Source organism: Marinobacter sp. L-80 (assembly GCF_056859395.1).
The window spans coordinates 115,344-346,029 of sequence record NZ_JBSXOI010000077.1; the positions used below are offsets into that span (position 1 = coordinate 115,344).

The window sequence follows — 230,686 nt, forward strand, 5'->3', positions numbered from 1 at the left end:
ATCCACAATGTCGCAGACCATCCAGTCGATGCCGCGCCTTGGCCGCCAACCATAACCATCCGCCTCAACATGCTCCACCTGTCCAGAGGCCATCAATTCAGGGTTCATTGGGCCGTTGTCCACTGCGGTTACCATCATCCCCTGACGCACAAGCTGCCAGGTCCATCCGCCCGGAGCGGCCCCAAGATCCGCGGCCTTCTTGCCACCACCAAGGTAGTCCAGCTCCTGTTCCGGAGGCAGAAACACCTTCCAGGCCTCTTCGAGCTTGAGGGCAGAACGACTGGGCGCTGATGCCGGCAGCCGCAGGCGCGGGATGCCACCAACGTAACGTGCCCGGTTATCCGCCAGACTGAAACCGACGACCGCCGACGTAAAATCGGGGAGGAAAACCTCGAGACGCGCCGGCGCAGGAGCATTCTGGTCAGCCTTCAGGAGGCCGGCTCCTCGCAAACCTCGGGAGAGCGGCGACACCCACTTTCGGGCAAAGTTTCCAAGGTCTCCATCCGCGTTGTTTTCCGGTAACCGGACTTCCAGCCGCGCACAACCCGGAAAACCGCGCCCAAGTCCACGGATTCCCTCGATAACGGCACCGACTCTGTCGGTCTCTGGCAGTCTGAATTGCCCGAGAACGACAATCCAGTCACGGACGAAGACCAGCTCCTCAAGAGGTAGACGAGCCATCACATCATCGGCAGTTTCCGGAACTGCCGGGTAGAAGCGCACCAGCCCCTGGTCTTTCAGGGGCTCGAAATACCCGAAAATACCTCGCTCCGAGGCTGAGTCGGTCATTTCACGGCCGGCTTCGGTTTCAAAGCCTGGCCGGCAAAACACAAGAATCTGTTCCATGCATTTCCTGAATCAGGGTCGGAGACCAACCCGTAAAAGTTGAAACTGTTTAACAGCTTAGATTGTCTTCTCTGGCTACACTTCCCGCTCTGATAACCGCGGGAAGCCATGAATGTCGTCCGTTTTGCGTTTGATTGCCATTCTCTGCCTTTTGCTGGCCCCTGCCCTGGCGCTGCCAGACACGGGTTCGATGGCGTCGGACTGCCCTGTCCTCGAGGCCACCGATACTGCTGCCCGCGCTTCCCTGATGCAATACGTTTGCTATTACAGTGCGCCGCCGGGCGCGCCCGGACATGAAGCAAGGAATCCGGACCAACTCCCCCGAAATATCAATTGGACCCCTGCAAACGGCCGGGACCTGGTATTCAGCCACACCAAATCCGTTTACTGGGTACACCTGCACGTCAGGAACTCCGGCGCTGAGCGGGCCGCCTGGTATCTGAAACTCAACTACCCGCTGCTGGACGAAGTCACATTCTGGCAGACGGGGAATGATACTACAGAGACACTGGTTACCGGAGATCAACGGCCTTTCGGGTCCAGGGCGGTAGACTACCGGTACTTTCTGCTTCCCGTCACACTGGATGGCGGTGAAACCCGGTCCCTGACGATCCGAATCCACAGCAATGGCGCTCTGAACGTGCCGCTCAGCTTTGAAACCCTGGCAGAAGTCATTGCCCGCAGTAATCATCTGACACTGACCCACGGGCTATTCTACGGCGCGCTCCTGGTCTTTGCGGTCTTCAACCTGCTGCTGTTTTTCAGCTCCGGGACCGGCTATTACTTCTACAACGCGTTTTACCTGGCAGCACTCGGACTCTTTCTGTTCGCCATGGGCGGCTTCGCGAACCAGTACTTCTGGCCAGACAACCCGGGCTTTGCCAATACATCCATCCCCTTGTCTTTGTCCCTTTGCGCCCTGGCCATGATCCTTTTCGGCCGGTCCTTCCTGGAAGTAGACCGCGGAACCATCTCGGAAACAGTCCTCAAAGGGCAGGCCTGGTTCTGCATTGGCTTCCTGGCACTAACACTGATACTGCCCTACAACAAAACCATTCTGCTCAATACCGTTCTTGCACTGACGGTTATTTCAAGCCTGTTCATCATCGCAGCGGTTCGTTGGAAACAGGGGTATCAGCCGGCTATGTGGTATCTGCTGGCCTGGCTGATCATGCTCGTTGGTGGCCTGATCTATGCCCTGGCGGCTTTTGGCTATCTGCATGACTTTCTTGCACGGGAGGCGCTGATGCAATCCGCAGTGGGAGGACAGGTGATCCTGCTGAACTATGCGATGGTGCAGAGGTGGCGCCTGCTGAACCAGAAGCTTCTGGACGTGGAACATAATGCGAGGACAGAACTGGAATTCAAGGTGCATGAACGAACCGCGCAGCTGCGGAACACCATGCGGGAACTGGAAAAGGCCAACCGCAAGCTATCGACATTGAGCCTGAACGACGCCCTGACCGGCCTTTACAATCGAAGGCACCTGAACAACATATTCCCGGAATTGTGCGCCGAAGCGCGGCGCACGTCCCAGCCACTGACCCTGGCGCTGGTCGATGCCGACCATTTCAAGAACATTAACGACACCTGGGGCCATGGCTTTGGGGACAGCTGCCTTCAGTTCATCGCCGAAATGCTGACCCGGCACGTGAAACGTCCCCGGGATGTTGCCATCCGATTCGGTGGTGAGGAGTTTGCGTTACTGCTGCCCGGAACCGATGCAAATGGAGCTTTGAATGTCTGTTCTGCATTGCTGCAAGACATCGCCAGGACGCCACTGCTCTCCCCAGACGGCAACAAAGTGAGAATAACCCTCAGCGCAGGTATCGCGTCACTCGTCTCCGGAGAGACCCAGAACCAACTGTTCGAACGGGCCGATGAGGCCCTGTACCGTGCAAAAAGCAGGGGCCGCAACCGCGCTGAGCTCTCTGAGGCTGTCGGGGTGCAGTAGAGATGAGGCTCAAAGCCGCTCGTCCACAAAGATCCGGGTTTCCCGGGCAGCCACCACGATCAGCTCCGCTTGGGTCTGTGGTTGGCTTTTCAGCGGCTGGAAATCATGATTACCCCCTTCCAGCCAGTGCAAACGGATTCCCTCCAACTCCTGCTCATGGCCAGCCATCTCGGACGGTTTCCCGAATGGATCCCTTGTCCCCTGAAGCACCAGCATAGGGCAGCTCACATTCTGGAAGTGCGCGGTACGCCAGCGGTCGGGCTTACCGGGCGGATGGAAGGGATAACCAAAGCAGGCGACACCATCAATACCCTCGCGACGGCTCGCCAGGATGCTTGCCATGCGTCCACCCATGGATTTGCCACCCACCAGTACCCTGCTGCCAGTTCCGCAATCTGATCGCACCTGATCAACCACCCGGGTAAAGCAGTCCAGCAACACGTGCTCTCTGTCGGGCGGTCGCTTCTTTCCATCCAGACGCCTTTTCTGCATATACGGGAACTCAAAACGTACTGTCTCAATGCCCTCTTGCTCCAGCGCTGCCGAAAGCTCCTCCATGAAGGTCGAATCGGCCGGCGCACCCGCGCCGTGGGCCAAAATCAGTACAACTTTCGGCTCATTCCCATAGCCTTTGGTCTTAATCAACTCCACAGAATTCACCTCATCCAGTTAAGCGACTATCATTGCACTCAGGCAACACACATTCCCTTAGCTGAAACAACTCCAATAACGGCACTGAAAAGGAAGCCATGTTGCTGATTTCGGCGCATTTGACGGATGTCAGGACTTGACCTGAGTCATTGCAAACAGCTAATCGTTTCTCCATACTTGCGCCCGCATATTTCCCCACTTTAAACCCATTGGTAAGGCTATGAGCACAGTAAATGCAAACCTGACATACAACTACAAGGTGGTGAGACAATTCGCCATCATGACAGTGGTATGGGGTATTGTAGGTATGGCGCTGGGTGTGCTGATTGCAGCACAGCTGGTCTGGCCGTCCCTCAACCTCGACCTGCCCTTTACCCACTTCGGCCGTCTCCGGCCGCTGCATACCAACGCCGTTATTTTCGGCTTTGGTGGAAGTGCCCTGTTTGCTACCTCCTATTATGTCGTTCAGCGCACGTGCCAGGCTCGACTGATTTCGGATAGCCTGGCTGCGTTCACTTTCTGGGGCTGGACGGCGATCATTGTCGCGGCAGCCATTACCCTGCCATTGGGCCTTACCACTTCAAAGGAATACGCCGAACTGGAGTGGCCGATCGATATCGCCATTGCGGTCGTCTGGGTGACGTACGCTCTGGTGTTCTTCGGAACCATCATGAAACGGGCCACACCGCATATCTATGTGGCTAACTGGTTCTATGGCGCCTTTATCCTGACCGTTGCAGTGCTTCATATCGGGAATAACATGGCGCTGCCAGCCGGTGCGTTCAAGTCCTACTCTGCCTATGCGGGCGTTACCGACGCCATGATGCAGTGGTGGTATGGACATAACGCAGTAGGCTTCTTCCTGACCGCAGGTTTCCTGGGCATGATGTACTACTTCGTTCCCAAGCAGGCCAATCGTCCGGTCTACTCCTATCGCCTGTCGATCGTTCACTTCTGGGCCCTGATCGCAACCTATGTATGGGCCGGCGGCCACCACCTGCACTACTCCGCCCTGCCGGACTGGGCACAGACAGCCGGCATGGTGATGTCCCTGATTCTGCTCGCACCTTCTTGGGGTGGCATGATCAACGGCATGATGACTCTGTCAGGCGCATGGCACAAACTGCGCACTGACCCGATTCTGCGCTTCCTGGTGGTTTCCCTGTCGTTCTACGGCATGTCCACCTTCGAAGGTCCGATGATGTCCATCAAGACCGTGAACGCACTCTCCCACAACACTGACTGGACCATCGGCCACGTTCACTCCGGTGCTCTGGGCTGGGTAGCCATGATCAGTATCGGCGCGGTTTATCACCTGGTACCGAAGCTTTGGGGACTCCAGGGCATGTACAGCACAGCGATGATCAACGTGCACTTCTGGCTCGCCACTGTGGGCACCGTACTGTACATCGTTGCAATGTGGGTTAACGGCATCATGCAGGGCCTGATGTGGCGTGCGGTTAACGAAGACGGCACGCTGACCTACAGCTTCGTTGAATCTCTTGAGGCATCCTACGCTGGCTACTTCGTCCGGTTCCTCGGCGGCGTCATCTTCCTGTCAGGCATGCTGATCATGGCTTACAACGTGTACATGACCGTGCGTCAGAAAGATGCGGTTGCGCAAGATAACGCGGCAACTCAGCCGGCGTAACGGGAGAGAGATCAGATGAAACACGAAATTGTCGAAAAAAATATTGGTCTGATGATCGTACTGATCATCCTGACCATCAGTGGCGGCTTTCTGGCCGAAGTAGTGCCTCTGTTTTTCCAGAAAGACGTTAACGAGCCGGTAGAGGGGCTTGAGCCCCTGTCAGCGCTCGAACTGGAAGGCCGGGACATCTACATCCGCGAAGGCTGCCATGTGTGCCATACCCAACAGATCCGCCCGTTCCGGGCGGAAACCGAGCGGTATGGCCACTACTCCGTTGCGGGCGAGTTTGTTTATGACCGCCCGTTCCTGTGGGGCTCCAAGCGCACCGGTCCGGATCTGGCCCGTGTTGGCGGACGCTACTCCGATGCCTGGCAGCGCCAGCATCTGTACGACCCGCGCAGCGTAGTGCCTGAATCCAACATGCCGGCATTCCCCTGGCTGTTTGAAGACAAGGTCGACCACAGCAAGACCGCTGCCAAGCTGGAGACACTTCAGACTCTGGGCGTGCCCTACACCGACGAGCAGATTGCCGAAGCAGCCGCTCAGGTGGAAGGTAAATTCGAAATCGAAGCGCTGGTCGCGTACCTGCAACAGCTGGGTACTGTGATTTCAGACAGACGGTGAACCATGGATATTAATGAGTTACGCGGCATTCACACACTTCTGGTAATGGCGGTTTTCCTGGGAATCGTCTGGTGGGCCTACAGCGCCCACCGCAGGAAGGCCAACGACGAGGCAGCTCACCTGCCCTTCGACGATGACGACGTGGAAAAGCGTACGCTCGAACAGGAAAAAACGGAGAAAAAAGAATGAGTACCTTTTGGAGCATCTGGATCAGTGTGATCGTGCTCGGTACCGTGTTCGGCTGCTGGTGGCTGCTTTGGGCAACCCGCAAGAGCCAGACAACCGATACCGAAACCGACCGCACCATGGGCCATTCCTTTGATGGCATTGAGGAATACGATAACCCACTGCCAAAGTGGTGGTTTTACCTGTTCCTGGCCACTTGTGTTTTCGCCCTCGGTTACCTGGCCCTCTACCCGGGACTGGGCAACTATAAGGGTCTGCTTGGCTGGACTTCCACTAATCAGTGGGAAGCAGAGGTCGCCGAGGCCGAGGAAAAATACGGCCCGATATACGCCCAGTACGGTGAGACTCCGGTTCCCGAACTGGCCGAGAACAGCGATGCCATGAAAATCGGCCAGCGTCTGTTCGCCAACAACTGTGCGGTTTGCCACGGCTCTGCCGCTCGTGGCCAGGTTGGCTTCCCCAACCTGACCGACGACGATTGGCTGTGGGGCGGAACACCGGAAGCAATCCTGGAAACCTTGCACAATGGCCGTATGGGTAATATGCCGGCCAAGGGCACCATGCCCGGCATGACCAACGAGCAGGTGGATCAGGTTGTGAACTATGTTCTGAGCTTCAGCGGTCGGGAAAAAGACGCCGAAGCTGCCAAAGCCGGCGAACAGGTTTACGCTCAGGCCTGTGTGGCCTGTCATGGCCCCGAGGGCAAAGGCATGGAGGCCATGGGCGCCCCCAACCTGACGGACAACACCTGGCTCTATGGTTCAACCTACGAGTGGATCAGGGAGACCGTCGTGCACGGCCGCCAGAACCAGATGCCTGCACAGGATCGTCTGCTTTCAGACGATCAGATTCAGATTCTCGCGGCTTACGTCTACAGCCTCTCGAACTGAGTCAGCCGGCCGGGGTGAAGAGCCCCGGCCCGGTCTTTTCAACCCTGTGCCTGCGCCGCGGGCACAGGCTTGAAAAGATCAGCAGCCTAACGGCCTGTTGCCCCGCATTACCATTTCCCTGGAGGTAACGATGAGCAGTGAGATCCCGGTCAAACAGGTTGACCCGTCCTCTGACCCGTCCTCTGACCCCTCCGACAACAACAATAAATCCGGAACCGTCGAGCTATACGCCAGCCGTAAGAAGATTTACGTCAAGGAAGTCAAAGGCTTCTTCCAACGCATCCGGAATGTCAGCCTGACGCTGCTGATGGGCATGTACTTTGCGTTTGTGTGGTTCACCCTGGACGGGCAACCACTCATTCATTTTGACCTTCCCGCCCGTGAGTTCCATTTATACGGGGCCACCTTTTACCCGAAAGATTTCATCCTGCTCTCGGGGATGCTGATTATCTGTGCCTTTGGCCTGTTTTTCATTACCACGCTGTTTGGCAGGGTCTGGTGTGGCTACACCTGCCCCCAGACCGTCTGGACCTTCATCTTCATGTGGGTTGAAGAGCGCATTGAAGGCAGCCGCAACAAGCGCATGAAACTGGACAAGGCGCCCAGCTCGGCAAACAAAGTCGCGAAAAAATCCGCCAAGCATACGGTCTGGTTTCTGATCGCACTGGCTACCGGGCTGACATTTGTCGGCTATTTCTATCCGATTCGCGAGCTGATCGCGGATCTGTTCACCCTGCAGGCCAACGGCTGGGCCTATTTCTGGGTCGGCTTCTTCACCGTTGCCACCTACCTCAACGCCGGCTGGATGCGAGAGCAGGTGTGTCTTTACATGTGCCCCTATGCCCGCTTCCAGTCGGTGATGTTTGACCCCAACACTCGCGTGGTTTCCTACGATCCGAATCGTGGCGAGCCCAGGGGCGGCCGCAAAAAAGGCGTGGATCCGGCCGAGGCCGGTCTGGGCGACTGTATCGACTGCGGCCAGTGTGTTCAGGTATGTCCTACGGGCATTGATATCCGGGACGGCCTTCAGTACGAATGTATCGGCTGTGCGCTGTGCATTGATGCCTGTGACGAGATCATGGACAAGATGAATTACCCGAGGGGGCTGATCCGTTACACCACGGAGAATGAACTTGAAGGCAAGACCTCCAAACTCCTGCGACCAAGAACCTTCGGTTATGGCGCGGTGCTGTCACTGATGATTGCCGCGATTATCTTCACCATCGCCACCCGTGTGCCAGCCCAGATGGATGCTCTTCGGGATCGCGGTGCTCTTTACAGTTTCAATGGCGAGGGGCGGATTGAGAACTCCTACACCCTAAAAATCGCCAACATGACCGAAGTTCCCCAAACCTTCACTCTGTCAGTGACTGGCCTGGAGGGGATCCGGATCCTGACGGACACTTCGGTAACCGTTGAAAGTGGTGAAAACCGCTCACTGCCGACCGTAGTCGACGTGCCGCCGGAATCCATCACCGAATCCAATAACGATATCCTGTTCAGGGCACAATCCGAGACCGATTCTTCGCTGAGCCTTGAAACTGAAAGCCGATTTGTCGGTCCAACGCGCTGATCGTCGATCGTGCAGCACTGACCGTTTGAATGAGACATTGATTTATGACTACTGAAACACCCGTAGCACCCTGGTACCGCCAACCCTGGTTCTGGTTCCTGCTGATTTTTCCGGGGGCGTCCATCATTTACTGCGCCGTTGCCATCACTATCGCTGTCAGCACAGAAAATGCGATGGTCACCGACGACTGGTCCAAAGAAGGGCGCGGAATTAACATGTCCATAGCAAGAGACCAGAAGGCGGAAGATCTCGGTATGGAGGCCCAGATTGATTTCCAGAGCAAAAATATCACCGTCAACCTGAACACCGTTGAGGGTCCGGCGGATTTCCCGTATCTGATCCTGAACCTGTTCCATCCAACGCTTTCCGACAAGGATCGCACTGTTCAATTCCAGCAAATCGCTCCAGGGCGCTTTGCCGGTAAGCTCCTCAATGACATAGACGGCCGCTGGTACTACGATCTACGGGGTCCAGCTAACGAGTGGCGATTAAAAGGCGAAGCCTGGCTGCCAGCTGAAGACGGAATTACAGTCAAGGCCGGGGGGTCTGCCCAAGGTTGACCAGGCTGGATTGCTTTCACTGCGGTGAGCCAGCGGACGGTGAGCCGCCCATCACCCTCGAGCTCGAAGGTTCTACCCGTCACTTCTGCTGCCAGGGCTGCAAAGCGGTGTGCCAGACCATTCGCAGCGAGGGTCTCGCCGGGTTCTATGATTTCCGGACCAAACCGGCCGTTACCCCAAAGCAGCTGACCCCGGCGGAACTGAACCGAATCAGAGAGCTTGATCACCCTCTGGTTCAGGAGTCGTTTGTTGCACCGGTAAAAGGCGCACAGGAAGCGCAACTGCTGATTGGTGGCATCACCTGTGCCGCCTGTATCTGGCTGCTTGAAAACCATATGAAGCAGCAGCCCGGTGTCGACTCCTTCTCGGTAAACCATACCACCCAACGTGCGCGCCTGGTGTGGTCCCCGGATCAGGTTCGGCTGAGTGACCTGCTGATCGCGATCCACGAGCTCGGCTACACCGCCCGCCCCTACCAGGCAGACGAGGCGGAACAGGCGCTCAAGGCCGAGCATCGGTCCATGCTCATCCGCCTCGCCATTGCCGGAATCGGTTCGTTCCAGAGCATGATGCTGGCGTTTCCCCTTTATTTCGAACTGGTCAGCGAGCTGTCGCCCGAGTTCGTCAGCTTCTTTCGCTGGTTCAGCCTTCTGGTCGCTACCCCCGTGGTGCTCTTCAGCGCTGCACCTTTTTTCCGCAATGCCCAACGGGATATCCGCAGCCGGCATCTGACCATGGATGTGCCGGTTGCCATTGCCATCGGACTCGCCTACCTCGCCAGCGCGTGGGTAACCGTCTTTGGCGGCGAGGAAGTGTACTTTGAGTCCGTTTGCATGTTCACCTTTTTCCTCCTGCTCGGGCGCTACATTGAAGTTCAGGCCCGCTACCGGGCAGGCCTGACAGGCAATGCGCTTGCAGGGTTTCAGCCGACCGTCGCCACACTGGTCCAGGGCGATACTACCGACATTATCCCTGCCCATAAGATCCGGCCAGGCGATATCGTTCGTGTGCGCCCCGGCGAAACCCTGCCCGTCGATGGCGAGATTGTGCGGGGAGAATCAACCCTGAACGAAGCAGCCTTAACCGGGGAATACCTCCCTGAAACCCGCCATCCCGGGGATACTGTCCACGCCGGCAGCGTGAACGGGGAGAATCCGCTCGATGTCAGGGTGGTTAAAGCCGGTGCCCAGACTCGGCTTTCAGGCATTCTACGAGTACTGGACCGCGTGCAGTCGGAAAAACCCCGCGTGGCCATGATGGCGGACCGGATGGCCGGCAAATTCGTCGGGCGGGTGCTTATTCTGGCACCGGTCGTCTGGATCGGCTGGTGGCTGGCCGGTGCCGACAATGCTTTCGACATCACGCTCTCCGTTCTTGTGGTCACTTGCCCCTGTGCGCTATCACTGGCCACCCCGACCGCAATCACGTCGGCCACTGTCAGGCTTCGACGCCTTGGCTTCCTCCCTACGCGGGGGCATACCCTGGAATCAATGAATACGATTGATACGGTGGTCTTCGATAAAACCGGAACACTGACCCGGGGCGAGCTCAGCCTGACCGGAACCACCATCGTTGGCAGCATGGATGAGCAGACTTGCCTCAAGCTTGCCGCGGGCCTGGAGAAATACTCCGAGCACCCCATAGCCAAAGTATTTCACCGTCGAACCACTGCTGCGGTCGAACATGTGGAAAATCACATTGGCGGTGGGCTTTCAGGCCGGCTGGGAGACCTGCAGCTGTTCATCGGCCACAGGGGGTTTGTCGAACAACATACCACCGCGCCAGCGCCACAAAAGGATCCGCATCAGGGTATGGAAATCTGGCTTGCCTCCGACCGCGAGTGGCTAGCCTGTTTCAGGCTCGACGACCAGCCCCGTGACGATGCCCGGGCAGCCATCAAAGCTCTTCAGGATTCCGGCATTCGCACCCTGCTCCTCAGTGGCGACCGTTCCGGGCATGTAAACCAGGTGGCAGACATACTGGGCATTGACGAGGCTATCGGACAAGCCTCCCCAGAAGATAAACTGGCTGTGCTGGAGAAGCTGCAAGCCGAGGGCCGGCACATCATGATGGTGGGCGACGGTCTGAACGATCTGCCCTCTATGGCTGGCGCCGGAATTTCGGTGGCCATGGGCACGGCTGCCGACCTGACCCAACTGAAAGCTGATGCAGTACTGCTGAATGGTCAATTGCTGCAATTGGTCGAAGCCCTTAAAACCAGTCGCCAGACCCAGCGCATCATCCGCCAGAATCTATGGTGGGCTCTCATATACAATGTGCTGGCGCTTCCCCTGGCCGCGGCCGGAATGGTCCCACCCTGGCTGGCAGCAATTGGCATGTCTCTCAGCTCTCTGGTGGTCGTTCTGAATGCGCTGCGGCTTGGCAAGGCACCGAGCCGGAAGAGTCAGGACAATCTCGCGGTTGGCGCCCAGGCGTTGTCCTGATACCGTGAACTTCTAATCTTTTCTGCGAGGTTGCACCGTGCAAATCGTCATGTTTCTGGTCCCGGTGATGCTCATACTGGTGGCGGTAGGCGTCGCCCTGTTCACATGGTCGGTCAAGAACGGTCAGTACGATGATCTCGAAGGCCCGGCGCATCGGATACTTTACGATGACGACAAGGATATGATCCCGGACGACGCTCGCACCGACAAACCGGCTGCCGGGGAGCCAACCCCGGAGCAAACAGCTGAAGTCAGCGATACCGCTGATACGGGTGAGGATAAGTCCCAAAAAGGATGAATCCGGAACTCTACCTCAGTTACCCGAGCGCCTTCCTGATCGGATTGCTAGGCAGCACGCACTGCCTCGGCATGTGCGGCGGCATCAGCGCTTCCCTCTCCATGGCCCTGCCTGTGGGCCGGGGGTTCCGGTTCCGGCAAACGGTAATGCTTCTGGCCTTCAACTTCGGGCGCATCGGCAGCTATGTCCTGATCGCAACACTGGTTGCGCTGGCCAGTACCTCGGCCGCCAGCCAGTGGGCCTCTGCCGGCCTGGTGCTTCGGACCCTGGCAGGGCTGCTGTTGATCTTCATGGGTTTGTCCATGGGCCAGTGGTGGCAGGGAATTCGCTACGTTGAGCGGGTGGGTGCTCCAATCTGGGCGCGCCTCTCCCCGCTGACCCGCCGCTTCCTGCCCGTGAATCACGGCGGACAGGCACTTGCTCTTGGAGCGCTCTGGGGCTGGCTGCCCTGCGGACTGGTATACAGCACGCTCGGTTGGGCAGCATTGCAACCGACAGTGGGCTCGGCCGCGCTGACCATGCTGTTTTTCGGGCTCGGCACGCTTCCCTCCATGTTGGCCACGGGTTTCGCGGCCAACTGGATCCGGGGTTTACAGAGCCATCAACTGTTCCGGAAGGTGACCGGCGGCCTGCTTATCCTGTTCGGACTCTGGACACTGCCTTTCCTGCATCTGGCCGGACACTAGCCGGCTAGATATTCAGGACATCCAGGCGACCGAAGTCAGTTGCGGTCTCGGGTTCAGCCGTCTGTACGGCCTGGCGCTTGCCACCGAGGCGCTTGCCTTCCTTGAAATCGTAGAGATTGGTATCCGCCAGGTGCGAGGGTTCCACATTGCACATGGCCCGGAACATGGTTTCCAACCGTCCGGGATGCTGCTTGTCCCAGCTCTGGAACATATCCTTGATCACCTGGCGCTGGAGATTCTCCTGAGAACCACACAGGTTGCAGGGGATGATGGGGAATTCGCGGAGACCCGCGTAGCGGGCGATATCTTTTTCCCGGCTGTAGGCCAGCGGCCGGATAACCGTGTTGCGGCCATCGTCACTGTGCAGCACCGGAGGCATGGACTTCAGCTTGCCGCCGTAGAACATGTTCAGGAACAGGGTTTCCAACAGGTCGTCCCGGTGGTGGCCCAGGGCAATCTTGGTAACCCCATGCTCTTCCGCGAAATTATAGAGAATTCCCCGTCGTAGACGGCTACACAGGCCGCAGGTCGTCTTCCCTTCCGGCACTTTTTCCTTAACAATGCTGTAGGTGTCCTTCTCGATGATGTGATACTCGATACCCATGGAGGACAGATATTCGGGCAACACCTCTTCCGGAAAGCCGGGCTGTTTCTGATCAAGGTTGACGGCAATCAGCTCAAACGAAACCGGGGCGCTCTTCTGCAGGTTGAGCAGAATATCGAGCATGGCGTAAGAGTCTTTGCCGCCGCTGAGGCAGCACATGACTTTGTCGCCGGCTTCAATCATCGAGAAATCGGCAATCGCCTGCCCGACTTCGCGGCGCAGACGTTTCTGCAGCTTGTTCAACTCCAGTTTCTGGCGGCGCTCCCGCTCTGGGTTGATAGACTGTTCGGAACTGGCGATCATTGCTTCGGACATACCAACTACGTTCATAAGGCAAGTGGACGTGAGATTATACGCGTCACATGGATTCAGGGACAGGATACCAACATGGATACGTTGCAATCGAGTGAAGAAGCCGCTGGTAAACGGGAACAGAACCGCATCCGGAACCGCAGGGCAATCCTGCATGCCGCCCGGGAGTGTTTTCGCGAGCGGGGGTACGAAAACTCAACCATCCGCGACATCGTTCGGCGAACGGGTCTTGCAGCCGGCACCTTCTACAATTATTTCTCAAGCAAGCAGGATATTTTCGCGGCTTTGCTTACCGACTTCCTGACCAATCTGAACAACAATCTCAGCCAACAGCGGCGGGCAGCCGACAATCCTGAGGATTTCATCCACTACGCCTACCTGGCCCTCTATACCGCGACCGCCCGGGATCCGCTGGTGTATGAACTCGCTCACCGCAATGACCGGGCACTTCGGGAACTGTTCGGTTCGGATATTCTCGGCCTGGCCATGTTATCTCTGGAAGAAGATGTTCGCGAGGCGATGGAACGCGGGCTTCTTCCCCGGATTGAGTACGAGTACCTGTGCGCCGCTTTTTTCGGCGTCGCCTACGAGACCAGCCTGACGCTGGCAAGGCGCGCCCACAGCAACCCGGAGTCGGCGGATGCGGAAGCGTTAACGGCGACCCGGTTCTCCACCGCCCTGTTCATGGGTGGACTTCCGCAGGTGGCCGCACTTCCCTGATGGGCCGCAGTGCCCTAACATGAGTCCTATGACAGACAGCCATTCTCCCATCAATGCTTCTCATCCCAGGACTGTGGATGATGATGACTGCCTGGAGCAGCAGATTCAGCACCTGCTGGTGGCCGTTGAGCACGAACTCAGATCGGCACCGGCGGGCTTGAATGAATTATCGCTGATCAAGGCGCTTCAGAGACCGCCCTGGGAACTGCTTGGACAGGTTGTTTTCAGCGAACCGGAAAAACTCTATCCGGTGCATTTTCTGTTGTTTCACGTGCTCTACCGTCTTCGTGACCAGTTATCCGAAACCGGCGAGAGCCTGAAAATTTCGCCCTTGAGCATCCGGATCGAGTCACAGTCGGTGGTCGGTGGCGAAGGGGTTCCGGACAGTGTCGACACACTTCGTCAATTCTATCTGGATCTTTCCCAGTACCGTCTGCCGGAGGAAGCCATTCAACAGATGGTGAATGATTTCTGGGCAGGTGCTCCAGGCCAGGCACCGGCGCAATCCGAAGCCAGGGAAGCCGCCGAAGTACTGGGATTTCAGGCTGTCCCTACAGACTTTCCAACGGTCAAACAGCGATTCCGCCGGGCGGTCATGCACGCTCACCCGGACCGCGGCGGCAAGACCGAAACCATTCAGCATCTCAATCAGGCCTTTGCGGTACTGAAAGCCCACTTCCGTCACAGCATCTGACCGGCCTTTTCGATCTGGCCAGGGCCGATAAATACAGGAGACGATATGCCGCTCACAGCATTCCTGAAACTTTCCCTTCTCGTCGCGATTACGGCGACCGCCATCTCAGCCCGCGCTGACCTCGTTGTCCTGCAGTATCATCATGTCAGTGATTCAACGCCGCCCGCTACCAGCACGTCTGTGTCTCTTTTCGAGGGCCAGCTGAACATGATCTCGGATCTGGAGCTGGACGTTGTGGATCTACAGCAAGGCACCGAAACAACGCTGGCCGGTACCGATGGGCAAGGTAATCACATCGCCATTACCTTTGATGACGCCTACGACTCCGTCTACCATACGGCGGCTCCACTGCTGGCCGAAAAGGCCTACCCCTACACGATTTTTGTAAATACGGAAGCCGTTGGCCGAACCGGCTACATGGCCTGGGATCAGATTCGGGAGTTGGCCGAACGACCGGGCGTAACCATTGCCAACCACAGCGCTGACCATGGGCATCTTGCCCGTAAACCGAACGAAAGTCAGAGTGACTGGCAAGCCAGGGTTACCAGCAGTCTCGACTCAGCCCAGGGGACCCTCTCCAGGGAATTGAAGGCGCCTGCACCCATGTTTGCGTACCCTTACGGCGAGTTTGACGAAGCACTGGAGCGCAAAGTGGCCGAGCGGGGCTGGTACGGTTTTGGCCAGCAATCCGGCGCCATCGGCCAACAAACCGAGAAAACCCGATTGCCGCGTTTTCCGATGGCAAACGCCTACGGACAGTTGGGGAGCCTTGAGAACAAACTTCGCAGCAAAGCCTTCCCTGTTGATACCGGCGAGCTGCCGGACGGGGTGATCTCGGAGAATCCGCCCACCCTGGTTTTCCCGCTGGTTGAACCCATTGATGCCAACCGGTTGACCTGCTTTGCCTCCGGTCAGGGACGTATCGACTTTGACGTGACTGATGGCAATGTGGAAGTAAAGGCCCCTGAGGCCTTCAATAGCCGGCGATTCCGCTACAACTGCACCCACCCTGCGGGCGATGGCAGTTACTACTGGCTATCCCAGCAGTGGCTGGACCTGAGCAAACCTGAAGACTGAACCCTCACCCCTCCACCTGCATCAGGCCAATTTCACCGTGCCTGATGTGAGGAATTTTCTCGGGGCCGGCACGGGTCTCTATAACGGTCTGGCCCTCCAGGTCCTGCTCTCGGGTAAACAGGACAAGCCAACGCTCTCCCTGGCCCGGAAAAGCAGGAACCCATGCTTCCAGATAGCCGCGCCGGTGCCAGTTCTCGGGGGTAAAATCCATAACCAGGTCTGTTACCAGTCTTAACGGCGCCATCTTCTCATCGAGAAACACCAGGGAGGGCACCACCACCCCGTCTTTGGCATAGGAGCGCAGGCGTATGACAAGACTGCCGTGCTTATCCGCGTCCGGAAGTGCAATCAGTTGATAGGGGCTGGTTCCGGTAAGAAACGGATATGTAGCTGAACGATCCGAGAGGGTAACGCCAAACTCCCGTCCCGATTGCCACCCTTGTCGACTGGCGGCATCCATGGAATCGCAACAGGTCGCTGAAAACCGGGCAAAGAAATCGTCTGTTGAAGCCTCAATGCCCAGGATGGCAAAGGCGTCCGGATCATAGCCCTCTACCGGAGCCTGGCCTGCACCATCGGGACCTGAATGGTAAACGCTGGCTTCGGTGATCTGAACGGGTGGCTCCACCAGCCCTTTCTCAAGATCAGAGCGGATGTCCGGCCGGTAATAGCTGACCCGGACATTGCCCTCGGCGTCTCGCCAGGTGAAATAGGGTTGCCGCTCCCCCGGCCGAACGTAGCCATCTTTTTCAAGCTCGCCGGCATCCGGGTAGTTTTCGAGTGTGTACTCGGTGTTTTCCTGCGGCCCTGACTCCGGGCTCGCCCCACTATCTGACTGCACCGGGTGTTTCTCGGATTCCGGATCGCGCTGCTCTTCAGCTACCTCTATAGCTACCTCTTCAACTACCTCTGCAGACTCACGATTCAAGTCTTTCTGCTCGGCTCCGGTTATCGGTGAGTATCGAACCCTGCCCTGCTCGTCTACCCACGTGAAATAACCTTCCCGTTCCGACACCGTAGACCCGCCAATCTGGCAGCCTCCGAGAACTGCTGCCAGAGAAAGGCACAAGGCTGATTTCCGTAAAGAGCCGTTAATCACTGCGAATGACTACCCTCTGGTCAATGGCACCACTCAGAACTTGGTCCGGAAACTGAGGCCCGCCATCACAACCCGTAGCGAGGTTTTGACATCCAGGCCTGCATAGGGGTTGTAGATAATGTTGGTGATGTTGTCGCAGTTCAGATTACAGCTGGTGTCCGCGGGAATCGACTCCACCGAATGAAGATAACTGAGATTCATGTCAATTTCGGTGTCCTTATCCCACTGGTACCCCATACCGATGCTGTAGAGGTTTGCCCCACCAAATGGCGCCATAACCTGTCGCTGATCATCCGGGATAACCGAATCCCGTATTTCCACGCCAGCACGCAGGTCCAGACGGGAAGACGCATGAAACTCCATGCCAAACGCCCAGTTCCACTGGCTCTTGAAACCCAGGGGCAACCTCAGGGTATTCGGCGTGGCATTGTCCGGCGACAGGATCCGGGCCGCATTGAGAAACTCCAGATTACGATCAAACCGGAAAACAAAGGCGTCCCACTGTTTGTAATCGGTCCAGCCAATGTCGGCGTTGAGGGTCAGTTTCGGATGCACGTCAACACTGATACCAGTCTGGAAGTGCTGGGGATACACCAGATCCATACTGACGTTGCCGGATTCCTTGGGCGCACCGGACGGAAGACTCAGGATCGCCGAGGTAATCGCACCCAGCACCGATCCGTTAACGCTCTGCCAGAAGCCGGACCAGTCATCGGTGTACTGGATTTCGAAGGTGCCCTTCATGTTCATTTCAGCTTCAGAGGTATAGCTCGCCCCCCAGCTGAACCAATCAGTTGGCTCCCACATCACCCCTAGTGCATAGGTGGGTGACAGGGTTTCCTGAACGTTGATACTCAGAGCACCGATATCGTCCCAGGGACCGACATTACCGCCACAAAGCGCTAGCCAGGGCTGCAGGGGCTCGTCACCACTCTCGCAGTTGAATGCGTCCTGCAGAACTTCAGCCACCCCCAGCAGCAGGTTGGGCGCCCGCATGTACTGGTCTGCCGCGATTCCCATATGGGACAGGTGGATACCGGCACCCACGGACCAGTCGTCATTGATTTCATAACCGACCGTGGGTGAGAGATAAGTCGTGCGCTGCAGCGCCGTGGCCTGGGGCTGGTAACGGCCAGGGTCATCCTTATCACGGTAGAAACCGGCTGCCAACGGCAGGTAAAAGGCATTCCCGAAGGTCAGTTTGGAGCCCGGCGGGTTGATACTGATACCTGCTGACGGCGCCAGGGCCGGTCCCGGGGGCGCGCGGAGAATACCGTAACCCGGCAGATACAGGGCCACGTTGTTGGTATGGCTGCGGGTATTGGCAACCGGGTCCCGCTGCTTTCCGGTCAGTGGATCCGTTTCAAGGCCGTCGATACCGAAAATCTCATAGCCTTCCGGTGCCGTGAAATCCGCGTCAATGTCCAGATAGACGCTCATCAGATTCACTTCCAGCTGACGCCCGTCCAGTTTGGTCAGGCCAGCAGGATTGTAGTGAATCGCCATGATCCCGGGCGGATCGGCGGTCACGGCGTTGCCAAGTGCCAGTGCCTTGGGATGAATGGTCAGGTTCTGCGCCAGCTGGGCCTGGGCACCGCAAGAAAGGGTCGTGGCAACCAGTGCCGCGAGAATCTGACGGTTGTGGTTTCTCTGTCCCATGAAATCCTTCCCTTCCCGTAGATCGTCAACGACACCAATCACTCTTTGAGACCGGAGAAGTTAATGGGCAGGGAGACCCCCAGGGAGAAGTCCGGGGCATCCTCGGTAAGACCGATACCCAAACTCGTGTTTACAATGGTGGTATCACTGATACGGGTCCCCAGAGACATGCTCATAAACCCCGTCATCTGGTCCTGGGCGACGGCCTGGTCGCCATTCGTGAAGGTCAGGACGGTTTCGTCGCTGTAGCTGAGCTGGGCCGAGATGCTGAGAGAAATGTCGTAGGACAGGGAGTAGGCGAAACCGGCGGACCCGGAGAGCCCGAAGCCAGGGTCCACCTCTTCCAGAAGACGTGCACCACGCACCTGCTGCAGATCTTCAGCCGGCAAGTTATAGGTGGCGCTCACTGAGCCGAACACCACCACCGGATCCAGGACCTTGGACAGGCTCGCTCCACCCCCGATGGAATAGTAGCCACTGCCGGTGGACAGCTGCTCGTTGATGTCTATCTCGTAGGGGCTGACGCCGGTCTTTGTGGAGAGGGTTCCGAACAAGGTGGTCGACATCTTGCCTGGAACGTAGGCAAATGGCTGCCAGCGCCCGGTAAAAGAAATATCGCCAAAATCATAGATATTCAGCTCGTCCTGAGTGTCGTATTTGACGACCAGCGGAATACGGGTACCCACCGTCAGGTTGTCCAACAGGCCGTAATCGTAGGAAAAGGAATTGGTGAAGCTGTGGGTTGCCGACGGCACCACGTCCAGGTTTCTCACTGATCCATTGGTGATGGCCAGATCCAGCCGCTGGTCTGCCGTGTAGGAATAGTCGAACGAATAATTCAATGAATGGGAACCCTTCTTCTGCAGCGAATAGTTCTTCTCTGCAGCCTGGAACACCTCTTCAAGCTGTTGTGAAGCGTCCTCGTCTCCTTCCTGCTTGGCCAGCGCTTCCCGCGCCTGGTCCACACTCCCTTCCTGCGCCAGGGCCATGCCCGGAAGCAGACCTGCCGTGGAAACAAGGATAAAACCTCGCACAAACCAACGATTCATCCTGACTCCCTTATTTTATTTGTAGTGTTCCTGCCCCGGGGATTACCCGGCGAATTAGTTACGACGGTAGTGCAACTGCTTTCGGGTGTTTTCTACACTGCCGTCGGGATTGTTTTTCTGGCGTTCCAGCAGATTCTGGATCCGCCGCTGGGTGGACTCGTGAAACGCCGGTATCCTTTCCAGCGCCAGAAGGGTCATTGTCTGGTCATCCACAAAGCGAAGGTCTTCTTCCTTCAGCTCGAGGTTGTCCAGTGGCTTATCGCTGCCCGGGAAGACAATGAAGAGCACATTGTCGTCCCACTTTTCCTCGAACTGAGCCAGCGTGAAGGAGATATTCCCTAACGAGGGGTCTGCCAGATAGGCACGCCCGTCGCGAATCGTCCTCAACACCACGAAGTGTTTGAAACCCGCGTGATGGATGGGCACGATCGCCGGGTGATCAAGATCCTTGAGGTCATCAATCGTTGCCCGGAAGCCGCCTGAGGGATAACCGAGCGCTGTCACCAGTCGCTTCATATCCAGCATGGAAAAGGCGCGACGTTCCACGATACGTTCGCTTTCGCCGTAATGAAGCAGCCCCTCCATGACCTGACGTTCCGACAGGGTCCGACCCAGGTAGAAGTTCAGCACGGTGGTCAGCGCCGCGCTTCCACAGCTGTAGTCATAGGCCTGACGCACGATATTCCGGAACTTCTGTTCAACCAGAGGCTCCACCCTGACGTCGGAGCGCAATTCAACAGGACTGGAATCCACATCCTGCTCAATGACGATCTGGCCCTTCTCAAAAGGCTCCACCACGGTCGCTTCCTGCACCATGGTGAATGTAAGAATGGATCCAGCGAGCACCAGCAGCATGTCAGACGAAGTCCCTGTTTTTATTGGCCACGTTATTAAGCGGGTTACATGTTGTTACGGTAAGATACCGAAAAGCCTGCGCCCTTAAAGATAACTGTGCCTCAAATCTGTCGCTGCAGGAGGGGCCTTAGGAAGGGGATTTGAGAACTGTTTCATGACATGGATGGGAATCGGGAAGCAGGCCCGGTTGCCGGGCCTGCCGTTCAAAAGGTAAAGACCACGCCGAGTAACAGGTAGCTCAGGGCAGTTACCACGACAATGCCCATCAGATTGAGAGCAAACCCGGCTCTGATCATGTCGCTGATCTGCATGTGACCACTGGAGAACACGATGGCATTGGGTGGCGTGGCCACCGGCATCATGAAGGCACAGCTGGCCGCGATGGCGGCAGGCACAGTGAGTAGTAACGGTGACACGCCCTGACTCAGGGCCAGCGCCCCAGCAACGGCAGAAACGCCGCCGCGGTTGCGGTATTGCTGGTAACTTCGGTCAGAAAGATGATGATACCCGCCACCAGAACAATCATGACAAGGGTTGGCAGGGCGCCGGCCATGCCCAGCCCGAAGTCGCGCCGGGTCAGCCACCACCAGGCCAGGGCCAGCATGACAACCGTCACTGGAACCCCCAGCAACATCCATTGGGCAAAGCCCACAGAAATACCCTGGTTTTCGCTCAGGTAGGCCGCCAGCAAGGCATTTGGCGGTGTGCCGATAAGTGTGGCAATACCACCGATACTGGCGGAATAGGCGATAGCCAAAAGGAGGGCCGTGGCGTAACGCCGAATGCCCTCGGGATTGTCATTGCTGTTCATCATCGCCACCACCGACAGACCAATCGGCAGCATCATGATGGCTGTTGCAGTATTGCTGACCCACATGCTCAAAAACGCGGTTGCCAACATGAACCCGGCAATCTGCCGCCGGGGTTTACTGCCAACGGCCTTCAGCGTCATCAGGGCGATCCGGCGATGCAGGTTCCATCGCTGCATCGCAAGCCCGAGTGTGAAGCCCCCCCCCCAGGAACAGGAAAATGATCGGATTGGCATAGGGCTCGGTGGCTTCACCAACCGTCCCGAGCCCGAGCGCGGGAACCAGCACGATTGGCAGCAAGGCAGTGGCGGGAATCGGAATGGCTTCGGTAGACCACCAGGTAGCCATCAGCAGCATCAACCCCAGCGCCGCCCAGGCTTCCGCGGCCATGGTTTCCGGAGGTGGGAGTATGATGGTTGCCAGCAGAAAGGCAGCCCCGAGGATCAGTCCAATGACCTGGCTGCGGGGCAGCCCCTCGGCCTGTTTGTCAGCGTTGAGCTCTTCGGACATACAGTTCTATTCCATCATTCAGACATTCAACATCAGCAGGCGGGCGAAACGTCAGAGCGCCTGAAGCTGGCGATCATGAAAACGCCCGAGCAGGATAAGAGCCAGAATGGCGCCGGACAAGGCCCAGGCCATATCCGACTGGGTATCCCAGACGTAGCCCTGTGTGCCCAGAAAGGCCTCGGCCGCTTCGTCACTGAGCAAGGCCACCCACCATTCAATCAGCTCGTAAAAGGCGCTTAGCGCCAGACAGAAACAGACGATGAAAAACGCCGCCCAGCGGCGACTGGAGAACACGTCGAAGCGAATGACCACTTCCCTGGCAATGATTGCCGGTATAAACCCCTGTGCCAGGTGGCCAAGCTTGTCGTAGTTATTGCGCTCCCAGTCAAACCAGTCCCGAAACCAGTCGAACAAAGGTACTTCCGCGTAGGTATAGTGCCCTCCAACCATCAGGATGACGGCGTGGACCAGAATCAGGAAATAGACAAGAGGCGTCAGGGGATAACGGAAGAAACACCAGACAACCAGCACAAAACCAATGACAGCGGGCAGGACTTCCAGCGCCCAGGTGGCCCGATCCCTGGGTCCGATGGCAGACCAGACAAAGACTGCAAGAAAGACCACCACCCAGACGGCGGGCGCAAATCGCAGGTTCATAGGTTTCCTTTTGTACGTGGTTATCCAGACGCACCGGCGCGCAGGAAGTGGCCATAGCCAGGCTCCCGGCCCAGGGCAGCTTCAACCTCACCATCCGTTACCGCGGGTCGGCCGTTGATCAGCACCTCTCTGATACAACCAGGCACCCGGTTGACCATTCTCTCCAGTCCGAAGTTTTCCATCTCGGCCCACTCAACCTGTTCCAGATCCTGATCAAGGCCACGGGGGTCCAGTACCGTTATATCCGCCCGGTCACCTTTCCTGATATGACCGGCATCAACACCAAGCCAGTCTGCCTGTTCGCCGGTCAGTCGATGTACGGCACGTTCCAGCGACATGACCGGCTCACTCTCCACATGGCTTTCGTAAACCAGCTTGAGAAACCGCAGAGGCAGATTGTAGAAGGCCATATTACGGATGTGGGCGCCGGCATCGGAAAAGGTGATCAGGGCACCGGGATTGGTGACCATTTTCCGGAGCCGATCCTTTCTGTGGTTGCCTACCGTGGTGAACCAGCGCAGTGAACGGCCATGGGCAACCACCATGTCGAGAAAGAAATCGACCACATGGATGCCACGGTCGGCCGCCAGCTCAGCAAAGTTGCGGCCAACCACGCTTTTATCCGGGCAGTCGAGAATAACGGCATCGCCGAAATCCCTCTGCCATACCCGGGGCGAGAGCTTTTCCTTATAGAATTTCCTGAATTTCCGTCGGTACTGTTCGTCCTTCAGAAGCTCGTTGCGCTCAAGCTGATCGCGGATATCGAGGGCCATTTCACCGGCGCCGAATTCTTCAAACAGTACGATATCCATACCATCGGCATAGACCGTGAACGGCGTTGGCAGGAGCTGCCAGCGGAAGTTGCCGCCAAAGCTGTTGGCCAGCCACCCCACAAGGCTGGCCATGGGTTTGACCGTGGGATTGCCTTTCAGATCGATCATGGCAATCAGAGTTGTTTTCAGGGGCTTTCTCAACCAACCCAGGGTCTCTTTCAGGTACTGGGTTACCTGCAGAGGATTGGCCGCATTGGGCGCGCCCTGATGCACCCGTCCGTATCGGCGCAAAAGAGCATTCAGGCGGCTGACCTCACGCCATCGGGCGTAGGTGCTCGGCAGACTCTTGGACCACTCCCGGTCACCATCCACCTTGTCCCATTTCAGGCACATGGTGGAAAGACCGAGAAAGCCCTCCTGCAGAGCCTCCTCAAGGAGGGCTTCCATTTGTCTTTGCTCTTCTGATGTCGGAGTCACGCCCCGGTCGGTGGCGCGATGCAGCCCCATAACGGCAGTTCTCAGATCACTGTGGCCGAGAAAGCTGATGACATTGGGCCCCAGTGGATGCTGGTCCATGAACGCCACCCACGCTTTTGGTGTCTGCCAGGACTTGTGCTGCTTCAGAATGGGCAGCACTTTTTCCCTCGGGACCGTTTCCACCCGGGTAAAAATATCCGAGGCGTCCTCCGGATCGGAACAGACCATGCTCAGGGAACAACTGCCGATCAGCACCGTGGTGACACCGTGACGCACGGATTCAGACAGGGACGGCGCTACCAGCAACTCGGCATCGTAATGGGTATGGGTATCGAGAAATCCCGGCGTTACCCAGCAACCGCTGGCGTCAATCGTGCGCGTCGCAAGGCCGGGTTCGGGCTGCTGGTCAAAGACTTCGGCAACCCGCCCATCTTTGATGCCAACATGGGCGATGCGTGAGGGGCCGCCGGTACCGTCAAAGTAGCGGCCGCCGAGAATAAGCGTATCGAACTGGTTCACCGTGCCAGTCTCCTTTTTGTTTTTATGTGCCGTCAGTCTAGCCAGCCAAACGTGATATGTCCTCTCATTTTAGCCGGCGGACCGTGCAATGCAGGCCATTAACGAAGACGGATACGGCTGCCGTCTTCAAGCTGACGATCCGGGTGTCGGACGACGTTGTCTGCCTCAGTCAATCCTTCCTGGATAACTGTATGAAATCCGTTTGTGCGACCGACCGACACGTCTGTCAGAACCGCAATGTCATCGACAACGCGGAATACCTGGTGCTGCCCATCAGTGACAAAGATGGCGGATTCCGGAACCTGAAGGACATTGTCGGAACGCCAGAGCAGAAACTCGGCGTCTACCCGATAGCCGTCCCCCAGGCTTTGCCAGGCATCAGCAGGACTGGTGATATCCGCAACTACCTGTACCCGCCTTTCTTCCACACCCAGGGCCGACACGTCCTCGAATCCAACCGGCTCAACGCGCCGGACCGTAGCGTCCAGGGTGCCGCCACCCCACCCGGTGAGGCGCGTCACCATACCGGGTTGGAGATTCACGGCATCAAAACTCAATACATCCACAACCACCTCAAGCGCCCCGGGATCCCCCAGTTCCAGAATGGCTTCACCGGCCTGAATCACACCCTCGCTTTTTCGAACAATTCCCAAAACAGAGCCGTTTACAGGGGACCTGACCGGCACACGTTCAACCGCTCCATCGCCGTTCGCACGCGCGGCAGACACCTCAAGGCGCGTTCGGGCCGCTGCCAGTTCGTGGGCCATCACTTCTTCGTCAAAGCGCGCGGAACGCAGAATGGCCTGGGTTCTGGCCGCAGTGGCCCGGGCCTGCTGCAAACGCTCGTCGGAAACAAAACGATCATCACTGAGTGCCTGGAGGCGGGCCAGCTCACGCACGGCGAGGTCTGCTTCAGCCTCGGCCGCCGCCACTTTTTGACGAGTGGAGTTCAGCGCCGAGCGGGCCGACTGCACCTTGGCCTCCGCTTCGGCCCGACTTCGGGCATCAAGGGTGCTGGCAGGCATGGGGTCAACCTCCGTCAGCAGCTCTCCCGGAATCACCGGATCCCCCACTTCCAGCAATACCCTGTGCAGATAGCCGGCAACCGGTGATGAAACCACGTATCGGTCACGCACCCGCGTTTTGCCCTCCTCCTTGATAGTGATTTCCATGGGGCCACGGGTTACCGGCGCCAGATCCACCCAGACCGGATCGGGTCGGATCGTGACCACAACTGCAACACTGGCGAGCATTACGAACACCCCCCAGAACAACCATTTTCCGGCAAACCCTTTTTTCGCCATAACCTCAGTTCACTCCCCGGTTGCTTTCGCACCTATTCCCGTGTTTTCAACACCGCTACAAGATCCAGCCGTTTCAGGCGCCACCAGGCAATAACCCCGGAAGCGATCGCCGATACCACCACGACCAACGCGGACATGCCAAGTGTCTGGCTGGTGATCGTCAAGGGCACCCGATACAGTTCGGTTTGCATGGCAGTAACGATCATGAGCGCCAGACCCTGGCCAGTCAGCCAACCGAGGGGAATACCCAGAAACAGCAAGAGCGCAACCTCTCCCAACAATATATGCGCAACTTCATTCTGGGTGTATCCCAGCACTCTCAGGCTCGCCAACTCCCGACCTTTTTCCGCCAGTGAAATCCGGATCGTGTTGTAGACCACTCCAAAAGCGATGATTCCGCCCATCAGGCTGTTGAAAAAGGTGAACGTCAGGAAGGTTCTCGCCAGGGTGTCGTAGAAGCTGTCGAGCATGGCCTGCCGGATGCTCAGGCCAAGCACTCCCGGGGTTTCGCGAAGACTGTTATAAACTTCCGAAGCCTTGTCCGGGTCCAGGTTGATCAGGGCCTGATTGATCAGGGGCCCGTCCCCCAGTGCCCGGTTGAGGGCATCCAGATCCATGTAGGCACCAACCCCGAGAAACTCGCTGGTGATACCGGCGACCGGAACCATAACCGTTCGGCGGTCGCCCTCCAGGAGCTCCAGCTGCAGAACATCTCCCGGACCGACACCCAGTTCATCGGCCAGAAAATCGGTCAACAACAACCCCTCCCTGGGGAGCGGAACCGGCTGCAGGTCACTGTCGATGACAAATTGCAGGCGCGCCTCGGAGGGTATTCCGGTGACTGCGCTTCGCCACTCCCGATGGCCGGAAACAAGACGTGCCGGGACCGAGCGTCGCCCCTCCACGTAACGTATCCCGGCTTGCCGCTGCAAGCCGAACAACGCCGCGCTGTTCACCGGATCAATAAAGGTCGCGGACAGATCCTGTTGCTGAACCCGTGCAAACTGCGTGTGGACCATCAGGGACACCGAGTCGAACTGGAAGTTTCCCACCATCACGATGGCAGTGGCCATAGCGACCCCAGTCATGGATAACAGGGTCCGAACCGGACGACGGGAGAGCTGGCGCACGATCATTCGGGAGGGCTGGGCGAAACGGATTCCCGAGAGCAGCTTTTCCACTATGGTCACCCGGTACCTGGCGGGCCCCTCAGGCCTCATGGCTTCAGCGGGTGGCAGTGCCGCTGCCTGCCTGATGGCTCGCCAGGCACCGAGCCAGGCGACCACAATTGTCATCAACCCCAGCAGCACAACCCATGCGGGGTCAATGCGAAACAACAGCCCCGGAAAGCGGTAATAATCCATGTACAGTTCGCCGAGAGAGCGTCCAAGCCATAGGCCAAGGCCAAGCCCCGCCAGCAAACCGATGACGGCAATCACGATGACCAGTTCGCTGTAATGCCAGGCGATCTGACGGTTGCTATAGCCGAAGGCCTTGAGTACCGCGACGATATCCCGTTGGGTGCTGATCAGACGGCCAATCACCACATTCAACAAAAACATGGCGACACTCATGAAAATGAGGGGGAAAACCGTCGCCATGGTTTTCAACTGATTGAGCTCGTCACTCAGAAAACGGTGGGAAAACTGGTCGTCCCGGCCAAAAGCCCCCGTTGCCCCATACCGGGCCAGCAATCGATCCAGAGCATCAATGACGGAGGCAGCAGAATGGCCAGGTTTGAGCGTTACCACCAGGCTGTTGAATGCGCCCCGCATGTCCATGGCGGATTCCAGGGCTTCCCTGTTCATCCACAGCACACCATAACGCCGATAATCAGGCAGCATGCCGCCAGGGGGAATGACGTATATGAACTCCGGTGACTCGACGATGCCAGTTATCGTAAGTTCCTGTCGCCGGCCGTTGATAATCGCCTCAAACTGATCACCCAGTACCAACTCATGCGCTTCGGCAAAGCTTCCGATGACCGCGACTTCCTGGCTGCGACCTGCCCCCGGAAGCCGCCCCTGACTGATAAACAAGCGATTGACCTCAGGCTGCCCCTCCGGAGGAATGGATACCAACCGGGCCGACACGGGATCCGCGAAGCCCGGCATCTCCAGTTTTGCGGCTCCCTCGACTCTCCCCTCGTACCTTGCTATGGCAGGTAATGAACCTAGTTCCTTGAGGGCATGGCGGGGCGCCCGTTTGACGGGGGCAAACACATCGGCAAACTGGTGCTGATCGTAGTACTGGGCTCTGGTCGCCAGTAACGATGAATAGTTCACCAGCGACATCACACAGACACCTACGCCTCCTGCGATCACCAGCGCGATGGCCAGTACCTGGCCCCGCATCTGCCAGAGCTCGCGCCGTAGTTTGGTATTCAGAACCGTGTTAAGACCTTTCGCGGCCATTTTTCTACCATTTGGCCCCGTTACCAGGACAGTGTCCGGGGATCCTGGCGACGTTCGTTACGGCGCTCACCACTGATGTTGCCGTCGGAGAGCGTGATCACGCGATCCCCCATGCCACCAATAGAGGCATTGTGGGTGATAATAACAGTGGTCGTGCCCGTCTCCCGGTTGGCTTTTTCCAGAGCTTCAAGAACCAGCACACCCGTGGCCGAATCCAGAGCTCCGGTCGGCTCATCGCAAAGAAGTACTTCCGGTCGTTTGGCAATGGCCCTGGCGATGGCAACCCTCTGCTGTTCACCACCGGAAAGCTGCGCGGGAAAGTGGTCGATGCGGCTCTTCAATCCAACCAGCTCAAGAGCTTCTTCGGGAGACATCGGATGGGACGCAATCTCGGTGACGGCCGCAACATTTTCCCGCGCGGTCAGGCTTGGAATGAGATTGTAGAACTGGAATACGAAACCAACATGCTCACGGCGGTAACGGGTCAGTTCGCGGTCGCCGGCAGTACTGAGATCAAAATCCCGATACCGGACTTCGCCGGACGATGGCACATCCAGCCCGCCAAGAATGTTCAGAAGTGTGGATTTGCCTGAACCCGAAGCGCCCAGCATGACGACCAGTTCGCCGCCATAGAGATCCAGATCCACCCCACGGAGCGCATGAACCTGAACCTCTCCCTGATCATAGGTTTTCGTGAGGCCCCGGGTCTGGAATACCGCAGAGCCGGCCCCGGCTTCCGTTCCTGGCTCCATGGTGTCAGTCAGTCTTCGGCACAGTCCACGCAAACCGTGGTGTAAGGCAGCACCTGCAAACGGCGGGGGTCGATGGCCTCGCCGCAGGATTCGCATTCGTCGCCCACACCATTGTCAATGCGTGCCAGGGCGTGTTCGATCTGAGCGAGTTCGGAGCGGGTTTCCGTTTCCAGCGAGTCGACCACCTCGTCATTCTGGGTCTGGGTAGCCTGCTCCTCGAAATCCTTGTCCAGCGCGCCATCCTCCCGGTGCTGGTGCGCTTCATACCGGGAAAGTCTGGCCGTCAGGTCTGCCCTCAATGTTTCCAGTTCGGATTTCCGGTTAGTCATTTGGCGCCTCCTGGCTTGCCGGGAAATACATATTCATACAGTAAAGCATAAGCTGAACCCGGGATTGATGCTTGTCAAAATTGCGTCACGCAGGATGAGGCAGAATAGAATTCCATCAAATCCATACGCAAAGGAGTTGTGACCATGAACACCGAGCTTTTCGAAAAAGCGACCCGTCTGAACGAAACCCTGTTCGAGCAATTTGGCAAGGCTGCAGAAATGCAGATGAACGCCTTCCGACGTTATGCCGATGTCACCATGGAGCAGGCTAAAAAGGTGTCTGAGGTCCGTGATCTGGAGAGCCTGAAAAGCCTGACTGGCGACCAGGCGGAGACCCTGAAATCACTGAGCGAGCAGTTCACCGCAGACTGGAAAGCCTGGCAGGACTACTTCAACGAAAGCAGGGAGCAGATTCAGAAGGTGTTCGAGAAAGCACCCGAGGCATCGGCCAAGCCCGGCCCGAAAACCGCCAAATAAGGGATAGTTATGTTCGGTCTGGATACGCTCGGGAAAGCCGTAGGTCAGCTCGTCAACGGCTTCGAAACCAACGTCCGCCAGGGACAGCAGCAACTGGAGAAAGCATTGGGAGATGCTGGCGTCCTGGATGCGGCAACGCTCTCCACGATAACGGAAATGTCCGATGCCTACCGCACAATGGCCGAGGACCTGCTCCTGCACCCGCTCCGGTTTGCAGGAGCGGAACTGGATCTGGCCCGCAAACATGCCGCGCTGGGGTACTACACCCTTGCACGGCTCGTGGGCAAGCATAAGAAGCCCGTTGTCGAACCAGAGGCCGACGACCGACGCTTCCAGGCCGAGGAGTGGCACAAGCATCTACCTTTTGATGTGCTCCACCAGGCCTATCTGATCAACTCACAGGCCTTTCTGAACTGGGCGGCCGGCATGGAAGGGATTCCCCCGGCAGGACGGGACCAGATGCTGTTCTACGCCCGACACCTGACCAGTGCACTGTCGCCATCGAATTTCCCCGCTACGAATCCGGAAGTGCTCAGGATTACCTGGGAACGCAAAGGGATGAACCTGATCGACGGTGGACGGCAGCTGATCGAAGACCTGCGGCAGAATCCTTCCCTGTTCAATGTTGGGATGACAGATCGCTCTGCCTTTGAGGTGGGACGTAACCTGGCAACTACCCCTGGCAAGGTCGTGTTCCAGAACGAACTGATGCAGTTGATCCAGTACTCGCCAACAACAGAGACCGTCAGCAAACGCCCGTTGCTGATTGTTCCGCCATGGATCAACAAGTACTACATCCTGGACCTCACCGCCAGGAACTCCTTTATCCAGTGGTTGGTCAACCAGGGACAGACTGTTTTTATTGTTTCCTGGCGAAATCCCGGGCCCTCCCTGCGGGACAAAGGCTGGGAAGACTACATGGAACTCGGGCCACTGGCGGCCATGGATGCGGTTACCGAAGCCACCGGCGAAGACCAGATGAATCTGATCGGCTATTGCATCGGTGGCACCCTGCTGGGCTCAACATTGGCCTGGCTCAAGAAAAAAGGCCGTAATCCGGTAGCCAGTGCTACCTATCTGACGACACTTCTGGACTTCTCGGACCCTGGCGGAATCGGTGTCTTCATCAACGATCACTCGATCCGGGGTATTGAGAAAATGCTGGAGCGCAAGGGCTACCTGGACGGTCGCGCTATGGCGTTCACGTTTAACCTGTTGAGAGAAAACGAGCTGTTCTGGTCGTTCTGGACCAATAACTACCTTAAAGGCCAGAAGCCCGCGGCTTTTGACCTGCTCTACTGGAACACCGACGGCACCAACCTGCCAGCGCGAATGCACAGTTACTATCTGCGCCAGATGTACCTGAATAATCGTCTGGTGAAGCCAGATTCCCTGAATCTGCTGGGCGAGTCCATCAACCTGTCCGAAATCGATGTACCCTCGTTTTTCCTGTCCGCCAGACAGGATCACATCGCCAAATGGAAAACCACCTACAAAGGGGCGCTGGCCCACGGCGGTGATGTCCGCTTTGTGCTCTCCGGCTCCGGCCATATCGCTGGCGTGATCAACCCGCCCTACAAGGAAAAGTACGGCTACTGGACCAATGACACCCTGGTGCCGGATGCAGACACCTGGTTCGAGAAGTCCGAACACCATCCGGGATCCTGGTGGCCTCACTGGCTCGAGTGGATTGCCCGTTTCTCAGACGGCGACGTGCCGGCTCGCATCCCCGGCGAAGGGAAACTTCCTGCGATTGAGGATGCACCCGGCAGCTACGTCAAAGTTAAAGCTGCCGAGGCCGTGAAGCAGTAGAGCTCTGCGTGGCCCGCATTCCTGCGGGCCAACGTATCTCGCCCCGCTTCCGCCGTTGTGGCACTATGGCCCGCTTGATGAACGGCGGAGAACCTCCCGATGTTTTATACCACCCTCGCGGCGATCGTGGTCGCCATGATCCTGTTTGCCTGGCTCGGACTGAGAGCCCGTCTCGCCGACGGCGGACTGGATGACTATGTAACGGCAAGAAACAGTCAGGGAGCCAGGGCCCTCGGACTGTCTTTCCTCGCTTCCGGCATGGGCGGCTGGATACTGTTTGCCCCGCCTGAGGTTGGCGCACTGGTTGGCCCTCTGGCTCTGGCTGGCTATGCCCTGGGCGCCGCCTTGCCGTTTATCGTGTTCGCTTTCTGTGGCCCCGCTATTCGCCGCTTCCTTCCGGAAGGACGCAGCATCGGCGAATTCGCCAACGCCTGTTATGGCAATGGCGTACGCCGCTACGTTTCGACGATCTCGGTGCTCTACATGCTTTGCTTTCTCACCGCGGAGCTTACTGCCATTGGTGCCATAACGTCGCTGCTTTCCGGTATTGATGGCGGCATTGTGGTCATTGGCGTTGCCATAACCACGCTGGTATACACCGCTGTCGGTGGTCTCAGGGCCAGCATCGTTACCGACCAATGGCAGGCACTGTTACTGATCGGCTTGCTGGCTATCGTCAGTTTTGTTGCCGTAGGCAAGCTTCCGGACGCAGCACCCGCAGCGCTACCGGATATCCCTGCGTCGGCAGCCCTGAGCGTGGCGCTGACTCTGGTGATTGCCGTCACCGCCGCCAACCTTTTCCACCAGGGATACTGGCAGCGTTTATGGTCGGCTCGTGATACGGACGCCCTGAGCCGCGGCGCGTTGCTGGGCGGCGTGGTTACCATCGCCGTTGTCGCCGTGGTTGGCGGGCTGGGAATACTGGCGGCCATGAGCGGCGCCGACCTGGGCAGCCCGCCGATTCCGTTTTTTGCCTTGCTTGCTGATGCGCCGGCCTGGCTCGCTTTACCGGCCCTGATCCTGGCCATCACACTCGTGGCATCCTCGGTGGATACCCTGCAGAACGCACTTGCGTCGCTGGCGGTTACCGAAAAACAGGGGTTGTCCATTGTCAGTGCCCGATGGTTTACCGTGCTGCTGATGATTCCTGTGGTTCTGGTGGCACTTCAGGGGATTTCCGTGCTGCGGCTATTTTTGATCGCAGACCTGCTTTGCGCCACGGCGGTTCTGCCTGTACTGATGGGGCTCTGGGGAAAAATGACCACGAGGGCGGCGATCCTGGGCTGTCTGGCGGGACTTTTCGGCGCGATTCTGCCCGGATGGATTACCGGTGGCAGCCTGATGGCCGGATTGGAAGCTGCCAGCTTCCCCGGCAGCATTCCCACCCTGATGCCTTTCGTTGGTGCCCTGGTAGGCTCCGGACTGGTCAGTGTCGTGATCGCGACCACAACCCGGAAACGCTAAGCGGCATCCTTGCTGTCCAGCGCCCTAGCTGGACAGCAATTCGATCGGATAACGGATCTTGGTTTGATCAACGCCCGGTCGGGCCCCGAAATCCACCAACCTCAGACGATTGCAGATCTTGCTCTCCAGCGCCGGCTCATTGAGTGTAGATTCCACCACCGAACAACTCGATACTGCACCGTTCGGCTCAATGACCAACTCCGGGGTAATACTTCCCTGCAGCGACGGTTTGCGCCGAAGCTCCCGGTTGTAGATGCTGTAGATCGCGGATTTGTTGGCATCCATGGTCCGGCGCAACTCTTCCTTGCTCCGGGTTCTGGCCGCAGTTTCCTGCTGTTCCTTGCGTGCCGCCTCTTTCACCGCAGCAACTCTCTCTGCTTCGGCAACTTCCGCGCGCTGACGCTCGGCCAGGGCGACCTGACCGGCCTCCCGGTTGAGCACTTCCTCGTTCACCCCACTGCTCTTCGCGCTCGCGGTCGCGCGCGAGGCCAAAGTATCACCGGTTTTTCGGGCAATAGGTTCCGCCGTATTGGCAACCGGGCCATCCAGCTTGACCGACTCTGCCAGCGAACTGAGTTTCTTCAGTTCGTTGCCCATTGCCAGAATACCGGTATTCTTTGCCTTCTCCCGCGCCTTGGCGACCTCTTCAGGCTTGGGTTCTGGCTTGGGCTCCGGTTTTTCGGCTACCTGAGGCTCCGGCTCGGGTTCCGGCATCACCGGTTCAGGAACCGGCTCCGGCTTGGGCTCTGGTTTGGCCTGCTCCACCGGCTTTTCCTCAGGCTTCGGCGGTTCGGGCTCCGGCTCGGGCATCACCGGTTTTGGGGGCTCCTTTTTCTCGATGATCAGCTTGGCCAGCTGAGGCGGCAGAGCTTCCTGTTCCTGCCTGTCACGTTCTGGCAGCTCTACCCAGCTGACATAACCTGCAATTGCAAGGAACAATGGCATCACAAAAACAGCGGCGGCCAACAACCGCTTACGTTCACCACGCTCCTGATTCCAGGGCAATCCGTACCGATAATCCATCATGGTCAGGCTCCCTGTTCCGCACGCTGATTAACCGCCAGGGAAATACTGGCGTAACCGGCGTCCACACAGGTGGACATGATTTTTTTCAGCAGCTCGTAGGGCAGTTCGCGGTCTGCAAGAATGGTAATGGGTCGACCCGCATCCGGGGCAGGTGCCGACGAGCGACTGGCCTGATAGTCCAGTTCCTGCTTCAGGGCAGGCTCCACCTGTCCGTCAAACGTCTGGAAGGCGTCGCGTTTCACTACCAGCCGACCGTTCACCAGGATATCCCGGTCTGTGACGGTCAGGGCCAAGACATCACCAGGGGGTTGCTGAGCGGTGGAATCCGGCAGTTTGATAGTGTTGTTCTGGTTCAATACCTGTACGTCGGAGGAGGAGTTCACCATCAGGAAGAACACCAGGATGGTGAAGATATCCATCAATGAGACCAGGTTCATCTTTCCCTGGCTTTTATTGCGCCGGTAATGGCGTTTCTGGCGGCGGGCCTTGGCAGATTCTTTCATGAACTCACCTCCGCGGATCCCGAAGGCTGTGCGGGCGCATCGCCGAGAGAGATCTCGGGGAACAGCTCCGCTTCAACCACACTACCAGCCACAACCGCCTCGTATGAGCGCACCGTGTCCATCACCGAGACAAGAGACTGATAGGACGTCTGCCGGGACGGCATAATAATCACATCCTTCTTGTCCGGCACACGGCTCTTGATTTCCTTCATGACATCCTTGAGCAGAACGAAATCATACTCGCCCTCGCGCTGGGGGATGTTCTTGATCACGCCGCCCTGGTTATCCGCAACGACCAGGCGATCCTCATAGATCACCACCTGGATCTGCAGCTCTTCCGCCTGCTCGCCCGACAGGCTCTCACCGGTCGGGAAGTTGAGTTCCAGAACGCTGGTGTGGGCGAACACCATATTCAGCAGCAGTACCGGCACCAGCACAATCATGAGATTCATGAAGGGCGTGATGTCGAGATCGGCCTCACTTTGTAGGCGACGATGTTTCCGTCTCATGGCCTGACATCCTTCTGGCTGGTTATCAGGCCGGGCTACCGGCCGGAGTCGCTACCTGTGCCGGCGCAGCGGCATTCTGTCCCTGTGGTTGAGCGGCGGTCTTACTGCCGGAACCATCGCTGAGGAGGTTCAGGACCTTGATGCCCGCCATCTCAAAGCTGTCGACGATCTCATTGGTCTTGGTCTGCAGCAGTGAGTGGATCAGCAGCATGGGAATTGCAGACATAAGGCCGAAGGCGGTGGTGTTCATGGCAACCGAGATACTCTGGGACAGAAGGCTCGCCTTCTGGGCCGGATCCGCTGCAGCTACCGCCGTAAACGCTGCAATCAACCCGATAATCGTACCCAGCAGGCCAAGCAGCGTGGCAATGTTGGCCAGCGTTGCCAGATACTGGGTGCGCTTTTCCAAACGCGGCATCACATCCAGCAACCCCTCTTCCATCGCGTATTCGATCTCTTCACGACCCTGGCGGCGGGCCAGGCGCTGAAGGCCGAAGCCGATCATGGTCGACATGGCACTGCCGGATTCCTGGGTGTAGTTCAGGGCGCCCTTCAGGTCACGCTTGGCGATCATCTGATGCAGGCGGTTGAAGTCCCGACGGTTGGTCAGTTTCTGGGCGGAAAGGTAGACGTAACGTTCGATGGCAACAATGAGTCCGATGATCAGCACAACGGCGATCGGAAACATAAAAAAGCCACCTTCCTGGAAGAAGCGAACGGCGGTATCGATCATTTTCTGGGCACTCCATGGTCCGGTTTTCAGATCAGTCTATGCGCGGCCTGACCTTGTGCGGGTAAGTTCGCGAAAGTCTGTGTGAGGGTTTGTTTAATCTTGCGCAGCGACACACTCAGGATGCGACAGGCATCACACTCTAGTCCCCGGCTGCTGCCTGGGTCTGTGTGATGAAGGCTTCGTGATACTTGATAAATCGCTGGAACTCATAGCGCTCCAGGGGCCGAAGGCCCTGATCAACCATCAGGCGTTCTTCTGGCGCACGCAACTCGTCCACTTCCGGTGGCTGCCAGGGCACCAGATACATCACCGTGGGCACTTCCTGATCGCCACGGATTCGTGTGCCTTCAATGGTAACCACACCCGGGGCGTCCTGGGCGAAGACCATCGGCGCCGTGGGCAACAGGGCGGAAACTGCCAGAGCGATTAGCGCGAGACGTTTCATATCACATAGTCCACATTAGATTCTGTTTTTGGCATCGAAGATCCAGTCTTCCAGTCTGGGGTGCGGCTCACTGGCCGCGGACTGATAACGCTCATAAAGGTCGACCGCCTCGGAAGGTTTACCCAGGTAGATATCAAGCAGGAAGGCCAGATTAAGGATAGCAGGCGCGTAATTCGGATCAGCAGACAGTGCCGCGCGATAATACCGTTCTGCTTCGTCGAATTCTCCTGCGTTCCGGGCAATTACTCCCAGATGATTCAGCGCCTGCACATGTTCCGGATTCACCGCCAGCGTGCGTTCAAACCAACTTTTCGCGGTCTCGGTATCCTCTTCCTGGAACGCAATAATGCCAAGGTTGGCCATGGGGCCGGCTCTTCCGGGGTAGTCGCTCGCCAGTTGCTCGAATCGGGTTTTGGCCTCGGCGAGGTTTCCCTCCTCCATGGCACTCACGGCCTTGGCGAATGACGCTTCCAGTACAGCTTGCTCAACTTCTGCCTCAGACTCCGGCGGCGCCGGCGCCGTTACACACCCCGAAAGCGAAAACATCACGAAAAGACAGAGTCCGCAGGCCTTAATCGAGCTCATAGACAACCCCCTGGGTAACTTCTTCTTTCCGATAACGTCCGGGCAACAGGGCTTTCAAGGCCTCGTAACTGCGCTTGACCCATTCATCGAAAATGCCCTCCCGGGCCCGCCGGATATTCTGCTCGTGGATATCGATGGCGTTGTCCTCAAACGGGTAGGCCTGCTCTTCCAGGAGAAGCTCGTACTGAGCCAGTTCAAGCTCGCTCAATCCGGTGGGCCGCTCCGAGTCCATGAGATCGGCACCGAGGCGTGCATAGATGTGGGCGATCTGGTAACCGGCCTCGGTTGCAAATGATGAAAGGCCATAGCTGGCCGTCTTCTTGTAGGCGTTGACCGCTCGTTCAAGCGCATCGGTCTTCGCTGTCATGCTTTGATTGAGTGGAAGAGTCAGCCTGATGCCGTCATACCTGGCAAGGGCGTCGCGGGCGAGGATTGCAGAGGCTGACGCCGCAAGGTACCGCATGCGATCGTCTGCGGCGTCCGGGTCCCGGTCCACCGTTTCCATCTGCTTTCGCAACCAGTAATCCCTGCTTTCGGCATCCCCGTCTTCCTGATAGAGCTCAGCCAGCCGATTGGCCGCTTCCATGTAGACGTCCGTCGGCTCGGGGTGGCTGTTGGCGTAATTTCGCCAGGTATCAATCGCCTTCTCCCGGTTACCGGCCTGATCGTACAGTTCTGCTGCAATCAACAGGTTTTCCCTTCGCTCTTCCGGCGTCTTGGCGAGGGAGACCATTTGCTGGAGTTCGTCGGCGGCTCGCTCCCACTGCTCCGTTTCACGGTAGGCCAACGCCAGTTTTGCAGGGACTGTGTCAATCAGCTCGTGATTGGGGAAAGACCGCCTGAAACTGGTCAGCACACCGATGGCCTGCTCCCAGAGATTGGCGGTGATAAGAAGTGAGGCAGCATCGTATTCGGCGTTTGCCCGCAGAGCGGATTCTGGAACGGCCGTGCCGACTCGCAGGAATTCGCTCACCGCAGCCTCCACATTTCCGGCATCAGCTAACTGCTCCGCCTGTCGATAGACCGCGGCTGCCAGATTTTCACGAACGCCGCTTCTGCGTTCATCGTCTTCGGCCATTGTTGCCAGGGCGTCACGATAAGCCTGTTCCGCCTCGGCGTATCGGGCCAGTTCGGAGAGGCTGTGCCCGGATAACAGCAAAGCTTCCGTCGTCAATTCATCCGGGGGCGTGGGTTGCCAGGTAACAAGTCGGGCCGCCATATTGACGGTCTCTTCCCAGTTGTTCAGGTCAAATTCACGCTGCAGCGCAATGTAATACACCGCCGGCGCCCGGGCGTCGCCGGGAAACGCATTTGCGAACCGCAGCCGGTTCAGTTGTTGCAGCTCCTGATAGGCCATCCGCTCCGATACCGGTTCACTCTCCCAGGTTTGCGAGTACTCCCGGAATGCCAGCACCGATGCATACCCGGCTTCAGCTGCCCGATCGGCTACTGTGTCTTCCGGATAGTCATAGGCCACGCGTTCGAAAGCTGCGATTGCTGCCGGCCAGTCTTCCAGCTCCAGGTAAGTCTCACCCAGAAGGAACAGCCGCTCCGGTGTACGGGGGTGGTCCGGGAAGGTAGCCGCAAATTCGGCGTAATAACTGGCGGCTTTGCGGTAATGATCGTCCGCCTGCTGATCATACTCCGCCTCCCCTGCCAGCAGGTACTGGCGGTCCGCCAGTTCCGGCAACAGTTGTTCCAGTTGTTGCTCGATAAAGCCAATTGCATCGGGGCCCGCTGACTGCCAGTAATCGCTGTAGATTCCGTAAAGGCTGACAAAGCCGGCCTTTCGTTCAGGGATCGTACGGGTGAAACCGGCCAGCTCAAGGGTATCAATGATCCGGATGTGGTAGCGCGGCGCCCAGGGACTCTCCGGATGGTCTTCTATGTAGGCTTCGAAGACATCGATGGCATCACTGTATTGCTCTCTCTCGAGCAAGAGCTCGCTGTAGCGGTCGTAGACCAGGATTTCGTAGGGGCGACCACCCGTTTGGCGGAAAATCGCCTGGAGGGTTTCCGCTCCGTCAAGGTACGACAGGGACAGCCCTACCACCCTGAACAGATCTTCGATCAGTGTCTGGCTCCGCTGATCCACGTCCGCCACCGGCCTGCCCTCGGGCATGACAAGATCAAGCACTTCAACGTAACTGAAGAGCGCTTCCTGGTATTGCGCCTGCTTGAACAGACTCCAGCCCTTCATGTAATGCGCGTTCACCAGGAACGAGGGATCGGCCATGCGTTCCTGGCTCGCGAGGGTAACCTCGTCGAAAGCCTGTTCCGCTTCCCCGTATCGACCATCGATAAACAACAGATCGCCGCGGCGGAATTGAGCCTCAACCCAGTATTCTGAATCCGGGTAGCGGCGAACCAGAGTATTCAGGGCTTCAAGCTGCTGCGGCGTCGCGCCTCGAAGCTCCCAGGCTCTGGCAAGCTGATAATAGATCTGGTCATTGCCCTCACGCTCTGGATATTCCGACAGAAGACGCTGGTAGGCATCGATGGCGCCGGACAGTTCATCGACAGCCGAATCCGCCATTTTCCGCTCCGCACGCTGGAATTCCAGATCGGCCAACCGATGCCTGATGGTAACCTGCTTGCGGGGATCCTCTACGAGTGGCAAAAGCGCCTTGTAACTGTCCATTACCGTTTCAATGGAAACATCTTCTGCGGGGTCGCTGACCGCCGCTGCATCTGCACTTTCCTGCCGCGTTTCGATCGCCGGAAGCGCAGCCAGTGTGCCCTCACGGACTCGCGGCATTTCTTCGCCACCGGCAGGCATCATCGACTGCAACATCTGGCAGCCACTCGCCATGACAAGGGCCCCAACCATGAGGAGGCCTTTAACAGTCCTGCCGGCCATCCGATTATTCATCACCGGCACCTGCATTTTGCGATGCGCGGAACAACTGGTCCGCCAGCCTCGCCTGGGCGTGGCGAGAGGCCAGCAGGTATCCATTAAGCTCCTGTTGCTGGGCAGCCAGCATCCGATCAACCTGCGCCAGGAGTGTTTGCCGGGCACTGCCTAATGCCTCGGACACCTCTGTTCCAAGAGTCGCGAGTTCCCGTTCGCTGGCAGCGATCCGCCGAGCCAGTTCCGCATGGCGGGCATCATCGGCCATCAGGCTTTCAACCCGTTGCCGCTGGGCCTGAAAGCTTTGCATCTCGCGATCCAGTTGCATGAGCTGTTTTTGCGCCGCCCAGCGATTGATTCCATAGTCATCCGCAATCCACCAATCGAAGTAGGCACGCATCCGCCGATACGTCGCACGCTGCCTGGCGGTCGTCGCGTCGTCAGGCAAATCCGCCAGAGTTTTCTCAACCTCAGCGAGCTTGTCTCTAAGCGCTTTTTGTTGCGAGGTCATGAAGAATCCCGCATCTTCGTCTGCCAGCGCCGAGGAAACTCTGTCCGTGAAGTCCTCGTGCAACTGCTGCCACTGGTCTGCCTGTTGGGTTTCGAGTGCCCGACGGGTCTCGGCAATACGAATCTGCCGTTGCTGCTCACGGGTCTCCAGCATGATCCGGAACGATTCAAACCTGGACTGCCGCTCGGCGATGAAGGACTGCATTCGGTAGAGTTCGTTCAATTCGGCAAGCGCCTGCTGGAACGTCTCCGAAGCCAGCACTTCTGCCATACCAGAATCGAGGGGCTGCACGCGCAGCCGGCCATAGGAATCTGTAAGAATCCCGTCGCTGTCACGGCTGAACTCAAGCTGGGCCATCAGACTTTCTTCATTCAGCCGATCCCGGATATTGTCGAGCTCCCTGATACGGGCCTCGTAATGGTCGGCTGCCTTTTTAAACGCAGGCAATGCACGCTGTGGAGCGTTCATCTGCTCAAGAACATAGGCGCGGGCAAAGGGAACCTGCTGGCGCCAGGGCAAAAACAGTTCACGGTTCGCGAGAGTATCAAGGGCGTCGAGAGCCCTCTCCGGCCTGCCCTGGCCCGCCGCGGCAACGGCGTAGTCAAAGAGAGCCTGATCGGCGAACACGCCGGTCAGTGGCATGGCTCCCAGGACCTCCAGAGCTGCCTCAAACTGGTTATCACGCAGGTACAGGCCCGCAAGCGAGAGGCGAGCGCGGCCCAGCAGGCCCTCCCGTTCGGCATCTGGCTCGACGGAGTCAATGGACTGGTCGAGGATGGCGATGAGCTTTTTCAGTTCCTCTTCGGCGGCAGCTACGTCTGCCGCATCGAGAGCGGAGACCGCGGAATTGTACCGGAGGTAAAGGGACCAGATGTCCGTTTCGTCCAGCTGCTCCCGAAGCGAAGCCAGTTCGGGTTCATCATCAGGGCGGGCAGACATCATGACCAGCCGGGAGCGCAGATAAATCCATTCGCGGAAAAGATCGTGGTCGGCCTCGGCCAGTATCTCGCCATCCACACGATCGAGGTTCTCACGTGCGAGCGCCTGATTCCCCTCGAGGTAAAACACCTTACCGAGATAGAACCAGGCCTGGTTGCGAACATCAGGCGACAGATTGCTGCCGGCGCCATCAGCCCCGAGTAGCTGCGTAAACAACCTGCTCGCCTCTCGGGTCATCCCCCAGGACAGCATGAGCCCGCCCTCGACGAGAGCCGGATGATCTCCGTGTCCCTTGATGCCGCCCCGTTCGCGTGCCACGGCCAGCTGGGTCAGAGCCTCGAAGGCGTTACCCTGATGGTATTCGTACAGCGCCCAACCATAACGAAGGTCCTTCGCCCGCTCGGGTTGCGCCTCATCGGCATGGACCGGGGTCATCATCAGCCACAGTAGGGCACCCGCGTAAATGAACGGGCGTCGACCTGAGGACTGGCTTGCTTTCAATCCCACGACGCGGCTTACTCCCACTCCACAATGGATACGGAGGGTTGGTAGTTGGAGGAGCGATCTTCAACGCGGATTTCCAGAGCGGCCGTTCCAGTGCCCTTCTCAAACTCCAGGGAGGCCGCCTGCTTGTAAGGCCGCTGATCCGGGCCGATTCCCTCAACAAACGCCGTCATCTCATGGACGCCGGTTTTCAGGTTGCCGACGTATAGCCGCTGCATGCCGCCGCGTTCAAGGGCAGTCACCTGTCGCTCCGTATACAGGTGGGAAGCAACAATCTCGTCGTCGACTTTCAGTTTGACCGCATCCAGCTTCAGAAACTTCCCGGCATCAACGCTGAGAAACACGGCAACCTGGGTATTGGCTGGAAAAAGCAGATCTTCCTCAAGGATAAACAGGTCACGATTCAGGCGTATCACTTTCTTCTTGAGCGCCTCCACCTGCTCGGCGACGGCTGTATCATCTTTCTCCGCCCCGGGATTGGTCTGGGCAAATGCGGGGGCTGTCAGGGCGAGGGTCAATGCCGCTAAAAGCACCGGAAATCGGGAGTTCAAGCAAGTGGCCATGGTCGTTCTTCCTGCATGCTCAGTATTCAAGAATCAACGACGCCCGGGTTACGTAGGCATCGAAGGAATATAGGGGTTCTTCGCCGGGGAGAAAGTCACCTGCTGCGGTGACATCCCGGAAGTTGTCATATTCAAAATTCAGCCAGTCCACCAGTAAGCTGAACTGCAGGCGATCGATGCCGGGAAGCGACGTCTGCTTCCATTCGTAGACCGCGCCCACCGCCAGGGTTGTCCCGGATAGGGAGCTGAGTTCCTTGTCACGGGCCAGGTGTGTCTGGGAGTTCTCGAACGGGAAAAGATCGCTGTAAAAGTCCGCTTCGCTCTGGCTGTAGTAACGAATGGAACCTTCAAGGGTCCAGTGCTGGTTCAATCCGTGCACGTATCCCAGTTCGACCGTGTGGGCGTTGATGCCCCAGGTATCGGAAAAATAACGGTATTCACCGCGAATTGAGGCGCGATATGGCAGATAATAAAGCGCTCGCATGGCCACGGAGGTACTTGTTCGGGTTTCCGGATAACGCTCCGGTTGGTACAGGAACGCTGTGGAATCGTTCGGGTCGATGTAGCGGTTCTGTCGGTAAGGGTTCTGCAGGAAGCCCTCATCCGTAACCACCTCAAGATCCAGGCCTACCAGGCTGTTGCGGGTGACGACCTGACTCAGTCCGAGCTGATAGTTCCGACGATCAGCTTCCTCGCTGAAGGAATCGTTGCCAACCCGGCCCACTTCATCCCAGCCGCTGGCATAGCCCATGGTTACTGTGGACATGCCCCCGAAAAACTCCTGGCTGAGCGAGAAGTAAACGGTGTTGGCTTCGTAATCGTTTTCGGAACTGTTGGTGAAACCCAGACTCAAAATGGACTTATCGTGCAGGTAATCGACACCAAAGGTGTACTCGTTGCGTTCTTCCTCGTAGGGGCTCGCCGTGGCCAGAACGTCCACAGAGGCAGCCGAAACGGAGTCCACATAGTACTGGCCGGAAAACGAAACCGACGAGCCAATACCCTTGCGCACCAAAACTGAGGGGCCATCGATGACCATGCCACCACCGTCATAGCGGTGGTAGAGAACATCCACGTTATCCACTGGCAAGGTCGCCGCAATCGCCTGTTGCCCGGCCAACATCAGCACGAACAGAGCGCAGACGGAGCGCACTAACCTTTTGCCGTCAGTTACAGCCACAGCCACCCCCAGAACCGCCTTCTGCTCCCCGCGCAGACTCCCGGACCTGATAGACGTGATGCATGTAGGAATCCGCCTTGCCATGGCGGCTGAGACTCATGACCGGATCCGCCAGATTATCCCGTTCATAGGGTTTTACCCACGGCTTGATTGAGCTGCATCCAGAGATCGTGAAGGTCGCGACCAAAAGAGCAGAGGCAGTGAAGATCGACAAATTACGCATAAACGTTCCGTCCGAAAATTATTCGCGCACCAGCTCGCGAATCTGCTGTTCGTACTCGTCTTCGTAACCCGGCTGATAGCCGTAGTGGAGATACCGGGCATTACCATCGCGATCGATCATCACGGTCGTTGGCATAGCCTGGACTTCATAAAGCTCGCTCACCGAACTCTCCGGATCGTAGAGGATCGGGTAATTCACGGGTACCTTGTCCAGGAAGCGATGGGCCTCTTCCCGATTCTCATCCACATTGACCGCCAGAATCGTGAAGCCGAGATCCTTGTATTGGCTGTAAAGCTCATCCATCAGCGGCATTTCCTGGCGGCAGGGACCACACCATGATGCCCAGAAGTTCAGCATCACCACTTCACCACGATGGTCCTCCAGCCTCAGGTTTTCGCCGGAACGGCTTTCCAGGGTGAAATCCGGAGCTGGCACATTGATGGCCTCGGCGCCCGCCATGGGGCTAAGACAGGCCAGGACGCCCGCCACCGCCAGTGATTTTATGGATGCTTTCATAACCATTGCTCCTGTAATCAGAAAAAGACCGACAGGCCAGTGCTGACCTCTGTGTTCATGGAGGTTTTCTCGGCCCCAAGAACATCTATTCGGTAGTAGTGCTGTCTTACGCCAATCTGAACTGCAACGCTGTCCGTCAACAGAACCTGATAGCCCGCGCCGGCATTCAGGGTAAACCGGGTGTCACCCGCAAAATCGGTAGCGCCGGCACCCGCAATCAGATAGAAATTGGTGTTGAATGCGTAGTTCTCGGTGAGGAAGGCCTCGCCCGGAAGCACGTTGTAACCCAGGTTGATGTTGTAATAGCTGTAATCCCGCTCGCTGTCGGTAAGCACCTCCACGTTACCGGCCAGCTTCTCGAAACTGGTTTCTCCACCCTCCGCGAAGCCGACTCCGGCCTCGAAAAAGAAGGACTCGCTGAGGTGGTAGGTGAGCTTGCCGCCATAAAGCAGCGACGACTCGAAGTCCTCGATATTGAGCACGCCCACAAAAGCGCCAATTTCAAAGTTCTCGGTGTCAATCAGCGCCTCGGTGACCGGCACCGGGGTAACATCCGGCTCGATCAGCGGCCGATCATCCTGGGCCTGGGTTGCTGTGGCTATGCATAGCCCTGCCCCGAGACACAGCGTTTTCAGAAAAAGATGCTTAGTCCGATTTTCCATTCTGTCGCTTCTTCGTTGGTGGACCGGGTAGTGAACACTTTGTAGTCCTTCACTTCGGCACGGATGAAATATCGATCGGTGATGTAGGCGCGGATGCCAAGCCCTGCATGGCCAATGCTGTTATCCCGTTCTTCGGGCTGAGCCAGAGTGGCCTTGGGATCAACCCAGATATGCCCGACCCCCAGGGTAAAAAAGGGTGATACCCGCCAGTCAGGAAATGGCTGATGCACCAGATTCGCATTAACCATTCTAATTTCCGAGGCGCTGCCCAGAATCTGAGAAGCCCAAAGCTCGGCGGACAGGTTTCTGGTCATCCAGAAGCCGCCGTAGCCTGCCGTGACAGCGGCACCATCAAACTCCCCCATCATCAATCCGGCTTCCACCCGCCGGCTTTCAAAAGCCTCAAAATCCGGCACCTGAAGATCCACACGATTACCCGTGGCATCCACCGTCTGCGCAATATCCGCAACCGCTATCCAACCCTCCCGGCCACGGGTATCCGTCACTTTGATCCAACTTGTCTTGCGCTGGAGAATGGTCAGCCATTCCCCTTTTTCGCTGGTATGAAAAACTGGATAGCCCGTTGCCGGTCCGGTTCGCCAGGACACATAGGGCTCCGCCACCTGCACTTTCAATGCATCGTCTTCAGCCTGCCCCCACAGCCAGCCAGCCCAGCTCTGGGCCGGCAACAACAAAAGAAAGATAAGAATGGCGATGGGCATGGTGCGAGTTTCAGTCCTTGGATCAGTCTTCCGGAGCGTCGAACGGATTGTTGAAATACTGGCCGCCAATATCCAACCACTCTGCAATCAGTCGCAGTTCGGCGGGCGAGAGGAAATCCCTGTGTGAACCGTCGTCGGCGAATACGTCGAAGAAACGACTTGCACGGGCACCGTTGACGGACATTGAAGCCTGCACCGGCACTGTTACCAGGATGGGTTGTTCATCTCCGTTGGCGTCCAGAATGGGATTGCCTTCTTCGTCCCTCAAAACCTCCCCGGAGTCCACGAGCACATCGATCAGGGCGCCGTTCACCAGTTCCTGCTCACTGTCCGGGAAGAGCAGTTCTCTGTAGGCGTTGAAGTGTAGCGGTTCATCGGGTGACGGGCCATCGCCCAGATCCAGCTGTCCAGCCGGCACTTGCTGAGCGTCCGCCGCATCGGTGTCCGTATGGCAACTGGTACAGGTGTAGTCATCCACGACCGCCATGGTGTCCGGGTCCAATACCTCCCGATTGACGCTCCACAGCGGATGAATATGCTGCTCGTAGTTGATCACAATCCGGCAATTCGGCGCCCAGTCGGTTGCACAAACGCCGGATATCGGCGGCGGTGTCTGCAGATCGGCATAGGCGTAGGCAAAGCTGTCAGGCTTGGGATCCACGGCATCTCCGGACCATTGATCGGCATAGACCACATCCGGCGTCGGCCGGCGAATCTCGTTGATGCGGGCAAACACCTGAGCCATGGTTTCACCCATGTCGGCAAACAGAGCCGGGTCGGTATTCGGGAACGGAAGGCTGGTGGTTGCGGCCCCACCCCACACGGACGCTGGACCGGCATCCGGTCTGCCATGGGGTGTCGGACTGTTCGGGTTGTGGCACCCTGAACATTCAAGGGTCTCGCCGGGGCGCACCGTGAGCCAGTTCTGGTGCCGGTTGCCCATAGCGCCACCAACACGCTGGCCTTTCGCATCAAGAATACTGATGGCAAAAGCAACATTGGCGGGCACCGCCACCTTCACTGACCCATCAGGCTCTATCGGCACGTAGCCCAGAATCTCCCGCATTAGCTGAGCCCGGCTGCGGCCAAAGGCGCTGTTGTCGAAATCCCGGACGTTCTCATCGGGGATGGCCACGGGCTTTTCCAGTCGAAGGAATCTGGCCGGGCGATCTTCCGGCGGCGTTTGCAGCGGATCAGCCATTGCAGCAATACCAGTCGGCGTGGTGTCCACTCCATCGATATCATAGACGCTTCGAATGTGCAGGACGCCGTAGCCGGCATCGCCGAGGGCCCCCTCATCACCCGTGAACTGGGATTCCGGGATGAACCCTTCCAGAGGCCGCTCCTTCATCAGGACCGCCTCATCAAACTGAACGCCCTCTACCGGCGGGACCACCGGCCGCTGGGTTTCGCTGTTGATATCCAGAAGCCACAAACCGTAGACGGGCTCTGCGGGTTGATAGTCTTCGGATTGCAGGCGATCTTCCGTGCAGTTCACAATCCGGTCGGTCGCTGTTTCACGCAACCGGCAAGGTGTCCAACTGACCAGGTAGCGGTTGGTACCATCAAGTAGCGGTGAAACCGATGCATAACTGCCTTTCAGCGATAGTTGGCCATCCAGGCCCACGCCGGGCACAAGCGAGCGCTGTCCCGAACCTTCGGTGCCATCGAGACGAAGATTGGCCTCAACAAATTGGTCAACATCGACTTCCGCCAACACAGACGCGTAATCATCCGTTTCAAACGGCCTTAGCTGCACGAGCAGATTGCCGCTGTCTGATTTGCGTGGCTGCAGGTACTGTATGTCGTTCGCTTCCGGAACCGAATCGTGGGAGTGACGACCGAAAAGATAACTCAGGCCAGTGCCGTCAGGGTTGACGCGGTAGAGGTTCACACCGTTGTTCCGGGTTTGGCCGGCATTATCCCAGCGGCTGAACACAATGGTGCCATCATCCGCCACCATGGGGTCGAGGTCGTGGCTCTGGTTGAAGGTGATCTGTTCAATGTTCTGACCATCGTCGTCCATCACATGCAGAACAAACCCGGGGCTATCACCCTCCTCGTCCAGACCGGAATACTGGGGTTTGCCTTCATCAAGCAGCACCGCCTTGGAAATCCGCTGACGGGTTGACGAGAAAACGATTCTGCCATCAGGCAGATAGGCTGGCGCAACGTCCTGCCCGGCCCGGGCGGTAACGTCCGAATCGATGATCCGGCGCAGGATGTCGGTACTAACCTCGTATTCCCAGATATTCCAGGTTGGCTGATCCTCGTCGTCTGCGTCCTCGATTTCCGGCGCACGCATGGCAAACAGCAGTCTGGAGCCGTCGTGGGAAACGTGGAGATCTTTCACGTCGAAACGTAACTGACCATTGTCATCAAGGAATTGCGGCCCCGCGAATGCTCTTGAGGCAATATCCCGCTTCTCGGCGTCCGCAGTGGCACTGGCCTTCAGAAACAGCCGCGCTCCGGGGCGGAAAGCGCTCGGGTCGGCCAGGTTGTCCTCGACCAGGGCCCCGGTGTTTTCGTCAAAAAGCAGAGCCCGTTCGACATAAGCCACAGGGTTCTCGACGACAACCGGATCCGCCTGCTGACTGTCGCTGCTCGAAAGACAGCCAGACAGAGCTGCAAGCGAGCCGAGTGCGACAGCCAGGCGAGTACTGCGAGAGATGTTTAGAATGGGCGACTTAATTTCCAACGTGAGAAACCCTGTTTCGGATGACATTCCATGACATAAATTAAGTCGGTTCCGCTGGCAGGCTCCAAGGGTTTTACGTAACGCAATGTAATAACGTGGCCTACGGCTCAAAACGAAGGATATAGCAAGCCGTAAACTTTTAACAATTGTCAAAAAGCATTAATGTGCACATGCTATCGATCACCGAGGGAAAGGACATGACCGCCCGGAACAGGATCAGAAGCCTGCTTTGCAAGGCTTGCAGTACCGCAGTTCTCGTCGCATTGGTGTCTGGACAGGCCAGCCTTGTTCAGGCTGGACCCAGAGAGCAGGCCAAAAGAATCCACGATCGGGTCGCCGGCGTGCCACCCTCTGAAGTCGTCCTTGACGATATGGCGAGCGACATAGAGTCCGGCAGAGCGATTGATGCCGCCTTCACGGCCATGCAAGACAGCGCTTTCTACGACGTCACCCTGAAGAATTTTGCAGCCCCCTGGACCAACGAGGCGATGTCAAAGTTCGTGCCCCTCAATGATTACATTGCCACGGTGATTGGCCTGGTGCGGGACGGGGAAGACTTCCGAAAAGTTCTGTATGACGATGTTCTTTACATCGGGAATGCATCCCTGAACCTGCCAAACTACTCCACCAGCAACAACAACCACTACGAATCCCTCGAGAACAGTGGAGCCAGCCTTAAGGACAACCTGGAGCGGGTAAACCAGTCGACCTACACGGGCCTTCCTCCCTCGGCCACCGCCGGCGTCATTACATCAAGAGCTTCCGCCCGGGCTTTCTTCAGTGCCGGCACCAACCGGGCGATGTTCCGCTTCACACTGATCAATCACATGTGCAACGACCTGGAGCAGGTTGCGGACGTTACCTTGCCCACGGACCGCATTCGCCAGGATGTTTCCCGCAGCCCGGGTGGTGACAGCCGGGTATTCCTGAACAACTGCGTTGGCTGCCACACCGGCATGGACCCCATGACCCAGGCGTTTGCCTACTACGACTACGAGTATGACGCCAACACCGACCCCGATGGAGAACTGGGCAGGCTGGTCTACAACGCCATTGGCGAAACAGACCCAGAAACCGGCTCCAGGGTTCAGGCCAAGTACCACATCAACTCTGCAACCTTCGAGCAGGGCTATGTCACACCTGACGACAGCTGGGATAACTACTGGCGCCAGGGCGCCAATCGCCGACTGGGATGGGATCCCTCACTCCCGGGTTCCGGCAGCGGTGCCAAGAGCCTGGGTATGGAATTCGCGAATTCCGAGGCCTTCGCAGAGTGCCAGGTCAAGAAGGTGTTCGAGAATGTCTGCCTGCGACCTCCCTCCGACAGCGCAGACCGTTCGCAGGTAAGCAGTATGGTTGCCAGCTTCGCAAGTCAGGGTTACGACCTGAAGCAGGTATTTGCAGAATCCGCCGTGTACTGCATGGGGGAGTGAGGACGCTATGAAAACATTTAAAGGCATTTCCATGAGCTCCCTCAAATCGGTCCTTGCCATCACTGTCCTGGCCCTTCTGCTTTCTGCCTGCGGGGGCGAATCCACGGAACAACTGCCGAATACCTCCCAGAATTCCGGCACGGTTACCTACAACGGGCCTGCCCCCTCGACGGATGATGTGGCCAACTTCAAACGCACCGTGTGGGACAACCTCGTCACCCAGGATAAATGCGGCGCGTGTCACGGCTCCAATGGCCAGGCACCCACGTTCGTCAATGAGCAGGACGTTAACCTGGCTTACGCACAGGCGAATTCTATTGTTAACCTGTCTGATCCATCCCAGTCCACAATGGTGACAAAGGTGGCAGGTGGCCATAATTGCTGGCTCCAGAGCACGTCAGCCTGTGTGGACATTCTCACCACCTATATTTCCAACTGGGCAGGCGGGTCAGAAGGCTCTGCCAAAACCGTGGAACTTCGCGCTCCAGCGCTCAAAGAACCGGGCGCCACGGTTGCCCTGCCAAGCGACACTGGCCTGTTTTCCACCACGGTATACCCCGAACTCAGACAGTATTGCAGCGACTGCCATGCTGATGGTGGGCAAACCCCTTACATTGCCAGCGCCGATGTCACTACTGCCTACGATCAGGCGAAAAGCCGTATTGATCCCATGAATCCGGGCGCATCCCGACTGGTTGAACGTCTGCGCTACGACTTCCACAACTGCTGGGACGACGACTGCGAAGCCTCAGCCGATTTGATGGAACTGAAGATTCTTGAAATGGTCCAGGATCTGAGCGCCCAACCCGTGGACCCGGCAATCGTTGCCAGCAAGGCACTCAACCTGCAGGCAGACGGCCTGCTCGCAAACTCCGGCGGCCGGTTTGAAGACAACGTGATTGCCCTGTACGAATTCAAGTTTGGTGAAGGCCAGACTGCCTTTGATACCAGCGGCGTCTCGCCTGCACTGGATCTGACCCTGAGCGGAAACGTTGACTGGGTTGGCGGCTGGGGTATTGACCTTGGTCCGGCAGGCGAAAACGAGCAGGGTTTCATGATCCCGGCGGGCAAGGCCCAGGGCAGTACCACCGCAAGCCGGAAGCTGCACACCCTGCTGACCGCCTCCGGCGAGTACAGCATCGAGGCCTGGGTCGCCCCCGGCAACATCACCCAGGAAGATGCCCGCATCGTGACCTACTCGGGCTCATCCACCACTCGCAACGTTACGCTCAGCCAGTCGCTCCAGCGTTACGAAGTGCTGCATCGCAGCACCACCAGCGATGAGAATACGCCTTTCGCGACCCGGGACGCCGACATGCTCCTGCAGGCAACCCTGCAGCACGTGGTGGTGAACTACACCCCGGCAACCGGGCGCCAGATCTTTGTAAATGGTGTCCCAACCGGGGATGTCGACCCGGACGACGGCGGACTGCTGACTGAATGGGACGACAGCTTTGCCCTGGTGCTGGGCAACGAGACCGATGGTAACTCGCCCTGGCAGGGCGCGATCCGCATGGTAGCCATCCACAATCGTGCGCTGACACCGGAGCAGGTTCAGGCCAACTTCGAAGTGGGCGTTGGCCAGAAGTTCTATCTCCTGTTCGGTGTCTCTCACCTGATCGACGTGCCCGAGAGCTTCATCGTGTTCGAAGTCAGCCAGTTCGATAGCTATGCCTACCGATTCACCAGTCCCTTCTTCATCAGCCTTGATGACTCGGCCGAACCATCGAACATCCCGCTGCGCGGCATGCGACTGGGCATCAACGGCAAGGAGGCAACTGTTGGACAGGCCTGGGCCAACCTGGACGTTGTCCTGGACAGCGGCAGTTATGAGCCCGGCGCCGGGCAACCGCTCTCCTCTCTGGGCACCATCATTGCGCTGGAAAACGGGCCAGGGAACGACGAGTTTTTCCTGACCTTCGACCAGCTGGGCGGTAACAACTTTGCCCGCTCCGAGCCGTCGCTGCCGCCTCAACCGGCGCCATCAGACCAGGAGCCGTCATCGGAGATCGGCTTGAAAACTTTTGACGAGATCAACGAGTCCATGTCTCGGATGACCGGTGTACCGACCACGCATTCGAAGGTTTCCGAGAAATTCAACACTGTTCGGCAGCAACTCCCGACAGTGGAAACAATCGAGGGCTTCCTTTCGTCTCATCAGATGGCGATTACCCAGCTGGCAATTCAGTATTGCGACGCTCTGGTTTCCAGCGACAACCTTCGGCAGGAGATTTTCGGCAATTTCAATTTTGCGGCACCGGCAAACACCGCATTTGAAGGTGGCGGAGAGGATCTCATAGTGGGAGCGCTCCTCAGTAGGTTTGTCGGAAACGATCTGGCATCTCAGCCTACAAATGAGACAGTCGCTAATGAGCTCAGCAATCTAATCAATGGCTTGACCAGCTGTGGTGCAAGCTGCGGCCCTGACCGAACCGAAACGGTCGTCAAGGCAAGCTGCGCAGCTGTGCTTGGCAGTGCCACCACCTTGGTTCAGTAAAGGAAGTCGATCATGTTTATACGCAAATCACGAAAGAAGCCTCTGGCCAATGGCAGTCCACTACTCCATGACGACCACGGCAAGCCCAGGACACGTCGCGAGTTTATCGCGCAGGGTCTTATGGCAGGCTCGGCTACTGTTTTCGGTGCATCTCTTTTCAGCCTGTTCGGTAACCCGCGGATGGCGTCCGCCGCGCTTTCTCCAGACCTACAAACCTTGAAAGAAAGCTGTGGTATAGCGCTGCAGGGCGCAGGCAAGATTCCATTTATCTGCTTTGATCTAGCGGGCGGAGCCAATATTGCCGGCTCCAATGTACTGATGGGTAAATCCGGTGGGCAAATGGACTTCCTGAGCACCGCAGGCTACAACAAACTTGGTCTTCCCGGTGACATGTTGCCCAACGATCCGGAGTTCGTGAACACGGAGCTGGGCCTCGCATTCCATTCAGACAGCGGCTTCCTACGCGGGATTCTTCAAAGTACTAGTCCCGGCACCCGGGCGGCAACAGACGGAGCCATTATTGCAGCTCGCTCGGAAAACGACACCGGCAATAACCCACACAACCCGATGTACGGCATCCATCACGCGGGTGCCGACGGCTCCCTGCTCTCTCTCATAGGGTCCCAGAGTTCGGAATCCGGCGGTAACTCGCTGGCACCGATGAACCTGATCAATCCGGAGGTTCGCCCCACCAAGATTGACCGGCCCTCAGACGTTACCGGCCTGGTAGATGTGGGCGACCTGATCGGCATTCTGGATCAATCAGACGCGGTCGCCGTGATGGAATCCATTCAGCGCATCAGCGACGCCAAGATGAACCAGGTCAACACCGGCATCTCTACAGACGACGTCGTCAAAGATCTGGTTCGCTGCGGCTACATCAAGAGTGCAGACCTGGCAGACCGCTTCGGCGATCCGGCAGAACTGGATCCAGAGCTGGACCTCGAAATCGTGGGCCCTACCGGCATCTTCACCCGCGATGAGTTCAATAATAACCGTGAGTTCCGCAAAACTGCGTCTGTCATGAAGCTGGTGCTGAACGGCTACGCTGGCGCCGGCACGATCACCATGGGCGGCTACGACTACCATACGGGTGAGCGCGGAACCGGCGAACGTCGTGATGAACAGGCCGGTCGGTGTATGGGCGCCTGCCTGGAATACGCAGCCCGGGTAGGAATGCCATTGATGCTCTATGTGTTCAGTGACGGCTCGGTGTCGAGCAACGGCCGAATCGACGATTCCATGGACGGTCGTGGCAAGGGCGAATGGACCGGCGACAACCAGCAGACGGCCGCCTCATTCTTCCTGGTTTACAACCCGGCGGGCCGCCCCACTCCGATTCGCAGGCAGATCGGCTTCATGCGCTCTGATGCGTCGGTGGAAACTGCCTCCAGTCCTGCGGCCAACAACGTCAACCAGTTGGTTCAGACCGTGCTGCTCAACTACATGGCATTGCACGGGGAGCAGGGTGACTTCGGCACCCGTTTCAACGGCCACGGGCTGGGCAATGGGACATCTCAGGACAGCCTGATTGCGTTCTCGAATGTCGTGAACGGCACTATCGGAAATTGACGGAAACTGCTCGTTCCGCCCCTAGTCTGATTGGGGCGGAACGAGGCCTTCTGAAACGTGCATCATGCGCTGATCATCGATAACCACAACATCGATACCTTTCAAACGCTCAATCATCTCCAGTCCCTTTTTGGGCCCGAGCACGAAAACCGCCGTGGAGAGGCCGTCGGTTGTCAACGCATCCTCGCCGATAATGGTCACGCTTTGGACACCCTGGACCGATTTGCCGGTCTCAGGCGACAGGATGTGATGAACCCTTTCTCCCGCCTCATCCACGAAGAACCGCTCGTAGTCGCCGGAGGTGGACACGGCCACATCCTCGAGCGGCAAAACCACCGCGTTGCGCCCTTCTGAACGGGGGTCCCGAATGCCCACGTACCAGGGCCGGCCCCGCTTGTCCCCTAACAGTCGCATGTCGCCGCCAGCACTCAGCCGGGCATGGCGAATGCCAAAACTGACCAGACGCTCGATTCCCAGATCCACTGCGTACCCTTTGGCGATGCCACCGAGGTCTACCAGAATCCCTGCCTGCCGGTATTCGACCGTCTGATCATCCTCATCAAGAATCACATCCCGAAAATTCACCCGCGGCAAGCCGGATCGAAGCTCCTCGTCCGTGGGCTTTTTGCCGGCCCTGAAGTCATACAGGTAACCCACTGAGCCAAAGGTGATGTCGAAGGCGCCCTGGCTGAGTAGAGAAACCTCCCGTGCTTTTTCAATCACCTCGAACAACCCGTCACTGACTTCTACTGGCCCGTCGGGTGCATTGAGGTTGAGCCTGGAGACCTCCGACTCTTCCCGATAGCGACTCATCTGTTCATCAACCTGATGAAAAACCGCCAGCACCTCTTTGCCAACCCGGTTCGCCAGCTCTTTATCCTCCGCCCAGAACTCCAGTTCGATAGGCGTGGTCATTGCAGTATCCGAAAACCGATACCACTCGGCGCTGGCCGACATCGGGACGATGACAAGCCCCATTGCCGCCAAAAGAAACGAGAGAGTCGATCCAAGTCCGAATTTCCTGCGCTTTATAGTTACCAAGACCCACAAAACTCCATTGGCTGCAGCGAAGCCCACACCGGGCAATTCCGGAAAGTATATCCATTTCTTCGGCTGCAGCCGAACCGATTCATGGGAACAACATAGGCCAGACAAGATGCAGATCACTAACCTACAATTTGTTACCCAAAATTCCACTTTTGTCCCATTGTTGGCCTCATAATCAGCAGAGACACTAGCGTTGCTTAACAAATAATCAAAACAATGATTGGCAGCCCTTTTCCCCATTGGCGCTGCAATTCCGGAGGCCAACCTGAATGAACGTCAGAAAAGTACTCTTTTCTGCTTGTCTGCTGTTGCTGGCGAGCACTACTGTGTATGCCGAAACCCTTAAAATCGGCCTGAACTACCCGCAGACCGGTCGTTACAAGGATCAGGGTCTGCAACAACGTCTGGGCGCCTTTCTGGCGCTTGATGAAATCAATAAAGCCGGTGGCGTGATGGGGCGTCAGCTGGAGCTGGTGATCAGAAATACCCGCGGTGACCCTGCCCAGGGCGCAAAGAACACCGCAGAACTCATCGACCGTGAAGGCGTCCAGATGGTGTTCGGCGGTGTGTCCAGCGCCGTTGCCATTGCCTCAGGCAAAGCTGCTCGCGATCGCAACCGGATCTACTTCGGCACGCTGACCTACTCGAACGCCACCACCGGCGCCGAAGGGCATTCATACATGTTCCGTGAGCCCTACAACGCCTGGATGACTGCAAAGGCGCTCAGTCAGTATCTGACCACCAATCATGCGGAAGACGATTACTTCTACATTACCGCCGACTACACCTGGGGCTGGTCTGTGGAGGAGTCTGTTCGCAAGTTCTCGGGAACCGAAGACACTGACCGCCATCAGGGCGTGAAAACCCCTTTCCCCCGGGCACTGATTACCGATTTCAGGGAGGCGCTGGAGCAGGCAGAGGCCAGTAACGCCAAGGTTCTGATGATGGTCCTGTTCGGCGACGACATGGTGAGAGCACTGAATGTTGCCTACGAAATGGGCCTTACCAAGAAAATGCAGATTGTTGTGCCCAACCTGACCCTGGGCATGGCTCGGCAGGTAGGTCCCACCATTATGGAGGGCGTTATCGGCGGCTCGCCCTGGGTATGGAACGTACCCTACGAGCTGAACTATCCGAGAGGAAAGGAGTTTGTAGAAGCCTTCTCAAACCGATATGAAATGCGACCATCCACCGCTGCGGCCTCGGCCTACAGCATTATTTATCAATACAAGGATGCGGTGGAACGTGCCGGTACCACCAATACCGCCAGCCTGATCCGGGCCCTGGAGGGACACAGGTACACTTTCCTAAAAGACGAACAGTACTGGCGCGAATTCGATCACCAGAATGTCCAGACGGTGTATGTGGTTAAGGTAAAACCGCGCAACACAATCATTGCTGACGAATACAGTTCCGATTATTTCAGCATCATCGATTCAATGCCGGGTGACCAGGCGGCGCAGACCCGGGAAGAATGGGAAGAGCGGCGCCGGGAGGCTGGAAAACCGCTCAGGCTCTAAACAGTCCCTTAGGGAACTGGAGAAAAATGTCTGGAAAAACATGACTCCGCCTGCCGCAACTTGAGGATCGCGTTGCGGCAGGCATTGTGATTCCGAAAAGCGACTTGCCTTAGCGCGCCTCTTCCCAGGTCTTCAACAGCTCGTCGTAGGCAACGGTTTTGCCCTGTGGCTTCTCGTTAGCCAGCTTCGGCTTGGGTGCGCCGGGCTGATCCAGCCAGTATTGCGGGTCGCGCGGTTCGTTCAGCTTCGGACCACAGGTCGGTTGAACATTGGCACGCTCAAGGCGCTCCATGACCCGATCCTGAGCCTGAGCGAGGCCGTCGAGGGCTTCCTGAGGAGTGGCTTCACCACTGGCCGCCTGGGCAATGTACTGCCACCAAAGCTGGGCGAGTTTCGGATAGTCTGGCACATTGGTACCGGTCGGTGACCACTGCACACGAGCCGGGCTCCTATAAAACTCCACCAAGCCGCCGAGCTTCGGCGCCATTTCAGTCATCGCCTCAGATTCAATGTCGGACTCGCGAATCGGCGTCAGGCCGGCAATCGTTTTCTCCAGAGAGACGGTCTTGGATACGGTGAACTGGGCGTACAGCCAAGCTGCAAGGCGACGTTTCTCAGGCGTGGAGTCCAGGAAAGTCCAGGAACCTACGTCCTGATAGCCCAGCTTCATACCTTCTTCCCAGTAGGGCCCACGGGGAGACGGTGCCATCCGCCATTTGGGGGTGCCATCCTCATTTACAACGGGCAGGCCGTCCTTGATCATGCTCGCGGTAAAGGCGGTATACCAGAAGATCTGCTGGGCAACGTTGCCCTGTGCGGGAACGGGACCGGCCTCTGAAAAGGTCATGCCCTGAGCTTCGGGGGGCGCGTACTCACGCAGCCAATCCACGTATTTCGTAGTGGCATAGACAGCCGCAGGCCCGTTCGTTGCACCACCACGGCTAACGCTGGAGCCGACCGGGTGACACTCTTCAACCCGAATCCCCCATTCGTCCACCGGCAAGCCGTTGGGCAGGCCCTTGTCGCCAGCACCCGCCATGGAGAACCAGGCATCAGTGAAACGCCAGCCCAGAGACGGATCTTTCTTGCCGTAATCCATGTGGCCGTATACTCGCTCACCATCAATTTCCTTCACGTGAACCGAGAAGAACTCGGCAATATCCTCGTAGGCAGACCAGTTAACCGGCACACCCAGGTCGTAGCCGTAAATTTCCTTGAATTGCTCTTGCAGATCTTCACGTTCAAACCAGTCGGCACGAAACCAATAAAGGTTCGCAAACTGTTGCGAAGGCAACTGATAGAGTTTGCCATCCGGCCCAGTCGTAAAGTCGAGCCCAATGAAATCATCAAGATCCAGGGTAGGCAGGGTAAGATCTTTACCGGAACCGTTCATGATGTCCTCAACGGCCACCACCTTTCCATAGCGAAAATGGGTACCAATCAGATCTGAATCATTCACGTAGCCATCATAGATATTTCTTCCAGACTGCATCTGGGTCTGGAGCTTCTCGATGACATCCCCTTCCTGAATCAGCGTGTGAGTCAGGTTGATCCCGGTGATTTCGGAGAATGCCTTGGCAAGGACATTGGACTCATATTCGTGAGTCGCTATGGTTTCGGAAACCACGTTGATATCCATGCCACGGAACTGCTCAGCGGCTTTGATGAACCACTCCATTTCCTTGAGCTGCTCTTCCCTGCTCAAGGTAGAGTTTTTGAACGCTTCATTGACCCACTTCTCAGCCGCTTCACTGTACTGATCGGCGCTGGCATGCAGGCTCAAACCCATGCAGGCGACACCAACGGCGGCGCTGAGCAACAGGGTCCTCGGATATTTGTTGTTGTTGAACATATCCAACCTCGTTCGACATTTAATGAATGGAACGAAACAGCCGTGTTTCGTGTCCGCAGTTATAGCGCTCTTTCTGGTCGCTATTCTTTTTTGCCGGAATCTATCGTGATCGATTCCGATCATTCAAACAAAATTAGTTCGTTTTCGAAATCATTACAAGAAGTCCTGAATCTTTTTTAGGACCAGGATTTTCGAAAAAACACCATACGAACATCCCTTGTCGATACTCACCCCCAACGCAGCAAAACCAGGAGCCAAACCACAGAGACAGCGAGCGCCACCCAAAGGGTGATATCGCTGACCGCCAGGAAGCTCAGATGTATATATGCTGCCGAAAGCAATCCAATAAACAACCGATCCCCGCGGGTGGTGGCTATCGGCAGAAACCCCTTCCTCTCGGTGCACGGGGAGACAATTTCGTAAACCGTCATTACCGCCAGAATTCCCGCAATCACGGCAAAGAAGATGGCGACGGTCGGAGTCCAGTTCATCCAGGCAATCATAAAACGTCTCCTTACACGCGTCCGAGGGCGAAGCCTTTGGCAACATGGTTACGAACGAACCAGATCACCAGCAGGCCGGGAATGATGGTTAGCGAACCGGCGGCAGCCAGAACACCCCAGTCGATACCGCTCGCCCCTATCGTTCGGGTCATGATCGCCCCGATCGGCTGGGCATCCACGGACGTTAGCGTCCGGGCCAGCAGCAGCTCCACCCAGGAGAACATGAAGGCAAAGAAAGCCGTCACCCCGATCCCGGAACGAATCATCGGCAGGAACACCTTCACGAAAAATTTCGGAAAGCTGTAGCCATCAATATAGGCCATCTCGTCATACTCACGGGGGACACCGGACATGAACCCTTCCAGAATCCAGACAGCCAGGGGCACGTTGAACAGGCAGTGAGCAAGCGCCACCGCAATATGGGTGTCGAACAGGCCGATAGATGAATAAAGCTGGAAGAAAGGCAGCAGGAAGACCGCCGGCGGCGCCATCCGGTTGCTCAGCAGCCAGAAGAACAGGTGCTTGTCACCCAGGAACTTGTAACGGCTGAACGCATAGGCGGCAGGCAAGGCCACAAGCAACGTGATCACCACGTTGATGGACACGTAGATCATCGAATTGATGTAACCGTTGTACCAGCTGGGATCCGTAAAGATCACGGCATAGTTATCCAGGGTGAAATTCTGGGGCCAGAGGGTAAGCCCCCCGAGAATTTCCTGATTGGTCTTGAACGACATGTTCAACAACCAGTATATCGGAGTCAGGAGCAGCAGAATAAACAGCGTAATCCCGACGTTTTTTGAACGTGTCTGTCTCATCACACTCTCCTTATTTTTCTTTGTCGGCGTGCGTAATGGCGGTAAAGAAGAGCCATGAAATCAGCAATACAATGAGGAAGTAGATCAGCGAGAACGCAGCCGCGCGACCCAGATCAAACTGCCCGATTGCCATGGTTGTCAGTGTCTGGCTCAAGAAGGTTGTGGAGCTGCCCGGGCCGCCACCGGTAAGCACAAACGGCTCAATGTAGATCATGAAGCTGTCCATGAACCGCAACAGCACTGCGATGATCAGAACACTCTTGAGCCTGGGCAGCTGGATATACCGGAACACCGCCCATTTCGAGGCACGGTCAATTTCCGCCGCCTGATAGAAGGCCTCCGGAATCGCCCTCAGCCCGGAGTAGCAGAGCAAGGCGACCAGCGGAGTCCAGTGCCAGACATCCATCAACAGAACCGTCAACCACGCATCAAGGGTGTCTCCGGTATAGTTGTAGTCAAACCCCAGCTGATTGATCCCCCAGCCGAAAAGACCGATGTCGCCACGGGCAAAGATCTGCCAAATGGTGCCAACCACGTTCCAGGGAATCAGCAACGGAATCGCCAGCAGAATCAGGCAGAGCGACCCCTTTATGCCAGATTTTGGCATCATCAGTGCGACCCCGATTCCGAGCGGAATCTGGATTAGCAATACCGCGCCGGAAAAAATAAATTGCCGAATAAGGGAATCCTGAAGGCGCTCGTTGGTGAGCACTTCCTTGAACCATTCAGTACCCACGAAGAACGCCTGGCCCGGACCAAAAATATCCTGGACCGAATAATTCACGACCGTCATCAGTGGAATGAGAGCCGAGAAGGCAACGAGCAGAAATACAGGCAGCACCAGCCACCAGGCTTTATTGTTTTGTACCTTTTGCATCAGTCTTGCTCCTGTACCAGGAATTCATCCATATACAGCTTCAACCACTGCTTCGGGAACGAGAGATAAACTCGACTGCCAATTGATGCGGCGAAGTCCTCGCTCTCCCGAACCTTCATTTTTTCGTGGTCAAGCTGAACGGTAACGATCTTGTAGGTACCCAGATCCTCGACATCCATCACCTCAGCCTCAAAGGTGTCGTCTGAAGCGACGGAGGACACTTCCACAAACTCCGGACGAATTCCGATCTTGATGTTGGTAGACCTGGTCCGCTGCAGGACATCAACCTGCCAGGGCTCAAGCGACACATTCGTGTTCCCAAAGCACACGCCCCGGGCACAGCGCTGCACCTCGATAAGATTCATGCCGGGGCTTCCGATAAAAAAACCCACGAAGGTATGGTTGGGCTGTTCAAAGAGTTCGGTTGGGGTACCAAACTGGACGATCTGTCCGCCATACATCACGGCAATCTTGTCGGCAAAGGTGGAGGCTTCGAGCTGATCGTGGGTGACATACACCATGGTGATGTCGAACTGCTCGTGAATCTGCTTGAGCTTGCGGCGCAACTTCCACTTGAGCTGCGGGTCGATCACCGTCAGCGGCTCGTCGAACAGAATCGCCGACACGTCTTCCCGCACTAGGCCGCGGCCCATGGATACCTTCTGTTTTTCATCCGCGGTCAGGTTCTTTGCCTTTTTGTAGAGCTTGTCCTGGATCTCCAGGACTTCGGCAATCTCATGAACGCGGGCCTTGATCTTGGAGGCTGGAACCTTGTTGTTCTTCAGCGGAAACGCCAGGTTGTCGTAGACCGTCATTGAGTCGTAGATGACAGGAAACTGGAAGACCTGGGCGATATTCCTGTCCCTCGGAGACAACTCATTAACACGCTTTCCGTCGAAAAGTACCTCGCCCTCGGAAGGCTGAACCAGACCGGAAATAATGTTCAGCATGGTGCTTTTTCCGCAACCCGAAGGGCCCAACAGCGCGTAAGCCCCACCCTTGTGCCAGACATGGTCGAGCTGACGGATTGCGTAATCGTCTGGTCCCTCGGGCATGTCACTATAACTGTGGGCGAGTGATTTCAATTGAATTTCAGCCATCAGACAGACCCTCCTGAAACCTGAGACGGGGTGTGCACCAGTTGTTCGTTATTGTCGAAGACGAACAATTTATTGATCGGCAGATATACCTTGATCGGTGCGCCTGTGTGGTACTGATGCACTCCCATCAGTTGCATCACCATTTCAAAGTGACTGTTCTCCACATGCATGAAGGTTTCAGAACCACTGATTTCGCTGAGTTCTACCTCCATGGACATTTCCAGATCATCGTCGCTGGTGGGGACCAGACCAATATGGCTGGGACGAATTCCGAACCAGTAATCGCCAGGTTCCAGCTTCGACAGCTCCTGCGTAAGTGCATGGTGGGAGTACTCGTCGAACGTCACCTCGGTTTCAGACACCCGGCCTCGAATCATGTTCATCGGGGGTTCACTGAACAACTGTGCAGCAAGGGTGTTCACAGGTGCGCGATAGACATCCATCACTGGCCCGTTCTGAACCACCTGGCCCTGGTGTAACAGTGTGGTTGTGCCACCGAGTGCCAGGGCTTCATTGGCCTCCGTAGTGGCGTACACCGCAATGCACTGGCGCTCGCGGAACAGGTCTCGCAGTTCCGCCCGAAGCTCTTCCCGTAGCTTGTAATCGAGGTTTACCAGGGGCTCGTCGAATAGCACCAGGGTGGCATCCTTCACCAGGGCCCGGGCCATGGCGGTTCGCTGCTGCTGACCACCTGACAGTTCCAACGGGTAACGCTTCAGCAAAGGATCAATCCGAAGCATCGACGCCGTTTCTTTCACCCGGCGGTCAATTTCAGAATCAGTCATCCTCGCCAGCCGAAGTGGCGAGGCGATGTTTTCGTAGACGGTCAGATTGGGGTAATTGATGAACTGCTGATAGATCATCGATATGTTGCGGCTCTGCACGCTCTGCCCTGTAACGTCCTCACCGTTGTAGATCAGACGGCCGGTATCGGGCTTATCCAGCCCAGCCATCAATCGCATCAGCGAGGTTTTTCCGGCCAGTGTCCGGCCGAGCAGAACATTAAAAGAGCCTGCCTCGAAGGTGAGGTTGGCATCCCGTATGTAGTCGACGCCGTCGACCTCACGGGAGAGATTCTCCAGTGTTAAGGACATAGGCTTTCCTTTTTGTTCTTGTGGAAACGCGCTTCGAGACCGACGTAAATCAGCCGCGCAAATTCGATTTCGAACTCTATACGCAAAGGACATACCACATTGCGCAAGCAAAGAAATTGATTTTCTTATAACGTTGTTTTAAAGAGCTTTTTCTCTACATGCAAATTTCTCATTCGAAAACCAAAATGTTCGTTTAGCAATATTGTGTTCAAACTGAACATTGACCTGAACAGCATTTGCACAGATTATTGAGCATCAGCTTTGGCACAATTGCCCGCGTAAGCTGCTCGAATGTCGACCAAAACAACCAACGAATGCTTGAGTGACGACTGATGAGAAAAAACGAATATGCGGATTACCGGAGCGTTATTGCCGATTCTTGGAACCGTTGTATTGCCTGGGGCCTTGAACACGACCATGAGCCAACACCGCTTATGCCGGAATCTGCCCGACTGGAGGAAATAAACCGCCAGTACAGCGAATTGCTCTCGGTGACCGAGGCTGAGGTTCTCCCCTACTACCGGAACGTACTTTCCAGCAGCCGATGCCTCATTCTGCTTGCCGATCAGCATGCCACGGTACTGAACAGCTGGGGTGATGAACGTATCACCGAGACCCGCCTGAAACCCTGGTTCCAGGCGGGTGCGAACTGGCAAGAACAGAATTGCGGTACGAACGCCATTGGCACCTCTATTGCTGTTAGTGCGCCCGTCCAGATTCAGCGAAACGAACATTTTCTGAAAACGAACCGGAGCATCATTGGTTCTGCGGCACCCATTTTCGGTGCTCACAGGCAGATTGCAGGGGTTCTCAGCGTATTCAGCGACGCTTACCTGCCACAGGCCCACACCCTCGGCATGGTTCGGCTACTTTCACAATCTGTCGAAAATCGTCTCATCAAACGTCAGTTTGGCCCCGATCATTTTCAGATTACCCTGAACACCACGGCGGATAACTTTGACAGCCCCTGGTCGGGCATCCTGGTTTGCGATGATTTCGGAAAGATCATTGCAAGCAACCAGCGAGCGGACCAGTTACTGGGAATGAATACCGTCGAGGCCCGCCTGGATGAGTTATTTACGAGCCGCCGGCATCAAATTCTTGAGCATCCAGAAACTGAAACCTTGCAACTGACCACTCGCAGCAAGGTGCGACTGAGCGCCAGGATCAAACGCCCTACAAGGGTTAACGAAAACCCGAATCGGATCGATCGGTTATCTCAGTCGAACGAGGGCTGCTATTCAGATGAGCTGCTGGGTATCGACAACCTGGAGTTCGGTGATTCGGCAGTAAAGCGTTGCGCTACACAAAGTCTCAAAGTACTTCAGCGGGGTGTCCCGGTTCTTATCACCGGCGAGACAGGGGTCGGCAAGGAAGTGCTGGTCAAGGCCCTTCACCGGGCATCCCACCGAAAGGATCAACCACTGGTCGCGGTTAACTGCGCGGCCATTCCGCCGGAACTGGTTGAGTCGGAGCTGTTCGGTTACGAAGCCGGCGCCTTCACCGGCGCCCGGGTGCAGGGTTCGCTGGGCTTTATTCGAAAGGCCCACAAAGGCATCCTGTTTCTTGATGAGATTGGCGAAATGCCCCTGTCGGCCCAATCCAGGCTGCTACGGGTACTCCAGGAACGGCTGGTTACGCCAGTGGGTTCTACCGACAGCGTTCCCGTTGATATTCTGCTGGTTACCGCAACCAACCAACCACTGGGCACACGTATCGAAAGCGGCCATTTCCGGGCGGACCTTTACTACCGGATCAACGGGCTATGCGTGGAACTCCCTGCGCTCCGAAACCGATCCGACAGGTCGCTGCTGATACAGAACCTCTATTCCCGACACCGTGACCCTGGTCAATCGGAACAGCTGTCTCCTAAAGTGCTTTCGGCCTTTGAGAACCACCCTTGGCCGGGTAATATCCGCCAATTGGTGAACGTGTTGCGGGTGGCGATCGCCATTGCTGACGGGGAAGATGTGCAGGTATGGCATTTACCGGAAGACTTTCTTGCAGAATTCGAGACCGCCGCAGGCGAGGAATCCGATCCACGGATAGCGGAACCACGAGCCCCGGGCGTTGAGGTTGAACAGGAGGATCCACTCGCCACAACTCTCAAGGTGTACCGCAAGTGCACTGGCAACGTGTCACAGGCAGCGAGAGAGCTGGCCATCAGCCGAAACACACTATACAAGCGTCTTCGGGAATTAGGGGTTCGCTAAACCGCGTTTCCGCAACATCGTATCGTCAAAGCTTCTGAACTGCCTGGATCCAGCCATCGTAAAGCTTGTCCCGGTTCTGCTTCGTCATGACTGGTTCAAAATTCCGGTCACAGCACCACAGATCCGAGAGTTCCTCAAGAGAGCCATAGACTCCGGCTTTCAGGCCGGCTAGGTAGGCAGCGCCCAGCGCAGTAGTTTCAACCAACGACGGGCGATCCACCCTCGCACCGAGAATGTCAGCCAGAAACTGGAGCACCCAGTTGTTGGCCACCATGCCACCGTCAACTCTGAGGTTGACCGGGCGAATGCCGTCTTTTTCCATGGCTTTCTGCAGATCCTTGGTCTGATAGCAAACAGACTGCAGGCCCGCCGTGACAATCTCTTTTATACCGGTATCGCGGGTAAGACCGAAAATGGCGCCTCTTGCATTGGGATCCCAATAGGGCGCGCCGAGTCCGGTAAATGCTGGCACCAGATATACTCCGTGGTCCATGGGCGTACCCTCTGCGAGCGGCTCTGTTTCACAAGCATTCCGGATTAGCTGAAGTCCGTCTCGCAGCCATTGAATGGTTGCGCCCGCGATAAAAATACTGCCTTCCAGGGCGTAGGTAGGCTTACCGTTCAGCCGATAGGCCACCGTTGTGAGCAAGCGGTGTTTCGACTGCAAAGCTTTGTCCCCAGTGTTGAGCATCAGGAAACAACCGGTTCCGTAGGTGCTCTTCGCCATGCCAATGCCGAAGCAGGTCTGACCAAATAGAGCGGCCTGTTGATCTCCAGCAATACCGAGCACCGAGGTTCCGTTAAGGGCTCCACCCTCTGTGATCTCTCCGAACTGATCGGCAGAGTCCATCACCTCCGGCAACAGCGATTCGGGAATGCCGAAAAGCTCCAGGAGCTCCGGATCCCATTTCTGGTTGTGAATGTTGAACAGCATCGTACGGCTGGCATTGGTCGCATCAGTGCGATGCTCTCGGCCACCGGTTAGTCGCCACAACAAAAAGCTATCGACGGTACCGAATGCGAGCTCACCGCGCTCCGCTCGTTCCCGCACTCCGTCGACATTTTCCAGAATCCAACGGATCTTGGTGGCCGAGAAATAAGGATCAATCAGCAAACCGGTCTTGCTGTTGACCCAGGGTTCGAGCCCTTCACGTTTCAGGGACTCGCAGTAGGAGGCGGTTCGCCGGTCCTGCCAGACGATAGCGTTGTATACGGGCTCTCCGGTATTCCGATCCCAGACTACCGTGGTCTCGCGTTGGTTGGTGATGCCTACGGCAACCACTTTACCGCAATCACCACACTCTTCGGCCATTACCGCGTCACAGGTCTGCTGAACCGATGACCAGAGATCCTCCGGATTGTGCTCAACCCAGCCGCTTGCCGGGAAATGTTGGGGAAACTCTTGTTGGCGGATAGCGTGTATGTTGCCCAGTAGGTCAAAGAGTATGGCACGGGAACTGGTTGTACCTTGATCGATGGAAAGTATGTACTGACTCATGGTATTTCGACCTGGGTTTCTTATTTTTTCGCATTTTTGCTTTTTTGAACATAAATTCCAAGTAGTTTTCACTTAAAGCGCGCGTCCAACTCGCCGAACCTTTTAAAGAAGCTGCATAACCCGCTGAAAACTACTAAGCTTTAAAACTGTTTTCGGACGCACAGTATTTCGCATGAGAAAAATGATAAAGCGGAGGAGGCTTTCATGGCACAGCGTCGCCGACAGGATCTTATTATGGAGCTGATCCAGCAGAACGGTTTTGTCACGACCGAACAGCTGGTGGACCAATTCAAGGTAACGCCCCAGACGATCCGCCGGGACCTGAATGAACTCGCCAAGGAGAAAAAGCTCCGCAGACACCATGGCGGAGCAGGCATTGACTCCAGCACAGTCAACACCGCCTACCAGGCTCGAAAGATAATGGATCTGGAAGCCAAGGAACGAATTGCACAAGCGTTGGTGGAGCTCATCCCTGACAACTCCTCCATGTTCATCAATATCGGCACCACCACCGAGACCATCGCTAAGGCTCTGCTTGAGAAGAACAACCTACAGATAGTTACCAACAACCTGCACGTTGCGTCCATTCTTTCGGCCAAAGAAGATTTCCATGTAATCATCGCTGGCGGAGAGGTGCGCAACCGTGATGGCGGAATTGTCGGTGAAGCTACCATGGACTTCATCAATCAGTTCAAGATGGACTTCGGCATCATTGGAATCAGCGGTATTCACAATGATGGTTCCCTCCTCGACTTCGATTACCGCGAAGTCCGAGTCGCTCAGGCAATCATCGCCAACTCCAACCAGGTCCTTCTTGCTGCCGACCACTCCAAGTTCGGACGAAATGCCATGGTCCGTCTCGGTAACATTTCCCAGGCCGATCATGTGTTTACGGATCAGCAACCTCCCGTAGAAATCCGTCAGTTGCTGAACGAACACAACGCTCAGCTCCATATCGTTTAATAGTTTTTCGCTTGTTCCCCTCTGCGAAAAGGTGATCGCGCTACGTTTTTCGTTTTTTTTCTATTTTTTCCTTTACGAATATATATGCCTTTCGCATAATAGCGATATACCGCATATTGAACACTGAAAAGTGCGCATCGCAACAAAGCGCCTTTTCAGAGTCGTCAGGAGATGACCAACAATGGCTATGGAGCATGAGCAGTTTGACGTTATCGTCGTTGGTGGCGGAGTCAACGGCACGGGCATTGCCATGGATGCGGCGGGACGGGGACTGAAAGTTCTGCTTTGCGAAATGAATGACCTGGCCTCAGCCACCTCATCAAGCAGCAGCAAGCTGATACATGGTGGGCTGCGGTACCTGGAACATTATGAATTTCGCCTGGTCCGGGAAGCCCTAGCCGAGCGCGAGTCTCTGCTTCGCAACTCACCACACATCATGTGGCCCATGCGTTTCCGGCTGCCTCACCGCCCTCACCTGCGGCCAGCCTGGATGATTCGCACCGGCCTGTTTCTCTATGACCATCTGGCAAAACGGGAAATCCTTCCGGGCTCCCGCTCGATCAAATTTGATGAGAAGGACCCTCTGAAGCCCGATATCACCAAAGGCTTTGAATACTCGGACGGCTGGGTAGACGATGCCCGTCTCGTGGTGCTGACCGCAAAGAAAGCACAGCAGTTTGGCGCACAGATACTGACCCGCACCAAATGCGTCAAGGCAGAACAGGGCTCAAAGGAATGGGAGGTCACACTTCGTGATATGACCAACGAAACCGAAAAAACGGTATCGGCGAAGGCTATTGTGAATGCCTCTGGCCCCTGGGTAAGCAAACTGTTCGGTGAGACTCTTTCAATGCCGGCGCCCAAGATGATTCGCATGGTGAAAGGCAGTCATATTGTGGTACCGCGCATGAACAAGGGCACCGAGGCCTATATCCTTCAGAACGAGGACGAGCGGATCGTTTTCGTCATTCCCTACGAGGACGAATTCTCACTGGTGGGCACCACCGACGTCGATTATGAAGGCGACCCGAAAAAAGCAAAGATCTCACCTGAAGAAACCGACTATCTCCTGAACATCGTAAACTCCCATTTCAAGCGGCAACTGGAGCCTTCGGATGTGATTTGGTCCTACTCTGGCGTGCGGCCCCTGATGGACGATGAACAGGAGAATGCCCAGAAAGCGTCACGGGACTACTCCTTTGAGGTCAATAGTGAAAAAGGTAAGGCGCCGCTGATTTCGGTATTCGGAGGCAAGATCACCACCTATCGCAAACTGGCCGAAGCCGCCACGGACAAGCTGTGCCAGTTCTTCCCGGAAGCCGGCGGTCGCTGGACCAAGACTGGTGTTTTGCCGGGCGGAGACTTTGCCAATCATGAAGCACTGGAAGAAACCCTCAGACGTGATTTTCCCTGGCTCTCCGAGAAGGTGATCAGTCGCTATGTGCGTACCTACGGCACAACCAGTTACGACATTCTCCATAATTGCCACTCAATGGACGATCTGGGCGAACACTTCGCAGGAACCCTCTATCAACGGGAAGTCGAGCACCTGATAAAGAACGAATGGGCGATGACCTCGGAGGATATTCTCTGGCGTCGTACTAAACAGGGACTTTATTCGAGCGACGCGGATGTGGAAGCACTGGACCGCTACCTGATGAAAAGCGCTTGTGCCGACACTCGCAAGACTTCGCTCCATCACAGCGCCTGAACCCCTCCGGTCACTGTTGCTCCGGCCCAAGAAGCAGGGCAACTCTTTGTTGCAGCTGGGGCACAACCTCGTCTTCGAACCATGGATTCCGACGCAGCCAGAGGTTATTTCTTGGGCTGGGGTGAGGCATTGGGACTATCTCTGGCCAATACTTCTGCCAATGCTCAACATTGGCCGTTACGGACTGACGACAGTCCGGCAGATGCCAGGTGTGCGCATACTGCCCGATAACAAGAGTCAGACCTATGTCTGGCAGATGATCCAACAGTAAATTGCGCCAGGCTGGCGCGCACTCCGGCCGCGGCGGAAGATCCCCGGATTTTCCGGTACCCGGATAGCAAAACCCCATCGGCAGGATCGCGAGCTTCTGCTCGTCATAGAAGGTATCCCGGGTAACCCCCATCCATTGCCGAAGCCTATCGCCGCTGGGATCGTTGAAGGGCAGCCCGGTTTCATGCACGCGCCTGCCCGGAGCCTGCCCGACTACGAGAATTCTGGCGCTTTCAGATATCTGTATGACAGGCCTCGGCCCGCGTGGAAGAACGTCGGCGCAAAGCGTACACGCCCGCACGCGCCGAACCAGGTCATCGAAGGGAAGCCGGGAAAGGTCCTCTGTCATGAGCGTTCCGTTATCAGGGTGATTGCATATACCGTCATTTCCCGTAACGATAGAGGCACAATCACGACACAACAAGTCTCGAAGGACACATCATGAATGCGAAAGCAGGCTCTCTCCCGCTGCCGGAAATCGATATCGAAGAGTTCCGGAAAGTTGTTCGCACGCGCCGCTCCATCAGGCGCTTCACCGATGAGCCGATTCCTGAGGCCGTGCTTGAAGATTGCCTGGAACTGGCAACCCTGGCTCCGAATTCCAGTAACCTTCAGCCCTGGGAATTTTTCGTTGTCCGCACGCCGGAGCTCAAGGCAGAACTCGCCCACGCCTGTCTTGGCCAGAATGCAGCGAAAACCGCCGCTGCGCTGATCGTAGTGGTTGCCCGACCGGATAGCTGGCGGGCTCATGCACGGCAAGCTCTTGAGGATTGGCCAGAAGAAAAACTGCCGCCCATCGTCGAAAAATACTACCGCAAAGTTGCCCCGATTCATTACAACCAGGGGCCGCTTGGTATTCTGGGTTTAGCCAAAAAAGCGGCAGGCCTTGCGGTGGGAATTACCAGGCCGGTGCCCCGGGGGCCCTACTCCAATTGCGAGATGAAAATCTGGGCTACCAAATCCACAGCCCTGGCTGCCCAGAACCTCATGCTTGCGCTCCGCGCTCACGGGTATGATTCCTGCCCCATGGAGGGTTTTGACGAGCATCGAGTGAAGAAGCTTATTAATCTGTCCGGAAAAGGACTGGTAACCATGGTACTGGCAGCCGGCAGACGGGCTGAAAACGGCGTCTATAACCGCCAGTACCGTTTTGATCAGCGCCAGATGGTGCACTACCTCTGATCCGGCAACGGCAATCCGGCCTCAGACCTCAGGATTGCCCAGTGCCTCGGCAGCCCCCAGCAGGCCGGTGTAGGGCTCGGTGACCACATAAACAGGTGTGAACTCCAGCAGCGGGCGCATTCTTCCCTTATCCTCAAAGCCATTTCGGAACGGGCTTTCGAGAAAGAACTCGAGGAAACGGGGCAGGATTCCGCCACACAGGAAGACACCGCCTGTGCCACCCAGGGTCAGAACGCCATTGCCGGCTACCCGACCGAGAATTTCACAGAAATGGCTTAGCGTGTGGCGGGCCAGCCTGTCGGTGTTTTCTAGCGCAGCCGCGGTGATTTTCTCCGGCGCATCCAGTGGCGCCGCAACGCCCTGAATCTCCGCATGGGCCTGATACAGGTTCAACAAGCCCTGACCGCACAGGATCCGTTCCACGGAAACCCGGCCAAACCAGGCCTTGAGAATCCGCAGCACAGCCATTTCGGTATCGTCCGTGGGCGCGAAATCCACGTGGCCACCCTCGGTCATCAACGGCACCCAGCCATGCTCGATGGGCACCAGCCCTGAAACACCGAGCCCGGTTCCCGGACCCATCACCAGCCGGGGGCGCCGGATGTCACCGGGGCCGCCGCAAACATGCACCAGATGGTCGTTCGCAACGTGAGGAACGCCGAGGGCCATGGCGGTAAAATCGTTGATCACCTTGAACCTGGACCAGCCAAACTGTGCCCGAACTTCTTCGGTATCGAAAAGCCAGTGGTTGTTGGTCATCCGAACCTGGGTCCCGCGAACCGGTGAGGCAACAGCCAGACAGGCCCCATCGACCTCCGAAACCCCAACCCGAGCCAGGTAATCCCGCACTGCGTCATCGAGGTTCGCGTATTCCCCGCAGGGCAAAATCTTGATGGCACGAGGCTGCACGGTTCCCTGCTCTACTAGGGCAAAACGCGCATTGGTGCCACCAATATCACCGACCAGTGAATAGTGTGTTGCTGTCATGCCTCGTGATTCCAGAAAAAGCTGGCCCCTTCCTCGGGATTGCTGGCAGCACGTCGCATCCAGCCGAACAACTCCCGACCGTAGCCGTGATGATACCCGGTCAGGTCCGCTTTTTCAGATTCCCGGCCGGCGAACTCCTGATCATCCACGCGGATGACAAGAACACCACTCTCGGCATCCAGACAAACCATGTCGCCATTCTTGACTTTGGCCAGCGGGCCACCGTCCAGCGCCTCCGGGTAGACATGGATCGCCGCAGGCACCTTGCCCGACGCACCGGACATACGGCCATCCGTCACCAGACCCACCTTGAATCCGCGATCCTGCAACACGCCAAGGTAGGGGGTAAGCTTGTGCAGCTCTGGCATGCCATTGCTCTTGGGACCCTGGAAACGCACGATCACAATACAATCCCTGTCCAGATCTCCTGCCTCAAAGGCTGCCTTGAGTTCGTTCTGGTCGTTGAACACAACGGCCGGTGCTTCAACTTTACGGTGCTCCGGGGCAACGGCAGAGACCTTGATAACGCCCCGACCAAGGTTGCCATCAAGCACCCTCAGCCCACCATCGGGTGCAAACGGCTCGGCAACCGGGCTGAGCACATCCGGGCGAAGGCTTTTTTCCGGCGCGGGCTTCCACACCAGTTGCTCATCCGACAACTCCGGCATCTCGGTATAGCGCTCAAGGCCATAGCCAACCACTGTGTTCACATCGTTATGAAGGTATCCGCCGCTCAGCAGCTCCCTGATCAGGAACGGCGTTCCGCCAGCCTCGTGGAAAGCATTCACGTCTTCCTGCCCGTTAGGGTAGATCCGGGTCATGGACGGAACCACGGAGGAAAGCTCGGCGTAGTCGTTCCAGTCGATGATGATCCCCGCCGCCCGGGCAATCGCTATCCAGTGAATGGTGTGATTGGTGGAACCGCCAGTAACCAGCAGCGCCACCAGAGCATTGACGATGCTCTTTTCATCCACCATATCGCCCAGACCCAGCTCGCCACCGTGAGGCTTGGACAGCCTGATCACCTGCTCGGTCGCCGCCCGGGTAAGCTCATCACGGAGCGGCGTATTGGGGTTCACAAACGCAGACCCCGGCATATGCAGGCCCATGACTTCCACCAACAGCTGGTTGCTGTTGGCGGTGCCGTAAAACGTACAGGTGCCGGGGCTGTGATAGGACTTGCTCTCGGCCTCCAGCAATTCTTCCTTGCCAACCTTGCCCTCGGCGTAAAGCTGGCGAATCCGCTGCTTTTCCTTGTTCGGGAGCCCTGAAGGCATCGGCCCTGCGGGGACCAGAATGGTAGGGAGATAGCCGAAGCTCAGCGAGCCGATCAGAAGGCCAGGCACAATCTTGTCGCAGATCCCCAAAAGCAGCGTGGCATCGAACATGTTGTGACTGAGGGCCACGGCCGTACTCATGGCAATGGTGTCCCGGGAGAACAGGCTCAGCTCCATACCCGGCTGGCCCTGGGTTACGCCGTCACACATGGCCGGCGTGCCCCCGGCCACCTGAGCCACCGACCCCATTCCACGGGCCGCCTCCCGAATAATATCCGGGAACTTTTCGTAGGGTTGGTGGGCCGAAAGCATATCGTTATAGGCCGTTACCATGGCCACGTTGGCCTTGTTCATGAATTTCAGGGTGTCTTTGTCGCCCTGATTACAGGCCGCGAAACCGTGGGCCAGATTGCCGCAGGACAGAGAGCTCCGGTGTGGAGACTGGGCTTTGAGGGCATTCATGCGGTTCAGGTAATCCTGCCGCGTTGGGCGACTGCGCTCGATGATTCTCTGGGTAACCTTATCTACGGTCGGGTGCATGGTGGGCTCCATTGCGTAATTTATTAGAGTGGTCGTTTTTAGACGTAATTTTACTTCCTTTTTTTGGCATTTCCACCGTTGTATCGTTCATTTCTTCTTTTTTTGTTGTTATATTTACTACATTACTAAGGTAAAACGAACAAAAAACGACCACCCAAGGAGTCAGACAATGACAATCCGTATCGCAATTAACGGTTTTGGCCGCATCGGTCGCAATGTTCTCAGAGCATTGTATGAAAATAACTACCGGAGCCAGCTACAGGTTGTTGCCATTAACGACCTTGGCGACGCCGAAACCAACGCCCATCTGCTCAAGTATGACAGTGTTCATGGTCGATTTGAGGCCGATGTCAGCCACGACTCAGAATCGCTGACAGTGAACGGCGACCGCATTGCCATCACAGCACTGCGCAACCCCGAAGAACTGCCCTGGAAAGATCACCGTGTCGATGTTGTTTTCGAGTGCACCGGGCTTTTCACCAAACGGGACAAGGCGGCAGCTCACCTGAAAGCCGGCGCGCGCAAGGTCATCATCTCTGCACCCAGCCCCGATGCGGATGCCATGATTGTCTACGGCGTGAATCACGAAACCCTGACCACCAATCACGACATTATCTCCAACGCGTCTTGCACTACCAACTGCCTGGCACCGGTTGTTGAAGCTTTGCACAAGGCCATCGGCATCGAGAGTGGCCTGATGACCACCATCCACTCCTACACCAACGACCAGAAACTGAGCGACGTGTACCACTCTGATTTTTACCGCGCTCGCTCTGCCACTCAATCGATGATTCCAACGAAGACCGGCGCGGCTGCCGCCATTGGCAAGGTTATTCCGGAACTTGAGGGAAAGCTTGATGGCCTCGCAGTTCGCGTCCCCACCATCAACGTATCATTGGTGGACTTTGGCTTTATCGCCAGCCGCGAAACGACCGTTGACGAAGTAAACGAGGCGATAAAAACAGCGGCCGAGAAAAACCCGGTTCTTGGTTATAATACCGAGAAACTGGTCAGCATCGACTTCAATCACAACGCACTTTCCAGCATCTATGATGCCAACCACACCCGCGTCCTGGGTCGTCACGTAAAAGTCATGGCCTGGTACGATAATGAATGGGGCTTCTCGAATCGTATGCTGGATAATGCCCTCGCCCTCTTCGAGGCCGGCCAGTAAATCTGGCCGTTTCAGCTGATTCCGCTACTCTTTTCGAGACCATTTTGAAGAACCAAAGGACACCAACCATGCTCAGGCGTACCAAGATTGTCGCCACTCTCGGCCCGGCCACCGATTCACCGGAATCCCTCGCGGCCATTATCGCCGCCGGTGTGGATGTCACCCGACTCAACTTTTCCCACGGCAGCGCCGAAGAGCACATCGGCCGCGCTCGCCGGGTTCGCGAAGCAGCAGCGGCCCAAGGCCGGTTTGTCGCTTTGCTGGCCGATTTGCAGGGCCCCAAGTTGCGCATCGCACGGTTCTCGGAGAACAAGGTCACCCTCAAGGCAGGCCAGACGTTTATCCTGGACGCTGCCATGGACAAGGAGGCGGGTACCGAGGAAAAGGTCGGCATCGACTACGAGCAACTGATCGAAGATGTGGAACCGGGAGACATTCTGGTTCTGGACGATGGCCGCATTGAGATGGAAGTGCAGTCGGTCAGCGACCACAGCATCACTTCCACCGTGCTTATCGGAGGCCCGCTCTCGAATAACAAGGGCCTGAACAAGCGCGGCGGCGGCCTGTCCGCTGAGGCACTGACGGAAAAGGACAAGCAGGACATCGTCACAGCCGCCAAACTGGGCGCGGATTACGTGGCGGTTTCGTTTGTGCGTACTGCCGAGGATATGCACATCGCCCGGCGCCTGCTGAAAGAGGCAGGCTCCGACGCGGGCCTGGTCGCGAAAATCGAACGGGCAGAGCTTGCCGACGATGTCGAAGCCCTGGACGCGGTAATCGAAGCATCCGATGCCGTGATGGTTGCCCGTGGCGATCTGGCCGTTGAAATCGGCGACGCCCAGTTGGTGGGCGTACAGAAGCACATCATCTCCCGCGCCCGCGTTCTCAACCGCGCGGTGATCACGGCCACGCAGATGATGGAGTCGATGATCACCAGCCCCATGCCAACGCGAGCCGAAGTCTCAGACGTTGCCAACGCGGTGATGGACTATACCGATGCAGTGATGCTGTCTGCGGAAACGGCCGTGGGTGATTATCCCAAGGAAGCAGTCGAAGCCATGGTGCGCATTTGCCTGGGCGCAGAGAAGCATCCGTCGATGCATCAGTCCAAACACCGGATTCACGAGAGCATGGAGGAAGTTGATGAAGCTATCGCTCTTTCCGCCATGTACGCAGCGAACCACCTTGAGGGTGTCTCGGCCATTATCTGCATGACCGAGACGGGTGCCACGCCGAGGTTGATGTCTCGCATCAAGTCGAGCCTGCCAATCTTTGCGTTTTCGCGCCATCACTCCACCCAGCATCGGGTCGTTATGTTCCGTGGCGTTCAGACGGTGCCTTTCGATTCAGCCAAGATTCCGAACGAGCGGACCAATGCGCTGGCGGTGTCGGAGCTGGTGAATCGCGGAGCAGTCAAGGACGGTGATCTGGTGGTGATTACCAAGGGTGATTATGTGAATGCCCAGGGTGGTACCAATACCATGAAGATTGTTCGGGTTGGTTCTGATATTCGCTGACTGTAAGCCTTCTTTCCAGCCCTTAGTCGATTGGTGCGTGGCCTTGTAGCCTGCGGCAATGTGCGAATCGGCAGTGGGGCTCCCCTTTCCAAAAAACGCTACGAGCACATCCATGTGCGCTTGGCTGTGGCCATCCTTGGCCACAGACATTTTTGGAAAGGGGAACCCCACTCCCTCGTTCAGAATGTTGCAGTTTTCTCGGCGTGACAGTTTCTCGAGTATTGAGACCTACAAGGTTGCGACGAATACTCGCGTTATCGGAAGTTTTGCTAAGCGCTTCTGGGCGGGGCTGACGGGAATGTCGCTGGCCATGGATGGCCAGCGCCAAGCGCACATGGATGTGCTCGTAGCGTTTCCCGTCAGTCCCGCCCAGAAGCGCGCAAACGCCGAAACCTTCAGGCTACAAGAACGAGAACAAGACCAAAGTCAGAGGTCCGCCAGACTCCCCCGCGCAATCTCGGTAATCTGCGCCCAGTCTTTGGCCGCCACCACATCTGCAGGGGTCAACCAGGTGCCACCAACGGCCTGGACGTTGCCGAGGGCCAGGTAGTCGGCTGCGGTGTTGCGGCGTATGCCGCCGGTTGGACAGAAGGTGACGTCCGGGAATGGCCCGCTGAAGGCTTTGAGGGCCGGGATGCCGCCGGCGACTTCGGCGGGGAAGAATTTGAATTCGCGGTAGCCGAGGTTATAGCCAATCATCATTTCCGAGATGGTGGCAATGCCCGGCAACAGCGGGGCTTCGGAGGTCAGGCCGAATTCCAGAATGGCTTCGGTTACGCCCGGGGTGATTACGAACTGGGCGCCAGCGGCCTCTACCTGTCGGTACTGGGCAATGCTGGTAACGGTGCCCGCCCCGACCCACGCATCCGGGATGGCTTTGCGGACTTCTTCGATGGCTTTTAGGCCGTGTTCAGTGCGCAGGGTAATTTCGAGGACGTTGATGCCGCCATCAACGAGAGCCTGGCAAAGGGGCACGGCGTCGTCGAGGTCCTGAATGGCGATGACCGGCACCAGGGGTGAGGATTGCAGTACTGCCCTGACGCGCTCGCGATGGTAATCGGAAAGTTGGCTCACGGTTTTCTCCATAACAAATGTCGGGCGTTTCAGGGACTCCAGAACACCTGGAGGCCTGGTTTCAGGAAAGCTCTGATTGGCATCTCGAGCACCTTGTCCGGTTCAGACATAGCACGGTCCAGTGTCTGCAGTTTGTCCTCGCCCTTCAGATGCAACGCGGTAAATCGGGCATCCCTCAGGGGTGGCCAGGTCAAGGTGATGCGTTTCTGCGGCTGCGACGCGGGCGTGGCGGGCGCAACGATTTCCTGGCATTCAGGATTCATCGCACTTTCCAATTCGGGTGCGTCGGGAAACAGTGAGGCGGTATGGCCGTCGTTGCCCATACCAAGAATCAGCACGTCGATGGGCAGGGCCAGGTTCACGAGCTCGGCCTTCACTCGCTCAAGACCCTCTGAGGGTGTCGCACCAGGCTGTTTGAGCGACAGGAACCGGGCCGAGGCCGCCTTATTCTGCAGCAGGTTCTCCCGAACCAGGCGGGTATTGCTGGCGTCATCGTTTTCTTCCACCCAACGCTCATCCGCCAGCAGAACGTCTACCCTGCCCCAATCCAGATCCTTGCCGGACAGCGCCCTGAAAAATGGCAGCGGCGTGGAACCGCCGGATACCACCAGGCTCGCCCTGGGCACCTCTCTCAGGCGGGCCGCCAGAAATCCCGCCACGGCATCAGCAAGATCCAGGGCCACGCCATCAGCGGTTTCACCTGAGCGATCACTGACACCCCCGGGCAAACGCAGATCAGACATCTTCATACCAGCTCCTGCCATCCCGGGTAATCATGGCGATGGAAGCAACGGGGCCCCAGGTTCCCGCCGCGTAACGTTTTGGCGGCTCGCCGCCATCCTTCCAGTTCCGAATAACCTGATCGACCCAGCGCCAGGCATACTCCACCTCGTCACGGCGCACGAACAGGTACTGGTTACCCTTCATTACCTCCCAAAGCAAACGCTCGTAGGCATCGGGAATCCGATCGGTAACAAAGGTCTCAGAAAAGGTGAGCTCCAGAGGGCCTTGACGAAGTCGCATGCCCTTATCCAGGCCCTGGTCCTTGGTGAGGATCTTCAGGGCCATGCCTTCGTCAGGCTGAAGACGGATAATCAGCTTGTTGTTGGCGAGGTGCTTCTGGTCCGGATCAAAAATGTAATGCGGCGCAGGCTTGAAGTGGATGATGATCTGGGACAGCTTTTCGGGTAGGCGTTTACCAGTGCGAATGTAAAACGGGACACCCGACCAGCGCCAGTTGTCGATCTCTGCTTTCAGGGCAACGAAAGTTTCAGTAGCGCTGCCCTTGTTTGCCCCCTCCTCCTCCAGATAGCCGGGCACCGGCCTGCCGTTACTGGTGCCGGCGGTGTACTGGCCACGCACCACGTAACTGTCCATCATATCGGGCGTAATGCGCTTCAAGGCCTTGAGAACCTTGACTTTCTCATCCCGGATGCTGTCGGCAGACAGGTCCGAGGGCGGGTCCATGGCGATCAGACACAGCAGCTGAAGTAGGTGATTCTGGATCATATCGCGAATCTGGCCAGCTTTGTCGAAATAGCCCCACCGCCCCTCGATGCCAACGCTCTCGGCCACCGTGATCTCCACGTGGGAAATGTGGTTCTGGTCCCACTGGGAGGCAAACAGGTTATTGGCAAAACGCAGAGCGATCAGGTTCTGGACCGTTTCCTTACCCAGGTAATGATCAATCCGGAACAGCTGGTTCTCGTTGTAGACCTCGCCAAGCTCATCGTTGATCACCTTCGACGACTCCAGGTCGTGACCGATCGGCTTCTCGACCACCACCCGCGTCTTCTCGGTGCAGCAACTGGCGGCCCGCAGGTTTCGGGCTATGACGCCATACATGGACGGCGGGGTGGCCATATAAACAATAAGCTCATTATTGGCGTCATCACGCCACTCGTTGAGCACAGCAAATGCATCGGGTTCGTTAAAATCCAGAATCTGGTAATCGACCCGCTTCAGAAAGGATTCGGCCAGTCCAGCATCGAACTCTTCCGGCTTTACGTACTGCTTCAGCTTGTCAAACAACTGCTGGCGCACGGTCTCGGTATCGGCATCTGAGCGGGCAATGGCCAGGACCCGGCTCCCCTCCGCCAAGAGGTTGGCGCGCTCAAGCTGGTACAGCGCCGGAAACAGTTTTCGCTGGGCAAGGTCACCCAAGGCTCCGAAGAGCATCAGGTCACAACGGGTATTGATCTTGTTGACCATTGGTTCCTTCTCTCTGGTGAGCAGTCCGTCGCAAAAACTCGACGACAGAACTCAATGTAGTAATTTTAACCAAATAATGACATCCAAAAATCGTTTTTCCAAGAAAAAACTGCGTTTCGTGATACTTTTACTACCCCAAAACCGGTAAAAAAGCGGTATAATCACCGCGTTTTCAAGACAACGACCGCCCATGATTCAGGGAGTACCATTGATGGCCGCGAACCAGGCGCACCGTGACGACAATCTGCTTGAGGACATCCAGTCCAGGCTGGAGACCCTTAACAAATCCGAGCGGAAAGTGGCCGAGGCCATTCTCCGTGACCCAAGCGCGGCCACCCGTTACAGCATAGCTGCCCTGGCGAGAGCCGCCGACGTCAGCGAACCCACCGTTAACCGTTTCTGCCGGGGTTTCTCGGCAACAGGTTTCCCGGATTTCAAGATTCGCCTCGCCCAGAGTATCGCTACCGGCACCCCCTATATCGGCCAGAACGTGGAGCCCGACGACACCGTTGCCGAATTCGCAGACAAGATCATGCTCAGTACCATTGCCAGCCTGGACAAGGCTCGGCAAGCGCTCGACCCGAAAGCCCTGGCAACGGCCATTGATTACCTGATCCAGGCCAAACAGATCAATTTCTTTGGCATGGGCGGATCTGCTGCTGTGGCTATGGATGCCCAGCACAAGTTTTTCCGCTTCAATATCCCGGTCATGTCCTACGACGACGCCCTGATGCAGCGCATGGTGGCGGCCGGAGCAAACGTGGGCGATGTTATCGTGCTCATTTCCTACACGGGCCGCACCCGGGAAACCGTGGATATCGCACAACTTGCGCGGGCCAACGGTGCTACGGTGATCGGTATCACCAACCCCGATTCCCCCCTGGCGGAAAGCTGCACGGTGGTGCTGGGCGTCACCGCGCCGGAGGACACTGAGGTCTATATGCCAATGTCCTCTCGGATCATTCATCTGAGCGTTATCGACATTCTTGCAACCGGCGTAACCCTCAAACGCGGCGCGGATTTCCTCGGGCACCTCAAGAAGATCAAGGAAAGCCTCAAGCCCACCCGCTTCCCACCGACCTGAGCCTCAGTGCCACAATAGAAGAGGTCAGCAGATACAAGAAAGCCCGGGCATTCGCACCGGGCTTTTCGTTGATCGCGGGGCGCCATTCGGCGCCTTTTTCATGAGGCGGATATCAGGGTCTCTCGACCTCCGCCCGGTTTCGAAGGAACTGCTGGTACGCAGCGTATTCCCTCTGGCCTTCGAGAGATGCCAGGAATTCCCGAAGCTGGTTCAGTTCGGTGCCATCTTCCGAGACCTGCCCGTCCGTGACCTCGTCCAGCGCGATCACCGCGGCAGAATTGGCCATCACAGCCTTGCCAAACCGGGCGCCATCCGCCGGGCGCGGCAAAGAAAACACCTGCTGGAGAATGGCGGGACCTGCCTCGGACGCGTTCCGTGCCAGCCCTTCATAGCTGGACCACTCACCAATACCCTCGGGGCTCTCACCTGACTCAAGGTCAGCGATAATCGCGTCAGCCCTTTCAGAAAGAGCTTCCCGCGTCTTGCGCTGCTCCAGCGTCGTCCGGATCTGATCGCGAACCTGATCCAGGGGCAGCTGCTCGGCTTCATGATACTTATTCACCCGGGCAACGACAGACACGTTGTCACCCACATCGATCAACTCGGTGTTGTAACCCGCGTCGAGGACATCTTCGGAAAACAACTGTCGTACCAGACCGGCGTGGTCAAACGGCGCCTGACCACCGTCACGGGTAACGCCGTTGGCCTCCCGCACCTCAAGCCCGAGCTCTTCGGCAGGGCCGGCCAGATCATCGGCGGCATACGCGGAGTCGGCAAGCTCTGCCCGGACTTCAGCAAACTGCTCACGAGCCTTTTCACGGGCCAGCTCACGACGGAGCTGGTCTTCCATTTCATCCAGAGACGGCACCTCGGACTCCCTGACATCCTCGAGGCGAATAAGATGAACCCCGAACGATGTCCGAACCGGCTCGGAAACTTCGCCTTCCTCAAGGGCAAACAGGGCTTCCTCGAAGGGCTCGGCGTAAATGCCACGACCGGCATAGCCCAGGTCGCCGCCGTCTTCGGCCGAAACGGTATCAATGGAATACTCCCGCGCCAGGTCAGCAAATGACTCCCCGGCCGCCAGGCGCTCCTGGATCGTTGCCATGGTTTCGTCTGCGTCACTGCCCTCTTCGATCAGGATGTGGGACGCCCGACGCTCCTCACTGGCCAGATCGGCAGCCTGCTGCTCGTAATAGGCCTGAAGCTCCGCATCGTCAACTTCAATGCTCTCAGCAAGGGCACCCAGCGAAAGCGTGATGTAGGCAGCGTCTACACGCTCCGGCTGCTGAAACGCACCCGAGTTTTCTTCATAAAAGGCTTCAACGTCAGCATCAGAAACCGATACCGCGTCCGCCACTGAGCTGGCAGGAATATCCAGTACCCGGAAACTGCGTGTCTGGTTCTGAATCTGGAGCAGCTGCTCGGCATTCTCATCCGCCACCAGGCCACTCTGAACGATACCCGCACGGATCTGGTTCACCACATATTGCTTGCGCATGGCTTCCCGAAACTCGCCCACGCCCATGCCCATATTACGGACTGTGGCCACAAAGCGGTCGCGATTGAACTGGCCATCCACCTGGAACTGCGGCATCTGGGTAATCAACGCATCGATATCAGCATCATTGAGCTCCAGTCCCTGAGCGTTGGCATCCTGGATCAGGACCTGCTCCTGGATCAGGGAATCCAGAACGTCTGTGCGAATCTGGTCTTCGTCAAGCATCGAGGGATCCGGGTTTTCCATTCTGGATAGCCGGCGCTGGCTCTCCATCTGGACCACGCGGAGAAACTCCCGCTCGGTAATATCCTCGCCGTTGACGGTTGCCACCTCAGGCTCGCCGGAGAAGCCGCCGACAATGGCGTCCATCCCCCAGATGGATAGCGACACAATAAGAAGACCAATGATGACCTTGGCGATCGTGCCCTGGGCATTGTTCCGAATATCTTGAAGCATGTTTCTCCCGGATCCCTGTTCAAGGTAGTGCAGTTTTATTCGTTTCAGCGCGCGGCGAAGGGCGGACCTAACGTAAAAAGGCGCACCCGGTGTGGAATGCGCCTTGAATTCTTCTTGGGTGGCTTCCTGCGACAGAAGCCACCGGAGAAAGAACCGTTACTTAACGGCGTCTTTCAGGGCCTTGCCTGCTTTGAACCCAGGCACTTTGGAGGCCGGAATCTTGATCTCGGCACCAGTCTGCGGGTTACGACCGGTACGAGCAGCACGCTCTTTTACGGAGAAGGTACCAAAACCGATCAGAGTTACCTGATCGCCTTTTTTCAGGGCACCGGTGATTGAGTTGGTCATTGCGTCCAGAGCACGGCCAGCGGCGGCTTTGGAGATATCTGCGGACTCTGCAATTGCATCGATAAGTTCGGACTTGTTCACACTAAACCCCTTCGATTTCAGGTTGAAGATGTTATAGGTTGGTTTGTTTTTTCTCGGACGTTCTCGACTATCGCATAAGCGGTCGGAGAATTCCATTCTTCACTTTTCTTATTCCTTTCGGCTTTATACCGGCATTCGGAATAGGGACTGACTGCGCGGGAGCCCTTGGTATTGGCTGCTTCACGGCGAAACAGTTATACCAATGGGCTCTCAGGCATGTCAACAACTCATCAAGGCTTTAATGTGTATTTATGCGCTCTGACGCGTCGCCTTCTTCGTCACGCGGCTTGCCAGAACCCGTTTCCGGAGATGAATCTTCAGCCCTGGGCTCGGGTGGATAGGCCAGTGCAATATCCAGCACTTCGTCGATCCACTTCACAGGACGAATCTCCAGCGACTCCTTGATGTTTTCAGGTATCTCCTTGAGATCCCTGACATTCTCATCCGGAATGATCACCGTCTTGATGCCACCCCGATGCGCTGCCAGAAGCTTTTCTTTCAACCCACCGATGGCAAGAACACGTCCACGCAGAGTGATTTCACCGGTCATTGCAACGTCGGCGCGAACCGGAATCTTGGTCAGAGAAGAAACCAGCGCTGTGCACATACCGATACCGGCACTGGGACCATCTTTCGGTGTCGCACCCTCCGGTACATGCACGTGCAGATCGTGCTTCTCGTGGAAATCATCGGCAATTCCAAGACCGGGTGCCCGGCTACGTACCACCGTCAATGCCGTCTGGATGGACTCCTGCATGACATCACCCAGGGAACCCGTCTTCACGACCCGGCCCTTGCCAGGTGTGAGCGCGCATTCAATGTGCAGCAGCTCGCCGCCCACCTGGGTCCACGCCAGACCGGTGACCTGACCGATCTCGTTCTTTTCCTCGGCCAGGCCGTACTTGAACTTCTTGACCCCCGAGTAATCTTCAAGCATGTCCTGACTCAGGATCACAGACGCCTTCTCACCACTCTCCACGTGGTCGCGCACCACCTTGCGGCAGATCTTCGCGATCTCGCGCTCCAGGCCACGCACACCGGCTTCACGGGTGTAGTAGCGGATCAGGTCCCGGAGAGTATCTTCCGGCAGCTTCAGCTCGTCCTTGCGCAGCCCATTGGCTTTGATCTGCTTGGGCAACAGATACCGCAGGGCAATGTTGACCTTCTCGTCCTCGGTATAGCCGGGAATCCGGATGATTTCCATCCGGTCCAGCAGGGCGGGAGGAATGTCCATGGAGTTGGAGGTACACACGAACATCACATCGGAGAGATCGTAATCCACTTCCAGATAGTGATCGTTGAACGTGTGATTCTGTTCCGGGTCGAGGACCTCCAGCAACGCCGAGGCCGGATCACCACGATGATCCATGCCCATCTTGTCAATTTCATCGAACAGGAACAGCGGATTCTTCACGCCCACCTTGGACAGCTTCTGAAGAAGCTTGCCGGGCAACGCACCAATGTAGGTCTTCCGGTGGCCGCGGATTTCAGCTTCATCACGCACGCCGCCCAGGGCCATCCGGGTGTACTTCCGGTTGGTCGCACGGGCAATGGACTGACCGAGCGAAGTCTTGCCCACACCGGGAGGACCAACCAGGCAGAGCACAGGACCCTTGACCTTCTTCACACGGCTCTGAACCGCAAGGTATTCGAGAATACGCTTTTTGACTTCATCGAGGCCATAGTGGTCCCGATCGAGAATTTCACGGGCTTTTTCGATGTCGTGACGGACACGGCTGCGCTTCTTCCAGGGAATCGCCAGCATCCAGTCAATATAACCACGGACGACGGTCGCTTCCGCAGACATCGGAGACATCATCTTGAGCTTGTTCAGCTCCGTTTCAGTCTTTTTGCGGGCCTCTTCCGGCAATCCGGCTTCTTCCAGCTTCTGCTCAAGCTCTTCGAAGTCGTTGTTGCCTTCGCCCAGGTTACCCATCTCTTTCTGGATAGCCTTCATCTGTTCGTTCAGGTAGTACTCGCGCTGGCTGCGCTCCATCTGCTTTTTCACGCGGCCACGGATGCGCTTCTCAACCTCGATCAGGTCGATTTCGCCATCCAGCTTACCGAGCAGCAAGTCCACCCGCTTGCGGATATCCAGCGCTTCCAGCAGTTCCTGCTTTTCCGGAATACGCATTTCCAGGTGAGCAGCCATGGTGTCGGCCAGGCGTTCAAGCTCCTCAATACCGGTGAGAGCATTGGAGACCTCGGAAGGGACCTTTTTGGAGAGTTTCACGTACTTCTCGAACTCGTCCATCAGGGTCTTTATCAGGACCTCCTGCTCGCGCTCGGGCAGCCCTTCTTCATCCATCAGGACAGCGCCACCGGACAGGTACTCACCCTCGGAGATATCGCTGATGGTGGCTCGGGCGTTGCCCTCTACCAACACCTTGACGGTGCCATCGGGCAGGCGAAGCATCTGCAGAACCGTTGCCAGCGTGCCCATCTCGAACACATCCTTCGGACCCGGCTCATCAGTAGAGGCGTCTTTCTGGGCTACCAGGAGGATTTCCTTGCTTCCTTCCATCGCGGCTTCGAGAGCCTGAATGGATTTTTCTCGGCCCACAAACAGTGGGACCACCATGTGCGGAAACACCACTACGTCACGCAGCGGAAGCAGCGGGTACTCTTGCACGGCATCTTCGGGTATACGGGTCATTGGGAATCCTCTGACGGTATTTCTTTCAGCATATCACCCTTCATTGGGGCGCCCGCAAAAATTGCAATCTTTTTACTAAACGAAACAGGGCAGGAATATCGCGATACAAAAACGCGAAAAGGGGCGTTGCCGCCCCTCTTCATTTCAACCGCTAACCTAGACTCAATCCTCGGGCACAGCCTTGGCGTGATCACTGCTGGCGTAAATCTTGAAGGGCTCGGAGTCCCCGCTGATCACGCTCTCATCGATCACCACTTTGGTCACGTCATGCTCAGAGGGAATCTGGTACATGGTGTCCAGAAGCGTCGCTTCCATAATGGAACGCAGACCACGGGCGCCTGTCTTTCTCTCCATGGCCTTGCGGGCAACAGCCCGAAGCGCATCTTCACGAAAATCAAGCTCGACCCCTTCCATATCAAACAGCTTCTGGTACTGCTTGGTCAGGGAGTTCTTGGGCTCGGTCAGAATCTGCACCAGCGCTTCTTCATCAAGTTCGTTTAGGGTTGCCACTACCGGCAAACGACCCACAAACTCCGGAATCAGGCCGTACTTCACGAGGTCCTCGGTCTCCACATCCTTGATAACGTCGCCGGTGTTCTTGGCATCGTCCTGACTGGCAACCGAAGCAGAGAAACCGATGCTGTTCTTCTCGGTACGCTCGCGAATTACCTTGTCCAATCCGGCAAAGGCGCCACCGCAGATAAACAGCATATTGCCGGTATCAACCTGCAGGAATTCCTGCTGCGGATGCTTGCGACCTCCCTGCGGCGGGACCGATGCAACGGTACCCTCGATCAGCTTCAACAGTGCCTGCTGAACACCCTCACCGGAAACATCCCGGGTAATGGAAGGGTTGTCAGACTTGCGGGAAATCTTGTCGATCTCGTCAATGTAGACTATGCCCCGCTGAGCCTTGTCGACATCGTAATCGCATTTCTGCAGCAGCTTCTGGATGATGTTCTCGACATCCTCACCAACGTAGCCGGCTTCAGTCAGCGTGGTGGCGTCGGCGATCGTGAAGGGCACGTTCAGCATCCGCGCCAGAGTCTCGGCCAGCAGAGTTTTACCACTACCGGTTGGGCCAATCAGCAGAATGTTACTCTTGCCTAGCTCGACATCACCCTTGCCTTCGCCATAACGCAAACGCTTGTAGTGGTTGTAGACCGCCACCGACAAGACGACCTTGGCCCGATCCTGACCAATCACGTATTCATCAAGGGTATTGCGGATCTCGGCCGGTGTAGGAAGGCGATCGCTCGGCTCTTCCTGTGCATTCTCCTGGATTTCCTCCCGGATAATGTCATTGCACAGGTCGACACACTCGTCGCAGATGAACACCGAGGGCCCTGCAATGAGCTTTCGGACTTCATGCTGGCTCTTTCCACAAAACGAGCAGTAGAGCAACTTGCCGTTATCGTCGCCCCTGCCGTTTCTTTCATCTGCCATTGAAATACCTCTGATCTCGTTTTGCCGGCGCCACTGCCTGATACGCCGGCCAAGTATGATGCGATTACTTCCAGTATTATTTATTCGGTACGCGCTTATCAAGTATTGAATCGATCAGCCCATACTCTTTCGCCTGAGCCGGATCCATGAAGTTGTCACGGTCCGTATCCTTGGCGATAGTCTCCAGATCCTGACCGGTGTGATGGGCCAGGATCGAATTCAGGGTATGACGAATCTTCAGGATTTCACGGGTGTGAATCTCGATATCCGTTGCCTGACCCTGATAGCCACCCAGCGGCTGGTGGATCATCACTCGGGAGTTCGGCAGACACGCCCGCTTCCCGGCAGCACCGCCCGCCAAAAGGAAGGCACCCATGCTGGCCGCCTGGCCAACACAAAGTGTGGCTACATCCGGCTTGATAAACTGCATGGTGTCGTAGATAGACATACCTGCAGTTACCGAGCCGCCGGGGCTGTTGATATAGAGGTGAATATCCTTGTCCGGGTTTTCAGACTCGAGGAACAGGAGCTGGGCCACAATCAGATTCGCCATGTGGTCCTCAACCGGACCCACCATGAAGATCACCCGCTCCTTGAGCAGACGGGAATAAATGTCGAACGACCGCTCGCCGCGAGCTGTCTGCTCGATAACAATCGGTACCAGTCCGGAATTGGTAACCATTGCGGGACCATCAATTGGTTTCTGCGTCATGATGCGCCTGAACTCCTTATGGACAATGGGTCGTGGACTCGCGCCACGGCAGTTTCAATAAAGTTGCACCCCATACTTTGCCAGCAGCGGCCCCAGATGAAAACAGCCGGGCATGCCGGCTGTTCTCAGGGGTCGGCCTTCGGGACCGGCTTTCTACTCCGATCCCGGGCAAAATCAGCGCTGGGGCTGACCGGCCTGAACGGCCTCTTCATATTTGACTTTCTTTTCTTTGACCTGAGCCTGCTCCAGCACGTGGTCAACAACTGCATCTTCCAGGACTGAAGACTCGATCTGAGACTTCTGCTCCGGGTTGCTGTTGAAGTGTGCAACCACTTCTTCTGGCTGTTCATACGTAGACGCGATCTCCTGGATCTTTTCGTCTACCTTGGCCGGGTCGGCTTTCAGGTCGTTTTTCTTGACCACTTCCTGGAACAGCAGGCCAGTCTTCACGCGGCGCTCAGCCTGCTCCTGGAAAATTTCCTTGGGCAGCTGCTGCGGATCAATCTGGCCGCCGAAACGCTGGACGGCGTCCTGACGGAGACGATCGATTTCCTGATCAACCAGGGCAGCCGGAATATCCAGCTCAGTGGTTTCCAGCAGACCGTCAACAACGTCGTTCTTGACCTTGTTGGAAACCGCCTGCTTGAGCTCGCGCTCCATGTTCTTTTTGACTTCTTCGCGGAAAGTCGCTTCGTCTTCGGCATCAATACCGAACTTCTTGAAGAATTCGGTGTCGAGTTCCGGCAACTGCGGCTCTTCAACCTTGTGAATCTTGATCTCGAACTTGGCCGGCTTACCCGCCAGATCTTCGTTGTGGTAATCCTCCGGGAAGGTAACCTCAATTTCCATGTCTTCACCGGCCTTACCACCAACGATGGCCTTCTCAAAGCCCGGAATCATCTGGCCGGAGCCCAGAGTCAGACGATGGCCCTCAGCGGCTCCGCCTTCGAATTCTTCACCGTCGATAAAACCTTTGAAGTCAATGGTCAGCACGTCCTTGTTTTTGGACTTGCGCTTGACTTCTTTCATGGTGGCCTGCTGACGACGCAGGTTGTCGATCATGTTGTCGACATCTTTGTCGGTGATCTCGGAAGTCAGCTTTTCGACTGAAATCTTGCTGAGATCGCCCAGCTCGATTTCCGGCAGCACTTCGAAGATGGCGACAAATTCCAGGTCTTTGCCCTCTTCCATGGTCTTTGGCTCGAACTTCGGCCAACCTGCCGGGTTGATATCCTGTTCCTGCAGTGCCTTGATGTAGTTGTCGCGCATAACCTCGCCAACGATTTCCTGGCGGACGCTGTCACCGAAACGACGCTTGACGACGCTCATGGGCACCTTACCCGGACGGAAACCGTTCAGGCGCACGGTACGCGCTGTTTCCTGCAGGCGTTTCTGGACCGCCTGGTCGATTTCCTGGGCGGGCACACCAATCGTCATTCGACGCTCGATGTTGGAGGTCGTTTCAACAGACACTTGCATGGAAGATCCTCAAATTACAGGTTCGGTATGTGAATGAAATTAAACCTAAAAGTCCGTTCCCGGGAAAATCCCGCAAAGGGACCGAAAATTAAAGGCCGACAGTTTATCATGGTTTGGCCCGCGGAGAGAATCGCAACTGCCAAGGCCATAGCATTCTCTCGATTCAGCAAGATCACAGCACGAAACGAAAAATGGTATTCTTGCGAAGAACGGACTAATTTCAATTTTATTTGCGGATTAAAACGACTTTGAACAATCTGGATACCGCCTTGCTCAACCTGCTTATAAAAGACGGAAGAGCCTCCTTTGCCGATATTGCCCGCCAGCTCAATATCTCCCGGACTCATGCCCGTGATCGGGTGCAGGCGATGATTGAGTCTGGCCTGATCGAACAGTTCACTGCGGTCATAAATCCAGAGAAGCTCGGTAAGACGGTATCAAGCTTTATTGACCTGAAAGTCGCTCCCAATGCGATAGAAGATATTGCAGAGGACCTGGCATCGAAACCTGAAGTGGTGAGCCTGTACATAATGACCGACTTGCAAAGTCTTCACATCCATACCCTTACCGACAGCACTGAAACCTTCCACGCCTTTGTATCCACCCATCTTTTCTCCAATCCCCAGATCCTGTCCGTGGCCTCCAGCTCCCTTTTGAAACGTGTGAAACACCGCCGTGGTGGCGCACGACTCTGATTCCACTGCCGGCAAGACAATTCATGCCTTAAATTCGGGCTGAAGTGCCAAAAGTGTGCGGAGCTGACAACGGACGCGTTTCGTTCTGATTGGCTGACGAATGTCAGGCGGAACGCGTAACTAGGTGGCATTTGCACTTAAAAACACTTGAAGCGCTGCTATTTGGAGAATTAAACCTGCAACTCCTGCAGCTCCACCGCCCAACTTTGGACCAACGTCGCACCAAGGCGGATCAGACCAGAACCCATTTTTTTCTTCTATTTTTCAATTATTTGCGGATTATCCGAAATTGGTACGCTATCTGCAGACAGTTACAGCGAACCAAAAATGAACGTGCCTTGCAAAACCGGCAACCGAAAAACGGAGAATCTGCAATGACCATTAACCGGAGAAAATTCCTTGGCGCTGCCCTGGCTTCAACCACCGCGGGAATCGCTGTTGCGGCACCTGCTTTGGCTAACGCAGCAGCTTCGAAAGAGTCGTTCAATCTGAAAATGACCAACGCCTACCCGCCTGGCTCCCCCTTTTATGTGCAGGGTCCGGGAAGTCCGATGGATTTTTGCAAGAAGGTCGGAGAGATGTCGGGTGGGCGACTGAATATTTCCCACTTTGCCGCAGGCGAACTGATCCCCGCGCTCGAAGGCTTTGACGCCGTGTCGCAGGGCACCGTGGAAATGAATGCCGCAAACGCCTATTTCTGGGCCGGCAAAATTCCTGCCGCCCAATTTTTCACCACCGTGCCCTTCGGCCTGAATACACAGGGCATGATGGCCTGGCTGTATCAGGGAGGCGGACTCAAACTGTGGCACGAGCTTTATGAGCCGTACGGACTTGTCGCTTTCCCGATGGGCAACACCGGTGTCCAGATGACCGGCTGGTTCCGCGATCCGATTGAAACGGTGTCTGACCTGGAAGGCCTGAAGATGCGTATTCCGGGTCTCGCTGGAAAGGTCTATAGCGAACTGGGCGTTACCGTACGTTTGCTGCCGGGCGGCGAAATTTTCCCCGCTCTGGAACGGGGTGTCATTGACGCTGCCGAGTTTGTCGGCCCTTATCAGGATCGTCGCCTGGGTCTGCACAAAGCTGCCAAGAATTACTACACGACCGGCTGGCATGAACCCACAAACGTCACTGAACTGCTGATCAACAAAAAGGTATGGGACAGCATGCCCAAGGACCTTCAGATGATCATTCAGATGGCGGCCCAGGCCTCCGTACTTGAAAGCCTGTCCTGGTCAGAAGCCAACAATGCCGATGCGCTGACAGATCTCGTCCAGAACGAGGGTGTCATCGCCAAGCCACTGCCCGCCCCGATTGTCAGCCGTCTCAAGGAAGTCACTGCCGACACCCTGCTCACCATGGCAAATGCAGACGCGCAGACCAAGAAAGTATACGACGCCTACATGGCCTTCAAGGATAAGCATGCATCCTGGGCAGCTCTGAGCGAAAAACCCCTGTTGAATATGTAACCTGGAGTTCAGCCATGAGAACGGCAATCAAGGGTCTCGAATGGCTGGTGGAACAAATGGGAGGGCTGGCACGGTTTTGCGTGCTGGTCCTCGTTCTGCTGGTAGCGACCAATGTGATCTTGCGGTACCTGTTTTCTATAGGCCCGGTGTCGCTGCAGGAACTGGAATGGCACCTGGTATCCCCCATTGCCCTGCTGGGGCTGGCTTACTCGATGAAACATCGAGCGGACGTCAGGATCGATTTCCTCTACGAACGCTTTTCAGTTCGAGGCCAGGCTGTCGTTGACGTTGTGGCGTCCCTGCTGACCGTAGCTATCGGTGCAATCATTGCCTGGCTTGCTCTCAACTACGTCAGTCACTCCTATCAACTTGGCGAAGGCTCGCCGGATCCCGGCGGTTTAGGCATGCGGTATCTGTTAAAAGCGTTTATTCCCCTCGGTTTCTTTTTACTGGTCATTCAGGGTGTTGCCGACATGCTGCGCGGCCTGGTGCAGTTTTTCGAGCCGGAAGATCCAGTCGAGCTTCCTGAGTCACTCAACACGGAGACTGCGTGATGGTGGGTAACGAATGGCTAGTCATCGGAATGATCGTCGGCTTCCTGGGGCTGATGATTATTGGTATTCCTGTCGCTATTTCGCTAGCAGTCTCTGGATTCGTGGCCGGCTATCTGGGATTCGGTAGCACTCTTTTCAGCCTCATGCCCGCGCGCCTCTATGGCGTGGTAACCAACTACACCCTGCTGGCTATCCCATTGTTTGTATTTATGGGGGTAATGCTGGAGAAGTCCAAGGTTGCTGAAAACATGCTGGAAACCATCGGGAAGGCGATGGGTGGTGTTAACGGCGGCATGGGCCTGGCGATTATCCTGGTTGGAGTACTGATGGGCGCGTCCACCGGCATCGTCGGTGCTACCGTCGTGACGGTCGGACTGTTGACCCTGCCGGTCCTGATGCGCAGAGGCTACTCGCCAAGCGTCTCCTGTGGCACCATCTGCGCTTCAGGAACCCTGGGGCAGATAATTCCGCCGAGCCTCGTGCTGATTCTGCTTTCAGACATCGTCGGCGAATCCGTCGGCGCCCTCTTCGCTGCAGCCTTTATTCCCGGGCTCATCCTGGCGGCGATCTACATCGCATACCTGCTGTTGCTCGGGGTCTTCAAGAAAGACATGGTTCCGGCCATTCCTCAGGAAGAGCGGGCACAGACCAGTGGGCGCCAACTTGCCAAAGACCTGATGGCCCATGTGATGCCACCACTGCTCCTGGTCATCGCCGTGCTTGGATCGATCGTAGGTGGTATTGCTGCGCCGACAGAGGCGGCGTCAATGGGGGCATTGGGGGCCTTGCTGATCGCCATCGCCACCAAACGAATGACTCCAGCACTCCTGAAAGAAACCCTGCATGGAACACTGGTGATCTCCGCAATGGTGTTCTTCATCCTGCTCTGCGCGCAGCCCTTTGCCCTGGCCTTCCGTGGCCTTGGTGGAGAAAACATGGTACATGCGCTGTTTGAAATGCTGCCAGGCGGGGAATTCGGAGCAATCCTGTTCCTGATGGCATTGCTGTTCGTGTTGGGCTTTTTCCTGGAATGGATTGAAATATCCTACATCGCCTTGCCCATGTTCCTGCCCGTGTTCATGAATTATGGCACTGACATGGTCTGGCTGGCGATCATGGTCGCCATGAACCTGCAGATGTCCTTCCTGACACCACCCTTTGGCTGGGCCCTGTTTTTCCTTAAGGGAGTCGCGCCCAAGGGCATCACGACCCGGGATATCTATGTTGGCGCGCTACCCTTTGTGGCATTGCAACTTCTGGCACTCGTAGTACTCTTCCAATTCCCGTCGCTGGTCACCTGGCTCCCGGAAGCCATCGGCTGGTAGCACCATTCAATCAGGATCATACTCATGGATTTTTTTGCTGATTACTCTGCCGGCTGGCTGATCGGCCTGGCTCTTTCTCTCATGGTCACCGGGATCATTGCCGGCCTGATGGCCGGATTGCTCGGCGTCGGTGGCGGCATCGTCATTGTCCCTGTGCTTTATCACCTGTTCACTTTCCTCGGTATCGACGAGGCGGTGCGCATGCATGTTGCGGTAGGAACCTCACTGGCTACGATCATTCCGACATCCATCATATCGTCCCGATCCCACTATAACCGGGGGAGCCTGGATCCGAGCATTCTGAAAAAACTGATTCCCGGCGTGGTCATCGGTGTCGGTATCGGTGCGATTCTCAGTGGCATTTTGAATGGGCAGGTACTGACCGCCATCTTTGCCGTTATGGCGCTTCTGGTGGCGCTCAATATGGCGTTCAAAAAAGAAGGTTTCAGCATCGGCAACGGACTGCCCGGCCCGGCAGGCTCCGGAGCTCTCGGCGTATTTATCGGGGGCATTTCCACTCTAATGGGTATCGGTGGCGGCACCTTGAGCGTGCCGATCCTGAGTGCCTTGCGTGTTCCCATGATCAATGCCGTTGGTACGGGCGCCGCGCTGGGGTTTGTGATCAGCGTACCTGGTGCACTGGCATTTCTCTTCAACGGTATGGGTGTGGAGGCACGGCCACCGCTGACTCTCGGCTATGTGAACCTGATCGGGCTCGCGTTGATCGTACCGGCAACCATGCTGATGGCACCTGTGGGCGCCAGAATTGCCCACGCTATCAATGGCAAGTTACTGAAACAGCTCTTCGCACTATTTCTGTTTATCACGTCACTGCGAATGTTCTACGGCATCATCGGCTAAGGCCGTTACTCTGTCGTTAACCAATCAGCGTGTGACCGCCACTTACACCCGGAGACAATAAAAGATGCTTAAAACCGTCTACTCAACAAACGGAATGTTTGTCGCACCCCACCACCAGGCCGCTCTCGCCGGTCGGGACGTCCTCAAAGAAGGCGGTAACGCCGTGGAAGCGATGGTGGCTGCTGCGGCTTCCATTGCCACGGTCTATCCCCATATGAACTCTATCGGTGGTGATGGTTTCTGGCTCATTCACGAACCGGGGAAACCACCGGTCGCCATCGATGCCTGCGGGCAGGCCGCGAAAGCCGCTACTCTCGACTTTTATCAAGGCCATGATCAGATTCCTTCCCGCGGCCCCCTCGCAGCGTTGACCAGTGCCGGCACCATCGCCGGATGGCAGAAGGCACTGGCAGTTTCAGCGTCCTGGGGCAAGGCGCTACCGGTTTCACGATTGCTGGCCCCGGCCATTGAACAGGCCAAAACAGGGATTGTAGTCACCGAAAGCCAGGCCAGGCTGACTGCAGAAAAAGCCCACCAGATGAAAGACGCACCGGGCTTCTTCGATGCATTCGCCCCGGGCGGCAAGGTGCCAGCGGCTGGCACCCGAATGAAGCAACTTGCACTAGCCTCAACGCTGGAACAGCTCGCCAGAGTTGGCCTCGACGACTTTTACCGCGGCGAGCTTGGCAAGGCTATGGGGGATGAACTCTCAAAGCTTGGGAGCCCGATAACGGCAGAGGATCTGGCCGCCTACCGGGCTTTACAGGTTGAACCGCTGCAAACCAAACTCCGTGGCGCCCGGATTTTTAACCTGCCACCACCTACCCAGGGCCTGGCGTCACTGATGATTCTCGGGGTTTTCGACCAATTGGGCGTCAGTGAGGCGGAAGGATTCGACTATATTCATGGCCTTGTCGAATCCACCAAGCAGGCATTCCGGGTAAGGGATCGCGTTGTAACGGACCCTGATCGGCTGCCGGAAACACCCAGCGACTACCTGACACCTGAGAGACTTGCTGCACTGGCTGCCAACATTGATCATCAAAAGGCACTACCCTGGCCTGATCCTGCCAAACCCGGCGATACCATCTGGATGGGCTGTATTGATTCCGAAGGACGAGCTGTCAGCTTCATCCAGAGCATTTTCTGGGAGTTTGGATCAGGCGTGGTACTCAAGGATACCGGTGTAAACTGGCAAAACCGTGGCATCAGTTTTTCACTGGATCCAACCGCGCTCCAGGCTCTGGAACCCGGCCGCAAGCCCTTTCACACCTTGAACCCTGCGCTGGCGCATTTCGATGATGGCCGCATTATGAGCTACGGAACGATGGGGGGAGAGGGACAGCCACAAACCCAGGCCATGGTATTCAGCCGGTATGGCATGTTCAATCAGCCACTGCAGCAGGCGGTAACAGCGCCTCGCTGGCTACTTGGCCGCACCTGGGGAGACACTACAACAACCCTGAAGTTTGAGAACCGCTTTGACCCCGAACTCATCAAGCGACTGAAAGCAGCCGGGCACGACGTGGAAGAGATTGGAGAGGCGTTCAGCGATACCATGGGCCATGCAGGTGCCCTGGTACTCAAGACCGACGGTATTATCGAAGGTGCCGCCGACCCACGTAGCGATGGTTCCGTGGCTGCCTATTGATCCTCCGATATACAAGCGCCTTCGGGCGCTTGGATTTGCTCGAAAGGCTGCCACAGAATCGGCGACCAAAAAAAAGCCTCTCAGGAATGCCTGAGAGGCTTTATAAATGGTGCGGATGGAGGGAATCGAACCCCCACACCTCTCGGTACCAGAACCTAAATCTGGCGCGTCTACCAGTTCCGCCACATCCGCGAAAAACCAACCAAAACGTCAACGCAGCTACCACCAAAGGCGGCTCGACTGCAGCCATTCACACGTCTGGTTCGAGTGCGAAATCCGCTCCCGAGCTTCGAATGAATGACAGGGAAAAAGTGGGGTGGACGAAGGGGTTCGAACCCTCGACCGCAGGAGTCACAATCCTGAGCTCTACCAACTGAGCTACGTCCACCACATCAGGACATGCCCTCAGGCATAAAACTTAACTTCACTGTGCCAGCGGTACCGGCACGAACCAAACCGGCAATAGATTGGCGCGCCCGGCAGGACTCGAACCTGCGACCATCCGCTTAGAAGGCGGATGCTCTATCCAGCTGAGCTACGGGCGCTGGACCGTTCGCCCACCTGAATATCCAGAAAAATGGTCGGGGTAGAGAGATTCGAACTCCCGACATCCTGCTCCCAAAGCAGGCGCGCTACCAGACTGCGCTATACCCCGTTTGAACTGAACAACAAGTGCTTCAGCAAAGTTGGCGCGCATATTACCGGCGCCGGACGACTCCGTCAACACGCATTTCCAAATTCCCTGAAACAATCGTCGATTCAATGACAGAAGGCCGACTGAAAAGTTCCCTTGAACCCCGCTAACCAAGCGCCTGATTGGAGTTCCGACCGAAGCATGAGACAATGTCGGGCCTCCAATTTACCGATGCCCAACCGACAAGACGAGACATGACCGCCAAACTGATCAATGGAAAAGAAATTGCCGCCGAAGTAAGACAGCAGGTCGCCGCCGGCGTTGAAACCCGCAGGCAGCAAGGACTTCGCGCTCCAGGACTGGCCGTAGTGCTGGTCGGGGACGATCCCGCATCGCATGTATATGTAGGCAACAAGCGGAAAGCCTGCGACCAGGCAGGAATTCTCTCCCTGTCCTATGACCTTCCGGAAGACACCTCTCAGGAAGCCCTGGAGTCCTTGATTGACGAGCTGAACGAAAACCCGGCAGTCGACGGCATCCTGGTCCAGCTTCCGCTTCCCGACCACCTGGATGCAGATCCGATACTGGTCAAGATTCGTCCGGACAAAGACGTCGACGGATTCCACCCTTACAACATCGGCCGTTTAATGCAGCGCAAACCCACTCTGCGCCCATGCACACCTGCAGGCATCATTACCCTGCTAGACAGCATCAAAACTCCCTACAAGGGCCAGCACGCCGTGATCGTGGGTGCCTCGAACATCGTAGGACGCCCCATGAGCATGGAATTGCTCCTGAAAGGAGCCACTACCACCGTATGCCACCGATTCACACCGGATCTGCAGAAGTTTGTAGGCGAGGCTGACATTCTGGTGGCCGCTGTTGGCAAACCTGGACTCATAAAGGGTGATTGGGTAAAACCGGGAGCCACGGTGATTGATGTGGGCATCAACAGGATGGAAGACGGAAAACTGCATGGCGACGTGGACTTCCAGGCCGCTTCTGAACGTGCCGCCTACATCACGCCGGTTCCCGGCGGTGTCGGGCCCATGACGATCGCCACCCTGCTTCAGAACACCCTGTACGCGGCTAACGTGCTGCACAAGGACTGAGGAATGGCACGCTGAATTACGGTGCTGCCCTGCTCCCTCCAGCCACAAAAAACCCCGCCGAAGCGGGGTTTTTTGTGTACAGGACTTACTGTCCGTATTTCGCCTTGGCCTTCAGACGGTAAGCGTGCAGTAGCGGCTCAGTGTAGCCATTAGGCTGCTCGCGGCCCTTGAGAACCAGATCCAGCGCCGCCTGGAAGGCCACACTGTCATCGAAGTTCCCGGCCATCGGGCGGTACGCCGAATCACCGGCGTTCTGCTTGTCGACCACCGCTGCCATACGCTTCATGGTCTCCATGATCTGATCTTCAGAGCAGATACCATGGTGCAGCCAGTTGGCCAGCAACTGAGAGGCGATACGCAGAGTCGCACGGTCTTCCATCAGGCCGACATCGTTGATGTCCGGCACCTTGGAGCAGCCAACGCCCTGGTCAATCCAGCGCACAACGTAACCGAGGATACCCTGGGCGTTGTTGTCCAGCTCCTGCTGGATGTCCTCGGCGCTCAAAGAAGCAGGATCATCCATCACCGGTACTGTCAGGATATCGTCCAGCGCAGCGCGTGTGCGGCTTTCCAGCTGCTTCTGGACATCAGCCACACTTACCTGATGGTAGTGAGTGGCGTGCAGTGTAGCCGCCGTGGGAGATGGAACCCAGGCAGTGTTCGCACCAGCCTTCGGATGCCCGATTTTCGCTTCCAGCATGCCGGCCATCAGGTCAGGCATGGCCCACATGCCCTTACCAATCTGGGCAACGCCACGGAAACCGGTTTCCAGGCCGATGTCCACGTTCCACTGCTCGTAGGCATTGATCCAGGTCGCCTGCTTCATCGCACCCTTGCGGATAAACGGACCCAGTTCCATGGAGGTATGGATCTCGTCCCCGGTGCGATCCAGGAAACCGGTGTTAATAAACACAGCCCGCTCTTTCGCGGCATGGATACAGGCTTTCAGGTTAACTGTGGTGCGACGCTCCTCGTCCATGATGCCGACCTTCAGGCTGAAGCGCGGCAGGCTCAATGCATCCTCGACACGACCGAAAAATTCGTTGGTGAATGCAACCTCTTCCGGCCCGTGCATCTTAGGCTTCACGATATACATGGAGCCTTTGGTGCTGTTCTGGAACTTGCCATTGCCCTTCATGTCGTGAATGGCGATCAGTGAGGTGATCAGACCGTCCATCAGACCTTCCGGCACTTCGTTACCGTCTTTCAGCAGGATGGCCGGGTTGGTCATCAGGTGGCCGACGTTACGGATAAACATCAGGCTGCGGCCTTTCAGGCTCAGCTCGCTGCCATCTGCCGCGGTGTAGGTGCGATCCGCATTCATCTTGCGGGTCAACTGCTCGCCACCTTTCTCGAAGGTTTCCTGCAGATCGCCCTTCATCAGGCCCAGCCAGTTGCGGTACGCAAGTGCCTTGTCGTCGGCGTCTACGGCAGCTACCGAGTCTTCGCAATCCATGATGGTGGTCAGTGCAGACTCCATCAGCACGTCTTTGACGTGGGCACCGTCGTCTTTGCCAATCGGGTGGCTGGCGTCAATCTGGATCTCGAAGTGCATGCCGTTCTTGACCAGCAGCACGCCGGTGGGCGCATCAGCAGCACCGGTGTAGCCAACAAAGCCGGCTTCGTCTTTCAGGCCCGTGGAGTCACCGTTCTGCAGCTTGACGACCAGTTTGCCACCTTCAACTACATACTTGGCAGCATCTTTGTGACTGCCAGAGGCCAGCGGTGCCGAGCTGTCGAGCAGGTTGCGGGCCCACTCGATAACTTTGGCACCGCGAACCGGATTGTAGCCACGGCCTTTTTCAGCGCCGTCTTCCTCGGAAATCGCGTCGGTACCGTACAGCGCATCGTACAGGCTACCCCAACGCGCGTTCGCAGCGTTCAGAGCAAAACGGGCGTTCATGATCGGCACCACCAGCTGAGGGCCGGCCATGGTTGCCACTTCCGGGTCGACATTGGAGGTGGAGATCTTGAACTCGGAAGGCTCGTCAACCAGGTAACCAATGTCTTTCAGGAAAGACTTGTATTCGCCCATGTCGAGCTTCTGGCCCTTGTGATCCCGGTTCCAGCTGTCCATTTTTTCCTGGATAGCATCACGCTTGGCCAGCAATTCACGGTTGCGTGGCGCCAGCTCGTTCACGATCTTGTCAAATTCTGCCCAGAATTTATCGGCATCGATTCCGGTGCCCGGGATCGCTTCGTTGTTCACGAAATCATACAGATTCTTTGCGACCTGAATGCCGCCGACTTGTACGCGTTCTGTCATCGTTGTCTGCCTCAGTGGGTTACGTTTCCCGACTCCCCCTTCATCTTGAGGGGGCATTCTAATTTGAGCGCCGCATTGTAAGGGAAAATCCTTACAAGATCATTCCTGCAGGCGCAAAACTGGTCTGACCAACCGGCAGCTCCCGGAAATTCAGGCTTTACGCCAGGTCGTCCCCTCTCGGGAATCGTCCAGAATAATACCTTTCTCGAGGAGCTCGTCGCGGATCCGGTCGGCCTCGGCAAAATTCTTTGCCTTGCGGGCATCAGCCCTGGCCTGGATCATTGCTTCAATGTCTTCGGCGCTAAGCTCACCACCCGTGTCTGCCTGGAAGAACGCCTCGGGATCCTGCTGCAGCAGCCCCAGAACACCACCAAGCCTTACCAGAATCGCCGCACTTTGCTTGGCATCGTCTTCACGACCATCGCGACGATGCTGATTGATTTCGTTGGCAACAGCGTGCAGGACGGCAATTGCACCCGCGGTGTTGAAGTCATCGTCCATCGCCTCGGCAAACCGCTCGTCGTGCTCGGATTCCGGCACATCGGCGGCCTTGGCGGGCACGATGCCTCTGAGCGCATGGTACAAACGGGTCAGAGTTCGGCCGGCCTCAGCCAGATTTTCCTCAGAGTAATCCACCTGGCTACGATAGTGGCTGGAAACCAGGAAGTAACGGACCACTTCTGCCGGGTACTTCTCCATGATCTCGCGGATGGTGAAGAAGTTACCCAGGGACTTGGACATCTTTTCTTTGTTCACCCGGATGGCACCCGCGTGCATCCAGGTGTTCACAAAAGTGTGGCCAGTGGCACATTCTGACTGGGCAATCTCGTTCTCATGGTGCGGGAACAACAGATCCGGGCCACCGCCGTGAATATCGAATGTGTCGCCGAGACAGCAGGTGGACATCGCAGAGCACTCGATGTGCCAGCCGGGACGACCATCGCCCCAGGGCGACGGCCAGCTGACCTCCCCTGCCTTTGCCGCTTTCCACAACGCGAAATCTGCAGGGCTTCGCTTGGCTTCCTGAACATCCACCCGCGCGCCCGCCAGAAGATCCTCCAGCTTTTTCTTGCTGAGCTTGCCGTAGTCATCGAAGGAATCGACCGAAAAGTAGACGTCACCATTGTCCGCTGCGTAGGCGTGGCCGCCGGCAATCAGTTTGTGGATCATCGCGATAATTTCGTCGATATACGCGGTAGCTCGGGGCTCTTCATCCGGTGACAGCACGCCGAGACGGGCTTCGTCTTCGTGCATGGCTTTGATCATCCGGTCCGTGAGTTCGTCATAGGGCTCACCGTTTTCATCCGCACGGCGCAGGATCTTGTCGTCAATATCGGTGATATTGCGAACATAGTTCACGTCGTAACCGCGATGACGCAGGTAACGGGTAATCACATCAAAGGCTACCAGCACCCGGGCATGCCCCAGGTGGCAGTAGTCATAGACTGTCATACCGCAGACGTACATCCGGACCTTGCCAGGCTCAATTGGCCGAAACTCTTCCTTCTGTTGGGTCAGAGTATTGTAGATGCGGATCACTTGCCCCCCTTGCCCCAGGAATCCCTGAGCGTAACAGTGCGGTTGAATACCGGCCGACCGGCAGCCTCGGTATGGGCCTGATCACAGAAGAAGTAGCCTTCCCGCTCGAACTGGTATGGAAGATCCATACGGGGCGCGACAAGACTCTTTTCGACGCGCGCGCCTTTGAGAACCACCAGCGATTCCGGATTCAGGTGATCCATCAGATCGCCTTCCTTGTCACTGTCCGGCGACTCGTGGTTAAACAGGCGGTCATACAGATTGATGTCTGCCTCTACACTGTCACTCGCCGAAACCCAGTGAATCACGCCGTTCGGTTTGTAGCCCTCGGGATTGACGCCCAGGGTGTTGGGATCGTACTCACACTTGAGCTCGACAATCTGGCCACTGTCGTCACGAATCACTTCCCGGCAGGTCATCACATAGCCGCCACGGAGGCGTACTGCCTGGTCCGGGGCCAGCCGCTTCCATTTACGCGGCGGCTCCATTTCGAAATCTTCCCGGTCGATATACAGAGTCTGGGTCCAGGGCACTTCCCGCTCGCCCATATCCGGATTTTGCGGGTGCACTGGCAAGGTGAGCGTTTCGCTTTGATCCGCCGGGTAATTGGTCAGCGTGACTTTCAACGGGCGCATCACACACATGGCTCTCGGGGCCCGGGTGTTGAGGTCTTCGCGAATGGCGTGCTCAAGCATGCCCACATCCACAGTGCCGCCGGCCTTGTTCACCCCGATCATGTCGCAGAAGGTGCGGATGGACTCCGGCGTGTAGCCACGCCGGCGCATACCGGAAATGGTTGGCATACGCGGATCGTTCCAGCCATCAACTACATTCTCATCCACCAGACGCTTGAGCTTCCGCTTGGAGGTGATGGTGTAGTTCAGATTCAGCCGCGCAAACTCGATCTGGCGCGGGTGGCAGGGGCCGGAGATGTTATCCAGAACCCAGTCATACAGCGGCCGGTGGTCCTCGAATTCCAGCGTGCACAGGGAGTGGGTAATCCCCTCCAAGGCATCCGAAATGGGATGGGTGAAGTCATACATCGGGTAGATGCACCACTTGTTCCCGGTCTGGTGATGTTCGGCGTAGCGGATGCGATAAAGAATCGGATCCCGCATGTTGATGTTCGGAGAAGACATATCGATCTTGGCCCGCAGCACCAGTTCGCCGTTCTGATACTTGCCGTCCCGCATATCGCGGAACAGTTGCAGACTTTCTTCCACCGGCCGATCCCGGTAAGGGCTGTTCCTGCCCGGCTCTTTGAGACTACCGCGATACTCGGCCATTTCATCTGCCGTCAGGGCGCAGACGTAAGCCTTGTCCCGGGTAATCAGTTCCTCGGCAAATTCATAAAGCGCATCAAAGTAATCCGAGGCATAAAGCACGTCCCCGGCCCACTCGTAACCAAGCCATTCCACATCCTGCTTGATGGCGTCGATGTATTCCTGGTTTTCCTTTTCCGGGTTGGTGTCGTCAAACCGAAGGTTACAGTCGCCGGAAAAGGTCTCGGCGATGCCAAAGTTCAGGCAGATCGATTTGGCGTGACCAATATGCAGGTAGCCATTGGGCTCCGGCGGGAATCGGGTGACCACCTTGCCGGTGTGCTCTCCGCTGGCGATGGCGTCTTCGATCAGGCTCTGGATAAAGTTGTGGGCTTTCTTCGACTCGGCGCTCATACAATCTCTGTTAAAAGGGGAGTGAATCTTAAACCGCGTATTATACTCACAAATCCTTGCCGGACTCATGCATAGCGGGAAACTCTTGAGTACAATGGGGCCGTTAACGTACCTAACCTTTCTGAACAGGAAAACCTGATGATTCTGCTGAAAACCAACTACGGTGACATCAAGCTGGAACTGGACTACGACAAGGCACCGGAAACCGCCAAAAACTTTGAACAGTACGTTCGCGACGGTTTTTACGATGGCCTGATTTTTCACCGTGTGATCAGCAATTTCATGATTCAGGGCGGCGGCTTCGAGCCGGGCATGACCCCACGTAAAACCCGCGATTCGATTCAGAACGAAGCCGATAACGGACTGAGCAACATGCAGGGAACCATTGCCATGGCACGCACCATGGACCCGCACTCTGCCACAGCCCAGTTCTTTATTAACGTTGAGAATAACGGCTTCCTGGACCACACCGCCAAAAACGCGGAAGGCTGGGGCTACTGCGTGTTCGGCAAAGTGGCCGACGGCATGGACACGGTAAACGCGATTCGAGCAGTGCGCACCACCATGCGTGCAGGCCACCAGGATGTGCCTGCCGATGACGTGGTAATCGAAAAAGCCGAGGTTCTGGAGGACGCGTGACCACGCTGTTTATTTCAGATCTTCACCTCGAGGAATCCCGCCCGGATATTACTGAGGCATTTCTGGGCTTTCTCGACGGGAAAGCCAGTGGTGTTGATCAGCTGTATATTCTCGGTGATTTCTTTGAGGCGTGGATAGGAGATGACGAACGCACGCCGCTCCAGGAGCAGATTGCGACTGCCCTTCGAAAACTGCGGGACAGCGGCACCAGGATTTTCCTGATGCACGGCAACCGGGACTTTCTGATCGGCCAGGACTTCTGCGACCGGGCCGGCGCAACGCTGCTGGACGATCCGACGGTGATTGATCTGTACGGTACCCCTACCCTGCTGATGCATGGCGACAGCCTGTGCACCGCCGATGTGGAATACCAGAAGTTCCGGGCCAACATGCGTAACCCGCAGTGGCAGCAGATGATACTCCAGCGCCCCCTGAAAGACCGCCAGCAAATGGCCCGCCAGCTACGGGAAATCAGCATGGCGAAAAATCAGGGCAAGGAGGAGTTCATCATGGACGTAACGCCCGAGGAAGTGGTCAAGGACTTGGAAACGCACGGTGTCCAGCGAATGATCCATGGCCACACCCATCGCCCCGCGGTTCATGAACTGACGGCCAACGGGTCGCCGGCAAAGCGTATTGTACTGGGAGACTGGGACAAGAACGTTTGGTGGCTTGAGGCAGAGCCAGGCAAGGAGCCCGAGCTATTCAAGGAGCCGTTGTAAAAAAGCCGGGCAAATGCCCGGCTTTTTTAGTCTTGGTTTCAGTGCGCGAGTATCTGCTGGAGGAACTTCTGAGTTCTGGCTTCCTGTGGGTTGGTAAAGAACTCGTGGGGAGGTGCCTGCTCCACAATCTCGCCACCGTCCATGAAAATCACACGGTCCGCCACCGTCTTGGCAAAACCCATCTCATGGGTTACGCAGAGCATGGTCATACCGCTTCCCGCCAATTCAATCATTACGTCCAGCACTTCCTTGATCATCTCCGGATCCAAGGCCGAGGTTGGCTCGTCGAACAGCATGATCTTGGGCTTCATGCACAGGGCCCTGGCAATCGCCACACGCTGTTGCTGGCCGCCCGAAAGCTGCCCCGGGAATTTGTTAGCCTGATCCGGGATCTTGACCCGCTCAAGGTACTCCATCGCAGATGCCTCCGCTTCCTTTCGGGGCGTTTTTCGCACCCAGATCGGCGACAGGCAGCAGTTTTCCAGGACGGTCAGGTGCGGAAAAAGGTTGAAGTGCTGAAACACCATGCCGACTTCCCGCCGAACCGTATCAATGTGGCGGACATCATCGGTCAGCTCGATACCATCAACAATGATTTTGCCCTGCTGATGCTCCTCCAGCCGGTTGATGCAACGGATGAAGGTGGATTTTCCCGAGCCCGATGGCCCACAGATGACAATTCTCTCGCCCTGATCAACGGTCAGGTTGAGATCTTTGAGAACATGGAAGTCCCCGTACCACTTGTGCATGCCCTCAACCCGGATAATCCCCGGTTTTTTTCCCGGCTGGTCCTTCGGCGGGGTCTGCATTTCTGAGGTTTGTGTTTGTTCTGTCATAGGATTACCCGTCAGGTCTTATGACCAGTGTCTAGTTTTCGTTCAAGGTTCTGGCTGTATCTGGAGATGCCGAAGCAGAAGACCCAGAAACAGAACGCCACAAATACATAGCCCTCAATGGCAACATTCTGCCAGGCCGGATCGGTAACCGTGGACTGGACTGTGCCGAGGATATCGAAGAGGCCGATAATCAACACCAGCGTGGTGTCCTTGAACAGGGAAATGAAGGTGTTCACGATACCCGGAATAACCATCTTCAGAGCCTGCGGCAGGATGACCAGCCCCATTTTGCGCCAGTATCCCAGCCCCAGAGCATCGGCAGCCTCATACTGGCCCCGGGGAATGGCCTGCAGGCCACCGCGAATCACTTCCGCCATGTAAGCGGACTGCCACAGGGTTATACCAATCAGCGCCCGGGCCAGTTTCTCGAAGTTCACACCTTCCGGGAGAAACAGCGGCAGCATCACCGAAGCCATGAACAGAACCGTGATCAACGGAACCGCCCGCCATACCTCGATAAAGACCACACAGATCCCGCGGATGATCGGCATCTCGGAGCGACGACCCAGCGCCAGCAATATGCCAATGGGCAACGACGCAATAATCCCGATGTAAGCCAGGATCAGGGTCAGCATCAGGCCGCCCCATTTCGAGCTCTGCACTTCTTCCAGGCCGAAACTGCCTCCGGGAATCAGGAAGTAGCCAACAATGGGCAAACCAAAGATACCGAACAGCCCGAGCCACTTGCGGCCGGGGAAACGCTCGATGAACTGGGGTACAAAGGAAACCGCCAGCAGCAGGAACATCACGTCGACCCGCCACTGCAGTTCATCCGGGTAGAATCCGTAGATAAAGAAATTCAGACGCTGGCTGATAAACAGCCAGCAGGCACCCGCTCCCGTACAGGCGCTCGGATCACTGCCAACAAAGTTGGCGTCGAGGAAAAACCAGTTGAGCAAAGGCCCTACACTGGTCACCAGCAGATAGGCCACACCCAGCGTCAATACCGTGTTGAACCAGCCGGAGAACAGGTTCTCCCGCATCCACTTGACCGGACGGAGCGCCTTCTTGGGTGCTTTCATGGTTGACTCGGTCATCATCGCTCCTTAATGGCCACAGCCCGGTTGTAGATATTCATGAACAACGAGATCAGCAGACTGATGGTCAGATACACCGCCATGGTAATGGCGACAACCTCGACGGCCTGCCCCGTCTGGTTCAGCGTAGTGCCCATGAAGACCGCCACGAGATCCGGGTAACCGATGGCCGTTGCCAGGGAGGAGTTTTTCACCAGATTCAGATACTGACTGGTGAGCGGCGGAATGATGACCCGCATGGCCTGCGGTATCACCACCAACCTGAGGGTAAGACCATTGGGCAGCCCCAAAGCCTTGGAGGCCTCGGTTTGTCCCTTGCTGACCGACAGAATACCGGAGCGGACGATTTCAGCGATGAAGCTGGCGGTGTACAGCGACAGTGCAATCCACAGAGCCGCCAACTCCGGAATGATGGTAATTCCCCCGCCAAAGTTGAAGCCCCTGAGCGCTGGCAAATCCCACTCTAGAGGCCGACCGGCCAAGAGATAAGAGATTATCGGTACCAGCACCAGAATAGCCACGCCGACCTTGAAGGTCGGGAAGATCTGTCCGGTCGCCAACTGGCGTTTTTTCGCCCATATCCGAATCCCGACGACAGCAGCGATGGCAAGCAGAATACCGCCCCAGACAATCCCGAAACCCTCCTGGATCACTGGATCTGGCAGGTAAAGGCCCCGGTTGTTCAGGAACAGCGCGCCGCCGACGTCAACACTCTGGCGTGGTGACGGAAGATTGCTGAGTACGGCAAAGTACCAGAAGAAAATCTGCAGAAGCAGCGGTATGTTGCGGATCACTTCGATGTAAACCAGCGCCATTTTGGCCACAAGCCAGTTACTCGAGAGTCGCGCAACACCAATGATGAAACCGAGAATGGTGGCGGCAACGACACCCATCGCGGAAACAAGCAATGTATTGGTTAGACCAACCCAGAAGGTTCGGCCATAAGACATGGTTGCATCATAAGGCACCAGATTCATGATGATGCCGAACCCGGCGGTTTCACCGAGAAAACCGAAACCGGTGCTGATGCCACGGCTTTCCATGTTGGAAAGCGTGTTATCGACGAGAATCCATCCGCCCCAGAACACGAGGGCAATGGCTATCGCCTGAAAGAAGAGTGAGCGGACCCGGGGGTCGTACCAGGGCTTGGGCCCTGCAGGTCGGGTATCGATTGTTTGTTTTTTCATGGATTGTCCTGAAGAGCTTCCCTGTGGTTTACAGCATCAGAGATAACGGCGAAGCCTCCCACAGGAGACTTCGCCGTATGCCTTCAGGTCTTAACGGACCGGCGGCGCATACATGATACCGCCTTCAGTCCAGAGCGCGTTGATTCCGCGATCCAGTCCCAGCGGGGTATCCGGTCCTACGTTGCGGTCATACATTTCACCGTAGTTGCCAACCAGTTTCACGGCCTGATAACCGAAGTCATCCGGCAGTCCAAGCTTGGCACCCATGTCGCCATCGGTACCCAGCAGGCGCTGGATATTCGGGTTGTCGGACTTCAGCATGTCGTCGGCATTGGCGCTGGTCACGCCCAACTCTTCGGCGTTGATCTGCACGGAGAGCACCCACTTGACAATGTTGAACCACTGATCGTCACCCTGGCGAACAACCGGGCCCAGGGGCTCCTTGGAAATGGTGTTCGGCAGGATCTTGGCTGAACTCGGATCGGACAGCTTCGAGCGGAGCGCCGCCAGCTGCGAACGGTCGGAGGTCAGAACGTCGCAACGACCCGCCGCAAAGCCCTGAACGGTTTGCTCAGAGGTGTCGAACACGATCGGCTTGAATTCCATGCCCTTGGCGCGGAAGTAATCCGACAGGTTCAGCTCGGTGGTAGTACCGGCCTGGATACAGATGGTGGCACCGTCCAGCTGGGTGGCATCGTCCACACCGATACCCTTGTTGATCAAAAAGCCCTGACCATCGTAATAATTCACGCCGGCAAAGTTCAGGCCCAGGGACGCATCGCGGGTCAGTGTCCAGGTGGTGTTACGGGAGAGCATGTCGATTTCACCCGACTGCAGGGCGGTGAAACGCTCCTTTGCAGTCAGTGGAGTAAACTCAACCGCGTTTGCGTCACCGAAGATGGCTGCAGCAACCGCGCGGCAGGTATCCACGTCGATACCGGTCCAGTTACCTTTTTCATCAGGCTGCGAGAAGCCAGGCAAACCGCTGGTCACGCCGCACTGGAGGTGACCTTTCTCCTTGACGTTCTCCAGAGTTGTAGCTGCCATGGCACCAGTGGCCGAGAACGTACCTACGGCCAGAGCAATCCCCAGGGCAATCGATTTCGTCTTTCTCATTGTCTTTTCTCCGAACATCAGTTGGTTTTATCGCGACGAGTGTAATCAGCAATTTGCAAGCCACTCGGCGTAAGCCGATGATTTATATTATTTTTATCAATCACCGGTGCGTTTCAGACGAATCTGGAACGAAGTAATACCATTTCATGCACCAGTTCGGCGCTTTCGCTCCAACCCCATGCGCCAAAAAAAGGCAGACCAAGGGCCGCGCCTATTAAAAGTAGAACAAGGTTCGGTAAATGAACTAGTTTTTATGCAAAATTATTTCGAAATTTTGAAGACGGGGGGCTCTGCGTAGGTCTCGAGGCGCTTCCGCCACCCCGGCAGCCAGCGCTCCCGCTCGATGGGATTCTCCGCGTTGTCTGCCCGTCGCGTCAGAACGGTGTCAGCTGCTTCCCTGAATTTAACAAGGGCGCTCTGATCTGGTGATTCAGACATTTCCAAAAGCACCTGCAGCAGCCCCCAGCCCTGGCCCTCATAGCGCTCCGTAGGCGAAAGCCCCTCGCCCTTGAAATTCACATAGTCGATGATGGCGTAAACGCCACCGGGCGTCTGGCTCAAGGACTCCAGCCTGGCAGCGATCTCTGGCTTTTGATCATCCGGGGCTGCCTCAATAATCTTTCCAAGCGATTTCCTGGCGCGACGGAATATGAATTCAGCCTGGATCCCCTGGGTACCCGCCAGAAACTCTCGCAGCTCTGCTACTCGTGGTGAATCGTCTACAGCCAGAAAGTCTGCTTTTTCGCGCCAGGGAGCGTCAAAAGGCTCGAGCGCTCTCAACCATTCGGGAATATTGACCTGACGCTGTTCCATGTATTCCATAAGGGCCGGAAAACTTTCCACGAATCGCCCTTCAACGCCCTCCGGATACCAGATGAAGTGACCGATACCCAATGACGGAAACGCCTCGCCGTCGTTCCAGTGGACCAGACACTGAAAACGCCCTGCGCACTCGTTCCGGAAAATCTGTTGGCCTACCCAGTCCAGCTGAGCGGAGGTCAGTGCCAGCGAGACATCGACATCCGGGCCAGTCGGTGAAGTAAGTTGTTGGCCATCGGATTCGGGCGCGTTATCCACATTAGTGGAATCACAACCAGTTACCACCAAAACACTCATCAGAGAGATCAATACAAGGTATTTACCAAACACCAGCGCCTCCGGGAAAGTCAGAATTGTGCGCGATCACGCTACCGCATGTTCTGCCAGCCTGGCTTTTAGGTCATCCGGAATCGGCAGTGCCTTCTCGATTTCGTAATCAAAGTGAATTAACACTGCAACACCCCGGGCAATCTGCTTGTCGCCCTGCCAGGCTTCCTGAATCACATGAAACGAGGAATTGCCGATCTTACCGATACCTGTTTTGATCTTGACCGGAATATGCCAGTAGCTCTGTGCCATCAGATCAATCTCAAGTCGTGCAATGATCAGCGGCCAGGTCTCGGCTTCAAGGGTCGGGTGAAAAATACGGAAAACCGGCGTCCTGGCCTGCTCGAACCAGACCGGTAGAGTGGTATTGCTGATATGCCCGAGGGCATCGGTATCGCTGAAACGTGGTTCCAGTTCCAGATAAAACATAGCGGCTTCCCTCTTTCTGAAAACCGCCTACTATACACCGGCCGGGCCTAAAGACCCCAGAGCCGAGACTAAGGCAGGATACGCAGAATCCGTCCATCCGCACTGTCAGTGAGCAGATACACCGCTCCATCAGGCCCGGTAGCCACGTCCCGGATCCGTTCGCCAATTGCTTCGAACAAACCCTCAACGTCGCTTGCTTCGCCGGCTTCCAGTGTGACGCGGTGAACGCTTTTATCAGCAAGGGCGCCGACCAAGAGGTTTCCCTGCCAGTCCGGAAACAGCTCACCCCGATAGCGGGTCATGCCTGAGGGGGCAATTGAAGGGGTCCAGTGCAACAACGGTTGCTCCATACCTTCCCGCTCAACAAAGGGAGTGATCATCGCCCCGGTGTAATCGATGCCGTGCGTGATCACCGGCCAGCCATAGTTGTGTCCCGGCTCGATAATATTGATCTCATCACCGCCGCGAGGGCCGTGTTCATGGGCAATCAAGACGTTTTCGACGGAATCAAACACCAGCCCCTGAACGTTCCGGTGCCCGTAACTGTATATTTCCGGCAGAGCGCCTTCCCTGCCAACGAAGGGGTTGTCGGCGGGAACACTGCCATCCGGGTTCAGCCTCACGATCTTGCCCAGATGACTGGACAGGTTCTGCGCCTGCTCCCGATAGTCAAATCCGTCTCCCAGCGTCACGATCAGCGTACCATCCGGAAGCCAGGCCATTCGGCCACCGTAGTGGGCGCTGCCTTCCTTGGCCGGCTTGGCACGGAATATCTCGACAACCTCCGTCAAGGCCTCCGCCTGCAACTGACCACGGGCCACGCACAGGTGATTCGCAGAGGCCGTCCCGCAAGCGTAGGCGAGAAAGACCAGTTGGTTATTCTCAAAGTCCGGCGACAACAGCACACCGAACAGACCTGCCTGAGCATCATTGAAAACCGGCGGAACTCCGGTAATCGGCGCCTGGCCGAGCTCCCACTCCTCTGAAATCATCCGCAACCGCCCTGCCCGCTCCGTCACAAGGGCGCCACCACCGGGAAGAAACGCCAGGGACCAGGGATGCTCCAGCCCGGAAGTCAACGTCTCGACGGTGTAGTCGCTCAAGGACTGGGCCTGTGTCGGACCTGGCAGCGCCCCGAGGCCAACCGCCAGGCAAATGGCCAGCAGGGTTCCTGAGGCGTGGCTACTGACCCCGGTGGCAGGCCTGGCAGTAAGTCTGGCGAACAGGGCTCCGGCAAATGCGGCGGTTAACAGCATGGCAAGCAGACCTCCCCCGGTTCGGGTCGCCGCAATCAGGGTTGGCATGGGAGCCAGGGCATTAACCAACACTAGTGCAACCCACAGCCCGGATGCCCCGGCCAGGGCGAACAGTGGCACCCGAAGTCCGCGCCCCACGAAACGGGAAACGACGGCCGCAGCGCCCTGGGAAATAAGGAAACTGAGTCCAAAGAGGAGCAGGTAGAGCGGCGCAAAAGAGACCAGATCATGCCCGGTGGCAGAAATGCGAGCTTCAAGCCCAACCGCTACACCCATAGCCTGAAGGGCCCACAGATTTAGCTGGGTCTGAACTACGGTGCCAAGAATTACCCCGACCGCCAGTGCCACCAAAAAGCTGATGACGTTTCTCTTCGTTAACTGCCGTCCTGCCATTGCTCCGCCTCCAAAGCCCTTTGCCGTTTATACGACCCATTCTGTCAGATACAAACACAAAAAAGCCGGAGCATCACGCTCCGGCTTTTTTCGAGGCGGATTCAGCCCGCGAGCTCACTGCTCCACGAACGCCCGCTCAATCACGTAATGACCCATATCGCCGCCCCGGGCTTCCTTGAAGCCCATGTTGTTCAGGATGGCGCAGGTGTCCTTGAGCATGCTTGGACTGCCGCAGATCATGAACCGGTCATTCTCCGGGTCAAAATCCGGCAGGTCGAGATCACGGGTGATTTTGCCGGTTTCCATGGCATCGGTCAGCCTCCCCTGGTTGCGGAAGTCTTCCCGCGTTACGGTCGGATAGTAAACCAGCTTGCCCTGGACCATTTCGCCGAAGTATTCGTTCTCCGGCAGCTCCTCGATCTCCTTCTGATAAGCCAGCTCGGAGACGTAACGCACGCCATGGGTCAGAATAACCTTATCGAACGCCTCGTAGACTTCCGGGTCCTTGATGATGCTCATGAAAGGCGCCAAACCAGTGCCGGTGCTGATCAGCCACAGATTCTTTCCGGGCAGAAGGTTGTCCAGAATCAGCGTCCCTGTCGGCTTGCGGCTCACCAGAATTTCGTCACCTACCTGGATTTTCTGAAGGCGGGAGGTCAGTGGGCCGTCCTGGACCTTGATCGAGAAGAACTCAAGCTCTTCCTCGTAATTGGCACTGGCGATACTGTAAGCGCGCATCAAAGGCTTACCCTCGGTCTCCAGGCCGATCATGACAAAGTGCCCGTTCTTGAAACGGAAGCCCGGATCACGGCTTGTGGTAAAGCTGAACAGGGTATCGTTCCAGTGATGGACGCTGGTAACTTTCTCTTTAATCAGGTTGCTCATGTAAACCTCTTGCCTGTTCGTTACGCTTTCTTACGGCGAATGATTCAATTTTGGATTGCGCTAAGTCTAACCCGACACTAACCTATCGGGAAAATGGGATATTCTCATAACCTTATTCGAGTGAGCCGATTAAGAGCGAAAAGTTATGAAGTACAGTTTTCGACAGCTGGAAGTTTTCCTGGCAGCCGCCCATTTCCAGAACATTACCCGTGCTGCCGAATCGCTGGCCATGTCGCAATCGGCAGCCAGCAGTGCGCTGAAAGAACTGGAAAACCAGTTCGACATCCAGCTGTTCGACCGCGTTGGCAAACGGCTCCAGTTAAACGAGCTGGGGCGGCTTTACCGCCCCAAGGTGGAGGCCGTCCTTGCCCAGGCCAATGAACTGGAGCAGGCCTTCAGCAAACACACCGAAGCAGGTGCCCTGAAAGTGGGTGCCACTCTTACCATTGGTAACTATCTGGCCGTGGGCGTCATGGCCCAATACATGAATACCCCTACCCATCCACGGGTCTCGCTGGAGGTAGCCAACACCAGCACGATTGCCAGGCGAGTCAGGGATTTCGAGCTAGACATCGGGCTGATCGAAGGGGAGCTACAGTCGCAGGAACTGGATGTCCTGCCCTGGCGAGGCGATGAACTGGTAGTGTTCTGTTCTCCCAGTCACCCCCTGGCCAGCAAAGGTTCGCTCTCGGATGAGGACCTTCGCAACGCCACCTGGATCATGAGAGAACCAGGGTCTGGAACCCGGCAAAGCTTTGAGCGGGGTATGCACGGCCTGCTGCCCGATCTGAACGTACTGTTGGAACTGGAACACACAGAAGCCATCAAGCGCGCCGTAGAGACAGACCTCGGCATCGGCTGCCTGTCGGAAGTGGTGCTGGCCGACGCGTTCAAACGTGGCAGCCTGGTCCCGCTGACTGTTCCGGAACATCGCCGCTTTGACCGACAGTTCTACTTCATCATGCACAAACAAAAATACCGTAGCGCAGGCATTGACGCCTGGATCGATCTATGCCGACAGCTACGATGATACTGGCCCACTGTGAAACCGGAACTCGGTATCCGGGGCCTCGATCAGCTCTTTCTCGGTCGCCAGAAATTCCGAGACGCGTGCATCTATCGGGCCACCGGCAGCCTGCTCGGCCAGTTTCAGATAATCCTGATAGTGTCGGGCTTCGGATTTAAGCAGGCTGGTATAAAAATCTGCCAGTCTGTCGTCCAGAAACGGCGCCAGCGCGGCAAATCTCTCGCACGACCGCGCCTCGATAATCGCACCCACAATAAGCACATCCACCAGCCGCCCCGGATCATCCTGGCGGACCTGCTGTCTCAAGCCTGCGGCATAACGGGCCGGGGTAAGATGGCGATAGTCCACACCCCGCTTCGTCATAATCGCAAGAACCTGTTCGAAATGCCGGAGCTCTTCCCGGGCCAGTCTGGACATTTTGTTCAATAACTCGGTGTTTTCGACATACCGATACATCAGGCTTAATGCCGTCGACGCAGCTTTTTTCTCGCAATGGGCGTGATCAATCAGCATCAGATCCTGGTTGGCCAGGGCGTTGTCGATCCATTGTTTCGGGGTCCGGCACGGCAGGAAGTCGTGAATCTCTTGCAGGGCTTCATTCATGTCAGAATTCGGTCGTTGATTTGAGGTCGGCGATTATAGCTCAGATAACAGATCTCTCCGACCTCTGTCCAACTTAACTTTATAAGGGGTTTCCTATAGAATACAGCGCCAGATTAAGGAGTCTCTGAATAAATCCTGAAACCCCATCGGTGATTTGAGGCATTATTCAGAGGCTCCTGCGGCCTTTCCGCCAAAAACCTCCCGCCAGGCATGAAGCCAACGGCGCGGGACATTCCAACTGATGAGGGTCCATATCGTGTTAGAAGCCTATCGTGAACACGTTGCCGAACGTGAAGCCCTGGGTATTCCTCCCAAGCCCCTGAACGCCGAGCAGACTGCTGCTCTGGTCGATCTGCTGAAAAACCCGCCGGCCGGCGAGGAAGACACCCTGGTGTATCTCCTGGAAAACCGCGTACCGCCGGGTGTCGACGAAGCCGCCTACGTAAAGGCCGCGTTCCTGACTGCTATCGTAAAAGGCGAAGCCTCCTCTCCGCTGCTGGACAAGCCGACAGCAGTCAAGCTGCTGGGCATGATGCAGGGTGGCTATAACATTGCGACCCTGGTTGATCTTCTGGACGACTCCGAGCTGGCTGAGCTGGCCGGTGAGCAGCTGAAGCGCACCCTGCTGATGTTCGACGCCTTCAACGACGTGAAGGAAAAGATGGACGCTGGCAATCCGGTTGCCAAGGCAGTTATCGAATCCTGGGCCAACGGCGAGTGGTTCACCAATAAGAAGAAGGTACCAGAGAGCACCAAGATGGTGGTGTTCAAGGTCACTGGCGAAACCAACACCGACGACCTGTCTCCGGCTCCGGATGCCTGGTCCCGTCCGGACATCCCGCTGCATGCCCGCGCTGCCTACAAAATGGAACGCGACGGCCTGAAGCCGGAAGAGCCCGGCGTTACCGGTCCCATGAGCCAGATCGACGAGATCAAGTCCAAAGGCCTGCCTGTAGCCTTCGTAGGTGATGTTGTCGGTACCGGTTCCTCCCGTAAGTCGGCCACCAACTCCGTTCTGTGGTTCTTCGGTGACGACATTCCGGGCGTGCCGAACAAGCGTGCCGGCGGTGTCTGCATCGGTAACAAGGTCGCTCCCATCTTCTTCAACACCATGGAAGATGCCGGTGCCCTGGTGTTCGAAGCCCCCGTCGACGACATGAACATGGGCGATGTTATCGAGATCCGCCCGTATGACGGCAAGATCCTGAACGAGGCCGGCGAGACTATCTCCGAGTTCAAGTTCAAGTCTGATGTGATCCTGGACGAAGTTCAGGCCGGCGGCCGTATCCCGCTGATCATCGGCCGTGGCCTGACTGCCAAGGCCCGCACAGCACTGGGCATGGGCGCGACCGACCTGTTCCGCTTGCCAAAAGATCCCGAAGCCGGCACCAAAGGCTTCACCCTGGCCCAGAAGATGGTTGGCAAGGCCTGTGGCCTGGAAGAAGGCAAAGGCGTTCGTCCGAACACCTACTGCGAGCCGCACATGACCACCGTAGGCTCCCAGGACACCACCGGTCCGATGACCCGGGACGAACTCAAAGACTTGGCGTGTCTTGGCTTCCAGGCTGACCTGGTTATGCAGTCTTTCTGCCACACCGCTGCCTACCCGAAGCCGGTTGACGTGGAAATGCAGCACACCATGCCGGACTTTATCCGTACCCGCGGCGGTGTTTCACTGCGCCCGGGCGACGGCATCATCCACTCCTGGCTGAACCGCATGCTGCTGCCGGACACCGTGGGCACCGGTGGTGACTCCCACACCCGTTTCCCGATGGGCATCTCCTTCCCCGCCGGTTCCGGTCTGGTAGCGTTTGCCGCGGCGACCGGCGTTATGCCTCTGGACATGCCGGAATCCGTTCTGGTTCGCTTCAAGGGCGAAATGCAGCCCGGCATCACCCTGCGCGATCTGGTACACGCCATCCCGCTGTACGGCATCAAGCAAGGCATGCTGACCGTTGAGAAGAAAGGCAAGATCAACGAATTCTCCGGCCGCATCCTGGAAATTGAAGGCCTTGAGCACCTGACCGTTGAGCAGGCGTTCGAGTTGTCTGACGCTTCCGCCGAGCGTTCCGCCGCGGGTTGTACCATCAACCTGTCTGAAGACTCCGTGGCCGAGTACCTGCGTTCCAACATCACCATGTTGCGCTGGATGATTGCCGAGGGTTACGGCGATCCGCGTACCCTGGAGCGTCGTGCCCAGCAGATGGAAGAGTGGCTGGCTGATCCGAAGCTCATGCGTGCCGACAAAGATGCCGAGTATGCACACGTCATCGAAATCGATCTGGCTGACATCAAAGAGCCGATCGTATGCTGCCCGAATGATCCGGACGATGCCAAGTTCCTGTCCGAAGTGGCTGGCGACAAGGTTGACGAAGTATTCATTGGCTCCTGCATGACCAACATCGGTCACTTCCGCGCCGCCGGCAAACTGCTTGAGCAGCACAAAGGCCCGCTGAGCACGCGTCTGTGGATGTCGCCGCCGACCAAGATGGATCAGGCGCAGCTGATGGAAGAAGGTTACTTCAACACCTACGGCACCGCCGGTGTTCGCACCGAGATGCCGGGCTGCTCCCTGTGCATGGGTAACCAGGCACGCGTAGCTCCGAAGTCGACGGTACTGTCCACTTCCACCCGTAACTTCCCGAACCGCCTCGGCGATGGTGCCAACGTGTACCTGACGTCTGCGGAACTGGCGGCTGTGGGTGCGGTTCTGGGCAAACTCCCCTCCCCTGCGGAGTACATGGAGTACGCGAAGGACCTGAACAGCATGTCGAAAGAGATCTACAAGTATCTCAACTTCGACCAGATGGAGAACTACACCAAGAAGGCTGCTGAGGCGAATGTCGCCTGAGCATCAAGCCTTTACGGTAATCTCCACGAAAAACGCCAGCCCTCGGGCTGGCGTTTTTTTATGCCCCGAAAAGCTTATCGCTCAAGCAGGATTTTGCCGACAGCCTCACCCGACTCAATACGACGATGCGCGTCACTGATCTGGGTGAACTTGTAGCGTTGAGTATCCAGCAACGGTTTGACCTTGCCCTGCTCCAGCATGTCACACAATGCCTTCACCAATCGTGGCTGATCGTCCATGCCGATCCCGTGTAATAGCGAAATCGAACGGAAGATCACGTGCAGGGTCAGACTCTTGGCGTGCATCTGACTGAGATCATGGGTTGACCGGGTATTGATTGAGCACAGGCGACCATTCACTGCCGCGGCCTCAATGGACTTGTCCACGTTTCCACCACCGACGGTATCGAACACCAGGCTGAAGCCCTTGCCGTTTGTCAGGCGCTGCTTGTAGTCCTCTACCGACTCATCCCGGTAAAAGATAATGTCGTCGGCACCCAGTGCCCGCGCCTGCTCCGCTTTCGCTTCGTTTGAGACGGTGGTGGCGACCCGGGCACCCAGGTATTTGGCAATCTGGATGGCAACGTGGCCGACGCCACCGGTGCCGGCATGAATCAGCACATGCTCACCGGGCTGAATCCCCGCCCGATCGACCAGGGCGCTCCAGGCAGTCAGGAACACCAGCGGCAATGCCGCACAATCAGCCAGAGGCAATTCCATGGCCGGAGTACGCTTACCCAGCAATCGAACATCGGCGATCATGAAATCTGCCAGCGCGCCCTGCCAGCCCCCGACGCCACCGGCGCATCCAAACACTTCATCGCCTTCGGCAAAGCCGGCCACACCGGGGCCAACCTTATCCACCACTCCCGAGACGTCACCATTCAGGATCGCGGGCATTGCCGGGCCGGTTTTCACCAGCCCTGAACGAATTTTGGTTTCGAGCGGGTTCACACTGGAAGCCACCACCCTGATGCGAACCTGACCTTCATCAGGCTCTGGTGTGTCCACTTCCCGCTCAACGAACACATCCGGCCCGCCAAACTCTTCAATGACCATTGCTTTCATTTTTTCTATACCTCCTCAAATCATGATCAGTACAGGATCAGTCGAACCAGAATAGCCGCCACCATTATCAGGGTTATTCCCTTGACCCAGCGCGCGCCCTGCTTGCTCATGTTTACCCGGGTTGCTATAAAGGCACCGGTGACATTGCCAAGAGCCAGGGTCAGCCCGACACTCCAGCGCACCTGATCGTTGATAGCGAATACCACCAGCGCGGCAAAGGTAAAGGGCAGCACGATGGAAACCTTGAGCACGTTCACCTGCCTCAGGTCGATTTTCAGCATGTGGTAAAGCACCACGATGAACAGCACACCAACGCCGACCTGTATAAACCCGCCGTACATGCCAACCACAAACATCGCCAGGTAGATGCCCGGACTCAGCCGGTCTGTGGTCAGGGGGCGGGTATTCAGTGAGGGCTGAGGTAACAGCATGAATACCGAGGCACCGATCATGGCCGACACCAGGACGACCTCGAACACCGCGTCTGACACCCAGGTCGCAACCCAGGCGCCCAGGAGCGAACCGAGAATTGCCGGCACAGCAAGGTGCAGACTGACCATCAGGTTGCCATGCCCCATGCGGTAGAAACTGCCCACCGCAGTGATGCTCTGCAACGTAATGGCCACCCGATTGGTACCGTTGGCCACCTGCGGCGGCAACCCCAGGAACATAAGCAACGGGAGGGTCAGCATGGACCCTCCCGCGGACAACACGTTAATGAAGCCGGCAATGCCACCCAGCGCTAACAGAGCCAGGATCTCAAACAGTGTCATCGTCAGGGTCCTGTCATGCAGCTGCTGGCGTGGCCATCCGGCGGCCCTGGCGGCTACTCCACACGAACGCAAAGACAAAGATCACCAGGCCAGCGCCATCCAGCAGCACCTGGCCATGGGGCCAGAGCATCAACAAACCGATGGGGAACATCAGCAGACGCACCACTGGATTCAGCGGATGCTCAAGGTATCCTTCAAGCCCCGCTACGATGGCGTAAACGCCGAATAACGCGAAGCAGAACACCTGAATCATTTCGGTGAAGTTCCCGGTAATCAACGGTGAGTAGGCGAACAGTAGCGGCACTATGTAAAGGCCCTTGGCCAACTTCCAGGCGGTAAAGCCGGTCCGCATCTGTGGTGTGCCGGCAATCGCCGCCGCGGCGAAGGCCGTGAGACAGACCGGCGGTGTCACGTTGGAGTCCTGGGATAACCAGAAGATCACCATATGCGCCGCCACCAGGGTTATCGACAGGGTTGCCGGTGACAGTGCCTGCTCAAGCAGCTGACTGCTGAAGGTGTCCGGAACGGAGGCCAGCAGTTGCTGCGCCGTAGCCGTGTCCATGGGCGCATTCAGCAACTCCATTTTATCGGGTGCTACCAGCATGAAGATGGACTTGGCCTGCTCCGGGAGGTTGCCACTCACAAGCAGGTCCAGCAGCTGACTCTGTGCAATCAGGTTGTAGATAGCCGGCGCGGAGAGTGTGGCGAGCACGATATAAGCTGCCGTTACCGGCAGGCCCATACCAAGGATGAGCGACGCCAGGGCGACCAGCAGGATGGTGATCAACAGGCTGCCACCGGCCCAGTCAGTAATCATGATTGAAAAAGTATTGCCGATCCCGGTAGTGGACACCACCATCACTATCAGCCCCACAGTGATCAGCAGAATCGCTGTTGTGGTGATATTGCGGGCACCCATCACCAGGGCGTCCAGAATGTCCCGAGGCCCCATGGGATGCTTCGACAGCCACGAGGCGACGATCACGGAGAGGATGGCTATTCCGGCCGCGTAGGTAGGCGTGAATCCATAAACCAGCGCTGCAACCAACACCACCAAGGGCATCAGAAAATGCCAGCCATCTTTCAGCACCTCTTTCAACGTAGGCGCTTCAGCATCCTCCAGCCGGGTGGCGTGGCTGCGTTTGGCTTCAATACGGACAAACATGGCCACCGAAAGGAAGTAGAGCAGCGCCGGCAATGCGGCGACAGAAATGATCGTGAGATAGGACACCTGCGTATAAGAGGCCATAATAAAGGCCCCCGCGCCCATCACCGGTGGCATCAGCTGACCACCCGTCGAGGCCGCTGCCTCAACCCCTGCAGCAAAACGGGCAGGGAAACCGGCCTTACGCATCAGCGGAATCGTGATCACACCGGTAGATACAGTATTAGCGACACTTGAGCCAGACACCGAACCCATCAGTCCTGAAGAAAATACGGCAACGAATCCCGGGCCGCCAACGAAGCGCCCCGCAGCGCAGCGAGCAAGCTCAATGATAAAGTCTCCGGCACCGGACTTTACCAGGAAGGCCCCAAACAGAATAAACATGAAGACATAGGTCCAGGAGATCCGGGCAATCGACCCAAGCATACCCTGCCCGCCAATGTAGGAGCGAAACAGCACAGTCTCCCAGGTGAGCCCCGGGAAATTAAAAATGCCGTCAACATACTGGCCCCACCAGGCGACATAGGATAACGCCAGAATGCACAGTACCGGGATAAACCAACCCACTGTTCTGCGGCCAAATTCAAGGATCAGCAATACCGCTGCAATCGAGACGATCCAGTCACCGGTACTGAAATTAACGCCTCGCTCATAGAGCGCGTTCTCGAACAGAATCAGGTAAGCGGCACAGGCCATCGCCGCCAGACCAAGAAAAACATCGATGCCAAGCACAGCCCGCTTACCAGCCACTGAGCGAGCCTTGAACATGGGGGTGGTCAACGCACAGATCAGTCCGAAAAGACCAAAGTGCAAAGCTGAGGTCCAGAGCTCTGACAGCGTAGAAACCGTGTTGAAATAGAGGTGTATCAGTGAGGTGAGAATCGCGAGGCCAAAAATCACCGGCCCGAAGAGCCGGTGATCAAGGCGTTCGCCAGCTTCGCTGGCACTTTCATCACGGACCTCGCTGAGAGGCCCGCCTGTTGATTGGTCTGCCACAACTACTCCGCAATCAGCCGTTCTGGAATCTCAATTCCCTGCTCACGGTAAAAACGCGCAGCCCCGGGATGCAGCGGCATCGGCAGACCGGCAATCGCTTTCTCCAGCGCCATGGCCTTGGTTGCCGGATGAATGTTATTCAGAAACGCCAGGTTGGCATAAATTGTCTTGGTGATTTGATACACGTCCTCTTCCGGGACATCCGCTCGGGCCGCCATGATGTTCGGCTGGGCGATAGTATTGATGTCCTTGTCCTGGTTCGGATAGGTACCAGCCGGGATCAGGTAGGGCGTCCAGAGCTCAAAATCACTGTTCACCTCGGCCAGCTGCGCCTCGGTAAAGTCCAGTGTTGTTATTTCGCCACCGAGGTTGGCGTAGGCACGGGTAACCGCAGATGCGGGGACACCGGCCGGAATGTTCATACCATCGATGTTTCCATTCTGCATGGCGTCAGCGCTGGGACCATAGCCGAGATAGGCGATGTCCACCTGCTCCAGATCAATTCCGACCTTGCCCAGGATAAAACGACCGGAACCTTCAGTACCGGAATTCCGGGCTCCAATAGAGAAGCTCTCATCGTAAAGGTTGGTCATATCCGAAATAGTACCGGTCTCAACCACGTTGTTACGGACCACAAAATGCTCAACGTTCTGCCAAAGCATGGAAACCGAGCGCAGATTTTTATAGGCCTGTGGTACTGGCCCTGTGCCGTTCCAGGCGTAGGCGCCGTATAGCCCCTGCAAAATACCGAACTGGATCTGCCCCTCGTCCATCAACTTCAGATTTTCGCCTGATCCGGCTGAACTGATGGCGGACACGGAAATATTGGTCGTTGGTTCCAGTTTTACCTTAACCAACGTGGAAATAGCGACGCCAACCGGATAGTAGGTGCCACCCGTAGTCGCAGTGCCCATTACATAATTACCCTCGGCGTGCACCCCCGAGGAAAAAGAAACCATAGCCGCCGCAAGCAGGCTCAGTGTTGATTTCAGATATCGATTGTTTCTCATAACCCTTTGTCCTTTCGCGATTATTGTTTTCTCAAGCTGGAATCTGACCTTAATTAATGTAGCGGCTCGGACAGAGATCTACCAGCTCAAATCATGAACCATCGCCTATGGTCTAAGTCATTCCAGCTTCCACCAACAGGCCTCCGGCGTCAGATACAACAAACCCCCGCCCTTGAGGCGAGGGTTTGTTGACATCAGCACGACTCGCATAAGCGCCAAACCTGAAGTTCCGGCGCCCAGCTGCTAGCGCCCTAGCGTGTAATGTGCTGATACTCGTTTGCGTCTTCGGTAGCCATACTCACCGCAACAATGGCGATGAAAGCAGCAATAAAGCCAGGAATGATCTCATAAACACCAGGACCACCCATAAACTCACCGTTCCAACCCAGAGAAATCCAGATCATAACCGTAGCTGCACCCACTACCATGCCAGCAATGGCACCGGCACCATTCGTGCGCGGCCACATCAGCGACAGGATAATCAGCGGACCAAAAGCTGCACCGAAGCCGGCCCAGGCATTACTGACAAGGGCCAGAACCTGTGAATTCGGATCGGATGCAATGACCGCGGCAACCAGGCCAACCAGCACCACACACACCCGGCCAATATTGACGCACTCCTTATCGGTTGCTTCCTTGCGCAGGAACAGTCGATAGAAATCTTCAGTCAAAGAAGATGAAGACACCAGCAACTGACTCGAGATGGTGCTCATAACTGCCGCAAGCAGAGCTGCATACAGGAAACCGGTGATCAGCGGATGGAACAGCAGATCGGACAGAATGATGAAGATCGTTTCCGGATCCGCAATATCCATACCGTTACGAACGGCATACGCCCGGCCGAAAACACCCAGCGAGATCGCACCAATCAGGGAGATACCCATCCAGCCCATGCCAATATTACGGGCAATCGGAACATCCTTCAGGGTACGGATGGCCATAAAGCGCACGATAATGTGAGGCTGACCGAAATACCCCAGGCCCCAGGTAACCGCAGACAACCAACCGATGAAGGTCAGGCCTTCCGTCCATGACAGAAGCGTGGGATCGACCGAGTTCAGAGTTTCAGCAGCCTGGCCAAAACCGCCACCGCCTTCTCCGAATAGCACAACCGCGGGCATGATCACCAGTGCCAGCATCATGATGCAGCCCTGCACGAAGTCCGTCATGCTTACTGCCAGGAAACCACCCACAACGGTGTAGGCCAGCACCACGCCCAGCGTAATGACAATACCCACCGCGTAATCACTCAAGCCACCAAAGTTGAAAATACCGGAAAACGCACTTTCAAACAGTTTGCCGCCAGCAACCAGACCGGACGCAGTGTAAACCGCAAAAAAGATGACGATAACGATAGCGGATACCGTTCTCAGCGATAACGCCTGAGTCGGGAAGCGGTTAGCAAGGAAAGACGGAATGGTAATGGCATTCCCATAGTGAACCGTCTGTTCCCGAAGGCGCGGTGCAACCAGCGTCCAGTTGAAAAACGCACCGACAAAGAGGCCAATACCGATCCACGCGGAACCCAGGCCAGATACATACAAAGCTCCGGGAAGACCCAGAAGCAGCCAACCACTCATATCCGAGGCACCCGCCGAAAGGGCGGCCACTTTCGGACTGAGCGCCCGTCCGCCTAGCATGTAATCCTCAGATGATGAGGTAGATCTGCGCATCGCGAATATGCCAATGGCAATCATGAGCGCAAAATATGCAAAGAGACTTATCCAAACACCAATAGCCATAGGGCTCCTCCGGTTTAATGAGTCGGAATCAGGTTCGCTCGCGAAGCACAGAACTGACCTGCCGACAACGCGCTGCACTGTTCTTCTTGTTCACACGAAAATTGTTCCTTATCGGAACGGGATTGTTCAGTGACTCACCTGCGCGGCGTGATCCTCATCTCGGGTTCTTGACGCCAATGCAGTCAGCCATTCAAGCCAGGCTCCCAACCGCTATAAGTTAGTATTACTACGGACGCCAGGCTTACGAAATCCTACGATTCTTTTGCACAATCCTACGGTTGTAGGGCTCAGAACACGGAATCAGGCAGCGTAAGCACCCGCCTGTAGCCTGGACGGCGTGGTTCCCTTGTATTTTCGTAACGCGTTGGTCAAAGCGCTCTGAGATGAGAAGCCGGTTCTGTAACTGATTTCAGATACCGAGAGTGACGTTGAGACAAGAAGTTCAGAGGCCTGCTCCAGACGCGTCTGAAGAAGGAATTGATGGGGCGTTATACCAGCGGCATCCCTGAATACCTCGTGAAAGCGGCTGACACTGAGACAGGCCTTCCCCGCCATTTCCTCAACGGTGATTTTTCGGTGCAGGTTATTGAGGATGTACGATCGAACGACTTCCGGGCTTACGGGGTTCCGATCGGGAGATTGCGTCTGCCCGCCGGCTATCCTGTCGGCCATGCAGTAGAGAATACTGGTAGCCAGGTGCTGCTGGAGCGTTGCGTTCTCTGGCGCGCGATCAAATTCGGTAGCGGTGAACTGGACAAAGCCCTGCAAACGACTGTCCATTTGCAGGGTGCGCGGCTTCTCAAAGACTCGCATCATCCGCTCGTAATCCGCATGGGCCGGAGTGTTAAACGCGGGAGTCAGTGGATCAAGATTAATGACCAGAACATGGTTGGAGTGACTGCCACAAAAATCGTGCTGGGCTTCCGTGGGCACGAAACAGGCTCTCCAGGTATCCAGACGAGCCCCTGTCCCGTCGACACTCAGTTCGGCTTCCCCTCTGACACCGATCACGATCTGATGATGTTCGTGGCGGTGCTGATGCGCTGCGCTGGGGAGTTTTAGAAGTTTTGCGTCGACCATCAAGACTGCCAGTCTTTAATTGAGAATGTACATCAATTAAAGCAGAACCTTACAAAAAGTGCACGAATGAAGGCTAAACCTCCAAAACTACCAAGCTGGCCTCAGCCATGACCAGTCGGGCTCAATAAACCGGTAAGCAGCTGGACAACCTCCTCGGAAACCTGATTCAGTGGGCGCGCCGCGTTGATAATATGATATCTATCCGGGGCCTCATTGGCACGGTCGAGGTAGGTATTTCTGATTCGCTGAAAAAACTCCAGATCTTCCTGCTCAAACCGGTCCAGTTCACCCCGACGCCTTGCTCTGGCCATTCCGGTTTCCACTGGCGCATCGAACAATATCACGTGATCAGGACGGACGTTACCCTGAACCAGGTTTTCCAGCAATGCAATCCGCTCCTGCGACACACCGCGCCCACCTCCCTGATAGGCAAATGTGGCATCGGTGAACCGGTCGCACAGCACCCACTGACCAGCGTCGAGTGCCGGCAGGATTCTCGTATGTAAGTGCTGGGCGCGGGCTGCAAACATCAACAGCAGTTCCGTGGTTTCGTGAACCACCTCATCCCGGGTTGCCAGCAGCAGCTCGCGAATGTGCTCGGCCATGGGGGTGCCGCCAGGCTCACGGGTTACCAACACATCCACACCGAGGTTCTCGAGGGTACTGGCGGCATTCGCCAACTGAGTGGACTTGCCAACGCCTTCTGTACCTTCAAACGTAATGAATTGCCCTCTCATGCTCATTCTCCACCCTGCTTAACCGAGGAGCGGTAATCCTCACGTCGGTTAAGCTGAAACTCACGCACAGCCTTCTGGTGTTCCGCCAGTGTGCGTGAAAATTTGTGGGTACCATCGCCACGGGCAACGAAATAGAGCGCATCTCCATCATCCGGATGCAGGGTCGCGTGAATGGATTCACGGCCAGGCAGGGCGATGGGCGTTGGGGGCAGTCCATTGATTCTGTATGTGTTGTAGGGCGTGTAGGTGCGCAGATCCTTACGGCCGATACGGCCCTGATAACTATCGCCCATACCATAAATAACCGTGGGATCGGTTTGCAGGCGCATTCCCTTCTGGAGGCGGCGAACAAATACCCCTGCAACCTGGTCGCGCTCTTCCGGGGCGCCAGTTTCGCGCTCCACAATAGAGGCCATGATCAGAGCTTCATAGGGGTTTTCATAGGGCAACCCATCTTCCCGTGCTGCCCACTCCTCAGCCAGCACTGATTCCATACGGCTGAAGGCACGCCTCAGAAGATCCAGATCGGACTCGGTGCTGGTAAAGGCGTAGGTATCCGGGAAAAACCGCCCCTCAGGATGCTCCCCTTCCGCACCGACAGCCGCCATGATCTTTTCACTGGACCACTCGCCTGTGAGCTTTTGCAATCGCTCGGCGTTTGCCAGTGCTGCCCTCATATCCTGAAAAGTCCATCCCTCGATAAATTGCACATACCAGTGCTTGGTATCGCCGGAGACCATGATGCCAATCATGTCGACGGGACTCATGCCATCAAGGAATTCATACTCGCCAGCCTTGATCCGGGTCTGCCCAGGGTCAAGGCGACCATATAGCCTGAGCCACAGCCGGTCCGAGACCAATCCTTCATCTTCAAGGCGACCCGCCACTTCCGTGAAAGACGCACCCTGGGGAACCTGAAAAAGCAGCGGCTCTTCGAACTCGACTGGCTTTTCAAGGCCTTTCAAGCCTTGCCACACCCACAGACCGGTTCCCGCTGAGATCAGGACAGCAGCACAAACACACGCAAGCAATAACTTCTTGAACAAACGATTTATTCCAGTGTTTCGAGAGGATTGAAGATTGTCGCAAGTCCACCATCGACAGGCAAATCATGACCGGCAATAGTGCGAACCGGAACAAACCCAAGAACGCTATTCAGAAGAAATAGCCCATGGCAATCCGGACCGAGGACATCGTCTACAGCAACCGGACGCTCCGACACCCTTTCCCCCTGTTGCCTCAGCCGTTCAAGCACCCATTGCCTGAGAACGCCGGCAACCGCAAGGCTGGATGCCGGCGGTGTCACCCAGCCATCGCTTTGCCGGAGCAGAAGATTGGTGCGGGTACCCTCCACCAGATTGCCGCCGTGATCAGCCATGATGACCTCGAAAAGGGATGGCCCCAGTTCAGCGGCGGCCAATACCTGCTCGATCCGGTTCAGAGACTTGATACCTGCCAAGACAGGATTAACAGACAGGGGGACTTTCGAGAAGTCAACGGCCTCTCCGGCAATATCCGGCATCGGAGGCAACGGTGAAGCCGACACCAGCAGGTTTGGCTCCATCCCGGGAGCAGGCCGGTAACCCCGCCCACCGCTGCCCCTGGTCAGGGTCAGTTTGAGAATCCAGCCTTCCCCCCTGAATCGACCGGCAAAGCGCTGCGCCGCCTGGACACAAACGTTCGCCAGATCCCTTCGCGAAACCTCGATGCCCAACCGACCGGCATCACGAACCATGCGCTCAAGGTGTCGCGAAAGCAGGACTCCTTTCTGCTCAACCATGCGGATCGTTTCAAACAGCCCGTCGCCGTAGGCCAAACCGCGGTCATTGGCGGGCAAGCCACCGTCGTCAGCCCAGAAAAGACGAAACACGGCGGGGGTCAGCCTTCGTAGCGACGGAAAATCAGGGTGCCGTTGGTACCACCGAACCCGAAGGAGTTGGATAGGGCTACCCGCACATCCGCCTTACGGCTCGTGTGTGCCACAAGGTCCAGATCGCAACCCTCATCCGGATTGTCCAGATTGATGGTGGGCGGCAGGACCCCATCCCGAATGGCCAGAACCGAGAAGATCGCTTCCACAGCACCAGCAGCTCCAAGCAGGTGACCTGTCATGGACTTGGTGCTGCTCATGGCCAGCTTTTCGGCATGCGCGCCGAACACCCGACGAACTGCAGCCACTTCGGCCACGTCACCAACCTGGGTGGAGGTTCCATGGGCGTTGATGTAGTCGATTTCTTCCAGATCAAGGCCAGCATCACGAACTGCGTTCGCCATGGATCGGGCGGCGCCCTCGCCATCTTCGGGCGGCGCTGTAATGTGGTGGGCGTCGTCGCTCATACCAAAACCGACAACTTCACCGTATATGGTGGCGCCCCGCTCCTTTGCGTGTTCAAGCTCTTCAAGCACAACGACACCGGCGCCATCGCTGAGCACAAAGCCATCGCGATCTTTATCCCACGGCCGACTGGCCTTTTCCGGTTCATCGTTTCGGGTCGACAGCGCGCGGGCGGCTGAAAAGGCAGCCATTCCGGTCCGCGTGGTCGCCATTTCCGAGCCACCGGCAAGCATGACCTCTGCATCACCGTAGGCAATAGTTCGGGCTGCGTATCCGATATTATGGGTTCCGGTTGTGCAGGCGGTAACAATGGCGATGTTGGGACCGCGATAGCCGAAGCGGATCGCTGCATTACCGGAAATCATGTTGACGACAGACGCCGGCACGAAAAACGGAGAAACCTTGCGGGGCCCGGACTTGCCCATGGTGAGAACGCTTTTCTCAATGTACTCAAGGCCACCGATGCCGGAGCCAATCGCAATACCCACGCGGTCCCGGTCAAGTCTGTCGAACGATTCCAGGCCACTGTCGTCCACCGCCTGCTGGGCGGCAATCAGGCCATAGCGAATAAACGCATCGAGCTTTCTGGCGTCCTTGGGGGAGAGATAGGACTCCATATCCAGATCCCGGATAGCCCCTCCAATCCTTGTGTTATAGGCAGACGCGTCAAAGCGGTCGATCATACCAATCCCGCTCCGGCCAGCCTGAATAGCTTCCCAGGACGACGCCACACTATTGCCGACTGGAGACAGCATGCCCATACCTGTAATGACAACTCGCCGTTTAGCCATAACCTGTTGCACCTGAACTTGTCCGAATGAATCTGAACGCAGATTGAAGCTGATATTCAGCCAATAAAAAAGCCGTCCCTCGATGTTTCACAAGGACGGCTTTTTGCCTGGCTTACTTAATTGCAGAGTATCAGGTGTGCGCGACGATATAGTCGATCGCGTCCTGAACACTGGCCAGCTTCTCGGCTTCCTCATCTGGAATCTCGGTTTCAAATTCCTCTTCCAGCGCCATAACCAGCTCAACGGTGTCCAGTGAGTCAGCGCCAAGATCCTCTACAAAAGAAGATGAGTTCTGAACTTCGGACTCTTTAACGCCCAACTGTTCACAAACGATCTTCTTCACGCGCTCTTCAACTGTACTCATAATGTCCTCACTTTGTGTGTCAACCAAGCAACTCTAGTGCTGCCAGTTTAGTTTAAACCCTACCTGCAAACAAGCAGGGATTCTGATAAACATGTTGTGCGACAAGGGGTTGCGCACAGACCCCGAAAGGGGCTTATCCCATGTACATTCCGCCGTTCACGTTGATGGTTTCACCCGTCACGTATCCGGCTGCATCTGATGCCAGGAAGGCAACCACGGCTGCCACTTCTTCCGGCTCACCCAGACGACCCGCGGGTATGATTTCCAGCATAGCCCCACGCTGCTTGTCGTCCAGTTTTTTTGTCATATCCGTGTCAATAAATCCGGGAGCCACGCAATTTGCAGTGATACCGCGGTTCGACATTTCCTTGGCCAGGCTTCGGGTAAACCCTTCAACCCCGGCCTTGGCGGCGCAGTAATTGCCCTGCCCCGCATTGCCCATACCGGCAACCACGGAGCTGATATTGATAATCCGGCCCCATTTGGCCTTGGCCATGCCACGAAGCACAGCCTTGCTGGTCCGATAGACGCTGGACAGATTGGTTTCCAGAACCGAGGCCCAGTCATCATCTTTCAACCGCATCAGGAGGTTATCACGGGTAATGCCGGCATTGTTGACCAGAATCAGGGGCGCCCCCGATTTCTCCGTCAGCGCCTTCAAACCGGCTTCAATGCTGGCAGGGTCTGCAACGTTCATGACCATGCCGTAACCCTTGTAACCGGCCGACTGGAGATCGTTGGTGATGGATTCTGCACCGGCTTCACTGGTTGCTGTTCCGACAACTTCGGCACCCTGCGCGGCCAGCGCACGGGCAATGGCCTGACCAATACCGCGGGTAGCACCGGTGACCAGTGCGGTTTTACCTTCCAGAGACATGAATAACTCCCTTTCGTTTCAGGACTGACCGAAAGCGTCCAGCGCCTTCGCCAGCGAATCCGGGTCTTCGATACTGTGAACGGCCAAAGCCCGGTCGATACGTTTGGCCAGCCCTGCCAAAACTTTTCCAGTGCCGCACTCGACTGCAACTTCGACATCATTGGAAACGAGGGCACGCACAGAGTCCGTCCAGAGCACCGGAGAATAAAGCTGCTTGAGAAGGTTGGCCTTCAGTGTAGCGGATTCGGTCTCGGCGGCAGCGTTAACATTTTGTATAACCGGGATGACAGCATCATTAAAGCGAACATCCTCCAACGCTTTCGCCAGCTCCTCCGCGGCGCCTTTCATAAGTGCGCAATGCGATGGCACGCTTACAGGCAATGGCATGGCCTTCTTCGCGCCTTTTTCCTTGCAGGCTTCAATAGCCCGTTCAACTGCGGCTGCCGAGCCAGCAATAACCACCTGACCAGGGGCATTGAAGTTTACCGCAGATACCACATCGCCCTGTGCCGCATCCTGACAGGCTGCCACAACGGCATCATCCTCAAGACCAAGGATGGCTGCCATCTTCCCTTCTCCAGCCGGCACAGCGTCCTGCATGAGCTCACCACGCAGGCGAACCAGCTTGACCGCTTCAACAAAATCGAGGCTCTCTGCCGCCACCAGGGCGCTGTACTCTCCCAGACTGTGACCGGCGAGAAAATCGGGAGAAGAACCGCCGGCAACAAACCACTGCCGCCAGAGGGCAATACTGGCCGTCAGGAGCGCAGGCTGCGTCACCATGGTTTTATTCAATTCCTCCGCCGGCCCCTTCTGGCAGAGATCCCAGAGGTCATAGCCGAGAACATTGGAGGCTTCGGAAAAGGTTCTGTCGATGATGGGCCAGGCTTCAGCGGCAGCCGAAAGCATGCCCACCGATTGCGACCCTTGTCCTGGAAAAATAAAGGCTGATTTCATAAGCGGGATCTTATCGTCATTGGGTGGTTACGTGAGATTAGCCAATAGTACAAGTTAGGCCAATTATCCGCGAATGCGTGGCCAAACCGGGACAGACTTTAGTCTCAGGCACTCAAAGCATGAGATCGTCGAGACGCTCGTTGATACGGCGGGGTACTTCCAGCTCAACTTCCCGAACGGCCTGTCGAATGGCCGACAACATGGCCCGCTCATTGGCGTTGCCATGACTTTTGATCACCACGCCCTGGAGACCGAGCAAACTGGCACCGTTGTGTCGGGAAGGATCCATCAATTGCAGAAGCCGACCGATAATCGGACGGGCCAGCAGGCCGACCAGTCGGCCGTAGAGATTTCGTGTGAAGGCCTGTTCCATCAGCTCTATGAGGAGACCGGCAACACCCTCGCCGGTTTTCAGGGCTATATTGCCGACAAAGCCATCACAGACGACCACATCGGCGACGTCCCGGAACAGATCGCTACCTTCCACATAACCGATGTAGTTGATGGTATCGCACTGGGCCAGCATATGAGACGCCAGCCGCACCTGTTCATTGCCCTTTATCTCTTCCTCACCGACGTTCAGAAGAGCGACCCTTGGTTCCGCCTGGCTGCAGATCGCAGAGGCCATCAGGGACCCCATCAGGGCATACTGATAGAGATTCTCGGCGGTTGAGTCGACATTGGCGCCGAGATCAAGGACGTGACAGCGCCCCCTGAGCGAGGGAATCAGTTTGGCAATAGCCGGGCGCTCGATACCCGGATACATGCGGATAATGGTGCGCCCGAACGCCATCAATGCACCGGTGTTACCGGCACTGACGCAGCCCTGGGCCTCGCCATCGCGGACAAGACTCAGGGCGATGGCCATGGAAGAGTTTTTCTTGTGGCGGAGAGCGTGGGAGGGGCGCTCGTTCATCCGAACAACGTCTGCCGCCTCGACAATGCGAATTCGGGCGTGCCCCTCACGCAACAAAGCCTCGAGCTCGCTCCGGATTCCCACCAGAACGATGCTCAAGGCTTCGTTTTCACGCACCGCCCGCAGCGATGCGGCAACCACGACAGCAGCGCCGCGGTCGCCACTCATTGCATCAATCGTGATGGTGACCGGCTTCACCGTTCTGCCATCCGACTCGGGACGGTGCATAGCGGCAACGAGTTTACTCGTCGCGTGCTTCGATTACCTGCTTGCCGCGGTAGAAGCCGTCCGGAGACACGTGGTGACGACGATGAACTTCACCAGTAGTCGCATCGGTGCTCAGAGCAGCGGCGCTCAGGGCGTCGTGTGAACGGCGCATGCCACGCTTGGAACGGGTCTTACGGTTTTGCTGTACAGCCATGATTATGCTCCTGACCTGTTAACGTAAACTTGTATTGCTGAATAAGTAACGTCTGTTCGTTAAATGTGCGCCGGTCTCCCGAGGGACGACCCACGCCCGGTTAATGCTTTGTCTTCTTGAGATCCGCCAGGACACTGAACGGATTCTCACCCGACTTTCTCACCGGCTCTGCCCCGGAGCTGTCAGGCTCGTAGGCTTCCAAATCTTCCCGGGCAGGACACTGGTCCCGTTCGTGAAGCGGAAACGGTGGCAAAACCAGCAACAGCTCGTCTTCCACCATCGACCAGAGGTCCGCCGTAAAATCATCGGTCAAAAACGGCTCGAGTTCTTTCGGCAGCTGTTGCGCCTGCTCGTCACTGGTAACAAGACCCAGCTTGAACTCGGAGACCAGAGTCACGCTCATGGCGCCCATGCACCGCTGACACTCCAGATCAACCGGGGCCGCCAGCTCGCCCGAAACAACGCGACGACGCTCACCATCCATAAAAAAAGACAGTTTGACCCGGCACGCAGCGCCTTCCGAAAACCCGAGAACGGATTCCCGAAAACGGCCAAGCCCGCTGATGGGAATCACTCCCTCCAGTGTGCTGTTATGTTCCGCTAACCGGTAAGGATCAACAGATTTGGGCAACTCGGCGTTGGACGCGTTTGACATAGGCGCGCAATTTTAGGGGCGCAGCCGGCCGCTGTCAAAGACTTCGTTGCTTTTTCACGGGGGTTCCAGTGCAGATAGGTGTAATTTACGATAATCGCACAACAGATGCACTGGCCAGGTACTTAAAGGACTCGATCAATGCCCCCAAAACCGCTTTTACTGGCGTCTTCATCACCGTACCGGAGAGCGCTCCTGGAGCGGCTTGGCTTGCCGTTCACCTGCGCAAGCCCGGATATCGACGAATCACCCTATCAAGGCGAGACCGGCGAGGCCCTGGCGACACGTCTGGCCGAGAGCAAGGCCCGCGAATTGGCGGACCGGTTCCCCGGCCACTGGATCATCGGCTCGGACCAGGTCGCCTGCCTGCCCGACGGCTCGGTACTGAGCAAGCCCGGCAACCACGAAATGGCGACAGAGCAGTTACGCCAGAGCAGTGGTCACAGGGTACTATTTCTTACAGGCCTGGCGCTGCTCGACTCCGATTCCGGCAAAATCGACAGCCTTTGCGAGCCGTTTAACGTCAGGTTCCGGGAACTGGCTGATGAGGAGATAGAGGCCTACCTATTGCGGGAGAAACCTTACGACTGCGCCGGCAGCTTCAAGATGGAAGGCCTCGGCATTACTCTGTTCGAGGCCCTTGACGGCCGGGACCCGAACAGCCTGGTGGGCCTCCCCCTTATTGCCCTGAACGATCTGCTGAGGCAATGGGGCCGGAATCCCCTGCTGGAAAACCGGCCTGCCTCATAAGGCATTACCGAAGCTCGAGCCGGGACTCGACCAGTTGACTGGCGAAACCCTCGCCAAAGGCGACACCAAGCTGATCAACAATATCCTGGAACGGTGATTTGCGACGGCTGTAGTCCACCAGTTCCTCCTGACCTATGATCTGCCGAGCAACGTGTGATGCGCTGCCGAGCCCATCAGCCAGGCCAAGCTCAACGGCCTGCTCGCCGCTCCAGACCAGCCCGCTGAACAGGCGCTCATCATCCGCCAGGCGGTCACCACGCCCTTGCTTGACCGCCTCGATAAACTGCTGGTGGGTGTTTTCGAGGACACTCTGCCAGAACGTGACTTCCTCTTCCTGCTCCGGCGAAAACGGATCAAGAAACGCCTTGTTCTCGCCGGCCGTGTAGAGACGGCGATCCACGCCGATCTTCTCCATAACCTCGGTAAAGCCGAAACCACCGGCCACCACCCCAATCGAGCCGACAAGGCTGGCCCGATTGGCGTAGATTTCATCCGCGGCCGCAGCAATGTAATAGGCCCCTGAAGCGCCGATATCCGAGATCACGGCGTAGACCTTTTTCTCGGGATATTCCTCCCGCAGGCGCTTGATCTCATCGTAGACATACCCGGACTGCACCGGGCTGCCACCCGGGCTGTTGATGCGCAGAATCACTGCTACCGAGTTTGGCTCTTCGAAGGCTGTTCGCAGAGAACCTACAATATTGTCTGCACTGGCCAGTTCGTCGGCAGCGATCGGACCGTTTATTTCTACCAGAGCCGTGTGCTTGCCGGTTACACCCTCCAGTGAATCGCCCAGGGGAAACTTGATCAAAAACAGCAAGGCAATCAGGTAACCAAACGTCAGGAACTTGAAAAAGATACCCCAGCGCCGGCTCTTGCGCTGCTCAGACTGCAGCGACATGACGAGTTTTTCGATGAGCTTCCAGTCACGTCCGGACTCGGGCGGAAGCTTCGGTGACTTGCGCCCGAACAACGGCTTACTTTCTTTTTCAGGCTCCACCGGTTTGTCACCCCAATCGGCAGACTTGTCAGATTCCCAGTCACTCATGTGCGCATCCTGTCAGCAACGTCAATGAATTCGGTCTGTTTACAGCCCCAGCACCCGCCGGAGGTCTGGCACGGATTCAACAATGGCATGGGGCGAATATTCACCCAACACATCCCGCTTGTGCACACCCCACTCAACGCCGATGGAGGGCATGCCGATACGCCGGGCCATATCAAGATCGTATCGGGTATCGCCAATCATCACCGCTTCCTCGGGCTCAATGCGATAGAAACGAAGAATCTCTTCAAGCATGGCGGGATCGGGCTTGGAGCGTGTCTCATCGGCACAACGGGTGATCTCGAAGTGGTCGCCAAGACCGCTGGAAGCCAGCGCAAAGTCCAGGCCGCGCCGACTCTTGCCGGTTGCCACAGAACAACTGCGACCGGATCCTCGCAGATCTGCGACCACGTCGGCCATACCGTCAAACACGTTTTGCGGCGTTGTCACCTTGCTGAAGAAATAGCGCCCGTATCCGTCGCGAATCCTGTTCATTTCTTCCCGACTAATACCGGGATAAAGCTTCTCCAACGCCTCGACCATGCCAAGCCCGATAATATCCCGGTACGCCTCACGCTCCAGGGCGGGAAAGCCCAGCTCGGTTGCCGCCTGATGCAGGCTGTCAGCAATATGCTCAACCGAGTCCACCAGGGTCCCGTCCCAGTCAAAAATTACTACTCTGACGTTCATTGGTCGTTTCCTTTAAGACGCCCGGAAAGTTTCCTGAGCACGTCATTGAATGCATCGTCGTAAGGCGCCTCAAGGCGCATAGCCTCACCCGAGACCGGCAAGGTAAACTCCAGGGCCCGCGCATGCAGCATCAGCCGTTGCCCGCCAATGGACCGGAACGCCTTGAGGCTGACATCATCCATATACTTGTCGTCACCCGCAATCGGATGACCGGCCCAGGCGCTGTGCACGCGGATCTGGTGCGTACGACCGGTAATTGGCGACGCCTCGACAAGGCTGTAGCCCGCGTAATGCTCGAGGCAGCGGAATGTCGTCAGCGAGGCCTTGCCGGCAGCGTCAACTTTCACCCGACGCTCGCCATTGGGCATCTCGTAGCGCAGCAGAGGCACATCCACCCGGTCAACGCTGGCCGGCCAGTCGCCGGCGACCAGCGCATGGTAATGCTTGCGGATTCGTTTCTGCCGCAGCTCATCCTGAAGATACCGAAGCGCCGACCGCTTCTTGGCCACCATGATCAGTCCGGACGTATCCCGATCCAGACGATGAACGAGCTCCAGAAACTTTGCGTTCGGGCGAGCGGAACGAAGCACCTCGATCAACCCGAAACTCAGGCCGCTGCCGCCGTGTACGGCGATACCGGACGGTTTGTTGACCACCAGCATCTGCTCGTTCTCGAAAACAACCGCGGATTCCATCACGCCCTGCACCCGGGAGCCGGGCGCCACCTGATCCGGCTTTTCCTTTCGGGTGATCGGTGGGATACGCACCTGATCACCAGTTCTCACCCGGGAATCAGGCTTGACCCGTCCTTTATTGACCCGAACCTCGCCCTTGCGGATGACACGATAAATAATGCTCTTGGGCACACCGCGAAGCTGGGCAAGAAGGAAGTTATCCACCCTTTGACCATCGTTGTCTTCGTCCACGGTAACCCACTGGACGCCCTGACGGACTTCTCCACGAACAGCCTGACTCTCACTGCCGGCCCTGCTGGTTTTTTTTGCCCTCTCGGGCCGCGTTTGGGCTGGCTTTCTGCTCGCAGACTTTCGAGACATGAAGTTCCTTGGCTACTGGAGTGACTGCAGGATTGAACGGCTGCATGAATACTGTTATATTCCGGCGTGCTTTGCCGTTTGTCTACGGCCTGACCAACTCAAGTCAGAAGCCGGAGCGGCAGAAGTATACCGACACTATTCGAGAGTTTGAACGCCGTGCACCCAATCACTACCGGGAACGGCGAGAGAAATGCTCCCGGAGGACCAGGACAGATCTTCGAAAGGCTGCATCCTGTACCCGGGAGAGAGAAAAACCGCGCGGAAAACCGCGGGCGACATCGCGAAGAATCACTGCCACCCAGGGCCGGGCCGTCCAGCATACGAATACGACGTGAGACCCAGGCACCTGAGTGAACCTGAAAACGGATAACATGCGTCAACAGACACGAACCTTACACGACCTCTCCCTGCCCACAGGCAGCCGGATCGTCGGCGTTGGTCTCAGACCGAAAGGATCAAACCCCAGAAGGGTCTGATTCGTCTGGCCGCCGGTCCGCCCTTGATGTAACAGGGCCCGCGGCACGCACATCCTGCTTCGCTGATGCGATCCCCTCCGGTTTTCTGTCAAATCAAACGACAGGAACTCTTTCTTTCCATGAAAAGAATGCTTATCAATGCAACTCATCCCGAAGAGTTGCGCGTCGCCCTGGTTGACGGCCAGCGTCTATTCGACCTTGATATCGAATCCAGCTCCCGCGAGCAAAAGAAAGCCAATATCTACAAGGGCCGCATTACCCGGGTCGAGCCCAGTCTCGAGGCCGCGTTTGTGGATTTCGGCGCCGAGCGCCACGGCTTTCTGCCGTTGAAGGAAATTTCCAAGGAATACTTCAAGAAGTCGCCCGGCCAGATCGAAGGCAAAATCAACATCAAGGACGTTGTTTCCGAAGGCCAAGAAGTAATTGTGCAGGTCGACAAGGAAGAGCGTGGCAATAAGGGCGCAGCCCTGACCACGTTTATCTCCCTGGCAGGTCGCTATCTGGTACTCATGCCCAACAACCCCCGTGCCGGCGGCATCTCCCGTCGCATTGAGGGCGATGAGCGGGCGCAGCTCAAAGAAGCGATGAACGATGTTCAGGTGCCGAAATCCATGGGCATCATCGTTCGTACCGCCGGCATCGGCCGTACCACTGAAGAACTCCAGTGGGATCTGGACTACCTGGTGCAATTCTGGGAGGCCATCACTCAGGCCGCCGGCGAGCGCAAGGCACCCTTCCTGATTCACCAGGAAAGCAACGTTATCATCCGTGCGGTCCGTGACTACCTTCGCCAGGACATCGGCGAGGTTCTGATTGACGCTAATGGCGTCTATGAGGACGTCCTGAATTTCGTGCGTGCAGTCATGCCCACCTTCGAAAACAAGATCAAGCTGTACAAGGATGAAATCCCGCTGTTCAGCCGGTACCAGATCGAAGGCCAAATCGAGACCGCCTTCCAGCGGGAAGTGAAACTGCCCTCCGGCGGCTCCATCGTGATTGATCCGACCGAGGCCCTGGTTTCCATCGACATCAACTCTTCCCGCGCCACGAAAGGCCAGGATATCGAGGAAACCGCGCTCCAGACCAACCTGGAAGCGGCAGAGGAAATCGCCCGTCAGTTGCGCCTGCGTGACATGGGCGGTCTGATTGTCATCGACTTTATCGACATGACGCCTGCGAAGCATCAGCGGGAAGTTGAACAGAAGATGCGTGAGGCCCTGGAAATCGACCGGGCCCGGGTTCAGGTGGGCAAGATCTCCCGCTTCGGCCTGCTGGAAATGTCCCGTCAGCGCCTGCGCCCCTCCCTGGGAGAGACACGCAGCGAAGTGTGCCCCCGATGTGAAGGTCAGGGCACCATTCGTGGCATCGAGTCCCTCGCCCTGAGCATCATGCGCCTGATCTACGAGGAATCGTCAAAGGACAAGACCGGCGAAGTACGAGCCGTTGTGCCGGTTTCCGTCGCCACTTTCCTGCTCAACGAGAAGCGCAAGCAGCTGGCCGACATTGAAGCCCGCCAGGAAGTGAGCGTTGTCGTGGTGCCGGTTCCTCATATGGAGACACCGCATTTCGAAATCATCCGGATGCGTCAGGATGAAACAACGCCCGAGCACATTTCCAGCCATCAGGTGGCCCAGGAGTACAGCGAGCGTGAAGAAGAAATCTTCGAGGCGCCCACCCCTGAGAAGCCGGTACGCGAGCAGGCTGCGGTAAAAGCGATCCGGCCGAGCGCACCCGCACCCGCGCCTGCCCCGGCCGCACCGAAGGCTGATGAAACCACTGAACAGGAAGAAGGCCTCTTCCGCCGGCTGGGACGCAAGATCGCTGGTTTCTTTAGTGGCGAGGAAGAACAGAAAGTCGAGAATCGCGAGCAGAGCCAGAGCCAGCGCGAAGATCGTCGCAACCAGGGCCGTCAGGACCGTCGCAAATCCCGGGTAGCCCGCGGTGATGACCAGCGTGCAGGTGGCAACCGCAGTGGCAACGAACGTCGCCAGGGCGGCCAGCAGGGCCGTGGTGACGACAACCGTGGCCGCGGCCGCAACCGCAACGACGACCAGAACCGTGGCAACCAGAATCGCCAGGCATCCGAAAACAAAGGCCAGGATAATCGCGGAGGCGACAACAAGAGCGCCGATAACAAAGGCTCTGAAAATCGTCGTGACAACCGTCGCGACAACCAGGGCCGCGGCCGCAACAGGCCCCAGCGCGACCCGAAGGATAATCGCGAGCAGAAGGACCAGAAGGATCAGGGCCAGCAGGATAATGCAGCCAAGTCCGGTCCAGCGGACAAGACCGGTTCAGAAGAGAAACGCAGAAAGCCACGTCGCCAGCGCAACCGCGACGGCTCTCCGTCTGATGCACCGGCGTCCGCTCCGGCTGATCGAAAAGCCGCTCGTAGCGAGAAGCATCAGAAGGACACGCAGCCGGAAAACGGTCGTGACGATGCCAAGCCCGAGGTGAAAGCCGAGCAGGTAAAGGAAACAGTCAACAAAGCGTCTGACAAGCCCGAAACAAGGGCCGAGACTGCGCCGGCAGCCAGCGAAGCACCGAAACCGGAAGCTGCTCAGAAAGAACCGGCAAAAGAGCAGAAGCCCGAGAAGGCATCCGCAGACAAAGCGCCGTCGGAGAGCAAGCCGGAAGCGAAACCGGCAGCGGAAACAAAACCCGCCGCAGAGAGCCCGGTTGAAAAGCAGGAAGCTGTCCAAGCGAAACCTGAAAAAGCCGAGCCCGCCAAGGCTGAACAAAGCTCCGAACCCCTTGAGAAGCCTGAGGAAAAGAGCGAAAACGTTACCGGGCAGGCGCAAGGCGCAGCCACAGACAAAGAGCCTGCCAAGAGCACCGCGGCCACTGATGAGCCAACGCCGGTGACTGACCAGGCTCCCGAGAAAAAAGAGGCAGCTCCGAGGCCAAAGCCGGAGTCCAGGGCCACAGCCGACGGCGAACAAGCGCCGCGGGCGAAGAAGCAGCCGGCGAAGCCCAAGGAAGCGCCAGCCGCCAAGGCAGAACCGGAGGAGGCACCACAACCCGAGAAGGCTGAAAAGCCAGCGGAGGAGAAGGTAGCACCAGAGCGTAAGGCTCCCGAGGCTCAACCGGAGCCAAAGCAGCCTGAAGCAGCGCAGGCCAGCCCCGAAAAGGCCGAGCCCAAGAAAGCCGAGCCCGAAAAAGTTGAGCCCAAAACCGCAGAGCCAGTGAAGGAAGAGACGCCTTCCGCTCCGGAGGCAACAGCCAAGGACACGCCTGCCGATGCCCCGGCAGTCGACGTTCCTGTAACACCGGGCCGCGCTTACAATGATCCAAGAGAAGTCCGCAAGCGCCAGAAGGCCGCGGAAGAGGCCAAAAAGGCCGGGAGTAACTAACTGATGCTATCGAACTCCGACATAGAAGCGCTGGAAGACATCCTCTTTGCCGAGCCCTGGGGCGATGAAGCCCTGGATTTCTTCGGTTTCCATGGGGTGGTCTGCGCCAGCGTCGTCGGCCCGGCTGAACTGAGCGCGGAAGAAATCTTCCGCCTCGCCACGGGCACCGATCAGGTGCCCGACACCGGGATTCCCGAGGTGTTCAGGCGCTGCTCGACCCAGCTGGCCAATGACATGGCCCACTCCCTGGACATGGGGCAGTCTCTGGAACTGCCGGAGCCGGAGGATGGCGACCCCATGAACGCGCTGGAAAACTGGTGCGCCGGGTTCGTGGACACCTTTCTGGAACACGAAGAAGAGTGGCTCGAAGCAGCCAGCGAAGAAGAAGCGGCGGACCTGATGGTGCCTATGCTGACACTCTCAGGACTGTTCGATGACGAGGACTTCCAGAAGGTTCGCAACAGTGAAAAGCTATCCCGGCAGATGGCCGACGCCATCCCGGACTCACTGACGGATCTGTACCTGCTGTTCCATGCGCCGGATTAAGGCGGCGCCGCACCCGGAACAGGTTGTCTGAACGAATGCCAGACCGGCTCAAGCCCGTCTGGCATTTTCATGATGCGGCCAAGCTCACACCAGGGAGCGCCGGGAAAGTGAAAATCACTGCCCTGGGATGCCAGCAATTTCTCTTTCCGACAAAGCTCTGCAAGAAACCCCAGATCACCACTGGATTGACCTGAAGTGGACACTTCAATTGCCTGCCCCCCTGCCCTTCGGAAATCCGCGGTCAGCTCCCTGAGTTTGGTTGCCGTAAGCTGGTATTTTCGGGGATGGGCAAGAACCGCAACGCCACCTGCCTCGGTGATCCAGCGCACGACTTCTGGAAGCTCCGGCCAGAAAGCTTTTACATCACCGGGCTTACCGTTACCCAGATATCGCTTGAATGCCTGGGCAGCATTGCGAACAACGCCAGCCTCTGTCAGAACCTGTGCAAAATGTGGCCGTCCAGGCACGTCGCCACCGGCAGCCTCGGAGGCCTTATCGAGAAGGCCATCAACACCAAGCTTACCCAGGCGGTCCGCGATCATGCGGGCACGAGCCCAGCGATTCTCGTTCTGCTGCTCCAGCGCCTGCCTGAAACCGGCCTGCCCGGGATCAAAATCCAGACCGACGATGTGGATGGTCCGGCTTTTCCAGAGGCAGGAAAGCTCAACCCCGGGAATCAGGATGATACCCTGCGCCTGCGCAGCCGCCTCGGCTTCGGCAAGGCCAGCGATCGTGTCGTGGTCAGTAAGGGCCAGGTGGGTAACCCCCCGACCGGCAGCGCGCTCGACCAGTGCCGCCGGTGATAGCGCGCCATCGGAAGCCGTGCTGTGGCAATGCAGATCAATGCACAAATGCGGGTCTTGCGGTATAGTCACAAAATATCCTGAATCTTCAGATAACTGGCGGCTTGCCAGGGTTTAACAGTGTACCAGCCAACCCTTGCACGACACGACCGCTGATTGTCTGATCAACTATCCTGTCTTTGAAAACCTGTTCGGAGAGCTGAATGTACTACGCCATTATCAGTGAAGATGTCGAGAACAGCCTGCCGTTGCGCCAGTCTGCGCGTCCGGCTCACATCGACCGGCTTCAGGCCCTGAAAGCCGAGGGCCGATTACTTGTCGCTGGCCCTCATCCGGCGCTGGATACTCCAGAGCCCGGCGATGCCGGCTTTACCGGTAGTCTGGTAATCGCGGAATTTGACTCTCTGGAAGCGGCCCAGGCCTGGGCGGATGCCGACCCTTATGTGGAGGCAGGCGTTTATGACAAGGTTGTGGTAAAGCCTTTCAAAGCCGTCCTCCCGTGAGCGGGCCTTGGGGGCCCATGAGTTTATTGTAATGATGGCACGCTTGCACGGCGGGGCATCTGTGACAAAATTGCGCTTTTAATCAGACTCAGATTTCAACCGCAGAATTTCAGGGAACGTAACCAGTGACGCTTTTTCGTCTAGCAATCAGTGTGTTGTTCGCAGTGTCCTCCATTGCTGTTGCCCAGGCAAAGACTGTCTGGGTTGACGACCAGTTGTACCTGCCAGTGAGGTCAGGCGCAGGTTCCCAGTTCCGAATCATTGAAAACGCGGTTCCCAGTGGCACGCCGCTGGAAGTCATCGAGGCCTCCGATTCCGGATACACCCTCGTTCGCACTCCCAAGGGCACCGAGGGCTGGGTTTCCAGTCAATACCTGAGCGAGACACCCATTGCTGCAGATCGCCTGCGTACGGCCAACCGTCAGTTGGAAGAAACGCGCGCTGAACTCGCCCAGGTAAAAGAGCAGCTGTCTAACGTCGTCACTGAGCGCAACGCGCTGGAAAGCTCCGAAGCCTCGCTTTCTGACCGTTCACAGGAGCTCCAGGAAGAGCTTCAGCGGATCAAGAGTATCGCCGCCGATTCCATCAATCTGGAACGTCGAAACCGCGAGCTGCGGGAAGAGAACCAGAAGATTCGCAACGACCTTGAAGTGCTCACGGCTGAAAACGAACGTCTGGAAGCCAGCAAGGAATACGATTTCATGTTGCTGGGCGCGGGCCTCGTTCTCGGTGGCGTTTTGCTGGCACTGATCATTCCAATGCTCAAACCAACAAGAAAAACCGACAACTGGGCCTGATGCCATGAAGGATTATTCGGAGAAACGCGATTTCCACCGTATGCAGGTGAACTCGGAGATTGAGATCAGCGACAGCCAGGGCAACCGCTTCAAAGGGATCTGCCGTGATCTGAGCGCGACCGGCATGCAACTCTACGTTGAGCAGGCCGTGAACGTTGGCGAGGAACTTCACACGGTTCTTCACTCCAGCAGTGATCAGTTTCCGCCGCTGGAGACTGTCTGCGAAGTCATTCGCTGCGAACCGGAAGGAGACGGGTTCCTCCTTGGAACGAATATCAGCGAAGTCACTCGCTGAACGAAAAACGGCGGCCATTGGCCGCCGTTTTTGTCTCTGCCTCGAAAAGCCTCAAACCAGAGGCTTCTCAGAAACAATGATGCCGTTGTTGTCGGCGTAGACGTAGTGTCCGGGATGGAAGGTAACGCCGTGGAAGGTGACCGGCACATTCAGGTCGCCCAGGCCACGCTTTTCACTCTTTCTCGGATGGGTGCCAAGGGCCTGCACACCCAGGGCGGTGTTGCCAATCTCATCCACGTCGCGCACGCAACCATAGATGATCAGGCCCGCCCAGCCGTTGCTCGCAGCCTTCTCCGCGAGCATGTCGCCCAATAGCGCATGGCGCTTTGAAGCGCCACCATCCACGACCATCACGCGACCGTTCCCGGGCTGGCCAACCTGCTCTTTCACCACAGAGTTATCTTCAAAACACTTCACGGTCACAATCTCACCGCCAAATGCCTTGTTGCCACCGTAGTTATTGAAGCCGGGCTCTACAACCAGCACTTCCGGAAATTCGTCACACAGGTCCGGGGTAATTATCGTCGTCACGTTGTCGCTCTCCTTATCCTGGAAATAAACTCAGTCGATTTTTTCGTCGGCCAGGAAGAACCAGGTGTCCAGTACCGAATCGGGGTTCAGTGACACCGTATCAATGCCCTGATCCATCAGCCACTTGGCGAGATCCGGATGATCCGATGGCCCCTGCCCGCAGATACCGATGTATTTGCCGGCCTTCTTGCACGCCTGAATGGCGTTGGAAAGCAGCGCCTTGACCGCATCGTTCCGCTCATCGAAGAGGTGCGCGATGATGCCCGAATCCCGGTCCAGACCCAGGGTCAGCTGAGTCAGATCGTTGGAGCCGATGGAGAAGCCGTCAAAGTGCTCCAGGAACTGATCCGCCAGCAGGGCATTGGCCGGCAACTCACACATCATGATGACCCGAAGACCGTTGTCACCACGCTTGAGCCCGTTCTCCGCCAGCAGGTTCACTACCTGTTCCGCTTCACCCACGGTACGCACGAACGGGACCATCACTTCCACATTGGTCAGCCCCATCTCGTTACGCACCTTTTTCAGGGCACGGCATTCCAGCTCAAAGCAGTCCCGGAAGGTATCGGAGATATAGCGCGATGCACCCCGGAAACCGAGCATCGGGTTTTCTTCATCCGGCTCGTACAGAGTGCCGCCGATCAGGTTGGCGTATTCGTTGGATTTGAAGTCCGACAACCGCACGATCACTTTCTTGGGCGCGAACGCCGCTGCCAGGGTAGAGATGCCCTCAACCAGCTTGTCGACATAGAAATCCACCGGCGAGCTGTAACCGGAGATTCGTTTCTCAACGGTCTGCTTGATATCCCGGGGCAGTCCATCAAAGTTCAGCAGTGCCTTGGGATGAACACCGATCATCCGGTTAATAATGAACTCAAGCCGTGCCAAACCAACACCTTCATTCGGCAACGCCTGGAAATCAAAAGCCCGGTCTGGGTTGCCGACGTTCATCATGATCTTGAACGGGATGTTCGGCATGGAGTCCACGGTATTTTCCCGCAGCTCGAAATCCAGGGAGCCCTCGTAGATCATGCCGGTATCGCCCTCGGCGCAGGAGACGGTCACTTCCTGTGCGTCGGTCAGCAACTCCGTGGCATCGCCGCATCCGACCACGGCCGGAATGCCCAGCTCGCGGGCAATAATGGCCGCGTGGCAGGTACGACCACCGCGGTCGGTAACAATGGCGGAAGCCCTTTTCATCACCGGCTCCCAATCCGGGTCGGTCATGTCGGTAACCAACACATCGCCGGCCTGCACCCGGTCCATTTCCTTGATGCTGGTGATGATCTTCACCGGGCCACTGCCGATCTTGTGGCCGATGCTCCGGCCTTCCACCAGCACCTTGCCGGTTTCTTTAAGCAGGTAGCGCTCCATCACATTGGCAGACGCACGGCTTTTCACCGTCTCAGGGCGCGCCTGAACGATGTAGATCTTGCCGTCATCACCATCTTTGGCCCACTCGATGTCCATCGGGCGCTGGTAGTGCTTCTCGATAATCATCGCCTGGCGTGCCAGGTCTTCCACCTCGGCGTCAGTGATGCAGAAGCGGTTGCGGTCTTCCTGCTCCACCTTCACTGTTTCAACGAATTCACCTTCACCGGGCTTGGTATGGTAGACCATCTTGATGGCCTTGCTGCCCAGATTGCGACGCAGGACGGCCGGCCGACTGGCTTCGAGAGTAGGCTTGTGTACGTAGAATTCATCAGGGTTTACTGCACCCTGAACGACGGTCTCACCCAGACCGTAAGAGGCAGTTACAAATACCACGTCACGGAAGCCGGATTCTGTGTCCAGGGTGAACATAACGCCACTGGCCGCCGTCTCACTGCGCACCATTTTCTGGATACCAGCTGAGAGCGCGACCATCTTGTGGTCAAAGCCGTGGTGGACGCGGTAGGAAATAGCGCGGTCATTGAACAGCGACGCAAACACTTCCTTGACCGAGGTACGCACCTGTTGCAGCCCCACCACGTTCAGGAAGGTTTCCTGCTGGCCTGCAAAGGAGGCATCCGGGAGATCTTCCGCCGTTGCAGAGGAACGTACCGCAACCGCCATGTGTTCGTTGCCATCCTGCAGGGTGGCGAACGATTCCTTCAAGGCGTTCTCCAGGACATCCGGAAATGGCGTTTCAATGATCCATTGACGGATCTGGGCACCAACCCGGGCCAGTTCGTTGACGTCGTTGATGTCCAGAGCATCGAGAGCGTTGTCGATACGCTCTTTCAGTCCGTCAGTAGCGAGGAATTCGCGATAGGCGTGCGCTGTTGTGGCAAAGCCACCTGGAACGGTAACACCTGCGTTGGCGAGATTACTGATCATTTCGCCGAGTGAGGCGTTCTTGCCGCCTACCCGATCGACATCGGACATTCCCAGGTGATCAAACCAGATAATGTAATCTTCCAAAGCATGTCTCCCTTGAGTCTGTGAAGCTAAGAGCAAAATCGGGCCAGCGGTATCAAGCGGTAAAAGCAGACAATATCCACTGCGGAGTCTCGAACTTGGCGTGTATGATACTGTAACCTGCGGAAATTACCTAGGCCACCGAGCCAGGAATCAAGAACCAAGGAACCGGACAATACAGCATGAAACGCACTGCTTTTTTCATTTCTGATGGCACCGGCCTGACAGCCGAGGCTCTCGGGCACAGCCTTCTGGCCCAGTTCGAAAAGATCGAGTTTGAACGGGTTACTGTTCCCTACATTGCGGACGAAGAAAAAGCCCGGGAAATGGTCAAACGGATCAACAAGGCGGCCGAGACAGACGGCGCACGGCCGCTGGTGTTCGACACCATTGTAAACAGCGATATCCGGGAAATCATCGCCACCGCCGAGGGTTTCATGGTGGACATCTTCGGTACGTTTCTCAGCCCCCTGGAACAGGAACTCCAGTCTTCCTCTTCCTATACCGTCGGTAAATCCCATGCCATCAACAATGAAGGCAGCTATGAACGCCGGATCAATGCCGTCAATTTCGCGCTGGATAATGACGATGGCGCACGCACCCGGCATTACGACGAAGCAGACCTGATCCTCGTTGGCGCCTCCCGAAGCGGGAAAACCCCCACCTGTCTCTATCTGGCGCTGCAGTATGGCGTGAAAGCGGCAAACTATCCGATTACCGAAGAAGACCTGGCAGACCAGCAGATCCCGAAAGCCCTGAAACCCTATAAAGAGAAAATTTTCGGGCTGACTATCGAGCCGGAGCGGCTGGCAACCATCCGCAACGAACGCAAGCCAAACTCTCGCTACTCATCCATCAAGCAGTGCATGCACGAGATCGAGGAAATCGAGTTGATGTATCGGCGTGAGCGGATTCCGTACCTGAATACCACCGCCTATTCGGTTGAGGAGATCTCCACCCGAATCATGGTGACAACCGGTCTGAAGCGCCAACGCTAGGGGTACAGACGGCTGGAGGGCGTCATCGGGGCAGAATAAGAAAGGGGCCAGACCAAAAAGAGGCCAGATGAACACTTCATCTGGCCTCTTTTGTTTTGGCTTTACAGTTCCTGAATGTTCAGGCCAAGCTTCTCGGCCCTGGCCCGGTTTTCCGGACTGGTTACCACGGCCGTACTGGCTTTCTCCGGCACCAGCCAGGTTCTGGCCACACGCTTCAGGTCGTCCAGGGTGACGGACAGCACCCGCTCCCGGAACCTGGCACGCTGCTCCGGACTTCGCCCAAACAGCTTGTTGTGAAAAGCATGGCGAGCAGCGCCCGCAGGCGATCTGGGCCTGTCGAGTTGACCAATTACACCAAGAATCGACTCTTCAAGCTCCTGATAGTCGTGGTCATTGTCCTGAAGCCACGCAAGGGCCGCGTCGAAATCGTCCAGCGTTTCCTCCAGGCGCGGATCACGGTAGGAGAAGAACCGGAACGTGCCATTCACGCTGTCCTGCCCGGCGCCGCCACCGTAAGCGCCACCCTTCTCCCGAATGGCTCGGTGCAGATAACCGTTACGCAAGAAACCACCCAGCACGGTCAGTGCCGCCGCATCGGGATGATCCACAGCGACAGTGCTGTAGGCCTTGGAGCAGAAGTTAACCTGGGTAGAAGTCAGCCACGCCTCACGGGTAGTGTAATTGACCGGTTCCATTTTCCAGCCTGCAATGCCCGCTCCAGAGGCATCACGCCAGCAGGATTTCAGATCATCAACCATCGCCGGGAGCTGATCCTCTTCACCAATCACCAGGAACTCCCGACCCTGCTTGCCGATTTTCTCGTGCAATGCAGAAAGCTTGTCACAGAGCGCCGTCAATTCCTCTGGATCCTTCAGGGCCTGATCGAGCTGCTTGGTGCCGCGAATACCGGCAAGACCACCCAGCCGGAAAGAAAGCCAGGCACCCGGACTCATACCCTGTGAAGCCGCGCCCATGGCCAGTGCATGGCCACTGCCGGTTACGGCCTGCTCGCGACGGGCCCGGATCTGCGCAATGATCTCCCGGATTCGCTCTTTCTCATCGAAGCGGGCACTGGTGTAGACATCCCGTAGAAGACGGGTCAACTCACTGCGATTACGGGCCAGAGCCTTGCCGTTGAAGATGATGTAACCGGACAGCGCCTGAACGTCATCAATCCGGCCTTTGGCGCTGAACGCTGCGCCGATACCACCAGACTCCGCAGAGATACGATCCTGCATTTGCAGGTAGTCCAGATCACCACAACCCACTTCGGAAATCAGCGTGGTGTAGTAAGGCACCAGAAGCAGCTCCTCTTCGGTCAGCGCCGGCACCGGGACAACAATCTGCTCGTAAACCAGACCGTTGGTACCACGGGCATAAACGGTTGCCGAAATGTCGCCGTCATAACGCCCTTCCGGCTCTGGCATCTGCAGAGGCACGTCTGACAGATCCACCTTTGGCAGAATGGAGTCATCGTCCTTCTGCATCTGGCGTTCTTCCAGCGCCCTGGCCCGGTCGACAATCATCCGGACCTCGTCATCGGTAAGCTCGGCCTTGCGACGGGCCAGCGCTTCACGGATGGCTTCCTGCCGGCGGGACTCGAGCTTTTCATCCGGCCGCAGGGTCAGGGTGACCCGGTGCGGGTTCTCAAGAAGCTTGCGGCGGATCAGATCCGGCACGTATTGCGGGTCCCGGATTTTCTCCCGGAGCGTTGCCAGGACCGGCTCCAGATCCAGCAATTCAACCGGATCACCGCCGTGCACCATGGGTGCAATGGCACTCATGATCAGCTGCAGGCCGTACGGGAACTGGTCACCAGCAATTTCCCGCTGGTGCAGTTCGAGCTGATGCAGGATGGCTTCCAGACGTTCCTGGCTGACGCCCTCCTCCACGACCTTGAGCAGCGTGGACTCGAGCAGGGCTTCCAGATCCTTGTGCTTGTCCGGCTCGCTGCCTTCGATGCCGCAAACAAAGGTCATTTCACGGTTGGAGTCTTCCAGACCACACATGGGCGAAGGTGCATGACCAAGATCCGTGGTTTCCAGGGCTCGCATCAGTGGTGAGGCACTGTTTTCCAGCAGTACCGCAGAGAGCAGTTGACCCTCCAGGTTCTCCTGCAAATCAAAACTGTGGCCCAGCAACCAGCCCACAACGATGTGAGTCTTGTTGTCGGTCCCCTCGCCTTCGTTGACCGCATAGCCCTGCTCTACCCTGACCGGGGCGAACATGCGCTTCTCGTCGCGAACCGGAAGATCGATGTCCAGCCGGTCGAACCGTTTCAGCGCCAGCTCTTCAAACTTCTCATGATGCTCATGAGCCGGGATATCGCCGTAGGTGGCAAATATCGCGTTGCTGGGGTGATAGTGGTGGCGGTAGAACTGCAGCAGGTCGTCGTAGCTCAGATCCACGATGTGGTCGGGCTCGCCACCGCTGTTGTAGTGATAGGTCGTGGTCGGGAAAAGGTGGCTGCTGAGGTTCTGCCACAGCTGGGACGTGGGCGAACTCATGGCGCCTTTCATCTCGTTGTAGACAACACCCCGATAAACCAGGTCGGTGGACGGATCTTCCGGCTTATCGAACTCAAGGCGATGACCTTCCTGCGCAAAATCCAGCGGATCGAGCTTGGAGAAAAATACACAATCCAGGTAAACCGACAGAAGGTTGTCGAAATCCTTTCGGTTTATGCTGGCGAAGGGATAGGCCGTCCAGTCGCTGCTGGTGAAAGCGTTCATGAACGTGTTCAGTGACCGCCGAATCATCATGAAGAACGGATCACGAACCGGGAAACGCTCGCTGCCACACAATGCCGTGTGTTCCAGAATATGCGCCACCCCGGTGGAATCCATCGGGAAGGTACGCAGGGCAACGAAAAACACGTTTTCGTCGTTGTCGGCTGCCAGATGCAGATGGCGGGCGCCAGTCTTCTTGTGACGATACTCCTCGACCTCGAGATTGAGTGTATCGATCCGGTGACTGCGAAGTTTCTCAAAGGCCGGATGAGTTGCGTTGTCGATCACTGCAGCCATTCAAACTATCCTGTCTTTAAACAATTGGAGAATTGTAGGGTAACACGTAGTATCGCTTATCATGCATCACTCCAGAAGCTATAGGGTACCGCGCCGTACATGACAACACCTGCACCTCAATCAAAGGCCGTTGAGGCCCCGGAAGTAGCCGCCTACTGGGCAGAACGTCGGCGGTACCTCGAGCGGATCCGGAAAGTACCGGAAGTCAGACAGCGCTTCTGGCGGGAAGTTGCCCTTTATCTGCTCCGCCGATTGCTCTGGTCATTCGGATTCTTCCCGATCTTCATCGCCTTCTGGGTGCCACTGGTGATGGCCAGCTTCAACCCGGTTGCGATGGCATCGGATCTGATTCCGGTGTTACAGAATTTCGTCGACTCGAACCCGGAGGTACAGGCAACGACCATTAGCACCCTGGCCATCGCGTGGGCTTCTATCGGGTTTTTCTTTCTCGTCTTCGATTTCGTGCTAACCCCTTTCAAATCGCCTTATCAATACGAAGCCGACGTGTACATGAGATCATGGGAGCAGCTCAACCATGATCAGCTTCCGGATAAAGTGTGATTTGGCCTGCATTCTCGGTAACTCCCCGTCACTTTCTGTTACATAGCGTTGCACTCACTGGGTAAGATGAACCGGTAGACAGAATTCCAAGAATGCAGGATCAAGAGGTTCCGTCATGGTCGATTTCAGACCGCTTCTGTTCGTCAATGCCCTGGCGCTCATGCTGCTGGTAACCGCCGGGTTTGCCTCGGTTCGGGATGACCTTCAGATAACAGAAGCCTTCGAACCACCCTCGACGGATCAAGCTGTTGCCTCTATTACTACCGAGCCCGAGCCGGCCCCAGAGCCTGTTCCGGAGGCATCCGCCAGAACCAAACAGGCTGCCTGGGAGTCGCGCCCACCCGTGGTGGAAGCCACTCCGTTTACCGTGCCATCCATGCCGGAGAACCCGGAGGTTCTGGCGGTAGCTGAACCGCCATCGGTATTGGCAACGAGAACAGACACCGCCCCGGCAAATCCGCAACAACCGGAAAAACAGCAGGAACCCCAGCCACCGACGCAGGCGCTGCTGGTACTACGCTCAAACGTTGTCGGCGATCAGGTCACCATCAACGGCAAGGAATATGGCGCGACCCGCCTGGATCTTGAGCTGGACCCGGGCCGCTACGAGGTCACCATCACCAAGCCAGGTTTCAAACCCTGGAACCGCTCCATTGCCCTGAAAGCCGGCAATGAGGTGACTCTGGTGGGCGAACTGGAGGCTCTGACCACGGTGAATTTCCGTGACGGGATCTGGATCGGTGGCGTGAAGACCGGTGATGGCACCTACCAGGACAACGATGGACTGCGCTACGAGGGGCATTTCGTGGATGGTGAATTCCACGGCCAGGGCACCGCGTGGTATCCCGACGGTGGCCGTTACGAGGGAGGCTGGTCTGCAGGCAACCGCGAGGGCGACGGTGAATGGCGCAGTGCCGACGGCTCGCGCTATTCCGGCGAATTCCGGGACAACCAGTTTAACGGCAAAGGCACGCTTACACTGGCAAACGGCGACATACTGACCGGCCACTGGAAGGACGGACAGCTTAATGGCCACGGTTCCCTGACCACCGCGGATGGCATGCTCTACGTCGGCGGCTTCCGGAACGACGAATTTCATGGCACCGGCACACTCACCTACCCCGACGGTCGCCATTACGAAGGCGAATTTTCCAACGGCGCCTTCCATGGCACCGGGGCAGAGGTCTTCGCCAGCGGCAAGAAATACGAGGGCGAATACATTGAAGGAAAGTTCCACGGTAAGGGCTTGCTGAAGAATCCCAACGGCAGCTCGATCGAAGCGACATTCCGTCATGGCGAGCCCTACGGACAGGTACGCCTGACCACAGCGGCAGGGGAAATTTTCACTGCCCGAACCACTGAACCCGGTGTCTGTTATCGGGACAAGAGCTACCGGGCCACAGAGTGCCCGAAACTGGAAGGCTGGTAATCATAACGGCCCGATAACAAACGCGTTTGCAGTAAACGATTGAGGTAGTGACATGGCGATCAAGAACGCTCTGCTGGTAGATGACTCCAAGGTGGCCCGATTTGCCCTGAGCAAACTGCTGGAAAGTCGCGATATGGAAGTCAATATGGCTGGCTCGGCCGAGGAGGCCCTCGATTTCCTGAACAGCCAGGGGCGTCCGGATGTCATCTTCATGGACCATCTAATGCCGGGGATGAATGGCGTAGAGGCGACCAAAGCCATCAAGGGCAACCCGGAGACCGCCGGCATCCCCATCATCATGTGCACATCCAAAAAATCGTCATCATTCATGGAGGAGGCCAGGAACTTCGGTGTTTACAACATCCTCACTAAACCGCCGCAAACGGAGGGCCTCAAAGAGGTTTTGGACCAGCTGGCCAGTGACGTCACAGGCGGAAACTTGCCGGAGCCACCGCTGCAATCTGAGCCGGCTGCCGCGGAAGAGGACGAACTGCTGAACGTACCTGCAGATGCGTCGGTGGAACTGTCGCCCAAGACGGGCGATTCAGCCAGCCGGAGCAACCCGCAAGCCAATGTGGTGCCCTTGACCAGCGAGTTGATTGAGCAGATCGCCCGTTCCGCAGTCAAAACTCACATCAACAACCGCCTCCACGAACTGCTCAGTTCCCTCTTTGACGAGCAGTTCGATCACCTGAAGCGGGCTCTGGATGAATCCCGAAGCAAACAGGACGCGGTGATTGAGGAACGCCTGAACGCCGTCACCGAAATGGTCGACGAACGGACCAAAAATCTGCGGGACGAAGTTGCCGCGGAGGTCAACCTGAACCTTGGCAGCGAACTTGCCGTGCTCAAGAAGGAGCTGAAAAAGAATTCCGGCTTCACGAGCGAGCATATGGCCGAGCTGAAAGATCACATCACGAGTGTGCAGACGATTGATACCGAGTTCTGGCAAACCCTTCAGTCCGAGGCTATTCAGCAAGCCCACGAGATCTCGAGGGAAACCGCTGAAGACATAGCCCAGCGCACAATCGACCTTTTTGTTGCGCAGCAGCGCTCGGCATCGTCCCGGGTCTACACCATTGGTCTTGCCATAAGTCTCGGCATCTTCAGCGTCGGGATTGCCTGGCTGTCTGGCCTGTTCGGTTGAGCAGGGTCCTGATCCTGTGCCAGTCTGCCGGGGTGTCCACATCATCGTGGATCCCCGGAATATCTACCCGGGTTGCACGCACCTCTGCGAGCAGTCGCCCGGCGCCCCTATCCCCCTCCAGATCCAACACCAGCGGCCAGAGCCATCTGGGTAAATAGGCGGGCACACCCGGCCGGCCACCGTAATCTGCAGCGATGGGCTGTTCCGGTACACAGCGGGCCGCCTTGCCAAAGGCCTCGAGGGCGTTCAGATCCAGTAACGGCTGGTCCGCCACCAGAACAAATACGCCCTTTACCGCTGGCCCCAGGCTGCGAAGTCCCGCTGACAGAGATGCCGAGATGCCCTCCTGCCAATCCGGCGCCCGCAACCAGGAAGAAGGTTGCCTCCGACAACGAAAGCGTATGAGCGGGTACCAGGCCCCACACACCACTCGAACTTCCGGGCTGAGGATTCGGCCTTGGGCAATGGCGGCGTCCAACAATGTGCGGTTACGGCAGTCCGTGTCTGTCCCGTCACCAGAAGCCAGCGGCAGGAGGGCTTTCGGCCGACCGAGGCGGCTCGAGGCACCGGCCGCCAGTATCAGTACCGGAAATTGCTGATCAATGTGCGAGTCGAGGTTTAAAATGATGAGTCCGATAGCAAAAAGAAATGAAGCAGTGGCCAACCGCCAGACTGCTGTATTCGGTGATTTTTGCTAGAATTCGGCCATCAATCAACCACACCCGCCTGGAAATTTGATGAACCATCTGTTTGTAGACAACCTGACCGTTATCGATTTTGCCTACCTGGACCCGACCCGTGGGCTGGTGGGTGAAAGCTGGATTGCGGATGTGGTGCTTGGCGGGGAGCTGGACGAACAGGGCATGGTGTTCGACTTCAGTAACGTAAAACGCACCATCAAGCGGGTGATCGATGAGCGTGTTGACCATCGTCTGGTGATTCCCCGCGGCTACCAGGGGCTGTCCTGGAGTGAGGAGCAGCCAGACACTTTTACCTGGGCTCTCACGGACGGCAGCCAGATCATTCACCGCTCACCGGACGAGGCCATTGTCTGGTTGTCCGCCGACCGGGTTGTGCCCTCGGCCGTGGCCTCTTTGCTGGAACAGGAAATAAAGGCCGTGCTTCCGGCCAACGTGATTTCCGTGGAGATCAATCTCCGGGAAGAGGAAATCGATGGTGCTTACTACCACTATGTCCACGGCCTTAAGAAACACCTGGGCAACTGCCAGCGCATCGCCCACGGCCATCGATCACCGATTCGTATCGACCGGAACGGCCACCGCGATTACGATCTGGAGCGCCGCTGGGCCAAGCTCTGGCGGGATATCTACGTGGGGTCCGAGGAGGATGTGGTGCGTCGCCATGTTGGCGAAGACGGCGTTCGCTATGTGACCTTCGAATACGAGGCCAACCAGGGCGAGTTTGCACTGACCCTGCCAGAGGATCGCGTGTACATGCTGGATACCGACACCACGGTGGAGCTGATTGCCGCCCACATGGCCGACAAGCTCAAGGTGGAGTTCGCGACAGACACCATCCGGGTGAAGGCTTATGAGGGTGTTGGGAAGGGTGCCATTGCCGAGCGCTGAATAAATCCGGGGTCAGATGGAAATTTCATTTGACCCCATTGTTGTCTGACCCGACATTCAGACACAAAAAAACCGCCAGAAGGCGGTTTTTTTGATGGCTTCCCGGTGGACTAAACCGTCAAGCCGTATTGGCGTCCCCTAGGGGGTTCGAACCCCTGTTGCCGCCGTGAAAGGGCGGAGTCCTAGGCCACTAGACGAAGGGGACTAGAAATTGGTGGAGCCAGGCGGGATCGAACCGCCGACCTCAACACTGCCAGTGTTGCGCTCTCCCAGCTGAGCTATGGCCCCTCAACGGCTGCGTATATTAAGGATCCGCCCTATGGGCGTCAACCTCTGAAACACACTTTTTTTCAGTTTTCTGAACATCCCTGTTCAAGCCGTTTATTAATTCACCAAAGCGGTTAATGAATACCCAGAGCCGCGTATTCCTTTTCCACCTTCTTGGTTTCCTTCTTGGAGAATCCACCCATCACTTCCAGGGCATGCCGAAGCCTTGAACGGGTCATGTCCGGGCCCAGCAGCGCCATGGAATCCATGACAGACCAGGAATTCGGGGTGCCAGCAACCGCCACAAAAATAGAGAACATGAAGTCACCCATCTTCAGGTCCATGGCTTTGGCCAACGCCTTGATATCCGCGAAGATGGTCTCCTTGCTCCAGTGTCGCTGCGCTTCAAGCTTCCAAAGCGTGAACTGAAGAACCCGCTTGATCTGGGCTTCCTCCAGCTTGTTGTGGGCAAAGTCTTCCGGCCTCAGGTTGAGCATGCCGGAGAACATGAACTGGGCCATGGGCGCCACATCCGAAAACACCTCTGCCCTGCCCTTGATGTGGGGCACCAGAGCACGCAGGGCATCCTCATTGAACCACCACTGGCGCATGCGCTCCATGAACTGCTCTTCAGTCAGCTCTTCGCGCAGCCACTGGCCGTTCAGCCAGCGGAGCTTCTCCACGTCAAACACCGGGCCGCCAAGGGAAACTCGCTGGATGTCGAAGTTCTCGATCATCTCATCCAGGGTGAACTTTTCCCGCTCGTCCGGCATGGACCAGCCCATGCGCCCCAGATAGTTGGTGACGGCCTCCGGCAGAAAGCCCATGCGCTCATAGAAATTGATGCTGGTCGGGTTCTTGCGCTTGGACAGTTTGCTCTTGTCCGGGTTGCGCAGCAGCGGAAGGTGACACAGCACCGGCATATCCCAGCCAAAATACTGATACAGCAGCTTGTGCTTGGGCGCCGAGTTGATCCACTCCTCACCACGCAGAACGTGGGTGATTTCCATAAGGTGATCATCAACCACATTCGCCAGGTGATAAGTGGGCATGCCATCGGACTTGAGCAGAATCTGGCAGTCCACCTGAGCCCAGTCGATCTCAATGGTGCCCCGAAGCATGTCGTCGATCTCGCAGACGCCCTCATCGGGCACTTTCATACGAATCACGTATGGTTCACCTGCATCGAGGCGGCGCTTCACTTCGTCCTCGGGCAGCTCCAGATCGCCCTTGATACCCGGGTTCAGGCCCTGGGCCTTGCGTTCTTCCCGAATGGCTTCCAGCTCATCCGGTGTGCGGAAGCAATAAAATGCGTGGCCGGCCGTCACCAGATCCTCGGCATACTGCCGGTACGAGTGCTTGCGCTCGGACTGGCGATAGGGGCCGTGAGGACCACCCACGTCGGGGCCTTCGTCCCAGTTCAGACCGAGCCAGCGCAGCGCCTTGAGAATGTCCTGCTCGGATTCTGCGGTACTGCGGGCCTGGTCGGTGTCTTCGATACGCAGGATAAACTGGCCGCCGTGCTGACGGGCAAAGCACAGGTTGAACAGGGCCACGTAGGCGGTACCAACGTGAGGGTCTCCCGTGGGTGACGGAGCAATTCGGGTACGTACAGTCATGAAACCTTCCTGAAAAATCGGTGGCCGTTTGATAAAGCGGGCATTATACCGGCCAACGGCAGGTTTCGCATGATCAGGAAGTTAACGAGCACACCAGAAATACTAAGTAAGAAGTTTCTTTTGCCGGCCCCGGCCGAGTTTGTTATATTATAACATTACACATCAGCATCGCAGGATCTCTTTTATCATGCGCGTTACCGGAAAAGCACTTTCTATTGCACTCGGAGCCGGCACCCTTTTGTTTCACAGTGCCCTGCAGGCCGAGACCCGCATTGTTACTTCCATCAAACCGGTTGAGCTGATCGTCAGTGCGATCGCCACGGAAGACATGCAGACAACGAGTCTCGTCCCGCCCGGCTCCAGCCCCCACAATTACACCATGAAGCCATCCCAGCGCCGGGCCCTGGAAAACGCCGACGTGATTTTCTGGGTCGGGCCCGACATGGAAACCTTCCTTAATCGCCTTCTGGCAGGGCAGGAATTCAGCGGTCGAACGGTCGCGCTCATGGATGCCGAGCACGAACCCGGGGACGTTACCCACGATGAACACGCGCACGACGACCACGCGGACGATCACCATGGCCATGCCCACGAAGAGGAGGCCAAGGAGGAAGAACACCACAACGAGGGGCACGGACACGGCCATGATCACGGAGACGGCGAAGACCCGCACATCTGGCTGGATCCCGAACTGGCCATCGAAATGGCCGGGACGATCCGGGATGCTCTCTCAGGACTGAAAGGTGTTGACGCTGGCGCGTTAAACGAGAATTTCGAGCAGTTCAAAGCCAGCGTTCGAGAAACCGATGCCACTATCCGGGACCGCCTTGCACCGGCGCACGAAATCAGCCTGTTCGCCTATCACGACGCCTTTACCCGATTTGCCGAACACTATGAACTGAAACTCGAGGGCGTTCTGACACTGAACCCGGAGCTGTCGCCAGGGGCCCGGCATATCGCGGAAGTGCAGGAAAAACTGCGCAACGCAAACCATCCCTGCCTCCTGACCGAACCGCAGTTCAACCGGCAGTGGTGGCGCTCGATCACCGAGAGCCTGGACGTGACCTTCAGCACCTGGGACCCTCTGGCCACTGACATCGCGGCAACGCCAGAAGGTTACAACAACTTCCAGCACAGCATTGTCGACGCGGTGCTCAAGTGCCTACCAGAGAATACTGAGCATTAAAGGTATGGTGACGATGGCCAGCAAGGTCTGACCACTGATGATGCCCGCCATCAGGGGGGCATCGCCACCAAGCTGTCGAGCCAGAATGTAGGCAGAGGTGGCCGTGGGAAGCGCCGACAACAGCACGGCCACCTGAACCATCATTCCCTCAAGACCCAGCAACAAGGCCAGCCCCGCAGTCATCAGCGGAAATCCGATCAACTTCAGCGCCGATGAAACAATAAACGGCAACGAAGCGCCTCTGAGGGCCTTGAGCTGAAGCCCGGCGCCAACCGTCATCAAACCCATCGGCAACGCCAGATTGCTTAACGGCTCGAGAATGCCGCCGATCAGCGGATGAAATCCGATTTCGAAGAAGCTCCAGACCACGCCAATCACCGAGCCCACGATCAGCGGATTGGTCACAATCGCCTTGAATACTGGCACCAGCCTCACCGGCCCTTCCGTGGCCACCAGTGAAAACATCAGTATGCACAGCAGATTCAGCAACGGCACCATGATGGCAACCGCAATCGCCGAGAGGGAGAGGCCCTGATCGCCGAGCAGCATGCCGCCAGCCGCCAGGCCCACATAGGAATTGAACCGGATCGCCCCCTGGTAAACCGAAGAAAAAACCGGGCCGGACCAGCGCCAGAACCATTGGGCAATCGCCAGGATCAGCGTCATCGCGATCAGCATGGCGCCAATGAGCAATGCAATGTCACCATAAGCGGAAGCCGGCAACCTGGCCTGCCCCAGCTTGAAGACCAACATGGCCGGAAACAGCACGTAGTAGGTAAACCGCTCCGCCTGGGGCCAGAAATCGCCGCCCGGAAAGTCAATGCGGCGGAACACATGCCCCAGCATGATCAGGACAAATACCGGCAGCAGAGCCTGCACCATCAGGGGCATACGTTCAAACTCCAGGGCAAGGTTGTTTACTTGGGTTTTATGGGAGTACAGTTAAACAAGCATGAGATCATAGCAGAAGGAGTGCTTCTCCTTCAGGGCGGTTTTTTGCTATGGACGCATCGAAGCCCAGACTTTGCAGGCTTATCTATTTCAGCAGCGTTTCTTCGCATCTGCAGGAATCCGATTTAGACGACATCCTCGCGGAATCCATCAAAAGAAACGAGCGGGACGGCATCACCGGCCTGCTGGCTTATGATCAGTTCAATTTCATGCAGGTTTTGGAAGGTGAGGAAGAGGCTGTCAACAGACTTTACCTTGGCATCACTGCCGATCCTCGCCACCAGGATGTTCGCCTGATTCAGTACGAGCAAATCGATCATCGCCAGTTTGACGATTGGGCAATGGCTCTGGCGAAGCTTCCCGAGGTTCCGGGCAATTACATCAACAAACTCTATGGTGGATTCAAGCCCCAGCTGTTCTCCACTCGAGACGCTCTAATCTACTTCAATTTTCTCCGCAACTATTTGAAACGAGCAGCCTGAAGCCTGTTATGGATTTCGCCAAAGCCTTACGGAAATCGGAAACCAATGCCTGTTAAACTACGACTCTTGGTTTCAACGTAGTTCTTTTCGTCACCCGTTTTTCGTCGACAACAGGTATCGCAATGTCTGGAATACCATCTGAGGACACCCTGCTGCACAACTCCGGCCCCTCCCGCCGCTTCTGCGTGGCCCCGATGATGGACTGGACCACCAGTCACTACCGTTATCTGGCGCGCCAGCTTAGCCGGCATACCCTGCTCTACACCGAGATGGTCACCACCGGCGCACTGATTCATGGCGACACCGCGCGCTTTCTGCGCCACGATGAGGCCGAGTACCCACTGGCCCTTCAGCTGGGTGGCAGCGATGCCGGCGAACTTGCCCACTGTGCCAGGCTGGCACAGCAATACGGCTTCGATGAGGTTAACCTGAACGTCGGTTGCCCCAGCGATCGTGTTCAGAACAACATGATCGGTGCCTGCCTGATGGGCCATCCGGACAAGGTGGCAGAGGGCGTGCGCGCCATGATTGAAGCAACCGAGCTGCCAGTCACCGTGAAGCATCGAATCGGTATTGATGGGCGGGAGTCCTGGGACGATCTCTGCGAATTCGTGGAAAAAGTGTCGGAAGCTGGCTGCCGGACCTTTATCGTACACGCCCGGATCGCGATTCTTGAAGGCCTGAGCCCCAAGGAAAACCGGGAAGTCCCTCCGCTTAAATATGACTGGGTCTACCGGCTGAAAGCGAAATACCCGCACCTGGAAATCATCATCAACGGCGGCATCAAGACCTTCGATGAGTGCCACGAGCATCTCCGGCATACCGACGGCGTGATGCTGGGTCGGGAGGCGTACCACAATCCCTGGCTGCTGGCAGGCGTCGATCCGGAGTTCTTCGGGGAGGCAGCGCCGGTAGAAACCCGGCATCAGGCACTTCGGGCCATGCTTCCGTTCATAGGGAGCGAACTTGAGCGCGGCGTATTCCTGACTCACATGTCCAGGCACCTTCTCGGCCTGTTCCACGGCCAACCTGGCGGTCGGCAGTTCCGTCGCTATATCAGCGAGAACGCCCATAAATCCGGTGCTGGCCTGGAAGTGATCGAAACCGCTCTGGAAAAGGTTCGTGAACCGGCGGCGCCGGAGATTGCCGAAGCTTAATCGCAGGCAATTGCCACCATACCTTTTGTTGTCTTGTTCCTGTCAGAGCGGCCCGTTATTGTAGGCATATAGCCAGCGCCCGGGATTCGGGCGCACCAATAACAGATCAACCGGGACGACAGGACGAATGACCAGCAAGCTCGACCAACTGAAGACCATGACCACGGTGGTAGCGGATACCGGCGATATCGAAGCCATTGCGAAGTGGCGGCCGGAAGATGCCACCACTAATCCATCCCTGCTACTCAAAGCTGCCGCTTCTGACGCTTACCGGCCGATGCTGGACAAGGCTGTGGCAGAAGCCCGGCGGCATGGCGGCTCAGACGCCGAGCAGCTGACCATGGCCACTGATATGCTGGCCGTACTCGCCGGCCGAGAAATCCTGAACCTGATTCCCGGTGTGGTTTCGACGGAGGTGGATGCCCGTTTGTCCTTTGATACCGCCGGTACGCTTGAGCGCGCCCGCCGCCTGGTTGAGCTGTACGACAAGCAGGGCGTCGACACCAGTCGCGTACTGATCAAGATTGCTTCTACCTGGGAAGGCATCCGGGCGGCCGAGCAACTGGAGAAAGAAGGCATTCACTGCAACCTGACGTTGCTGTTTTCTTTCATTCAGGCGGCCGCCTGTGCCCAGGCCGGTGCATTCCTGATCTCGCCCTTTGTTGGTCGAATTCTGGACTGGCACCTGGCCAGCACTGGCCGGGACAGCTACCCGGCTGCAGAGGATCCGGGGGTGCTTTCGGTATCCCGTATCTACAATTACTACAAGGCCAACGGCTTTAAAACGGTGGTGATGGGCGCCAGTTTCCGGAACACCGGCGAAATTGAAATGCTGGCTGGCTGTGACCGCCTGACCATAAGCCCTACCCTGCTGCAGGAGTTGCAGGACGACCTGGGCGATCTGCCGCGTCGACTGGTCGCCGACACCGCCAGCTCACCGGATCAGTTTGGCACCATCGACGAGAAACTGTTCCGCTGGGAATCCAACGAGGACGCTATGGCTACCGAGAAGCTGGCCGATGGAATCCGCCGGTTCACAGCCGACCAGATTGAACTGGAGAACCGGGTCCGGCAGCTGGCCAGGGCGGCCTGACGCGGCGCCTCAAACCAAACACAGAAGTGGGACTGTCCGATCATGATCGAGCGCCTGAAAAAATTGTTTGCGGCACCGGAAGCTGAACGCGAGAAGCCCGATAACCATCAGCTCGCAGTGGCTGCAACGGCATTGATGGTTCAACTTTCCCGTGTCGACCAGGATGAAGACGAGCGCGAACTGCAGGCCATTGTTGATGGCGCAGTAAAAGCACATCAGGTAACCCAGGCCGAAGCCGAGGAAATTCTGGAAGACGCCCTTAGCCACGCAGACGATGCCACGTCGCTCTATGAATTTACCGGCCAGATCAACGAGTACCTGGACCAGGAAGGAAAACAGGCCCTGCTCGAAAGCATCTGGCGCGTGGCCTTTGCGGATGGCCGCATCGACAAGTACGAAGAACACCTTATTCGCCGCATGGCAGACCTGCTGCATCTTAATCATCGGGAGTTCATGCAGGCGCGGCACCGGGCGCAAGACGCCGGTTCTTAAAAGGAGACAGCATGCTAGCGATTCTTCATCCGAATACCGCTCTGGACAGCGAAGAATACCGACAGACCATGCACTACCTCGAGAATCTCCCGAACGTGTCGGTTCGGGTTCATGAGGTTCAGGGCGCCACCCAGAGGCTGACCGAAATCTATCTTCTCGGGGACACCAAGCCCCTGAACAAGGAAGAGATCGAAGCCCTGCCTGCGGTCGAACGGGCCATACGCATTTCGGACGACTACCGTATTCTTGGACGCCACCGGGACGATCGACGGCAAAGCGGCTTCAACTACAACGGCGTCGAGTTCAGTCAATCCAATCTGAACATCTTTGCCGGGCTATGCGCGGTTGATGTGCCCGAACACGTCGACATGATGATGCAGGCCCTGGAAGACCATGGGGAAGTCTGCACACGAATGGGCGCCTACAAGCCGCGCACCAACCCCTATTCATTCCAGGGCCACGGCAAGGGCTGCCTCCCCTGGGTGTTTGAAAAGGCGGGTAAGCACGGCATCAAGGTGATCGCCATGGAGATCACTCATGAGAGCCACATTGAGGAAATCGACAACTGCCTCGAAAAGCTCGGCCGTCCCACCGGTGTAATGCTGCAGGTGGGCACCCGCAATACCCAGAACTTCGAGCTGCTCAAGGCCATTGGCCGCCAGAGTACCTATCCGGTACTGCTCAAACGCGGGTTCGGGATTACCCTGAATGAATCCCTCAACGCTGCCGAGTATCTGGCCAGCGAAGGCAACGCTAATGTCATCTTCTGCCTGAGGGGCATGAAAACCGAAGCCGGCCAGCCCCATCGGAACATGGTGGATTTCGCCCATGTGCCGGCGGTCAAGCGCCTTACCCGTATGCCAGTCTGTGTGGATCCTTCCCATTCGGTGGGCAGCCGCGAGCAGTCTCCGGACGGCATCCTTGATGTCATGCACGCGACCGCCCAGGGCGTCGTCGCCGGTGCCAACATGGTGCTCGTGGATTTCCACCCCAAGCCGGAAAGAGCCCTGGTGGACGGCCCCCAGGCCCTGCTGATGAACGAGCTGCCGGCGTACCTCGAAGACATACGCCTTTGCCACGACACCTGGAAGAAGCGCCAGGCCATTTACCAACGCCTGAAGGATGATGCAGCGGAATGATTGTCTACGGACACAGAGGCGCCAAGGGAGAAGCTCCCGAAAACACCCTTCCGGGATTTACGCATGCTTACCGGCACGGTATCCGGCATTTTGAACTGGATCTCGTATTGTCAAAGGACGGCAAGCCGGTATTGGTGCACGATCTTTCGGTTGACCGCACGACCAGCCAGAAAGGCAGTATCAGTCAGTACACGGCCGCCGAACTGGCTGCCATGGATGCGCGAAGAAACACCAGCTCCTGGCCCACACCCACGGGAATTCCCGCGCTGGAAGACCTTCTGGACCGGTTCGACGACCTCGAACACCTGCAACTGGAAGTCAAAAAAGACACGCGTCAGCGCCTGAACATTCTCAGCAATCGCCTGACAGAGGTTATACAGCGACGCAATCTGTATCAGACGGTGGCCATAACCTCTTCCGACACCTGGTTTCTGAAACAGATCCGGCGGCGGAACAAGAACATCCGCATCGGCCTGGTCGCAGAGCGCAAATTCCCGCGCCCCTTGAGCATTGCGGGCCAACTCGGCTGTGAGTATCTCTGCATCAACTGGAAGCTTTGCTCGAAAGCGCTGGTTGAAAAAGCCCATCGAAAGGGCATGCACGTGTCCACCTGGACGGTGAACCGGATTCACGACATGTTGCAACTGGAAGAGATGGGAGTGGACAGCATCATTACCGATTACCCGACAAGCACCCGTATGTTTTTCGATAACCGGGCCAGATCGGCGCTGTCGTTACCACAGAGTCACGAGGGCGTGTCGGCCAACCAGGAGGCCGTGTCAGCAGGCTGAAACCAGGAGATTGAAAAACGAAAAGGGGTCAGATGAGCGATTTCATCTGGCCCCTTTTTCGTAGGCAGCCTAGAAAATTCTGTTCAGGCCATTCAATGCCGCAACCCGGTAGGCTTCCGCCATGGTCGGGTAGTTGAACGTGGTATTAATGAAGTAGTTCAGAGAGTTGGCCTCTCCTTTCTGGTTCATGATCGCCTGGCCGATGTGGACGATTTCTGCTGCCTGGTCACCGAAACAGTGGATACCCAGAATCTCGCGGGTCTCCCGGTGAAACAGGATTTTCAGCATGCCGACCGCTTCTCCGGTGATCTGCGCACGGGCCAGATCCTTGAAGAACGCCTGCCCAACCTCGTAGGGCACCTTGGCTTCGGTCAATTCACGCTCGGTTTTGCCGACGGAACTGATTTCCGGAATGGTGTAAATCCCGGTCGGCACATCCGACACAAAGCGGAAGTATGCGTCATCCACAATATCCGAGGATGCAGAGCGGCCCTGGTCATAAGCGGCGCTTGCCAGACTTGGCCAGCCGATCACGTCGCCCGCCGCGTAGATGTTGTCCACTTCGGTGCGATAGTGCTCGTCAACGGCCAGTTGCCCACGGCCATTGGGTTCCAGACCGATATTTTCGAGGCCCAGCTTCTCGGTGTTCCCGCTGCGACCATTGCACCACAGGAATGCATCCGCACGGATTTTCTTGCCCGATTGAAGCGACAACACCACACCGTGGTCGTCGCCCACAACCGACTCGTACTGCTCGTTGTGGCGAACCAGAACGCCATTATTCCGCAGGTGGTAACTCAGGGCGTCGGAGATCTCGTCATCCAGGAAGGACAACAGCCGGCTACCCGGGTTGATCAGGTCGACTTTTACACCCAGGCCCGCAAAGATCGAGGCGTACTCTGACCCTATGACGCCAGCGCCATAAATAATCAGTGTGCGAGGCGTGTGAGACAGGTTCAGAATGGTGTCGGAGTTATAGATACGGTGATGACGGAAGTCCACATCGGGTGGCAGGTAGGGCCTGGAACCGGTGGCGATGATCGCCTGCTTGAAGTGCAGCGTCTCGGAGGACTTGCTACCCCGGACTTCTATGCGGTTCTGGTCGACAAAAAAGGCCCGGCCGTTTATCAAATCCACGCGATTGCGAGAGTAGAACTGCGTCCGGAGCTTGACCTGCTTGCCGATGACCTTCTGGGCATTCTGAAGCACTCGCGGGAAAGAGAACCAGCGAGGCTCCCCGATATCCCGGAACATCTGGTTGGTGTTGAACGTAATGATCTGTTTGACGGAGTGGCGCAGCGCCTTGGAAGGAATGGTGCCCCAGTGGGTGCAGTTCCCGCCAACGGTAGGCTTGTCTTCGATGATCGCGACACGTTTGCCGTGTTTCGTCGCATTCATCGCCGCGCCTTCGCCGGACGGACCGGCGCCGATAACGACGACGTCGTAATGATGTTCTGCCATGCGCGCAGTGACTCCTTATCTACGTCGTGAAAAGATGGTTGTAATTGTCAAAAACAGATCAGTGCTTGCTGGCCTTGCTGGCGTCGTAAGCCAGAGCCTCGGGCTCTTTACCCTCGTTGGCCAACCGTTCGTTTTCTTCTTCGCACTTCTGGGTATTACCACCGCAGATATCACAGGACTGGCTGATACCAAGCGCGCCAATACCGCCGCAGGTTCCGCTGATGGGCTTGCGCCCGAGGATCACGCCAATAGACATGGCTGCAACCAGCAAAACCACGATGAAAAGAACCAAAAGAAAGGTACCCATGTTGCCCTCCCCTCATTGAGTCACGTAGGACGAAAAGGCCGGCGTCTGGTGCGTCTCGAAGCCTTCATCCGTCCTGACAATAAAATAGGCCGGGATATTTTCCCTTACCGCGAGCTCATTTGCCCGCTCGTAGCCCATCACATTAAAACCGGTTGCCAGAGCATCTGCCGTCATACAATCGTCCGCGATAACGGTTACTGATGCCAGTTTGTGAGCAATTGGCTCACCCGTTTCAGGATCTATTGTATGGGAATACCGACGCCCTTCCGATTCGTAATAATTACGATAATCACCTGATGTTGCCATAGCACGTGATTCCAGCGCCACCACGCGGTTTACCGCGCGCCCTTCCGCCATCGGCTGTTCTATGGCCAGTCGCCAGGTGCTGCCATCAGGTTTACGGCCATTGACGCTAACCTCTCCGCCAATCTCCACCAGGTACGCCTCCACGCCTTCGCTCTCAAGAAAACGGGCAACCGCATCTACACCGTATCCCTTGGCGATAGCCGACAGATCCACATATTGCGGTGGTGTCGCACGCACGGCGGGCGGATCGACCCGCAGCTCGAGCTTCTCGAAGCCAGTGGCGGCAAGAGCCCTGGAGAGAGATTCTTCTGACGGAATCTGCTCCGGGCGCGCCTCGGGGCCGAACCCCCAAAGATTTACCACCGGGCCGATGGTCACATCAAAGGCACCAGCGGTCATCGTTGAGATCTCTTCAGCCTTCTGAAGAACACGGAGCAAGTCCGCTGACACCGGAACCCACTCGGATTGATCGGATCGTTGATTGAAACGGGACAGCTCCGAATCCTCGCGCCAGGTCGACATTGACGCATCAACCCCTTCGAGCACCTCATCGATACCGCTGGCCAGAGTTTCAAGCCTCTCCTGATCCTCGGTCAATACGACATTGATGTGGTAGCTGGTGCCGAAGACAGGTCCGGAGATTTCCCAGATTTTTTCCTCTGGCTCAAACGAACAACCCGCCAGAACGGCAAAGGCCAGCGCTGTAAAAGCGCTGGCCAGGGCCACCCTGGCGGGTCGTACAATGCTGAATGTCATCAGAACTGCTTAGCCTCCAAAGTCATCCAGCATGATGTTTTCATCCTCTACACCCAGATCTTTCAGCATCTTGATGCAGGACGCGTTCATGATTGGGGGCCCACACATGTAGTACTCACAGTCTTCCGGAGCCGGATGGTCCTTCAGATAGTTCTCGTACAATACGTTGTGGATAAACCCTGTGGGGCCTTCCCAGTTATCTTCCGGCAGTGCATCGGAAAGAGCTACGTGCCACTCGAAGTTGTCGTTCTCTTCCTGCAGCCCGTCGAAATCCTCCACGTAGAACATCTCGCGAACACTACGCGCACCATACCAGAAGCTGATCTTGCGCTTGGAGTTCAGGCGCTTGAGCTGATCGAAGATATGGGAACGCATGGGCGCCATGCCGGCACCGCCACCGATGAAGACCATTTCCGCGTCAGTCTTCTTGGCGAAGAACTCACCGAACGGTCCCATCACTGTCACCTTGTCTCCTGGCTTCAGGTTGAACACATAGCTCGACATGATGCCCGGGTTATGGTCCGTGCCCGGAGGCGGCGTAGCGATACGAATATTGAACTTGAGAACACCCTTTTCTTCCGGATAGTTCGCCATGGAATAGGCCCGGATGGTCTCTTCCTTGTTGACCGCCTTGTAGCGCCAGATGTTGTGCTTGTCCCAGTCCTCGTGGAACTCTTCCTCGATGTCGAAATCCTTGAAGTCGATTTCGTAGGGAGGGCACTCAAGCTGAACATAGCCGCCGGCACGGAAGTCCACTTCCTCACCTTCAGGCAGCTTGAGTACGAGTTCTTTGATGAAGGTAGCCACGTTGTGGTTGGAGACAACCTCACATTCCCACTTCTTCACGCCGAAGAACTCCTCCGGCACTTCCACCTTCATATCCTGTTTTACAGGAACCTGGCAGGACAGGCGCCAGCCCTCTTTCTCTTCACGATTGGTGAAGTGGGTCTTCTCTGTTGGCAGCATGGCACCGCCGCCCTCGAGAACCTTGCACTTGCACTGGGCGCAGGTACCGCCGCCACCGCAGGCAGAGGACAGGAAAATACCACTGTTAGCCAGAGTACCGAGCAGCTTGCCGCCGGCTTCGGTCTTCAGCGTGTGTTCGGGATCATCGTTGATCTCAATGGTCACATCACCGGTGCTTACCAGCCTGGACCGGGCCGCAAGAATCACTGCGACCAGGGCCAGAACGATAACGGTGAACATGACCACGCCGAGAATAATTTCTGTATTCATGGTCTCGCCTTTTCGTTAAACCGAATCACCGGGTGAATTACAGTGAGATACCGGAGAAGGACATGAAGCCCAGGGACATCAGACCAACGGTAATGAAGGTGATACCCAGACCACGCAGGCCTTCCGGAACGTCACTGTACTTCAGCTTCTCGCGAATACCCGCCAGGGCGATGATCGCCAGGGCCCAGCCAAGGCCGGCGCCGAAGCCATACACCACACTCTCGCCGAAGGTGTAGTCACGCTCCACCATGAACAGCGAGGCACCCAGAATGGCGCAGTTCACTGTAATCAGTGGCAGGAACACACCCAGAGCGGCGTAGAGTGCCGGGATATACTTGTCCAGTACCATTTCCATGATCTGAACAATCGCCGCGATTACCCCGATATACGTCAGCAATCCGAGAAAGCTCAGGTCTACGTTCGGCAGGCCAGCCCAATCCAGGGCGCCTTCGCGCAGAACGCTGTTGTACAGCAGGTTGTTCACCGGAACGGTGACCGTCAGCACGACCACCACGGCAATGCCAAGACCGGTTGCGGCCTCGATCTTCTTGGAGATGGCCAGGAAGGTACACATCCCCAGGAAGAACGCCAGCGCCATGTTTTCAACAAAAACAGCCTTCAGAATCAAGCTGATATAATGCTCCATCAGAAGGCCTCCTTGGCGACATGGCGAGACATTTTATAGTCCGGCTCTTCAACCTGCTCCGGCTTCCAGGTCCGCAGACCCCAGATCGCCAGGCCGATAATAAAGAACGCACTCGGCGGCAGCAGCAACAAGCCGTTAGGAATGTACCAGCCACCTTCGTTCACCACCGGCATCAGGGAGACACCGAACAGTGAGCCGGCGCCCAGCAATTCACGGAAGAAGGCAACGAAGATCAGGAGTACCGAGTAGCCCAGACCGTTACCAACGCCGTCCAGGAAGCTCAGCCAGGGGCCGTTCTTCATGGCAAAGCCTTCCGCGCGGCCCATAACGATGCAGTTGGTGATAATCAGACCAACGAACACTGAGAGCTGCTTGGAAATCTCGTAGGCATAGGCCTTGAGCACCTGGTCAACCACGATTACCAGGGAGGCGATAATGGTCATCTGCACGATGATCCGGATACTGCCCGGAATCTGGGTGCGTACCAGGGACACGGCCAGGTTGGAAAATGCGGTAACGGCAATAACCGCCGCGCACATAACAAGTGTAACGTTCATGCTGGTGGTAACCGCCAGCGCTGAACAGATGCCCAGGATCTGCAGGGCAATCGGGTTATTGCTGAAGATCGGTTCGAAGAGAACCTGTTTGGCTGATGCATCTGCCATGATCAGACCTCCCCTTCACGAAGTTTTTGCAGGAACGGCGCGTATCCGCGGTCGCCCATCCAGTAGTTAACCAGTTGCTCAACGCCGCGACTGGTCAACGTTGCCCCGGACAGAGCATCCACTTTATGCTGCCTTTTTTTTGCATCAACGTTTACGCCACCTTTAACCAGTTTGATCTGCGGTTCAGTGCGATCACCATCATAAACTTTCTTCCCCACCCACTGCGACTTCCAGCGTGGATTGTCTACCTCCCCACCGAGGCCCGGAGTTTCGGCGTGGGAGTAAAAGCCAAGCCCTTCAATGGTGTTCAAATCACCTTCCAGCGAAATGAAGCCATACAATGTAGACCAGAGGCCATAACCATGAATTGGCAGTACCACACGCACTAGCTCTCCGTTCTCGCTCAGCGTATACACCCTGGCAACATTCGGCCGGCGCTTGATGCCAGCCTTGTCTTCCGAGGAAGGAATATCCGTAGACAACTGAGGGTCCGAGGCAGCCTTGTACATATCATATTTCATGGGCTCAGCAACACCAACGGCGGAAGGCTTTACAAATTTACCAGTATCCAAATCCACCAGGCGAACATCGAAACTCTCGAATTTCTGCAAAATCTGCTCTGCAGTATCGCCTTGATCCAGCATACCTGCGGCAGAGAGAATGTTCGTTGTCATATCAAGATGCTGATTCTTGACCTGGGCAGGTCTGAGCATGACCGCCGCGGTGGATACCACGACAGAGAACACGATACTCAGCACCAGCGCAACGATCAGCGTGCGGGAGACGGTTTCTTTAGCTTTAGCCACGAGCAAGCCTCCGTTTGATGTTGGCCTGAACCACGTAATGGTCCATCAATGGCGCGAACAGGTTTGCGAACAGGATGGCAAGCATGATGCCTTCCGGGAACGCCGGATTGATCACGCGGATCAGCACAGTCATCACGCCTACCAGAATACCGAAACACCAGCGACCCGTGTCAGTCATCGCGGCGGACACCGGATCCGTCGCCATGAACATCATGCCAAAGGCAAACCCGCCCATGACCAGATGCCAATGCGCCGGAACCGCGAACATCGGATTGGTCTCGGAACCTATGATGTTTAGCAGCAGCGACATGCCGATCATACCGATCAACACACCTCCGACGATGCGATAGGAGGCAATCTTCATCCCCAACAGGATCAGGCCACCAATCAGAATGGCCAGTGTCGAGGTCTCACCCATCGAGCCCTGAATGGTGCCCATGAAGGCGCTCATCCAGCCAATTTGAGCTTCCAGAGCTTCCAGACCACCACTGGCGGCCCAGCTCAGCGCCGTGGCGCCACTGAAGCCGTCAACCGCAGTCCAGACGGTGTCGCCGGAAATCTGCGCCGGATAGGCGAAGTACAGGAAGGCACGACCGGTCAGGGCCGGGTTCAGGAAGTTCTTGCCGGTACCGCCGAACACTTCCTTGCCGATCACGACGCCGAAGGTGATGCCCAGGGCCACCTGCCAGAGAGGAATGGTGGGCGGGCAGATCAGTGCAAACAGGACCGATGTGACAAAGAAACCCTCGTTCACTTCGTGACGGCGCACGGTGGCAAACAGCACTTCCCAGAAACCACCGACCACGAAGGTCACGAAGTAAATGGGCACGAAGTACGCCATGCCGTAAACGAAGTTGTCCCATACGCCCGCACCGGAACCGGTGATGGCAAGTGCCTGGATAAAGGCAGTCCGCAGGCCGCCGTCAGCAATCATGGCATCCGGGTTGGACGCCAGGAAACTGTTGGCCTGGTAGCCGATGTTCCACATTCCGAAGAACATTGCCGGGAAGGTGCACAACCAAACCGTGATCATGATGCGCTTGAGGTCAATCCCGTCACGCACATGGGCGGTGGTGGAGGTGACACTCGCCGGCGAGTAGAAAATAGTATCCACCGCCTCGTAAAGCGCATACCAGCGCTCGTACTTGCCACCCTTTTCAAAGTGATGCTCGATTCCATCGAGAAACTGTCTGATAGCCATCGTATTAGCCCTCGATCTCGATTCGGGTCAGGTTCTCGCGGAGAATCGGACCATATTCATATTTGCCGGGGCACACAAAGGTGCACAGCGCCAGATCTTCTTCATCCAACTCCAGTGCGCCAAGCTTCTGTGCCATCTCTGTGTCGCCGACAATCAGGGAACGCAGCAACTGCGTGGGCAGAATGTCCAGCGGCATGATCTTTTCGTAAACACCCACCGGCACCATCGCCCGCTCGCTGCCATTGGTGGTGGTGGTCATATCGAACCGTTTGCCACCGACCAGCTTGGACAGGTAAATATTCATGACGGAGAACTTGTTCGCACCCGGCGACAGCCAGCCCATGAACTCGCGCTTGTTACCTTCCTCAAGCACGGACACCTGATTGGCAAACCGGCCAAGATAGGCGCAGGGACCATCGCCACGGCGACCGCCGAACACGGAGCCGGAAATCGCCCGGATCTCGCAATCTGTGGCAACTTCACCGTCGAGAAGCTCCTCAAGACTGGCACCCAGACGAGTACGCACGAGACGGGGTTTCAGGGCCTTGGGGCCACCGATCGCCACGACACGCTCAACAGGGACTTCACCGGATTCAAACAGCTTGGCAATGTCGATAACGTCCTGATAATTGATACTCCAGACCGTCTTGCTGCCAGAAACCGGATCCAGGTGATGGATATGGGTTCCCACGTTGCCGGCCGGATGCTTGCCATCGAACTGGTGCACCTCAACGGCGTCGGACCTGGGAACAGCGACGTTGGATCCTGGCTTGCCAGTGACAAACACCTTGCCGGTGGTCAGTTTGGTAAGGATCTCAAGGCCTTTCTCGAACGCCTGGCTGTTTTCGCCAATGATGACCGTCGGGTCCGCTGCCAGCGGGTTGGTATCCATGACCGACACGAAAATTGAGTGGGGAGCGGAATCAATCTCCGGAACCTTGCTGTACGGACGCGTCTTGAACGCAGTCCAGAGCCCGGATTCCACCAGATTATCGACTACCTGCTGGCGTTCCAGGCCGGCAAGATCCGCTTCGCTGTAGCGCGCAAAGGTCTCAGCCTCATCGCCATCGACTTCGATAACGATCGACTGGAATACCCGACGCTCACCACGGTTGATCTCTTTCACAACGCCCGCGGCGGGTGAAGTATAACGAACGCCCTCGGTCTTCTTGTCCGTGAACAGCAGCGTACCGCGCTTGACACGGTCCCCCTCTTTCACAGCCATCGTCGGCTTCATGCCGATATAGTCAAAACCGATCAACGCAACGTGGCGAACGGGTTTGCCGTCTGTAATGGTCTGTTCGGGAGCGCCGCTGATGGGAAGATCCAGGCCTTTTTTGATCTTGATCATTAGCCTCATCCAATCATCAGAAACTTTTCAATGGATTCGTAACGCCCGACACCTGCGGCCCAGAAAAACCATGAGAAACGGAGTGCCAGACGTACCCAAAATCGCGCCAATTATAGAGATTAAGGAATCCTATTTCCACCAGAAACCGGAACCGGTTGTGCGTCGACAGCCAAACCAGTCGTTTAGCTGACCGTAAAAACAAAAAACCCCGACAGCAATCGCTATCGGGGTTCTGAACACCATTACTTCACCAGATCGGCGCGATTCGCTCAGTCTCTCGCACGTTTGGGGAAGATCGGGTAATTTACGCCGGCCATCTGGTTGACCACACGAATCACCTGCGCGCTGTAGCCGAACTCGTTGTCGTACCAAACATACAGGATCAGACGCTTGCCACTGGTGATGGTTGCCTGGGCATCAACGATGCCGGCATGGCGGGAACCGACAAAGTCGGTGGAAACCACTTCCGGAGAGTTCACGAAGTCGATCTGCTTCTGCAGCTCCGAGTGCAGCGCCATATCCCGCAGGTATTCGTTAACACCTTCCACATCAACGTCTTTCTTGAGGTTGAGATTCAGGATCGCCATGGACACGTTCGGCGTTGGCACCCGGATCGCATTACCGGTCAGCTTGCCCTTCAGAACCGGCAGCGCCTTGGAGACAGCCTTGGCGGCCCCCGTCTCGGTAATTACCATGTTCAGGGCGGCGCTGCGCCCGCGGCGGCTGCCCTTGTGGTAGTTATCGATCAGGTTCTGGTCGTTGGTGTAGGAGTGCACCGTCTCCACGTGACCATCTTCGATGCCGTATTCGTCTTCAATCGCCTTCAATACCGGTGTGATGGCATTGGTGGTACAGGAGGCGGCTGACAGGATCCTGTCTTCGTCAGTAATCCAGTCGTTGTTGATACCATAAACGATGTTCTTGATATCGCCCTTACCCGGCGCCGTCAGGATAACGCGGCTGACGCCTTTTGATTTCAGGTGCAGGCCAAGACCGGCTTCATCACGCCACTTACCGGTGTTGTCGATCACGATGGCGTTGTTGATGCCGTAATCCGTGTAATCCACCTTGTCCGGCCCATCAGAGTAGATAACCTTGATATAGTTGCCGTTGGCAATCAGGGCGGATTCCTTCTCATCAACGGTAATGGTGCCATCGAACGGACCGTGCACGGAATCACGGCGAAGCAGACTGGCGCGCTTCTCGAGATCATTTTCCGCACCGCCCTGGCGAACCACAATCGCACGCAGACGCAGGTTGTTGCCACCCCCGGCCTTCTCGATCAGGATACGAGCCAGCAGACGACCAATCCGGCCAAAACCGTACAGAACGACGTCTTTGGTGTCATTGTTGGCATCTTCCTCGGACTGGGCAGCGTACTGCCCCACAACCGGGCCGATTTCACGCTTCAGGAATTCGGTCAGGTCGCCGCCTTCCTCTTTGAACTTGACCGCCAGCTTGCCGATATCCACGTGGGCACGACCGAGTTCAAGTTTGTCCATGGCCTGGAGGATCGGCAGGGTGTCGTGAACAGAAAGCTCGCTGTCTTCAACCTGGCGCACAAATCGGTGGGCACGGATGATATCGATAACCGACTGGTTGATGATGGCGCGGCCGTATACAGAAGTAACCACATTGTTTTTGCGGTAGAGGCGGCCGATCAGCGGAATCATGGCTTCCGCGGTGGATTCTCTTTCTGTCCAGTTGGACAGGTGCTGATTGATCTGTTCGTGACTCACGCTTGGACCTCTGCAATTGGCACTTGGAAATTGGGGCGCACATTATCCAATTTAATCCGGTCGACCGCAAATACGGCGGGCCATGACCTTCGTATAGGTCGCGCCGGCTAATAACGCAAACGCCGACCATGGCGCCGGCGCCATGACAGTGAGGGGCGCGAGCGTTAGAATACGCGCCTCACCGCTCCCGGACATCCACAGCAGGAGAACCTGACCGCCCATGAGCCAAGGTGCCAGCACACGCCCGTCACCCCTCCCCCTGATTGCCCCCGAATTTCCGTCTCGGCCGGCCGATCACCGAACATGGGGTCAACTGCACGGCAGCAGTGAGGCGCTGGCCATCTGCGAAAGTGCGCGCGCGCACAAGGGTCTGACCCTGGTCATTACCCGCAGCACCGCCGATGCCATCCGGCTTGAGCAGGCCATGCGCTTCTTCCTGGGGCTACCCCCGGAAGAAGACGGCCCGGCGGTCAGCGACGACGGGCTGGAACTGCTGTCGCTGCCCGACTGGGAAACCCTGCCCTACGATCTGTTTTCGCCCCACCAGGACATTATTTCCCGGCGAATCCGGACCCTGCACCGCCTGCCCGCAACCAGCCATGGGGTTCTCGTGGTTCCTGCACGCACGCTGATGCACAGGCTGCCGCCAGTAAATTACCTCCAGGGCAACACCCTGCTTCTGGAAGTGGGACAGTCCCTGGATATCAAGAGCTGGCGAATGCAGCTTGAGGCGGCAGGCTACCGGCATGCCGAGAACGTCTACGAGCACGGCGAATACGCGGTCCGGGGCGCCATACTGGACATTTTCCCCATGGGCGCCAGCCAGCCCTATCGGATTGACCTATTCGATGATGAGATCGAAACGCTCCGGACTTTCGACCCCGAGACTCAGCGCTCAATCGACCGGATCGAACGCATCGAACTGCTGCCCGCCTTTGAATTCCCCTGGCACAAAGAGGCGCGCTCCGGATTCCGCAGCCGCTGGTTCGAGCAGTTCCCGGATGCCGACAAAGACACCCCCATCTACCAGGACGTGACTCACGGCATTACCCCGCCGGGCATTGAGTACTACCTGCCGCTGTTCTTCGACGAGACGGCAACCCTGTTTGACTATCTGCCAGGCGCCACTCACGTTTTTACTGCGGACGGACTGAACGATGCGGTCAGCCACTTTGACAGTGAAACCCGCAACCGGTACGAAGATCGTCGTCACGATCGCCTGCGGCCGATTCTGCCGCCCAAGCTCCTCTTCCTGCAGCAGGAAGAGCTGTTCGGACAACTGAAGGCCTTCCCGAGGGTAACCGTCTCCGCGGAGACAAAGGATGCCGCGGGATCAGTTAACTGCCCCACGACAACCTTGCCGGATATCGCCATGGACGGTCGGGCCGCAGACCCTGCCGGTCGCCTCAAGCGGTTTCTGGGAGAGTTCGACGGCCACGTGCTGATATGCGCCGAATCGTCCGGTCGGCGCGAGGCGCTGATGGAGAATCTTGGCGAACAGGGTGTTGAATTGAAAACCCTGTCCGGCTGGCAGGCTTTTCTCGACGATAAGGAAAGCTCGGTCGCCATCACCATTGCCCCGATGGAGCAAGGCCTGGTTCTGCCCGAGCATTCCGTTGCCCTGATCACCGAGACCGCCCTGTTCGGCGAGCGGGTACTACAGCGGCGGCGCCGCGAGAAGCCTACGGAAACGGACGATGCCGGCTTCCGGGATCTGTCCGAATTGCGGATTGGTGCGCCGGTGGTTCATATCGACCACGGTGTTGGCCGTTACCTGGGCCTGGAGACCATCACCGTAGAGGGCGAAGCGAGCGAATTCCTGATGCTTGAGTACGCCGGGGGCTCAAAGCTGTATGTTCCGGTCTCCAGCCTGCACCTGATTTCCCGCTATGCCGGCAATGACACCGAACACGCGCCGCTGCACAAACTCGGGACGGACCGCTGGAGCACAGCGAAACAGAAAGCCCTTGAGAAGATCCGGGACACTGCCGCCGAGCTGCTGGATGTGTACGCCCGCCGGGAGGCGCGCAAAGGCTTCAGCTTCGAGGATCCCAAGGAAGCCTATCGTGCCTTTGCTGCCGGCTTTCCGTTCGAGGAGACACCAGACCAGCAGGTTGCTATCCAGTCGGTGTTCGAGGACATGACCAGCGAGCAGCCCATGGATCGCCTGGTGTGTGGCGATGTCGGTTTCGGGAAAACCGAGGTTGCCATGCGCGCGGCGTTCCTGGCTACTTGGTCGGGCAAGCAGGTGGCGGTTCTGGTCCCCACTACCCTGCTCGCCCAGCAGCATTATGAATCCTTCCGGGACCGTTTCTCGGATACCCCTGTGCAGGTCGAGCTGCTCAGCCGGTTCCGCACGGCTGGCCAGACCAGCAAGGCGTTGGAGGCGGTGGAGAACGGCCGGGCCGACATCGTCATCGGCACCCACAAACTGCTACAGGGCGACATCAAATTCAAGAATCTTGGCCTGGTTATCATCGACGAAGAGCATCGCTTTGGCGTTCAGCAGAAGGAAAGACTAAAAGCACTGCGGGCCGAAGTGGACATGCTCAACCTGACCGCCACCCCGATTCCGCGGACGCTGAACATGGCCATGGGGCATCTGCGGGATCTCTCGATTATCGCCACTCCTCCGGCCCGGCGGCTCTCGGTGAAAACTTTTGTGCGCCAGAAAGACAACGCCATGGTCAAGGAAGCCATACTGCGGGAGATTCTCCGGGGCGGTCAGGTCTACTTCCTCCACAACGACGTGGCCACCATCGAGAAGACGGCAGAGGATCTACGTTCGCTGATTCCGGAAGCGCGGGTGGGCGTCGCCCACGGGCAGATGAGAGAGCGTGATCTGGAAAAGATCATGTCCGACTTCTACCACAAACGCTTCAACGTGCTGGTGTGCACAACCATCATTGAGACCGGCATCGACGTTCCCAGCGCCAACACCATTATTATCGAGCGGGCAGACAAGTTCGGCCTGGCGCAACTGCATCAGCTTCGGGGCCGGGTCGGCCGTTCGCACCACCAGGCCTATGCCTACCTGCTCACGCCACCGCCGAAATCCATCACGGCGGACGCCAAAAAGCGTCTGGATGCGATTTCGGAGGCGCAGGACCTGGGTGCCGGCTTCATGCTGGCCACTCACGACCTGGAAATCCGCGGTGCCGGGGAGTTATTGGGGGAAGAACAGAGCGGGCAGATCGAAAGCATCGGCTTCACCCTTTACATGCAGCTGCTGGACGAGGCCGTCAAGGCCATTCGCGAGGGCCGAACCCCGAATGCCGACCTGCCACTTAGCCACGGCACCGAAATGAACCTGAGAATCCCGGCTCTGATCCCCGAGGATTATCTGCCGGATGTCCATAACCGCCTGATGCTCTACAAACGGATTGCCAGCGTGGACAGCCCGGAAGCATTAAAAGAACTTCAGGTTGAAATGATCGATCGGTTCGGATTATTACCGGATCCGGCCAAAAACCTGATCCGCCAGACCGAGCTTCGATTGCGTGCAGAAGCCCTGGGCATCGTGAAAGTCGATGCCGGCAAGGAGTGGGCGCGGATCGAGTTTGGCAGCTCGACACCGGTGGATCCGCTGGTTCTGGTTAAAAAAGTGCAATCCGCACCTGACCAGTACCGGCTCGAAGGCGCCAACAGCTTCCGTTTTCGGCTGAAGGATGCCACAACCGGTGGTAAACTCGACGGCATTTCCCGGATGCTTGGCGAGCTGGAGCCAGCAAAAAATGACGCGTCCGGCTCATGAACGGCCGACCAACAAGTGGAGTACGACCCTTGCAAATTGATGGAATTCGCTGGTGCCGATACCCGACCCGGGCCATCCTGGCAGCTCTGCTTCTGAGCTTTTCTCTAACAGGCGCCGCACAGCAGCTTGACAGGGCAACCTTGCCTCTTGAGCCCGGCACGCCGGTTCCGGATGACTACTACCGGGCGGAGTTTGTCATTCTTGAGCGGATCGTAGAGCCGGAAGCTGTGAACGAACGGATGTCTGATCGCTCGGTAGAGCCGCCCCTTGAGACCGAAGAGGTTCTCTGGTCATCGCTGGAGAATGGCACCACGGAAACCACACTGGAATTGGCGCCCCGAAAGGATCTCCATCTTGCCAGTGCCGCCGCCAGACTCGAACGCAGTGGCCGTTACCGTGTGCTTGTGGCTGCCGGTTGGTACGAGGCGTTTCCACCAGATTACGAGGGGACACCCTTGCGGGTTGAAGCAGGTGACTGGCTGAATGAGGCTCGCACCCGGGAGGTTGAGGGACACATCACCATCGACCGGCAACGCTATTTGCACGTCAATGTGCATCTGAACCACTGGCAACTGGCAGAAGAGACATCGGAGCCGCCTGTAGAGGCTGCGACCGAGCTCTCTGAAGAAACACCCCCCGCTCCGGACGCATCCGGAGCAAGTGACTCCGCCCCAATGTCAGCAGCAACCGGAGAAACAGCCGGTCAGCAACTACCTGTTCTGGCTGAACCCGCGCCCCTGGAATTGTTGACCTGGATTCGGGAAACCCGCCGGATGCGCAGTGAGGAAATCCACTTCCTCGATTCCCCCACGATCGGCGTGCTGGTGTTTTTCAAGAAGATTGAGGCAACGGAGTAAGCACCCCAAGGCCAGCCATCGAGACTTCGAGGATCCGCTTGACCCCGGACATTCCCTGCTCGATGGCCGCCTCAATTTCTTCCATGGTGATGATATGGTCGGATTTTCCAGCCGCCCAGTTCACCACCAAACCCAGACAGACGTAACGCATTCCAAGTTCCGCCGCCAGCGCGGCTTCCGGCATACCGGTCATTCCTACCAGGTCGCAGCCGTCCCGCTCCATCCGGATGATTTCAGCCGCGGTTTCCAGCCTCGGGCCCTGGGTTGCGCCATACACTCCGAAACCGGAAAACGGGACGTTTTCTGCTCCGGCGGCATCAATCAGGATCTGCCGCGCGCTCTCGTCGTAGGGCCAGGTGAAATCAATGTGGGTTACCGAGTCCAGATCGCCCTCGTAAAAGGTGCTGGCACGCCCCCAGGTGTAGTCAATAATCTGGTCGGGAATAACCACATGGGCAGGCCCCATATCCGGGTGAATCCCACCCACAGCGTTAACCCCGATCACCGTTCGGACCCCGGCTTCGTAGAGGGCCCGCAAATTGGCCCGATAGTTCACCTGGTGGGGTGGAATACGATGGGGGTTACCATGGCGCGACAGGAAGATGACCGGCTGATCCCCCAAGTGGCCCTCAACGAGGGGCGCGGATGGAACGCCCCAGGATGTCCTGACCGGCTTCTCACCGGTAATCTCAAGGCCTGACAGAGTGGTGAGGCCGGTGCCGCCAATGATGCCAACAGGGTGCATTTTCTCCGGTGACGTCATTCTGAATCTCCTGAGTCTTCCAAATCTCCGGTTGTCTGACGGTTCTGCAATGTCTCGGCGCTCTTGCCGGAAGAATCCGCCTCGCTCTTGTCCGAGGCTCCCGCGGACTGCGATCCGGATAGCCGGACGCCGTCCGGAAGATGCAGAGTTCGGGTCGGGAAGGCCACTTCGGCACCGTAACCCTCGATAATGTCGCTGATTTTCAGCAATACATCCTGCTTCACCTCGTGGAACTGCACCCACTGGGTGGTCTTGGTGAAGGTGTACACCATGATATCCAGAGACGACGCGTTGAACGCCAGGAAGTTCACAATCAGGGTCTGATCGCTGTCGATGTCCTCATGCTGCTGCAGCATGGCCTTGATGTCGTCGACGATGGTTGCCATCTGCCCGACATCGGCATACCGGATGCCAATCGTCTCGTAGATCCTGCGGTTGGTCATGCGTGAGGGGTTTTCCACTGCGATGGTGGTAAACGCAGCATTGGGCACATAAAGCGGACGTTTGTCGAAGGTACGGATGGTGGTCAGACGCCAGCCGATGTGCTCAACCGTACCCTCAATGTTTCGGTCCGGGGACCGCACCCAGTCCCCAACCTTGAACGGTCGGTCGAGATGGATAATAAAACCGCCGAAAAAGTTGGCCAACAGGTCCTTCGCGGCGAAGCCGACTGCAATACCACCCACGCCGCCGAAGGCCAGGACCCCGGAAATGCTGTAGCCCATGGACTGCATCGCAATCAGCACCGCGGTAATGATAACCACCGCCCGGGACAACTTGCTCACCGCGTTGACGGTGGTGTAGTCCATGGGCTGTTTCATTTTCAGCGGCGATACCAGAATCCCCTCGGCTTCCTTGATCAGCCTCAGGACCGCCCATACCAGAACGAAGACAAACCCGAGCTGCAGAAGCGAATCGTTGACCTTGAAGATCTCCGCTTCCGAGTAGCGATGAGCCACTTCTGCAGCCCAGTAGACGCCTTGCAACCAGACAAAGGCCACGACCGGTTTGCGGGCGGCGTGCAACAAGGCATCGTCCCACAGGTTTTTGGTCTGGCTGAACTTGCGCTCGATAGCAACGATAATGTGGCTTGCGATGTACGCCACCGCGGCCGTTGCGAACACCAGCGCAAATACGACAATCCCGACACGCCAGGCTTCAGACAGCAGCCCGAAATTCTCGATCCAGCCATTCACCATGGCCATAACATCCCCGATCATCGGATTCCTCTGGTCTAGACAGTTTTATCGAATAGAAACGGCCGTTCCCGGCCTGACGCGATCAAACAGATCAATAATGTCTGCGTTGCGCATCCGCACGCAGCCATGGGACAACGGCACGCCCATGGGCTCGCTGTCCGGTGTGCCGTGAATGTATATGAAGCGGCGGAAAGTATCGACACCCGGCCCCCTGTTTTTGCCCCATTCGCGGCCACACAACCAGAGAATCCGACTCAGGATCCAGTCGCGGTCAGGGTGCCGCCGGGCAAGTTCGGCGCTGTAGATTTCGCCGGTGGGGCGCCGGGCCCGGAAGACAGTTCCGGCCGGAAGTCCGGCGCCAATACAGGCCCGGATATAATGCTCTCCCCGGGGCGTACAGCCACTGCCATCGCTCTCACCCGCGCCATTCAGCGCAGTGGAAACCGGATAGGATGCAATAAGCTCACCGCCTCCGGTTTCAAGCCGGAGGCGCTGAAGGGGCAGATCAATGTCGATGCGGACGGATGCGGGATGCGTCAAAACCGGCCAGGCTCCCTCGGAGGTTCAGAGGGGAAGCCTAACCGAGAGAGAGGAACTCAGGCAACCGAGACCTTGCTGCCGACCGGCGGAATCAGCATGGCGTCTTCCGCCTGCATCCCGGCAGCCAGGAAGGGAACCAGGCGGGCAGCAATTTCTTGGATCGTGGTTTCCACACCCAGCTTGTTCTGCAGGATGTCCCTCAGGGCATCGCTGCTGGACATGGTGAACGCCGTTGCCCCGAGCATGAACTGGATGCGCCAGTAACGGTCAACAGAGGATAGCTGCGGGGTCGCCTCCTTGAGCAGCCGCATGAAACGGCTGAAAGGCTCGCTGTATTCCTGTTCCAGGAACTTGCGCAAATGCCCCTGGGACTGGGTGTAGGCAAGCCCGAGCAGGCGCATGAAGATGGAGATACCCTTCTCGTTACGCTGGGGCATGCGCACCGCGCTTTCCGTAAGTGCCCATAGCGTTTGATTCAGCGTTGGCGGTTTGCCGTCACACCGCTCTTCGAGCTCGTCGAAGGCGTTTTCCAGTGTCGCGGAAAACGGCGTCAGAAAGCGCGCAAATACGGCATGGATCAGGGCGTTCTTTGAGCCAAAGTGGTAATTGACAGCGGCCAGATTTACTTTAGCCTTACTGGTAATCATCCTGAGCGAGGTTTCCGAGAAACCCCGGTCGGCGAACAGCTCTTCGGCTGCATCGAGAATCCGGTCAACGGTATCAGACTGCGCCATTTTGTTATCAATGCCTCTAGCAAACGTCTGTTTGAAACATACGTTTGAAGTGCACTTGTGTCAAGTTCTGGGCTCAGGCTCTGCCGCTACTTCCTCCCAGCCCCGGTCAAGGGCTTCCTGGTTACCCTCGAAAAATGCTTTCTGGACGCGGCTGTACGCCTTCTCTGCTTCCAGCAGACAAATCAGATAAAGACGCACGTGCTCTCGGCGGGTCAATTGCCGGGACAGACTGCGACTCTCTGACAACCTCAGAAGGTGACTGAACCGGGTATTTTTCAGCGCCGGGTTAAAATCCGCCATCCGCGCACATTGCCAGATAAGGCCATCCGACCCCTCCAGGTGGGCGACGTGTTGCCTTGCCTCACGGAGCATCCGCTGGCGAGTTATTATCAGATCAAGGTAGGAGGGTTTGGTGGTGTAGATTCTGCGTACGGCAGGCACTCCCAACAACAGAATGATGACAAAGGCGCCGAAGCCACCACCAGCTATCCAGGCTGGCACAAACCCGGTTAATCCGCTCAGAAAGACAGCCGCCGCAATCAACGCACTGAACAGCCACAGGTCCCGACTCCGGCGCGCCTCGGCCATCGTGTAGTTGTCCGGCCAGCCGTTCATCGCCAGCAAGTCGAAATCCATTAACAGGACCCGGTCGCACTGGCGCAGCATCAGCCTGAGCTTGCGCTGGCGGGATTCCGCCAGCACCCTTTCCGGCTTGCCACTGTCGGTGTCCCGGGACTCTCCCCTATCAGCCGATGGTTCGGATTCGGAACTGGTCTCTGGCGCCTGACCGGTCGGTGCCGATTCCGCCGCCGGATTGGCTGGAACCGTCGCCGGAGTCTGGTCGCCAGGGGCCACGGGGACGGGCACAGGATCGGCCGCCCGACCAGGGCGCAGCACGGGGGCCTGCGCCGGACTGTTTGCCCGGGTGGCGGCCTTACTCTGATTTTCAGCCATGGCAGATTGTCCGAATTCAGGGGTTATGAAGGGTATCGACCATGATGCAGGATACTTGAATGTTTACCCCGGTATACCGACATCAGTCGGGCCTTGGCATCAGTCAGCCCGCTCGCTATCCTTGGCGCACCTGCCGGAAAGGCGCCCCATACCACATTGAATGAGGTCAGGCTTATGTTCACAGGCATTGTCCAGGGCATTGCAACCATTGAAGACGTCACCGCAGAGCCCGGGCTCAGCACTTTTGCCATTCGCCTCCCCGCAGAAAAGGCAGATGGCGTTTCCATCGGCGCCTCGGTGGCAATCAACGGAACCTGCCTGACCGTCACACGCCAGGAAGACAGCGTGCTCTATTTCGATGCCATGCAGGAAACCCTGAGACTTACCACGCTGGGTGAGCTGACTACCGGGGACCAGGTGAATTTCGAGCGCGCCGCCCGCATTGGGGATGAAATTGGTGGCCACCTGCTTTCTGGCCATATACATACGGCGGCCAACATTGTCGAAATACGGCGTACGGAAAACAACGTCACGCTATGGTTTGAGGTGCCCGAGGAATGGGCCCGCTACATCTTCCCCAAAGGCTACATCGCCATCAATGGCGCCAGCCTGACTATTGGCGAGGTACGGGGCAACCGGTTCAACATCCATCTGATCCCGGAGACGCTGCGGGCCACAACCTTTGGGTCCTGTGAAGAGGGCCAGCGGGTGAATATTGAAATAGACAGCCAGACCCAGACCATCGTGGATACCCTGGCCCGGCTCGGGTATGACCGCCCGGCGCCAACATTGTAATCTGACAGGTTATTCAGCGGTTGCCAGCCCGAAACACCACGAACTTGGGGCTGGCGTCCAGCTGCTCCACTGACGAAAAGTACCGGCGCAGGCTTCGGTGATAGCCAAGGTGTCGATTTCCTACCAGGAGCAGGCGACCGCCCGGCCTCAGGTGTTGCGACGCCTGCTCGAATAACCGAAGTGCGATGTGATCACCGACCACACCACCCTCGTGGAACGGCGGGTTCAGTAGTATCAGATCAAAGGCTCCCGGATCGGACTCAATACCATCGCGATGGGAGAAAGCGGCTTTGGCATCCGGAAAGGCTTTTTCAACATTACGACGGGCACTGAGCACGGCCTGGCTTGAAACATCGCTGAAAACCAACTGCAGATCCCGTCGCTCCGACAGCGCCGCCAGGCCCAATACGCCGTTACCGCAGGCCAGATCAAGCACCGAATCGCCAGCCCTGGCCGTCGACACCTCGTTGACCACATGTGGCAACATCAGGCGGGTGCCGATATCCAGCTTTTCCCGGGCAAACACCGCCGGCAATGCCTCTATGCCCACATCACCTTTTCGGTCGCCCAATCGGTAACCTTTCCAGGTCGCTGACCAATCCGCGAGAGTCGCAGCGCCCCTGTTACATCGAATCACCCGCGCTTTCTTTCGCGCCGGCAGCACCTGCTCTGTCCGTACAGCTTCGGCGAACACATCAACGCTTCTTGCCGGTAGATGCTTGATCATGCCGCCTGCCAGCAACACGCCGGAATCCGCCATCACGCGATTGAGCCAGCGCAGCAACCAGGCCAGATAGTCGGCCTGGCGGGGTATTCTCAATACCACCAGGTCAAACGGGCCCTCGGGCGCATTAATCCAGCTGAAAACAGATTCAGGTGGCGTGACTTCCGGATTCAAAGAAGCATTATGTGCCAGGGCAGCGGGCAACACAGCACTGTCGGCCACCACGGTCGGAGAGAGCGCTGCCAGCCCCAGTGAAAGAGCCCCGAACTGATCATCCACCACCAGAACACGGGGCTCACCCAGGGCTGCCGCCGCGCAAATGGCTTCCTCAAGCAGAAGCTCGTCCGCCGCATCCCATGCCCTCAGCGTCGGATCACCAGTGCCTGGCCGGGCAAGAATCAGTGAGCCTCCGGAGAAATCAAGTTGGGCGGTTGTCATTTCGGGCATGCTGGAGGCCTTTTGTCACAAAAGCGCCATTCTAGGCTGTTTATTCTAGAAATTAACCCTAACGTGGAAGGTGTTCACGCTGAACATCCCTTTTCCGGTTGGCTCCGTTGTTCTGGACGCGAACCTCTTGCCCCTCACCCCAGGGGCTTTTTTCGTTCAGGAACGTCGAAAAGCGCGATAAACGGTAAAACGCTGATTCTCCCGCAATCGTTCAACCGGGCCGATACAGCGCTTCATCAATGGCTCGTAGGGCAGAAAACTGTTCGCCACCAGGCGCACCTCACCACCCGGCGCCAGATGGCGCACTACCTCCCGAAGAAAACGCTCAGTCATCGACAGGTCTGTTCTGACACCAGAGTGAAAGGGTGGATTACTGAGAATAACGGGCCATGAACCCTCGATGCCCGGAAGGCCGTCCGAAGCCATGATCCGCCCGGAAACGCCATTGCGCTCATAGGTGGCCCTTGCACAGATAACGGCCTGGGACTGAACATCAATCCCGTCGATCGTCAGCCGGGGAAGGTCCTGCCGCTCTTGCCAGCGATGGAGCCAGGCACCGAGGACACCCGCACCACAGGCAAAATCCAGAACCGGGCCAGACCGCAGAGGCGCCCTGTCCAGCGTTTCCATCAGCAAGCGGGTACCGTCGTCCAGCTCACCAAGACTGAAAATACCGGGCAGTCCGGCAACATCCAGGTGAACCGACTGGCAGTCAATCCCGGTCCAGGTCATCCACTCCCGAAGCGAGAATTCTGGAAGAGGTTCGATATTCTCAGCACACCAGACCTGGCAATGCCGGGCGCTATCGGTCTTGGTAGCCTGCGGCGCCACGGCCTTGAGTTGTTTCACGGCCCCGGCAATGCCTTCTTTCTTCTCACCTACCAGCACCAGTCGAGCGCGGGGTGCTGCCAGCCAGCGTGCCAGGGCAAGACGCAGGTCAAGCTCCGCCCGGGCCTTGGGAAGAAAAACCACGAGTGTGTCAAAGGTATCGGCAGCCAGAGCAGGATCGTCGTAGCCAAAACAGATCTGCCAGCCGTCGCGCCCGCTGAGTGAGGCACACACACCGGCATGCTCACTCATTGCCATACCGCCAGCGGGCAAATCCGTCAGCAGCTCACCAGCGGATACGCCCAAAAGGGCCAGCCTCCCCTGCACAAGGTGGCGGTTTCGCAACAGGACTTCATGGGAATTGGGCAATGACATTGATGGGCTTATCCCGAGTGGGTAGTTCAAAGACGGGATATGCTAACCGGAATGAGCCCTCGCGTCTCCCTTGAAAGACGGAGACCGGAGGGCCTTCAGAGAGGAAATACCATCAAATCTTCAATCACTTGTAACGGGCAACCGTTCCAACCCTCAGGGCGTCCTCCGGTGACATACCCCAGTCCTCAGCCTGACCGGCATCAGACGATTTCCGCCCCCGACCCCGTGACTCCGCGCTGGCCGTGGCATCTTTCCTCTGGTTCAGAACTGTCAGGGCTTTTTGCATCAATTCTTTCATGGTCACACTCCTCGCTTACTGCAGTATCTACTCTAGCAAAGCAGGAGGTGACCAACTGTGATGACGCCGAGGGTCAGGAAGTGACGCCCTTCACGAATTTTTGACGCAATTTTACATTCTTCACTGCATGATTTTCTGGCGTCCAGAGCGTACCGGCCTCTGAACCAGCTCATCGATGCTGTTCTGCCGTACCCGCTCACGATCTTCCTCGCAGGCTACCGACAACCCCATATCCCGCAGAACCCCATCCGAGACATCGTAGACAAAGCCATGAACCGTGAGCGGCTGACCCCGCCGCCAGGCTTCCTGAACAATGCTGTTCTGGCAAACATGCCCCACCTGCTCAACCACGTTGAGTTCGCACAGACGGTCGACCCGATCCTGAACGCCCGGCAGGGCATCGAGTACTTGCTGATGCCGGTCACGGACATCCTGAACGTGTCGAAGCCAGTTGCTGATCAGTCCAAATCCTTCATTGAGCAATGCCGCCCTGACGCCGCCACAGCCATAGTGGCCAACCACCAGGACATGTTTGACCTTCAATACTTCGATGGCGAACTGCAGTACCGACAGACAGTTAAAATCCGTGTGGACAACCACGTTGGCCACGTTCCGGTGAACAAAAAGCTCCCCCGGCAGAAGATCGACGATCTGGTTGGCGGGCACGCGGCTGTCTGCGCAACCAATCCACAGGTATTCCGGTGCCTGCTGATTCGACAGGCGGGTAAAAAACTGCGGATCCTGGGCCTTGATACCGTCTGCCCAGGCCCGGTTTTTTTCCAGAAGATGGTCAAGCTGACCCATTATCCCACTCCGTTTGATGATTCCCGTCCGGCGATTGAACGGGAATACGCATCCCAAAGCAATACTCAGTTGGTCTGCACTTCCACCTCCGCATGAGGCTGATGCATGGTGCTCTGGGCCAGATCCAGCAACTCACGCAGGGCCACAGAGAACATGGCGTACTCCGGCTCCCGCACACCCTTGAGCTCGGAAAGCATGGATTTCCAGCGGTCGATCATCTGCTGATGGCGGGACAGCCACGCCTCCACGCAGGCCGGCACGTCTTCCGGCTTGTCTGCCAGCTTCAAGACACCGGTGGTTAGCGCCCGCTGCTGCCAGTCGAGATCTTCCCGGAAACTTTCCCGGGCCAGGGCCTGCCAGTGTGAGCCGGGCTGCAGCGATGCAATGGCGCTCGCGAACCAGTTCAGATCCAGGCGGTCACCCAGCTCATAGTAGAGATTGGCCACCGTCTTCAGTGGCATGCCAGAGGCTTCGTGGGCCTCGATGATACCCAGAGACGAGTACAGGTGGCCGGTACCCGAAACCACGGACGCCAGCTCTGATGGCAGCCCGGCATCCACCAGAGCCTGATGCCGTTTCTCCCAGGTGGTTTTCGCCTGATCACCAAGATACTCGGGCAGCCCCGCTGTAATCGCCCAGACGCTGTCGGCAAAGCGCTCCATGTGGTGCTGAATGCTCAGCTCCGCCCGACGGTTGCGTAACAGCCAGCGCACCGAACGGCGCATCAGGCGCATCAGGTCCTGCATCAGCTCCATCTGTAGCTGGGCTGAGACATGGAAATCCAGGGCTTCAATCCTGTCCCACCAGTTATCAATGCGGAACACGTCACGGGCGATAATCCAGGCCAGAGCAATAGAGGCGGCATCGGCCCCAGTAGACTGGTTCAAACGCTCCACAAAGGTAATCCCCATGTGGTTGACCATGTCATTGGCAATCTGTGTCGCGATGATTTCACGCCGCAGCTGATGCTCTCCCAGCTCCTTCGAGAATTTCTGGGTCAGATCCCTGGGAAACACCTTGTACATTTCACCGGCCAGCAGGGGATCGTCAGGCAGGGTGCTGTCGATCAAGGTCTGCTTCAGGTCGCCCTTCACATAGGAAATGAGAACCGACAGTTCCGGCCGGGTCAGCCCTTTCTTGTCCAGCTTGCGCTCGGACAGGGTCTCGTCATCGGGCAGGAACTCCAGGGCACGGTTGAGCTTGCCCTCGCTCTCAAAGGTATTCATCAGCCGGCGATACTCTTCCAGCCGGGTCGCTGCATCCTCGCTGGCAATACTGATGGCCTGGGTCTGCCGGTAGTTGTTCTTGAGCACCAACTCCGCGACGTCATCGGTCATCTCCTCAAGCATGATGTTGCGCTGCTTGTTAGTGAGATCACCCATGGCAACGGCCCGGTTGAGCAGGATCTTCATGTTGACCTCGTGGTCAGAACAATCCACACCGCCGGAGTTGTCGATAAAGTCCGTGTTCAGGCGTCCGCCCTTGAGCGCAAATTCAATGCGACCGAGCTGGGTAAGCCCAAGGTTGCCGCCCTCACCGACCACCTTGCAGCGAAGATCCGAACCGTTGATCCGCAGACCGTCGTTGGCCTTGTCGCCCACATCACTGTGGGATTCACTGGCGGCCTTCACATAGGTGCCAATGCCACCGACCCAGAGCAGGTCGACCTGGGCCTTGAGGATGTGCGAGATCAGCATGTTTGGTGGCACCCGATCCGATTTGATACCCAGCAGTTTCTTCATTTCCGGGCTGACCGGGATAGATTTTGAATTCCGGCTGAAAACCCCGCCTCCCTTGGAAATCAGCTTGCTGTCGTAATCGGTCCAGGCGGATCGCGGAAGTCCGAACAGACGCATCCGTTCCTTGTAGCTCTTCTCCGGATCCGGTGAAGGGTCGACAAAGATATGCACGTGGTTGAAAGCAGCGACCAGCTTGGTCTTCTCTGAGCACAACATGCCATTGCCGAAGACATCACCACCCATGTCGCCAATGCCGATGGCGGTGAACTCGTCCAGCCCGGGGTTGATGCCCATTTCCCGGAAATGCCGCTCTACAGAGACCCAGGCACCCCGGGCCGTGATGCCCATTTTCTTGTGGTCGTAACCATTGCTTCCGCCGGAGGCGAAGGCATCGCCCATCCAGAAACCGTATTCCGAGGCCAGACCATTGGCGATGTCCGAGAAGGTTGCCGTACCCTTGTCAGCCGCCACAACCAGGTAATGGTCGTCGTCGTCATGACGGATCACCCGTTCCGGCGGCGCAATGCCGGCATCCACCAGATTGTCGGTGATATCCAGCAACCCCCGGATAAATGTCTTATAGGCTTCGATGCCCTCGGCCTGGAAAGCCTCCCTGTCCGACGGATCCGGCAGGCGCTTGGCCACAAAGCCACCTTTGGCGCCGACCGGCACGATAACCGCATTCTTGACCTGCTGGGCCTTGACCAGCCCCAGAATCTCGGTGCGGTAATCCTCAAACCGGTCTGACCAGCGCAAGCCGCCGCGGGCGACCTTGCCACCCCGCAGGTGTACGCCTTCGACGCGCGGCGAGTACACGAAAATCTCGAACATCGGCATCGGAAGGGGCATGTCCGGGATCCGGGCAGGATCGAACTTCACGCTGATGTAGGGCTTGGGGCCGCCAGCCTCGTCTGTTTGATAGTAGTTGGTACGCAGGGTCGCCTGCATGAGCTCCAGGTAGAGTCGAAGCACCCGGTCTTCACTCAGATTCTCAACGTCTTCGAGGCCGGCATTGAATTCGATCTCCAGCTTCTGCTGGGCTGCCTCACTCTTCCCGGGGCTCTGGTAACGCTCCGGATTGAAACGTATTTCGAAAAATTCCAGCAGCAGGCGGGTCAGTTCAACGTGGTTCACCAGCGTGTTGGAGATAAAGGTCTGACTGTTGGAAAAGCGTATCTGGCGCATATACCGGGCGTAGGTCCGCAACAGCGCGATTTCCCGCCAGCTCATGTAGGAAGAGAGCAGCATCCGGTTGAAGGCGTCGTTTTCCGCTTCTCCGTACCACACCCGGCGGAACAGCTCCTCAAAGATCGGACGGATACGATGAATATCGACAACAGTCCCCTGGTGAGCCTGGAGCGTGAAGTCGTGAATCCACACCGTTTTGTTGTGCCGGTCGATGACCTCGAAGGGGTGTTCGCCGATAACCCGGAAGCCGAGGTTGTCGAAGATCGGCATCACATCGGAAAGCGGCAACGGTTCGTCCGGGTAGAAAAGCTTGAAATGCAGCGTGCTCTCGTCTTCTTCCAGAGCCCGGTAGAAGCTCATGGCAAGGTCATGATTGTTCGCCGATGAAGCGATATGCTCCAGATCGATCGCCGCTCGCCTTGGCGAGAACATATCGGTGTAGCTGGCCGGAAAACCGCCCGCCCACAAGCGATAGAGCTCATTGCCCTGCTCTTCGCCCCAGGCCTCACTCAGGGCTTCAGACAACCCATCACGCCAGGACTGGGCAAGCTCGATAACCTTTTCCCGGATCTCCTCCGTGGGCAGTTGGCGGTTCTCGACCTGGGGTACCCGGATGGTGAACTGGACCCGCGCAAGGACCGACTCGGAAAAGTGGGTGACAAACTCGACGTCTTCCGCTCCCAACCGGTCAACCAGCACCTGCTCGACTTTCAGCCGTAGTTCGGTGTTGTAGATGTCCCTCGGAAAAAACGCCAGGCAGGTCACGAACTGGCCATAAACGTCTTCCCTCAGGAACAATTCGATCCGGCGACGCTCCTGGATGTACAGGATACTTTTGGCCACCTTGAGCAGCTCGTCCTGCTCGATCTGGAACAGTTCGTCCCGGGGATACACTGTCAGGATCTGCTCGAGTTCTTTACCGGCGTAGTCGTCACGCAGAAAACCGGACCGTTTCATCACGCTCTGAAATTTACGGCGCAGCAGGGGAATCTCGTCCGGCCGTTCGTTATAGACACGGGCGGTGTAAAGGCCCAGGAACCGCCGTTCACCGACCACCTCGCCTTTGCTGTTGAATTTCTTGACTGCGATGTAGTCCGGGTAGGCGGGCCGATGCACCCGCGAGCGCTGGGCCGATTTGGCGAAGATGAAAATATCATCGCTTCGGGTCATCTCGTGGCGCGTGCGCTGCGGCAGTTCGTTCAGGCGAACCCGGTCCGGGCGCTCGTTATTGACCCGGAGGATACCCAGTTCGGAATTCTCTACCCGACGCACCACCATGCCACTCTTGTCCTTGGCAAAGTCGTACTCATCGTAGCCAAGGAACGTAAAATGGTCCCGGGCGAGCCATTCCAGAAACGCCCTGGCCTCTTCTTTCTGCTCCTCGTTAATGCCCGCCGTGGTGTTGTCCAGCTCACCGAGAATCTCGTTCACTTTCTCGGTAACTACCGGGAAGTCGCTGACAGCGATCCGCACCTCATGAAGCACGTTCTGCAGGGTATCTTCCAGATCACGGAGATCCTCGGGATTACTGTGCCGATCAATCTCGAGGACAATGAACGCCTCGTAGTCCGAACCGGAGGCTTTCTTTTTAGACGTGTGCAGCTTCTCGAGTTTGCCATTCTGGTCGCGGTTCACCTGCAGGATCGAGTGCTGGATAGAATGGGTACCGATCTCCCGGTGGTTGATCGCAATGCGCAGGGAATCGATCAGAAACGGAATGTTCGGATGCAGGATAAAAACAACGGTGTGGGTCGATTGCCAACCGTCACTCTCCAGGTCGGGGTTGAAAACAGCAACCGGAGTTTCCTCGGCAGACCGCTTCTGCAGAAACTGCCAGGCGGCCAGAACGGCGCCGTAGGTATCCGCAAATCGTCGACTGACCAACTCTTCAAGGGGAATATGAGCATAATGCTGCTTGGCAAATTCGCTGATTTTCTTGGCTTCGGTTTTGGAAATCTTCTTAGCGAAAGCGTCAGCCAACTGTTCAAAGAATTGATCCTTGCTGGCCACTGTCAGCGCATTCATGGTCGACCTCAGTTAGTGTGAAATAAACGTAATCGGCGTATCGTCACATAAGCATAGTCAAACCCTTGATTTTTGCCGGCCAGACGCCAAAACTTCGGCAACTACCTACGCACGATACGGGTTTCTCCGGAAAATCCTCAGATACAGAGAGCAGTCATTTCCAATGTCGCTACAGCATACGTTCGGTGAGTTACGGGAACAGTTAGCCAAACGGATAATCGGGCAGGAAAAACTGGTGGATCGTCTGCTGATCGCGCTTCTTGCCGACGGCCACCTGCTTGTAGAAGGCGCCCCGGGGCTGGCAAAAACCACGGCGATCAAGGCGCTTGCCGACCATCTGGAAGGCGACTTTCACAGAATCCAGTTTACGCCAGACCTGCTGCCCTCAGACGTTATGGGCAGTGAAATCTACCGCCCGGAAACCGGGCAGTTCGAATTCCAGCGCGGCCCCATCTTCCACAACCTGGTGCTTGCGGATGAAATCAACCGTGCGCCTGCCAAGGTGCAGTCTGCCCTTCTCGAGGCCATGGGTGAACGCCAGATCAGCGTCGGGATGCGCACGTTTCCGCTGGACCGGCTGTTCCTGGTGATGGCCACCCAGAATCCCATTGAGCAGGAAGGTACCTACCCGCTGCCCGAAGCCCAGCTGGACCGCTTTCTGATGCACGTGGTTATCCACTACCCGTCGGCGGAAGCGGAGAAGGCCATCCTGCAACTGGCCCGTAACGATTATCGTCACGGCCTTCCGAAAACGGACCTTCGCCTGACGCCAGACCAGGTGTTTGATGCCCGCGCGGAAGTCGCGAACATCTACATGGCGGAACCCGTAGAGCAATATTTGTTGGCCCTGGTGCTGGCAACCCGCGACCCGGCGGCACTGGACCCGGAACTGGCCCGGTGGACAGCCTTCGGCGCCAGCCCCCGTGGCACCATCGCCCTGGACCGCTGCGCCCGGGCGTTGGCCTGGCTAGACGGCCGGGATTACGTAACACCCGACGATGTCCGAGCCATGGCCTTCGATGTGCTACGACACCGCATCCTCCTCACGTTCGAAGCAGAGGCCGAAGGCATGACCGCTGACACGGTTATCGAACGGCTGATCGAACGTGTTCCGGTGAGCGCCTGAAGCCATCGACGGAAGCAAGACACGGGAGCCGTCAGGCATGGGCAACACCGACGCAATAACGCACATCGGCCTACCGGATCTGATCCGCCTGCAGGCAGACGCACGGGCACTGAAACTGCCCTCTGCCCGCCCGGTTCGGACGCGTCAGGCCGGCTTGCAGCGCTCGCCGCAACGCGGCCGGGGCATGGCGTTTGCCGAGGTACGGTTGTACCAGCCCGGGGACGACATCCGTAGCATCGACTGGCGGGTAACGGCGCGGCGTCAGGAGCCCCATACCAAGCTTTATGAGGAGGAACGGGAACGGCCCGTTCTTCTTCTTTGCGATCTCGGCCCAAGCCTGTTTTTTGCCAGTACCGGCGCCTTCAAGCAGGTTCGTTGCGCACAGATCGCCTCCATTCTGGCCTGGCTGGCACTCTGGTCGGGCGATCAGGTAGGTGGCATTGTCTTTAACGACGAGGCCCTGAGAGTGCTTCGCCCGGCGCGGCGGAAGAAATCAGTGCTGCGACTGCTGGATACTCTCGATGAACTGCAAAGAAGGGATAATCGAGGGCCGGAACAAAACGAGCCGTCCGGCCAGAGCCGCCTGGACATGGCACTGACCGAGGCTCGCAGGGTGGCCCATACCGGTAGCCGGATTTTCGTGATCAGCGATTTCCTGGATATCTCAGAGGAGACGGGCACCCTGCTCGGCGCGCTCGCCCGCCATAACGGCGTTAGCGCCCTGAGGATCGTGGATCCATTGGAAAAAGAGTTGCCGAAAAGCGGACGCTTTGCGGTGGCCGGCCCGGACGGACCGGTGTGGTTCGATGCCGGAAACCTCCGGTTCCAGAAGGCCTGGCACGAGAAAGTCACCAACCATGAACACCGGCTGGCAGAGTGTTTCCGTACCTCCGGCGTTACCATGGCAGAAGTGTCCACGGCGAATGACCCCGCAGCGACCCTCAAATTGCTGCTGGGACCCGGAGGCCGCATAGGATGAACCCGCAGGATCCACTCAGCCAGCTTCGGGACATTCACCTGCCTGAAACAGGGGGCCTCTGGCCTCCGGCGCCAGGTTGGTGGGTATTGGCCATTTTGCTCATTGCTGTGCTTGCTGCCCTGGTCTGGCTGTTTATCCGGCGGAGACAAAGAAACCGGTGGTTCCGCTCCGCTCGGGCCGAACTCGCCAGACTGGAACGATCAGCAGCCACGACCCCCGCGTGGTTCACACAACTGAACACCCTGCTGAAGCAGGCCGCCCGCGAGCGCTACCCGGAACAGCACCCGGAAGCGCTGACCGGCGATGCCTGGGTGGAATTCCTGTTAAAGACCGCCCCGAAGGACCGGGTTGCGTCCAGACCGGTCGCCGAAGCGCTGGTTCACAGTGCCTGGCGACCTGAGGTTTCAACCAAGCCGGCCGACGCCCTGGCGTTCGCCCGTTTGTGGCTGGGAGGTCAGAAATGCTGAATCTCGCCTGGCCCTGGGCTCTGGTTCTGGTGCTCTTGCCCCTGATTCTCAAATGGCGCAAGCCCGGAGCGCAATCGGTCGACGCGCCCGTGTTGCCGGTTGGCCACTGGCTGTCGGACCTGCCCGGTGTCAGTCGTCGTGGCAATGCCGTACCGCTCTGGCAGCAACTGTTGCTGTTCCTGATGTGGACGCTTCTGGTGGTTGCTCTGGCACGGCCGCAGCATGTGGGCGAGCAGGTCCAGATGCCCGTTTCCGGCCGGGATCTCATGCTGGTCGTCGACATCTCCCCCAGCATGGATGAACAGGATATGGTCCTTCAGGGCCGGAGTATTAATCGATTGCAGGCGGTCAAGCGCGTGCTTGATGACTTTATCTCCCGCCGCCAGGGTGACCGGTTAGGTCTGATCCTGTTCGGCACCGAGCCCTACGTACAGGCGCCGCTCACCTTCGATCTGGAGACGGTCAGAACCCTGATGCGTGAGGCGGGCCTTGGCATGGCCGGGCGCGCCACGGCCATTGGCGACGCCGTGGGCCTGGCAACGAAACGCCTGAGAAACCGGCCCCAGGATCAGCGCGTTGTGGTCCTGCTGACTGATGGCGCCAATACTGCGGGCGAAATCACCCCAGACAAAGCTACCGAAATCGCCGCGGCCGCCAGCATTCGCCTGTACACCATTGGTATTGGCGCCGAGTCCATGGTCCAGCGTGGGCTGCTGGGTTCGCGCCGGGTCAACCCATCCAGGGATCTGGACGAAAACCTGCTAACCCGCATGGCCCAGCAGACCGGCGGGGAGTATTTCCGGGCACGGAGCCTGCCGGAGCTGGAACTCATCTACGAGAGCATCGATCAATTGGAACCTATCGAGCTGGAGGGCAAGTTCTATCGGCCGGTGACCGAACTCTATGTCTGGCCCGCCGGGCTCGCCATTCTCCTGTGGCTGGCCCTGTTCCTGGTTCGCTATGGCCGGGAGCTTGTTGCTGACTCCCGCCGGAACGCGAAGGAGGATGATACGCATGTGGGCTGACTTTCATTTCCTGCGCCCGTTCTGGCTCTTGCTGATGCTGCTGGTTCCGTTCATGTACCTGGCCTTTCGACAGTTGCGTCTGGGCGACAGCGGCTGGTCACGACTGATTCCGGCCCGCTTGCTATCGCCGCTGATTCGCCATGATGGCAGCTCGGGAAAAGCGGCAAAATCGCCTCTGGCTCCGGCCACCGCTGCCCTGGTCATTCTGTCCCTGGCGCTGGCAGGGCCCGCCTGGCGGGAGGCACCTACTCCACTGAAACAACCCGGCGACAGCCTCGTGATCGCACTGGACCTTTCACTGTCCATGCTGGCAACGGACGTGGAACCTGATCGACTGACCCGGGCCAAACGGAAGATCCGGGATATTCTCGAACTTCGGGAAGGCAGCCTGACCGGCCTGCTCGTCTTTTCCGGCGATGCCCACGTGGTGACACCGCTGACCGATGATGGCCGTACGATTGAGGGCATGCTCAACGTGCTGGACCCGGTGATCATGCCGGCGACAGGCAACCGGGCCGATCTCGCCGTTGCCCGCGCAAAGGCATTGCTGGAACAAGGCGCACCGGGCGAAGGTCGCATCCTGTTAATCACGGACAGCATCAATGACGACTACGAAGGTACCATTCGGGACACGCTTTCCGGCACCGGATACGCGCTCAATACCCTGGTCGTCGGCACCGAGAACGGAGGCCCCATTCCCCTCGCCCGGCGCGGTTTCATAAGGGAGAACGGCGACATTGTCATCAGTCGTGCTGAACCCGAAGCGCTGGCGGCACTCGCCCGCAGCAGCGGCGGCCAGAGCCATGAGCTGACCCTGGACGACACCGATATTGAAGCGCTCGACCTGAGCCCGCGGGACAGTGACGACTGGCAGGATTCCGAGGACGGCCTGACGGTCAATCGCTGGCAGGATGACGGTTACTGGTTGCTCTGGCTCGCGCTGCCGCTGGTTTTGGTGGGGTGGCGCCGGGGGGCTCTCAGTGCGCTTGCTTTGATCCTGCTGCCGGTCTGGCCGCAGCCGGCAGCCGCCATAAGCTGGGAAGAACTCTGGCAGAGGGAAGATCAGCGAGCTCCCGCCTTGATTCAGGACAACCCGGAATCAGCCGCCCGCCAGCTTGAAGACCCGGAATGGCGGGGCTCTGCGCTCTATCGTTCCGGCAAGTTCGACAGCGCCGCCGAAGCGTTTGCGCGCAATCAGGGTCCCCGTGCCAGTTACAACCGGGGCAATGCCCTGGCCCGTGCCGGAAAACTGGAAGAGGCCCTGGCTGCCTATGATGCGGCGCTGAACGCAGCGCCCGACATGGAAGACGCCCTTCACAACCGGAGAATTGTCGAGGAACTTCTGAATCAAAAACAGCAGAACCAGAACGGCAATCAGGATAACAACCAACAGGATTCCCGGGACTCCCAGGGCGACGGCAGTAATCAGCAACAAAACCGTCAGGACCAGAACGGAAACAGTGAAAGCGAGAATCCCGGCAGTCAGGGGAACAGTCAGCAGCAGAACCCGGAAAACAACGAGTCTTCTTCCGACACGGAGAATCAGCAAGGCGGCCAGACGGCTGAACAGAATCAACAGCAGGCGGGCGAGCGCGGAGATCCCGAGCAGGCTTCCGGGGAGCAGGAAACCCCGTCCGGCCAGTCCCCGGCACCCGCCCCTATCTCTGAAACGCCGCTGACCCAGAGCCAGGAGCAGTGGCTCAGGCGCGTCCCTGACAATCCGGGCGGATTATTACAGCGCAAGTTCCTGCAGCAGTATGAACAACGCCAGACTCCATCCGATGAGGGCGATACACCATGGTAAAACGGCTGATTACACCCGCCGTCTGTCTTTTTCTGCTGACGGCACTCTTAACAGTAATCTGGCTGCCGGCCCAGGCACAGACACAGTCACAGCAACTGACGGTCGAGCCCGACCGGACCCGCCTTTACGAGGGTGAGGTCCTCACACTGACCGTGAAGGGCAGCATGGAGATCGATATCAACCTGGGCAACCTGTTTGACTTCGACATGTCCAACCTGCCCAAGCCGGATATCGAGAAAGTGGAACCGGATTTCGAGATTCTGGCCCAGAACCAGCAATACAGTATCCGCACCGTGAACAACCAGATGGTGGGCGAGATTACCTGGACCTACCAGCTCGCACCCAAAACCACCGGCAAGCTGACCATCCCGGCGCTCACTTTTAAAGGGGCAGTGTCAGAGCCGGTAACGGTGGAAGTGGTGGATGGCTCACCCCCGGATCAGGCCGCACCCGGCCGCGACAGCTTTATCGAGCTGTCTGCCGACAAAGATGAAGTGTATGTGCAGGAGCAGTTGATTCTGACCGTTCGGCTTTTCTTCCGGGGCAACCTTATTCGTGGAGAGCTGTCCGAGCCGACCCATCCCCATGTCATCATTGAATCCCTGGGCCGGCAGCAGGAATTCTCCCGCTATCGCAACGGTGTGAGATACCGTGTTGTGGAACGCCGGTATGCGCTATTCCCCCAGCGAGCGGGGACCCTCAACCTTCCTCCAGTGCGTTTCGAGGGCCAGGCAAGAGACGCTTCCGGTAGCCTCCGTTTTCTGCGGGACAGCGAGGAGCTGTTTGAGGTGCCGGTCAAGGATGTACCACCACAATTCAGTGGTAAAACGTGGTTACCGGCAACCGGCGTAGCGCTTGAAGAGTCCGGGCTTCCGCCGTCTCTGGAAGTCGCCACCGGCGAAAACATTACCCGCGAAATCCGGCTGACGGCAGCGGGACTGCCCGCGGAGGCCCTGCCGCCCTTGCCTGATGCCGTACCAGACGGGTTGAGAAGTTATCCCGAAGAGCCGGAACGTCAGACCGAAACCACACCCGCTGGCCTCACATCCTCACTGAACCAGTCCGTAGCTCTGGTGCCTGTTGAGGCTGGGCAGATGACCCTGCCTGCCATTCGCATTCACTGGTGGGACACGGAAGCGGACCGCGAACGTGTTGCCGTGATACCGGAGAAAACACTGACCGTAAAAGACCCGAATGCCGTTGCCGCCGGCGAACCGCCGCAAGACGCTGATGTAGAGTCGGCCCCGGAACCGGACGTTGCCGCCACTGAAGCATCGGTTGAAACCGCCTCGGCCGAAACCGGGCTCTGGCAGTGGCTCAGCCTGGTGTTGGGGCTTCTCTGGGCCGGCACCCTGTTGGCATGGTGGTGGTCACGCAAAAGCCAGACAGTCACGCCGATCTCGACCGACGACAGGCATGAAGATGCTGCCTTCGACCGTCTGATCAAGGCCGTGAGGGATGGCAGAGCAGTAACACCGGAACTTCTGGTGGAATGGGCAAACCTGCACGCCCCCGGCCACGGCTTCCGTTCGGCGGCCGACGTTGTCGATCATTTTGGCGACGAGACACTGGCAACGGAACTCAGACAGCTCCAGGCCAGGCTCTTTGCGCCCGGCCACGAGAACGACACCTGGGATGGTCGGCCATTGGCAAGGGCTCTTGAGCAGCTCCGGAAGCACAGGCGGTCGCAAACCAGCGCGGACCTGCCTCCGCTCTACCCAAAAGGCCTGTCCTGAAGATTAATCGATCAGTTGCTGATCGATCACAACCGCTACCGGCGCGTCCTGGCTTTCGTTTACCGCCACGGGCGTGTCGGTGCTGCCCTGCCAGTCACCCGCCTGTGCGTTGACACTGCCGGAACGACTGAGACGGGCCGTCACGACGACCTGGTCAACACTGGAAATGGTGGCCTGGGGTGACATCGCATACCGGTCGTCCAGGCGAATTTCCACCGGCAACTGGTCTGCTGTCAGCCGCGCAACGGCCAGCGGAGGCCCCTGCCGGACATTGGCCTGACGCGCAAAAAGAAACAGCGTGGTATCCGCCGGCACCTGGTCCTGCAAGTCCTCGGCGAGCGTCACTCGAACAGTAACCCCGACACCGGATGCTTCAGGTTCGGCCACCCGCGCCGGCGGTTCCTCACCCAGACGGGTGTAGGCTTCACGAATCCCTTCCTGTATGGACGCGATCTGCGGGTGGTCCGGTGCAACGGTTTGTATTCGCTCCCAGAACTCGATGGCTTCCCGGTAATTCTCCTGGCTGAAGGCATTGATACCCAGCAATCCCAGGGCATTGACTTCATCCGGGTTCAGGTCACGAGCCTGTTCAATGGCCGCGGTGACCTCTTCCGTCATGGCACCCTGGCTACCGAAGAACAGCGCCTGGGCAGAAAGACCATAAGCGACGGCTTCTGCCCGCTCATCGTCACTGACATTGTTGGCCAGTTGCCTGAACGCCCAGGCCGCATCATCATAGCGCTCCAGTCGCATGTAGGTGCGCCCCAGCATTGCCCAGCCATCCGGATTATCCGGGCTGGCTTCCAGCCGTTCCCGGAGCTGTCCTGACAGTTCAATCATCTGGGCCTGTCTGAATCCGTCGGTGGCGCCCATCTCCTCCATGGTGATGAACTGCTCAACCCGGTCCATCGCCCCCCAACGCTCATATAGGTAAACGGTAGCCGCCGGGATCAGAAGAATCGCCACCAGCGCCACTGCCATGGCACTTTTTCGGCCACGGATTACAGGCCGCGCCTGTTCCTGTTCCTGTTCCTGTTCCGGCACATCGTCCAGCATGCTGCCGGCGAGCTCTCCCTTGAGCTGGCGGTAATTCTCGTCATCCAGAATACCGGCCTCGTATTCGCTATCGAGTTCCTTCATCCGGGAGCGGTAGGCCATCAGGTTCTGGTTTTTCAGATCCGTCTGTTTTCTCGCACCCAACTGATGGAAAAAGACCGGGTACATCACAAACATAAGGGCAAGAATGATCAGTACCGTTGCAGCAATCCAGAAAGTGTCAGTCATGGAGTTTCAATCACAGGTTCAGAATTAAGAATGAGGTGGCGACCAGGGCATTCCGGGTAAAGCCAGCGTCAGGACCATCTGTCCCGGTCTGCCAGCATTTTGTCGACCCGGGCTTTTTCTTCGGCACTCAGCGCTGGGCTTTCCGGCCCGGCCCGCCGGGAGCGGATGACCACACCGGCCACCACGAGAAGCCCACCCAGCACAGTAATGGCCGGGGTCGCCCAGAGTAAAAAGGTCCGGCTATCGAATTCCGGCTTGTAGCGGACAAACTCACCGAATCGGCCTACCAAGGACTCAACGATCTCCTCGTTGCTGGCGCCGTCTTTCATCATCCGGTAGACCGCATCGCGCATATCCTTGGAGATAGGCGCGTTGGAATCGGCGATGTTCTGGTTCTGGCATTTCGGGCAGCGTAATTCCGCGATCAGGTTTTGGTAACGCTGCTCCTGAGCCCGATCCGAAAAATCGTATACGTCGGCCACCTCGGCTGCAGCGGCACCGGAAAGCAGAAGCACCAACATCAAATAAACGATCCGGACCATCAGCCATTCCCCTGAGCGTCATTGAACACAGGCAGCAGCGTTTGTTCCCAGACCGCCTTATTGACCACACCCACATGGCGATAGCGAACCACGCCTTCGGCATCAATCACGAAGGTTTCCGGCGCGCCGTATACCCCCAGATCAAACCCGAGTGTGCCCCGGGGGTCATAGATGATTTTCCGGTAAGGGTCGCCCAAACGGTCAAGCCACAACAGCGCATCCTCGCGGTTGTCCTTGTAGTTGAGACCAATGATGTTGACGCCTTTCTCTTCGGCCAGCCACATCAGGTCGTCGTGCTCGTCCTTGCAGGCGGGGCACCAAGTGCCCCAGACATTCAGCAGAGTGACCTGGCCACGAAACAGGCTCTGATCGAGCACGACATCAGCGTTGTGCAAATCTTTCAGACTGAACTCTGGCACCGGTTTGCCAACCAGAGCCGATTCCAGTTTGGTCGGATCCTTGCCGATACCCGCGAACAGCACGACACCAACAACAAGGGCAATCAGCAGTGGCAGAAAGAGCAGGAACCGCTTCATGAGGTAACTCCAGCGGACGTCGCAGAACCTGGCTCAGGCGCGACAGTATCGGTCTGCACCTTCGTGTCAGCTCCCTCCCGGATGCGGTAGCGGCGATCAGCGATAGCCAGGAAGCCGCCGGCTGCCATAAACAGCGAGCCCAGCCAGAGCCAGCGAACAAGCGGCTTGTATTGCAGCCGGATGGCCCAAGCCTCGTCGGTGATGCGCTCACCAGTGGCCACGTAGATGTCCCGGAACAGACCGGCGTCGATATCGGCCTCGGTCATGACGCTCATCCCCACGGAGTATTGGCGCTTCTCGGGATGAAGCACGGAAACACGCTCGCCATCCAACATGACATCGAAGGTGCCATATTGAGCCGTAAAGTTAGCGCCCTGGCGCGCGCCGATATCCCTGAATACAAAATGATAATCGCCGACGGTCGCGACATCGCCCGGCACCATGCGAACATCACGCTCAATGCCGTAGTTGGAAACCACCGTAGCCCCCGCCATGGTAATGGCCAGGCCCAGATGCCCGAGCACCATGCCGTAATAGCTGCGGGACTGCCGCTTGAGGCCGTGCAGACGGCCTTTTCGGGACGATGATTTTTCCCAGAGATCCCAGAAAGTAGCAACGGTTACCCACATGGCAGAAAACACGCCGAGGAAAGCCCAGGGCTTGAACCCACCATAGCCGATCAGGACCGCCGTGGTGGCAACGATGCTGATTGCCAAGGGCCACAGCAGTTTGCGCGCCAGCCAGCCACCATCGGTTTTCTTCCAGCGGGAGAAGATACCAGCGCCCAGCAACAGGCCCGTTGCGACGGCCAGTGGGCTGAACGTCAGATTGAAGAACGGTTCACCGATCGACAGTTTGCCCAGTTCCAGATAATCAAGAACCAGCGGATACAGTGTGCCGACCGCCACCAGAATCGTGGCGGAAACCAACAGTACGTTGTTAAGAAGCAGGAAAACCTCTCGGGAAAACGAGCCGTAGCGCGACCGGACGTGAACCACCGGCGCCCGGAACGCATAGAGCGCCAGGCTTGCGATCACCGTTACTGCCAGCAGGCCCAGCAGGAAGGTGCCCCGCTCCGGGTCCGCCGCAAAAGAATGCACAGAGGTGAGCACGCCGGAACGGACCAGGAAAGCGCCCAGCAGACTTAGTGAAAAGGTGACAATGGCAAGCAGTACGGTCCAGCTCTTGAACACGCCGCGCTTCTCGGTAACGGCCAGCGAGTGCATGAGTGCAGTCCCCGACAACCAGGGCAGCAACGATGCATTTTCGACCGGATCCCAGAACCACCAGCCGCCCCAGCCCAGCTCGTAGTAGGCCCACCAGCTCCCGAGGGCGATACCCAGAGAGAGAAAGGCCCAGGCAACCGTGGTCCAGGGGCGCGACCAACGGGCCCAGGCGGCATCGAGGCGGCCATTGATCAGCGCAGCAATGGCAAAAGCGAAAGCAACGGCAAAGCCGACATAGCCCATGTAGAGCATCGGCGGATGCACGATCAGCCCGAAATCCTGGAGCAAGGGGTTCAGATCTGCGCCATCGGCGGGCACATTGGGCAACAAACGGTCGAACGGATTGGAGGTAATCACGATAAACAGTAGGAAGCCGACGCAGACCATGCCCAGCACCGAGAGCACCTGGGAGATCATCACCGCCGGCAGGCGACGGCTGAAAATAGCGACCGCCAACGTCCAGCCCGCCAGCATCAGTATCCAGAGTAGCAGCGAGCCCTCGTGACCGCCCCAAACAGCGCTGAACTTGTAATACCAGGGCAACAGGCTGTTACTGTTATTGGCCACATAGGCCACCGAAAAGTCGTCAGTCACGAAGGCATGGGTCAAGACGGCAAAAGCAAGCCCCACGAAGACAAACACGCCGGACGCCAGCGGCCTGGCGAACGCCTGAAGATTGTTTCTGCCGGTCAAAGAACCGGCCAAAGGGACTACAGATAGAAGCACTGCCAACAACAGTGCGAGAATCAGTGCAAGCTGTCCGAGTTCGGGATACATTAAAGGCCTCCAGAAACCAGGCTGTTAGATAAATCGGTTAGTAGGACACGGTTTCCGCACTGCCACTGGCTGCATGCCGACCCTTCGAGGCCTTCTCCAGCGCATCCGCGACTTCCGGCGGCATATAGTTTTCATCGTGCTTGGCCAGCACTTGATCGGCCACAAAGCGGCCACTTTCATTCAGCCTGCCCATGGCAACCACACCCTGCCCCTCGGCAAACAGATCCGGAAGGATACCGGTGTACTGAACCGGCACAGACGCGTTGAAGTCGGTCACCTTGAACTCAACCATCAGGCTGTCCGGATCACGCAGAACCGAGCCCTCCTCGACCATACCACCGGCCCGGATTCTGACATCCACCGGCGCTTCGCCGGCGGAAATCTGGGTGGGGTCGTAGAACAGATTGATGTTCTGTCGCAGCGCATAGGTGGTCAGACCCACAGCGATGGCCAGCCCCACCAGCAGGAACAGGACAATAGTCAGTCGCTTTTTTCGGATTGGATGCATCAGATATCTGCCTTTCAGTCTTGGGAAACCTTGACGCGGGTGAAGGACGCTGCCGAAGCTGACGCAGCCTGCGGGTCCTGCCGGCCTGCCTGAAACTCATAACCGCGACGGCAGGCCTCAATAGCGGCGTTGCGGCGACGCAGAGACCATACCATAAGGCCGATCATCAGCAGGAAAAATACGGCGTAACAGGCCCAGACATAGGGCCCGTGACCTTCCATCACCATAAATGCCGAAAAGGATTCAAATGCCATGCTTCAGCCCCTCCCGGCCAACACATAATCTTTAACCCAGCGCGTTCTCTGCTCGCGCAGAAGAATCTCGGTCTGCATACGCAAACAGGCCAGCCAGCCGAACAGCAGGTACAGCCCGAGTACCGAAAGGAGCAGCGGTACCCACATTTCCGCCGGCATGGACGGCTTTTCAGTCAGTTTGAACGTCGACGGCTGATGTAACGTATTCCACCATTCAACGGAGTACTGGATAATCGGTATATTCACCACCCCGACCAGAACCAGCACCGATACAGCCCGCGCCGCGGATTTTTCGTCGTTGATTGCCCTGTCCAGGGCAATGACACCACCGTACAGGAACAGAAGAATCAGCATCGAGGTCAGCCGGGCATCCCAGACCCACCAGGTACCCCAGGTGGGCTTACCCCAGACCGCTCCGGTAAACAGGGAAAGAAAGGTCAGTACCAGCCCCACCGGTGCGACCGACTTGACGAATACATCCGCCAGCTTCATGCGCCAGACCAGAGTGACGACAGCCGCCACCGCCATCATCACGTAGACCGACTGGGCGAGAAAGGCCGTAGGGACGTGGATGAAAATAATGCGGTAGCTGTTGCCTTGCAGGTAATCCTTGGGAGCATAGGCCAGCCCCCAGACAATGCCTGCCATCAACAGCAGGATGCCACCTGCCAGTAGCCAGGGCATCAGCCGGGCTGCAATCCCGAAGAACCATTTGGGAGAACCCAGCTTGTGAAAAAATTGCCACATCAGATGGTTACCGTCCTACCGTTACCTTGTTTTACCCGTTGAACAGGCTGATACGCAGCGCCGCTGCCGATGCAAAGGGTGCCAGGGTCAGTGCCAGCACCAGAAACGCGCCCATCAGGGCCAGATAGGCTCCCACGGGAGCGCCCTCTGCGGCCGAAGCCACCGTACCTGTTCCGAAAATCAGGACGGGAATGTACAGCGGAATGATCAACAGAGACAAGAGCACCCCTGCCGACCGTAATCCAAGCGTCAGCGCCGCGCCGATTGACCCGATCAGACTCAGCACCGGTGTACCGATCAGCAGCGTTAGACACAAAACTCCGATGGAGTTCCCGTCAAGATGGACCATTACGCCCAAAACCGGCGTTAGCACCACCAGCGGCAAGCCTGTTAACACCCAGTGCGCCGCTGTTTTCGCCAGTACCAGTAGAAACAGGGGCTGGGGCTGAAGCACAAGTTGCTCGAGCGTGCCGTCGTCAAAATCATGGCGAAACAGGTGGTCCAGCGACAACAACACCGATAGCAACGCCGCTACCCACAGGATACCGGCCCCGGCCTCCCGCAGAAATGACACTTCCGGGCTAACCCCCAGGGGAAAAAGGGTTACGACCATGACAAAAAACAACAGCGGATTGAGCAGATCCTGGCGCTGCCGGAAGGCCACCTTCATATCCCGGGCAAACACGGTCTGCATTGCCGCCAGCGCACCGACGGTGTCTTGCCGCAAAGTCAGTGCCGGCCTGCAATCAGCATTCATCGGTCGACCCTCCGCCCAACACAATGCGTTGCATACCGGGCAATCTGAGATCGTGATGGGTCGTCACTACCACCGCACCTCCCTCGGCAGCCCGTTGTTGAAGCAGCTGTTCAATGGCGCTGACACCGCTGGCATCAATGGCGGTAAAAACTTCATCCAGCAGCCAGAGCGGCTCGTCGGCAATCAACAGGCGCGCCAGGGCAACCCGTCTTTGCTGCCCCGCCGAAAGATTGCGACAGGGCACATCCTGGAACCCGGTCAATCCGGTGCCATCAAGCGCCTGACGCAGAACGGGATCTGGCAGCGGCCGCCGCCCGGCCGTCAGTGCCCGGAGATTCTCCATCGGTGTCAGCAACGGCTTTATGCCAGGCCGGTGGCCAAGATACAGGGTATTGCGGAGGAATTCTTCCCGCTGGGCAGACCTGGACTTGCCGCACCAGAGCAGATTGCCGGACCAGGCGTCGTTCAGGCCGGCCAGCATTCGCAGCAGCGTGGTCTTGCCGGAGCCGTTCGGCCCCTCGACACGGGCGACCGTACCGGGCAGTATGGAGAACGACAGGTCACGGAACAGGATCCGTTCATCCCGCTCGCACTGCAGATCGACAGCCTGTAATAACGGCTCAGACATCAGGACCCCGTAACCAGGACGATGCGCGTGAAGACGGCATCGGGTGCATTCGTGACAGCGGCGACCATGAACATTGTTCGCGCATGACCTGCCGGCGCGGAGTATTATAACAAAAGCGCCGGCGGATTACTCTTGTCCAACATCAAATCAGTGACGATGAAACTACCCAACGGACAACAGCCCCCGACACCTCCAGCCCAGCCTGCAACACAGACGTCCCGGCCTTCAGTCTCAACCGAAGCGGCCCGGGAGCCCGCGGCCGCATCAGCGCGGCAACTGCTCGATCAGCTGCAGCTGACGAACCGGGAAACCACCCTGGCCCGGGTGGCCGAGATCATCAACCGTCAGGGCGGTAACAGCGCGGACCTGTTACTGGACATTCGCGGCAAGTCTCTTCTGGTTCAGGCGGCCGTCGGCAAGACTGAACTGGCAACCGGTGACTGGGTAAAAGTGATGCGGGCCGGCAATGAGCTGCAGCTGATGGGCAAACTGGCACCCGCACCCGAAGCCGGTATCGCCCGAGCGCTGGCCCAGCGACTGCCCTGGCAGCAAACCCTGGATGGTGGACTGGCAAGGCTGCTGGGCACTCTCACACAAGGCCTCCGGCAAGACCCGCTACCGGGCCAACTGCCCTCATCGCGAGGCCCCCAACCTCTGCCGGAGGCCGCCAGACAGGCTATTGAACAAATGATGGCGAGGCTGCCTTCGGGGAACAGTCTGACTCCCGGTTCTGGCAGCCAGGACACGACATCGCAACAGGTCCGGCAATGGCTTTCAGAAAGTGGCCTGTTCGCCGAGTCGCGACTGGCCCAGGCACCCTCTGCCCAGTTGCCCGATCTCAAGCTGGCGCTGGGTAGAGTGATCACCGCCTTGCTTGCCCAACAGGGCAGTACACCAGAACACTTCAACCGGCTGACACCTATCTCGACGCCGGAGCTGATGCAGGCGCCGCTGCAATTTCCCCAACCGCTGGCCACACCCCAGGCCCCCGGCAGTGGCGAAGCGCCCAGCGTCGGGCAGATGCTCCGCCTGCTGGCCGGAATGCTCAACCGGATCACCGTCAACCAGTTGCACAGCCAGGTACTTACTGCCCGCGGTGGCGGCGATGCAGCAGGGCCCGCACCTGCCTCTACCCTCGTACTCGATCTGCCATGGCTGACGCCACAGAATGAACCGAGGCTGGCGCAGGTCCGGATCGAACAATATCCCGAAGACCGGGAATCGGAAACCCGATCCGCGAAAACCACCACAGCCGAGTGGCGGCTTTCACTGACCATGGACCTGGATGAGGCTGGCTCCCTGCATTTCGATGTTGCCCTTCGCCAACAGGCAGTGAGCGCCCGGGTCTGGGCAGAAAAACAGACAACCCTGCGTCAGGTGAACCAGGAGCTTCCCGCGTTGCGACAGAGCCTAACCGATCTGGGCCTGGAAGTGACAGACCTGGATTGCCGCCGCGGCACGCCGCAAAGCAGCGTCACCCGACTCGAACACAGACTGGTGGATACCCGGGCATGACCTCAGAGACAGAGCATCACAGCAGAGCCGCCGTTGCGCTCAAGTACGATGGCGAGAAAGCGCCAACCATCAGCGCCACCGGCACCCATGAGCTGGCGGAAGAGATCATCCGCATCGCCCGGGAGCACAATGTTCCCCTTTATGAAAATGCGGAGCTGGCCAGCATTCTGGCGCGCCTGTCACTGAACGAAGAAATTCCCGAGTCGCTGTACCGGGTGATTGCGGAAATCCTGGCGTTTGCCTTCCACATTCGCGGGCTAACCCCAGACGATCGCAGACCCGGCGAGTCGGATGATTCAGTGAATCAGTGAGCGCAGCGCCCAGGCCTGCTGCCAGTTGTCGCCACGCCTTGGCGCCACCGTGGTTTCAAAGTAATGACGCAGCCGGCGCCGATCCTCCGGCTGGTCCTTCAGGGCCGAGCCGATGATGTGGTGCATCAGCTGCTCAACCGTGATGCTTCCGCCACCGTAATACCAGGCGTTGAGGCTGGCCGCGTGAGCGACCGACACGGCTTCCGCGGTGGAAAGAGCCGAACCGGCGAGGCGATCGGTGCTGCGTCCGTCCAGGGTCTGGCCATTGCGCAGCTCGTGGAACATGGTCACCAGAATCTCGACCACCGATTCTTCCAGCGCCACCTCGATGCCAGCCCGACTGTTGGCCCTGCGGACCTCCCGGAGCACAACATCCATCTCGTCGGCCAGATGACGGATAGGCCGGATTTCCTCGAAGTCCATTCGCCGCTTCAGGGCAGCGCTCATCCGGTGCACACCCTCGTCGATACTGTTGGACGTGGCGATAACGTTAAAACCTTCCCGCGCGAGCACCACACCGTCCTCGCCCGCCAGCTCGGGAATCACCACCACCCTGTCGGACAGCACAGAGAGCAGCGCATCCTGCAGCGCCTGTGGGCAGCGGGCGATCTCTTCAAACCGGACCATTTGCCCTTCCATCATGCCCCGCAGCAAGGGGCTGGGTACCAACGCCTTCAGGCAGGGGCCCTCGGTATGCAGTACCGCTTCGTTCCAGCTATACAGCAGTTGCCCGACGCTGCTCACCGCCCCACCCTGCAAGGTTAACGTGGAGCTTCCCGAAATGGCGGCGGCCAGCAACTCCGACAACCAGGATTTGGCGGTACCCGGCTCGCCGACCAGAAGGCAGCCGCGGCTGGTGCACAGGGAAATGATGATCCGGACCACCATGGCCCGGTCGGCAACGAACTTCCGCTCAATGCCGAGTTTCTCATCCCCCATGACGAACTTTTCCACCGCCCGCGGCGACATCTGCCAGCCTGGTGGCACCGGGCCATGATCCATACTCCTGAGCTTGTCCAGCTCCGCGGCGTAGACTACCTCCACGGGCTCCCGCTGGGCCGCCTTGTTAACAGATTGCTTGTTGCTCATTCCTGACTCCTGCGGCCGCCCCGAACTTCCGGTGCCATGCGCTCCCTCGGGAGAATCCGCGGCAGTTCGGAAAGCGGAATAATGCCTTCAATCACATGGTCCAGGGCGCTGTCCCGCATGGTCACCAGGCCGGCATCAAGAGCTCGCCAGCGCAGCTCCCCGATGGGCGGTTGGCTGGAAATGGCGTTCCGGATGTCCGAATCGACTTCCATGTACTCGACAATTGCCACTCGACCCTGGGTGCCGCGGCCGTTGCATTTGTCACAACCGGCGCCCTGAAAACACCGGAAATCCGCGGGCGGGCCGTCGGGAAACACCTCGGACAGAATCACCGGGTCCGGCTCTGCAGGCTGGCAACAATGCTTGCAGATGCGCTTGGCCAGCCGCTGGGCGATGACAGCCAGCAGCTCACCGGCAATGGAATTCGGGTGGATACCCAGATCATACAAGCGCTGCAGTGAATCCACCGCGTCGTTGCAGTGCAGCGTGGACAGAACCACGTGGCCGGTCTGGGAGGCCCGTATCGCCTCCAGAGCGGTTTCCTGGTCACGGATCTCGCCCACCAGAATGACATCCGGATCTTCCCGGACAAACGCCCTCATGGCATCGGCGAAACCAAAGCCAATTTCTGATCTGACCCGGGTTTGTTGAATGTTGTCGATGGAGTACTCGATGGGGTCTTCCACCGTGATAACTTTCCGGCGGCCGTCATCGGCAAGGGTCTGCAGCCCCGCATACAGCGTGGTGGACTTGCCTGACCCGGTCGGACCGACCACCAGCACCAGTCCCGCCGGGTTATCCAGCAAGCGCTGATAACTGGCACCGATCATGGATGACATGCCAAGTTCGGCAATGGTCATGGCGCGGCCGGTCTGCGGCAGCAGACGTATAACGGCATGTTCGCCATGGAGCGAAGGCTGGGTCTGTATCCGCAGATCGTAGGCCATATCGCCGAGCTGCAGCCGGGACCGCCCACCCTGGGGCAGCCGGTGCTCGGCGATGTTCAGCTCTGCCCGCAGCTTGATGACGTTAATCACCCCTTTCATCTCCCGGGCCGACAGCTGGTACTGGGGCAGATCATGGAGATCGCCATCCACCCAAAGGCGAATGCGAATCCGGTCACCGTACTGTTCTATATGGATGTCGCTGGCTTTTTCACTTACAGCGTCCATCAGAATGGCTTCGTAGACAGACACCAGATAGGGGCTGACGTGCTTGTTTTTCGGATCCTTGCCCAGAAGCTGATCCTTGCTGCCAGTCGGGTCCGCCGCCTGGTTCGGGGTTGGTTCCTGATCCGCTGCAAAGCGGCGCCCTTTGGCAGTCAGATCAAGAGCTGACCAGAGCCGACGAAAGTCCGTCGGTGTAACCAGCAGGCAGTCAACCACCTGGTTAGGACTCAACCGCTCGAGCTGATCAATGCGCGCATCGGGATCGTCGGTCACAACCGTGATCCGACCATCTTCCTCGGCGATGGGTATCAGTCGTGAGAGATCCAGAAACGTTCGGGAAAATCGCCGGAAAAGCGCCGGATGGAGATCCGGCAGAAGCTCGTCCGCATCGGTGAAGGTCATGCCCCGCTGACGGGCAAGAGAACGGTAGAGATCAATCTCTTCAAGATTCAGTTTCCGGCGGAGCACGTCCAGCAGCCGGCAATTCTGCTTCAATGCCTCCGCCTTTGCCTCGGCCAGGACCGCTTCGTCCACGACACCCTGATCAATGAGGATCTGCTCGACGTTACGGTTGAAGTCGACCCAGCCCAGGGTGCGCACACGCTTGAGCTTGGCACCCTGTTTTTCGAACATGGCCAGGCTCGGGACGGGTCCCGCTCGCCCTTCAAGACACACCAGGCGCCCCCCCTCACGAACCAGGTGCGCCAGGGCAGTCTGGTCCCTGACAAACGAGGTACACAAAACGAGATCACAGAGTGGATCAGGCTCGGGCGCCTCTTCCGCACGGGCAACAACGACATCCACATTGTGCATACCCAGACGGACAAACCGCTCTCTGGCAGCCTCGGCGACAACGGCATTCCGCTCCACGTACAGGACCCGATGGGCGAGCCCGGACAGCACAGCGGCAAAATAGCCTGAGCCACCGCCCACGTGCATCACCATCTGATCCGGTTCTATTTCCGGGAGCAGGGAGAGAATGTGGCTGACAGTTTCTTCGCGGGGAATGGAGTGGCCGGTTATCGAGGCAACCAGGTCAGAACCGGAAACAAAATCATGGCGGGATACAGATCGAAGGGCCTCAAGGGCCCTCGGATAGACTCTCTTCATTCAACAACGTCCGTAACGGCTTGGTATCAGGCCGCCTGACGTTTTCTGAGTGCTGACACCAGCTCGGCCTCGGGACGGGAAATTCCGCACGTGTTCATAAGATCGTCGATATCGGCGCCGAGATCAATCAGTCGAGAGGCTTCATCGTAAGAGATTCGCAGCGGATCGTTCTGGCGCATTTCGTCGAGCGTGGTCCTCAGCTCGTGCAACTGACGCTCACAGCTAACCAACCGCTGCCCTACCCCCATGCTGCCACTGGTGGTGGCATGCAGTTCCCGGCCAAGGGTATCACAGCGCTCTTTCAGCGTTGCTCGGAGGCTACGTACCTGGCGCCCGAGAACCAGGCCCTGAACGAAAACCAGAGACAGGGCCGCAACAGTCAGCGCCCAGGGAAGGTATGAAGGAATTTCTGCAAACATGACGGATGTCTCCCGTTAATTGCCACGGAAGGCATCCATCGTGAGGCCTGTAGCGGGTTGCCCCGGATCACAGTGCCGCGATTTCAGCCCACTCGTGGTCTGACAGCATCTTGTCGAACTCAACCAGAATGATCAGTTCGCCATCCTTGTTGCACACGCCCTGGATAAATTTGGCACTTTCCTCGTTACCCACGTTCGGTGCAGTTTCAATTTCGCTGGCTTTCAGGTATACCACCTCGGCGACAGAATCCACCAGAATGCCCATAACCTGGTTGGCAGATTCCATAACCACAATCCGGGTGGCATCGGTTACTTCGGCATCGGCCAGGCCAAAGCGCCGGCGGGTGTCGATAACGGTAACCACGTTACCCCGAAGGTTGATGATGCCGAGCACATAATCCGGGGCCCCCGGAACCGGAGCAATCTCCGTGTATCTCAGCACTTCCTGAATCTGCATGACGTTCAGACCGTAGGTCTCATCATCCAGCCGGAAGGTAACGTACTGCAGTACCTGATCGTCCTGGGCCTGATTGGTTTGTCCGCTCGGGGATGCCATAGCGATGTTTCTCCTCTTGGGCTGCCCGGCGGGCAACCTGATCGTCAAAAAAATATCATCAGTGCCCAATACTATAGTTAAGGGCACAAACCGTGCCAGCACGGCTCGGTTTCATTCAGTAACCATTGTTTGCGTCAGCTCAGATCCAGATGGTGCTCTCTTTCCGCCCTCACCAGCAAGTCTGCCATGGTGCGCACATCAATCAGCGCACACATGTGGTCAATCACAGTGCCGGCCAGCCACGGACGCTTGCTTCGGGCTGTGCGCCAACGCACTTCGTCCGGCCGGAGGGTAAAGGACTGGGCGACGTCATCACAGGCGAGCCCCCAGTCGCTGTTATCCAGCCGGATCACGAACCGGTAGTTGTCCCGGGCATCGGGCGGCACCCGCCCTGCCATGATCCATTCGGCGGTATCCACCACCCTCAGGTTCTGATCCCGGTCCGGGCGGATTCCCATGTACCAGCGTGGACTTCCCGGGATGGGCCGGATCTCTTCTTCAATGCGGTGAATGGCACCGAGCAGAATCAGAGGCACCGCCAGCTGCAGACCGGCCACCGTGAAAATGAGGCACTCAAAGGGCTGTTCTGACCACTCCGGGCGGGACGGCGGCGCGGCCGGCTCCGGCGCAGGCTGAGCTTCAATCCTTGCCTTCGGCACCGGCGCTTCCGGCACCTGTCGCACCACTGGCCTCTCAGGTTCCGCCGGCGTTTCCCGGACCCGTTTGGGTGGTTCAGGTCTTGCCGGCGGTTTTTCGACGGTTGGCACAGATGCCGGTTTCGTGCGGGTTGCCACCCGCGGTTCCGGAGGTGCAGGTTTCACCGGTTCCGGCGCTTCGATTTCCTCCCGAAGCGCCGTATCAGTGGCCGTGTGCAGCAGTTCGTCAAGATAACTGGCAATGGCGGTTTCCGGATCCGCCAGCCGTGTCAATTTATCGTCAGCCATGCTGACGCTCCTTCACCCTGCCCACCCGGGCCATGAGATCATCCAGCAGATGGCTGTAGGCGCGGACACCATGGGTTTCGGCATCCAGCGCGGACGGTGTTATTCCGCCCTGGCTGGCATCCCGGAACTTGGTGTCCACCGGAATCGCAAACTGCCAGAGGGACTCGCGGTAGGTCTTCCGCAACAGGTTCAGGCTTTTCACCGACGCCTGTGTCCGCCGGTCATACAAGGTGGGCACAATGGTGTAAGAAAGTTCGTTTTTCTGGGAACGCATGATCATCTTCAGGGTATGGAGCATGCGCTCCAGGCCCTTGATGGCCAGAAATTCGGTTTGCACGGGAATGATCAGATGCTGGGCTGCCGCGAGGGCGTTAACCATCAGAACCCCCAGAGAGGGGGTATTGTCGAGCAGGACATAATCAAAGTCGTCCCAAAGCTGAGTCAGAGCCCGGGAAATGATCAGCCCCATGCCTTCCACGCCAATCATTCGTCGCTCAAGAGTAGCCAGGGCTGCACTCGCCGGCAAAAGGGACAGGCCCTTGCAGCTGGTCTCCGTAATCAGTTGGGCAGGTAGCCCTTCCGGAACCTTGCCTTGGTGCTGGAACAGGTCGAAAACACTGTGCGCGATTGTATCCGGATCGTACCCGAACCAGCTGGTGAGTGAGCCATGCGGGTCCAGATCCACAACGAGAACACGCTTGCCGCGTTCGGCAAGCAAGCCGCCCAGGGCGACCACACTCGTGGTTTTACCGACACCACCTTTTTGATTGGCTACTGCCCAGATTCGCACGCTTTGATTCTCCAGAGAATACATCGGTGTGGCCGGCAATTGACCGTTGCCACAGTCCCGTTTATCGGCCATTCCCGGGGCAACTTGAACCAGTCCTCGGAAAATCCGGCAAGCTGTTGCCGGCGCCTTATTGTTAACGAGGAGTAATACAGGAACCATGCCAATGGCTCTATACGCATCTGCCGACGATCGGGTCAGCGCATGGCACCGCGAATACTGGCGTCACGGGAGATCAGCAATACCACCCGGCGGTTTCTGCGGCGCCCTTCCTCAGTGTCATTCCGGGCAACCGGCTGATACTGGCCATAGCCGACAGCCGCCAGACGTTCCGGCTCAATGCCCTCCATCACCAGCATCCGGACCATGGCAGCCGCCCGGGCGGCTGACAATTCCCAGTTTGACGGAAAACGGGAGGTACTGATCGGCTGATTATCGGTGAAGCCTTCCACTTTGACAGCGTTGTCCCGGTTGTTCAGAACCGTGGCGATTTTCTCGACCACCTCGAACGCATCGTAATGGGGCTCGGCATCGCCGCTGCCAAACAAAAGACTGTTGGGCAGATTCAGCTCCAGCCACTGGTCGCTGGTCTCAAGCGACACCACGCCCTGGTTGATCAGCTCATCAAACTCCATGGAAAGCTGGTCAGCCATGGCTCGCAGCGCTTCGGTCCGCGCCTGCGCGTCCATCTCCGGATTTCGGGGCGCTTCGGTCACCGCCGGCGGGATTACGTTCTCGGCAGGCGCATTCAGCGATCTCTGGGGCTGGTCGCCAATCTCGATTGGCTGGAAGGAGCGCTGGGGTGCATTGAACACGCCGGTCAGGGTTTCAGAAAGGACTTTGTATTTGCCTTCGTTAACGGACGATACCGAGTACATCACGACGAAAAAGGCGAACAGCAGGGTGATGAAATCCGCGTAGGAAATCAGCCACCGCTCCTTGTTGTGCAGATCATCCTGGGGTTGCCTACGGCGCCGCATAAGTTGGCCTGCGCATGCTTACTGCAGGAAGCCCCGCAGCCGCAATTCGATGGATTTCGGGTTTTCACCCTCGGCGATGGCAATCAGGCCATCGATCATCATGTCCTCATAGCGGGTGCGCTCCCGCACGATACCGCGCATCTTGTTAGCGACCGGGAAGAACAGGAGGTTGGCCAGCGCCACACCGTAGATGGTGGCTACAAAGGCGGTTGCGATCCCGCTACCCAGGGATTGGGGATCCTCAAGGTTGGTCATCACCTGGATCAGGCCCATGACAGCCCCGATAATGCCGATGGTTGGCGAGTAACCACCCATGGCCTCGAACACCTTGGCCGACTCCAGATCCCTCTGCTCACGGGATTCCAGATCAACTTCCATGATGCCCCTGATGGTCTCGGTTTCGGCACCGTCGACCAGCAACTGCAACCCCTTGCGGGCAAAGGGCTCCGGCTCGCGCTCGGCAAGCCCTTCAAGGCCTAGCAAGCCCTGCTTGCGAGCTTTTACACTCCAGTCAATGACTTTTCCGATACCGTCTTCAAGGTTGATAAACGGCGGGAAAAAGACCCAGCGCACCTGAGTGAAAGCCCGCTTCAGCATGGGCCACGAGGTCTGCAGGATAGTCGCGGCCAGAGTGCCACCGATGACGATGATGGCCGCCGGCCCATTAAACAGTGAGCCAACCGCTCCGCCTTCCAGCAGGTTACCGCCAAGAATTGCGGCAAAGGCCAGTATGACCCCGAGCAGGCTCAGGATATCCATCAGCACACACCTTCCGCGAGGCGTGGCCCGATCTCGTCCAGGGACAATACATCATCCGTCAGCCCTGCCTTGGCGACGGCCATCGGCATGCCGTAGATCACAGACGATTTTTCATCCTGGGACCATATATCGGAACCGCTCTGCTTCATCATCCGACAGCCTTCTTTGCCGTCCGAGCCCATCCCGGTAAGAATGACGCCCAGCGTCTTGCCCGGAAAGCTGCGGGCAAGAGAACCGAAGGTAACGTCCACGCAGGGTTTGTAATTGAGCCGCTCGTCTCCGGGCAGAATACGGATCCTGGGCTGTCCGCCCCGATTCTCGACCATCATCTGTTTGCCGCCGGGCGCCAGCAAAGCCAGGCCGGGCCGCAACACATCACCATCCTCAGCCTGCCGGACTTCAATCCGGCAGAGCTTGTTAAGGCGTTCGGCGAAGGCAGGCGTAAAACTCGCCGGCATATGCTGCACCAGAACAATCGGTGCCGGGAAGGTCGCGGGCAACACCGTCAGTACCCGCTGCAGGGCAACCGGGCCGCCGGTTGAAGTACCAATGCCAACAACGGCGTAATGCTTGGCCGGCCCACGGCGGCCATGGCGCCTGGGGGCCTCGGTTTCGCCCGGAGAACCTGCCGACGCTGCCGGAGCCCGGGTGTCAGGACGCTGACGCGGTGCTGGTTCCGGACGCGGGCGCCCTGCAGGCTCCGGCGCCCGGGAGGCCGGAGCTGAAGGTTCCGCGCGGGAAGGCGCAGGAGAACGGTTGCCGGGACGACTGCGGGCTACATCCAGAATCCGCTCAATCAAGATTTTCTGAAGCTGACTGTTGTCCCGGGCAATTTCTTCGAAATTCTTGGGCAGAAAATCAACGGCGCCGGCCTCGAGCGCATCCAGTGTGACCCGGGCGCCCTCATAGGTGAGCGATGAGAACATGAGCACCGGTATCGGATGTTTGCGCATGATTTCGCGCACGGCAGAGATGCCATCCATCACGGGCATCTCATAATCCATGGTAATCACGTCGGGACGCAGTTTCTCGGCCAGCTCAACGCCTTCCCGACCATTGGTCGCAGCACCTACCACTTTGATCTGGCCGGAGCTGGTCAGGATTTCCGTCAGCCGCTTGCGAAAAAACCCTGAATCGTCAACGACCAGGACAGAAACTGTCATCCACTTCTCCTACCCAATCCATCGTTCTTCGGCCTTCTCTGGCAAAAAGCGCCGGAAGGCCCGGCTCAACCGTAATGTTGCAACAGGCTTGGCACATCAATAATGAGTGCAATCCGGCCATCGCCGGTAATAGTGGCACCGGCCATGCCTGGCGTACCCTGGAGCGCTCGCCCAAGGGGCTTGATAACCACTTCTTCCTGACCAACCAGCTGGTCGACCACGAACCCGACCTGCTTGGTACCCATGGCCACAATGACAACATGGGCGTTATCGGGCACCTCCTGGCCAGCACCGCCACGAACCAGCCAGCGCTTGATATGGAATAGCGGGAAGACTTTATCCCGAACCACAATGCACTCGCGCCCATCGACGATGTTGGTCTTGGTCAGGTCCAGATGGAAAATCTCGACCACGTTGACCAGCGGCAACGCAAAGGATTGATCGCCCAGCATGATCATCAGGGTGGGCATGATGGCGAGCGTCAGCGGAACCTTGATGACAATGCGAGAGCCCTTGCCCAGCTCGGATTCGATGCTCAACTGGCCATTGAGCTGGCCAATCTTGGTTTTCACCACATCCATGCCGACGCCACGTCCGGACACATCCGAAATCTGCTCCTTGGTGGAGAATCCGGCGGCAAAAATAAGGTTGTAACACTCCGAATTGGTCAGCCGGTCCGCGGCGTCCTGGTCGTAGATACCCTTTTCGACTGCTTTGCGGCGCAGGACTTCCGGATCCATGCCCGCGCCGTCATCCTCGATAAACAGCAGAATATGGTCTCCCTCCTGCTCGGCAGAGAGGGTAACCGTGCCCTGGCGTGGCTTCCCGGCCTTCTCGCGGACTTCCGGAGCCTCGATCCCGTGGTCCACCGAATTCCGCACCAGGTGAACCAGCGGATCAGACAGCGCTTCAACCAGGTTCTTGTCCAGATCGGTTTCCTCGCCATGCATCACCAGGTTCACCTCTTTCTTGAGGTTTCTGGCGAGATCGCGCACAACGCGGGGGAACCTGCCGAACACCTTTTTGATCGGCTGCATGCGGGTCTGCATGACGGCGGACTGGAGATCAGTCGTAACCACATCCAGGTTGGATACCGCCTTGTGCATGTGTTCGTCTTCACTTTCAGCACCCAGACGCTGCAAGCGGTTACGCACCAGCACCAGCTCACCCACCATATTCATGATGTCATCGAGCCGCTTGGTGTCGACACGAACCGTCGTTTCCGCGGCCGGGGCATTCTCGCGAGCAGGCATCGCCGGTGCGGCAGCGCCTTTGGCCTCCGGCTTCTCGGCCGGCTTCGATTTTTCGGGCTTTGACGTGTTTGCTTTCGGTGAAGCCGGCTCTTTTGAAGATGCAGGCTGTTTCGGCGCTGAGGGCTGTTTTGGAGCTGCAGGCTCTTTCGAGGCTGAAGGCTCTCCGCCCGCGGTCGGGCTTCCGCCCTTGCCGTGAAGATCGTCCAGCAGTTTCTCGAATTCGTCGTCGGTGATCAGGTCGTCGCCGCCAGCAGATCCGGCCTTGGCAGCCGGCTTTTCTTCTTTACCAGAAGCCTCTTCCTCGCCAGCTGGCGCACCGGCAAACTGACCTTTTCCGTGCAGTTGGTCCAGTAGCGCTTCGAATTCGTCGTCGGTTATTTCGTCGTCTCCAGAACTTTCCTGGTCACCGCCGGCCGATCCGGCGCTCGAAGCCGAGGAAACCTCCGCTGATTTCTCGTCCTGCAGTGCGTCCAGAAGCTGTTCGAACTCGTCGTCGGTGATGTCGCCACCGTCTTCTGCCGGTTCGCTCTCTTCCTGCTCAGGTTGAGCGGCAGCGGCCGGTGCCCCCTCGCCTTCAGGCTGGGCCAGGGCATCCAGACGGGCAATAAGTTCGTCCGGAGCCGGTGTCAGCTCCTCATGATTGCGGACCTGCTCAAACATGGCATTGACGTAGTCGAGTGCTTCTAGAACCACGTCCATCAGTTCGGAATCCACCTTGCGCTTGTGATTACGCAAGATGTCGAAAACGTTTTCCGCGGAATGGCAGCAGTTCACCAGCGCTTCAAGCTGAAGGAAGCCGGCTCCGCCTTTCACGGTATGGAAACCACGGAAGATGGCGTTGAGCAGATCACTGTCGTCAGGATGTCGCTCAAGATCTACCAACTGCTCTGACAGCTTTTCGAGGATCTCGCCGGCTTCTACGAGGAAGTCCTGCAAAATCTCTTCATCAGCATCAAACGCCATGCGTTACCCTCATTATTCAGAAACCGAGACTGGACAACAGGTCGTCTACGTCGTCCTGCCCCGAAACTACATCTTCACGCTCATCGGCCTTGATCTGGGGCCCGACGCCCTTCTCTGCAGACTCTTCTTTTTCTTCAATCTGGTGCACCGTGCCCGTGAGCTGGTCCACATGACTGGCCATCACCACCAGGCTGAGCATCTGCTCCTCAACCTCTTTCACAAGGGCGGTGACCTTCTGGATGACCTGACCTGTCAGATCCTGATAATCCTGAGCCAGCAGGATTTCCGACAGGTTGCTGTACATGGTGTCGGCATCGGTTGCCATGCTGACAAAAAAGCGATCAATCCGGCCGTACAGCTCGCGAAACTCAGCCGGCTGCATTTCCCGGCGACGCAGGCGCTGCCACTCATCACGCAACGCGGCGGCCTCGTCTCTGAGGGCATTGGCCACCGGCATGGTTTCCTCAACCAGGTCCATGGTCCGGTTGGCTGCTTCACCGGTCATCTGCACAACGTATTCGAGACGATCAGAGGCATCTGTCATCTTTGACAGTGCTTCCTGTTGCTCGGCGTTACGGGGATCAATCTGGAAGTTCCGGATTGCTTCGTGCAGGCTCCGCGTCAGCCGCCCTACCTCACGGTACAGACCCTGATCCCTGACTTCGCTGAGTTCATTGATCAGGGTCATGGCTTTGGCATAATCACCCGCATCAACACTCTCGGCCAGTTCCGCTGCCTGCCGCTGGAGCTTTTCCGTCACCTCCGGTTCAAGGCCCCGATGGTTCTTTTTGCTATCGCTCATGAGAGCCATCCGACCTCTGGTTACTGGATTCTTTCAAAGATTTTCTCAATCTTTTCCTTGAGCACGGCAGCGGTGAACGGCTTGACCACATACCCGTTTACGCCTGCCTGGGCAGCGGCAACGATCTGGTCGCGCTTGGCCTCAGCAGTTACCATCAATACCGGCAGGGTTTTCAGATTCTCGTCCGCCCGAACGGCCTTGAGCAGGTCGAAGCCTGACATGCCAGGCATGTTCCAGTCGGTCACCAGAAAATCGTATTTGCCGCTTTTGAGCATTGGCAGTGCCGTGTTGCCGTCGTCAGCTTCATCGGTGTTGGTGAAGCCAAGATCACGCAGCAGGTTCTTGATGATCCGTCGCATTGTGGAGAAGTCGTCCACAATGAGGATTTTCATGTTTTTGTCCAATGGGACCTCCAGTTAGTAACACCCGGAATTCGTTTGACCTTTGCGTTCAAAGTCTAGCAGGCCGCTGTTTTAACCGCTTATTGTCGGACCTTTGCTTCGGTTGTAAAGCATCGGTTACCAAAAACTACAGACTACCTCGTTGGCGACACAGACTGAACGCGGTCAGTTGTCCGATTCCTGACGCCAATCCGAGAGCCGTCCCCGAAGGCGCAGGGCTGCCTGGCTGTGAATCTGGCTTACCCTGCTCTCACTGACGCCGAGCACCGCGCCAATCTCCTTGAGGTTCAGTTCTTCCTGGTAGTAAAGGCTCAACACCAGCTTTTCCCGCTCCGGCAGGTCTTCAATCGCCTCAGCGAGGCTCCGCCGGAAGGCATCGGAGGACAACCCCTCAAGGGGATTATCCTGCGTCTCTGTCTGTTCTATCGGCAGCTCTCCGGATTCATTGAGCTCGTCGAGGCTAAAAAGTCGACCGCTGTTGGAACCGGAAAGGTAGGAGTGGTATTCGGGCAGCCCCATACCCAGCTCTTCGGCCACTTCCTGGTCGTGGGCTTCGCGGCCAAGTCTATCTTCAACGGCCTTGATGGCCTGGGAAATGCGACGGGCGTTGCGATGCACGGAACGGGGGACCCAGTCACCCTTGCGGATTTCGTCCACCATGGCGCCGCGAATACGGATACCGGCGTAAGTCTCGAAGGTAGCACCTTTGGTAGAACTGTAACGCTGGGCGGCCTCGAGCAGACCGATCATGCCGGCCTGCATCAGGTCTTCAAGCTGGACGGACGCCGGCAGGCGAGCCATCAGGTGAAGGGCAATTTTCTTGACCAGCGGCGCGTGCTGCTCAATGAGCTGAGCCGGCTTCTGCGCACTTGACTGGTTATAGATTCCGAGGTTTTTCGCCAATGTCATGTATCCGGTTTTTTGTTTGACTGGATCCGATTCAGACTTCGACGAGCCGCTCCACAAAAAATTCCAGATGCCCACGGGGCGAGGACGGCAACGGCCAGCTATCTACCTTGTCCGCCAGCGCCTTGATGGCCAGTGAAGCTTTCGCCCTGGGATAGGCGTCCAGCACCGCACGCTGCCGCTGAACCGCTTTCTTCACGGCCTCATCGTAGGGAACTATTCCTACGTATTGTAGTGCCACATCGAGGAAGCGCTCGGTGACCCGGGTCAGTTTTTCAAACAGATGCCGGCCTTCCTGCTCATTCCGAACCTGATTGGCAAGAATACGGAAGCGGTTGGTTCCATAATCACGGTTCATCAGCTTGATCAGGGCATAGGCATCGGTGATCGAGGTCGGCTCGTCGCAGACAACCAGCAGCAGCTCCTGAGACGCTCTCAGAAAACTGACCACTGACTCGGAAATCCCGGCGGCGGTATCAACGATCAGGACATCGATCTGATCACCCAGTTCGCTGAACGCATTAATCAGCCCGGCATGTTCCATGGGGCTGAGCTGGGTCATTCGTTGGGTACCGGAAGAGGCGGGGACAATCTTGATGCCACCGGGTCCATTCACCAGAACGTCCTTCAGATCACAATCGCCGGCCAGAACATCCTGGAGGTTGCGATTGGCAGTGATGCCCAGCAAGACGTCGATATTGGCCAGCCCCAGATCGGCGTCGAGCAGCACCACTCTCAGGCCTTTCTGCGCCAGGGCAATTCCGAGGTTCACCGACACGTTACTCTTGCCGACACCACCCTTTCCGCCGGAAACTGCAATCACCTGTACCGGATGTGCTCTGCTCATACTGTTTTTGGTCTCTCGCCACGTTTCGCCGGCTTTGTCTCCGACGCCTGTTGTCAATCTGTCCGGTCTCAGGCGTGCTCTTTCAGGCCCTCTGCGACCGCTTGCTGTTGCTGGAGTGTTTTCAGCCGATCCACGGCCAACCGCACCAGCGGAACGGCTTCTGCGTGGTGCAGGTCTTCAGGAATCTTCTGGCCGTCTGTGTAATAGGCTACCGGCAGACCGGTTTCCATCACAAACCCGAGAGACTCGCCCAGCGTCAGGGCCTCGTCGATTTTGGTCATCACACAGCCCGCAAGATTTGCCATCTTATAGCAATGCCACACGGATTTCATGATGCGAGGCTGACTGGTTGCCGAGACCACCAGATGGGTTTTGATATTGTGATGGCTGCGAGCCAGTTCGGCCAGCTGTTCCTGATAGCCTTTGTCCGCACTGGTCAGTCCGGCGGTATCAATCAGCACCAGATGACGGTCTGACAGCTCGTCCAGAATATCGTCCAGACTGTGGCTCTCATCCACGACCCGAACCGGCACATTCAGGATCCGACCGAACACGAATAACTGCTCGTGCGCCGCCACCCGATAGCGATCCGTGGTCACCAGTGCCACCGAGTCGGAACCGTGTTTGAGCACGTAGCGCGCGGCCAGCTTGCCAATGGTGGTGGTTTTCCCGGACCCTGTCGGACCCACCAACGCGTAGGCGCCGCCCTCATCCAGCCACTCCATGCGGGAGGTCCGAACCCCGGTACACAGCATTTTCAGGGACTGCTTCCAACCGTCTTCCAGGCGCCCCGCCTTGTGACGACGGGAAATTGACCCCGCCAGATCACTGCCGAGGCCGAACTCCTGCAAGCGCTCGGCAAGCCTCTGCTGCACGGCGGTGGTCGCAGAAACCTCCGGCTCCTGTTGCGGCCGATGGCCCTGCATCATGTCTTTGAGCGAGCTGATCTCGGCCCGCATCTGCGCCAGCTCATCAGAATAGGCTTCCCTCGGCGCCTGTGGCAGAAGTTCAATATCACCAAAACCACCGCTCACCTCTTCCTGAATGGCAGCGAACGAACCGGCGTAGCTCGCGCCCTGCGATGCCCGCTTTTCCCGTACTTCACGGATGCGGTCCCGGGACCGGCTCAGCTCGTCCTCAAGACGCCTGTGCTGGTCGGCCTGCATCTCGGCCAAGCGGGACCCGTTGGTGGCTTCTTCTGCCTGGTTGCCCAGTCGCTGGCGCGCCATATTCTCGTCATAATCCAGCGCCGTCACAATTTCGACACCGCCGTCGACCCGACGATTGGAAAGGATCACGGCGTCCGGCCCCATCTGTTCACTGACCTGCTTGAGCGCCTCGGCCATGGTCTGAGCAAAAAACCGTTTTACTTTCATGATGCCTCTTCCTCCACCGGCAACGCCGTGCCGGCGCTGTCCGCTCTGTCATCCGCGCCGTTACTGGCCAACGGACGCCACGATCGTAATCTGTTTGTTATCCGGAATTTCCTGGTACGAGAGCACATGGAGCCGCTCTACCCCGTAGCTGGCGAACTTCGCCAGCACCGGCCTCAGGGGCCCGGACACCAGCAGAATGGCTGGCTTGCCGAGCATCTCCTGACGCTGGACGCTCTCCTGAAGCGAGCGCTGGAGTTTTTCAACCATATTCGGCTCCAGAACCAGGCCAATATCTTCCTGTCCGCCGGATTGTTGACTCTGCTGAACAGACTTTAGCAATAACTGTTCCAGATCCGGATCCAGGGTGATCACCGGTATCTCTGATTCGTTGCCGCAGATACTCTGGACAATCATCCGGCGCAGGGACTGCCGCGCAACGGTGGTCAACAGCTTCGGATCCTGACTCTTCGGATGCACGTTCACGATGGCCTCGGCAATGGACCGCATGTCTCGGATCGGCACTTCTTCCTTCAGGAGGTTCTGCAGCACTTTCAGCAGCAGACTGATGGATACGGTGGTGGGTACCAGTTCCTCGGCCAGCTTCGGAGAAATCTTTTCAAGCTGATCCAGCCATTTCTGGACTTCCTCATGGCCCAGCAGCTCGTGGGCGTGTTTCTGCAGTACCTGGTTAAGGTGGGTCGCGACCACCGTACTGGCATCGACCACGGTATAGCCGAGCGTCTGGGCCTGCTCTTTCTTGTCTGGCTCAATCCAGCTGGCGTCCAGACCGAACGCCGGATCCTTGCCTTCAATGCCTTCTATCTTTCCGAATACCTGACCGGGGTCGATGGCCAGTTCGCGGTCCGGATGGATTTCCGCTTCGGCAATCGTCACGCCCATCAGGGTGATGCGGTAGACGTTGGGCATAAGATCGAGGTTGTCTCGAATGTGGACCGAGGGCATCAGGAAGCCGAGATCCTGGGACAGCTTTTTACGAACGCCCTTGATACGACTGAGCAACTGGCCACCCTGTGACTTGTCCACCAGCGGGATCAACCGGTAACCCACTTCCAGACCGACAATATCGACAGTGGACACATCGTCCCAGCCCAGCTCCTTGGTCTCTCCGGGGGCCGGTAATTGACGCCCCTGATCGCCGCCAGCGTCACCGCCTGGAGGCAGATCACGACCCGCCGGCCGTGGAGCCGCCCCGCCCGCGCCCCTAGTCGGGAATGCGCCATCTTCTTCGACGGTCTGTCGCTGGTGCTTCCAGATATACCAGGCAGCGCCGGCGGCCAGTGCACCCAGACCCAGGAAGGCCACGTGGGGCATGCCGGGAATCAGACCGAGAATGATCAGGATAGCGGCGGCAATGGACAGCGCCTTGGGCGCGCTGAACATTTGCTGGAGGATCTGGCCGCCCATATCCTGGCTGGAGGTAACCCGCGTTACCATGATTGCAGCAGACGTGGACAGCAGCAGCGAGGGAATCTGTGCCACCAGGCCGTCACCAATGGTCAGTAGCGCATATCGCTCCATGGCCAGCCCGAAATCCAGACCGTGCTGCAGCATACCAATGGCAATACCGCCAATGATGTTGATGGCAAGAATCAGCAGGCCGGCAATGGCGTCGCCCTTCACAAACTTGGACGCACCGTCCATGGAGCCGTAGAAATCCGCTTCCTGGGCGATTTCGGCACGACGATGCTTGGCCTCATCCTGATTGATCAGGCCGGCGTTCAGGTCCGCATCAATCGCCATCTGCTTGCCGGGCATAGCATCCAGCGTGAAACGGGCGCTCACCTCGGAGACCCGGCCGGCACCCTTGGTCACGACCAGGAAGTTGATGATCATCAGGATCGCAAACACCACCAGACCCACGGCGTAATTGCCGCCGATCAGAACGGCGCCGAAGGATTCGATCACTTTACCGGCGGCATCGCCGCCTTCGTGGCCGTTCAGCAGAACAATCCGGGTAGACGCCACGTTCAGGGCGAGACGCAGAAGTGTGGCTACCAGCAGGACTGTCGGGAAGGACGCAAACTCCATCGGCCGCAGGGCGTAGACACACACCAGCAGAATGACAATGGACAGGGTGATGTTGAAAGTAAAGAACACGTCCAGGAGGAACGCCGGCATGGGCAGAATCATCATGCCCAGCAAGCCCATCAGCATGATTGGTATGCCCAGGTTGCCCCGCGTCAGGGTTTTGACGTTATTGAGGACTAAAGCTCTGTCCATGCCGGATACTTCTCCGATTGGCCGTGCCTGCAGGCGTTTTGAAGGTCGAAAATCTGACACCGGAGCGTCGTTTGGAAGGGTTATCGCAAGATCCGTACCAGCCCTTAGTGGATTTCACGGAACCGGCCATTTGCGGCCTGACTCCCCTTGCCAGATGCGGTATCCTTGCGCCATTTGATCGCGACGCCAAAATTCCAACCAGACACACAGGTGACCCCATGCCAATCCACGAGGTAAAACACCCTCTGATCCGCCACAAGCTCGGCATCATGCGCCGTGCGGATATCAGCACCAAGAATTTCCGGGAGCTGGCACAGGAAGTCGGTGCACTCCTGACCTACGAGGCCACCAAAGACTTCAATCTGCAGGAAAAGACCATCGAAGGCTGGGCAGGGCCGGTTAACGTGGAACAGATTCACGGCAAGAAGGTCACCATCGTGCCGATCCTGCGGGCCGGCCTTGGCATGCTTGACGGTGTCCTCAGCCTGATTCCGGTGGCCCGGGTCAGTGTTGTCGGCCAGATCCGCAACGAGGAAACCCTCGAGGCCAGCACCTACCTTGAAAAGCTGGTGGGCGAACTGGACCAGCGTATGGCCATGATTGTCGATCCGATGCTCGCCACCGGCGGCTCAATGATCTCCACCATTGACCTGCTCAAGAAGGCCGGCAGCACCGAGATCCGGGCCCTGGTGCTGGTTGCCGCGCCCGAAGGTGTTGAAAAGGTTCTGGAAAAACATCCGGACGTGTCTATCTACACCGCCTCCGTTGATGAGCGCCTCAACGACAAAGGCTACATCCTTCCGGGTCTCGGCGATGCCGGCGACAAAATCTTCGGCACCAAGCAAAAGGACGTTTAAGAATGCAGGACCATACCAACGACCCGGTCTGGAAACAGGCCATTGCTGGCTCCCAGATGCTGCTGGTGGCGTTCGGCGCGCTGGTTCTGATGCCACTGATTACCGGGCTGGATCCCAACGTGGCCCTGTTCACCGCCGGCCTGGGCACCCTGATCTTTCACGTGGTGACCGGCGGTCAGATCCCGATTTTCCTCGCGTCGTCCTTCGCCTTTATTGCCCCCGTGATTGCCTCCAAAGGCAAGTTCGGCATGGAAGAGACACTCGGCGGCCTGATGGCAGCGGGTATTCTCTATATTTTCCTCAGTGGACTGGTGCGGCTGCGGGGCACCGGCTTTGTCCGCCGCCTGCTGCCGCCAGTGGTTATCGGCCCGGTGATCATGACTATCGGTCTCGGCCTGGCGCCGGTTGCCGTTCACATGGCCTCCGGCCGCACCGGTGATGGCGCCAACCAGCTGATTCCCTACGACACGGCGATCTGGATCGCCATGATCTCGCTGGCCGTAACCATCATCATGTCGGTCTGGTCGAAAGGCATTTTCCGGCTGATTCCGATCATGTTCGGCGTTATCACCGGCTACATCCTCTCCGCGTTTGCCGGTATCGTGGATACCACGCCAATCCGGGACGCCGCCTGGTTCGCCGTTCCCAACTTTGTTGCGCCGGAATTCAGCTGGGGCGCCGTGCTGTTCATGATCCCCGTCGCCATTGCCCCGGCCATTGAACACATCGGTGACGTGCTGGCCATCGGCAACGTGACCCGAAAGAACTACCTGGAAAAGCCGGGCCTGCACCGCACCCTGCTGGGTGACGGCCTGGCCACCAGCGCCGCCTCCATGCTTGGAGGACCGCCCAACACCACCTACTCGGAAGTCACCGGCGCCGTTATGCTCACCAAGAATTTCAACCCCAAGGTCATGTGGTGGGCTGCCTGCATCGCCATTGTTCTGGCTTTCGTTGGCAAATTCGGCGCAGCACTGCAAACCATCCCGGTGCCCGTCATGGGCGGCATCCTCTGCCTGCTGTTCGGTTCCATTGCCGTCGTTGGCCTGAACACACTGATCCGCCACCAGGTAGATCTGTCGCAGTCTCGCAACCTGGTTATCGTAGGCGTTACCCTGGTGTTCGGTATTGGCGGCATGGTGCTCGGGCACCTCGAAGGCATCGCGCTCTGTGCGGTGGCTGCCATCATCCTGAACCTGATACTGCCCGGCAGCCGCGAGGCATGGGGTAAAGCCGTCTATGAGCAGAAAGCCGACTGACAGCTCCGGCATGCCCCCCCGCGGCATTCGGTTACGGCAGAAACACCCTCTGCTCCACATGGTCGAAGCCGATCTGCCCGACATGGCCGCCCGCAAGGCCCTCCGCCTGATGGCCACCGGCCGACTGGCCGCCGCCATGGCCAAACGCCCGGGCTCGGTTTACCTCTCCGAAAGCTACTACCAACCCCGCCAGCCGGTGCTGAACACTACCCTCAAAGTGCTCGGTGGCGTCCTCGGGGCCGTTACCCGTAGCGAGGTACCGTTCCACTTCCAGACCGACGAGCAGGCCCGCAAGCACTTCCTGTCCTGCGGCTTTACCTCGACCACGGTCCATGACCCGCGGGCCTCGTATGGGATACTGCCGATTCCGGAAAGCCGCGGGGAGCCGATGGTTCGGGTTATCGAGGCTGGTTGCTGATCTCGCCTTCCACTCCTGCCCCAGCCTGATGATTTAGCGGGAAGAGGTTCGTGGGGCTGCCTCCCAAAAACCGCTACGAGCACATCCATGTGCGCTTGGCGTCGGCCATCCTTGGCCGCCGACATTTTTGGGAGGCAGCCCCACAAACCTCGCAAACCCGACGGGAATCCGCCAAAAGCTCCTGAGTTGGATGGGTATTTTTCAGCGATATCGAAGGGGTTTGATAAGCGGTTGTGGGTGGCCTTTTCAGGACTGTCTGTGGCCATGGATGGCCACAGTCAAGCGCACATGGATGTGCTCGTAGCGTGTCCTGAAAAGGCCAGCCACAACCGCGCTAACTCCCAAACCCGCAGGCTACCAAAAGAAACCCAACTCCAAACTAAACGTCCCGCCGCAAATCCGAAGGAATCGGGAACTCCGGCATACCGGGCTTGGGCCCGCGCCCCTTGCGGAACTGTCGGAGCTGGAACACATAGGCGAGCACCTGGGCAATGGCCATGTACAGGCCATCGGGAATCTCCTCGCCGATGTCGGTGTTGTGGTACACCGCCCGAGTCAGCGGCGGCGTTCTCAGGATCTCGACTTTGTTCTCACGGGCAATTTCCATGATTTTGAAGGCCACCTCATCGGCGCCCTTGGCCACCACTATCGGCGCGGCCATCGCCTTCTGATCGTATTTCAGGGCAACGGCGTAATGGGTCGGGTTAGTGATCACCACATCTGCCGTAGGCACGTCCTGCATCATGCGGCGCTGGGCCATTTCACGCTGGAGTTGGCGGATCTTGCCTTTGACCTCGGGTTTGCCCTCGGTGTCCTTGTATTCGTCTTTCACCTCCTGCTTGGTCATGCGCAGTTTTTTCTGGTGATCGTAGATCTGGAAGGGTACGTCGATCGCCGCGATGATGATGGTGGCGCAGGAAAGCAGGAAAAAGCTCCAGGCGATGGTCCAGAGTACATGTTCCATGGCCGGCACCACCGGCTCCTCGGCAATGGCCAACAAGTCTTCCGTGCGCAGATCGAGGATCAGAATGGCCAAGGCCATTACCAGACCGACCTTGGCAATGGCCTTTACCAGCTCGATAAGGGAGCGCATTGAGAACATGCGCCCGAGGCCCTTGATGGGGTCCATGCGATTGAGTTTCGGGGCCACGGCTTTGCCGCTGATCAGCAGGCCGCCGATGCCGATGGAGCCGAAGATAGCGGCGATCAGCAGTAATACCAGAATGGGAGAGAGAGCCCAGGCCGCTTCCTTGGAGGATTCAATGAGCTGCACGCTCATGTGGCGCATGTCGAAGATGGCGGAGCGTTCGATAACGAAGCTATCTCGCATGATCGCCTCCAACGAGGCTCCCAGGCTGGCGCCGAACATCAGCATGCCGCCGGCGCCTGCCAGGAGGACGGCCATGGTGGCCAGCTCTTTTGAGCGCGCAGTCTGGCCCTCCTCCTTGGCCTTTTCGAGCCTTCGGGGGGTGGCCTCTTCCGTTTTTTCCTGACTGTTGTCGTCTTCTTCGGCCATAAATCTCTACGGCTGCCCCTGCAATCCCCGCATGAAATCAAAGGTTTCCCGGGCGTACTGATCGAAGTGCGGCAGAAAATTGGCGTGCAGCACCCATATGGCAAACAATCCAAAAATCAGGCCAATCGGGAAACCCAACGCGAAGATGTTCATCTGGGGAGCGGCGCGCGTCATGACACCAAAGGAGATGTTGACGATCAGCACGGCGGTAACCGCCGGCAACGCCAGGAGCATGGCGGAGGCGAACATCCAGCTGATCCGGTGGGCCAGTTCCCAGACTCCGGTCTGGCCTAGGCCTTCCATCCCAATAGGTAGGGTCCGGAAGCTTTCTATAAACACTTCAAAGGCAACCAGGTGGCCGTTCATGGCCAGGAACAACAGGGTGATGGTGATGGTGTAAATCTGGGACAGTACGGGCACGTTCACACCGTTGGCCGGATCGACCATTGAGGCAAAGCCCAGCCCCATCTGCATGGCGATCATCTGGCCGGCAATCACGAACAACTGCCAGAGTGCGGTCAGCGCAAAGCCCATGC

The 230,686-nt window shown here is 57.5% G+C and carries 203 protein-coding genes, 6 tRNA genes and 1 pseudogene (2 of these 210 only partly in view); 70 read left to right on the forward strand and 140 right to left on the reverse strand.

The annotated features are described in order from the left end of the window. Nucleotides 1-846 carry the 5' portion of a 23S rRNA (cytidine(2498)-2'-O)-methyltransferase RlmM gene (gene rlmM, locus AC13E3_RS20095; protein WP_092029813.1) on the reverse strand. 231 nt of this gene lie to the left of the window's left edge, so the window shows 846 of its 1,077 coding nt (coding positions 1-846); its start codon is at nt 844-846; the stop codon falls past the left edge of the window. A 112-nt stretch (nt 847-958) separates the two neighbouring features. Here rlmM and AC13E3_RS20100 point away from each other — a divergent pair, with 112 nt between their 5' ends. Further along, entirely contained in the window at nt 959-2,800 is a 1,842-nt protein-coding gene (locus AC13E3_RS20100; protein WP_092029815.1) for a sensor domain-containing diguanylate cyclase, read from the forward strand. A gap of 9 nt (nt 2,801-2,809) precedes the next feature. On the opposite strand, the gene AC13E3_RS20105 is transcribed toward AC13E3_RS20100, so the two are convergent. Continuing rightward, nucleotides 2,810-3,451, reverse strand: a complete 642-nt coding sequence (locus tag AC13E3_RS20105) for an alpha/beta family hydrolase (RefSeq protein WP_092029817.1) — start codon at nt 3,449-3,451, stop codon at nt 2,810-2,812. Nucleotides 3,452-3,671: 220 nt separating this feature from the next. Here AC13E3_RS20105 and ccoN point away from each other — a divergent pair, with 220 nt between their 5' ends. From ccoN to AC13E3_RS20150, 9 genes are all read left to right on the forward strand, one after another. Then, on the forward strand, nt 3,672-5,102 hold the full coding sequence (ccoN, locus tag AC13E3_RS20110; RefSeq protein ID WP_008174734.1) for a cytochrome-c oxidase, cbb3-type subunit I: 1,431 nt from the start codon (nt 3,672-3,674) through the stop codon (nt 5,100-5,102). A 15-nt stretch (nt 5,103-5,117) separates the two neighbouring features. Next, entirely contained in the window at nt 5,118-5,726 is a 609-nt protein-coding gene (gene ccoO, locus AC13E3_RS20115; RefSeq protein WP_092029819.1) for a cytochrome-c oxidase, cbb3-type subunit II, read from the forward strand. Nucleotides 5,727-5,729: 3 nt separating this feature from the next. Continuing rightward, nucleotides 5,730-5,915, forward strand: coding sequence for a CcoQ/FixQ family Cbb3-type cytochrome c oxidase assembly chaperone (locus tag AC13E3_RS20120; protein ID WP_008174730.1), 186 nt, complete (start codon nt 5,730-5,732; stop codon nt 5,913-5,915). After that, a complete protein-coding gene (ccoP, locus tag AC13E3_RS20125) occupies nt 5,912-6,802 on the forward strand; it encodes a cytochrome-c oxidase, cbb3-type subunit III (protein WP_008174728.1) in 891 nt (296 codons plus the stop codon). The genes AC13E3_RS20120 and ccoP overlap by 4 nt, the downstream gene beginning before the upstream one ends. Before the next feature lie 130 nt (nt 6,803-6,932). Next, nucleotides 6,933-8,375: a cytochrome c oxidase accessory protein CcoG gene (gene ccoG, locus AC13E3_RS20130; RefSeq protein ID WP_008174726.1), complete on the forward strand. Its 1,443-nt coding sequence runs from the start codon at nt 6,933-6,935 to the stop codon at nt 8,373-8,375. Nucleotides 8,376-8,419: 44 nt separating this feature from the next. Next, nucleotides 8,420-8,935: a FixH family protein gene (locus AC13E3_RS20135; RefSeq protein ID WP_008174725.1), complete on the forward strand. Its 516-nt coding sequence runs from the start codon at nt 8,420-8,422 to the stop codon at nt 8,933-8,935. Further along, nucleotides 8,932-11,379: a heavy metal translocating P-type ATPase gene (locus tag AC13E3_RS20140; protein WP_288365398.1), complete on the forward strand. Its 2,448-nt coding sequence runs from the start codon at nt 8,932-8,934 to the stop codon at nt 11,377-11,379. The genes AC13E3_RS20135 and AC13E3_RS20140 overlap by 4 nt, the downstream gene beginning before the upstream one ends. Before the next feature lie 37 nt (nt 11,380-11,416). Then, complete coding sequence (gene ccoS, locus AC13E3_RS20145) at nt 11,417-11,677, forward strand: cbb3-type cytochrome oxidase assembly protein CcoS (protein ID WP_039882065.1); 261 nt, start codon at nt 11,417-11,419, stop codon at nt 11,675-11,677. Continuing rightward, nucleotides 11,674-12,363 (forward strand): sulfite exporter TauE/SafE family protein, encoded by a 690-nt coding sequence (locus tag AC13E3_RS20150; RefSeq protein WP_092029825.1) that lies wholly within the window; start codon nt 11,674-11,676, stop codon nt 12,361-12,363. The genes ccoS and AC13E3_RS20150 overlap by 4 nt, the downstream gene beginning before the upstream one ends. A 4-nt stretch (nt 12,364-12,367) precedes the next feature. Here the strand turns inward: AC13E3_RS20150 and ttcA are convergent, their stop codons facing one another. Then, on the reverse strand, nt 12,368-13,282 hold the full coding sequence (gene ttcA, locus AC13E3_RS20155) for a tRNA 2-thiocytidine(32) synthetase TtcA (RefSeq protein WP_273017220.1): 915 nt from the start codon (nt 13,280-13,282) through the stop codon (nt 12,368-12,370). Nucleotides 13,283-13,354: 72 nt separating this feature from the next. Between ttcA and AC13E3_RS20160 the strand changes: the two genes are divergently transcribed. The 3 genes from AC13E3_RS20160 to AC13E3_RS20170 are packed head-to-tail and all read left to right on the forward strand — an operon-like array spanning nt 13,355 to nt 15,770. Beyond that, nucleotides 13,355-13,999, forward strand: a complete 645-nt coding sequence (locus tag AC13E3_RS20160; RefSeq protein WP_008174716.1) for a TetR/AcrR family transcriptional regulator — start codon at nt 13,355-13,357, stop codon at nt 13,997-13,999. A gap of 28 nt (nt 14,000-14,027) precedes the next feature. Beyond that, nucleotides 14,028-14,693 (forward strand): DNA-J related domain-containing protein, encoded by a 666-nt coding sequence (locus tag AC13E3_RS20165; RefSeq protein ID WP_008174712.1) that lies wholly within the window; start codon nt 14,028-14,030, stop codon nt 14,691-14,693. Nucleotides 14,694-14,738: 45 nt separating this feature from the next. Next, nucleotides 14,739-15,770, forward strand: a complete 1,032-nt coding sequence (locus AC13E3_RS20170) for a polysaccharide deacetylase family protein (protein WP_008174710.1) — start codon at nt 14,739-14,741, stop codon at nt 15,768-15,770. 4 nt (nt 15,771-15,774) lie between these two features. Here AC13E3_RS20170 and AC13E3_RS20175 read toward each other — a convergent pair whose 3' ends face one another. The 11 genes and pseudogenes from AC13E3_RS20175 to AC13E3_RS20225 all read right to left on the reverse strand — a co-directional run bounded on the left by AC13E3_RS20175 (nt 15,775) and on the right by AC13E3_RS20225 (nt 28,976). Continuing rightward, complete coding sequence (locus AC13E3_RS20175; protein ID WP_008174708.1) at nt 15,775-16,839, reverse strand: MalM family protein; 1,065 nt, start codon at nt 16,837-16,839, stop codon at nt 15,775-15,777. 63 nt (nt 16,840-16,902) lie between these two features. Further along, entirely contained in the window at nt 16,903-18,528 is a 1,626-nt protein-coding gene (locus AC13E3_RS20180) for an OmpP1/FadL family transporter (RefSeq protein WP_008174705.1), read from the reverse strand. A 38-nt stretch (nt 18,529-18,566) separates the two neighbouring features. Continuing rightward, nucleotides 18,567-19,577 (reverse strand): hypothetical protein, encoded by a 1,011-nt coding sequence (locus tag AC13E3_RS20185; RefSeq protein WP_008174703.1) that lies wholly within the window; start codon nt 19,575-19,577, stop codon nt 18,567-18,569. Nucleotides 19,578-19,631: 54 nt separating this feature from the next. Further along, on the reverse strand, nt 19,632-20,432 hold the full coding sequence (locus AC13E3_RS20190) for a C39 family peptidase (protein WP_008174701.1): 801 nt from the start codon (nt 20,430-20,432) through the stop codon (nt 19,632-19,634). Between the two features lie 203 nt (nt 20,433-20,635). After that, nucleotides 20,636-21,751, reverse strand: a pseudogene (locus AC13E3_RS20195) (SLC13 family permease). 51 nt (nt 21,752-21,802) lie between these two features. Then, nucleotides 21,803-22,408: a DUF2238 domain-containing protein gene (locus tag AC13E3_RS20200; protein ID WP_008174699.1), complete on the reverse strand. Its 606-nt coding sequence runs from the start codon at nt 22,406-22,408 to the stop codon at nt 21,803-21,805. A gap of 20 nt (nt 22,409-22,428) precedes the next feature. Further along, entirely contained in the window at nt 22,429-24,177 is a 1,749-nt protein-coding gene (locus AC13E3_RS20205) for an N-acyl-D-amino-acid deacylase family protein (protein ID WP_008174695.1), read from the reverse strand. 98 nt (nt 24,178-24,275) lie between these two features. After that, a complete protein-coding gene (locus tag AC13E3_RS20210) occupies nt 24,276-25,481 on the reverse strand; it encodes an efflux RND transporter periplasmic adaptor subunit (protein WP_008174693.1) in 1,206 nt (401 codons plus the stop codon). A 32-nt stretch (nt 25,482-25,513) separates the two neighbouring features. Beyond that, entirely contained in the window at nt 25,514-27,895 is a 2,382-nt protein-coding gene (locus AC13E3_RS20215; protein ID WP_273070458.1) for an ABC transporter permease, read from the reverse strand. A 20-nt stretch (nt 27,896-27,915) separates the two neighbouring features. After that, on the reverse strand, nt 27,916-28,647 hold the full coding sequence (locus AC13E3_RS20220) for an ABC transporter ATP-binding protein (protein WP_482902445.1): 732 nt from the start codon (nt 28,645-28,647) through the stop codon (nt 27,916-27,918). A gap of 8 nt (nt 28,648-28,655) precedes the next feature. Continuing rightward, nucleotides 28,656-28,976: a TraR/DksA family transcriptional regulator gene (locus AC13E3_RS20225; RefSeq protein ID WP_273044262.1), complete on the reverse strand. Its 321-nt coding sequence runs from the start codon at nt 28,974-28,976 to the stop codon at nt 28,656-28,658. Nucleotides 28,977-29,120: 144 nt separating this feature from the next. On the opposite strand from AC13E3_RS20225, the gene AC13E3_RS20230 reads away from it, so the two are divergent. The 3 genes from AC13E3_RS20230 (at nt 29,121) to AC13E3_RS20240 (ending at nt 32,729) form a co-directional block, all read left to right on the forward strand. Then, complete coding sequence (locus tag AC13E3_RS20230; RefSeq protein ID WP_008174685.1) at nt 29,121-29,453, forward strand: phasin family protein; 333 nt, start codon at nt 29,121-29,123, stop codon at nt 29,451-29,453. A gap of 9 nt (nt 29,454-29,462) precedes the next feature. Then, complete coding sequence (locus AC13E3_RS20235; RefSeq protein WP_288365392.1) at nt 29,463-31,265, forward strand: PHA/PHB synthase family protein; 1,803 nt, start codon at nt 29,463-29,465, stop codon at nt 31,263-31,265. A 99-nt stretch (nt 31,266-31,364) separates the two neighbouring features. Further along, complete coding sequence (locus tag AC13E3_RS20240) at nt 31,365-32,729, forward strand: sodium:solute symporter family transporter (RefSeq protein ID WP_008174680.1); 1,365 nt, start codon at nt 31,365-31,367, stop codon at nt 32,727-32,729. Between the two features lie 24 nt (nt 32,730-32,753). On the opposite strand, the gene AC13E3_RS20245 is transcribed toward AC13E3_RS20240, so the two are convergent. From AC13E3_RS20245 to AC13E3_RS20315, 15 genes are all read right to left on the reverse strand, one after another. Further along, complete coding sequence (locus AC13E3_RS20245) at nt 32,754-33,755, reverse strand: AgmX/PglI C-terminal domain-containing protein (RefSeq protein ID WP_008174678.1); 1,002 nt, start codon at nt 33,753-33,755, stop codon at nt 32,754-32,756. 2 nt (nt 33,756-33,757) lie between these two features. Continuing rightward, complete coding sequence (locus AC13E3_RS20250) at nt 33,758-34,258, reverse strand: ExbD/TolR family protein (RefSeq protein ID WP_008174676.1); 501 nt, start codon at nt 34,256-34,258, stop codon at nt 33,758-33,760. Continuing rightward, nucleotides 34,255-34,767: an ExbD/TolR family protein gene (locus AC13E3_RS20255; protein WP_092029849.1), complete on the reverse strand. Its 513-nt coding sequence runs from the start codon at nt 34,765-34,767 to the stop codon at nt 34,255-34,257. The genes AC13E3_RS20250 and AC13E3_RS20255 overlap by 4 nt, the downstream gene beginning before the upstream one ends. A gap of 25 nt (nt 34,768-34,792) precedes the next feature. After that, nucleotides 34,793-35,500 carry a MotA/TolQ/ExbB proton channel family protein gene (locus tag AC13E3_RS20260; RefSeq protein WP_476157296.1) on the reverse strand — a complete coding sequence of 236 codons (708 nt, stop codon included), beginning with the start codon at nt 35,498-35,500 and terminating at the stop codon, nt 34,793-34,795. 139 nt (nt 35,501-35,639) lie between these two features. After that, nucleotides 35,640-35,945, reverse strand: coding sequence for a hypothetical protein (locus tag AC13E3_RS20265; RefSeq protein WP_053112299.1), 306 nt, complete (start codon nt 35,943-35,945; stop codon nt 35,640-35,642). A 15-nt stretch (nt 35,946-35,960) separates the two neighbouring features. Further along, entirely contained in the window at nt 35,961-36,530 is a 570-nt protein-coding gene (locus tag AC13E3_RS20270; protein ID WP_053112302.1) for a tetratricopeptide repeat protein, read from the reverse strand. Then, nucleotides 36,517-39,402 (reverse strand): tetratricopeptide repeat protein, encoded by a 2,886-nt coding sequence (locus tag AC13E3_RS20275; RefSeq protein WP_482902446.1) that lies wholly within the window; start codon nt 39,400-39,402, stop codon nt 36,517-36,519. Before AC13E3_RS20275 ends, AC13E3_RS20270 begins: the two co-directional genes overlap by 14 nt. Further along, entirely contained in the window at nt 39,395-41,338 is a 1,944-nt protein-coding gene (locus AC13E3_RS20280) for a hypothetical protein (RefSeq protein WP_482902447.1), read from the reverse strand. The genes AC13E3_RS20275 and AC13E3_RS20280 overlap by 8 nt, the downstream gene beginning before the upstream one ends. An 8-nt stretch (nt 41,339-41,346) precedes the next feature. Then, the gene (locus AC13E3_RS20285; RefSeq protein ID WP_041645288.1) at nt 41,347-41,898 is read right to left on the reverse strand and encodes a hypothetical protein; all 552 of its coding nucleotides are present in this window, start codon (nt 41,896-41,898) and stop codon (nt 41,347-41,349) included. A 19-nt stretch (nt 41,899-41,917) separates the two neighbouring features. Then, nucleotides 41,918-43,078, reverse strand: coding sequence for a DUF3570 domain-containing protein (locus AC13E3_RS20290; RefSeq protein ID WP_039882068.1), 1,161 nt, complete (start codon nt 43,076-43,078; stop codon nt 41,918-41,920). Further along, nucleotides 43,065-43,301, reverse strand: a complete 237-nt coding sequence (locus AC13E3_RS20295) for a DUF4266 domain-containing protein (RefSeq protein ID WP_039882064.1) — start codon at nt 43,299-43,301, stop codon at nt 43,065-43,067. Before AC13E3_RS20295 ends, AC13E3_RS20290 begins: the two co-directional genes overlap by 14 nt. Nucleotides 43,302-43,319: 18 nt before the next feature. Continuing rightward, entirely contained in the window at nt 43,320-43,823 is a 504-nt protein-coding gene (locus AC13E3_RS20300) for a TlpA family protein disulfide reductase (protein ID WP_014577483.1), read from the reverse strand. Nucleotides 43,824-43,834: 11 nt separating this feature from the next. Further along, nucleotides 43,835-44,479, reverse strand: coding sequence for an outer membrane beta-barrel domain-containing protein (locus tag AC13E3_RS20305; RefSeq protein ID WP_008174661.1), 645 nt, complete (start codon nt 44,477-44,479; stop codon nt 43,835-43,837). Continuing rightward, on the reverse strand, nt 44,449-45,201 hold the full coding sequence (locus tag AC13E3_RS20310) for an SH3 domain-containing protein (RefSeq protein WP_008174659.1): 753 nt from the start codon (nt 45,199-45,201) through the stop codon (nt 44,449-44,451). Before AC13E3_RS20310 ends, AC13E3_RS20305 begins: the two co-directional genes overlap by 31 nt. A gap of 22 nt (nt 45,202-45,223) precedes the next feature. Continuing rightward, nucleotides 45,224-47,899, reverse strand: coding sequence for an HzsA-related protein (locus tag AC13E3_RS20315; RefSeq protein WP_227497849.1), 2,676 nt, complete (start codon nt 47,897-47,899; stop codon nt 45,224-45,226). 197 nt (nt 47,900-48,096) lie between these two features. Between AC13E3_RS20315 and AC13E3_RS20320 the strand changes: the two genes are divergently transcribed. The 3 genes from AC13E3_RS20320 to AC13E3_RS20330 are packed head-to-tail and all read left to right on the forward strand — an operon-like array spanning nt 48,097 to nt 53,401. Next, the gene (locus tag AC13E3_RS20320; RefSeq protein ID WP_039882063.1) at nt 48,097-49,332 is read left to right on the forward strand and encodes a hypothetical protein; all 1,236 of its coding nucleotides are present in this window, start codon (nt 48,097-48,099) and stop codon (nt 49,330-49,332) included. A gap of 7 nt (nt 49,333-49,339) precedes the next feature. Beyond that, a complete protein-coding gene (locus tag AC13E3_RS20325; protein WP_482902448.1) occupies nt 49,340-51,829 on the forward strand; it encodes a LamG domain-containing protein in 2,490 nt (829 codons plus the stop codon). 12 nt (nt 51,830-51,841) lie between these two features. Next, the gene (locus tag AC13E3_RS20330; protein ID WP_008174652.1) at nt 51,842-53,401 is read left to right on the forward strand and encodes a hypothetical protein; all 1,560 of its coding nucleotides are present in this window, start codon (nt 51,842-51,844) and stop codon (nt 53,399-53,401) included. A 21-nt stretch (nt 53,402-53,422) separates the two neighbouring features. Here the strand turns inward: AC13E3_RS20330 and AC13E3_RS20335 are convergent, their stop codons facing one another. Continuing rightward, nucleotides 53,423-54,316: an FAD:protein FMN transferase gene (locus tag AC13E3_RS20335; protein ID WP_008174651.1), complete on the reverse strand. Its 894-nt coding sequence runs from the start codon at nt 54,314-54,316 to the stop codon at nt 53,423-53,425. Nucleotides 54,317-54,717: 401 nt separating this feature from the next. On the opposite strand from AC13E3_RS20335, the gene AC13E3_RS20340 reads away from it, so the two are divergent. Then, a complete protein-coding gene (locus tag AC13E3_RS20340; protein ID WP_008174649.1) occupies nt 54,718-55,968 on the forward strand; it encodes a substrate-binding protein in 1,251 nt (416 codons plus the stop codon). Between the two features lie 109 nt (nt 55,969-56,077). On the opposite strand, the gene AC13E3_RS20345 is transcribed toward AC13E3_RS20340, so the two are convergent. The 6 genes from AC13E3_RS20345 to AC13E3_RS20370 all read right to left on the reverse strand — a co-directional run bounded on the left by AC13E3_RS20345 (nt 56,078) and on the right by AC13E3_RS20370 (nt 62,212). Further along, nucleotides 56,078-57,820: an ABC transporter substrate-binding protein gene (locus AC13E3_RS20345; protein WP_008174648.1), complete on the reverse strand. Its 1,743-nt coding sequence runs from the start codon at nt 57,818-57,820 to the stop codon at nt 56,078-56,080. 227 nt (nt 57,821-58,047) lie between these two features. Beyond that, nucleotides 58,048-58,323 (reverse strand): DUF2160 domain-containing protein, encoded by a 276-nt coding sequence (locus tag AC13E3_RS20350; RefSeq protein ID WP_008174646.1) that lies wholly within the window; start codon nt 58,321-58,323, stop codon nt 58,048-58,050. Nucleotides 58,324-58,334: 11 nt separating this feature from the next. Beyond that, nucleotides 58,335-59,141 carry a carbohydrate ABC transporter permease gene (locus tag AC13E3_RS20355; protein WP_008174643.1) on the reverse strand — a complete coding sequence of 269 codons (807 nt, stop codon included), beginning with the start codon at nt 59,139-59,141 and terminating at the stop codon, nt 58,335-58,337. 10 nt (nt 59,142-59,151) lie between these two features. Beyond that, nucleotides 59,152-60,018, reverse strand: a complete 867-nt coding sequence (locus tag AC13E3_RS20360; RefSeq protein ID WP_008174642.1) for a carbohydrate ABC transporter permease — start codon at nt 60,016-60,018, stop codon at nt 59,152-59,154. Beyond that, nucleotides 60,018-61,118 carry an ABC transporter ATP-binding protein gene (locus AC13E3_RS20365; protein WP_008174640.1) on the reverse strand — a complete coding sequence of 367 codons (1,101 nt, stop codon included), beginning with the start codon at nt 61,116-61,118 and terminating at the stop codon, nt 60,018-60,020. The genes AC13E3_RS20360 and AC13E3_RS20365 overlap by 1 nt, the downstream gene beginning before the upstream one ends. After that, a complete protein-coding gene (locus AC13E3_RS20370) occupies nt 61,118-62,212 on the reverse strand; it encodes an ABC transporter ATP-binding protein (RefSeq protein ID WP_008174637.1) in 1,095 nt (364 codons plus the stop codon). Before AC13E3_RS20370 ends, AC13E3_RS20365 begins: the two co-directional genes overlap by 1 nt. A 332-nt stretch (nt 62,213-62,544) precedes the next feature. Here AC13E3_RS20370 and AC13E3_RS20375 point away from each other — a divergent pair, with 332 nt between their 5' ends. Continuing rightward, nucleotides 62,545-64,425 carry a sigma-54-dependent Fis family transcriptional regulator gene (locus tag AC13E3_RS20375; RefSeq protein WP_482902449.1) on the forward strand — a complete coding sequence of 627 codons (1,881 nt, stop codon included), beginning with the start codon at nt 62,545-62,547 and terminating at the stop codon, nt 64,423-64,425. Between the two features lie 25 nt (nt 64,426-64,450). Here AC13E3_RS20375 and glpK read toward each other — a convergent pair whose 3' ends face one another. Next, nucleotides 64,451-65,923 (reverse strand): glycerol kinase GlpK, encoded by a 1,473-nt coding sequence (gene glpK, locus AC13E3_RS20380; RefSeq protein ID WP_008174634.1) that lies wholly within the window; start codon nt 65,921-65,923, stop codon nt 64,451-64,453. 204 nt (nt 65,924-66,127) lie between these two features. Between glpK and AC13E3_RS20385 the strand changes: the two genes are divergently transcribed. Beyond that, nucleotides 66,128-66,886, forward strand: coding sequence for a DeoR/GlpR family transcriptional regulator (locus AC13E3_RS20385; RefSeq protein WP_008174631.1), 759 nt, complete (start codon nt 66,128-66,130; stop codon nt 66,884-66,886). A 181-nt stretch (nt 66,887-67,067) separates the two neighbouring features. Beyond that, entirely contained in the window at nt 67,068-68,597 is a 1,530-nt protein-coding gene (glpD, locus tag AC13E3_RS20390) for a glycerol-3-phosphate dehydrogenase (RefSeq protein ID WP_008174629.1), read from the forward strand. 10 nt (nt 68,598-68,607) lie between these two features. On the opposite strand, the gene AC13E3_RS20395 is transcribed toward glpD, so the two are convergent. Next, entirely contained in the window at nt 68,608-69,216 is a 609-nt protein-coding gene (locus tag AC13E3_RS20395; protein WP_008174627.1) for a uracil-DNA glycosylase family protein, read from the reverse strand. A 92-nt stretch (nt 69,217-69,308) separates the two neighbouring features. Between AC13E3_RS20395 and AC13E3_RS20400 the strand changes: the two genes are divergently transcribed. After that, entirely contained in the window at nt 69,309-70,049 is a 741-nt protein-coding gene (locus AC13E3_RS20400; protein ID WP_008174625.1) for a nitroreductase family protein, read from the forward strand. A gap of 21 nt (nt 70,050-70,070) precedes the next feature. Here AC13E3_RS20400 and glk read toward each other — a convergent pair whose 3' ends face one another. Both glk and edd read right to left on the reverse strand, forming a co-directional pair. After that, a complete protein-coding gene (gene glk, locus AC13E3_RS20405) occupies nt 70,071-71,036 on the reverse strand; it encodes a glucokinase (RefSeq protein WP_008174623.1) in 966 nt (321 codons plus the stop codon). Beyond that, complete coding sequence (gene edd / locus AC13E3_RS20410) at nt 71,033-72,853, reverse strand: phosphogluconate dehydratase (RefSeq protein ID WP_008174620.1); 1,821 nt, start codon at nt 72,851-72,853, stop codon at nt 71,033-71,035. Before edd ends, glk begins: the two co-directional genes overlap by 4 nt. A 169-nt stretch (nt 72,854-73,022) precedes the next feature. Between edd and gap the strand changes: the two genes are divergently transcribed. Continuing rightward, a complete protein-coding gene (gene gap / locus AC13E3_RS20415; RefSeq protein ID WP_482902450.1) occupies nt 73,023-74,027 on the forward strand; it encodes a type I glyceraldehyde-3-phosphate dehydrogenase in 1,005 nt (334 codons plus the stop codon). A 68-nt stretch (nt 74,028-74,095) separates the two neighbouring features. Further along, a complete protein-coding gene (gene pyk, locus AC13E3_RS20420) occupies nt 74,096-75,544 on the forward strand; it encodes a pyruvate kinase (protein WP_008174617.1) in 1,449 nt (482 codons plus the stop codon). Nucleotides 75,545-75,970: 426 nt separating this feature from the next. Here pyk and AC13E3_RS20425 read toward each other — a convergent pair whose 3' ends face one another. From AC13E3_RS20425 to zwf, 3 genes are read right to left on the reverse strand one after another with little or no spacing between them, the layout of a single operon-like run. Continuing rightward, a complete protein-coding gene (locus AC13E3_RS20425) occupies nt 75,971-76,630 on the reverse strand; it encodes a bifunctional 4-hydroxy-2-oxoglutarate aldolase/2-dehydro-3-deoxy-phosphogluconate aldolase (protein ID WP_008174613.1) in 660 nt (219 codons plus the stop codon). A gap of 17 nt (nt 76,631-76,647) precedes the next feature. After that, entirely contained in the window at nt 76,648-77,361 is a 714-nt protein-coding gene (pgl, locus tag AC13E3_RS20430; protein ID WP_482902620.1) for a 6-phosphogluconolactonase, read from the reverse strand. After that, on the reverse strand, nt 77,354-78,829 hold the full coding sequence (zwf, locus tag AC13E3_RS20435) for a glucose-6-phosphate dehydrogenase (RefSeq protein ID WP_008174609.1): 1,476 nt from the start codon (nt 78,827-78,829) through the stop codon (nt 77,354-77,356). Before zwf ends, pgl begins: the two co-directional genes overlap by 8 nt. Nucleotides 78,830-79,040: 211 nt before the next feature. On the opposite strand from zwf, the gene AC13E3_RS20440 reads away from it, so the two are divergent. Continuing rightward, nucleotides 79,041-79,913: a MurR/RpiR family transcriptional regulator gene (locus AC13E3_RS20440; protein WP_008174607.1), complete on the forward strand. Its 873-nt coding sequence runs from the start codon at nt 79,041-79,043 to the stop codon at nt 79,911-79,913. A 112-nt stretch (nt 79,914-80,025) separates the two neighbouring features. Here AC13E3_RS20440 and AC13E3_RS20445 read toward each other — a convergent pair whose 3' ends face one another. The 6 genes from AC13E3_RS20445 to tig all read right to left on the reverse strand — a co-directional run bounded on the left by AC13E3_RS20445 (nt 80,026) and on the right by tig (nt 88,592). Beyond that, nucleotides 80,026-81,870, reverse strand: coding sequence for a SurA N-terminal domain-containing protein (locus AC13E3_RS20445; RefSeq protein WP_008174605.1), 1,845 nt, complete (start codon nt 81,868-81,870; stop codon nt 80,026-80,028). A 156-nt stretch (nt 81,871-82,026) separates the two neighbouring features. Next, nucleotides 82,027-82,299 (reverse strand): HU family DNA-binding protein, encoded by a 273-nt coding sequence (locus AC13E3_RS20450; protein ID WP_008174603.1) that lies wholly within the window; start codon nt 82,297-82,299, stop codon nt 82,027-82,029. A gap of 238 nt (nt 82,300-82,537) precedes the next feature. Beyond that, nucleotides 82,538-84,955: an endopeptidase La gene (lon, locus tag AC13E3_RS20455; protein ID WP_482902451.1), complete on the reverse strand. Its 2,418-nt coding sequence runs from the start codon at nt 84,953-84,955 to the stop codon at nt 82,538-82,540. Nucleotides 84,956-85,117: 162 nt separating this feature from the next. Beyond that, complete coding sequence (gene clpX, locus AC13E3_RS20460) at nt 85,118-86,401, reverse strand: ATP-dependent Clp protease ATP-binding subunit ClpX (RefSeq protein WP_008174598.1); 1,284 nt, start codon at nt 86,399-86,401, stop codon at nt 85,118-85,120. A gap of 76 nt (nt 86,402-86,477) precedes the next feature. Then, nucleotides 86,478-87,113 (reverse strand): ATP-dependent Clp endopeptidase proteolytic subunit ClpP, encoded by a 636-nt coding sequence (gene clpP, locus AC13E3_RS20465; RefSeq protein ID WP_039882061.1) that lies wholly within the window; start codon nt 87,111-87,113, stop codon nt 86,478-86,480. Nucleotides 87,114-87,287: 174 nt separating this feature from the next. Then, nucleotides 87,288-88,592 carry a trigger factor gene (gene tig, locus AC13E3_RS20470; RefSeq protein ID WP_008174593.1) on the reverse strand — a complete coding sequence of 435 codons (1,305 nt, stop codon included), beginning with the start codon at nt 88,590-88,592 and terminating at the stop codon, nt 87,288-87,290. 248 nt (nt 88,593-88,840) lie between these two features. Between tig and AC13E3_RS20475 the strand changes: the two genes are divergently transcribed. From AC13E3_RS20475 to AC13E3_RS20500, 6 genes are all read left to right on the forward strand, one after another. After that, a complete protein-coding gene (locus tag AC13E3_RS20475; protein ID WP_008174591.1) occupies nt 88,841-89,287 on the forward strand; it encodes an Lrp/AsnC family transcriptional regulator in 447 nt (148 codons plus the stop codon). An 89-nt stretch (nt 89,288-89,376) separates the two neighbouring features. Then, entirely contained in the window at nt 89,377-90,756 is a 1,380-nt protein-coding gene (locus AC13E3_RS20480; RefSeq protein WP_227497848.1) for a TRAP transporter substrate-binding protein, read from the forward strand. A 14-nt stretch (nt 90,757-90,770) separates the two neighbouring features. After that, nucleotides 90,771-91,310, forward strand: a complete 540-nt coding sequence (locus AC13E3_RS20485) for a TRAP transporter small permease subunit (RefSeq protein ID WP_008174585.1) — start codon at nt 90,771-90,773, stop codon at nt 91,308-91,310. Then, complete coding sequence (locus AC13E3_RS20490; RefSeq protein WP_008174583.1) at nt 91,310-92,635, forward strand: TRAP transporter large permease; 1,326 nt, start codon at nt 91,310-91,312, stop codon at nt 92,633-92,635. The genes AC13E3_RS20485 and AC13E3_RS20490 overlap by 1 nt, the downstream gene beginning before the upstream one ends. Before the next feature lie 24 nt (nt 92,636-92,659). Next, on the forward strand, nt 92,660-93,496 hold the full coding sequence (locus AC13E3_RS20495) for a sulfite exporter TauE/SafE family protein (RefSeq protein ID WP_008174581.1): 837 nt from the start codon (nt 92,660-92,662) through the stop codon (nt 93,494-93,496). Between the two features lie 64 nt (nt 93,497-93,560). Next, nucleotides 93,561-95,147, forward strand: a complete 1,587-nt coding sequence (locus tag AC13E3_RS20500) for a gamma-glutamyltransferase family protein (RefSeq protein ID WP_008174578.1) — start codon at nt 93,561-93,563, stop codon at nt 95,145-95,147. 107 nt (nt 95,148-95,254) lie between these two features. Here the strand turns inward: AC13E3_RS20500 and AC13E3_RS20505 are convergent. The 4 genes from AC13E3_RS20505 to AC13E3_RS20520 form a co-directional block, all read right to left on the reverse strand. Then, a tRNA-Leu gene (locus AC13E3_RS20505) sits at nt 95,255-95,339 on the reverse strand. A 120-nt stretch (nt 95,340-95,459) separates the two neighbouring features. Continuing rightward, a tRNA-His gene (locus AC13E3_RS20510) sits at nt 95,460-95,535 on the reverse strand. 80 nt (nt 95,536-95,615) lie between these two features. Further along, nucleotides 95,616-95,692: transfer RNA gene (locus tag AC13E3_RS20515), tRNA-Arg, on the reverse strand. A gap of 33 nt (nt 95,693-95,725) precedes the next feature. Continuing rightward, a tRNA-Pro gene (locus AC13E3_RS20520) sits at nt 95,726-95,802 on the reverse strand. 233 nt (nt 95,803-96,035) lie between these two features. On the opposite strand from AC13E3_RS20520, the gene folD reads away from it, so the two are divergent. After that, on the forward strand, nt 96,036-96,893 hold the full coding sequence (gene folD, locus AC13E3_RS20525) for a bifunctional methylenetetrahydrofolate dehydrogenase/methenyltetrahydrofolate cyclohydrolase FolD (protein ID WP_008174575.1): 858 nt from the start codon (nt 96,036-96,038) through the stop codon (nt 96,891-96,893). A gap of 85 nt (nt 96,894-96,978) precedes the next feature. Here the strand turns inward: folD and AC13E3_RS20530 are convergent, their stop codons facing one another. The 3 genes from AC13E3_RS20530 to AC13E3_RS20540 all read right to left on the reverse strand — a co-directional run bounded on the left by AC13E3_RS20530 (nt 96,979) and on the right by AC13E3_RS20540 (nt 102,374). Continuing rightward, nucleotides 96,979-99,159, reverse strand: coding sequence for a malate synthase G (locus AC13E3_RS20530; RefSeq protein WP_405420380.1), 2,181 nt, complete (start codon nt 99,157-99,159; stop codon nt 96,979-96,981). A 150-nt stretch (nt 99,160-99,309) separates the two neighbouring features. Further along, complete coding sequence (gene cysS / locus AC13E3_RS20535) at nt 99,310-100,698, reverse strand: cysteine--tRNA ligase (protein ID WP_008175013.1); 1,389 nt, start codon at nt 100,696-100,698, stop codon at nt 99,310-99,312. Continuing rightward, nucleotides 100,695-102,374 (reverse strand): glutamine--tRNA ligase/YqeY domain fusion protein, encoded by a 1,680-nt coding sequence (locus tag AC13E3_RS20540; RefSeq protein WP_008175012.1) that lies wholly within the window; start codon nt 102,372-102,374, stop codon nt 100,695-100,697. Before AC13E3_RS20540 ends, cysS begins: the two co-directional genes overlap by 4 nt. A 138-nt stretch (nt 102,375-102,512) precedes the next feature. On the opposite strand from AC13E3_RS20540, the gene AC13E3_RS20545 reads away from it, so the two are divergent. Together AC13E3_RS20545 and AC13E3_RS20550 are read left to right on the forward strand one after the other, a co-directional pair. Then, the gene (locus tag AC13E3_RS20545; RefSeq protein ID WP_008175011.1) at nt 102,513-103,013 is read left to right on the forward strand and encodes a peptidylprolyl isomerase; all 501 of its coding nucleotides are present in this window, start codon (nt 102,513-102,515) and stop codon (nt 103,011-103,013) included. Then, nucleotides 103,010-103,735 (forward strand): UDP-2,3-diacylglucosamine diphosphatase, encoded by a 726-nt coding sequence (locus tag AC13E3_RS20550; RefSeq protein ID WP_008175010.1) that lies wholly within the window; start codon nt 103,010-103,012, stop codon nt 103,733-103,735. The genes AC13E3_RS20545 and AC13E3_RS20550 overlap by 4 nt, the downstream gene beginning before the upstream one ends. A 38-nt stretch (nt 103,736-103,773) precedes the next feature. On the opposite strand, the gene AC13E3_RS20555 is transcribed toward AC13E3_RS20550, so the two are convergent. From AC13E3_RS20555 to AC13E3_RS20590, 8 genes are all read right to left on the reverse strand, one after another. Next, on the reverse strand, nt 103,774-104,544 hold the full coding sequence (locus tag AC13E3_RS20555; protein WP_014577526.1) for an amino acid ABC transporter ATP-binding protein: 771 nt from the start codon (nt 104,542-104,544) through the stop codon (nt 103,774-103,776). A gap of 38 nt (nt 104,545-104,582) precedes the next feature. Further along, nucleotides 104,583-105,668: an amino acid ABC transporter permease gene (locus AC13E3_RS20560; RefSeq protein WP_053112375.1), complete on the reverse strand. Its 1,086-nt coding sequence runs from the start codon at nt 105,666-105,668 to the stop codon at nt 104,583-104,585. Beyond that, nucleotides 105,668-106,855 carry an amino acid ABC transporter permease gene (locus AC13E3_RS20565; RefSeq protein WP_482902452.1) on the reverse strand — a complete coding sequence of 396 codons (1,188 nt, stop codon included), beginning with the start codon at nt 106,853-106,855 and terminating at the stop codon, nt 105,668-105,670. Before AC13E3_RS20565 ends, AC13E3_RS20560 begins: the two co-directional genes overlap by 1 nt. 90 nt (nt 106,856-106,945) lie before the next feature. After that, a complete protein-coding gene (locus AC13E3_RS20570) occupies nt 106,946-107,971 on the reverse strand; it encodes an amino acid ABC transporter substrate-binding protein (protein WP_008175006.1) in 1,026 nt (341 codons plus the stop codon). 261 nt (nt 107,972-108,232) lie between these two features. Beyond that, entirely contained in the window at nt 108,233-109,120 is an 888-nt protein-coding gene (locus AC13E3_RS20575) for a hypothetical protein (protein ID WP_482902453.1), read from the reverse strand. Between the two features lie 33 nt (nt 109,121-109,153). Then, complete coding sequence (locus tag AC13E3_RS20580; RefSeq protein WP_482902454.1) at nt 109,154-109,546, reverse strand: acyl-CoA thioesterase; 393 nt, start codon at nt 109,544-109,546, stop codon at nt 109,154-109,156. Nucleotides 109,547-109,614: 68 nt separating this feature from the next. Beyond that, nucleotides 109,615-111,195 (reverse strand): PQQ-dependent sugar dehydrogenase, encoded by a 1,581-nt coding sequence (locus AC13E3_RS20585; RefSeq protein WP_482902455.1) that lies wholly within the window; start codon nt 111,193-111,195, stop codon nt 109,615-109,617. 114 nt (nt 111,196-111,309) lie between these two features. Further along, nucleotides 111,310-112,080 (reverse strand): ferredoxin--NADP reductase, encoded by a 771-nt coding sequence (locus tag AC13E3_RS20590; RefSeq protein ID WP_008174999.1) that lies wholly within the window; start codon nt 112,078-112,080, stop codon nt 111,310-111,312. 145 nt (nt 112,081-112,225) lie between these two features. On the opposite strand from AC13E3_RS20590, the gene AC13E3_RS20595 reads away from it, so the two are divergent. Then, nucleotides 112,226-113,110 (forward strand): LysR substrate-binding domain-containing protein, encoded by an 885-nt coding sequence (locus AC13E3_RS20595; RefSeq protein ID WP_092029897.1) that lies wholly within the window; start codon nt 112,226-112,228, stop codon nt 113,108-113,110. Here AC13E3_RS20595 and AC13E3_RS20600 read toward each other — a convergent pair. Beyond that, a complete protein-coding gene (locus AC13E3_RS20600; protein ID WP_273083522.1) occupies nt 113,102-113,710 on the reverse strand; it encodes a MiaE family protein in 609 nt (202 codons plus the stop codon). The genes AC13E3_RS20595 and AC13E3_RS20600 overlap by 9 nt on opposite strands. Before the next feature lie 256 nt (nt 113,711-113,966). Between AC13E3_RS20600 and AC13E3_RS20605 the strand changes: the two genes are divergently transcribed. Then, nucleotides 113,967-116,561, forward strand: coding sequence for a bifunctional aconitate hydratase 2/2-methylisocitrate dehydratase (locus tag AC13E3_RS20605; protein WP_008174993.1), 2,595 nt, complete (start codon nt 113,967-113,969; stop codon nt 116,559-116,561). Nucleotides 116,562-116,635: 74 nt separating this feature from the next. Here AC13E3_RS20605 and AC13E3_RS20610 read toward each other — a convergent pair whose 3' ends face one another. The 16 genes from AC13E3_RS20610 to AC13E3_RS20685 form a co-directional block, all read right to left on the reverse strand. Next, nucleotides 116,636-117,628, reverse strand: a complete 993-nt coding sequence (locus AC13E3_RS20610; RefSeq protein WP_008174991.1) for a zinc-dependent alcohol dehydrogenase family protein — start codon at nt 117,626-117,628, stop codon at nt 116,636-116,638. A gap of 26 nt (nt 117,629-117,654) precedes the next feature. Beyond that, a complete protein-coding gene (locus AC13E3_RS20615) occupies nt 117,655-118,401 on the reverse strand; it encodes a sulfite exporter TauE/SafE family protein (RefSeq protein WP_008174989.1) in 747 nt (248 codons plus the stop codon). Nucleotides 118,402-118,414: 13 nt separating this feature from the next. After that, nucleotides 118,415-120,562 carry a TRAP transporter permease gene (locus tag AC13E3_RS20620; protein ID WP_008174987.1) on the reverse strand — a complete coding sequence of 716 codons (2,148 nt, stop codon included), beginning with the start codon at nt 120,560-120,562 and terminating at the stop codon, nt 118,415-118,417. A gap of 2 nt (nt 120,563-120,564) precedes the next feature. Continuing rightward, entirely contained in the window at nt 120,565-121,572 is a 1,008-nt protein-coding gene (locus tag AC13E3_RS20625; protein ID WP_008174985.1) for a TAXI family TRAP transporter solute-binding subunit, read from the reverse strand. Between the two features lie 251 nt (nt 121,573-121,823). After that, on the reverse strand, nt 121,824-123,314 hold the full coding sequence (gene putP, locus AC13E3_RS20630; protein ID WP_008174984.1) for a sodium/proline symporter PutP: 1,491 nt from the start codon (nt 123,312-123,314) through the stop codon (nt 121,824-121,826). A gap of 300 nt (nt 123,315-123,614) precedes the next feature. Continuing rightward, on the reverse strand, nt 123,615-124,394 hold the full coding sequence (locus AC13E3_RS20635; RefSeq protein WP_008174983.1) for a helix-turn-helix domain-containing protein: 780 nt from the start codon (nt 124,392-124,394) through the stop codon (nt 123,615-123,617). 101 nt (nt 124,395-124,495) lie between these two features. Continuing rightward, entirely contained in the window at nt 124,496-125,137 is a 642-nt protein-coding gene (tmk, locus tag AC13E3_RS20640) for a dTMP kinase (RefSeq protein ID WP_039882076.1), read from the reverse strand. Continuing rightward, nucleotides 125,134-126,177 carry an endolytic transglycosylase MltG gene (gene mltG, locus AC13E3_RS20645; protein WP_008174981.1) on the reverse strand — a complete coding sequence of 348 codons (1,044 nt, stop codon included), beginning with the start codon at nt 126,175-126,177 and terminating at the stop codon, nt 125,134-125,136. Before mltG ends, tmk begins: the two co-directional genes overlap by 4 nt. Nucleotides 126,178-126,182: 5 nt before the next feature. Next, complete coding sequence (locus tag AC13E3_RS20650) at nt 126,183-127,001, reverse strand: aminotransferase class IV (RefSeq protein WP_008174980.1); 819 nt, start codon at nt 126,999-127,001, stop codon at nt 126,183-126,185. Nucleotides 127,002-127,009: 8 nt separating this feature from the next. Then, entirely contained in the window at nt 127,010-128,257 is a 1,248-nt protein-coding gene (fabF, locus tag AC13E3_RS20655) for a beta-ketoacyl-ACP synthase II (protein WP_482902456.1), read from the reverse strand. A gap of 130 nt (nt 128,258-128,387) precedes the next feature. After that, entirely contained in the window at nt 128,388-128,621 is a 234-nt protein-coding gene (gene acpP, locus AC13E3_RS20660) for an acyl carrier protein (RefSeq protein WP_012136033.1), read from the reverse strand. 133 nt (nt 128,622-128,754) lie between these two features. Continuing rightward, a complete protein-coding gene (gene fabG, locus AC13E3_RS20665; protein WP_092029904.1) occupies nt 128,755-129,498 on the reverse strand; it encodes a 3-oxoacyl-ACP reductase FabG in 744 nt (247 codons plus the stop codon). An 18-nt stretch (nt 129,499-129,516) separates the two neighbouring features. Next, nucleotides 129,517-130,455 carry an ACP S-malonyltransferase gene (fabD, locus tag AC13E3_RS20670; protein WP_039882075.1) on the reverse strand — a complete coding sequence of 313 codons (939 nt, stop codon included), beginning with the start codon at nt 130,453-130,455 and terminating at the stop codon, nt 129,517-129,519. Between the two features lie 112 nt (nt 130,456-130,567). Then, nucleotides 130,568-131,569 carry a phosphate acyltransferase PlsX gene (gene plsX / locus AC13E3_RS20675; RefSeq protein ID WP_014577545.1) on the reverse strand — a complete coding sequence of 334 codons (1,002 nt, stop codon included), beginning with the start codon at nt 131,567-131,569 and terminating at the stop codon, nt 130,568-130,570. A gap of 43 nt (nt 131,570-131,612) precedes the next feature. Further along, entirely contained in the window at nt 131,613-131,792 is a 180-nt protein-coding gene (rpmF, locus tag AC13E3_RS20680; RefSeq protein WP_008174968.1) for a 50S ribosomal protein L32, read from the reverse strand. 100 nt (nt 131,793-131,892) lie between these two features. Continuing rightward, the gene (locus AC13E3_RS20685) at nt 131,893-132,447 is read right to left on the reverse strand and encodes a YceD family protein (RefSeq protein WP_008174965.1); all 555 of its coding nucleotides are present in this window, start codon (nt 132,445-132,447) and stop codon (nt 131,893-131,895) included. A gap of 138 nt (nt 132,448-132,585) precedes the next feature. Between AC13E3_RS20685 and AC13E3_RS20690 the strand changes: the two genes are divergently transcribed. Beyond that, nucleotides 132,586-133,194 carry a Maf family protein gene (locus AC13E3_RS20690; RefSeq protein ID WP_092029906.1) on the forward strand — a complete coding sequence of 203 codons (609 nt, stop codon included), beginning with the start codon at nt 132,586-132,588 and terminating at the stop codon, nt 133,192-133,194. Nucleotides 133,195-133,198: 4 nt separating this feature from the next. Here AC13E3_RS20690 and AC13E3_RS20695 read toward each other — a convergent pair whose 3' ends face one another. The 3 genes from AC13E3_RS20695 to rluC are packed head-to-tail and all read right to left on the reverse strand — an operon-like array spanning nt 133,199 to nt 135,984. Further along, nucleotides 133,199-134,242: a S49 family peptidase gene (locus AC13E3_RS20695; RefSeq protein ID WP_092029908.1), complete on the reverse strand. Its 1,044-nt coding sequence runs from the start codon at nt 134,240-134,242 to the stop codon at nt 133,199-133,201. A 39-nt stretch (nt 134,243-134,281) separates the two neighbouring features. Further along, on the reverse strand, nt 134,282-134,929 hold the full coding sequence (locus AC13E3_RS20700; protein ID WP_053112398.1) for an HAD family hydrolase: 648 nt from the start codon (nt 134,927-134,929) through the stop codon (nt 134,282-134,284). Then, on the reverse strand, nt 134,926-135,984 hold the full coding sequence (gene rluC, locus AC13E3_RS20705; protein WP_092029910.1) for a 23S rRNA pseudouridine(955/2504/2580) synthase RluC: 1,059 nt from the start codon (nt 135,982-135,984) through the stop codon (nt 134,926-134,928). The genes AC13E3_RS20700 and rluC overlap by 4 nt, the downstream gene beginning before the upstream one ends. A 595-nt stretch (nt 135,985-136,579) precedes the next feature. On the opposite strand from rluC, the gene rne reads away from it, so the two are divergent. After that, the gene (gene rne / locus AC13E3_RS20710) at nt 136,580-139,813 is read left to right on the forward strand and encodes a ribonuclease E (RefSeq protein ID WP_092029911.1); all 3,234 of its coding nucleotides are present in this window, start codon (nt 136,580-136,582) and stop codon (nt 139,811-139,813) included. A 3-nt stretch (nt 139,814-139,816) separates the two neighbouring features. Further along, on the forward strand, nt 139,817-140,359 hold the full coding sequence (locus AC13E3_RS20715) for a YecA/YgfB family protein (protein WP_008174953.1): 543 nt from the start codon (nt 139,817-139,819) through the stop codon (nt 140,357-140,359). Here the strand turns inward: AC13E3_RS20715 and AC13E3_RS20720 are convergent. After that, nucleotides 140,356-141,234 carry a PHP domain-containing protein gene (locus tag AC13E3_RS20720; protein ID WP_039882074.1) on the reverse strand — a complete coding sequence of 293 codons (879 nt, stop codon included), beginning with the start codon at nt 141,232-141,234 and terminating at the stop codon, nt 140,356-140,358. The two genes, AC13E3_RS20715 and AC13E3_RS20720, sit on opposite strands and share 4 nt — an antisense overlap. A gap of 131 nt (nt 141,235-141,365) precedes the next feature. Here AC13E3_RS20720 and AC13E3_RS20725 point away from each other — a divergent pair, with 131 nt between their 5' ends. From AC13E3_RS20725 to AC13E3_RS20735, 3 genes are all read left to right on the forward strand, one after another. After that, nucleotides 141,366-141,665 carry a YciI family protein gene (locus AC13E3_RS20725; RefSeq protein WP_008174948.1) on the forward strand — a complete coding sequence of 100 codons (300 nt, stop codon included), beginning with the start codon at nt 141,366-141,368 and terminating at the stop codon, nt 141,663-141,665. A 125-nt stretch (nt 141,666-141,790) separates the two neighbouring features. Next, a complete protein-coding gene (locus AC13E3_RS20730) occupies nt 141,791-142,462 on the forward strand; it encodes a TIGR04211 family SH3 domain-containing protein (RefSeq protein WP_039882073.1) in 672 nt (223 codons plus the stop codon). A 4-nt stretch (nt 142,463-142,466) separates the two neighbouring features. Beyond that, nucleotides 142,467-142,757 (forward strand): PilZ domain-containing protein, encoded by a 291-nt coding sequence (locus tag AC13E3_RS20735; RefSeq protein WP_008174945.1) that lies wholly within the window; start codon nt 142,467-142,469, stop codon nt 142,755-142,757. A gap of 51 nt (nt 142,758-142,808) precedes the next feature. Here AC13E3_RS20735 and rraA read toward each other — a convergent pair whose 3' ends face one another. Continuing rightward, entirely contained in the window at nt 142,809-143,288 is a 480-nt protein-coding gene (rraA, locus tag AC13E3_RS20740; protein WP_008174943.1) for a ribonuclease E activity regulator RraA, read from the reverse strand. 30 nt (nt 143,289-143,318) lie between these two features. Beyond that, nucleotides 143,319-145,655, reverse strand: a complete 2,337-nt coding sequence (gene ppsA, locus AC13E3_RS20745; protein WP_410796000.1) for a phosphoenolpyruvate synthase — start codon at nt 145,653-145,655, stop codon at nt 143,319-143,321. A 215-nt stretch (nt 145,656-145,870) separates the two neighbouring features. Here ppsA and ppsR point away from each other — a divergent pair, with 215 nt between their 5' ends. Continuing rightward, nucleotides 145,871-146,686 carry a posphoenolpyruvate synthetase regulatory kinase/phosphorylase PpsR gene (gene ppsR / locus AC13E3_RS20750; RefSeq protein ID WP_008174940.1) on the forward strand — a complete coding sequence of 272 codons (816 nt, stop codon included), beginning with the start codon at nt 145,871-145,873 and terminating at the stop codon, nt 146,684-146,686. A 101-nt stretch (nt 146,687-146,787) separates the two neighbouring features. Here ppsR and AC13E3_RS20755 read toward each other — a convergent pair whose 3' ends face one another. Further along, the gene (locus tag AC13E3_RS20755) at nt 146,788-149,712 is read right to left on the reverse strand and encodes an insulinase family protein (protein WP_008175025.1); all 2,925 of its coding nucleotides are present in this window, start codon (nt 149,710-149,712) and stop codon (nt 146,788-146,790) included. 99 nt (nt 149,713-149,811) lie between these two features. On the opposite strand from AC13E3_RS20755, the gene AC13E3_RS20760 reads away from it, so the two are divergent. From AC13E3_RS20760 to AC13E3_RS20770, 3 genes are all read left to right on the forward strand, one after another. Beyond that, nucleotides 149,812-150,273 (forward strand): hypothetical protein, encoded by a 462-nt coding sequence (locus AC13E3_RS20760; protein ID WP_008175027.1) that lies wholly within the window; start codon nt 149,812-149,814, stop codon nt 150,271-150,273. Between the two features lie 115 nt (nt 150,274-150,388). Next, nucleotides 150,389-151,702 carry an MORN repeat-containing protein gene (locus tag AC13E3_RS20765; RefSeq protein ID WP_482902457.1) on the forward strand — a complete coding sequence of 438 codons (1,314 nt, stop codon included), beginning with the start codon at nt 150,389-150,391 and terminating at the stop codon, nt 151,700-151,702. Between the two features lie 52 nt (nt 151,703-151,754). Next, complete coding sequence (locus AC13E3_RS20770; RefSeq protein WP_008175032.1) at nt 151,755-152,849, forward strand: response regulator; 1,095 nt, start codon at nt 151,755-151,757, stop codon at nt 152,847-152,849. On the opposite strand, the gene AC13E3_RS20775 is transcribed toward AC13E3_RS20770, so the two are convergent. Then, entirely contained in the window at nt 152,809-153,513 is a 705-nt protein-coding gene (locus AC13E3_RS20775; protein ID WP_008175034.1) for a nucleotidyltransferase family protein, read from the reverse strand. The genes AC13E3_RS20770 and AC13E3_RS20775 overlap by 41 nt on opposite strands. A gap of 73 nt (nt 153,514-153,586) precedes the next feature. On the opposite strand from AC13E3_RS20775, the gene AC13E3_RS20780 reads away from it, so the two are divergent. Continuing rightward, nucleotides 153,587-154,438, forward strand: a complete 852-nt coding sequence (locus AC13E3_RS20780) for a 6-carboxytetrahydropterin synthase (RefSeq protein ID WP_092029916.1) — start codon at nt 153,587-153,589, stop codon at nt 154,436-154,438. 129 nt (nt 154,439-154,567) lie between these two features. On the opposite strand, the gene AC13E3_RS20785 is transcribed toward AC13E3_RS20780, so the two are convergent. The 3 genes from AC13E3_RS20785 to gltX all read right to left on the reverse strand — a co-directional run bounded on the left by AC13E3_RS20785 (nt 154,568) and on the right by gltX (nt 156,324). Then, nucleotides 154,568-154,643: transfer RNA gene (locus tag AC13E3_RS20785), tRNA-Glu, on the reverse strand. A gap of 7 nt (nt 154,644-154,650) precedes the next feature. Beyond that, nucleotides 154,651-154,726, reverse strand: a tRNA-Ala gene (locus AC13E3_RS20790). A gap of 113 nt (nt 154,727-154,839) precedes the next feature. Continuing rightward, nucleotides 154,840-156,324: a glutamate--tRNA ligase gene (gltX, locus tag AC13E3_RS20795; RefSeq protein ID WP_008175038.1), complete on the reverse strand. Its 1,485-nt coding sequence runs from the start codon at nt 156,322-156,324 to the stop codon at nt 154,840-154,842. A gap of 187 nt (nt 156,325-156,511) precedes the next feature. Here gltX and AC13E3_RS20800 point away from each other — a divergent pair, with 187 nt between their 5' ends. Further along, nucleotides 156,512-157,510 carry a zinc ABC transporter substrate-binding protein gene (locus tag AC13E3_RS20800; RefSeq protein WP_008175043.1) on the forward strand — a complete coding sequence of 333 codons (999 nt, stop codon included), beginning with the start codon at nt 156,512-156,514 and terminating at the stop codon, nt 157,508-157,510. On the opposite strand, the gene AC13E3_RS20805 is transcribed toward AC13E3_RS20800, so the two are convergent. Beyond that, complete coding sequence (locus tag AC13E3_RS20805) at nt 157,487-158,401, reverse strand: AEC family transporter (RefSeq protein ID WP_482902458.1); 915 nt, start codon at nt 158,399-158,401, stop codon at nt 157,487-157,489. The two genes, AC13E3_RS20800 and AC13E3_RS20805, sit on opposite strands and share 24 nt — an antisense overlap. Before the next feature lie 110 nt (nt 158,402-158,511). Here AC13E3_RS20805 and AC13E3_RS20810 point away from each other — a divergent pair, with 110 nt between their 5' ends. The 6 genes from AC13E3_RS20810 (at nt 158,512) to AC13E3_RS20835 (ending at nt 163,615) form a co-directional block, all read left to right on the forward strand. After that, the gene (locus AC13E3_RS20810; RefSeq protein ID WP_008175045.1) at nt 158,512-158,943 is read left to right on the forward strand and encodes a BLUF domain-containing protein; all 432 of its coding nucleotides are present in this window, start codon (nt 158,512-158,514) and stop codon (nt 158,941-158,943) included. Between the two features lie 122 nt (nt 158,944-159,065). Then, nucleotides 159,066-160,100 carry a tRNA dihydrouridine(20/20a) synthase DusA gene (dusA, locus tag AC13E3_RS20815; protein WP_008175046.1) on the forward strand — a complete coding sequence of 345 codons (1,035 nt, stop codon included), beginning with the start codon at nt 159,066-159,068 and terminating at the stop codon, nt 160,098-160,100. Between the two features lie 127 nt (nt 160,101-160,227). Then, nucleotides 160,228-161,193 (forward strand): transaldolase, encoded by a 966-nt coding sequence (gene tal, locus AC13E3_RS20820; protein ID WP_008175047.1) that lies wholly within the window; start codon nt 160,228-160,230, stop codon nt 161,191-161,193. Nucleotides 161,194-161,235: 42 nt separating this feature from the next. Then, nucleotides 161,236-161,685, forward strand: coding sequence for a tellurite resistance TerB family protein (locus AC13E3_RS20825; protein WP_008175048.1), 450 nt, complete (start codon nt 161,236-161,238; stop codon nt 161,683-161,685). A gap of 11 nt (nt 161,686-161,696) precedes the next feature. Then, complete coding sequence (locus AC13E3_RS20830; RefSeq protein WP_008175051.1) at nt 161,697-162,824, forward strand: 3-deoxy-7-phosphoheptulonate synthase; 1,128 nt, start codon at nt 161,697-161,699, stop codon at nt 162,822-162,824. Next, nucleotides 162,821-163,615 (forward strand): glycerophosphodiester phosphodiesterase, encoded by a 795-nt coding sequence (locus AC13E3_RS20835; RefSeq protein ID WP_405420431.1) that lies wholly within the window; start codon nt 162,821-162,823, stop codon nt 163,613-163,615. The genes AC13E3_RS20830 and AC13E3_RS20835 overlap by 4 nt, the downstream gene beginning before the upstream one ends. 69 nt (nt 163,616-163,684) lie before the next feature. Here AC13E3_RS20835 and sthA read toward each other — a convergent pair whose 3' ends face one another. The 10 genes from sthA to AC13E3_RS20885 all read right to left on the reverse strand — a co-directional run bounded on the left by sthA (nt 163,685) and on the right by AC13E3_RS20885 (nt 174,074). Then, nucleotides 163,685-165,076 carry a Si-specific NAD(P)(+) transhydrogenase gene (gene sthA / locus AC13E3_RS20840; RefSeq protein ID WP_405420434.1) on the reverse strand — a complete coding sequence of 464 codons (1,392 nt, stop codon included), beginning with the start codon at nt 165,074-165,076 and terminating at the stop codon, nt 163,685-163,687. A gap of 58 nt (nt 165,077-165,134) precedes the next feature. Then, nucleotides 165,135-165,383 carry a (Na+)-NQR maturation NqrM gene (nqrM, locus tag AC13E3_RS20845; RefSeq protein ID WP_008175057.1) on the reverse strand — a complete coding sequence of 83 codons (249 nt, stop codon included), beginning with the start codon at nt 165,381-165,383 and terminating at the stop codon, nt 165,135-165,137. Nucleotides 165,384-165,395: 12 nt separating this feature from the next. Further along, nucleotides 165,396-166,445 carry an FAD:protein FMN transferase gene (locus tag AC13E3_RS20850; protein WP_008175059.1) on the reverse strand — a complete coding sequence of 350 codons (1,050 nt, stop codon included), beginning with the start codon at nt 166,443-166,445 and terminating at the stop codon, nt 165,396-165,398. Between the two features lie 9 nt (nt 166,446-166,454). Then, nucleotides 166,455-167,681: an NADH:ubiquinone reductase (Na(+)-transporting) subunit F gene (gene nqrF / locus AC13E3_RS20855; RefSeq protein ID WP_014577567.1), complete on the reverse strand. Its 1,227-nt coding sequence runs from the start codon at nt 167,679-167,681 to the stop codon at nt 166,455-166,457. Between the two features lie 37 nt (nt 167,682-167,718). After that, complete coding sequence (nqrE, locus tag AC13E3_RS20860) at nt 167,719-168,327, reverse strand: NADH:ubiquinone reductase (Na(+)-transporting) subunit E (RefSeq protein WP_008175064.1); 609 nt, start codon at nt 168,325-168,327, stop codon at nt 167,719-167,721. Beyond that, a complete protein-coding gene (locus AC13E3_RS20865; protein ID WP_008175066.1) occupies nt 168,327-168,992 on the reverse strand; it encodes an NADH:ubiquinone reductase (Na(+)-transporting) subunit D in 666 nt (221 codons plus the stop codon). Before AC13E3_RS20865 ends, nqrE begins: the two co-directional genes overlap by 1 nt. A gap of 2 nt (nt 168,993-168,994) precedes the next feature. Next, nucleotides 168,995-169,798 carry a Na(+)-translocating NADH-quinone reductase subunit C gene (locus tag AC13E3_RS20870; protein WP_053112423.1) on the reverse strand — a complete coding sequence of 268 codons (804 nt, stop codon included), beginning with the start codon at nt 169,796-169,798 and terminating at the stop codon, nt 168,995-168,997. Further along, the gene (locus AC13E3_RS20875) at nt 169,791-170,999 is read right to left on the reverse strand and encodes an NADH:ubiquinone reductase (Na(+)-transporting) subunit B (protein ID WP_008175069.1); all 1,209 of its coding nucleotides are present in this window, start codon (nt 170,997-170,999) and stop codon (nt 169,791-169,793) included. The genes AC13E3_RS20870 and AC13E3_RS20875 overlap by 8 nt, the downstream gene beginning before the upstream one ends. Nucleotides 171,000-171,003: 4 nt before the next feature. Continuing rightward, entirely contained in the window at nt 171,004-172,350 is a 1,347-nt protein-coding gene (locus AC13E3_RS20880; protein WP_008175071.1) for a Na(+)-translocating NADH-quinone reductase subunit A, read from the reverse strand. A gap of 269 nt (nt 172,351-172,619) precedes the next feature. Continuing rightward, on the reverse strand, nt 172,620-174,074 hold the full coding sequence (locus AC13E3_RS20885; protein WP_413540232.1) for a glyceraldehyde-3-phosphate dehydrogenase: 1,455 nt from the start codon (nt 174,072-174,074) through the stop codon (nt 172,620-172,622). Between the two features lie 235 nt (nt 174,075-174,309). Here AC13E3_RS20885 and mfd point away from each other — a divergent pair, with 235 nt between their 5' ends. Both mfd and AC13E3_RS20895 read left to right on the forward strand, forming a co-directional pair. Beyond that, nucleotides 174,310-177,843 carry a transcription-repair coupling factor gene (mfd, locus tag AC13E3_RS20890; protein ID WP_008175076.1) on the forward strand — a complete coding sequence of 1,178 codons (3,534 nt, stop codon included), beginning with the start codon at nt 174,310-174,312 and terminating at the stop codon, nt 177,841-177,843. Nucleotides 177,844-177,872: 29 nt separating this feature from the next. Then, the gene (locus AC13E3_RS20895; protein ID WP_008175078.1) at nt 177,873-178,700 is read left to right on the forward strand and encodes a CsiV family protein; all 828 of its coding nucleotides are present in this window, start codon (nt 177,873-177,875) and stop codon (nt 178,698-178,700) included. Here the strand turns inward: AC13E3_RS20895 and AC13E3_RS20900 are convergent. The 5 genes from AC13E3_RS20900 to AC13E3_RS20920 form a co-directional block, all read right to left on the reverse strand. Continuing rightward, a complete protein-coding gene (locus tag AC13E3_RS20900; protein ID WP_273017755.1) occupies nt 178,675-179,463 on the reverse strand; it encodes an S-methyl-5'-thioinosine phosphorylase in 789 nt (262 codons plus the stop codon). The genes AC13E3_RS20895 and AC13E3_RS20900 overlap by 26 nt on opposite strands. Next, nucleotides 179,460-180,683 (reverse strand): mechanosensitive ion channel family protein, encoded by a 1,224-nt coding sequence (locus AC13E3_RS20905; RefSeq protein WP_482902459.1) that lies wholly within the window; start codon nt 180,681-180,683, stop codon nt 179,460-179,462. Before AC13E3_RS20905 ends, AC13E3_RS20900 begins: the two co-directional genes overlap by 4 nt. A gap of 24 nt (nt 180,684-180,707) precedes the next feature. Next, entirely contained in the window at nt 180,708-181,172 is a 465-nt protein-coding gene (locus tag AC13E3_RS20910; RefSeq protein WP_482902621.1) for a L,D-transpeptidase family protein, read from the reverse strand. Nucleotides 181,173-181,258: 86 nt separating this feature from the next. Next, complete coding sequence (locus AC13E3_RS20915; protein ID WP_273017752.1) at nt 181,259-181,936, reverse strand: TetR/AcrR family transcriptional regulator; 678 nt, start codon at nt 181,934-181,936, stop codon at nt 181,259-181,261. A 60-nt stretch (nt 181,937-181,996) separates the two neighbouring features. After that, nucleotides 181,997-182,890, reverse strand: coding sequence for a hypothetical protein (locus AC13E3_RS20920; RefSeq protein WP_273017784.1), 894 nt, complete (start codon nt 182,888-182,890; stop codon nt 181,997-181,999). Nucleotides 182,891-183,064: 174 nt separating this feature from the next. Between AC13E3_RS20920 and AC13E3_RS20925 the strand changes: the two genes are divergently transcribed. Then, nucleotides 183,065-183,685, forward strand: coding sequence for a riboflavin synthase (locus AC13E3_RS20925; RefSeq protein WP_008173129.1), 621 nt, complete (start codon nt 183,065-183,067; stop codon nt 183,683-183,685). A gap of 13 nt (nt 183,686-183,698) precedes the next feature. Here AC13E3_RS20925 and AC13E3_RS20930 read toward each other — a convergent pair whose 3' ends face one another. From AC13E3_RS20930 to AC13E3_RS20950, 5 genes are all read right to left on the reverse strand, one after another. Next, nucleotides 183,699-184,847, reverse strand: coding sequence for a class I SAM-dependent methyltransferase (locus tag AC13E3_RS20930; RefSeq protein WP_273072126.1), 1,149 nt, complete (start codon nt 184,845-184,847; stop codon nt 183,699-183,701). A gap of 165 nt (nt 184,848-185,012) precedes the next feature. Beyond that, on the reverse strand, nt 185,013-186,059 hold the full coding sequence (locus tag AC13E3_RS20935; protein WP_008173127.1) for a class I SAM-dependent methyltransferase: 1,047 nt from the start codon (nt 186,057-186,059) through the stop codon (nt 185,013-185,015). Between the two features lie 124 nt (nt 186,060-186,183). Then, nucleotides 186,184-186,357: a hypothetical protein gene (locus AC13E3_RS20940; RefSeq protein ID WP_008173126.1), complete on the reverse strand. Its 174-nt coding sequence runs from the start codon at nt 186,355-186,357 to the stop codon at nt 186,184-186,186. Between the two features lie 120 nt (nt 186,358-186,477). After that, nucleotides 186,478-187,161, reverse strand: coding sequence for a carbonate dehydratase (gene can, locus AC13E3_RS20945; protein WP_008173125.1), 684 nt, complete (start codon nt 187,159-187,161; stop codon nt 186,478-186,480). A 65-nt stretch (nt 187,162-187,226) separates the two neighbouring features. Continuing rightward, nucleotides 187,227-192,113, reverse strand: coding sequence for an NAD-glutamate dehydrogenase (locus AC13E3_RS20950; protein WP_405420446.1), 4,887 nt, complete (start codon nt 192,111-192,113; stop codon nt 187,227-187,229). A 163-nt stretch (nt 192,114-192,276) separates the two neighbouring features. Here AC13E3_RS20950 and AC13E3_RS20955 point away from each other — a divergent pair, with 163 nt between their 5' ends. The 6 genes from AC13E3_RS20955 to AC13E3_RS20980 are packed head-to-tail and all read left to right on the forward strand — an operon-like array spanning nt 192,277 to nt 199,250. Beyond that, complete coding sequence (locus tag AC13E3_RS20955) at nt 192,277-193,239, forward strand: AAA family ATPase (RefSeq protein WP_008173123.1); 963 nt, start codon at nt 192,277-192,279, stop codon at nt 193,237-193,239. A gap of 37 nt (nt 193,240-193,276) precedes the next feature. Continuing rightward, complete coding sequence (locus AC13E3_RS20960) at nt 193,277-194,218, forward strand: DUF58 domain-containing protein (protein ID WP_008173122.1); 942 nt, start codon at nt 193,277-193,279, stop codon at nt 194,216-194,218. Continuing rightward, nucleotides 194,215-194,685 carry a DUF4381 domain-containing protein gene (locus AC13E3_RS20965; protein WP_008173120.1) on the forward strand — a complete coding sequence of 157 codons (471 nt, stop codon included), beginning with the start codon at nt 194,215-194,217 and terminating at the stop codon, nt 194,683-194,685. Before AC13E3_RS20960 ends, AC13E3_RS20965 begins: the two co-directional genes overlap by 4 nt. After that, the gene (locus AC13E3_RS20970; protein ID WP_405420449.1) at nt 194,679-195,710 is read left to right on the forward strand and encodes a vWA domain-containing protein; all 1,032 of its coding nucleotides are present in this window, start codon (nt 194,679-194,681) and stop codon (nt 195,708-195,710) included. Before AC13E3_RS20965 ends, AC13E3_RS20970 begins: the two co-directional genes overlap by 7 nt. After that, a complete protein-coding gene (locus AC13E3_RS20975) occupies nt 195,700-197,514 on the forward strand; it encodes a vWA domain-containing protein (protein WP_482902460.1) in 1,815 nt (604 codons plus the stop codon). The genes AC13E3_RS20970 and AC13E3_RS20975 overlap by 11 nt, the downstream gene beginning before the upstream one ends. After that, nucleotides 197,508-199,250, forward strand: coding sequence for a BatD family protein (locus tag AC13E3_RS20980; protein WP_482902461.1), 1,743 nt, complete (start codon nt 197,508-197,510; stop codon nt 199,248-199,250). The genes AC13E3_RS20975 and AC13E3_RS20980 overlap by 7 nt, the downstream gene beginning before the upstream one ends. Nucleotides 199,251-199,253: 3 nt before the next feature. On the opposite strand, the gene ccmI is transcribed toward AC13E3_RS20980, so the two are convergent. The 9 genes from ccmI to ccmA form a co-directional block, all read right to left on the reverse strand. Further along, on the reverse strand, nt 199,254-200,534 hold the full coding sequence (gene ccmI / locus AC13E3_RS20985; RefSeq protein ID WP_008173109.1) for a c-type cytochrome biogenesis protein CcmI: 1,281 nt from the start codon (nt 200,532-200,534) through the stop codon (nt 199,254-199,256). A 68-nt stretch (nt 200,535-200,602) separates the two neighbouring features. Then, nucleotides 200,603-201,076, reverse strand: a complete 474-nt coding sequence (locus AC13E3_RS20990) for a cytochrome c-type biogenesis protein (RefSeq protein WP_008173108.1) — start codon at nt 201,074-201,076, stop codon at nt 200,603-200,605. Continuing rightward, on the reverse strand, nt 201,076-201,612 hold the full coding sequence (locus AC13E3_RS20995) for a DsbE family thiol:disulfide interchange protein (RefSeq protein WP_008173107.1): 537 nt from the start codon (nt 201,610-201,612) through the stop codon (nt 201,076-201,078). Before AC13E3_RS20995 ends, AC13E3_RS20990 begins: the two co-directional genes overlap by 1 nt. Further along, a complete protein-coding gene (locus AC13E3_RS21000; protein WP_008173106.1) occupies nt 201,609-203,615 on the reverse strand; it encodes a heme lyase CcmF/NrfE family subunit in 2,007 nt (668 codons plus the stop codon). Before AC13E3_RS21000 ends, AC13E3_RS20995 begins: the two co-directional genes overlap by 4 nt. Nucleotides 203,616-203,652: 37 nt before the next feature. After that, nucleotides 203,653-204,123 (reverse strand): cytochrome c maturation protein CcmE, encoded by a 471-nt coding sequence (gene ccmE, locus AC13E3_RS21005; protein ID WP_104270017.1) that lies wholly within the window; start codon nt 204,121-204,123, stop codon nt 203,653-203,655. Between the two features lie 14 nt (nt 204,124-204,137). Next, a complete protein-coding gene (gene ccmD, locus AC13E3_RS21010; RefSeq protein ID WP_053112452.1) occupies nt 204,138-204,377 on the reverse strand; it encodes a heme exporter protein CcmD in 240 nt (79 codons plus the stop codon). A 3-nt stretch (nt 204,378-204,380) separates the two neighbouring features. Continuing rightward, on the reverse strand, nt 204,381-205,124 hold the full coding sequence (ccmC, locus tag AC13E3_RS21015; RefSeq protein ID WP_008173103.1) for a heme ABC transporter permease CcmC: 744 nt from the start codon (nt 205,122-205,124) through the stop codon (nt 204,381-204,383). A 31-nt stretch (nt 205,125-205,155) separates the two neighbouring features. Further along, nucleotides 205,156-205,881 (reverse strand): heme exporter protein CcmB, encoded by a 726-nt coding sequence (ccmB, locus tag AC13E3_RS21020; RefSeq protein WP_405420462.1) that lies wholly within the window; start codon nt 205,879-205,881, stop codon nt 205,156-205,158. Beyond that, nucleotides 205,871-206,509: a cytochrome c biogenesis heme-transporting ATPase CcmA gene (ccmA, locus tag AC13E3_RS21025; RefSeq protein WP_053112454.1), complete on the reverse strand. Its 639-nt coding sequence runs from the start codon at nt 206,507-206,509 to the stop codon at nt 205,871-205,873. Before ccmA ends, ccmB begins: the two co-directional genes overlap by 11 nt. Nucleotides 206,510-206,641: 132 nt before the next feature. On the opposite strand from ccmA, the gene fliK reads away from it, so the two are divergent. Together fliK and AC13E3_RS21035 are read left to right on the forward strand one after the other, a co-directional pair. Next, the gene (fliK, locus tag AC13E3_RS21030; RefSeq protein WP_286802496.1) at nt 206,642-208,024 is read left to right on the forward strand and encodes a flagellar hook-length control protein FliK; all 1,383 of its coding nucleotides are present in this window, start codon (nt 206,642-206,644) and stop codon (nt 208,022-208,024) included. Further along, nucleotides 208,021-208,335 carry an EscU/YscU/HrcU family type III secretion system export apparatus switch protein gene (locus tag AC13E3_RS21035; RefSeq protein WP_014577604.1) on the forward strand — a complete coding sequence of 105 codons (315 nt, stop codon included), beginning with the start codon at nt 208,021-208,023 and terminating at the stop codon, nt 208,333-208,335. Before fliK ends, AC13E3_RS21035 begins: the two co-directional genes overlap by 4 nt. On the opposite strand, the gene AC13E3_RS21040 is transcribed toward AC13E3_RS21035, so the two are convergent. The 16 genes from AC13E3_RS21040 to flhA all read right to left on the reverse strand — a co-directional run bounded on the left by AC13E3_RS21040 (nt 208,321) and on the right by flhA (nt 226,100). After that, entirely contained in the window at nt 208,321-209,424 is a 1,104-nt protein-coding gene (locus AC13E3_RS21040) for an ATP-binding protein (RefSeq protein WP_286802499.1), read from the reverse strand. The genes AC13E3_RS21035 and AC13E3_RS21040 overlap by 15 nt on opposite strands. Then, nucleotides 209,421-211,703 carry an ATPase, T2SS/T4P/T4SS family gene (locus AC13E3_RS21045; protein WP_482902462.1) on the reverse strand — a complete coding sequence of 761 codons (2,283 nt, stop codon included), beginning with the start codon at nt 211,701-211,703 and terminating at the stop codon, nt 209,421-209,423. The genes AC13E3_RS21040 and AC13E3_RS21045 overlap by 4 nt, the downstream gene beginning before the upstream one ends. A 26-nt stretch (nt 211,704-211,729) precedes the next feature. Beyond that, entirely contained in the window at nt 211,730-212,122 is a 393-nt protein-coding gene (locus AC13E3_RS21050) for a DUF2802 domain-containing protein (protein ID WP_008173096.1), read from the reverse strand. Nucleotides 212,123-212,189: 67 nt separating this feature from the next. After that, entirely contained in the window at nt 212,190-212,678 is a 489-nt protein-coding gene (locus AC13E3_RS21055) for a chemotaxis protein CheW (RefSeq protein ID WP_008173094.1), read from the reverse strand. Nucleotides 212,679-212,812: 134 nt separating this feature from the next. After that, nucleotides 212,813-213,622, reverse strand: coding sequence for a chemotaxis protein CheW (locus AC13E3_RS21060; RefSeq protein ID WP_008173093.1), 810 nt, complete (start codon nt 213,620-213,622; stop codon nt 212,813-212,815). Beyond that, nucleotides 213,615-214,412 (reverse strand): ParA family protein, encoded by a 798-nt coding sequence (locus tag AC13E3_RS21065; protein WP_039881985.1) that lies wholly within the window; start codon nt 214,410-214,412, stop codon nt 213,615-213,617. Before AC13E3_RS21065 ends, AC13E3_RS21060 begins: the two co-directional genes overlap by 8 nt. 194 nt (nt 214,413-214,606) lie before the next feature. After that, complete coding sequence (gene motD, locus AC13E3_RS21070; RefSeq protein ID WP_008173091.1) at nt 214,607-215,389, reverse strand: flagellar motor protein MotD; 783 nt, start codon at nt 215,387-215,389, stop codon at nt 214,607-214,609. An 18-nt stretch (nt 215,390-215,407) separates the two neighbouring features. After that, nucleotides 215,408-216,148, reverse strand: a complete 741-nt coding sequence (locus tag AC13E3_RS21075; RefSeq protein WP_008173090.1) for a flagellar motor protein — start codon at nt 216,146-216,148, stop codon at nt 215,408-215,410. Continuing rightward, nucleotides 216,148-217,311, reverse strand: coding sequence for a protein-glutamate methylesterase/protein-glutamine glutaminase (locus AC13E3_RS21080; protein ID WP_008173089.1), 1,164 nt, complete (start codon nt 217,309-217,311; stop codon nt 216,148-216,150). The genes AC13E3_RS21075 and AC13E3_RS21080 overlap by 1 nt, the downstream gene beginning before the upstream one ends. 65 nt (nt 217,312-217,376) lie before the next feature. Further along, nucleotides 217,377-219,527: a chemotaxis protein CheA gene (locus AC13E3_RS21085; RefSeq protein WP_008173088.1), complete on the reverse strand. Its 2,151-nt coding sequence runs from the start codon at nt 219,525-219,527 to the stop codon at nt 217,377-217,379. Between the two features lie 16 nt (nt 219,528-219,543). Continuing rightward, entirely contained in the window at nt 219,544-220,329 is a 786-nt protein-coding gene (locus AC13E3_RS21090) for a protein phosphatase CheZ (protein WP_008173087.1), read from the reverse strand. A 20-nt stretch (nt 220,330-220,349) separates the two neighbouring features. Further along, the gene (gene cheY, locus AC13E3_RS21095; protein WP_008173086.1) at nt 220,350-220,733 is read right to left on the reverse strand and encodes a chemotaxis response regulator CheY; all 384 of its coding nucleotides are present in this window, start codon (nt 220,731-220,733) and stop codon (nt 220,350-220,352) included. 162 nt (nt 220,734-220,895) lie between these two features. Next, complete coding sequence (locus AC13E3_RS21100; protein WP_008173085.1) at nt 220,896-221,639, reverse strand: RNA polymerase sigma factor FliA; 744 nt, start codon at nt 221,637-221,639, stop codon at nt 220,896-220,898. Between the two features lie 31 nt (nt 221,640-221,670). Continuing rightward, nucleotides 221,671-222,483: a MinD/ParA family protein gene (locus AC13E3_RS21105; protein WP_482902463.1), complete on the reverse strand. Its 813-nt coding sequence runs from the start codon at nt 222,481-222,483 to the stop codon at nt 221,671-221,673. 68 nt (nt 222,484-222,551) lie between these two features. Continuing rightward, nucleotides 222,552-223,859, reverse strand: a complete 1,308-nt coding sequence (flhF, locus tag AC13E3_RS21110) for a flagellar biosynthesis GTPase FlhF (protein WP_459421377.1) — start codon at nt 223,857-223,859, stop codon at nt 222,552-222,554. Nucleotides 223,860-223,919: 60 nt separating this feature from the next. Next, nucleotides 223,920-226,100, reverse strand: a complete 2,181-nt coding sequence (flhA, locus tag AC13E3_RS21115; RefSeq protein ID WP_288366781.1) for a flagellar biosynthesis protein FlhA — start codon at nt 226,098-226,100, stop codon at nt 223,920-223,922. 218 nt (nt 226,101-226,318) lie between these two features. Between flhA and upp the strand changes: the two genes are divergently transcribed. The 3 genes from upp to AC13E3_RS21130 are packed head-to-tail and all read left to right on the forward strand — an operon-like array spanning nt 226,319 to nt 228,634. Next, the gene (gene upp, locus AC13E3_RS21120; protein ID WP_008173081.1) at nt 226,319-226,957 is read left to right on the forward strand and encodes a uracil phosphoribosyltransferase; all 639 of its coding nucleotides are present in this window, start codon (nt 226,319-226,321) and stop codon (nt 226,955-226,957) included. 2 nt (nt 226,958-226,959) lie between these two features. Further along, the gene (locus tag AC13E3_RS21125; RefSeq protein ID WP_088556889.1) at nt 226,960-228,216 is read left to right on the forward strand and encodes a uracil-xanthine permease family protein; all 1,257 of its coding nucleotides are present in this window, start codon (nt 226,960-226,962) and stop codon (nt 228,214-228,216) included. Continuing rightward, entirely contained in the window at nt 228,197-228,634 is a 438-nt protein-coding gene (locus AC13E3_RS21130; protein WP_053112472.1) for a hypothetical protein, read from the forward strand. The genes AC13E3_RS21125 and AC13E3_RS21130 overlap by 20 nt, the downstream gene beginning before the upstream one ends. Nucleotides 228,635-229,013: 379 nt before the next feature. Here the strand turns inward: AC13E3_RS21130 and flhB are convergent, their stop codons facing one another. Together flhB and fliR are read right to left on the reverse strand one after the other, a co-directional pair. Then, nucleotides 229,014-230,150: a flagellar biosynthesis protein FlhB gene (gene flhB / locus AC13E3_RS21135; protein ID WP_062782263.1), complete on the reverse strand. Its 1,137-nt coding sequence runs from the start codon at nt 230,148-230,150 to the stop codon at nt 229,014-229,016. A 6-nt stretch (nt 230,151-230,156) separates the two neighbouring features. Further along, nucleotides 230,157-230,686, reverse strand: the 3' portion of a protein-coding gene (fliR, locus tag AC13E3_RS21140) for a flagellar biosynthetic protein FliR (protein WP_008173076.1). 256 nt of this gene lie beyond the right edge of the window; only the last 530 of its 786 coding nucleotides appear in the window; its start codon lies beyond the right edge, outside the window; the stop codon is at nt 230,157-230,159.

Excerpts from the sequence above, each read along its gene's own strand:
- ccoO (WP_092029819.1), top strand. The coding sequence starts at position 5,118 with ATGAAACACGAAATTGTCGAAAAAAATATTGGTCTGATGATCGTACTG.
- mfd (WP_008175076.1), top strand. The coding sequence starts at position 174,310 with ATGAGCCAAGGTGCCAGCACACGCCCGTCACCCCTCCCCCTGATTGCC.
- AC13E3_RS21060 (WP_008173093.1), bottom strand. The coding sequence starts at position 213,622 with ATGGCTGACGATAAATTGACACGGCTGGCGGATCCGGAAACCGCCATT.
- AC13E3_RS20375 (WP_482902449.1), top strand. The coding sequence starts at position 62,545 with ATGAGAAAAAACGAATATGCGGATTACCGGAGCGTTATTGCCGATTCT.
- AC13E3_RS20830 (WP_008175051.1), top strand. The coding sequence starts at position 161,697 with ATGCTAGCGATTCTTCATCCGAATACCGCTCTGGACAGCGAAGAATAC.
- AC13E3_RS20585 (WP_482902455.1), bottom strand. The coding sequence starts at position 111,195 with ATGGCAGGACGGCAGTTAACGAAGAGAAACGTCATCAGCTTTTTGGTG.
- glpK (WP_008174634.1), bottom strand. The coding sequence starts at position 65,923 with ATGAGTCAGTACATACTTTCCATCGATCAAGGTACAACCAGTTCCCGT.
- tmk (WP_039882076.1), bottom strand. The coding sequence starts at position 125,137 with ATGAGCATGAGAGGGCAATTCATTACGTTTGAAGGTACAGAAGGCGTT.
- AC13E3_RS20780 (WP_092029916.1), top strand. The coding sequence starts at position 153,587 with ATGAACCATCTGTTTGTAGACAACCTGACCGTTATCGATTTTGCCTAC.
- ccmA (WP_053112454.1), bottom strand. The coding sequence starts at position 206,509 with ATGTCTGAGCCGTTATTACAGGCTGTCGATCTGCAGTGCGAGCGGGAT.
- AC13E3_RS20265 (WP_053112299.1), bottom strand. The coding sequence starts at position 35,945 with ATGAAACGTCTCGCGCTAATCGCTCTGGCAGTTTCCGCCCTGTTGCCC.
- AC13E3_RS20900 (WP_273017755.1), bottom strand. The coding sequence starts at position 179,463 with ATGACGTCACCGGAGAAAATGCACCCTGTTGGCATCATTGGCGGCACC.
- AC13E3_RS20220 (WP_482902445.1), bottom strand. The coding sequence starts at position 28,647 with ATGGAGCCAGGAACGGAAGCCGGGGCCGGCTCTGCGGTATTCCAGACC.
- AC13E3_RS20200 (WP_008174699.1), bottom strand. The coding sequence starts at position 22,408 with ATGAACCTGCGATTTGCGCCCGCCGTCTGGGTGGTGGTCTTTCTTGCA.
- AC13E3_RS21105 (WP_482902463.1), bottom strand. The coding sequence starts at position 222,483 with ATGAGCAGAGCACATCCGGTACAGGTGATTGCAGTTTCCGGCGGAAAG.
- folD (WP_008174575.1), top strand. The coding sequence starts at position 96,036 with ATGACCGCCAAACTGATCAATGGAAAAGAAATTGCCGCCGAAGTAAGA.
- AC13E3_RS20555 (WP_014577526.1), bottom strand. The coding sequence starts at position 104,544 with ATGCAGACCCCGCCGAAGGACCAGCCGGGAAAAAAACCGGGGATTATC.
- AC13E3_RS20560 (WP_053112375.1), bottom strand. The coding sequence starts at position 105,668 with ATGACCGAGTCAACCATGAAAGCACCCAAGAAGGCGCTCCGTCCGGTC.
- AC13E3_RS20255 (WP_092029849.1), bottom strand. The coding sequence starts at position 34,767 with ATGAGACGGAAACATCGTCGCCTACAAAGTGAGGCCGATCTCGACATC.
- AC13E3_RS21045 (WP_482902462.1), bottom strand. The coding sequence starts at position 211,703 with ATGAAGAGAGTCTATCCGAGGGCCCTTGAGGCCCTTCGATCTGTATCC.
- AC13E3_RS20250 (WP_008174676.1), bottom strand. The coding sequence starts at position 34,258 with ATGAAAGAATCTGCCAAGGCCCGCCGCCAGAAACGCCATTACCGGCGC.
- AC13E3_RS20325 (WP_482902448.1), top strand. The coding sequence starts at position 49,340 with ATGAAAACATTTAAAGGCATTTCCATGAGCTCCCTCAAATCGGTCCTT.
- AC13E3_RS20950 (WP_405420446.1), bottom strand. The coding sequence starts at position 192,113 with ATGAATGCGCTGACAGTGGCCAGCAAGGATCAATTCTTTGAACAGTTG.
- zwf (WP_008174609.1), bottom strand. The coding sequence starts at position 78,829 with ATGGTCAACAAGATCAATACCCGTTGTGACCTGATGCTCTTCGGAGCC.
- AC13E3_RS20610 (WP_008174991.1), bottom strand. The coding sequence starts at position 117,628 with ATGAAAGCAATGGTCATTGAAGAGTTTGGCGGGCCGGATGTGTTCGTT.
- AC13E3_RS21130 (WP_053112472.1), top strand. The coding sequence starts at position 228,197 with ATGAGCAGAAAGCCGACTGACAGCTCCGGCATGCCCCCCCGCGGCATT.
- AC13E3_RS20310 (WP_008174659.1), bottom strand. The coding sequence starts at position 45,201 with ATGCCCATCGCCATTCTTATCTTTCTTTTGTTGTTGCCGGCCCAGAGC.
- edd (WP_008174620.1), bottom strand. The coding sequence starts at position 72,853 with ATGCACCCGACCGTAGATAAGGTTACCCAGAGAATCATCGAGCGCAGT.
- AC13E3_RS20490 (WP_008174583.1), top strand. The coding sequence starts at position 91,310 with ATGGTGGGTAACGAATGGCTAGTCATCGGAATGATCGTCGGCTTCCTG.
- AC13E3_RS20990 (WP_008173108.1), bottom strand. The coding sequence starts at position 201,076 with ATGGTCCGGATCGTTTATTTGATGTTGGTGCTTCTGCTTTCCGGTGCC.
- AC13E3_RS20715 (WP_008174953.1), top strand. The coding sequence starts at position 139,817 with ATGCTATCGAACTCCGACATAGAAGCGCTGGAAGACATCCTCTTTGCC.
- AC13E3_RS20850 (WP_008175059.1), bottom strand. The coding sequence starts at position 166,445 with ATGACATTCAGCATTGTACGACCCGCCAGGGTGGCCCTGGCCAGCGCT.
- AC13E3_RS21100 (WP_008173085.1), bottom strand. The coding sequence starts at position 221,639 with ATGACATTGGCGAAAAACCTCGGAATCTATAACCAGTCAAGTGCGCAG.
- AC13E3_RS20495 (WP_008174581.1), top strand. The coding sequence starts at position 92,660 with ATGGATTTTTTTGCTGATTACTCTGCCGGCTGGCTGATCGGCCTGGCT.
- ppsA (WP_410796000.1), bottom strand. The coding sequence starts at position 145,655 with ATGTCCGATGTCGATCGGGTAGGCGGCAAGAACGCCTCACTCGGCGAA.
- AC13E3_RS20735 (WP_008174945.1), top strand. The coding sequence starts at position 142,467 with ATGAAGGATTATTCGGAGAAACGCGATTTCCACCGTATGCAGGTGAAC.
- AC13E3_RS20345 (WP_008174648.1), bottom strand. The coding sequence starts at position 57,820 with ATGTTCAACAACAACAAATATCCGAGGACCCTGTTGCTCAGCGCCGCC.
- AC13E3_RS21090 (WP_008173087.1), bottom strand. The coding sequence starts at position 220,329 with ATGAGCGATAGCAAAAAGAACCATCGGGGCCTTGAACCGGAGGTGACG.
- flhA (WP_288366781.1), bottom strand. The coding sequence starts at position 226,100 with ATGGACAGAGCTTTAGTCCTCAATAACGTCAAAACCCTGACGCGGGGC.
- AC13E3_RS20975 (WP_482902460.1), top strand. The coding sequence starts at position 195,700 with ATGTGGGCTGACTTTCATTTCCTGCGCCCGTTCTGGCTCTTGCTGATG.
- nqrM (WP_008175057.1), bottom strand. The coding sequence starts at position 165,383 with ATGGGTACCTTTCTTTTGGTTCTTTTCATCGTGGTTTTGCTGGTTGCA.
- AC13E3_RS20355 (WP_008174643.1), bottom strand. The coding sequence starts at position 59,141 with ATGAGACAGACACGTTCAAAAAACGTCGGGATTACGCTGTTTATTCTG.
- AC13E3_RS21050 (WP_008173096.1), bottom strand. The coding sequence starts at position 212,122 with ATGTTTGCAGAAATTCCTTCATACCTTCCCTGGGCGCTGACTGTTGCG.
- AC13E3_RS21055 (WP_008173094.1), bottom strand. The coding sequence starts at position 212,678 with ATGGCATCCCCGAGCGGACAAACCAATCAGGCCCAGGACGATCAGGTA.
- AC13E3_RS20955 (WP_008173123.1), top strand. The coding sequence starts at position 192,277 with ATGTCGCTACAGCATACGTTCGGTGAGTTACGGGAACAGTTAGCCAAA.
- AC13E3_RS20565 (WP_482902452.1), bottom strand. The coding sequence starts at position 106,855 with ATGAAAAAACAAACAATCGATACCCGACCTGCAGGGCCCAAGCCCTGG.
- AC13E3_RS20135 (WP_008174725.1), top strand. The coding sequence starts at position 8,420 with ATGACTACTGAAACACCCGTAGCACCCTGGTACCGCCAACCCTGGTTC.
- pyk (WP_008174617.1), top strand. The coding sequence starts at position 74,096 with ATGCTCAGGCGTACCAAGATTGTCGCCACTCTCGGCCCGGCCACCGAT.
- AC13E3_RS21085 (WP_008173088.1), bottom strand. The coding sequence starts at position 219,527 with ATGGCGTTTGATGCTGATGAAGAGATTTTGCAGGACTTCCTCGTAGAA.
- AC13E3_RS20320 (WP_039882063.1), top strand. The coding sequence starts at position 48,097 with ATGACCGCCCGGAACAGGATCAGAAGCCTGCTTTGCAAGGCTTGCAGT.
- AC13E3_RS20215 (WP_273070458.1), bottom strand. The coding sequence starts at position 27,895 with ATGGCCGCGAAAGGTCTTAACACGGTTCTGAATACCAAACTACGGCGC.
- ttcA (WP_273017220.1), bottom strand. The coding sequence starts at position 13,282 with ATGTCCGAAGCAATGATCGCCAGTTCCGAACAGTCTATCAACCCAGAG.
- AC13E3_RS20400 (WP_008174625.1), top strand. The coding sequence starts at position 69,309 with ATGAATGCGAAAGCAGGCTCTCTCCCGCTGCCGGAAATCGATATCGAA.
- AC13E3_RS20185 (WP_008174703.1), bottom strand. The coding sequence starts at position 19,577 with ATGAATCGTTGGTTTGTGCGAGGTTTTATCCTTGTTTCCACGGCAGGT.
- AC13E3_RS20120 (WP_008174730.1), top strand. The coding sequence starts at position 5,730 with ATGGATATTAATGAGTTACGCGGCATTCACACACTTCTGGTAATGGCG.
- AC13E3_RS20330 (WP_008174652.1), top strand. The coding sequence starts at position 51,842 with ATGTTTATACGCAAATCACGAAAGAAGCCTCTGGCCAATGGCAGTCCA.
- AC13E3_RS20600 (WP_273083522.1), bottom strand. The coding sequence starts at position 113,710 with ATGAATGAAGCCCTGCAAGAGATTCACGACTTCCTGCCGTGCCGGACC.
- AC13E3_RS20970 (WP_405420449.1), top strand. The coding sequence starts at position 194,679 with ATGCTGAATCTCGCCTGGCCCTGGGCTCTGGTTCTGGTGCTCTTGCCC.
- AC13E3_RS20170 (WP_008174710.1), top strand. The coding sequence starts at position 14,739 with ATGCCGCTCACAGCATTCCTGAAACTTTCCCTTCTCGTCGCGATTACG.
- rluC (WP_092029910.1), bottom strand. The coding sequence starts at position 135,984 with ATGTCTCGAAAGTCTGCGAGCAGAAAGCCAGCCCAAACGCGGCCCGAG.
- AC13E3_RS20360 (WP_008174642.1), bottom strand. The coding sequence starts at position 60,018 with ATGCAAAAGGTACAAAACAATAAAGCCTGGTGGCTGGTGCTGCCTGTA.
- AC13E3_RS20615 (WP_008174989.1), bottom strand. The coding sequence starts at position 118,401 with ATGACACTGTTTGAGATCCTGGCTCTGTTAGCGCTGGGTGGCATTGCC.
- AC13E3_RS21000 (WP_008173106.1), bottom strand. The coding sequence starts at position 203,615 with ATGTATCCCGAACTCGGACAGCTTGCACTGATTCTCGCACTGTTGTTG.
- AC13E3_RS20530 (WP_405420380.1), bottom strand. The coding sequence starts at position 99,159 with ATGACAGAACGCGTACAAGTCGGCGGCATTCAGGTCGCAAAGAATCTG.
- AC13E3_RS20245 (WP_008174678.1), bottom strand. The coding sequence starts at position 33,755 with ATGATGGATTATCGGTACGGATTGCCCTGGAATCAGGAGCGTGGTGAA.
- AC13E3_RS20335 (WP_008174651.1), bottom strand. The coding sequence starts at position 54,316 with ATGACCACGCCTATCGAACTGGAGTTCTGGGCGGAGGATAAAGAGCTG.
- sthA (WP_405420434.1), bottom strand. The coding sequence starts at position 165,076 with ATGGCAGAACATCATTACGACGTCGTCGTTATCGGCGCCGGTCCGTCC.
- AC13E3_RS20570 (WP_008175006.1), bottom strand. The coding sequence starts at position 107,971 with ATGAGAAAGACGAAATCGATTGCCCTGGGGATTGCTCTGGCCGTAGGT.
- flhF (WP_459421377.1), bottom strand. The coding sequence starts at position 223,859 with ATGAAAGTAAAACGGTTTTTTGCTCAGACCATGGCCGAGGCGCTCAAG.
- AC13E3_RS20275 (WP_482902446.1), bottom strand. The coding sequence starts at position 39,402 with ATGAATAATCGGATGGCCGGCAGGACTGTTAAAGGCCTCCTCATGGTT.
- AC13E3_RS21035 (WP_014577604.1), top strand. The coding sequence starts at position 208,021 with ATGACCTCAGAGACAGAGCATCACAGCAGAGCCGCCGTTGCGCTCAAG.
- lon (WP_482902451.1), bottom strand. The coding sequence starts at position 84,955 with ATGACCCGTATACCCGAAGATGCCGTGCAAGAGTACCCGCTGCTTCCG.
- AC13E3_RS20920 (WP_273017784.1), bottom strand. The coding sequence starts at position 182,890 with ATGGCTGAAAATCAGAGTAAGGCCGCCACCCGGGCAAACAGTCCGGCG.
- glpD (WP_008174629.1), top strand. The coding sequence starts at position 67,068 with ATGGCTATGGAGCATGAGCAGTTTGACGTTATCGTCGTTGGTGGCGGA.
- AC13E3_RS20540 (WP_008175012.1), bottom strand. The coding sequence starts at position 102,374 with ATGAGCGCCGAGTCGAAGAAAGCCCACAACTTTATCCAGAGCCTGATC.
- motD (WP_008173091.1), bottom strand. The coding sequence starts at position 215,389 with ATGCGGCGCCGTAGGCAACCCCAGGATGATCTGCACAACAAGGAGCGG.
- AC13E3_RS20810 (WP_008175045.1), top strand. The coding sequence starts at position 158,512 with ATGGACGCATCGAAGCCCAGACTTTGCAGGCTTATCTATTTCAGCAGC.
- AC13E3_RS20980 (WP_482902461.1), top strand. The coding sequence starts at position 197,508 with ATGGTAAAACGGCTGATTACACCCGCCGTCTGTCTTTTTCTGCTGACG.
- AC13E3_RS20485 (WP_008174585.1), top strand. The coding sequence starts at position 90,771 with ATGAGAACGGCAATCAAGGGTCTCGAATGGCTGGTGGAACAAATGGGA.
- AC13E3_RS20865 (WP_008175066.1), bottom strand. The coding sequence starts at position 168,992 with ATGGCAGATGCATCAGCCAAACAGGTTCTCTTCGAACCGATCTTCAGC.
- AC13E3_RS20395 (WP_008174627.1), bottom strand. The coding sequence starts at position 69,216 with ATGACAGAGGACCTTTCCCGGCTTCCCTTCGATGACCTGGTTCGGCGC.
- nqrE (WP_008175064.1), bottom strand. The coding sequence starts at position 168,327 with ATGGAGCATTATATCAGCTTGATTCTGAAGGCTGTTTTTGTTGAAAAC.
- AC13E3_RS20880 (WP_008175071.1), bottom strand. The coding sequence starts at position 172,350 with ATGATCAAGATCAAAAAAGGCCTGGATCTTCCCATCAGCGGCGCTCCC.
- putP (WP_008174984.1), bottom strand. The coding sequence starts at position 123,314 with ATGGCTATTGGTGTTTGGATAAGTCTCTTTGCATATTTTGCGCTCATG.
- AC13E3_RS20800 (WP_008175043.1), top strand. The coding sequence starts at position 156,512 with ATGCGCGTTACCGGAAAAGCACTTTCTATTGCACTCGGAGCCGGCACC.
- ppsR (WP_008174940.1), top strand. The coding sequence starts at position 145,871 with ATGAAACGCACTGCTTTTTTCATTTCTGATGGCACCGGCCTGACAGCC.
- AC13E3_RS20230 (WP_008174685.1), top strand. The coding sequence starts at position 29,121 with ATGAACACCGAGCTTTTCGAAAAAGCGACCCGTCTGAACGAAACCCTG.
- AC13E3_RS20805 (WP_482902458.1), bottom strand. The coding sequence starts at position 158,401 with ATGCCCCTGATGGTGCAGGCTCTGCTGCCGGTATTTGTCCTGATCATG.
- AC13E3_RS20240 (WP_008174680.1), top strand. The coding sequence starts at position 31,365 with ATGTTTTATACCACCCTCGCGGCGATCGTGGTCGCCATGATCCTGTTT.
- AC13E3_RS20500 (WP_008174578.1), top strand. The coding sequence starts at position 93,561 with ATGCTTAAAACCGTCTACTCAACAAACGGAATGTTTGTCGCACCCCAC.
- clpX (WP_008174598.1), bottom strand. The coding sequence starts at position 86,401 with ATGGCAGATGAAAGAAACGGCAGGGGCGACGATAACGGCAAGTTGCTC.
- AC13E3_RS20260 (WP_476157296.1), bottom strand. The coding sequence starts at position 35,500 with ATGATCGATACCGCCGTTCGCTTCTTCCAGGAAGGTGGCTTTTTTATG.
- upp (WP_008173081.1), top strand. The coding sequence starts at position 226,319 with ATGCCAATCCACGAGGTAAAACACCCTCTGATCCGCCACAAGCTCGGC.
- AC13E3_RS20635 (WP_008174983.1), bottom strand. The coding sequence starts at position 124,394 with ATGGTCGACGCAAAACTTCTAAAACTCCCCAGCGCAGCGCATCAGCAC.
- AC13E3_RS20160 (WP_008174716.1), top strand. The coding sequence starts at position 13,355 with ATGGATACGTTGCAATCGAGTGAAGAAGCCGCTGGTAAACGGGAACAG.
- AC13E3_RS20425 (WP_008174613.1), bottom strand. The coding sequence starts at position 76,630 with ATGGAGAAAACCGTGAGCCAACTTTCCGATTACCATCGCGAGCGCGTC.
- AC13E3_RS20690 (WP_092029906.1), top strand. The coding sequence starts at position 132,586 with ATGCCCCCAAAACCGCTTTTACTGGCGTCTTCATCACCGTACCGGAGA.
- AC13E3_RS20765 (WP_482902457.1), top strand. The coding sequence starts at position 150,389 with ATGGTCGATTTCAGACCGCTTCTGTTCGTCAATGCCCTGGCGCTCATG.
- AC13E3_RS20595 (WP_092029897.1), top strand. The coding sequence starts at position 112,226 with ATGAAGTACAGTTTTCGACAGCTGGAAGTTTTCCTGGCAGCCGCCCAT.
- AC13E3_RS20590 (WP_008174999.1), bottom strand. The coding sequence starts at position 112,080 with ATGAGCAACCTGATTAAAGAGAAAGTTACCAGCGTCCATCACTGGAAC.
- AC13E3_RS20300 (WP_014577483.1), bottom strand. The coding sequence starts at position 43,823 with ATGGTTATGAAAGCATCCATAAAATCACTGGCGGTGGCGGGCGTCCTG.
- flhB (WP_062782263.1), bottom strand. The coding sequence starts at position 230,150 with ATGGCCGAAGAAGACGACAACAGTCAGGAAAAAACGGAAGAGGCCACC.
- rne (WP_092029911.1), top strand. The coding sequence starts at position 136,580 with ATGAAAAGAATGCTTATCAATGCAACTCATCCCGAAGAGTTGCGCGTC.
- AC13E3_RS20930 (WP_273072126.1), bottom strand. The coding sequence starts at position 184,847 with ATGACAACCGCCCAACTTGATTTCTCCGGAGGCTCACTGATTCTTGCC.
- AC13E3_RS20225 (WP_273044262.1), bottom strand. The coding sequence starts at position 28,976 with ATGACTAACCGGAAATCCGAACTGGAAACATTGAGGGCAGACCTGACG.
- AC13E3_RS20545 (WP_008175011.1), top strand. The coding sequence starts at position 102,513 with ATGATTCTGCTGAAAACCAACTACGGTGACATCAAGCTGGAACTGGAC.
- AC13E3_RS20190 (WP_008174701.1), bottom strand. The coding sequence starts at position 20,432 with ATGCTGCTGGTGCTCGCTGGATCCATTCTTACATTCACCATGGTGCAG.
- AC13E3_RS20960 (WP_008173122.1), top strand. The coding sequence starts at position 193,277 with ATGGGCAACACCGACGCAATAACGCACATCGGCCTACCGGATCTGATC.
- fabD (WP_039882075.1), bottom strand. The coding sequence starts at position 130,455 with ATGAAATCAGCCTTTATTTTTCCAGGACAAGGGTCGCAATCGGTGGGC.
- ccoN (WP_008174734.1), top strand. The coding sequence starts at position 3,672 with ATGAGCACAGTAAATGCAAACCTGACATACAACTACAAGGTGGTGAGA.
- AC13E3_RS20445 (WP_008174605.1), bottom strand. The coding sequence starts at position 81,870 with ATGCTTCAAGATATTCGGAACAATGCCCAGGGCACGATCGCCAAGGTC.
- AC13E3_RS20770 (WP_008175032.1), top strand. The coding sequence starts at position 151,755 with ATGGCGATCAAGAACGCTCTGCTGGTAGATGACTCCAAGGTGGCCCGA.
- AC13E3_RS20365 (WP_008174640.1), bottom strand. The coding sequence starts at position 61,118 with ATGGCTGAAATTCAATTGAAATCACTCGCCCACAGTTATAGTGACATG.
- AC13E3_RS20305 (WP_008174661.1), bottom strand. The coding sequence starts at position 44,479 with ATGGAAAATCGGACTAAGCATCTTTTTCTGAAAACGCTGTGTCTCGGG.
- AC13E3_RS20700 (WP_053112398.1), bottom strand. The coding sequence starts at position 134,929 with ATGAACGTCAGAGTAGTAATTTTTGACTGGGACGGGACCCTGGTGGAC.
- tig (WP_008174593.1), bottom strand. The coding sequence starts at position 88,592 with ATGCAAGTGTCTGTTGAAACGACCTCCAACATCGAGCGTCGAATGACG.
- AC13E3_RS20350 (WP_008174646.1), bottom strand. The coding sequence starts at position 58,323 with ATGATTGCCTGGATGAACTGGACTCCGACCGTCGCCATCTTCTTTGCC.
- AC13E3_RS20925 (WP_008173129.1), top strand. The coding sequence starts at position 183,065 with ATGTTCACAGGCATTGTCCAGGGCATTGCAACCATTGAAGACGTCACC.
- gltX (WP_008175038.1), bottom strand. The coding sequence starts at position 156,324 with ATGACTGTACGTACCCGAATTGCTCCGTCACCCACGGGAGACCCTCAC.
- AC13E3_RS20210 (WP_008174693.1), bottom strand. The coding sequence starts at position 25,481 with ATGGCGAAAAAAGGGTTTGCCGGAAAATGGTTGTTCTGGGGGGTGTTC.
- glk (WP_008174623.1), bottom strand. The coding sequence starts at position 71,036 with ATGACAGCAACACACTATTCACTGGTCGGTGATATTGGTGGCACCAAT.
- AC13E3_RS20150 (WP_092029825.1), top strand. The coding sequence starts at position 11,674 with ATGAATCCGGAACTCTACCTCAGTTACCCGAGCGCCTTCCTGATCGGA.
- AC13E3_RS20905 (WP_482902459.1), bottom strand. The coding sequence starts at position 180,683 with ATGATCGGGGATGTTATGGCCATGGTGAATGGCTGGATCGAGAATTTC.
- AC13E3_RS20180 (WP_008174705.1), bottom strand. The coding sequence starts at position 18,528 with ATGGGACAGAGAAACCACAACCGTCAGATTCTCGCGGCACTGGTTGCC.
- AC13E3_RS20965 (WP_008173120.1), top strand. The coding sequence starts at position 194,215 with ATGAACCCGCAGGATCCACTCAGCCAGCTTCGGGACATTCACCTGCCT.
- AC13E3_RS21080 (WP_008173089.1), bottom strand. The coding sequence starts at position 217,311 with ATGACAGTTTCTGTCCTGGTCGTTGACGATTCAGGGTTTTTTCGCAAG.
- AC13E3_RS20755 (WP_008175025.1), bottom strand. The coding sequence starts at position 149,712 with ATGGCTGCAGTGATCGACAACGCAACTCATCCGGCCTTTGAGAAACTT.
- ccmI (WP_008173109.1), bottom strand. The coding sequence starts at position 200,534 with ATGACTGACACTTTCTGGATTGCTGCAACGGTACTGATCATTCTTGCC.
- AC13E3_RS20440 (WP_008174607.1), top strand. The coding sequence starts at position 79,041 with ATGGCCGCGAACCAGGCGCACCGTGACGACAATCTGCTTGAGGACATC.
- AC13E3_RS20285 (WP_041645288.1), bottom strand. The coding sequence starts at position 41,898 with ATGGCCACTTGCTTGAACTCCCGATTTCCGGTGCTTTTAGCGGCATTG.
- pgl (WP_482902620.1), bottom strand. The coding sequence starts at position 77,361 with ATGTCTGATCTGCGTTTGCCCGGGGGTGTCAGTGATCGCTCAGGTGAA.
- AC13E3_RS20825 (WP_008175048.1), top strand. The coding sequence starts at position 161,236 with ATGATCGAGCGCCTGAAAAAATTGTTTGCGGCACCGGAAGCTGAACGC.
- ccmE (WP_104270017.1), bottom strand. The coding sequence starts at position 204,123 with ATGCATCCAATCCGAAAAAAGCGACTGACTATTGTCCTGTTCCTGCTG.
- tal (WP_008175047.1), top strand. The coding sequence starts at position 160,228 with ATGACCAGCAAGCTCGACCAACTGAAGACCATGACCACGGTGGTAGCG.
- fabG (WP_092029904.1), bottom strand. The coding sequence starts at position 129,498 with ATGTCTCTGGAAGGTAAAACCGCACTGGTCACCGGTGCTACCCGCGGT.
- AC13E3_RS20385 (WP_008174631.1), top strand. The coding sequence starts at position 66,128 with ATGGCACAGCGTCGCCGACAGGATCTTATTATGGAGCTGATCCAGCAG.
- AC13E3_RS21040 (WP_286802499.1), bottom strand. The coding sequence starts at position 209,424 with ATGAGCAACAAGCAATCTGTTAACAAGGCGGCCCAGCGGGAGCCCGTG.
- ccmC (WP_008173103.1), bottom strand. The coding sequence starts at position 205,124 with ATGTGGCAATTTTTTCACAAGCTGGGTTCTCCCAAATGGTTCTTCGGG.
- AC13E3_RS20270 (WP_053112302.1), bottom strand. The coding sequence starts at position 36,530 with ATGAGCTCGATTAAGGCCTGCGGACTCTGTCTTTTCGTGATGTTTTCG.
- AC13E3_RS20995 (WP_008173107.1), bottom strand. The coding sequence starts at position 201,612 with ATGAAGCGGTTCCTGCTCTTTCTGCCACTGCTGATTGCCCTTGTTGTT.
- rpmF (WP_008174968.1), bottom strand. The coding sequence starts at position 131,792 with ATGGCTGTACAGCAAAACCGTAAGACCCGTTCCAAGCGTGGCATGCGC.
- AC13E3_RS20370 (WP_008174637.1), bottom strand. The coding sequence starts at position 62,212 with ATGTCCTTAACACTGGAGAATCTCTCCCGTGAGGTCGACGGCGTCGAC.
- can (WP_008173125.1), bottom strand. The coding sequence starts at position 187,161 with ATGGGTCAGCTTGACCATCTTCTGGAAAAAAACCGGGCCTGGGCAGAC.
- clpP (WP_039882061.1), bottom strand. The coding sequence starts at position 87,113 with ATGACGCAGAAACCAATTGATGGTCCCGCAATGGTTACCAATTCCGGA.
- AC13E3_RS20695 (WP_092029908.1), bottom strand. The coding sequence starts at position 134,242 with ATGAGTGACTGGGAATCTGACAAGTCTGCCGATTGGGGTGACAAACCG.
- AC13E3_RS20100 (WP_092029815.1), top strand. The coding sequence starts at position 959 with ATGTCGTCCGTTTTGCGTTTGATTGCCATTCTCTGCCTTTTGCTGGCC.
- AC13E3_RS21125 (WP_088556889.1), top strand. The coding sequence starts at position 226,960 with ATGCAGGACCATACCAACGACCCGGTCTGGAAACAGGCCATTGCTGGC.
- AC13E3_RS20835 (WP_405420431.1), top strand. The coding sequence starts at position 162,821 with ATGATTGTCTACGGACACAGAGGCGCCAAGGGAGAAGCTCCCGAAAAC.
- ccmB (WP_405420462.1), bottom strand. The coding sequence starts at position 205,881 with ATGAATGCTGATTGCAGGCCGGCACTGACTTTGCGGCAAGACACCGTC.
- AC13E3_RS20940 (WP_008173126.1), bottom strand. The coding sequence starts at position 186,357 with ATGAAAGAATTGATGCAAAAAGCCCTGACAGTTCTGAACCAGAGGAAA.
- AC13E3_RS20165 (WP_008174712.1), top strand. The coding sequence starts at position 14,028 with ATGACAGACAGCCATTCTCCCATCAATGCTTCTCATCCCAGGACTGTG.
- AC13E3_RS20875 (WP_008175069.1), bottom strand. The coding sequence starts at position 170,999 with ATGGCTATCAGACAGTTTCTCGATGGAATCGAGCATCACTTTGAAAAG.
- AC13E3_RS20935 (WP_008173127.1), bottom strand. The coding sequence starts at position 186,059 with ATGTCATTGCCCAATTCCCATGAAGTCCTGTTGCGAAACCGCCACCTT.
- ccmD (WP_053112452.1), bottom strand. The coding sequence starts at position 204,377 with ATGGCATTTGAATCCTTTTCGGCATTTATGGTGATGGAAGGTCACGGG.
- dusA (WP_008175046.1), top strand. The coding sequence starts at position 159,066 with ATGTCTGGAATACCATCTGAGGACACCCTGCTGCACAACTCCGGCCCC.
- nqrF (WP_014577567.1), bottom strand. The coding sequence starts at position 167,681 with ATGAATACAGAAATTATTCTCGGCGTGGTCATGTTCACCGTTATCGTT.
- AC13E3_RS20295 (WP_039882064.1), bottom strand. The coding sequence starts at position 43,301 with ATGCGTAATTTGTCGATCTTCACTGCCTCTGCTCTTTTGGTCGCGACC.
- gap (WP_482902450.1), top strand. The coding sequence starts at position 73,023 with ATGACAATCCGTATCGCAATTAACGGTTTTGGCCGCATCGGTCGCAAT.
- AC13E3_RS21075 (WP_008173090.1), bottom strand. The coding sequence starts at position 216,148 with ATGGATATCCTGAGCCTGCTCGGGGTCATACTGGCCTTTGCCGCAATT.
- AC13E3_RS20580 (WP_482902454.1), bottom strand. The coding sequence starts at position 109,546 with ATGTTTTATCTGGAACTGGAACCACGTTTCAGCGATACCGATGCCCTC.
- AC13E3_RS20340 (WP_008174649.1), top strand. The coding sequence starts at position 54,718 with ATGAACGTCAGAAAAGTACTCTTTTCTGCTTGTCTGCTGTTGCTGGCG.
- AC13E3_RS20625 (WP_008174985.1), bottom strand. The coding sequence starts at position 121,572 with ATGAGAAACAATCGATATCTGAAATCAACACTGAGCCTGCTTGCGGCG.
- ccoP (WP_008174728.1), top strand. The coding sequence starts at position 5,912 with ATGAGTACCTTTTGGAGCATCTGGATCAGTGTGATCGTGCTCGGTACC.
- AC13E3_RS20760 (WP_008175027.1), top strand. The coding sequence starts at position 149,812 with ATGACAACACCTGCACCTCAATCAAAGGCCGTTGAGGCCCCGGAAGTA.
- AC13E3_RS20685 (WP_008174965.1), bottom strand. The coding sequence starts at position 132,447 with ATGTCAAACGCGTCCAACGCCGAGTTGCCCAAATCTGTTGATCCTTAC.
- acpP (WP_012136033.1), bottom strand. The coding sequence starts at position 128,621 with ATGAGTACAGTTGAAGAGCGCGTGAAGAAGATCGTTTGTGAACAGTTG.
- AC13E3_RS20915 (WP_273017752.1), bottom strand. The coding sequence starts at position 181,936 with ATGGCGCAGTCTGATACCGTTGACCGGATTCTCGATGCAGCCGAAGAG.
- fabF (WP_482902456.1), bottom strand. The coding sequence starts at position 128,257 with ATGGCTAAACGGCGAGTTGTCATTACAGGTATGGGCATGCTGTCTCCA.
- ccoG (WP_008174726.1), top strand. The coding sequence starts at position 6,933 with ATGAGCAGTGAGATCCCGGTCAAACAGGTTGACCCGTCCTCTGACCCG.
- AC13E3_RS20725 (WP_008174948.1), top strand. The coding sequence starts at position 141,366 with ATGTACTACGCCATTATCAGTGAAGATGTCGAGAACAGCCTGCCGTTG.
- AC13E3_RS20235 (WP_288365392.1), top strand. The coding sequence starts at position 29,463 with ATGTTCGGTCTGGATACGCTCGGGAAAGCCGTAGGTCAGCTCGTCAAC.